This window comes from Kitasatospora gansuensis, assembly GCF_014203705.1.
Lineage (GTDB): Bacteria > Actinomycetota > Actinomycetes > Streptomycetales > Streptomycetaceae > Kitasatospora > Kitasatospora gansuensis.
Genome location: NZ_JACHJR010000001.1, coordinates 3,312,548 through 3,543,233 on the forward strand (window position 1 = coordinate 3,312,548; position 230,686 = coordinate 3,543,233).

Annotated in this window: 197 protein-coding genes, 1 tRNA gene and 1 riboswitch (2 of these 199 cut by a window edge); of the genes, 92 read left to right on the forward strand and 106 right to left on the reverse strand. The window is 72.0% G+C overall.

Going from position 1 to position 230,686, the window contains the following annotated elements; translation table 11 throughout:
* From F4556_RS38175 to F4556_RS14490, 5 genes are all read right to left on the reverse strand, one after another.
* On the reverse strand, positions 1-1,512 hold the 5' portion of the coding sequence (locus F4556_RS38175) for a right-handed parallel beta-helix repeat-containing protein (protein WP_184915212.1). The gene continues 666 nt to the left of window position 1, outside the view; 1,512 of the gene's 2,178 nt are visible here — the first part of the coding sequence; its start codon is at positions 1,510-1,512; its stop codon lies beyond the left edge, outside the window.
* A 196-nt stretch (positions 1,513-1,708) separates the two neighbouring features.
* A complete protein-coding gene (locus F4556_RS14475; protein WP_184915215.1) occupies positions 1,709-4,054 on the reverse strand; it encodes a right-handed parallel beta-helix repeat-containing protein in 2,346 nt (781 codons plus the stop codon).
* A gap of 156 nt (positions 4,055-4,210) precedes the next feature.
* Positions 4,211-4,600, reverse strand: coding sequence for a YrdB family protein (locus tag F4556_RS14480; protein WP_184915218.1), 390 nt, complete (start codon positions 4,598-4,600; stop codon positions 4,211-4,213).
* An 89-nt stretch (positions 4,601-4,689) separates the two neighbouring features.
* A tRNA-Arg gene (locus tag F4556_RS14485) sits at positions 4,690-4,762 on the reverse strand.
* Positions 4,763-4,835: 73 nt separating this feature from the next.
* Positions 4,836-5,324 (reverse strand): hypothetical protein, encoded by a 489-nt coding sequence (locus F4556_RS14490; protein ID WP_184915220.1) that lies wholly within the window; start codon positions 5,322-5,324, stop codon positions 4,836-4,838.
* A gap of 158 nt (positions 5,325-5,482) precedes the next feature.
* Between F4556_RS14490 and F4556_RS14495 the strand changes: the two genes are divergently transcribed.
* Both F4556_RS14495 and F4556_RS14500 read left to right on the forward strand, forming a co-directional pair.
* Complete coding sequence (locus F4556_RS14495; RefSeq protein WP_246511019.1) at positions 5,483-6,802, forward strand: diacylglycerol/lipid kinase family protein; 1,320 nt, start codon at positions 5,483-5,485, stop codon at positions 6,800-6,802.
* A 40-nt stretch (positions 6,803-6,842) separates the two neighbouring features.
* Positions 6,843-7,391, forward strand: a complete 549-nt coding sequence (locus tag F4556_RS14500; RefSeq protein ID WP_184915223.1) for a phosphatase PAP2 family protein — start codon at positions 6,843-6,845, stop codon at positions 7,389-7,391.
* An 83-nt stretch (positions 7,392-7,474) separates the two neighbouring features.
* On the opposite strand, the gene F4556_RS14505 is transcribed toward F4556_RS14500, so the two are convergent.
* A complete protein-coding gene (locus F4556_RS14505; RefSeq protein ID WP_184915225.1) occupies positions 7,475-8,476 on the reverse strand; it encodes a phosphotransferase family protein in 1,002 nt (333 codons plus the stop codon).
* A 72-nt stretch (positions 8,477-8,548) separates the two neighbouring features.
* Between F4556_RS14505 and F4556_RS14510 the strand changes: the two genes are divergently transcribed.
* The 4 genes from F4556_RS14510 (at position 8,549) to F4556_RS14525 (ending at position 13,261) form a co-directional block, all read left to right on the forward strand.
* Positions 8,549-9,985, forward strand: a complete 1,437-nt coding sequence (locus F4556_RS14510; protein WP_246511020.1) for a carboxyl transferase domain-containing protein — start codon at positions 8,549-8,551, stop codon at positions 9,983-9,985.
* 53 nt (positions 9,986-10,038) lie between these two features.
* On the forward strand, positions 10,039-11,529 hold the full coding sequence (locus tag F4556_RS14515) for a glycosyltransferase family 39 protein (RefSeq protein WP_184915231.1): 1,491 nt from the start codon (positions 10,039-10,041) through the stop codon (positions 11,527-11,529).
* 2 nt (positions 11,530-11,531) lie between these two features.
* Positions 11,532-12,293 (forward strand): polyprenol monophosphomannose synthase, encoded by a 762-nt coding sequence (locus F4556_RS14520; protein WP_313068305.1) that lies wholly within the window; start codon positions 11,532-11,534, stop codon positions 12,291-12,293.
* 128 nt (positions 12,294-12,421) lie between these two features.
* Positions 12,422-13,261, forward strand: coding sequence for a YhjD/YihY/BrkB family envelope integrity protein (locus F4556_RS14525; protein ID WP_313068306.1), 840 nt, complete (start codon positions 12,422-12,424; stop codon positions 13,259-13,261).
* 157 nt (positions 13,262-13,418) lie between these two features.
* On the opposite strand, the gene F4556_RS38180 is transcribed toward F4556_RS14525, so the two are convergent.
* Complete coding sequence (locus F4556_RS38180; protein ID WP_184915237.1) at positions 13,419-15,206, reverse strand: D-alanyl-D-alanine carboxypeptidase family protein; 1,788 nt, start codon at positions 15,204-15,206, stop codon at positions 13,419-13,421.
* A 278-nt stretch (positions 15,207-15,484) separates the two neighbouring features.
* On the opposite strand from F4556_RS38180, the gene F4556_RS14535 reads away from it, so the two are divergent.
* The 3 genes from F4556_RS14535 (at position 15,485) to F4556_RS14545 (ending at position 17,619) form a co-directional block, all read left to right on the forward strand.
* On the forward strand, positions 15,485-16,237 hold the full coding sequence (locus F4556_RS14535) for a GOLPH3/VPS74 family protein (RefSeq protein WP_184915240.1): 753 nt from the start codon (positions 15,485-15,487) through the stop codon (positions 16,235-16,237).
* 327 nt (positions 16,238-16,564) lie between these two features.
* On the forward strand, positions 16,565-17,413 hold the full coding sequence (locus tag F4556_RS14540; protein ID WP_184915243.1) for a helix-turn-helix domain-containing protein: 849 nt from the start codon (positions 16,565-16,567) through the stop codon (positions 17,411-17,413).
* A complete protein-coding gene (locus F4556_RS14545) occupies positions 17,410-17,619 on the forward strand; it encodes a DUF397 domain-containing protein (RefSeq protein ID WP_184915246.1) in 210 nt (69 codons plus the stop codon). The genes F4556_RS14540 and F4556_RS14545 overlap by 4 nt, the downstream gene beginning before the upstream one ends.
* A gap of 78 nt (positions 17,620-17,697) precedes the next feature.
* Here F4556_RS14545 and F4556_RS14550 read toward each other — a convergent pair whose 3' ends face one another.
* A complete protein-coding gene (locus F4556_RS14550) occupies positions 17,698-18,792 on the reverse strand; it encodes an ADP-ribosylglycohydrolase family protein (RefSeq protein WP_184915249.1) in 1,095 nt (364 codons plus the stop codon).
* 197 nt (positions 18,793-18,989) lie between these two features.
* Here F4556_RS14550 and F4556_RS14555 point away from each other — a divergent pair, with 197 nt between their 5' ends.
* Positions 18,990-20,087 carry a tyrosine-protein phosphatase gene (locus tag F4556_RS14555; protein WP_184915252.1) on the forward strand — a complete coding sequence of 366 codons (1,098 nt, stop codon included), beginning with the start codon at positions 18,990-18,992 and terminating at the stop codon, positions 20,085-20,087.
* Positions 20,088-20,224: 137 nt separating this feature from the next.
* Here the strand turns inward: F4556_RS14555 and F4556_RS14560 are convergent, their stop codons facing one another.
* Positions 20,225-22,807 carry a bifunctional FO biosynthesis protein CofGH gene (locus F4556_RS14560; RefSeq protein ID WP_184915255.1) on the reverse strand — a complete coding sequence of 861 codons (2,583 nt, stop codon included), beginning with the start codon at positions 22,805-22,807 and terminating at the stop codon, positions 20,225-20,227.
* Positions 22,808-22,985: 178 nt separating this feature from the next.
* Here F4556_RS14560 and F4556_RS14565 point away from each other — a divergent pair, with 178 nt between their 5' ends.
* From F4556_RS14565 to F4556_RS14575, 3 genes are read left to right on the forward strand one after another with little or no spacing between them, the layout of a single operon-like run.
* Positions 22,986-24,137 carry a LolA family protein gene (locus tag F4556_RS14565; protein WP_184915258.1) on the forward strand — a complete coding sequence of 384 codons (1,152 nt, stop codon included), beginning with the start codon at positions 22,986-22,988 and terminating at the stop codon, positions 24,135-24,137.
* Between the two features lie 6 nt (positions 24,138-24,143).
* Positions 24,144-25,127 carry an ABC transporter ATP-binding protein gene (locus tag F4556_RS14570; RefSeq protein WP_221504203.1) on the forward strand — a complete coding sequence of 328 codons (984 nt, stop codon included), beginning with the start codon at positions 24,144-24,146 and terminating at the stop codon, positions 25,125-25,127.
* Positions 25,114-25,968: an ABC transporter permease gene (locus tag F4556_RS14575; RefSeq protein ID WP_184915263.1), complete on the forward strand. Its 855-nt coding sequence runs from the start codon at positions 25,114-25,116 to the stop codon at positions 25,966-25,968. The genes F4556_RS14570 and F4556_RS14575 overlap by 14 nt, the downstream gene beginning before the upstream one ends.
* A gap of 169 nt (positions 25,969-26,137) precedes the next feature.
* On the opposite strand, the gene F4556_RS14580 is transcribed toward F4556_RS14575, so the two are convergent.
* The 3 genes from F4556_RS14580 to F4556_RS14590 form a co-directional block, all read right to left on the reverse strand.
* Positions 26,138-26,530, reverse strand: coding sequence for a hypothetical protein (locus tag F4556_RS14580; RefSeq protein ID WP_184915266.1), 393 nt, complete (start codon positions 26,528-26,530; stop codon positions 26,138-26,140).
* Positions 26,531-26,633: 103 nt separating this feature from the next.
* Positions 26,634-27,590 (reverse strand): EamA family transporter RarD, encoded by a 957-nt coding sequence (gene rarD / locus F4556_RS14585; RefSeq protein ID WP_184915269.1) that lies wholly within the window; start codon positions 27,588-27,590, stop codon positions 26,634-26,636.
* Positions 27,591-27,695: 105 nt separating this feature from the next.
* Positions 27,696-28,547: an SDR family oxidoreductase gene (locus tag F4556_RS14590; RefSeq protein ID WP_184924618.1), complete on the reverse strand. Its 852-nt coding sequence runs from the start codon at positions 28,545-28,547 to the stop codon at positions 27,696-27,698.
* A 93-nt stretch (positions 28,548-28,640) separates the two neighbouring features.
* On the opposite strand from F4556_RS14590, the gene F4556_RS14595 reads away from it, so the two are divergent.
* Positions 28,641-29,024 (forward strand): winged helix-turn-helix transcriptional regulator, encoded by a 384-nt coding sequence (locus tag F4556_RS14595; protein WP_184915272.1) that lies wholly within the window; start codon positions 28,641-28,643, stop codon positions 29,022-29,024.
* Between the two features lie 33 nt (positions 29,025-29,057).
* Here the strand turns inward: F4556_RS14595 and F4556_RS14600 are convergent, their stop codons facing one another.
* The 20 genes from F4556_RS14600 to F4556_RS14695 all read right to left on the reverse strand — a co-directional run bounded on the left by F4556_RS14600 (position 29,058) and on the right by F4556_RS14695 (position 52,087).
* Positions 29,058-30,089 carry a 2-oxoacid:ferredoxin oxidoreductase subunit beta gene (locus F4556_RS14600; RefSeq protein WP_184915274.1) on the reverse strand — a complete coding sequence of 344 codons (1,032 nt, stop codon included), beginning with the start codon at positions 30,087-30,089 and terminating at the stop codon, positions 29,058-29,060.
* On the reverse strand, positions 30,089-32,035 hold the full coding sequence (locus F4556_RS14605; protein WP_184915277.1) for a 2-oxoacid:acceptor oxidoreductase subunit alpha: 1,947 nt from the start codon (positions 32,033-32,035) through the stop codon (positions 30,089-30,091). The genes F4556_RS14600 and F4556_RS14605 overlap by 1 nt, the downstream gene beginning before the upstream one ends.
* A 198-nt stretch (positions 32,036-32,233) precedes the next feature.
* The gene (locus tag F4556_RS14610) at positions 32,234-32,896 is read right to left on the reverse strand and encodes a response regulator transcription factor (RefSeq protein WP_184915279.1); all 663 of its coding nucleotides are present in this window, start codon (positions 32,894-32,896) and stop codon (positions 32,234-32,236) included.
* 76 nt (positions 32,897-32,972) lie between these two features.
* Complete coding sequence (locus F4556_RS14615; protein ID WP_184915281.1) at positions 32,973-33,986, reverse strand: polyprenyl synthetase family protein; 1,014 nt, start codon at positions 33,984-33,986, stop codon at positions 32,973-32,975.
* A gap of 172 nt (positions 33,987-34,158) precedes the next feature.
* Positions 34,159-35,790 carry an NADH-quinone oxidoreductase subunit NuoN gene (gene nuoN, locus F4556_RS14620; protein WP_184915283.1) on the reverse strand — a complete coding sequence of 544 codons (1,632 nt, stop codon included), beginning with the start codon at positions 35,788-35,790 and terminating at the stop codon, positions 34,159-34,161.
* Positions 35,787-37,403 carry an NADH-quinone oxidoreductase subunit M gene (locus F4556_RS14625; protein WP_184915285.1) on the reverse strand — a complete coding sequence of 539 codons (1,617 nt, stop codon included), beginning with the start codon at positions 37,401-37,403 and terminating at the stop codon, positions 35,787-35,789. The genes nuoN and F4556_RS14625 overlap by 4 nt, the downstream gene beginning before the upstream one ends.
* A gap of 31 nt (positions 37,404-37,434) precedes the next feature.
* A complete protein-coding gene (nuoL, locus tag F4556_RS14630) occupies positions 37,435-39,330 on the reverse strand; it encodes an NADH-quinone oxidoreductase subunit L (protein WP_184915288.1) in 1,896 nt (631 codons plus the stop codon).
* A 14-nt stretch (positions 39,331-39,344) separates the two neighbouring features.
* Complete coding sequence (gene nuoK, locus F4556_RS14635; protein ID WP_184915291.1) at positions 39,345-39,644, reverse strand: NADH-quinone oxidoreductase subunit NuoK; 300 nt, start codon at positions 39,642-39,644, stop codon at positions 39,345-39,347.
* Positions 39,641-40,498 (reverse strand): NADH-quinone oxidoreductase subunit J, encoded by an 858-nt coding sequence (locus F4556_RS14640; RefSeq protein WP_184915294.1) that lies wholly within the window; start codon positions 40,496-40,498, stop codon positions 39,641-39,643. Before F4556_RS14640 ends, nuoK begins: the two co-directional genes overlap by 4 nt.
* Entirely contained in the window at positions 40,495-41,076 is a 582-nt protein-coding gene (nuoI, locus tag F4556_RS14645) for an NADH-quinone oxidoreductase subunit NuoI (protein ID WP_184915295.1), read from the reverse strand. Before nuoI ends, F4556_RS14640 begins: the two co-directional genes overlap by 4 nt.
* Positions 41,077-41,078: 2 nt before the next feature.
* The gene (nuoH, locus tag F4556_RS14650; RefSeq protein ID WP_184915298.1) at positions 41,079-42,407 is read right to left on the reverse strand and encodes an NADH-quinone oxidoreductase subunit NuoH; all 1,329 of its coding nucleotides are present in this window, start codon (positions 42,405-42,407) and stop codon (positions 41,079-41,081) included.
* Positions 42,404-44,842, reverse strand: a complete 2,439-nt coding sequence (locus tag F4556_RS14655; RefSeq protein ID WP_184915301.1) for an NADH-quinone oxidoreductase subunit G — start codon at positions 44,840-44,842, stop codon at positions 42,404-42,406. Before F4556_RS14655 ends, nuoH begins: the two co-directional genes overlap by 4 nt.
* Positions 44,839-46,194, reverse strand: coding sequence for an NADH-quinone oxidoreductase subunit NuoF (nuoF, locus tag F4556_RS14660; protein WP_184915305.1), 1,356 nt, complete (start codon positions 46,192-46,194; stop codon positions 44,839-44,841). The genes F4556_RS14655 and nuoF overlap by 4 nt, the downstream gene beginning before the upstream one ends.
* A complete protein-coding gene (gene nuoE, locus F4556_RS14665; protein WP_313068307.1) occupies positions 46,194-46,934 on the reverse strand; it encodes an NADH-quinone oxidoreductase subunit NuoE in 741 nt (246 codons plus the stop codon). Before nuoE ends, nuoF begins: the two co-directional genes overlap by 1 nt.
* The gene (locus F4556_RS14670; protein WP_184915308.1) at positions 46,931-48,253 is read right to left on the reverse strand and encodes an NADH-quinone oxidoreductase subunit D; all 1,323 of its coding nucleotides are present in this window, start codon (positions 48,251-48,253) and stop codon (positions 46,931-46,933) included. The genes nuoE and F4556_RS14670 overlap by 4 nt, the downstream gene beginning before the upstream one ends.
* Complete coding sequence (locus tag F4556_RS14675; RefSeq protein ID WP_184915310.1) at positions 48,253-48,957, reverse strand: NADH-quinone oxidoreductase subunit C; 705 nt, start codon at positions 48,955-48,957, stop codon at positions 48,253-48,255. The genes F4556_RS14670 and F4556_RS14675 overlap by 1 nt, the downstream gene beginning before the upstream one ends.
* On the reverse strand, positions 48,954-49,508 hold the full coding sequence (locus F4556_RS14680) for a NuoB/complex I 20 kDa subunit family protein (RefSeq protein ID WP_184915313.1): 555 nt from the start codon (positions 49,506-49,508) through the stop codon (positions 48,954-48,956). The genes F4556_RS14675 and F4556_RS14680 overlap by 4 nt, the downstream gene beginning before the upstream one ends.
* Positions 49,509-49,576: 68 nt before the next feature.
* Positions 49,577-49,936 (reverse strand): NADH-quinone oxidoreductase subunit A, encoded by a 360-nt coding sequence (locus F4556_RS14685; protein WP_184915315.1) that lies wholly within the window; start codon positions 49,934-49,936, stop codon positions 49,577-49,579.
* Between the two features lie 442 nt (positions 49,937-50,378).
* The gene (locus tag F4556_RS14690; RefSeq protein WP_184915318.1) at positions 50,379-51,041 is read right to left on the reverse strand and encodes a response regulator; all 663 of its coding nucleotides are present in this window, start codon (positions 51,039-51,041) and stop codon (positions 50,379-50,381) included.
* Positions 51,038-52,087: a sensor histidine kinase gene (locus tag F4556_RS14695; protein WP_184915321.1), complete on the reverse strand. Its 1,050-nt coding sequence runs from the start codon at positions 52,085-52,087 to the stop codon at positions 51,038-51,040. The genes F4556_RS14690 and F4556_RS14695 overlap by 4 nt, the downstream gene beginning before the upstream one ends.
* A 152-nt stretch (positions 52,088-52,239) precedes the next feature.
* On the opposite strand from F4556_RS14695, the gene F4556_RS14700 reads away from it, so the two are divergent.
* Complete coding sequence (locus F4556_RS14700; RefSeq protein ID WP_184915324.1) at positions 52,240-52,797, forward strand: hypothetical protein; 558 nt, start codon at positions 52,240-52,242, stop codon at positions 52,795-52,797.
* On the opposite strand, the gene F4556_RS14705 is transcribed toward F4556_RS14700, so the two are convergent.
* A complete protein-coding gene (locus F4556_RS14705) occupies positions 52,767-53,714 on the reverse strand; it encodes a DMT family transporter (protein ID WP_184915327.1) in 948 nt (315 codons plus the stop codon). The two genes, F4556_RS14700 and F4556_RS14705, sit on opposite strands and share 31 nt — an antisense overlap.
* 201 nt (positions 53,715-53,915) lie before the next feature.
* On the opposite strand from F4556_RS14705, the gene F4556_RS14710 reads away from it, so the two are divergent.
* From F4556_RS14710 to F4556_RS14720, 3 genes are all read left to right on the forward strand, one after another.
* Positions 53,916-56,327 carry a tetratricopeptide repeat protein gene (locus tag F4556_RS14710; protein ID WP_184915330.1) on the forward strand — a complete coding sequence of 804 codons (2,412 nt, stop codon included), beginning with the start codon at positions 53,916-53,918 and terminating at the stop codon, positions 56,325-56,327.
* Positions 56,328-56,397: 70 nt separating this feature from the next.
* On the forward strand, positions 56,398-57,087 hold the full coding sequence (locus tag F4556_RS14715) for a peptidylprolyl isomerase (protein ID WP_184915333.1): 690 nt from the start codon (positions 56,398-56,400) through the stop codon (positions 57,085-57,087).
* A gap of 58 nt (positions 57,088-57,145) precedes the next feature.
* Positions 57,146-57,466: a MazG-like family protein gene (locus tag F4556_RS14720; protein WP_184915336.1), complete on the forward strand. Its 321-nt coding sequence runs from the start codon at positions 57,146-57,148 to the stop codon at positions 57,464-57,466.
* Between the two features lies 1 nt (position 57,467).
* On the opposite strand, the gene F4556_RS14725 is transcribed toward F4556_RS14720, so the two are convergent.
* The 8 genes from F4556_RS14725 to F4556_RS14760 form a co-directional block, all read right to left on the reverse strand.
* Complete coding sequence (locus F4556_RS14725) at positions 57,468-58,136, reverse strand: NAD(P)-dependent oxidoreductase (RefSeq protein WP_184915339.1); 669 nt, start codon at positions 58,134-58,136, stop codon at positions 57,468-57,470.
* Positions 58,137-58,159: 23 nt separating this feature from the next.
* The gene (gene sigJ / locus F4556_RS14730) at positions 58,160-59,071 is read right to left on the reverse strand and encodes an RNA polymerase sigma factor SigJ (RefSeq protein WP_184915342.1); all 912 of its coding nucleotides are present in this window, start codon (positions 59,069-59,071) and stop codon (positions 58,160-58,162) included.
* Positions 59,072-59,211: 140 nt separating this feature from the next.
* The gene (locus tag F4556_RS14735; RefSeq protein WP_184924622.1) at positions 59,212-60,495 is read right to left on the reverse strand and encodes a geranylgeranyl reductase family protein; all 1,284 of its coding nucleotides are present in this window, start codon (positions 60,493-60,495) and stop codon (positions 59,212-59,214) included.
* 234 nt (positions 60,496-60,729) lie between these two features.
* Positions 60,730-61,428 carry a demethylmenaquinone methyltransferase gene (locus F4556_RS14740; protein ID WP_184915345.1) on the reverse strand — a complete coding sequence of 233 codons (699 nt, stop codon included), beginning with the start codon at positions 61,426-61,428 and terminating at the stop codon, positions 60,730-60,732.
* 192 nt (positions 61,429-61,620) lie between these two features.
* Positions 61,621-62,202, reverse strand: a complete 582-nt coding sequence (locus F4556_RS14745; RefSeq protein WP_184915348.1) for a hypothetical protein — start codon at positions 62,200-62,202, stop codon at positions 61,621-61,623.
* Between the two features lie 192 nt (positions 62,203-62,394).
* Positions 62,395-62,994, reverse strand: a complete 600-nt coding sequence (locus F4556_RS14750) for an amidohydrolase family protein (protein ID WP_184915351.1) — start codon at positions 62,992-62,994, stop codon at positions 62,395-62,397.
* Entirely contained in the window at positions 62,994-64,202 is a 1,209-nt protein-coding gene (gene mqnC / locus F4556_RS14755) for a cyclic dehypoxanthinyl futalosine synthase (protein WP_184915354.1), read from the reverse strand. The genes F4556_RS14750 and mqnC overlap by 1 nt, the downstream gene beginning before the upstream one ends.
* 97 nt (positions 64,203-64,299) lie before the next feature.
* Positions 64,300-65,172: a menaquinone biosynthetic enzyme MqnA/MqnD family protein gene (locus tag F4556_RS14760; protein WP_184915357.1), complete on the reverse strand. Its 873-nt coding sequence runs from the start codon at positions 65,170-65,172 to the stop codon at positions 64,300-64,302.
* Positions 65,173-65,522: 350 nt separating this feature from the next.
* Here F4556_RS14760 and F4556_RS14765 point away from each other — a divergent pair, with 350 nt between their 5' ends.
* Both F4556_RS14765 and F4556_RS14770 read left to right on the forward strand, forming a co-directional pair.
* A complete protein-coding gene (locus F4556_RS14765; protein ID WP_057227626.1) occupies positions 65,523-65,726 on the forward strand; it encodes a cold-shock protein in 204 nt (67 codons plus the stop codon).
* Positions 65,727-65,895: 169 nt separating this feature from the next.
* Positions 65,896-66,909, forward strand: a complete 1,014-nt coding sequence (locus F4556_RS14770) for a bile acid:sodium symporter family protein (RefSeq protein WP_184915360.1) — start codon at positions 65,896-65,898, stop codon at positions 66,907-66,909.
* Here F4556_RS14770 and F4556_RS14775 read toward each other — a convergent pair.
* On the reverse strand, positions 66,900-67,391 hold the full coding sequence (locus F4556_RS14775; RefSeq protein WP_184915363.1) for a PH domain-containing protein: 492 nt from the start codon (positions 67,389-67,391) through the stop codon (positions 66,900-66,902). The two genes, F4556_RS14770 and F4556_RS14775, sit on opposite strands and share 10 nt — an antisense overlap.
* 111 nt (positions 67,392-67,502) lie before the next feature.
* On the opposite strand from F4556_RS14775, the gene F4556_RS14780 reads away from it, so the two are divergent.
* Positions 67,503-68,048, forward strand: a complete 546-nt coding sequence (locus F4556_RS14780; protein WP_184915366.1) for an SMI1/KNR4 family protein — start codon at positions 67,503-67,505, stop codon at positions 68,046-68,048.
* An 82-nt stretch (positions 68,049-68,130) separates the two neighbouring features.
* On the opposite strand, the gene F4556_RS14785 is transcribed toward F4556_RS14780, so the two are convergent.
* The 3 genes from F4556_RS14785 to F4556_RS14790 all read right to left on the reverse strand — a co-directional run bounded on the left by F4556_RS14785 (position 68,131) and on the right by F4556_RS14790 (position 71,377).
* On the reverse strand, positions 68,131-69,447 hold the full coding sequence (locus F4556_RS14785) for a dicarboxylate/amino acid:cation symporter (protein WP_184915369.1): 1,317 nt from the start codon (positions 69,445-69,447) through the stop codon (positions 68,131-68,133).
* A gap of 92 nt (positions 69,448-69,539) precedes the next feature.
* On the reverse strand, positions 69,540-69,668 hold the full coding sequence (locus F4556_RS39085) for a hypothetical protein (protein ID WP_281403653.1): 129 nt from the start codon (positions 69,666-69,668) through the stop codon (positions 69,540-69,542).
* A gap of 245 nt (positions 69,669-69,913) precedes the next feature.
* The gene (locus tag F4556_RS14790; protein WP_184924624.1) at positions 69,914-71,377 is read right to left on the reverse strand and encodes a penicillin-binding transpeptidase domain-containing protein; all 1,464 of its coding nucleotides are present in this window, start codon (positions 71,375-71,377) and stop codon (positions 69,914-69,916) included.
* A gap of 241 nt (positions 71,378-71,618) precedes the next feature.
* Here F4556_RS14790 and F4556_RS14795 point away from each other — a divergent pair, with 241 nt between their 5' ends.
* The gene (locus F4556_RS14795) at positions 71,619-72,851 is read left to right on the forward strand and encodes an MFS transporter (protein ID WP_184915372.1); all 1,233 of its coding nucleotides are present in this window, start codon (positions 71,619-71,621) and stop codon (positions 72,849-72,851) included.
* A gap of 85 nt (positions 72,852-72,936) precedes the next feature.
* Here F4556_RS14795 and F4556_RS14800 read toward each other — a convergent pair whose 3' ends face one another.
* The 7 genes from F4556_RS14800 to F4556_RS14825 all read right to left on the reverse strand — a co-directional run bounded on the left by F4556_RS14800 (position 72,937) and on the right by F4556_RS14825 (position 81,808).
* A complete protein-coding gene (locus F4556_RS14800; protein WP_184915374.1) occupies positions 72,937-76,098 on the reverse strand; it encodes an SdrD B-like domain-containing protein in 3,162 nt (1,053 codons plus the stop codon).
* 113 nt (positions 76,099-76,211) lie between these two features.
* Positions 76,212-77,240, reverse strand: coding sequence for a LacI family DNA-binding transcriptional regulator (locus F4556_RS14805; RefSeq protein WP_184915377.1), 1,029 nt, complete (start codon positions 77,238-77,240; stop codon positions 76,212-76,214).
* Between the two features lie 14 nt (positions 77,241-77,254).
* Positions 77,255-77,578 (reverse strand): DUF4229 domain-containing protein, encoded by a 324-nt coding sequence (locus F4556_RS14810; RefSeq protein WP_313068308.1) that lies wholly within the window; start codon positions 77,576-77,578, stop codon positions 77,255-77,257.
* 215 nt (positions 77,579-77,793) lie between these two features.
* Complete coding sequence (locus F4556_RS14815) at positions 77,794-78,318, reverse strand: GNAT family N-acetyltransferase (protein ID WP_184915380.1); 525 nt, start codon at positions 78,316-78,318, stop codon at positions 77,794-77,796.
* An 11-nt stretch (positions 78,319-78,329) separates the two neighbouring features.
* Positions 78,330-79,637, reverse strand: a complete 1,308-nt coding sequence (locus tag F4556_RS14820; protein ID WP_313068309.1) for an MFS transporter — start codon at positions 79,635-79,637, stop codon at positions 78,330-78,332.
* An 85-nt stretch (positions 79,638-79,722) separates the two neighbouring features.
* Entirely contained in the window at positions 79,723-80,985 is a 1,263-nt protein-coding gene (locus F4556_RS38185) for an MFS transporter (RefSeq protein ID WP_313068310.1), read from the reverse strand.
* Between the two features lie 352 nt (positions 80,986-81,337).
* A complete protein-coding gene (locus tag F4556_RS14825; protein ID WP_184915386.1) occupies positions 81,338-81,808 on the reverse strand; it encodes an ATP-binding protein in 471 nt (156 codons plus the stop codon).
* 427 nt (positions 81,809-82,235) lie between these two features.
* Here F4556_RS14825 and F4556_RS14830 point away from each other — a divergent pair, with 427 nt between their 5' ends.
* Both F4556_RS14830 and F4556_RS14835 read left to right on the forward strand, forming a co-directional pair.
* Positions 82,236-82,754 (forward strand): RNA polymerase sigma factor, encoded by a 519-nt coding sequence (locus F4556_RS14830; RefSeq protein WP_184915389.1) that lies wholly within the window; start codon positions 82,236-82,238, stop codon positions 82,752-82,754.
* Positions 82,751-83,884, forward strand: a complete 1,134-nt coding sequence (locus F4556_RS14835) for a zf-HC2 domain-containing protein (protein WP_184915392.1) — start codon at positions 82,751-82,753, stop codon at positions 83,882-83,884. Before F4556_RS14830 ends, F4556_RS14835 begins: the two co-directional genes overlap by 4 nt.
* Before the next feature lie 161 nt (positions 83,885-84,045).
* Here the strand turns inward: F4556_RS14835 and purU are convergent, their stop codons facing one another.
* Positions 84,046-84,912 carry a formyltetrahydrofolate deformylase gene (purU, locus tag F4556_RS14840; protein WP_184915395.1) on the reverse strand — a complete coding sequence of 289 codons (867 nt, stop codon included), beginning with the start codon at positions 84,910-84,912 and terminating at the stop codon, positions 84,046-84,048.
* A gap of 111 nt (positions 84,913-85,023) precedes the next feature.
* Positions 85,024-85,461 (reverse strand): SCO4402 family protein, encoded by a 438-nt coding sequence (locus F4556_RS14845; protein ID WP_246511022.1) that lies wholly within the window; start codon positions 85,459-85,461, stop codon positions 85,024-85,026.
* Positions 85,462-85,748: 287 nt separating this feature from the next.
* On the opposite strand from F4556_RS14845, the gene F4556_RS14850 reads away from it, so the two are divergent.
* On the forward strand, positions 85,749-87,011 hold the full coding sequence (locus tag F4556_RS14850) for an ABC transporter substrate-binding protein (protein WP_184915401.1): 1,263 nt from the start codon (positions 85,749-85,751) through the stop codon (positions 87,009-87,011).
* 67 nt (positions 87,012-87,078) lie between these two features.
* On the opposite strand, the gene F4556_RS14855 is transcribed toward F4556_RS14850, so the two are convergent.
* The gene (locus F4556_RS14855) at positions 87,079-88,215 is read right to left on the reverse strand and encodes a hypothetical protein (RefSeq protein ID WP_184915404.1); all 1,137 of its coding nucleotides are present in this window, start codon (positions 88,213-88,215) and stop codon (positions 87,079-87,081) included.
* 156 nt (positions 88,216-88,371) lie between these two features.
* The gene (locus F4556_RS14860) at positions 88,372-89,748 is read right to left on the reverse strand and encodes an NsdA family TPR-like regulatory protein (protein WP_184915406.1); all 1,377 of its coding nucleotides are present in this window, start codon (positions 89,746-89,748) and stop codon (positions 88,372-88,374) included.
* Positions 89,749-90,102: 354 nt separating this feature from the next.
* Between F4556_RS14860 and F4556_RS14865 the strand changes: the two genes are divergently transcribed.
* Entirely contained in the window at positions 90,103-90,801 is a 699-nt protein-coding gene (locus F4556_RS14865; protein WP_184915409.1) for a bifunctional DNA primase/polymerase, read from the forward strand.
* A gap of 418 nt (positions 90,802-91,219) precedes the next feature.
* Here F4556_RS14865 and F4556_RS14870 read toward each other — a convergent pair whose 3' ends face one another.
* The gene (locus tag F4556_RS14870) at positions 91,220-91,918 is read right to left on the reverse strand and encodes an iron-dependent transcriptional repressor DtxR (protein WP_184915412.1); all 699 of its coding nucleotides are present in this window, start codon (positions 91,916-91,918) and stop codon (positions 91,220-91,222) included.
* A gap of 219 nt (positions 91,919-92,137) precedes the next feature.
* On the opposite strand from F4556_RS14870, the gene F4556_RS14875 reads away from it, so the two are divergent.
* The 3 genes from F4556_RS14875 to F4556_RS14885 all read left to right on the forward strand — a co-directional run bounded on the left by F4556_RS14875 (position 92,138) and on the right by F4556_RS14885 (position 94,935).
* Positions 92,138-92,887, forward strand: a complete 750-nt coding sequence (locus F4556_RS14875) for a sugar isomerase domain-containing protein (protein ID WP_184915415.1) — start codon at positions 92,138-92,140, stop codon at positions 92,885-92,887.
* 153 nt (positions 92,888-93,040) lie between these two features.
* A complete protein-coding gene (locus F4556_RS14880; protein WP_184915417.1) occupies positions 93,041-94,030 on the forward strand; it encodes a DUF4231 domain-containing protein in 990 nt (329 codons plus the stop codon).
* Between the two features lie 29 nt (positions 94,031-94,059).
* Entirely contained in the window at positions 94,060-94,935 is an 876-nt protein-coding gene (locus F4556_RS14885; protein ID WP_313068311.1) for an alpha/beta hydrolase, read from the forward strand.
* Here the strand turns inward: F4556_RS14885 and F4556_RS14890 are convergent.
* The 3 genes from F4556_RS14890 to F4556_RS14900 all read right to left on the reverse strand — a co-directional run bounded on the left by F4556_RS14890 (position 94,925) and on the right by F4556_RS14900 (position 98,835).
* A complete protein-coding gene (locus tag F4556_RS14890; RefSeq protein WP_184915420.1) occupies positions 94,925-95,878 on the reverse strand; it encodes a 2-hydroxyacid dehydrogenase in 954 nt (317 codons plus the stop codon). The two genes, F4556_RS14885 and F4556_RS14890, sit on opposite strands and share 11 nt — an antisense overlap.
* 28 nt (positions 95,879-95,906) lie before the next feature.
* The gene (locus F4556_RS14895; RefSeq protein ID WP_184915423.1) at positions 95,907-96,911 is read right to left on the reverse strand and encodes an RICIN domain-containing protein; all 1,005 of its coding nucleotides are present in this window, start codon (positions 96,909-96,911) and stop codon (positions 95,907-95,909) included.
* Between the two features lie 169 nt (positions 96,912-97,080).
* The gene (locus tag F4556_RS14900) at positions 97,081-98,835 is read right to left on the reverse strand and encodes a glycoside hydrolase family 35 protein (protein ID WP_184915426.1); all 1,755 of its coding nucleotides are present in this window, start codon (positions 98,833-98,835) and stop codon (positions 97,081-97,083) included.
* Positions 98,836-98,918: 83 nt separating this feature from the next.
* Here F4556_RS14900 and F4556_RS14905 point away from each other — a divergent pair, with 83 nt between their 5' ends.
* Complete coding sequence (locus tag F4556_RS14905; RefSeq protein ID WP_376775700.1) at positions 98,919-99,833, forward strand: helix-turn-helix transcriptional regulator; 915 nt, start codon at positions 98,919-98,921, stop codon at positions 99,831-99,833.
* 255 nt (positions 99,834-100,088) lie between these two features.
* Here F4556_RS14905 and serC read toward each other — a convergent pair whose 3' ends face one another.
* Both serC and F4556_RS14915 read right to left on the reverse strand, forming a co-directional pair.
* A complete protein-coding gene (gene serC, locus F4556_RS14910) occupies positions 100,089-101,207 on the reverse strand; it encodes a phosphoserine transaminase (RefSeq protein WP_184915432.1) in 1,119 nt (372 codons plus the stop codon).
* A 136-nt stretch (positions 101,208-101,343) separates the two neighbouring features.
* Complete coding sequence (locus tag F4556_RS14915; protein ID WP_184915435.1) at positions 101,344-102,444, reverse strand: citrate synthase 2; 1,101 nt, start codon at positions 102,442-102,444, stop codon at positions 101,344-101,346.
* Between the two features lie 329 nt (positions 102,445-102,773).
* On the opposite strand from F4556_RS14915, the gene pdxH reads away from it, so the two are divergent.
* From pdxH to fxsT, 6 genes are all read left to right on the forward strand, one after another.
* Entirely contained in the window at positions 102,774-103,472 is a 699-nt protein-coding gene (pdxH, locus tag F4556_RS14920) for a pyridoxamine 5'-phosphate oxidase (protein WP_376775701.1), read from the forward strand.
* 202 nt (positions 103,473-103,674) lie between these two features.
* Positions 103,675-103,857, forward strand: a complete 183-nt coding sequence (gene fxsA, locus F4556_RS14925) for an FxSxx-COOH cyclophane-containing RiPP peptide (protein ID WP_184915438.1) — start codon at positions 103,675-103,677, stop codon at positions 103,855-103,857.
* Positions 103,858-103,884: 27 nt separating this feature from the next.
* On the forward strand, positions 103,885-106,254 hold the full coding sequence (locus F4556_RS14930; protein ID WP_184915441.1) for an FxsB family cyclophane-forming radical SAM/SPASM peptide maturase: 2,370 nt from the start codon (positions 103,885-103,887) through the stop codon (positions 106,252-106,254).
* A 42-nt stretch (positions 106,255-106,296) separates the two neighbouring features.
* Entirely contained in the window at positions 106,297-107,079 is a 783-nt protein-coding gene (locus F4556_RS14935) for an AAC(3) family N-acetyltransferase (RefSeq protein ID WP_184915444.1), read from the forward strand.
* Positions 107,080-107,202: 123 nt separating this feature from the next.
* The gene (locus F4556_RS39445; protein WP_184915446.1) at positions 107,203-108,615 is read left to right on the forward strand and encodes a TIR-like protein FxsC; all 1,413 of its coding nucleotides are present in this window, start codon (positions 107,203-107,205) and stop codon (positions 108,613-108,615) included.
* A complete protein-coding gene (gene fxsT, locus F4556_RS14945) occupies positions 108,612-112,616 on the forward strand; it encodes an FxSxx-COOH system tetratricopeptide repeat protein (protein WP_184915449.1) in 4,005 nt (1,334 codons plus the stop codon). The genes F4556_RS39445 and fxsT overlap by 4 nt, the downstream gene beginning before the upstream one ends.
* Before the next feature lie 51 nt (positions 112,617-112,667).
* On the opposite strand, the gene thpR is transcribed toward fxsT, so the two are convergent.
* The 3 genes from thpR to F4556_RS14960 form a co-directional block, all read right to left on the reverse strand.
* A complete protein-coding gene (thpR, locus tag F4556_RS14950) occupies positions 112,668-113,258 on the reverse strand; it encodes an RNA 2',3'-cyclic phosphodiesterase (RefSeq protein WP_184915452.1) in 591 nt (196 codons plus the stop codon).
* A 24-nt stretch (positions 113,259-113,282) separates the two neighbouring features.
* Positions 113,283-114,803 carry an MFS transporter gene (locus F4556_RS14955; protein WP_313068312.1) on the reverse strand — a complete coding sequence of 507 codons (1,521 nt, stop codon included), beginning with the start codon at positions 114,801-114,803 and terminating at the stop codon, positions 113,283-113,285.
* A gap of 120 nt (positions 114,804-114,923) precedes the next feature.
* Complete coding sequence (locus tag F4556_RS14960; protein WP_376775702.1) at positions 114,924-115,364, reverse strand: MarR family winged helix-turn-helix transcriptional regulator; 441 nt, start codon at positions 115,362-115,364, stop codon at positions 114,924-114,926.
* A gap of 237 nt (positions 115,365-115,601) precedes the next feature.
* On the opposite strand from F4556_RS14960, the gene F4556_RS14965 reads away from it, so the two are divergent.
* Entirely contained in the window at positions 115,602-116,381 is a 780-nt protein-coding gene (locus tag F4556_RS14965; RefSeq protein WP_184915458.1) for an MHYT domain-containing protein, read from the forward strand.
* 57 nt (positions 116,382-116,438) lie between these two features.
* Here F4556_RS14965 and F4556_RS14970 read toward each other — a convergent pair whose 3' ends face one another.
* A complete protein-coding gene (locus F4556_RS14970) occupies positions 116,439-118,136 on the reverse strand; it encodes a hydrogenase maturation protein (protein ID WP_184915460.1) in 1,698 nt (565 codons plus the stop codon).
* Between the two features lie 218 nt (positions 118,137-118,354).
* Positions 118,355-119,815, reverse strand: coding sequence for an NCS2 family permease (locus F4556_RS14975; protein WP_184915462.1), 1,461 nt, complete (start codon positions 119,813-119,815; stop codon positions 118,355-118,357).
* Positions 119,816-120,061: 246 nt separating this feature from the next.
* Between F4556_RS14975 and F4556_RS14980 the strand changes: the two genes are divergently transcribed.
* From F4556_RS14980 to F4556_RS38200, 3 genes are all read left to right on the forward strand, one after another.
* The gene (locus F4556_RS14980) at positions 120,062-120,340 is read left to right on the forward strand and encodes a DUF2530 domain-containing protein (protein ID WP_184915464.1); all 279 of its coding nucleotides are present in this window, start codon (positions 120,062-120,064) and stop codon (positions 120,338-120,340) included.
* Positions 120,341-120,392: 52 nt separating this feature from the next.
* Positions 120,393-122,903 (forward strand): HAD-IC family P-type ATPase, encoded by a 2,511-nt coding sequence (locus F4556_RS14985; RefSeq protein WP_184915466.1) that lies wholly within the window; start codon positions 120,393-120,395, stop codon positions 122,901-122,903.
* A 165-nt stretch (positions 122,904-123,068) separates the two neighbouring features.
* Positions 123,069-125,375: a right-handed parallel beta-helix repeat-containing protein gene (locus tag F4556_RS38200; protein WP_184915468.1), complete on the forward strand. Its 2,307-nt coding sequence runs from the start codon at positions 123,069-123,071 to the stop codon at positions 125,373-125,375.
* A 66-nt stretch (positions 125,376-125,441) separates the two neighbouring features.
* Here the strand turns inward: F4556_RS38200 and F4556_RS14995 are convergent, their stop codons facing one another.
* Both F4556_RS14995 and F4556_RS15000 read right to left on the reverse strand, forming a co-directional pair.
* Positions 125,442-128,741 (reverse strand): sacsin N-terminal ATP-binding-like domain-containing protein, encoded by a 3,300-nt coding sequence (locus F4556_RS14995; RefSeq protein WP_184915471.1) that lies wholly within the window; start codon positions 128,739-128,741, stop codon positions 125,442-125,444.
* Positions 128,742-129,007: 266 nt separating this feature from the next.
* The gene (locus tag F4556_RS15000; protein ID WP_184924633.1) at positions 129,008-129,889 is read right to left on the reverse strand and encodes a DUF3027 domain-containing protein; all 882 of its coding nucleotides are present in this window, start codon (positions 129,887-129,889) and stop codon (positions 129,008-129,010) included.
* A 317-nt stretch (positions 129,890-130,206) separates the two neighbouring features.
* Here F4556_RS15000 and F4556_RS15005 point away from each other — a divergent pair, with 317 nt between their 5' ends.
* The 4 genes from F4556_RS15005 (at position 130,207) to F4556_RS15020 (ending at position 133,909) form a co-directional block, all read left to right on the forward strand.
* The gene (locus tag F4556_RS15005) at positions 130,207-131,628 is read left to right on the forward strand and encodes an MFS transporter (protein ID WP_184915474.1); all 1,422 of its coding nucleotides are present in this window, start codon (positions 130,207-130,209) and stop codon (positions 131,626-131,628) included.
* A gap of 126 nt (positions 131,629-131,754) precedes the next feature.
* On the forward strand, positions 131,755-132,327 hold the full coding sequence (locus F4556_RS15010; RefSeq protein ID WP_184915477.1) for a hypothetical protein: 573 nt from the start codon (positions 131,755-131,757) through the stop codon (positions 132,325-132,327).
* A gap of 2 nt (positions 132,328-132,329) precedes the next feature.
* Positions 132,330-133,070, forward strand: coding sequence for a futalosine hydrolase (locus F4556_RS15015; RefSeq protein ID WP_184915480.1), 741 nt, complete (start codon positions 132,330-132,332; stop codon positions 133,068-133,070).
* A complete protein-coding gene (locus tag F4556_RS15020; protein ID WP_184915483.1) occupies positions 133,067-133,909 on the forward strand; it encodes a 1,4-dihydroxy-6-naphtoate synthase in 843 nt (280 codons plus the stop codon). The genes F4556_RS15015 and F4556_RS15020 overlap by 4 nt, the downstream gene beginning before the upstream one ends.
* Before the next feature lie 7 nt (positions 133,910-133,916).
* On the opposite strand, the gene F4556_RS39090 is transcribed toward F4556_RS15020, so the two are convergent.
* Positions 133,917-134,300, reverse strand: a complete 384-nt coding sequence (locus tag F4556_RS39090) for a cold-shock protein (protein WP_184915486.1) — start codon at positions 134,298-134,300, stop codon at positions 133,917-133,919.
* Positions 134,301-134,680: 380 nt separating this feature from the next.
* Positions 134,681-135,820 carry an alpha/beta hydrolase gene (locus tag F4556_RS15030; protein ID WP_184915489.1) on the reverse strand — a complete coding sequence of 380 codons (1,140 nt, stop codon included), beginning with the start codon at positions 135,818-135,820 and terminating at the stop codon, positions 134,681-134,683.
* Positions 135,821-135,990: 170 nt separating this feature from the next.
* Between F4556_RS15030 and F4556_RS15035 the strand changes: the two genes are divergently transcribed.
* On the forward strand, positions 135,991-136,221 hold the full coding sequence (locus tag F4556_RS15035) for a hypothetical protein (protein ID WP_184915491.1): 231 nt from the start codon (positions 135,991-135,993) through the stop codon (positions 136,219-136,221).
* 3 nt (positions 136,222-136,224) lie between these two features.
* Here the strand turns inward: F4556_RS15035 and F4556_RS15040 are convergent, their stop codons facing one another.
* Complete coding sequence (locus tag F4556_RS15040) at positions 136,225-136,830, reverse strand: HAD family hydrolase (protein WP_184915493.1); 606 nt, start codon at positions 136,828-136,830, stop codon at positions 136,225-136,227.
* A gap of 81 nt (positions 136,831-136,911) precedes the next feature.
* Here F4556_RS15040 and F4556_RS15045 point away from each other — a divergent pair, with 81 nt between their 5' ends.
* The 4 genes from F4556_RS15045 to F4556_RS15060 are packed head-to-tail and all read left to right on the forward strand — an operon-like array spanning position 136,912 to position 140,819.
* Positions 136,912-137,940 (forward strand): FecCD family ABC transporter permease, encoded by a 1,029-nt coding sequence (locus F4556_RS15045; protein ID WP_376775703.1) that lies wholly within the window; start codon positions 136,912-136,914, stop codon positions 137,938-137,940.
* Positions 137,937-138,980, forward strand: a complete 1,044-nt coding sequence (locus tag F4556_RS15050) for a FecCD family ABC transporter permease (RefSeq protein ID WP_184915499.1) — start codon at positions 137,937-137,939, stop codon at positions 138,978-138,980. The genes F4556_RS15045 and F4556_RS15050 overlap by 4 nt, the downstream gene beginning before the upstream one ends.
* The gene (locus tag F4556_RS39860) at positions 138,980-139,768 is read left to right on the forward strand and encodes an ABC transporter ATP-binding protein (RefSeq protein WP_184915502.1); all 789 of its coding nucleotides are present in this window, start codon (positions 138,980-138,982) and stop codon (positions 139,766-139,768) included. Before F4556_RS15050 ends, F4556_RS39860 begins: the two co-directional genes overlap by 1 nt.
* 34 nt (positions 139,769-139,802) lie before the next feature.
* Positions 139,803-140,819, forward strand: coding sequence for an ABC transporter substrate-binding protein (locus tag F4556_RS15060; protein WP_184915504.1), 1,017 nt, complete (start codon positions 139,803-139,805; stop codon positions 140,817-140,819).
* A gap of 2 nt (positions 140,820-140,821) precedes the next feature.
* Here F4556_RS15060 and F4556_RS15065 read toward each other — a convergent pair whose 3' ends face one another.
* The gene (locus tag F4556_RS15065) at positions 140,822-141,523 is read right to left on the reverse strand and encodes a hypothetical protein (RefSeq protein ID WP_184915507.1); all 702 of its coding nucleotides are present in this window, start codon (positions 141,521-141,523) and stop codon (positions 140,822-140,824) included.
* Positions 141,524-141,920: 397 nt separating this feature from the next.
* Between F4556_RS15065 and F4556_RS15070 the strand changes: the two genes are divergently transcribed.
* On the forward strand, positions 141,921-144,455 hold the full coding sequence (locus F4556_RS15070; RefSeq protein ID WP_184915509.1) for a helicase-associated domain-containing protein: 2,535 nt from the start codon (positions 141,921-141,923) through the stop codon (positions 144,453-144,455).
* 9 nt (positions 144,456-144,464) lie between these two features.
* A complete protein-coding gene (gene pgeF, locus F4556_RS15075) occupies positions 144,465-145,184 on the forward strand; it encodes a peptidoglycan editing factor PgeF (RefSeq protein WP_184915512.1) in 720 nt (239 codons plus the stop codon).
* Positions 145,185-145,186: 2 nt separating this feature from the next.
* On the opposite strand, the gene F4556_RS15080 is transcribed toward pgeF, so the two are convergent.
* Entirely contained in the window at positions 145,187-145,435 is a 249-nt protein-coding gene (locus tag F4556_RS15080; RefSeq protein ID WP_184915514.1) for a hypothetical protein, read from the reverse strand.
* 439 nt (positions 145,436-145,874) lie between these two features.
* Between F4556_RS15080 and F4556_RS15085 the strand changes: the two genes are divergently transcribed.
* Genes F4556_RS15085 through F4556_RS15095 form a run of 3 tightly spaced genes read left to right on the forward strand, consistent with a single transcriptional unit; the run spans position 145,875 to position 149,345 of the window.
* A complete protein-coding gene (locus F4556_RS15085; protein ID WP_184910583.1) occupies positions 145,875-147,095 on the forward strand; it encodes an IS256 family transposase in 1,221 nt (406 codons plus the stop codon).
* Between the two features lie 58 nt (positions 147,096-147,153).
* Entirely contained in the window at positions 147,154-148,596 is a 1,443-nt protein-coding gene (locus F4556_RS15090; protein WP_184915517.1) for a hypothetical protein, read from the forward strand.
* The gene (locus F4556_RS15095) at positions 148,593-149,345 is read left to right on the forward strand and encodes an ATP-binding protein (protein WP_184915519.1); all 753 of its coding nucleotides are present in this window, start codon (positions 148,593-148,595) and stop codon (positions 149,343-149,345) included. The genes F4556_RS15090 and F4556_RS15095 overlap by 4 nt, the downstream gene beginning before the upstream one ends.
* A gap of 17 nt (positions 149,346-149,362) precedes the next feature.
* Here F4556_RS15095 and F4556_RS15100 read toward each other — a convergent pair whose 3' ends face one another.
* On the reverse strand, positions 149,363-150,583 hold the full coding sequence (locus tag F4556_RS15100) for an IS256 family transposase (RefSeq protein ID WP_184910583.1): 1,221 nt from the start codon (positions 150,581-150,583) through the stop codon (positions 149,363-149,365).
* Positions 150,584-150,833: 250 nt separating this feature from the next.
* On the opposite strand from F4556_RS15100, the gene F4556_RS15105 reads away from it, so the two are divergent.
* The 6 genes from F4556_RS15105 (at position 150,834) to F4556_RS15130 (ending at position 157,649) form a co-directional block, all read left to right on the forward strand.
* Entirely contained in the window at positions 150,834-151,025 is a 192-nt protein-coding gene (locus tag F4556_RS15105; protein WP_184915522.1) for a hypothetical protein, read from the forward strand.
* Between the two features lie 15 nt (positions 151,026-151,040).
* Positions 151,041-151,910, forward strand: a complete 870-nt coding sequence (locus F4556_RS15110) for an IS5 family transposase (protein ID WP_184912734.1) — start codon at positions 151,041-151,043, stop codon at positions 151,908-151,910.
* 73 nt (positions 151,911-151,983) lie between these two features.
* A complete protein-coding gene (locus tag F4556_RS15115) occupies positions 151,984-152,316 on the forward strand; it encodes a hypothetical protein (protein WP_184912732.1) in 333 nt (110 codons plus the stop codon).
* A 131-nt stretch (positions 152,317-152,447) separates the two neighbouring features.
* Positions 152,448-153,659 (forward strand): tetratricopeptide repeat protein, encoded by a 1,212-nt coding sequence (locus tag F4556_RS15120; RefSeq protein WP_184915525.1) that lies wholly within the window; start codon positions 152,448-152,450, stop codon positions 153,657-153,659.
* Positions 153,660-153,755: 96 nt separating this feature from the next.
* Positions 153,756-155,393 (forward strand): DNA repair helicase XPB, encoded by a 1,638-nt coding sequence (locus tag F4556_RS15125; RefSeq protein WP_184915527.1) that lies wholly within the window; start codon positions 153,756-153,758, stop codon positions 155,391-155,393.
* Positions 155,394-155,594: 201 nt separating this feature from the next.
* Positions 155,595-157,649, forward strand: a complete 2,055-nt coding sequence (locus tag F4556_RS15130) for a HelD family protein (protein WP_313068313.1) — start codon at positions 155,595-155,597, stop codon at positions 157,647-157,649.
* A 42-nt stretch (positions 157,650-157,691) separates the two neighbouring features.
* On the opposite strand, the gene F4556_RS15135 is transcribed toward F4556_RS15130, so the two are convergent.
* Together F4556_RS15135 and F4556_RS15140 are read right to left on the reverse strand one after the other, a co-directional pair.
* Positions 157,692-158,786, reverse strand: coding sequence for a hypothetical protein (locus F4556_RS15135; RefSeq protein WP_184915530.1), 1,095 nt, complete (start codon positions 158,784-158,786; stop codon positions 157,692-157,694).
* Positions 158,787-159,582: 796 nt separating this feature from the next.
* Positions 159,583-160,917 (reverse strand): helix-turn-helix domain-containing protein, encoded by a 1,335-nt coding sequence (locus tag F4556_RS15140; protein ID WP_184915533.1) that lies wholly within the window; start codon positions 160,915-160,917, stop codon positions 159,583-159,585.
* Positions 160,918-161,267: 350 nt separating this feature from the next.
* Between F4556_RS15140 and F4556_RS15145 the strand changes: the two genes are divergently transcribed.
* The 15 genes from F4556_RS15145 (at position 161,268) to F4556_RS15215 (ending at position 185,259) form a co-directional block, all read left to right on the forward strand.
* The gene (locus tag F4556_RS15145) at positions 161,268-162,314 is read left to right on the forward strand and encodes a Gfo/Idh/MocA family protein (RefSeq protein ID WP_184915537.1); all 1,047 of its coding nucleotides are present in this window, start codon (positions 161,268-161,270) and stop codon (positions 162,312-162,314) included.
* Complete coding sequence (locus F4556_RS15150) at positions 162,308-163,249, forward strand: hypothetical protein (RefSeq protein ID WP_184915540.1); 942 nt, start codon at positions 162,308-162,310, stop codon at positions 163,247-163,249. The genes F4556_RS15145 and F4556_RS15150 overlap by 7 nt, the downstream gene beginning before the upstream one ends.
* Positions 163,246-165,639, forward strand: a complete 2,394-nt coding sequence (locus F4556_RS15155) for an FAD-linked oxidase C-terminal domain-containing protein (RefSeq protein WP_184915543.1) — start codon at positions 163,246-163,248, stop codon at positions 165,637-165,639. The genes F4556_RS15150 and F4556_RS15155 overlap by 4 nt, the downstream gene beginning before the upstream one ends.
* Positions 165,630-166,667: a 4Fe-4S dicluster domain-containing protein gene (locus F4556_RS37595; protein WP_221503613.1), complete on the forward strand. Its 1,038-nt coding sequence runs from the start codon at positions 165,630-165,632 to the stop codon at positions 166,665-166,667. Before F4556_RS15155 ends, F4556_RS37595 begins: the two co-directional genes overlap by 10 nt.
* Positions 166,660-167,892 (forward strand): M20 family metallopeptidase, encoded by a 1,233-nt coding sequence (locus F4556_RS15165; protein ID WP_184915548.1) that lies wholly within the window; start codon positions 166,660-166,662, stop codon positions 167,890-167,892. The genes F4556_RS37595 and F4556_RS15165 overlap by 8 nt, the downstream gene beginning before the upstream one ends.
* Positions 167,893-167,912: 20 nt before the next feature.
* Positions 167,913-169,163, forward strand: coding sequence for a serine--tRNA ligase (gene serS, locus F4556_RS15170; protein ID WP_184915551.1), 1,251 nt, complete (start codon positions 167,913-167,915; stop codon positions 169,161-169,163).
* Positions 169,160-170,134, forward strand: coding sequence for an aldo/keto reductase (locus F4556_RS15175; protein ID WP_221503614.1), 975 nt, complete (start codon positions 169,160-169,162; stop codon positions 170,132-170,134). Before serS ends, F4556_RS15175 begins: the two co-directional genes overlap by 4 nt.
* Before the next feature lie 192 nt (positions 170,135-170,326).
* Positions 170,327-171,280 carry a glycosyltransferase family 2 protein gene (locus F4556_RS15180; protein ID WP_184915554.1) on the forward strand — a complete coding sequence of 318 codons (954 nt, stop codon included), beginning with the start codon at positions 170,327-170,329 and terminating at the stop codon, positions 171,278-171,280.
* Entirely contained in the window at positions 171,277-172,176 is a 900-nt protein-coding gene (locus tag F4556_RS15185) for a phytanoyl-CoA dioxygenase family protein (RefSeq protein ID WP_184915557.1), read from the forward strand. The genes F4556_RS15180 and F4556_RS15185 overlap by 4 nt, the downstream gene beginning before the upstream one ends.
* Positions 172,177-172,254: 78 nt before the next feature.
* Positions 172,255-173,571, forward strand: coding sequence for an MFS transporter (locus tag F4556_RS15190; RefSeq protein ID WP_184915560.1), 1,317 nt, complete (start codon positions 172,255-172,257; stop codon positions 173,569-173,571).
* 5 nt (positions 173,572-173,576) lie between these two features.
* Positions 173,577-178,433 (forward strand): non-ribosomal peptide synthetase, encoded by a 4,857-nt coding sequence (locus F4556_RS15195; RefSeq protein WP_184915563.1) that lies wholly within the window; start codon positions 173,577-173,579, stop codon positions 178,431-178,433.
* Positions 178,430-179,248, forward strand: a complete 819-nt coding sequence (locus tag F4556_RS15200; protein ID WP_184915565.1) for a hypothetical protein — start codon at positions 178,430-178,432, stop codon at positions 179,246-179,248. Before F4556_RS15195 ends, F4556_RS15200 begins: the two co-directional genes overlap by 4 nt.
* On the forward strand, positions 179,248-182,346 hold the full coding sequence (locus F4556_RS15205) for a non-ribosomal peptide synthetase (protein ID WP_184915568.1): 3,099 nt from the start codon (positions 179,248-179,250) through the stop codon (positions 182,344-182,346). Before F4556_RS15200 ends, F4556_RS15205 begins: the two co-directional genes overlap by 1 nt.
* Positions 182,339-183,622 carry an ATP-grasp domain-containing protein gene (locus tag F4556_RS15210; protein WP_184915571.1) on the forward strand — a complete coding sequence of 428 codons (1,284 nt, stop codon included), beginning with the start codon at positions 182,339-182,341 and terminating at the stop codon, positions 183,620-183,622. Before F4556_RS15205 ends, F4556_RS15210 begins: the two co-directional genes overlap by 8 nt.
* 14 nt (positions 183,623-183,636) lie before the next feature.
* Positions 183,637-185,259: a condensation domain-containing protein gene (locus F4556_RS15215; protein ID WP_184915574.1), complete on the forward strand. Its 1,623-nt coding sequence runs from the start codon at positions 183,637-183,639 to the stop codon at positions 185,257-185,259.
* Positions 185,260-185,293: 34 nt separating this feature from the next.
* Here the strand turns inward: F4556_RS15215 and F4556_RS15220 are convergent, their stop codons facing one another.
* The 3 genes from F4556_RS15220 to F4556_RS15230 form a co-directional block, all read right to left on the reverse strand.
* A complete protein-coding gene (locus tag F4556_RS15220) occupies positions 185,294-185,980 on the reverse strand; it encodes a copper homeostasis protein CutC (RefSeq protein ID WP_184915577.1) in 687 nt (228 codons plus the stop codon).
* 132 nt (positions 185,981-186,112) lie between these two features.
* Entirely contained in the window at positions 186,113-187,009 is an 897-nt protein-coding gene (locus tag F4556_RS15225) for a hypothetical protein (RefSeq protein WP_184915580.1), read from the reverse strand.
* Entirely contained in the window at positions 187,006-187,353 is a 348-nt protein-coding gene (locus F4556_RS15230; RefSeq protein WP_184915583.1) for a PadR family transcriptional regulator, read from the reverse strand. Before F4556_RS15230 ends, F4556_RS15225 begins: the two co-directional genes overlap by 4 nt.
* A 73-nt stretch (positions 187,354-187,426) precedes the next feature.
* Between F4556_RS15230 and F4556_RS15235 the strand changes: the two genes are divergently transcribed.
* Entirely contained in the window at positions 187,427-188,056 is a 630-nt protein-coding gene (locus tag F4556_RS15235) for an HD domain-containing protein (RefSeq protein ID WP_184915586.1), read from the forward strand.
* Here F4556_RS15235 and F4556_RS15240 read toward each other — a convergent pair.
* From F4556_RS15240 to thrC, 6 genes are all read right to left on the reverse strand, one after another.
* The gene (locus tag F4556_RS15240; protein ID WP_313068314.1) at positions 188,037-188,330 is read right to left on the reverse strand and encodes a DUF4031 domain-containing protein; all 294 of its coding nucleotides are present in this window, start codon (positions 188,328-188,330) and stop codon (positions 188,037-188,039) included. The genes F4556_RS15235 and F4556_RS15240 overlap by 20 nt on opposite strands.
* Positions 188,327-188,686, reverse strand: a complete 360-nt coding sequence (locus F4556_RS15245; RefSeq protein WP_184915592.1) for a DUF8819 family protein — start codon at positions 188,684-188,686, stop codon at positions 188,327-188,329. The genes F4556_RS15240 and F4556_RS15245 overlap by 4 nt, the downstream gene beginning before the upstream one ends.
* A gap of 101 nt (positions 188,687-188,787) precedes the next feature.
* Complete coding sequence (gene groL, locus F4556_RS15250) at positions 188,788-190,410, reverse strand: chaperonin GroEL (protein ID WP_184915595.1); 1,623 nt, start codon at positions 190,408-190,410, stop codon at positions 188,788-188,790.
* Between the two features lie 323 nt (positions 190,411-190,733).
* A complete protein-coding gene (locus tag F4556_RS15255) occupies positions 190,734-190,940 on the reverse strand; it encodes a cold-shock protein (RefSeq protein WP_184915598.1) in 207 nt (68 codons plus the stop codon).
* A gap of 578 nt (positions 190,941-191,518) precedes the next feature.
* Positions 191,519-191,797 (reverse strand): ubiquitin-like small modifier protein 1, encoded by a 279-nt coding sequence (locus F4556_RS15260; protein ID WP_184915601.1) that lies wholly within the window; start codon positions 191,795-191,797, stop codon positions 191,519-191,521.
* 32 nt (positions 191,798-191,829) lie between these two features.
* Positions 191,830-193,110 carry a threonine synthase gene (thrC, locus tag F4556_RS15265; RefSeq protein WP_246511023.1) on the reverse strand — a complete coding sequence of 427 codons (1,281 nt, stop codon included), beginning with the start codon at positions 193,108-193,110 and terminating at the stop codon, positions 191,830-191,832.
* 17 nt (positions 193,111-193,127) lie between these two features.
* Positions 193,128-193,265: riboswitch (SAM riboswitch) on the reverse strand.
* 203 nt (positions 193,266-193,468) lie between these two features.
* Between thrC and F4556_RS15270 the strand changes: the two genes are divergently transcribed.
* On the forward strand, positions 193,469-194,488 hold the full coding sequence (locus F4556_RS15270) for a glucosyl-3-phosphoglycerate synthase (RefSeq protein WP_184924639.1): 1,020 nt from the start codon (positions 193,469-193,471) through the stop codon (positions 194,486-194,488).
* A 111-nt stretch (positions 194,489-194,599) separates the two neighbouring features.
* On the forward strand, positions 194,600-196,072 hold the full coding sequence (locus F4556_RS15275) for an alpha,alpha-trehalose-phosphate synthase (UDP-forming) (RefSeq protein ID WP_184915606.1): 1,473 nt from the start codon (positions 194,600-194,602) through the stop codon (positions 196,070-196,072).
* 8 nt (positions 196,073-196,080) lie between these two features.
* Here the strand turns inward: F4556_RS15275 and F4556_RS15280 are convergent, their stop codons facing one another.
* Both F4556_RS15280 and F4556_RS15285 read right to left on the reverse strand, forming a co-directional pair.
* Positions 196,081-196,821 (reverse strand): SDR family NAD(P)-dependent oxidoreductase, encoded by a 741-nt coding sequence (locus F4556_RS15280; protein WP_221503615.1) that lies wholly within the window; start codon positions 196,819-196,821, stop codon positions 196,081-196,083.
* Between the two features lie 101 nt (positions 196,822-196,922).
* Positions 196,923-198,890, reverse strand: a complete 1,968-nt coding sequence (locus F4556_RS15285) for a carbohydrate-binding protein (RefSeq protein WP_184915611.1) — start codon at positions 198,888-198,890, stop codon at positions 196,923-196,925.
* Between the two features lie 194 nt (positions 198,891-199,084).
* Here F4556_RS15285 and F4556_RS15290 point away from each other — a divergent pair, with 194 nt between their 5' ends.
* From F4556_RS15290 to F4556_RS15310, 5 genes are read left to right on the forward strand one after another with little or no spacing between them, the layout of a single operon-like run.
* A complete protein-coding gene (locus F4556_RS15290; RefSeq protein ID WP_184915613.1) occupies positions 199,085-200,422 on the forward strand; it encodes an ABC transporter substrate-binding protein in 1,338 nt (445 codons plus the stop codon).
* A complete protein-coding gene (locus tag F4556_RS15295; RefSeq protein WP_184915614.1) occupies positions 200,419-201,261 on the forward strand; it encodes a carbohydrate ABC transporter permease in 843 nt (280 codons plus the stop codon). Before F4556_RS15290 ends, F4556_RS15295 begins: the two co-directional genes overlap by 4 nt.
* The gene (locus F4556_RS15300; protein WP_184915615.1) at positions 201,258-202,073 is read left to right on the forward strand and encodes a carbohydrate ABC transporter permease; all 816 of its coding nucleotides are present in this window, start codon (positions 201,258-201,260) and stop codon (positions 202,071-202,073) included. The genes F4556_RS15295 and F4556_RS15300 overlap by 4 nt, the downstream gene beginning before the upstream one ends.
* Positions 202,070-203,812, forward strand: a complete 1,743-nt coding sequence (locus F4556_RS15305) for a glycoside hydrolase family 36 protein (RefSeq protein ID WP_184915616.1) — start codon at positions 202,070-202,072, stop codon at positions 203,810-203,812. Before F4556_RS15300 ends, F4556_RS15305 begins: the two co-directional genes overlap by 4 nt.
* A complete protein-coding gene (locus tag F4556_RS15310; protein ID WP_184915617.1) occupies positions 203,809-204,807 on the forward strand; it encodes a LacI family DNA-binding transcriptional regulator in 999 nt (332 codons plus the stop codon). Before F4556_RS15305 ends, F4556_RS15310 begins: the two co-directional genes overlap by 4 nt.
* A gap of 6 nt (positions 204,808-204,813) precedes the next feature.
* On the opposite strand, the gene otsB is transcribed toward F4556_RS15310, so the two are convergent.
* Together otsB and F4556_RS15320 are read right to left on the reverse strand one after the other, a co-directional pair.
* The gene (gene otsB, locus F4556_RS15315; RefSeq protein ID WP_184915621.1) at positions 204,814-205,638 is read right to left on the reverse strand and encodes a trehalose-phosphatase; all 825 of its coding nucleotides are present in this window, start codon (positions 205,636-205,638) and stop codon (positions 204,814-204,816) included.
* Between the two features lie 165 nt (positions 205,639-205,803).
* Positions 205,804-206,031: a DUF3263 domain-containing protein gene (locus F4556_RS15320; RefSeq protein WP_184915623.1), complete on the reverse strand. Its 228-nt coding sequence runs from the start codon at positions 206,029-206,031 to the stop codon at positions 205,804-205,806.
* Positions 206,032-206,130: 99 nt separating this feature from the next.
* Here F4556_RS15320 and F4556_RS15325 point away from each other — a divergent pair, with 99 nt between their 5' ends.
* Positions 206,131-206,487 (forward strand): cupin domain-containing protein, encoded by a 357-nt coding sequence (locus F4556_RS15325; RefSeq protein ID WP_184915625.1) that lies wholly within the window; start codon positions 206,131-206,133, stop codon positions 206,485-206,487.
* Between the two features lie 7 nt (positions 206,488-206,494).
* Here F4556_RS15325 and F4556_RS15330 read toward each other — a convergent pair whose 3' ends face one another.
* Positions 206,495-207,778: an extracellular solute-binding protein gene (locus F4556_RS15330; RefSeq protein WP_246511024.1), complete on the reverse strand. Its 1,284-nt coding sequence runs from the start codon at positions 207,776-207,778 to the stop codon at positions 206,495-206,497.
* A 133-nt stretch (positions 207,779-207,911) separates the two neighbouring features.
* A complete protein-coding gene (locus F4556_RS15335) occupies positions 207,912-208,691 on the reverse strand; it encodes a DeoR/GlpR family DNA-binding transcription regulator (RefSeq protein ID WP_184915627.1) in 780 nt (259 codons plus the stop codon).
* 161 nt (positions 208,692-208,852) lie between these two features.
* Between F4556_RS15335 and F4556_RS15340 the strand changes: the two genes are divergently transcribed.
* From F4556_RS15340 to F4556_RS15355, 4 genes are all read left to right on the forward strand, one after another.
* Positions 208,853-209,764: an SIS domain-containing protein gene (locus tag F4556_RS15340; RefSeq protein ID WP_184915630.1), complete on the forward strand. Its 912-nt coding sequence runs from the start codon at positions 208,853-208,855 to the stop codon at positions 209,762-209,764.
* 157 nt (positions 209,765-209,921) lie between these two features.
* Entirely contained in the window at positions 209,922-210,854 is a 933-nt protein-coding gene (locus F4556_RS15345; protein WP_184915633.1) for an ROK family protein, read from the forward strand.
* Positions 210,851-212,023 carry an N-acetylglucosamine-6-phosphate deacetylase gene (gene nagA / locus F4556_RS15350; RefSeq protein ID WP_184915636.1) on the forward strand — a complete coding sequence of 391 codons (1,173 nt, stop codon included), beginning with the start codon at positions 210,851-210,853 and terminating at the stop codon, positions 212,021-212,023. Before F4556_RS15345 ends, nagA begins: the two co-directional genes overlap by 4 nt.
* Before the next feature lie 72 nt (positions 212,024-212,095).
* A complete protein-coding gene (locus tag F4556_RS15355; RefSeq protein WP_184915639.1) occupies positions 212,096-212,968 on the forward strand; it encodes a class II fructose-bisphosphate aldolase in 873 nt (290 codons plus the stop codon).
* Here F4556_RS15355 and F4556_RS15360 read toward each other — a convergent pair.
* On the reverse strand, positions 212,956-213,858 hold the full coding sequence (locus F4556_RS15360; protein ID WP_184915641.1) for a carbohydrate-binding protein: 903 nt from the start codon (positions 213,856-213,858) through the stop codon (positions 212,956-212,958). The genes F4556_RS15355 and F4556_RS15360 overlap by 13 nt on opposite strands.
* Before the next feature lie 155 nt (positions 213,859-214,013).
* Positions 214,014-215,825, reverse strand: a complete 1,812-nt coding sequence (locus F4556_RS15365) for a GGDEF domain-containing protein (protein ID WP_184915651.1) — start codon at positions 215,823-215,825, stop codon at positions 214,014-214,016.
* Positions 215,826-216,149: 324 nt separating this feature from the next.
* Here F4556_RS15365 and F4556_RS15370 point away from each other — a divergent pair, with 324 nt between their 5' ends.
* A complete protein-coding gene (locus tag F4556_RS15370) occupies positions 216,150-216,680 on the forward strand; it encodes a flavin reductase family protein (protein ID WP_313068315.1) in 531 nt (176 codons plus the stop codon).
* A gap of 153 nt (positions 216,681-216,833) precedes the next feature.
* Here the strand turns inward: F4556_RS15370 and arfB are convergent, their stop codons facing one another.
* On the reverse strand, positions 216,834-217,265 hold the full coding sequence (gene arfB / locus F4556_RS15375; RefSeq protein WP_184915655.1) for an alternative ribosome rescue aminoacyl-tRNA hydrolase ArfB: 432 nt from the start codon (positions 217,263-217,265) through the stop codon (positions 216,834-216,836).
* 63 nt (positions 217,266-217,328) lie between these two features.
* On the opposite strand from arfB, the gene F4556_RS15380 reads away from it, so the two are divergent.
* Both F4556_RS15380 and F4556_RS15385 read left to right on the forward strand, forming a co-directional pair.
* A complete protein-coding gene (locus F4556_RS15380) occupies positions 217,329-217,817 on the forward strand; it encodes a hypothetical protein (RefSeq protein ID WP_184915658.1) in 489 nt (162 codons plus the stop codon).
* 103 nt (positions 217,818-217,920) lie between these two features.
* Positions 217,921-218,496 (forward strand): TerD family protein, encoded by a 576-nt coding sequence (locus tag F4556_RS15385; protein WP_184915661.1) that lies wholly within the window; start codon positions 217,921-217,923, stop codon positions 218,494-218,496.
* A 65-nt stretch (positions 218,497-218,561) separates the two neighbouring features.
* Here F4556_RS15385 and F4556_RS15390 read toward each other — a convergent pair whose 3' ends face one another.
* From F4556_RS15390 to F4556_RS15420, 7 genes are all read right to left on the reverse strand, one after another.
* Entirely contained in the window at positions 218,562-219,587 is a 1,026-nt protein-coding gene (locus F4556_RS15390; RefSeq protein ID WP_184915664.1) for a hypothetical protein, read from the reverse strand.
* 105 nt (positions 219,588-219,692) lie between these two features.
* Positions 219,693-220,181 carry a DUF3180 domain-containing protein gene (locus tag F4556_RS15395; protein WP_184915667.1) on the reverse strand — a complete coding sequence of 163 codons (489 nt, stop codon included), beginning with the start codon at positions 220,179-220,181 and terminating at the stop codon, positions 219,693-219,695.
* A gap of 117 nt (positions 220,182-220,298) precedes the next feature.
* On the reverse strand, positions 220,299-220,898 hold the full coding sequence (gene folK / locus F4556_RS15400; protein ID WP_184915669.1) for a 2-amino-4-hydroxy-6-hydroxymethyldihydropteridine diphosphokinase: 600 nt from the start codon (positions 220,896-220,898) through the stop codon (positions 220,299-220,301).
* Positions 220,899-220,941: 43 nt separating this feature from the next.
* The gene (folB, locus tag F4556_RS15405; protein WP_057228077.1) at positions 220,942-221,301 is read right to left on the reverse strand and encodes a dihydroneopterin aldolase; all 360 of its coding nucleotides are present in this window, start codon (positions 221,299-221,301) and stop codon (positions 220,942-220,944) included.
* A gap of 222 nt (positions 221,302-221,523) precedes the next feature.
* A complete protein-coding gene (locus tag F4556_RS15410; RefSeq protein WP_184915672.1) occupies positions 221,524-222,018 on the reverse strand; it encodes a nuclear transport factor 2 family protein in 495 nt (164 codons plus the stop codon).
* Between the two features lie 44 nt (positions 222,019-222,062).
* Complete coding sequence (folP, locus tag F4556_RS15415) at positions 222,063-222,920, reverse strand: dihydropteroate synthase (protein WP_184915675.1); 858 nt, start codon at positions 222,918-222,920, stop codon at positions 222,063-222,065.
* 195 nt (positions 222,921-223,115) lie between these two features.
* Complete coding sequence (locus F4556_RS15420) at positions 223,116-224,954, reverse strand: phosphatidylglycerol lysyltransferase domain-containing protein (protein WP_184915678.1); 1,839 nt, start codon at positions 224,952-224,954, stop codon at positions 223,116-223,118.
* Positions 224,955-225,365: 411 nt separating this feature from the next.
* On the opposite strand from F4556_RS15420, the gene F4556_RS15425 reads away from it, so the two are divergent.
* The gene (locus tag F4556_RS15425) at positions 225,366-226,118 is read left to right on the forward strand and encodes a ferritin-like domain-containing protein (RefSeq protein ID WP_184915681.1); all 753 of its coding nucleotides are present in this window, start codon (positions 225,366-225,368) and stop codon (positions 226,116-226,118) included.
* Positions 226,119-226,155: 37 nt separating this feature from the next.
* Here F4556_RS15425 and folE read toward each other — a convergent pair whose 3' ends face one another.
* From folE to tilS, 4 genes are all read right to left on the reverse strand, one after another.
* The gene (folE, locus tag F4556_RS15430; protein WP_184915683.1) at positions 226,156-226,764 is read right to left on the reverse strand and encodes a GTP cyclohydrolase I FolE; all 609 of its coding nucleotides are present in this window, start codon (positions 226,762-226,764) and stop codon (positions 226,156-226,158) included.
* Between the two features lie 98 nt (positions 226,765-226,862).
* A complete protein-coding gene (ftsH, locus tag F4556_RS15435) occupies positions 226,863-228,890 on the reverse strand; it encodes an ATP-dependent zinc metalloprotease FtsH (protein ID WP_184915686.1) in 2,028 nt (675 codons plus the stop codon).
* 244 nt (positions 228,891-229,134) lie between these two features.
* The gene (hpt, locus tag F4556_RS15440) at positions 229,135-229,674 is read right to left on the reverse strand and encodes a hypoxanthine phosphoribosyltransferase (protein WP_221504225.1); all 540 of its coding nucleotides are present in this window, start codon (positions 229,672-229,674) and stop codon (positions 229,135-229,137) included.
* A gap of 82 nt (positions 229,675-229,756) precedes the next feature.
* A protein-coding gene (tilS, locus tag F4556_RS15445) for a tRNA lysidine(34) synthetase TilS (protein WP_184915705.1) crosses the window boundary here: on the reverse strand, positions 229,757-230,686 show its 3' portion. 204 nt of this gene lie beyond the right edge of the window; 930 of the gene's 1,134 nt are visible here — the last part of the coding sequence; the start codon falls outside the window, past its right edge; it ends in the stop codon at positions 229,757-229,759.

Here is a 230,686-nt window from a genome sequence, read left to right on the forward strand (position 1 = left end):
GGCGACCGGCGTCCGGCTGGTCACGCCGATCGCATTCCGGGTGTCGAGTGCGCGGGACGGGTCGGTGGAAGTGAAGATGCTGCCGCTGCCGCTGTAGTAGCCCGCCAGGTCGGCGATCAGATCGACGGAATCTCCACCCAGGTAGAAGGTGACCATGCCCTCGTCGTCGACCGGGACGGTCACCAGGTTGGCCACCGTCTGCCCGGCACCCGACCAGTTGAGGAACGAGCTGCTGCGAAGCGTGGTCGACAGGTAGCCGGCACTGCTGGTCGCGGTGACGGTCACGTTCATGGTGACCGCCTTGACCCCGGTCGCCGGGACGCCGTTCGCGCCCGCGACCTTGAGCTGGCGCATGAAGGACACTCGGCCGGCCCTCCCCTCGTCCCGGGTGTCCAGGATCCGGGTCGGCCCGGTCGGGGTGTAGGCGGTACCGACACTCACCAGCTCGGTCGCGCCGCGGTCCCGGAAACCCTTCCCGGTACCGGAGTTGGCCTTGACCGGGTCGTCCACCGGGGCGTAGCCGTTCGCGTCGACGTCCAGCATGCCGGGGGCGCTCTCGTCCGCCGAGTCGACGGTGGGCAGCGGGCCGACGTGCTTGTCACCCTGCCACGGGATCACCGCGCTGCCGAACGAGTCGTGCACGCCCTGCCCGGTCTCCGCAGTGAACTTCGCCTGGTTGTCGTAGCTTTCGGTACCCCACAGGTACGCCGGGCGGCCACCGACCGCGCTGACCACGTTGTAGTCGGCCCGCAGACCGGACCTGGCCACGTCCCCAATCTTCACCTGCGGCTGCTTGTCCCAGCAGGTGCCGTCCGAGTCCGTGTCCGTCGCCACCACATTGTTGACCAGCACCGCATCGGTGCTCTCACCAGCCAGCTCAAGGCCCGTCCGGCAATGGCCGAAGAGGGAGTTGCTCACCACGATGGTGGCAGGCGAGTCGACCACCGAGACGGGCGTGCCACTACCGGTGTTGACCATGTTGGTGGTGAGCGTGGTGTTCTTCGCTCCCCCGTCCACCACGATCCCGGCTCCCTGGTACCAGAGCCGGAACCGGCCGATGGTCACGTACCTGGAGTCGGCTCCGGTCACCCGCACCGAGGCGGTGGCGGCACCGGTCACCTGGCCGCTCATCACCACGACGTCCGTGGAGTTCTCCACCACCACGCCGTACTGGCTCGCGGCGAAACCGAGGTCCTTGATCCGTACGTGCTGGGCGCCCACCACCGAGAAGCCCGTCGCCAGGCCGGTGCTTCCGATCGTCCCTTCCCAGATCTGGTGCTCCCACGGGGCAAGGGCTCCCCTGAAGGTGATCGGCGAACTCTCGGTCCCCGAACGGGTCAGTTTGACCGACTCCGGGTACGTGCCCTTGGAGATGTTCACGGTCTGTCCTGGCAGCACCGCGTCGGCGGCCGCCTGGACGGTACAGAACGGCTGCGCCTGCAGACCGCTGCCCGCATCCGAACAGTGCGCATCCGCAGCGTTGTTGACATAGATGTTGAGCGGAGCGGCCACCGCACCGCCCGGCCCGAAGGCAGGCAGCGCCAGCGCGCCGAGCAGTGCGGTGGCGCTCAGCGCGCCGATGCGAGTTCTGATGTTCTCCCCCAGTGGGTACGGAGCCGGCCCCCGGCCGGCCCGGTGGTGCGCAGAAGCGATCCGGTGCGCCGATGGCCCGCCCCGTGACCGGGACGAGCCATCAGCTGAGGTTCGATCAGTAGGCGTGGTAGCCCAGGATGTCGACCACGAAGTGGCTGTTGCCACCGCTGCCGTTGTAGAGCGAGATCTCGCCGTTCTCGTTGACCGGCACGACCACCTGGTTGGCGATGGTCTGGTTCGCGGACCAGTTCAGGCTGGAGGCCACCGGACGCTGGCCACCGGCCGGGTAGATGGTCAGGTAACCCGCCGCGGTGGGCTGGGTGACCGTCACGTTGAGCACCACGGACTTGGCCCGGACCGGGATGGTGGTCATGGTGAGGGTGTCACCGGCGGCGACCGCACCGGCCCGGCGGGTCATCTGCTCCTCGGTGTAGTCGTCCTCCCGGGTGTCCATCAGCCGCCACGGACCGACCGGGTTGTAGGTCGCGTACCCGCTCGCGCTGTAGTAGCCCGCCAGGTCGGCCAGCACCTCGACGGTGCCACCCTCGCCACCGGCGTAGAACGACACCTTGCCGTCGACGACCGGAACCGTCACCAGGTTCGGAATCGTCAGCCCGGGCGTCCAGTTGAGGTTCGACGCGGTCGGGCGGGGCTTGCCGTGCGGGTAGACCGTCAGGAAGCTGCCCTTGGTCGGGGCGGTCACCGTGACGTTGAGGGTCACGGCCGTCACGCCGGTGGCGGGCACGCCGCTCACCCCGGCGACCTGAAGGTCGATCGAACTGCCCATCTGCAGCGGCGCCTTGGCCACCCCGACACCCTCACGGGTGTCCATCAGCCGGACCGGGCCGGCCGAGGTGAACGGGCTGCCCTTCTCGCTGTAGTAGCCCGCCAGGTCGGCCAGCACCTCGACGGTGCCACCCTCGCCACCGGCGTAGAACGACACCTTGCCGTCAATGACCGGAACCGTCACCTGGTTCGGAATCGTCTGCCCGGCAACCCAGTTGATGCTGGAAGCGGTCGGTCGGGTGGCCCCCTCGGGGTACTCGGCCCCGTGCGGGTAGACGGTCAGGTAGCTGCCCTTGGTCGGCGCTGTCACCGTGACGTTCAGCGTCACGGCGGTGACACCCGTGGCGGGCACGCCGTTGACCCCAGCCACCTGCAGGTCGATCGAACTGCCCATCTTCAGCGGCGCCTTGGCCACTCCGACACCCTCACGGGTGTCCATCAACCGCACCGGACCGGCCGGCGTGAAGACACTGCCGAAGCCGAGGAACTCGTCGGCGCCCCGGTCCCGGATCCCGCTGCCCGTACCGGTGTTGGGGACGACCGGGTCGTCCTTGGCCTCATGGCCCCAGCTGTCGAGCGGCAGCATGCCGGGCGCGTTCTCGTCGGCCGAGTCGATGATCGGCGAGAGCTGCGGCGTCTTGCCGTCGTACGGGATGGACGGGTCGGCCACCACGTCGTGCGTACCGTCGCCGGAGGCCGCGTGGAAGGCAGCCTGGTCCCGGTAAGCGACGCCCGCCCAGTCGTAAACCGGACCACCGGCGACCGGGCTGATCACGTTGTAGTCGACGTCCGCCGTCGGGGCAGCGGCGGCAGACACGGTAAGCCCGGTGCTGTCCTTGCCCGCCGGGCAGGCACCGCTCGGGTAGTTTTTGGAGGTGTCGATCACGTTGTTCCGGACCACCGCACCGGTGGAAGCACCGGCCAGCACGATGCCGTTGCCGCAGCTGCTCTTGACGGTGTTGCTCACCACCACCGTGTTCGGCGACCCGAGCACGACCAGCGCCGGGTACGAGTCGGACGAGTTGACGAAGAACCGGTTGGTGCTGATCACCGTGCCGGTCACCCCGGCGTCGACCACCACGTTGCTGTTGCCGACGTAGGAGAAGTCCATCCCCGCCACCCGCACGTCACTGGAGGTCCCGGCGATCCGGATGCCCGGTGCCGAGGGGCCACCGCCCCAGACCGAACCACGCAGCAGCGAGATCTTCGAGGAGTTCTCGATCAGCACCGCCTCCGCGCCGCTGCCGGTGAACTCGACGCCCTCGAACGAGACGTGCTGCGCACCGGAGGCCCAGAGCGCGTGCAACCCGGCCTTCCAGTCCGTCTTGCCGATCTGGACGCCACCCATGGCGTCCACCCGGTCGGCCCCGACGAAGCGGATCGGCGCACCGGCCGTACCCGACTTGGTGAGCTTCAGCTGCTCGTCGTACCGGCCGGTCGCGATGTGCACCGTCTGCCCGGCCTCGGCCTTCCCGGCCGCCGCCGACACGGTGCAGAACGGCGCCGTCGGCAGGCCGGAGCCCGCGTCGGTGCAGTTCGACCCGGCCGCGTTGTTCACATACAGATCGGCGGTCGCGGCCCCGGCAACGCCGGGCCCGACCACGGGTGCCACCAGGGCAGCCAGAATCGCGGCGCCCGCCAGGGCGCCTCTTCGCGTCTTGATGTTGTCCCCCACGTACTCAGTGTCAGAAGACCGTGCGTTGCTCAGTGTCAGAAGCCCGTTCGCGGCCGACCGGCAGGGGCAGAATGCCGCGCCTCCCACGTCCGCATGCAGAGCATGCCACACACACTTCGAACACTTCTACGGGGATTCCCCCCACCGTTCGACCGCTCACTCGCCCCCGGCCGCAGCCTCTTCCCGCCGGTGCATCCAGGCCCGCCGGTCCACGGTCGCCAGCGCGGTGTTGACCACCGCCACCCCGGCGAAGACGGCGCCCCACCCGGGCCGGCCCACGCCGTACAGAGCGGCCGCCGCGGCACCGAACACCAGCGCCTTCACCACCAGAACTCCCGGCAGCGGCACCCGTATCCGAGCCTTCGGCGCGGCGAACATCCCCCACAGCACGGCCGCCGCGGTCGGAGCAGCCATCGCCAGCAGGAACCGCAGCACCGTACTCTCCGGGGTCTGCCACCCCCACCAGGCGAGCACCGCCAGAGCCATGACCTCCAGGACGAAGGCCAGCCCCTCGTTGACCACGTGCAGGGGAGTCGGGAGCTTCATACGGCTGCCATCCTTCGTCACGAACGTGGACCGGACCGGCTACGACCAAGGGCCCCGAACCGTGGTGGTTCGGGGCCCTTGGCCAGGTGTGCCCCATGCAGGATTCGAACCTGCGACACCAGCTTTAGGAGAGCTGTGCTCTATCCCCTGAGCTAATGAGGCGTAACCACTGACAGACTAGCGGATCGTGCGCTCGGCTCTCGCGCCCTTTCCGCTCCCTCGCGCTCCAGTGGGTTCAGGAGTCGGCGGCGTCCTCGGCGGCCTTGACCTGCTCGGCGAAGTCGTCGGCCGGGATGCGTTCGACGGTCGCGCCGTGTTCGGCCGCGAAGGTGTCGACGGGCTCGGCGGACTCCTCCCTGGCGTCGAGGACCAGCAGCCCGGTACCGTCCGCGACCCTCGGGGCGAGCACGATCAGCCCGGCGCCGCCGGTCGCGCCCCGTTCCTGCTCGGCGGCGTTGCCGAGGGCTGCCCCGGCGGCGAAGCCGAGGAAGGCGCCGACCGGGCCGCCGAGCATGCCGAGCAGCCCGCCGACCACGCCGGAGCCGACCGTCGGCACGCCCGCGCCCCGGGCGAAGCTGTCGCCCATCTCCAGCAGGCCGTCCGCCGAGCGTTCCAGCACCGCGGCCTGGCGCAGGCCCGGCAGGTGCTTGGCCGGCTCCAGGGCGGAGCGGCAGGCGTCGCGGTCGGCGAAGGCGAGCAGGACGACGTTGTGCTGGTCGGTCATCGCGTTCCGATCGGTCGGTGTCGGTGTCACGCCATCCTGGACACAGCTGTCCTGACGATGCCACAGGCCACGCCCATGGGGACTCCAGCTGTCACCCCGGCGTCGTGGCGGGTAGGTGGGGCTGATGGGGTTGGGGCAGGATCGGGAGGGAGTCGGGAATGGGCGGGTCGATGGAGGGCACGAGCGACGCGGAGGGTGCGATGCGGGCACAGCGGTTGGCGCGGGTGGCCGTCGGATGCGCCGGGGCGGCCGTGCTGGTGCTGGTGACGATGGTCGGGCTGCGCGGGGTCGGGGTGATGATCGCCGGGCTGATCGGGCTGGGCGTGGCGGCCGCCGGCGTCTGGTGGGGGCTGGCGTACCGGGGGCTGGCGCGGCTGTTCGGGCTGGTGCTCGCGGTGGCGGCGCCGGTCTGGGTGCTGGGCTTCCTGGTGGACAGCGGGATGGGCGTGGCCTCGCTGCTGGCGGTGGCGCTCTGGGCCGGGGCGATGAGCACCGCGGCGGGGGCGCTGCGGCAGGACCGCAAGGAACGGACCGTCCGGGAGACCCCGGCCGCCCGGCCCGCCCGGCCGGTGCTGATCATGAACCCGAGGTCCGGCGGCGGCAAGGTCGAGAAGTTCGACCTGGTGGCGAAGGCCGAGGCGCTCGGCGCCCGGGTGGTCCTGCTGACCGACCAGGACGTCACCGAGCTGGCCCGACAGGCCGTCAGCGACGGCGCCGACCTGCTCGGCGTCGCGGGCGGCGACGGCACCCAGGCGCTGGTGGCGGCGGTCGCCGCCGAGCACCGGCTGCCGTTCCTGGTGATCTCGGCCGGCACCCGGAACCACTTCGCGATGGACCTCGGCCTGGACCGGACCGACCCGGCCCGCTGCCTGGACGCCCTCACCGACGGCGTCGAACTGAGCGTCGACCTCGGCTCGGTGGCCGGCCGGCCGTTCGTCAACACGGTCTCCTTCGGCGCGTACGCGGAGATCGTGCAGAGCCCGGAGTACCGGGACGCCAAGGCCGCCACCGCCCTCGGCGCACTGCCCGACCTGCTCGCCAACCGAGCCGGCGCCCGGCTCACCGCCCAGGCGGACGACACCCGGCTGGCGGACCCGCAGGCGCTGCTGATCAGCAACAACCCGTACGAGACCGGCGACCTGCTGGGCGCGGGCAGCCGCCCCCGGCTGGACGCCGGCCGGCTCGGGGTGCTCAGCCTGCGGGTGGACGGCGCTGCGCAGGCCGCCGAGCTGGCGCTGCGCGGCGAGTCGGCGCAGGGGCTGACCGTCCTGACGGCCCGACAGGTGACGGTGACCGCCGACAACGGCACCATCCCGGTGGCCGTGGACGGCGAGGCGCTCACGCTGCCGACCCCGGTGCGGTGCGAGATCCGGCCGGGGGCGCTGCGGGTGCTGGTGCCGCGCGACCGGCCCGGGGCGACGGCGGTGGCACCGCTGCGGGACTGGCGGCGGGTCGGCCGGCTGGCCCGGGGGCACTGATGATCGAATCGAATCGGAGCGGAAGAGGAAGTGGCGATCGATGCGTAGCCCGATGACCGGACCGATTGTGCTGGACCTGGCGGCCCTGGACCGGGCGGTGTACGGCGCGATCGCGATCACCCCGACGCCCTCGCTGGACGGCGCGATGCGGCGGCTCTCCCATGCCGCGAACCACTCGAAGATCTCCTTCGCGCTGGCCGGGCTGCTGGCCCTGCGTGGCGGGCCAGCCCGGCGGGCGGCGCTGCTCGGGGTGGCCGCGATCGGGGTCGCCTCGGCCGCGGCCAACCTGCTGGGCAAGAACCTGGTGCGGCGGGAGCGGCCGGACCGGCTCGGCGCGCTGGTGCCCGAAGCCCGGCACGTGCGGATGCCCACCTCGGCGTCGTTCCCCTCCGGGCACTCGGCCTCGGCCTTCGCCTTCGCCGTCGCGGTGGGGGCCGAACTGCCCAGGACCGCCGTGCCGTTGAGCCTGCTGGCGGCCACCGTGGCGTACTCACGGGTGCACACCGGCGTCCACTACCCGGGCGACGTGGTGGCCGGCGCACTGCTCGGCGTGGCCTCGGCGACGGCCGTCCGGATCACGTTGACCTGAGTATTCGCAGCGGCGCAAGGTTGCACTATCCAGGGGCTCGGGGAACTGCGAAAGTGCCTGACCAGCTACGCACGGATCACCTTTTACGAGGTCGGCGTCGCAGTTCCCCGAGCCCCTGATGGCTGATGCCCGGAGCGCAGCAGGAGCCCCTCCAGGTAGTGCTCCAGGCGGTCGGTCAGCAGGGCCGGGGTGAGGTCGGTGCGGCCCAGCTCGCGCCAGGGGACGGCGACCTTCTCGGCATCCGGGGCGTAGGCGAGGGCGTCCAGCAGCCGCCAGTACAGCCGGGCGTCGCGGTTCGGGTCGAGCGTGCCGCCGGCGGCGGTGTAGCGGGCGGCGAACCGTAGGCCCTCGGCCGGGCCGTGCAGCAGTGCCAGTGCGGTGGAGCAGTGCGCCACGTCCAGGTCGGCCGGGCCCCAGGAGGTCTCCACCCAGTCGACCACCCCGCTGATCCGCAGGTCCTCGCCGGTCCCGCTGAACAGCACGTTGCCGGGGTGGAAGTCCCGGTGCAGGAAGGTGCCCCGGTACGGCGGCGGCTCACGGTCGATCAGCTGCACCGCGCGCTCCCAGAGCTCGGGCCGGCCGGTCTCCCGGGGCACCCGGACCCGCTCCGGGCCGGTCCAGGGCTGGTACGCGCGGGGGCGGGTGGTGACGTCGGTGCGGTGGATCGCCAGCAGCTGTCGGGCCATCAACTCGGCGCGGGGGACGGCCTCGTGGTCGTCCAGGCGCACCTGGCCGGGCAGCAGGGTCATCAGCAGGGACGGGTGGTCGCAGTGCGAACCGGTCGGGTCCACGGCGTGCAGCGCGGCAGCGGGCACCTCTGTGGGGCCGAGCAGGGTCAGCATCTCGGCCTCCCGGCCGAGCAGGGCCTCGGCGTGCTCCAGGAAGAACGGCTGGACGAAGGATCGCAGTACCAGATGGCCGGGCTCGCCGCCGGGCCGGTCGATCCGCAGCCGCCGCATCTCGGAGGTCCAGCCCCCGCGCAGCCGCTCCACCGCGCCGATCCGCTCCCCCGGCCCCAGGGTCGAGGTGACCCAGGCCCGGGTGGTGGACCAATCGTGATCGTGAACACGCTCTTCCTCGGCCATGGCGGCGACCCTATCGGGCAGGGTTAGCCCGATGACGGATCTTTCCGGGAGGGTGAGTTGACGGCGGATCGGATGATCGAACTCCTGCTGGACGCGGGGAGTTTCAAGCGCTGGGACCAGCCGGTCCGGTACGACGGGGCGGACCCCTCGTACGCGGCGGCGCTGGCACGGGCCGGCGAGCGGACCGGCCTGGACGAGGCGGTGACCACCGGTCAGGGGCTGCTGGCGGGGCGGCCGGTGGCGGTGGTGGTGTCGGAGTTCGGCTTCCTGGGCGGCTCGATCGGGGTGGCCACGGCCGAGCGGATCACCAGGGCGGTGGAGCGGGCCACCGCCGAGCGGCTGCCGCTGCTGGCCCTGCCGGTCTCCGGTGGCACCCGGATGCAGGAGGGCACCGCGGCCTTCCTCTGCATGGTGCGGATCTCCGCCGCCGTGCTGGCCCATCAGGAGGCCGGGCTGCCGTACCTGACCTATCTGCGGAATCCCACCATGGGCGGGGTGTTCGCCTCCTGGGGCACCCTCGGGCACCTGGTGCTGGCGGAGCCGGGGGCCCGGCTCGGCTTCCTCGGCCCCCGGGCCCACCAGGAGCTGCGCGGTGTGGAGTTGCCCGCCGAGGTCCAGCTCGCCGAGACCCTGGCCGGACGCGGCCTGATCGACGCGGTGGTCCCGCCCGAGCGGCTGGCCGAGGTGGTCGGCCGGGCGCTGGCGGTGCTGTCCGACCCGGCCGGACCGGCTCCCGAGCCCACCCCGGGGTACACCCCGGCACCGGCCGACGCCTGGGAGTCGGTCGGCCGCAGCCGCCTGCCGGGGCGGCCGGGGACGGACGCGGTGCTGGCGGCGGCGGACCCGGGCCGGGTGGAACTGGCCGCCCCGGACCGGGCGTTGGTGCGGGCGCTGGTCCGGTTCGGCGGGCAGCCCGCCGTCCTGGTCGGCCAACGTCCGGGCGCGGAGCGGCCGTTCACCGCCGCCGACCTGCGCGCCGTCCGGCGGACGGCGCGGATCGCCGAGCAGCTCGGACTGCCGCTGGTCACCCTGGTGGACACCACCGGGGCCGAACTCTCCGCGCAGGCCGAACTCGACGGCCTGGCGGTGGAGATCGCCCGCTGCCTGAGCACCCTGGTGGCGCTCCGCACCCCCGTGCTCTCGGTGCTGCTCGGCCAGGGCTCGGGCGGCGGCGCGCTGGCGCTGCTGCCCGCCGATCTGGTGCTCGCGGCCGAACACGGCTGGCTGGCCCCACTGCCCCCCGAGGGCGCCTCGGCGATCATGCACCGGGACGGCGCGCACGCGCCCGAGCTGGCCCGGTCACAGGGGATCGGCGCCGCCGACCTGCGGACGGCCGGCCTGGTGGACCGGATCGTGCCCGAGCGGCCGGACGCCGCCGAGGAGCCGCTCGCCTTCGCCGGCCGGGTGGCCGAGGCGATCGGTGCCGCGCTGGGTGAGCTGACGGACCGTCCGGCCGAGCGGCGACACGCCGACCGGCAGCGGCGCAACCGACGGCTGGGTGGCGCCTGACGCTAATCTTGATCCTGATTTGTCCCTATTTAGATGGATGATCAGATCAGATCTTGAGTCACGTCCGAGCACTCCTGCGCAGCGTCTGGCTTTGGCCCGCCCTGGCCATGCTGCTGGTCGGCCTGCTCCGGGCCACCGGCCCGGAGCTGTGGCGGGACGAGATCTCCAGCTGGAGCGCCGCCACCCGCGACCTGGGCCGGCTGTTCGGGATGCTGGCCAACGTCGACGCCAGCAACGGCGCCTACTACGTCCTGCTGCACTTCTGGACCGAACTGTTCGGCGACTCGGTGCTCAGCCTCCGGCTGCCCTCCGCCCTGGCCATGGCCGGAGCGGCCGCCTGCACCGCGCTCACCGCGCGGCGGCTCTTCGGCAGCCGGACGGCCGGACTCGCCGCCGGGCTGCTGCTGGCCACCGTCCCGCTGGTCTCCCGGTTCGCCCAGGAGGTCCGCGCCTACGCCCTGGTGACCTGCGCGGTGGCAGCAGCCAGTTGGCTGCTGCTCCGCGCGCTGGAGCGGCCGACGGTGGGCCGCTGGGCCCTGTACGCGCTGGCGCTCGCGGTGGCCGGCTGCTGCCACCTGGTCTCGCTGAGCAGCCTGGCCGGCCAACTGGTCCTGGTACTCGCGCACGGCTGGGGCCACCGCCGGGAGCGCGGCGCCGCCCGGGTGCTCTGGCAGTTCCCGCTCGCCGTCCTGGCCGCGCTGCTCCCGACCGTCCCGGTGGCCGTCTACGGCGACCGGCAGTCGGCCCGTCAGCTCGGCTGGCTGCCCACGCCCTCGGTGCACGACCTGCTCTACTTCTGGCACAACCTGCTCTACCCGCCCCGGGAGATGTACGCCTTCGCCGCGCTCGGCCTGCTCGCGCTGCTGCACCCCCGGTTCACCCGGGGCGCGGTGCAGGCGCTGCTGCTGGGCGTCCTGCCGGTGCTGGTGGTCTGGCAGGCCTCGCAGGGCACCGCCTCGTACTTCACCGAGCGCTACCTGCTCTTCACGGTGCCCGCGCTGGCCGCACTGGCGGGCGGTGGCGTCGCCGCCGTGGCCGAGCTGCTCGGCCGTCTGACGACCCGTCCGCTGGCCCTGACCGCCGCGCTGGCGCTGATCGCGGTCCCGCTGGTGCTCGGGGCGCCCCGGCAACTGCAACAGCGCGCACTCCTCGCCCACGCCGACCGGGACTACGCGGGCGCGGCCGCCCTGATAGCGGCGGGCTACCGGCCGGGCGACGGGATCGTCGCGACCGGCGGCGACCAGGCCTGGGCGATGGTCGGCCCCGGCATCTCCTTCTACCTGCCGCGGTCGGTCCGCCCGGCCCCGATGTTCGTCGAGCGGGACGCCACCCGGGCCGACGACCTCTACGCCGTCCCCTGCCCGGTGGCCCAGCCCTGCGTCGGCCACGCACCCCGGACCTGGGTCGTTACGATCGGCACGGGCGAGAACCCCTACGAGGGCCTGCCGGGAGACCAGACCGAGGCCCTGCAGCACGCGTTCGTCCCCACCGCGATCCGGCGCCTGCCGGGTCTGACGGTGTCACTGCTGGTGAGAAAGGCATAGACGTGACCACGGCCGACCAGGAGACCCCCTTCGCCGATCTCGGCGGGGTGCTGGTGATCATTCCGACGTACAACGAGGCGGAGAACGTCGAGCGGATCACCGCCCGGGTCCGGGCGGCCGTTCCCGAGGCGCACATCCTGGTCGCCGACGACAACAGCCCCGACGGTACGGGCGACATCGCCGACAAGCTGGCGGGCGCCGACGACCACCTGCACGTGCTGCACCGCAAGGGCAAGGAAGGGCTGGGCGCGGCCTACCTGGCGGGGTTCCGCTGGGGCCTCGACCGCGGGTACCAGGTGCTGGTGGAGATGGACGCGGACGGCTCCCACCGGCCGGAGGAACTGCCCCGGCTGCTCACCGCGCTGCGCACCGCCGACCTGGTGCTGGGGTCCCGCTGGGTGCCCGGTGGCGAAGTGGTGAACTGGCCGCGCTCGCGGCTGCTGCTCTCCCGGGGCGGCTCGCTGTACTCCCGGCTGATGCTGGACGTGCCGATCCGGGACGTGACGGGCGGCTACCGGGCGTTCCGGCGGGAGACGCTGGAAGGGCTCGGGATGGAGCACGTCGCCTCGGCCGGCTACTGCTTCCAGGTCGACCTGGCCTGGCGCACCGTCAAGGCCGGCTACAAGGTGGCGGAGGTGCCGATCACCTTCGTGGAGCGCGAGCTGGGCGCCTCGAAGATGAGCCGCAGCATCGTCGTGGAAGCCCTCTGGCGGGTCACCGCCTGGGGCGTCACCGCCCGGGTCGACAAGCTGCTGGGCAGGTAACTGCCCGTCAGGCCCCGCGTGCGGGGCCGCTGCTCCCGGGTGAGGATGGAGCCCCCAGGCCCACTCCGGAGGTTCGCGTGACAGAGTCGCTGACTCGGGCTCGGCAGGAGCCCGGCCGGTGGGCCCGCGTGAAGAGCAGGATCGCCGCCCTGACCACCACCGCGAAGGGCGTGCCCGACCGGGTGCCGATCGTCGGCCGGGCCGTCGGGCAACTCGTCCGGGTCAACCTGCTGGACAGCGCGACCCGGCTGGCCGCCCAGGCCTTCCTCAGTGCCCTGCCCGCCCTCTTCGTGGTCGCCGTGTTCGCCCCGGCGGCCGTCCGGGAGAACGTGGTCAGCTCACTCCGGGACCAGCTCGGCATCGAGGGCGAGGCCCAACAACAGGTCCAGCAACTGATGTCGGCCGGCCACGACGACGTGGCCCAGAGCTTCGGCCTGATCGGCGCCCTGGTCACCCTGCTCTCCGCGACCGCACTCAGCCGGGCCATGCAACGGGTCTGCGAACGCTGCTGGGAGCTGCCCAAGTCCGGTACCAGGGTGGCCGCCTGGCGTTGGCTCGCCTGGCTGGCGGTCTGGCTGGTCGTGCTGGTCTGCCAGGTCCCCGTACGCGACGGCTTCGGCGCCGGGGCCTGGCTGGGGCTGCCGCTCTTCATGCTGCTCGCCACCGCCCTCTGGTGGTGGACCCAGCACCTGCTGCTCGGCAACCGGGTCCGCTGGTACCCGCTGCTCCCCGGCGCCCTGCTCGCCGGCGCCGCCATGACCGGCCTCGGCATCGCCGCCCAGGTCTACCTGCCCGGCGCCGTCTCCCGCAGCATCACCAAGTTCGGCCCGTACGGCGTGGTCTTCACCTCGCTGTCCTGGCTGATCGTGCTCTTCACCGCCGTCACCCTGGCCATCGCCCTGGGCCGCGTCGTAGCGGAAGAACCGCTCGTCGCCCGCCACCTCGAGGCGTGGGGCAAACGGGACTGAAGGCACACGCATCGGCAGACAGGGGCTCGGGGAACTGCGACGCCGACCTCAAAAAAGGTGATCCGTGCGTAGCGGGTCAGGCACTTTCGCAGTGACCCGCACGCCAGATCTCCTCGCAGTTCCCCGAGCCCCTGGACAGTGCAACCTTGGGCTCTGCCTACATGATGCGCAGAAGGCGCGACATGATCGACGGCGGCGCCAAGTCCGACTGCAGGGTCACCGGTACCTCGACCTTGCCCTCGCCCTCACCTGCCGCGATGGTCCCGACCGGGGTGCCCGCCTTGACGGTGTGGCCGAGCTGTTCGGCCTTCATGGTGAGCTGGGCGGTGATCCCGGACCAGCCCGCGACCGTCAGGTCCTTGGTGGCGACCACCGGCACCTGCCCGCCGAGCCCGTCGTCCACGTACCCGACGACCTGGCCCTGCTTGGCGAGGGTCTGGCCGGTCAGGCCGTCCTGTGCGGCGGTGATGATCTTCTGGCTGACCGTCTGGGCGGCCTTCAGCAGGTTGTCCACGCCGGCCGGCTGCCCCAGCGTGACGCCGAGGATCATCCGCTTGGTGCCGCCGATCTCCTTGACCGCCGCCCACATCAGGCAGGAGCCCGCGGGGGTGCTGGAGCCGGTCTTGATGCCGATCACGCCGTTCTTGGCGGAGAGCAGCCCGTTGGTGTTGTAGATCCGCTGGCCGTTGAAGGTCATGTCCGGGGTGGCGACCACCTGGCGGAACACGTCGTCCTGCATCACCTGTCCGGCCAGCTTGAGCTGGTCCTTGGCGGTGCTCTTGGTGTCGTTGTTGTACCCGGCCGGGTCCGCGTACGTGGTGTTGGTCATGCCGAGCGCCTTGGCCTCGTCGTTCATCTTCTTGACGAACTCCGCCTCGGAGCCGGAGTCCCAGCGGGCCAGCAGGCGGGCGACGTTGTTGGCCGAGGGCAGCATCAGCAGTTCGAGCGCCTCGAACTCGGAGAGCTTCTGACCCTCGGTGAGCTGCGCGCGGGACTCGTCCACGTTGCTGGACTCGGCGGCGGCCTGCTTGTCCACCGTGATGACCGGGCCGGGCTCGCCCTTCTTCAGCGGGTGCGCCCGGAGGATCAGGTGAGCGTTCATCACCTTGGTGACGCTGGCGATCGGTGCGGGGGTCTCCGGGCCCGAGCTGCCGAGGCTGCCGACCCCGACCACCTCGGCGGCGGCCTGGCCCTTGGCCGGCCAGGGCAGGGTGAGCGGGCTGCCGGTGAAGGTGTACGAGCCGGCCAGCGAGAGCTTGACCTTGGGGTCGGGCAGCGGGCGGAGCAGCTGGGCGGCCACGACCGCGCCGATCACCACGGCGACGAACAGGCTCCAGACGGTGACCCGCTTGACGCCCCGTCGGAACGGCGAGACCGGACGGGCGGAGAGGGCTGCCAGCACCTCCATCGCCTCGGAGGTGGTCTCGGGCATCGGCAGCGGGGCCGGCGGCTCCTCAGCCGGCAGGGCGGCGGGCTCGGGGACCGTCCAGACCTGCACCGGCGGCTTCGCGAGCTTCACCGGCCCGGCCTCCGCCACGGCCTCGGGAGCCTCGGCCTCGACCTCGGCCACCTCCGCAACCTCGACCTCGGCCACCTCCGCAGCCTCGACCTCGACCTCGGGCTCGACCTCGCTCCCAGCCACGTCCGCCTCGTCCTTGGCGTCCCGAACCGCGAGACGGGGATCGACCGCCCTGGGCTCCTCGACCGGCTCCGCCGACTCCGCCTCCGGCTTGTCCGGGCTGGTCACAGCCTCGGCCTCGGCCTCCTCGGGCAGCTTGAGCATGGTGGTCGCGTTGTCCACCGGCAGCCTCAGCATGGTGGTCCGGCTGTCCACATCACGGACCCTCAGCTGGACTGTGGAGCTCGATCCGGTCCCGGCCGAGTCGGCCGACAGCTCCTCCTCGCCTTCCCCGTCGCGTCGCACCTTGTCGGGGGACTCGCCCACGTGATCCAACCTCCTCGTCCGCCGTACCGGCCGAACTCGATTTCCATTCGCCGGTTAGCTGTCCAGTCTCCGGCACCGACGGCCGTAACGGCCGTCACACCCCGCCCGACCGGCCACTATTCGGCCGAACCGGCCTCCGTCGGGGCTCTCCCCGCCACAGACGCGGGGCCCGTAGGGGGCGGTTCCAGCCCCCACCGCTAGGTCACGATTCGGAGGCGTACTCGACAAGCCGCTGTGAGAGGCGTCACTCTGTCATTCATCCACGCGGGGAGGCTTGGATGGGCAAGAGCCGCAGAACTATTCCCGAGGAACTCCTGTTGCTCGCCTTGGACCCGACCACGGGCACCACGGCGCAGCCGCAGACCCTCGACCTCGGACTCGCCGGGGCACAGCTCGTCGAGCTGTCCTTGGCCGGAAGGATCGTCCCTGACGGGGACCGGATCGCCGTGGTGATGCCACGACCGACCGGTGACCCGACGTTGGACCACGCGCTGGAACTGCTGCGCCGTCGCGGCAGCCCGGTGCGGGCCGCGCACTGGATCGGCGGGCCCCGACTGGGGCTCCGGCAGACCTACCTGGCGCACCTGGAAAGGTGCGGCATGGTGACCGCCGTGCCGGGCCAGGTGTGCGGTGTGCTTCCGACGACGCGGTACCAGGCGTCCGACGACTGCACCAATGCCGCGATCAAGCAGCGGCTGGACACGGCGATCCGCACGGGCGTCCCGCCGGACCCCCGAACGGCCGCACTGGCCGCGCTGGCGCATGCCGTCGGCCTGGGCAAGCACCTCTACCCGGGCAACGAGGGCAGATCCTCGCGGTCCCGACTGCGCGACCTGATCAGGTACGACCCGCTGGGCGGCATGGTGGCGCACGCGGTGATGGACGTTCAGAACGGGCTGCCCAACCAGGCCCGTGGTCCGGCGACGGCTGCCGGACCGAGCAGGCCGGCTCCGGCCGGACGGCCGGCGCCGAGCCGGCCGACCGCGGGCGGCAACGGCCACGGGATGGCCAGCCGGGCGGTAGCCCGCTGAACGGAGCGCGCGGCGGACCGTGCGCGCCGGTGATCGGAAAGACCCTTTCGGGGCGGTCGGGACTGGCAGTCAACTGCCGGTCCCGACCGCCCCGTTGGCATTTCCGGGCGCCGGACTCCTATAGCGGTTCCGGCGCCGGGGCGCAAGGGCCGTAATCCCGATTGAGTGGTTTTCCGATGGTCTGTTCTAGTGCGCTCCTGCGATTCCCCCGCGCCGTACTGAGCCAAGATGGCATGCTGCTCCAAGTCAGGGGGGTTGGTACCAATTTCCACAGTCTTCCGAGGCGCGCCGCTCTCCGGTGCGTCAGAGGTCCGGCCGGAGGTCGATGTGTCCGCCAACATCAATCCGACAGTTCGGCGACGCAGACTCGGCGCCGAACTGCGGCGTCTGCGTGAACTGAAGGGGATGACCGCCGAGGAGGTGGCCGGCCGTCTGATGGTCTCCCAGTCGAAGATCAGTCGACTGGAGAACGGCCGCCGCTCGATCAGCCAACGGGACGTCCGGGATCTCTGCGACGTCTACGAGGTCAGCGACGAGCGGGTCAGGGCCGGGCTGATGGAGATGGCCAGGGAGTCCCGTCAGCGCGGCTGGTGGCACGAGTTCGGCGACATCCCGTACAGCGTCTACATCGGCCTGGAGGCCGAGGCGAGTTCGATCCGAGCCTACGAGTCCTCCTTCGTCCCCGGTCTGCTGCAGACCAGGGACTACGCGGAGGCGGTGGTCGAGGGCACCCAGCCGGACACCGACGTGAGCGCCATCAAGCGACGGGTGGACGTCCGGCTGAAGCGGCAGAGCCGGATATACGGCGAGGACCAGCTCGGCAGTCTCTGGGTGGTGATAGACGAGGCGGTGCTGATCCGGGTGGTCGGCGGCCCGCGGGTGATGGCCGATCAGCTGCTGGAGCTGAGCGAGCGGCCGAACATCAACCTGCAGGTGATCCCGTTCCGGCACGGCGCCCATCCCGGCATGACCGGGACATTCTCCCTGATGGAGTTCCCGGAGTCGGCGGATTCGACCGTCGTCTACTTCGAAGGAGTGACGAGCGACCTCTACCTGGAGAAGGAGGCCGACGTCCGCCGCTATACCAATCTGTACGACCACCTGCGGGCCGCAGCGCTCAGCGTCGCGGAGAGCCGGTCATTGATTCACACCTATGCAGAGGGGTTCAAGAGATGAGCACGAAGTCGACCAGCAACCTGACCTGGCGCAAGAGCAGCCACAGCGGTGGCAACGGCGCCTGTGTCGAGATCGCCGTCCCGAGCAGCGCCACCATCGCCGTCCGTGACTCCAAGGACCCCGAGGGCCCCCAGCTGCACTTCAGCAAGGAGGCGTGGGCCGCGTTCGCCACCGCCACCGCGACCGGTGCCTTCGGCGAGATCTGAGACCCCGCCGCTCCGGGGAGCGGGCCACAGGCGACCAGCCTGCGGCCCGCTCCGCCGCTTCTCCGGGCCCTTCGGCGGCTACTTCACCGGGTAGCGCTCCGACCAGGCGGGGCCGCGCAGTTCGGGCCCGTGCAGCAGCTCCAGCACGAAGTCGTCGGCCAGCTCCAGCATCGTCCCCCGGCCCTCCAGCTCGGCCAGCAGCTCGGGCGGCAGCGCCGTCTCGCCGTGCAGCGCGCCGAGCAGACTCCCGCAGACCACCCCGGTCGAGTCGCTGTCACCGGAGTGGTTGACCGCCAGCAGCAGGCCGGACTTCACGTCGTGCGCGACCAGCGCGCAGTAGACCCCGATCGCCAACGCCTCCTCGGCGACCCAGCCCTGGCCCAGCTCCTCGACCCGCTCGGCCGAGGGCTCCCCCGCCCGGACCGCGTCCAGCGCCTTGCGCAGCGCCGTGGTGGTCTCCTCGTGGCCCGGGTGGTCGGAGAGGGTGGCCAGCGCCAGGTGGACGCCCTCCTCCAGGGTGCCGCCCCTGGCCACCGTGTGCACGATCACCGCGAAGGCACCGGCCGACAGGTAGCCGGTCGGATGACCGTGCGTCAACACCGAGCACTCGACCGCCAGTTGGAAGACCAGTCCCGGTTCCCAGGCGGTCAGCAGCCCGAACGGCGCGGCCCGCATCACGGTGCCGCACCCCTTCGACTCCGGGTTGCGCGGCGCCTCCAGCGTGCCGGGCCGCTCCGCGTCCGGGCCGGTCAGCCCGGAGAGGCAGGCCTGTCCGGGGGCCCGCTGGGCGTACAGCCACTCCTGCCGCCCGAGCCAGCCCAGATCGCCCTTGCGCTCGTCCGGGCCCCAGTCGTACTGGGTCGCCGCCCAGCGCAGATAGGCGTGGTGCACGTCGGTCGGCGGGTGCCAACTCCCGCCGTCCCGTTGGACATGAGCCCGGATCAGACCGTCCAGCGTGAACAGCGTCATCTGGGTGTCGTCGGTGACGCTGCCCGCCCTGCCGTACGCGGGGACGTAACCGGTCACCCCGGCCGGACCGTGCGCGGCGCGGATGCTCTCCAGCGACTCGAACTCGATGCCGGCGCCGAGCGCGTCACCGATCGCCCCGCCGAGCAGACAGCCCCGCACCCTGCTGCGGAAGTCCTGCTGCTGCGCGCGTGACCACAGTGGCATCAACGGACGGCACCTTTCCTCGGGTACGGGAGCCGCGCAGCGCCCGGCGCGGGCCGGGCTGGAGCGCATCCGCACTGTATTCGAATACCGCTCCGATTTGGACCTCCGGCCGCGAACACCAGCTCGTCAACAAATTGTTGCCGTCGCGCCACCCGGCGGCCACGCCGCAACGGCCCGGGGTTCCTAACGTCCGCACCATGACCACCTCCCCCTCGCGTCTCGCCCTCGCCGCGGCCCTCACCGGCGCCCTCACCCTCGGCTCCGGCGCGCTCGCCACCGGGACCGCGCTGGCCGACTCCCCCGCCCGGTCCGCGCAGCAGTCCGCCCACCGCATCCCGTTCACCGCCGCCACCGTGACCCAGCAGGCCGACGGCTCCTTCCGGCTCGACTGGACCGCTCCCGGCACCCGCAAGGTCACCGTGTACGCCGGCACCGACCGGGACGGCATCCGGCACCGCACCCCCGTCGCCCGCGGCACCGGCTCGGCCACCGTCGCCGTCACCGGACTGGCCGCCGCCGACCGCTGGTTCTTCGAGCTGGTCCCGGACCGCGGCGAGTCGCTGACCGTCGCCGACCGCTCGCTGCACCTCGCCTCCGCCCCCAACTTCCGTGACGCGGGCGGCTACCGCACCGCCGACGGCCACTGGGTGAAGATGGGCGAGGTCTACCGCTCGGACGACCTCAGCAAGCTGACCGACGCCGACCTGGCCAAGCTCCAGCGCCTGGGCATCCGGCAGATCTTCGACCTGCGCACCCCCGCCGAGCAGAAGACCGCCCCCGACCGCGTCCCGGCCGGCGCGACGGTGGTGAACGCCAACGTGCTCGGGGTCGCCGACACCGGCGCCTTCAACGTCACCTCGCCCGCCGCAGCCGTGCAGGCGATGATCGACGCCGAGCGGGTGATGGTCTCCGCCGAGAGCGCCAAGTCCGCCTACCGGGGCGTACTCCGGGCCGCCGACGACCGGCACGCGATCCTGTTCCACTGCACCGCCGGCAAGGACCGCACCGGCTGGGCGAACGCCGCACTGCTCACCGCGCTCGGCGTCCCGCGCAGCACGGTCGACGCCGACTACCTGGCCAGCAACGACTACCGCGCGGCGGCCAACGGGGCGATCCTGTCGCACCTGCCGGCTCCGTACCAGGCGATCTACAAGCCGCTGCTGGACGTCCGTCCGGAGTACCTGAACGCCGGCTTCGACGAGGTCCAGGCCAAGTACGGCACCTTCGACCACTACCTCAAGGACGGGCTCGGCATCGACACCCACCACCTGCGGAGCCGTCTCCTCGCTGGTTGAGTTGCACTATCCAGGGGCTCGGGGAACGGCGAGGAGATCTGGCGTGCGGGTCACTGCGAAAGTGCCTGACCCGCTACGCATCGATCACCTTGCACGAGGTCGGCGTCGCAGTTCCCCGAGCCCCTGGCGTGTGCCATCTACTCCAGGACGGGAAGCAGTTGCGGCAGGTGCCCGTCCGAGGCCAGCGCAGCGGCCCTGCGTTCGGGGGTGACCTCGCCGTAGGTGGTGGTGCGTTGGCGGTGGGGGCGGCCCGCGGCTTCGGCGATGGCTTCGAGGTCGCGGACGGACTTGTAGCTGCCGTACGCGGAGCCGGCCATCCGGGAGATGGTCTCCTCCATCAGGGTGCCGCCCAGGTCGTTCGCGCCGGAGCGGAGCATCTCGGCCGCCCCGTCGGCGCCGAGCTTCACCCAGCTGGTCTGGATGTTGGGGATGTGCGGGTGCAGCAGCAGCCGGGCCATCGCCATCACCGCGCGGTTGTCCCGCATGGTGGGGCCAGGACGGGCGATCCCGGCCAGGTAGACCGGGGCGTTGGTGTGGATGAACGGCAGCGTGACGAACTCGGTGAAGCCGCCGGTCCGTTGCTGGATCTCCGCGAGCAGCCGCAGGTGGCCCAGCCAGTGCTGCGGCCCGTCCACGTGCCCGTACATCATGGTGGAGGACGAGCGGATGCCCAACTCATGGGCGGTGGTGACCACTTCGACCCAGGTGGCGGCGGGCAGCTTGCCCTTGGTGAGCACCCAGCGGACCTCGTCGTCGAGGATCTCGGCCGCCGTGCCGGGGATCGTGTCGAGCCCGGACGCCTTGGCCTCGGCCAGCCAGTCCCGGATCGAAAGGCCGGTCCTGGTGGCCCCGTTGACCACCTCCATCGGGGAGAAGGCGTGCACGTGCATGCCGGGCACCCGGGCCTTCACCGCCCGGGCGATGTCGAAGTACGCGGTGCCCGGCAGGTCGGGGTGGATGCCGCCCTGCATGCAGACCTCGGTGGCCCCGACCTCCCAGGCCTGCTCGGCCCGGTCGGCGACCTGGTCCAGCGAGAGGGTGTACGCGTCGGCGTCGGTGCGGCGCTGGGCGAAGGCGCAGAACCGGCAGCCGGTGTAGCAGACGTTGGTGAAGTTGATGTTCCGGGTCACGCAGTACGTGACCTCCTCGCCCACGGTGTCCCGGCGGACCGCGTCGGCGATGCCGCAGAGCGCGTCCAGCGCGGGGCCTTCGGCCTGGAACAGGGCCAGCGCCTGAGCGTCCGTCAGCCGGGTCGGGTCGTCCGCCGCGACGGACAGGGCCTCCCGCAGGTCGCCGCCGAGCCGCTCCGGCGCGGTGGAGCCCACCTGGGCCCGGAGTTCCGCCCAGTCGCCGTAGACCTCCTCGAAGTCGGCCCGCCGGTCGCCGGTCCGGCCCGTGGTGTCGATCTCCACGTGCAGGTCGGTGCGCCCCGAGGCGGCGGGCAGGTCCTCCGGCTCCTGCCAGGGCAGGCCGACCGGCATCGCGTCCTCCCGGGCCAGCCCGGTGGAGGGGTCGGCCAGCGCCCGGACGTGCGGCAGGATCCGCGGGTCCAGCCACGGTTCGCCGCGCAGCAGGTACTCCGGATACACCGTCAGCCGCTCGCGCAGCGCGAAGCCCTGGGCGGCCGTCCGGGCGGCCAGCTCCTCGATCTGCGGCCAGGGGCGCTCGGGGTTGACGTGATCCGGCGTCAGCGGGGAGACGCCGCCCCAGTCGTCGATGCCGGCGCCGATGATCAGCGGGTACTGCTCGTCGACCAGGTTCGGCGGCGCCTGGATCCGGGCGGACGGGCCGAGCACCACCCGGGCGACCGCGATCGCGGCGGCCAGCTCCTCCAGTTCGGCGTCCGGCATACCCCGCATCGCGGTGTCCGGCTTGGCCCGGAAGTTCTGCACGATCACCTCCTGCACGCCGTGGTAGCGGCGGGCGGTGCGGCGGATCGCGAACAGCGCGTCGGCGCGCTCCTCGTAGGTCTCCCCGATGCCGATCAGCACCCCGGTGGTGAACGGCACCGCGCTGCGGCCGGCGTCCTCCAGCACCCGCAGCCGGACGGCCGGCTCCTTGTCCGGCGAGCCGTGGTGCGGGCCGCCGGGCTCGGACCAGAGCCGGGTCGCGGTGGTCTCCAGCATCATGCCCATCGAGGGGGCGACCGGCTTGAGCCGCTGGAAGTCGGTCCAGCTCAGCACCCCGGGGTTGAGGTGCGGCAGCAGCCCGGTCTCCTCCAGCACCCGGATCGACATCGCCCGGACGTACGAGAGGGTGTCGTCGTACCCGTGCGCGTCCAGCCACTCGCGGGCCTCCGGCCAGCGGTCCTCGGGGCGGTCGCCGAGCGTGAACAGCGCCTCCTTGCAGCCCAGCGCCGCGCCCTGACGGGCGATCTCCAGCACCTCGTCGGGCGACAGGTAGAGGCCGTGGCCGTCCTTGCGGAGCTTGCCGGGCACGGTGACGAAGGTGCAGTAGTGGCAGCGGTCCCGGCAGAGCCGGGTGAGCGGGATGAAGACCTTCTTCGAGTACGTGATGACCCCGGGCCGCCCGGCCTCGGCCAGTCCGGCGTCCCGGATCCGGGCCGCCGTGGCGCAGAGATCCGCCAGGTCGCCGCCCCGGGCCCGGAGCAGCACCGCGGCCTCGGCCACGTCCAGCGCCACCCCGTCCCTGGCCCGGCGGAGCGCGCGCCGCATCGAGTTGGCGGTCGGTGCGGGCGGCTGGTCCTCCGTAGCGTTCATGGGGCGACGATACCCAGGGGTTCGTCCATTGGGATGACGCAACCCTGATGTGGGCTCAGGGTCGGCTGCGCCGCTGGTCGTACGGGCGTCCCGCCCTGTGGGGCGATGCCGGGGAACCCGCCGCGGGCTCTAATGGTTGTGCAGAGCAGGACATCTGACGACGACAGGGGTAGAAGTCATGGTGGACCAAGTGCGGCCGTACCGATCCCGACGGCGCACCACCGCCCGGGTCCTGGTCCCGGTCGGCGTGGTGGCGCTGACCGCGGCCGGGATCGGCCTGGTGCCGGCGATGGCGGGCGACTCGGGGCCCTCGCTGCCCGCCCTGACGGCGGAGCAGGTGGTGGCCAAGGCGCTCGGCTCCGACACCGAGTCGCTCTCGGGCACCGTGAAGGTCAAGGCCGACCTCGGGGTGCCGGCCCAGCTGCTCGGCGGCGCGCTGCCCAGCGGTGCCGGCGGCGGCCACAACGGCGGCGGTGACCGGGGCGGCTCGCAGGCCGCCCCCGAGGCCAAGCTGCTCGAACTCCTCGGCGGCGAGCACACCCTGCAGGTCGCGGTGGACGGTCCGGACCGCCAGCGGATCGGGCTGATCGGCGGTCTGTCCGGCTACGAGCTGGTGCACAACGGCAGCGAGCTGTGGGCCTGGGACAGCAAGAGCAACGACGCGGTCCACCTGACCGGCCCGGCGGCGGCCGCCGCCCAGCGTCCGAAGACGCCGCTGCCGGTCACCCCGCAGGACGCGGCCCGCCGGTTCCTCGCGCTGGGCGCGGACTCCACCTCCGTGGTGGTGGACGGCACCGCCGAGGTGGCCGGACAGAAGGCGTACCAGCTGAGCCTGAAGCCCAAGCAGAGCGGCTCGACGATCGCCGAGGTGCGGATCGCGGTGGCCGCCGACAACGGCGTGCCGCTGGCGGTGCTGGTCCGGTCGACCGACGGCTCCAAGGTGCTGGACGTGCACTTCAGCCAGGTCTCGTTCGCCAAGCCGAGTGCCTCGACCTTCGCCTTCAGCGCGCCCAAGGGCGCGAAGGTGACGGAGCGTCGGGCCGACGCCGCCGAGGCCGCCGAGGTCCCCGCCGCCGGGCGCACCCTGCCCGACGCCGCAGCGCACAACGCGAGCGGCCTCGACCTGGTCGGCCAGGGCTGGGCCACCGTGCTCACCGCCAAGCTGCCCGAGGGCGAGGCCGGCGGCTTCGCCAAGGCGCTCGGCAAGCGGGTCGGCGGCGGCACCCTGATCGGCACCAAGGTGCTGAACGTCCTGATCACCGACGACGGCCGGGTGTTCGCCGGCGCGGTCACCCCGCAGGTGCTGCAGAGCGCGGCCGGGGTGAAGTGAGTGGCTCTGCTCGAGCAGTCGGACGGCCGGGCGGCCACCAGCCGCCCGGCCGCTCCGGCGGACGTGATCCGCACCAGCGGTCTGACCAAGCGGTTCCGCGGCGGCCAGCTCGCGGTGGACAACCTGGATCTGACGGTGCCCCGGGGGACGGTCTTCGGCTTCCTCGGCCCGAACGGCTCCGGCAAGACCACCACCATCCGGATGCTGATGGGCCTGATCGCCCCCACCGCGGGCCTGGCCACCGTGCTCGGTGAGCCGATGCCCGGCGGGGTGTCCTCGGTGCTGCCCCGGGTCGGCGCCCTGATCGAGGGCCCGGCCCTGTACGGCTTCCTGTCCGGCCGGGACAACCTGGCCCGGATCGACGCGGCCGACCCCACCGCCGACCCGCGCACCCGGTCCCGCCGGGTGGACGAGGCGCTCGACCGGGTCGGCCTGACCGCCGCGGCGGGCAAGAAGGCCCGGGCCTACTCGCTCGGCATGAAACAGCGGCTCGGGCTGGCCTCGGCCCTCCTCCGGCCGCGCGAGCTGCTGGTGCTGGACGAGCCCACCAACGGCCTGGACCCGCAGGGCATGCGGGAGATCCGCGCCCTGATCCGGGAGGTCGCGGCCGACGGCACCACCGTCTTCCTCTCCTCCCACCTGCTCGACGAGATCGAGCACGTCTGCACCCACGCCGCCGTGATGGCCAAGGGCCGCCTGCTGGTGCAGGGCACGGTGGCCGAGCTGGCCGCCCGCGCCTCGGGCCGCCTGGTGGTCCGTACGCCCGACGTCGCGCTGGCCGCCAAGGTGCTGACCGGCCGTCAGGTCGCCGACCTGACGAGCGAGGAGGACCGGGTCTCCGGCACCCCGCTGGGCGACCTGGAACTGCCCGAGCTCTGCGCCGCCCTGGTCGAGGCCGGGGTCCGGGTGCACGGCTTCGGCGTGGAGCGCGGCACACTCGAGGACGCCTTCGTGGCACTGACCGGGGAGGGTTTCGATGTCGCTGGTTGAGACGCGGCCGGCCGCCGTGGCGACCGTACGGGGTTCACTGTCGCTGTTCCGCAGCGAGCTGGGGCTGACCTTCCGCCGGGCCAGGACGATCACCCTGCTCGGCATCCTGGCCGCCCTGCCGGTGCTGATCGGGGTGGTGATCAAGTCCCAGACGGACGGCTCCGGGGGCGGTCCCGCGTTCATCGCCCAGGTGAGCCAGAACGGCCTGTTCCTGGTCTTCACCGCCCTGGCCGTCACGCTGCCGATCTTCCTGCCGATGACGGTGGGCGTGGTCGCCGGGGACTCGATCGCCGGCGAAGCCGCCTCCGGCACCCTGCGCTACCTGCTGGTCGCCCCGGCCGGGCGGACCAGGCTGCTGATCGCCAAGTTCGCGGCCGGGATGGCCTTCTGTCTGGCCGCCACCCTGACCGTGGCCGTCTCCGCCCTGGCCACCGGCGTCTCGCTGTTCCCGCTCGGCGAGGTCACCCTGCTCTCCGGCGACACCGTCGGCCCCGGTACGGCGCTGGTCCGCGCGGTGCTGATCGCCCTGGTGGTCGCCGCCTCGCTGGGCGGGCTGGTCGCGATCGGCCTGTTCGTCTCCACCCTGACGGGCAGTGGGATCGCCGCCATGGCCACCACGGTGGTGCTGGTGATCACCGTGCAGATCCTGGACAGCTTCCCCCAGCTGCACGCCATCCAGCCCTACCTGTTCACCCACCACTGGCTCAGCTTCGGCGACCTGCTCCGACAGCCGATCTACTGGGACAACGTCCTGCAGAACCTCGGCCTCCAGGCCGTCTACGTAGCCGTCTTCGGCTCCGCCGCCTGGGCCCGCTTCACGTCTCGCGACATCACGGCCTGAACCCTTTTCTCAGGGCGGTCGGTTGCACTATCCAGGGGCTCGGGGAACTGCGAGGAGGTCTGGCGCTCGGGTCACTGCGAAAGTGCCTGGCCACCTACGCACGATCACCTTGCAAGGGTCGGCGTCGCAGTTCCCCGAGCCCCTGACTTCCGAAGCGTGTGCCGAAAAGCTAAGCGGTGCGCGAGGAAGCCGCCGCGCAGGCGAGGACCGGGAGCTGGGTGGGTGAGACCAGGAAGAGCGGTGACCAGTCCGGGCAGACCAGGCGGACGCCGGCCGTCAGGCCGTGCAGGCGGGCCCGGTGCGACCCCTTGAGCTCGACCCGGTCCAGCCGGTACGGGGAGGCCAGGGTGATCGCCGGGCGGCCCTGGCGCTGCCAGCGGAAGGTCACCGGGCCGCCGGGGCGTTCGGAGCTGAGCAGGAGTTCACCGGTCTCGGCGGCGTCCATCTCACGGCGGACCGCGGGCACCCGCAGCGCCCCGCCGGAGGCCAGTACGACGGCGCCGTCCACGGCGGCCGCCGCACGTCGGAACGGCCGGGCCAACTGCGCCGTGAGCTGGACCATCGTGACTCCTCCCGGGGGCAGCACGGAGCTGTGGCACCGGACGTTAGCAGGAGTCCGGCCCGGTTGAGGAGATCCGGAAACGAAGTCTTCACATGACGGCAGGTCAGCCCGAGAGGGCTCGCTGCGGCGTGTCGGCCACGGCCGGCAGCGGGGCGAGGGCGGCGGCCCGGTTCTGCCGGAGCCGCCGCAGGGCGTCCCAGCTGAGCATCAGCAGCGCGACCCAGACCAGGGCGAAACCGGCCCAGCGGGCGGGCGGCATCTGCTCGTGGAAGACGGTGATCCCGAGCAGGAACTGGAGCACCGGCGCCAGGTACTGGAGCAGTCCGAGCGTGCTCAGCGGGACCCGCAGGGCCGCCGCGCCGAAGCAGAGCAGCGGGATCGCGGTGATCACCCCGCTGAGCATCAGCAGGCCGGAGTGGCCCCAGCCGGCCACCAGGAAGCTGCCCTGGCCCCTGACTGCCAGCCAGATCAGGAAGCCGACCGCGAACGGGAACATCACGGCGCTCTCCAGCGCGAAGCTCTCCAGGCCGCCGAGCGCGACCTTCTTCTTCAGCAGGCCGTAGGTGCCGAAGGAGAAGGCGAGGGTGAGCGCGATCCAGGGCAGCCGCCCGTAGCCGACGGTGAGCACCACCACGGCGGCCACCCCGACGCCGACCGCCACCCACTGGGCGGTGCGCAGCCGTTCGCGCAGCAGCAGGACACCGAAGGCGATGGTCACCAGCGGGTTGATGAAGTACCCGAGGCTGGTCTCCACCACGTGGCCGGAGTTCACTCCCCAGATGTAGACGCCCCAGTTGACCGAGATCGTCAGGGCGGCCAGCACCGAGAGCGCGAGCCTGCGCGGCTGAGCGAGCAGCGGCCTGATCCAGGCCCACCGGCGCTGGATCAGCAGCATCAGGGCGACGGCCACCAGTGACCAGGTCATCCGGTTGGCCAGGATGTCGGCCGCGCCGCTGGGTTCCAGCAGCGGCCAGAACAGTGGGAAGAGCCCCCAGATCCCGTACGCGGCCACGCCGTAGCCGATCCCGTTGCCGCTACCGGCCTGCTGCTGTATCGCCATCGACCGGCCGCCCTCCGCGCACGCTGCTATCCGGTCGAAGGTAGCGGCACGGAGGGTGGGCTGTCATCTCCGTATCAGGGTTTCACTCATGACATGTCAGATCGGTCAGACAGCGGCGGCGACGGTCTCCGCCAGCGGGGTGGTCGGACGGCCGATCAGCTTGCTCAGCTCGCCCTGGTGCCGGGCCAGCTCGCCCCGGGCGATCGCGGCGTCCACCTCGACCAGGATCGCGGCGAAGCCCTCGGGCAGACCCGCGCCGACCAGGACGGCCTGGTGCTGCTCGGCCGGCACGTCGCGGTACTCCACCGGCTTGCCCGAGGCGGCGGCCAGCGCGGCCGCGTACTCCGAGAAGCTCCAGGCCACGTCGCCGCTGAGCTCGTACACCCGGTTCTCGTGGCCCTCGCCGGTCAGCACCTCGACGGCCGCGTCGGCGTAGTCGCGGCGGGTGGCGGTGGCGATCCGGGCGTCGCCGTTGCTGCCGACCACCGCGCCGTGCTGCAGGGCGACGGCGGCGTTGGCGGTGTAGTTCTCGGTGTACCAGCCGTTGCGCAGGAAGACGTACGGCAGACCGGAGGCCAGGATGGCCGCCTCGGTGCCCTTGTGGTCGTCGGCCAGCGCGAAGTTGGCGTCGTCGCCGCCCAGGATCCCGGTGTACGCGAGCAGCGTGACCTCCGCCGCCTTCGCCGCCTCGACCACGGCGGTGTGCTGCGGGATCCGGGCCCCGACCGCGTTGCCCGAGATCAGCAGCACCTTGTCACCGGCCCCGAAGGCGGCCGCCAGCGTCTCGGGCCGGTCGTAGTCGACCACCCGGACGTCGACGCCCTGGGCGGCCCAGTCGGCGGCCTTCTCGGCCGAGCGGACGGCGACCGCGATCTCGGCGGCGGGGACCTTGGCCAGCAGGCCCTCGACGACCAGGCGGCCGAGCTGTCCGGTGGCTCCGGCGACGACGATCATGATGTTCTCCCTGCGGTGAGCTCTTGTGCTGACAGCACTCACCGTATGTACTGGACTTACCAATCGGAAGTACGCACCTTGAAGTAGGGTACTGACATGAAGGTAAGCGTCGAGCAGCTGCAGCACCCGCCGGACGTCAACGACCGGATGTGCCCGTCCCGGGGCGTGCTGGAGCACGTCACCAGCCGCTGGGGCGTCCTGGTGCTGATCGCGCTGGCCGAGCGCGAGTACCGGTTCAGCGAGCTGCGCCGCCGGGTCGCCGGAGTCAGCGAGAAGATGCTCGCCCAGACCCTGCAGAACCTGGAGCGGGACGGCTTCGTGCACCGCGAGGCGCACCCCGTGATCCCGCCCCGGGTCGACTACCGGCTCACCCCGCTCGGCGTCGAGGCCGCCGAGCTGGTCGGCGGCCTCGCGCACTGGGTCGAGCGGCACACCCCCACCGTGCTGGCGACCCGGCTGGTGTACGACGCCGCCCGCTGACCCCATGGCGGGGCCGGCGGGCGGCGGGAGGGGTCAGGCCACCGTCCAGGTGTCCTTGCCGGTCAGCAGGGCACCCAGGTCGCCCGGGCCGCGCTGCTCGACGGCCTGGTCGAGCTGATCGCTCATCAGGTCGTCGTAGACCGGCCGTTCGACCGAGCGGAGCACGCCGATCGGGGTGTGGTGGAGCGTGTCGGCGTCGGCGATCCGGGACAGCGCGAAGGCCAGTGCCGGGTTGGGGTGGTGCGCGTCGTGCACCAGCACCTCCGCCCGGTTCTCCTCGGTGAGTTCGGCGACGTACAGCTCACCGACCGGGTCCCGGAAGACGCCCCGGCCGGCGAAGGTGACCGGCTGCCCGTGCTCCAGCCGGATCAGCGCCTCGTCCCTGGTGCCCGGGTCCTTGAGCACCTCGAAGGCGTTGTCGTTGAAGATGTTGCAGTTCTGGTAGATCTCCACCAGCGCGGTGCCCTGGTGCTCGGCGGCCGCCCGGAGCACCGACTGCAGGTGCTGGCGGTCCGAGTCGATGGTCCGGGCGACGAAGGTGGCCTCGGCGCCGATCGCCAGCGAGAGCGGGTTGAACGGGTGGTCCAGCGAGCCCATCGGGGTGGACTTGGTGATCTTCCCGACCTCGCTGGTAGGCGAGTACTGACCCTTGGTCAGGCCGTAGATCCGGTTGTTGAACAGCAGGATCTTCAGGTTGACGTTCCGTCGCAGCGCGTGGATCAGGTGGTTGCCGCCGATCGACAGCGCGTCGCCGTCACCCGTCACCACCCAGACCGACAGGTCCCGCCGGGAGGCCGCCAGGCCGGTGGCGATCGCCGGGGCGCGGCCGTGGATCGAGTGCATCCCGTAGGTGTTCATGTAGTACGGGAAGCGCGAGGAGCAGCCGATGCCGGAGACGAAGACCGTGTTCTCCCGCTTGATGCCCAGCTCGGGCATGAAGGCCTGGACGGCGGCCAGGATCGCGTAGTCCCCGCAGCCCGGGCACCAGCGCACCTCCTGGTCGGTCTTGAACTCCTTGGCGGTCTGCAGCGCCTCGGCCTTGGGGACCAGTCGAAGGCTCTCCATCACTTCTCCTCCAGAGTGCCGATGGCGGCGAACAGCACGTCGGCCAGCTGCGCCGCCTTGAACGGCAGCCCGCGCACCTGGTTGTAGGACTCGGCGTCCACCAGGTACTTGGCCCGCAGCAGCAGCGCGAGCTGACCGAGGTTCATCTCCGGCACGATCACCTTGTCGTACGCCTTGAGGATCGAACCCAGGTTCGCCGGGAAGGGGTTGAGGTGCCGCAGGTGGGTCTGCGCCACCTCGCCGCCGTCGGCCCGCACCCGCCGGACGGCCGCGGTGATCGGCCCGTAGGTGGAGCCCCAGCCGAGCACCAGCACCCGGGCGCTGCCCGACGGGTCGTCAACCTCCAGGTCCGGTACGTCGATTCCGTCGATCTTGGCCTGCCGGGTGCGGACCATGAAGTCGTGGTTGGCCGGGTCGTAGGAGATGTTCCCGGTGCCGTCCTGCTTCTCGATCCCGCCGATCCGGTGCTCCAGGCCCGCGGTGCCGGGCACCGCCCACGGGCGGGCCAGCGTGGCCGGGTCGCGCTGGTACGGCCAGAACTCGCCGTCGTGGTTCGGGCCGGTGGCGAAGTCCGGGTCGATGGACGGGAGTTCGCCCACCGCCGGGATCCGCCAGGGCTCCGATCCGTTGGCCAGGTAGCCGTCGCTGAGCAGGAAGACCGGGGTGCGGTAGGTGACCGCGATCCGGGCCGCCTCCAGCGCCGCGTCGAAGCAGTCGGCCGGCGTGGCGGGCGCCACGATCGGCACCGGAGCCTCACCGTTGCGGCCGAACATCGCCTGCAGCAGGTCGGCCTGCTCGGTCTTGGTCGGCAGGCCGGTGGACGGGCCGCCGCGCTGGATGTCGACCACCAGCAGCGGGAGTTCGAGCGAGACCGCGAGGCCGATGGTCTCCGACTTCAGCGCCACGCCGGGCCCCGAGGTGGTGGTGACGCCCAGTGCCCCGCCGAAGGCGGCGCCGAGCGCGGCGCCGATGCCGGCGATCTCGTCCTCGGCCTGGAAGGTCCGGACCCCGAAGTTCTTGTGCCTGGACAGCTCGTGCAGGATGTCCGAGGCAGGGGTGATCGGGTAGGAGCCGAGGAAGATCGGCAGCCCGGAGCGCTGCCCGGCCGCGATCAGCCCGTAGGACAGCGCGAGGTTGCCGGAGATGTTCCGGTAGGTGCCGAGCGGCAGCCGGGCCGGGGCCACCTCGTAGGAGACCGCGAAGTCCTCGGTGGTCTCGCCGAAGTTCCAACCCGCCCGGAACGCCACGATGTTGGCCTCGGCGATCTCTGGCTTCTTGGCGAACTTCTGCCGCAGGAACGTCTCCGTCCCGTGCGTGGGCCGGTGGTACATCCAGGACAGCAGCCCGAGCGCGAACATGTTCTTCGCCCGCTCGGCGTCCTTGCGGGCCAGTCCCGAGTCCTTGAGCGCCTCCAGGGTGAGCGCCGTCAGCGGCACCCGGTGCACGTGGTACGCCTCCAGCGAGCCGTCGCCCAGCGGATCGGCGGCGTAGCCGACCTTGGCCAGCGCGCGCTTGGTGAACTCGTCGGTGTTGGCGATGATCTCGGCGCCGCGCGGCAGGTCGCCCAGGTTGGCCTTGAGCGCCGCCGGGTTCATCGCGACCAGCACGTTCGGCGCGTCGCCCGGGGTGAGGATGTCGTGGTCGGCGAAGTGCAGCTGGAACGACGACACACCCGGCAGCGTCCCGGCGGGGGCCCGGATCTCGGCCGGGAAGTTCGGCAGCGTCGAGAGGTCGTTGCCGAACGAGGCCGTCTCCGAGGTGAAGCGGTCACCGGTGAGCTGCATGCCGTCACCGGAGTCCCCGGCGAACCGGATGATCACCCGGTCAACCCGCCGGATCGGCTTCGCGGGGCGCTGCCGCGCGCCCGGGGGCGGGACCGGCCCCGAGCGGCCCTCGCCGCCGTCCGAGCCGTCCACTGCCTCTGCCTGATCCACCTGACTGGTCACTGCCGCGGACCTCCTCGTGGGCGCCAGCCGCGGGCGTGAGCCGTGTGCCCCGTCCGCGTGGTGCACTGCTTCGCATCCTAGGCGGCGGGACCCCGACCGGGCCGGAACTTAGGGTCAACGGCGGGGCCTCCACCGGTACACAACGTTGACGTCAGGGGTCTCCATACCCCCCGCAGGGGTGGCCCGGGTCGGGACGTGTCAGGACTGCAGATACGTCAGCACGGCCAGCACCCGGCGGTGGTCCTCCGGGCTCTGGCCCAGGCCCAGCTTGAGGAAGATGTTGCTGACGTGCTTCTCCACCGCGCCGTCCGAGACCACCAGCTGCCGGGCCACCGCGGCGTTGGTCCGCCCCTCGGCCATCAGCCCGAGCACCTCGCGCTCGCGCGGGGTCAGCCCGGCCAGCACGTCACCCTTCCGGCTGCGGCTGAGCAGCTGCTGCACCACCTCCGGGTCCAGCGCGGTGCCGCCGTCGGCGACCCGGACCACCGCGTCGACGAACTCCCGCACCTCGGCGACCCGGTCCTTGAGCAGGTAGCCGACGCCCCGGGTGGAGCCGGCCAGCAGCTCGCTCGCGTACTTCTCCTCGACGTACTGGGAGAGCACCAGCACCCCCACCGCCGGGTACAGACCGCGCAGCGTGACGCAGGCCCTGATGCCCTCGTCGGTGTGGGTCGGCGGCATCCGGACGTCGGCCACCACCACGTCGGGCAGCGCGTCGATGGCGGCCAGCTCCTGCACGGTGCGGACCAGCGCCTCGCCGTCCCCGACGCCCGCGACCACCTCCAGGCCCCGGTCGGTGAGCAGCCTGGTCAGACCCTCGCGCAGCAGTACGGAGTCCTCGGCGATGACGACACGGAGCATGACGGCCTTTCGGGCAGACGGACCGGACGGCGTCCAGTCTCCCGCATCCGACGGTCCGTCATATCGCGGGCCCCGGTCACATCGTGCGGATGGCCACCGCGTCGCACAGGCCCTGCAGGGCCGCCTTGGCCGGGCAGTCCGGCAGCGGTGCGAGCAGCGCGCGGGCCTCCTCGGCGTAGCGCAGGGTGTCCCGGCGGGCGCGCTCCAGCGCCGGGTGCCGGCGCAGCAGCTTGAGCGCCTCGGCGTGCAGCTCGTCGTCGGCCGCCAGGTCGAAGGTGAGCAGCTCGCGCAGCCGGAGGTCCTCGGGGTCGGCCTCGTCCACCGGCATCTGCTGGAGCAGCAGGATCGGCAGCGTCGGGACGCCCTCGCGCAGGTCGGTGCCGGGGGTCTTGCCGGACTCGTGGCCGTCGCTGGCGATGTCCAGCACGTCGTCGGCGAGCTGGAACGCGGTGCCCATCCGCTCGCCGTACTGGCGGAGGATCTCGACCGCCTCCGGGGTGGCCCCGGACATCAGCGCGCCGAGGTGGCAGGCGACCGCGACCAGCGAGCCGGTCTTGCCCGCGATCACGTCCAGGTAGTGCTGAAGCGGGTCGTCCTCGGGGCGCGGGCCGGCGGTCTCCAGGATCTGACCGGTCACCAGCCGCTCGAAGGCGTCGGCCTGCAGGCGGACCGCCGCCGGGCCGAGGTCGGCCAGCACCTGGGAGGCGCGGGAGAACAGGAAGTCACCGGTCAGGATGGCGACCGAGTTGTCCCAGCGGGAGTTGGCGCTCGGCGCACCCCGGCGGACGGGGGCCTCGTCCATCACGTCGTCGTGGTACAGCGTGGCCAGGTGGGTCAGCTCGACCACCACGGCGGCGGGGACCACACCGGGCGCGTACGGGTCGCCGAACTGGGCGGCCAGCATGACCAGCAGCGGGCGGAAGCGCTTGCCGCCGGCCTCGATCAGGTGGCTCGCGGTGACGGTGATGAACGGGACGTCGCTCTTGACCGTCTCGGTCAGGGACGCCTCGACGGCATCCATGCCGGCCTGGACGTCGCTGGTCAGATCGCGGTCCTGCACGCTCAGCCCGAAGGGCCCCACGACGGTCACGCAGACCACTCCTGTCCCTGGTCGATTCGCGGCCCGGTCCCTGAGTGCCGCCGCTGGCCTACTAGGAGGGTATCCGGTCGCGAGTGGATCACTGCACGGGCGTGCGGGTGTGCGCGCGGGTGTGCACGGAACAGGGCCCGCAGCCTGCGGCTACGGGCCCTGCCGGGATGACTCAACGCGTGAAGACCGAGGCCGAGGTGGCCAGGTCGAGGAAGTACTGCGGGGCCAGTCCGAGCACCAGGGTGACCAGCACGCCGACCGCGATCGCGGTGCTGGTGAGCACGCTGGGCACGGCCACGGCGGGCCCGCCCGGGCGCGGGTCGGAGAAGAACATCAGCACGATCACGCGGATGTAGAAGAAGGCCGCGACGGCCGAGCTGAGCACACCGACGATCACCAGCGGCGTGGCGCCACCGGCCGCCGCCGCCTGGAACACCGCGAACTTGCCGGTGAACCCGGAGGTCAGCGGGATACCGGCGAAGGCCAGCAGGAAGAGCGCGAAGACCGCCGCCAGCAGCGGCGAGCGCCGGCCCAGCCCGGCCCAGCTGGAGAGGTGGGTGGCCTCGCCCTTGGAGTCGCGCACCAGGGTCACCACCGCGAACGCGCCGAGGGTGACGAAGGAGTACGCGGCCAGGTAGAAGAGGACCGCCCCGACGCCCTGCTTGTTGGAGGCGATCACCCCGGTCAGGATGAAGCCGGCGTGCGCGATCGAGGAGTACGCCAGCAGCCGCTTGACGTCCTGCTGGGTGACCGCCAGCACCGCGCCGACCACCATGGTCAGGATCGCCACGCCCCACATGACGGGCCGCCAGTCCCAGCGCAGGCCGGGAAAGGCCACGTAGAACAGCCGGAGGAAGGCCCCGAAGGCGGCCGTCTTGGTGGCCGCGGCCATGAAGCCGGTGACCGGGGTCGGCGCGCCCTGGTAGACGTCCGGGGTCCAGGAGTGGAACGGCACCGCGCCGACCTTGAAGAGCAGGCCGACCGAGAGCATCGCCAGGCCGATCAGCAGCAGCGCGTCGTTCTGGGTGGAGCCCGCCAGCGCGGGGGTGACCTGGGCGACCCCCGACACCACGTCGGCGATCTCGCCGAGCCGGACGGTGCCCGCGTAGCCGTACAGCAGCGCGATGCCGAACAGGAAGAAGGCCGAGGCGAAGGCGCCCAGCAGGAAGTACTTGACCGCCGCCTCCTGGGAGAGCAGCCGGCGGCGCCGGGCCAGCGCGCAGAGCAGGTAGAGCGGGAGGGAGAAGACCTCCAGCGCGATGAACATGGTCAGCAGGTCGTTGGCGGCCGGGAAGAGCAGCATGCCGCCGACCGCGAACAGGGTGAGCGGGAAGACCTCGGTGGAGGCGAACCCGGCCCGGGTGGCCTGCCGCTCCTGCTCGCTGCCGGGGACGGCCGCGCCCTGCGGGGCGAAGGCGTCCACCGCGTTGCCGTTCAGCCTCGGCTCCAGCCGGCGCTCGGCGTAGGTGAGCACGGCCACCGCGGCGGAGAGCAGGATGACGCCCTGCAGGAACAGCGCGGGGCCGTCGATGGCCACCGCGCCCATCGCCAGCAGCCCGGCCTCGGTGGTGGCGTGGCCCTGGGCGGCCAGCACCACCACGGCGCCGAACGAGGCCGCCAGACCGAGCAGCGCGATGGTCAGCTGGGCGCCGTACCGGGCCCGGCGCGGCAGGAACGCCTCGGCCAGGACGCCGAGCAGGGCGGCGCCGAAGACGATCAGCATCGGCGAGAGCTGCCCGTACTCGATGTGCGGGGCCGGGATGCTGGGGCTGTTGCCGCCCGCGGCGGCGAGCCAACCGCTCACTTGTGCTCACCTCCGGTGGTGGCGGCGACCGGGTGGGCCGGTGCCGGGTCGGTCTGCTGGACCTGGGACTGGGTGGCGTCCACGGTCGGGTTGACCAGGTCGGTGAGCGGCTTGGGGTAGACGCCCAGCAGGATGGTCAGCGCCACCAGCGGGGCCACCACGGCCAGTTCACGGACCTTCAGGTCCGCCATGCCCGCCACGCCCTCCTTGACCGGACCGGTCATGGTGCGTTGGTAGAGCAGCAGCGCGTACAGCGCGGCCAGCACGATGCCCAGGGTGGCGATGATCCCGATCACCGGGTACTTGGCGAAGGTGCCCACCAGGACCAGGAACTCGCTGACGAATGGGGCAAGTCCCGGCAGCGAGAGGGTGGCCAGACCACCGATCAGGAAGGTGCCGGCCAGCACCGGGGCGACCTTCTGCACCCCGCCGAAGTCGCTGATCAGGCGCGAGCCCCGACGGGAGATCAGGAAGCCCGCGACCAGCATCCAGGCGGCGGTGGAGATGCCGTGGTTCACCATGTAGAGGGTGGCACCGCTCTGCGCCTGGGTGGTGAAGGCGAAGATGCCCATGATGATGAAGCCGAAGTGCGAGATCGAGGCGTACGCGACCAGCCGCTTGATGTCCTTCTGGCCGACCGCCAGCAGCGCGCCGTAGACGATCCCGATCAGGGCCAGCACCAGGATCACCGGACCGAAGGTGGTGGACGCCTCCGGGAACAGGCCCAGGCAGAACCGCAGCATCGCGAAGGTGCCGACCTTGTCGACAACGGCCGTGATCAGCACGGCCGTTCCGGCGGTGGCCTCGCCCATCGCGTTCGGCAGCCAGGTGTGCAGCGGCCAGAGCGGGGCCTTGACCGCGAAGGCGAAGAAGAAGCCCAGGAAGAGCGCCTTCTCGGCGGTCGGGTCGATCACCAGCTTGCCGCTCGCGATCGCGTCGGTCAGGGTCGGCAGGTCGAAGGTGGCCAGGCCCTGCCCGGAGGCGATCACGTACAGCCCGATCACGGCGGCCAGCATGACCAGCCCGCCGAGCAGGTTGTAGAGCAGGAACTTGACGGCGGCGTACGAGCGTTGGGCGCTCGCGTCCGGACCGCCGGCCCGGTCGCCGAAGCCGCCGATCAGGAAGTACATCGGGATCAGCATGGCTTCGAAGAAGACGTAGAACACGAAGACGTCGGTGGCCAGGAAGGACACCACCACCATCGCCTCGACCGCCAGCACCAGGGCGAAGAAGCCCTGGGTGCGACGGAGGTTCTCGAAGGTGCCGTCCGGGTTCTGGATCGGCTCGGCGTCGTGCCAGGAGGCCAGCAGCACGATCGGCACCAGCACCGCGGTGAGCAGCACGAGGACCGCGCCGATCCCGTCCACGCCGAGCGAGAAGCTGATCCCGAAGGACCTGATCCAGCTGTACGACTCGGTCAACTGGTAGCGGGCGCCGCCTGGTTCGTACCGGACGGCGACCAGCACGGCCAGCACCAGGGTGGCCGTCGAGACGGCCATCGCGGTGAGCTTCGCCGTCCGGCGGCGGGCCTCGGTGGTGCCGCCCGGCAGCGCCGCGGTGAGCACCGCCCCGGCGGCCGGGACGGCACAGGTGGCGGTCAGCAGGTAGCTCATCGCCGTACCTCCCTTGTGACGTGACGGGACATCAGACGGACCTCATCAGCAGAGTGGTGGCGACCAGCACCAGGGTGCCGCCGAACATCGAGAGCGCGTACGTCCGGACGTAGCCGGTCTGGATCCGGCGCAGGCGGCCCGAGATGCCGCCGATCGCGGCGGCCAGGCCGTTCACGAAGCCGTCCACCGCCTTGCTGTCCAGGTAGACCAGCGAGGCGGTCAGCGCGGAGCCGGGGCGGACCAGCACGGCGTGGTTGAAGTCGTCCTGGAGCAGGTCGCGGCGGGCCGCCCGGGTGAGCAGCGAGCCGACCGGTGCGACCACCGGGACCTGCGAGCGGCCGTACATCAGCCAGGACAGCAGCACGCCGCCGGCCACGCAGACCGAGGTGAGCACGGTGACCGTGGCGGCGTTCAACGGCGAGTGGCCGTGCGCCAGTCCGGTGACCGGCTCCAGCCAGCCGACGAAGGACTCGTTGAAGGCGAACAGCCCACCGGCGAAGACCGAGCCGAAGGCCAGCACGACCATCGGCAGCGTCATGCTCGCCGGGGACTCGTGCGGGTGCGGCTCGTGGCCCTCCGCGTCCGGCTGCCAGCGCTTCTCGCCGAAGAAGGTCAGGATCATCACCCGGGTCATGTAGAACGCGGTGACGGCCGCGCCGACCAGGGTGCAGACGCCGAGGATCCAGCCCTCGGTGCCGCCCTTGGCGAACGCCGCCTCGATGATCTGGTCCTTGGAGAAGAAGCCGGACAGACCCGGGAAGCCGATGATCGCCAGGTAGCCGAGGCCGAAGGTGACGAAGGTGACCGGCATGAACTTCCGCAGGCCGCCGTAGTGCCGCATGTTCACCTCGTCGTTCATGCCGTGCATGACCGACCCGGCGCCGAGGAACAGCCCGGCCTTGAAGAAGCCGTGCGTCACCAGGTGCATGATGGCGAAGGCGTAGCCGATCGGGCCGAGGCCCGCGGCCAGCACCATGTAGCCGATCTGCGACATGGTCGAGCCGGCCAGCGCCTTCTTGATGTCGTCCTTGGCACAACCGACGATCGCACCGAACAGCAGCGTCACCGCGCCGACCACCACGACCACGGTCTGGGCGTCGGGGGCCAGGTTGAAGATCACGCTGGACCGGGTGATCAGGTAGACCCCGGCGGTCACCATGGTGGCCGCGTGGATCAGGGCCGAGACCGGGGTCGGGCCCTCCATCGCGTCCCCGAGCCAGGACTGCAGCGGCACCTGGGCGGACTTGCCGCAGGCGGCCAGCAGCAGCATCAGCGCGATCGCGGTGAGCTTGCCCTCGCTCGCCTGGTCGGCGGTGCCGAAGACCCCGGCGAAGGTGACGTCACCGAACTCGGTGAACATCAGCATGATGCCGATCGACAGCCCGAGGTCGCCGACCCGGTTGACCAGGAAGGCCTTCTTGGCGGCCACCGCGGCGCTCGGCTTGTGCTGCCAGAACCCGATCAGCAGGTACGAGGCCAGCCCGACGCCCTCCCAACCCGCGTACAGCAGCAGGTAGTTGTCCGCCAGCACGAGCAGCAGCATGGCGGCCAGGAAGAGGTTCAGATAGGCGAAGAAGCGACGGCGGCGCGGGTCGTGCGCCATGTAGCCCATCGAGTAGATGTGGATCAGCGTGCCGACACCGGTGATCAACAGCACGAAGGTGACGGACAGTTGGTCCAGCTGGAAGGCGATGTCGGCCTTGAAGCCACCGACCTCGATCCAGGTGAAGAGGCGCTGGGAGACCGAGCGGTGTTCGGCCTCCCGGCCCAGCATGTCCGAGAACAGTGCCAGGCCGAGCCCGAACGAGGTGGCGGCCAGCGCGGTGCCGAGCCAGTGCCCGTGGCGGTCGAACAGGCGACCGCCGAGCAGCAGCAGGGCAGCACCGAGCAACGGGGCCGCCACGAGCAGCGGAATGAGTGAGTTCACCGTGGGCCCTCCGCCTACAGCTTCATCAGGTTGCTGTCATCGACCGAAGCCGAGTGCCTGGACCGGAAGATGGACACGATGATGGCGAGGCCGACCACGACCTCGGCCGCGGCGACCACCATGGTGAAGAAGGCGATGATCTGGCCGTCCAGGTTGCCGTGCATCCGGGAGAAGGTGACCAGCGCCAGGTTCGAGGCGTTGAGCATCAGCTCGACGCACATGAAGAGCACGATCGCGTTCCGCCGGATCAGCACGCCGGAGGCACCGATGGTGAACAACAGGGCCGCGAGGTAGAGGTAGTTGACGGGGTTCACGCCTGCTCCTCCGGCTCGGGCTTGGTCTTCGGCGTGGTCTCCAGCGCCTTGCGCGGGCCCGCCACCGGCGGCCGGGCCGACGGCGCGCGGCCCAGCCAGTCGGCGGTGCTCGCCTCCAGCTCAGCCATCCGGTCCAGCATGTCGCGGCTGACGTCGCGGATCTGGCCGCGCTCGCGCAGCGTGTTCATCACCGAGTCCTCGCTGACGGTGCCGTCCGGCAGCAGGGCCGGAATGTCCACCGCGTTGTGCCGGGCGTACACGCCGGGGGCGGGCAGCGGCGGCAGCTGGATGTTGTCCTTGACCCGCTGGGCGGCCAGCTGACGCTGGGTCAGCGGGGCCCGGACGTGCTCACGGTGGGTCAGCACCATCGCGCCGATCGCCGCGGTGATCAGCAGCGCGCCGGTCAGCTCGAAGGCCCAGACGTAGTCGGTGAACAGCAGCCGGGCCAGGCCCTGCACGTTGCCCTCGGCGTTCGCCTCGGTCAGGCCGGCGAAAGTGGAGAGCTTGGCGTTGGCGATGCCGGCGATCAGCAGCACGCCGAAGCCGAGGCCGCAGAGCACGGCGGCGATCCGCTGGCCCTTCAGCTGCTCCTTGAGCGAGTCGGCGCTCGTCACACCGACCAGCATCACCACGAACAGGAAGAGCATCATGATCGCGCCGGTGTAGACCACGATCTGCACCACACCCAGGAAGACCGCGCCCTGGGCGAAGTAACAGACCGCCAGCGCCATCATGGTGGCGGCCAGGCAGAGTGCGCTGTGCACCGCCTTCTTGCTCAGCAGCATGCCGAGCGCGCCGCCGACCGCGAGTACGGCGATGACCCAGAACTGGACCGCCTCTCCGGTGGACGTCATCCCTGCACCTCCCGCTCCCGGTCGTGCTTCTCCTGCTGGACGGTGCCGGGTGCCGCCTGGGTGATCTCCCCCAGGTAGTAGGCGCTCTCGTCGGCGCCCGGGTAGTAGGCGTGCGGGCTGTCCACCATGCCCTCGGTGAGCCCCACCAGCAGCTGCTCCTTGGTGAAGATCAGGTCGGCCCGGGAGGAGTCGGCCAGCTCGTACTCGTTGGTCATGGTGAGCGCCCGGGTCGGGCAGGCCTCGATGCACAGGCCGCAGAGGATGCAGCGGGCGTAGTTGATCTGGTACACCGCGCCGTACCGCTCGCCCGGCGAGTAGCGCTCCTCGTCGGTGTTGTCGGCGCCCTCGACGTAGATCGCGTCGGCCGGACAGGCCCAGGCGCAGAGCTCGCAGCCGACGCACTTCTCCAGGCCGTCCGGGTGCCGGTTCAGCTGGTGACGGCCGTGGAAGCGCGGAGCGGTGGGCTTCTTCTGCTCCGGGTACTGCTCGGTCAGCCGCTTCTTGAACATGGCCTTGAAGGTCACGCCGAAGCCTGCGGCCGGGCCGAGGATCGACCCCTTGTCGGACTCGTCGGACATGGTCAGCTCCCTTCCGGCGAGGAGTGGTTGGCGCCGTTGAGGGCGTCCTGGAGTTTCGGGGCCCGGCTGGGCCGACGCGGTACCGGCGACAGGGTCTGGCCGGGCAGCGGCGGCACCGGGTAACCGTCCGCCATCGGATCGAACTCGGCCGGCTCGACGGCTTCGGTACTCTCCTTCGGCTTGACCAGGTCCCGGATCAGGAAGGCCAGCAGGATCACCACGATCGGCGCGCCGACGTACAGCACCACCTGGCCGAACTGGTAGCCCTCGTTGCGCAGCGCGCGGACGGTGGCCACCATCACCAGCCAGACCAGCGAGACCGGCAGCAGCACCTTCCAGCCCAGCTTCATGAACTGGTCGTACCTGAGCCGGGGCAGCGTGCCGCGCAGCCAGATGAAGAAGAACAGCAGCAGCTGGATCTTGATGGTGATCCAGAGCAGCGGCCACCAACCGTGGTTGGCGCCCTCCCAGAAGGTGGAGATCGGGTACGGAGCCCGCCAGCCGCCCAGGAACAGGGTGGCCGCCACCGCCGAGACGGTGACCATGTTGACGTACTCGGCCAGCATGAACATCGCGAACTTCAGCGAGGAGTACTCGGTGTTGAAGCCGCCGACCAGCTCGCCCTCGGCCTCCGGGAGGTCGAACGGTGCCCGGTTGGTCTCACCCACCATCGCGATGACGTAGATGATGAACGAGACCGGCAGCAGCACCGCGAACCAGGTCGGCTGCTGAGCGGCGACGATCTCCGAGGTGGACATCGAGCCCGAGTAGATGAAGACCGCCGCGAAGGACAGGCCCATCGCGATCTCGTAGCTGATCATCTGCGCCGAGGAGCGCAGCCCGCCGAGCAGCGGGTAGGTCGAGCCGGAGGACCAGCCGGCCAGCACGATCCCGTAGATGCCGACCGAGGCCACCGCCAGGATGTAGAGCAGGGCGATCGGCAGGTCGGTGAGCTGCATCGGGGTCCGGGTGCCGAAGATCGAGATCTCGTTGCCGGCCGGGCCGAGCGGGATCACCGCGAAGGCCATGAAGGCCGGGATCGCCGCGACGATCGGGGCCAGTACGTAGACCACCTTGTCGGCGTTGGTGACCACCAGGTCTTCCTTCAGCGCCAGCTTGATGCCGTCGGCCAGCGACTGCAGCATGCCCCAGGGGCCGTGCCGGTTCGGGCCGATCCGCAGCTGCATCCAGGCGACGACCTTGCGCTCCCAGACGATCGCGATCAGCACCGTGCCGACCAGGAAGGCGAAGACGAAGACCGCCTTGATCAGCACCAGCCACCACGGGTCGTGCCCGAAGAAGCTCAGGGTCTCGGAAGCAGCGAGTGTCATGACTCCTCCGCCGGGGCGATGGTCACCAGGTGGCCGGTGGTGGTGCCGAGGGTGCGGTAGACGCCGCCCGGCGTGGAGTTGAGCGGCAGCCAGACCGTGCGGTCGGGCTGCTCGGGGTTCAGCTCCAGCGGCAGGGTGAGCGAACCGGCCGGGCCGGTGACCCGGAGCGCGGTGGTCGCGCCGATCTCGGCGGCGGTGGCGGGCGAGATCCGGGCCACCGCCGGGTGCCGGGTGTCGGCCAGGTGCTCGTCGCCGATCTGCAGCGTGCCCTGGTCGAGCAGCAGCCGGTGACCGCCGAGCACCGCCTGACCGGCGGCCGGGCGGGGCAGCGGGACGGTGACCGTGCTCGGCGCCGCCGGACGGTCGCCCGTCCAGGGGGCGAAACGGTCCAGCTCCAGCCGGGCGGCCCGGACGTCGGGCAGGCCGATCGGCCGGTCCAGCGCGTCGCTGAGCATGCTCAGCACCCGGACGTCCGAGTGCAGGTGACGGCCCATCAGTTGGTCGGGCTTGATCGCGGTCTCGAACATCCGGACCCGGCCCTCCCAGTCCAGGAAGGTGCCGGTCTTCTCCGCCACGGCGGCCACCGGCAGCACCACGTCGGCGCGTTCGGTCACCGCGGACGGACGGATCTCCAGCGAGACCACGAACCGGACCCGGGCCAGCGCCTCGTCGGCCAGCGCCGGGTCGGCCAGGTCGTCCAGGCCCAGGCCGCCGATCACCAGCGCGTCCAGGTCGCCGTGGGCGGCGGCGGCCAGGATCTGGTCGGTGTCCCGGCCGCTCCTGGACGGGAGTTCGGCTTCGCCCCAGATCGCGGCGGCCTCGCCGCGCGCCTCGGCGGCGGAGACCGGACGGCCGCCGGGCAGCAGGCCGGGCAGCGCACCCGCCTCGACGGCGCCGCGCTCACCGGCCCGGCGCGGCACCCAGGCCAGCTCGGCCCCGGTCGCGGCGGCCAGCCGCAGCGCGGCGGTCAGCCCGCCGGGCACGGTGGCCAGCCGCTCGCCGACCAGGATCACCGCGCCCGCCTGGCGCAGCAGTTGACCGGCCCGCCCGGCGTCGTCACCGAGCGCGGTGTCGTCGGCCAGCGCGGTCAGCCACTCGGCCTCGGTGCCGGGTGCGGCGGGCAGCAGCGCCCCGCGCAGCTTGGTCAGACCCCGGCTGCGGTGACTCGCCACCGCGAAGACCTGGAGCCCGGAGGCCCGGTTGGCCTTGCGCAGCCGCAGGAAGACGATCGGCGACTCCTCCTCGGGCTCGAAGCCGACCAGCAACGCGGCGGGCGCGGCCTCGAGTGCCTGGTAGGAGAGGCCGGTGCCGTCCAGGTCGACCCCGCGGCCGGCCACGGCGGAGGCCAGGAAGTCGGCCTCCTCGCCGCTCAGCGGGCGGGCCCGGAAGTCCACGTCGTTGGTGCCGAGCGCGACCCGGGCGAACTTGCCGTAGCCGTACGCGTCCTCGACCGTGACCCGGCCACCGGCCAGCACCGCGGCCCTGGCCCCGGCCAGGCCCTGGGCGGCGGCCGCCAGCGCCTCCGGCCAGGAGGCGGCGACCAGCTCACCGTCCTTGCGGACCAGGGGAGTTGACAGCCGGTCGCGCTGCTGGCCGTAGCGGAAGGCGAACCGGCCCTTGTCGCAGTTCCACTCCTCGTTCACCGCCGGGTCCTCGCCCGCCAGCCGGCGGAGCACCTTGCCCCGGCGGTGGTCGGTGCGCTGGGCGCAGCCGGCCGAGCAGTGCTCGCACACGCTCGGCGAGGAGACCAGGTCGAACGGGCGGGAGCGGAACCGGTAGGCGGCCGAGGTGAGCGCGCCGACCGGGCAGATCTGGATGGTGTTGCCGGAGAAGTACGACTCGAAGTCGTCCCCGGCGCCGGTGCCGACCTGCTGCAGCGCGCCGCGCTCCAGCAGTTCGATGAACGGGTCGCCGGCGATCTCCTGGGAGAAGCGGGTGCAGCGGGCGCAGAGCACGCAGCGCTCCCGGTCCAGCAGTACCTGACTGCTCACCGGGACGGGCTTGGCGTAGGTCCGCTTCATGCCCTCGAAGCGGGAGTCGGTCTCGCCGGTGGACATCGCCTGGTTCTGCAGCGGGCACTCGCCGCCCTTGTCGCAGACCGGGCAGTCCAGCGGGTGGTTGATCAGCAGCAGCTCCATCACGCCGCGCTGGGCCTTCTCGGCCACCGGCGAGCTGAGCTGGGTCCGGACCACCATGCCCTCGGTGACCGGGATGGTGCAGGAGGCGACCGGCTTGCGCTGGCCCTCGACCTCCACGATGCACTGCCGGCAGGCCCCGGCCGGGGCGAGCAACGGGTGGTCGCAGAACCGGGGGATCTGGGTGCCGATCTGCTCGGCGGCGCGGATCACCAGGGTGCCCTTGGGCACACTGACCTCGACCCCGTCGATGGTGAGCGTGACCAGGTCGGTGCTGGTCTGCGGCTCGGTCACGGTCATGCGTGCACCTCCCTCTCGGTGGTGGACTCGTGGGCGCTGCGGTCGGCCCAGACGGTGGAGGCCGCCGGGTCGAACGGGCAGCGCCGCTCGCTCAGGTGCTGCTCGTACTCGGCCCGGAAGTGCTGGAGCGAGGAGACGATCGGGCTGGCGGCACCGTCGCCGAGCGCGCAGAACGACTTGCCGTTGATGTTGTCGGCGATGTCGAGCAGCTTCTCCAGATCGCCCGGGACGCCCTGCCCGGCCTCGACCCGCTTGAGCAACTGCACCAGCCAGTACGTGCCTTCGCGGCACGGGGTGCACTTGCCGCAGGACTCGTGGGCGTAGAACTCGGTCCACCGGGTGACCGCGCGGACCACGCAGGTGGTCTCGTCGAAGATCTGCAGCGCCTTGGTGCCCAGCATCGAGCCGGCCGCACCGACGCCCTCGTAGTCCAGCGGGACGTCGAGGTGCTCGTCGGTGAACATCGGGGTGGAACTGCCGCCCGGGGTCCAGAACTTGAGCCGGTGTCCGGCCCGCACTCCCCCGCTGACGTCCAGCAGCTGACGGAGCGTGATGCCGAGCGGCGCCTCGTACTGGCCGGGGTTGGTGACGTGGCCGGAGAGCGAGTAGAGCGTGAAGCCGGGCGACTTCTCGGTGCCCAGCGACTTGAACCACTCGTTGCCCCGGGCCAGGATCGGCGGCACCGAGGCGATCGACTCGACGTTGTTGACCACCGTCGGGCAGGCGTACAGACCGGCGATGGCGGGGAACGGCGGCCGCAGTCGCGGCTGGCCGCGGCGGCCCTCCAGCGAGTCCAGCAGCGCGGTCTCCTCGCCGCAGATGTACGCCCCGGCGCCCGCGTGCACGGTGATGTCCAGGTCGATGCCCGAGCCGAGGATGTTCTTGCCGAGGTACCCGGCCTCGTACGCCTCGGCCACCGCCGCGTGCAACCGCCGCAGGACGGGGACGACTTCACCGCGCAGGTAGATGAAGGCGTGGTCGCAGCGGATCGCGTACGAGGCGATGATCATGCCCTCGATCAGCGAGTGCGGGTTGGCGAACAGCAGCGGGATGTCCTTGCAGGTGCCCGGCTCCGACTCGTCCGCGTTCACCACCAGGTAGTGCGGCTTGCCGTCGTTCTGCGGGATGAACTGCCACTTCATCCCGGTCGGGAAGCCGGCCCCGCCGCGGCCGCGCAGACCGGAGTCCTTGACCAGCGCGATCAGGTCGTCCGGCGCCATCGCCAGCGCGTTGCGCAGGCCCCGGTAGCCGTCGTGGCGGAGGTAGGTGTCCAGCGTCCAGGGGCGGCTGTCGTCCCAGGAGGCGGACAGCACGGGCGAGAGCAGCTTCTCGGCCGGCTCTACGGAGGTCATCACGCTTCCGTCCCTTCGTGCCGGGGGGCCACGACCTTGGCGCCCGGGGTGCCGGGCAGTGCCTCGCCCTTGGCCAGCCGGAGGCCGGCCAGCGAGGGCGCGCCGCCCGCGCCGGAGGCGTCCACCGCGCCGGGGCGCTCGTCCGGGAAGCCGGCCAGGATCCGGGAGGTCTCCTTGAAGGAGCAGAGCCGGGCGCCCCGGGTCGGCCTGGGGTCGTGTCCGGCCCGCAGGTCGTCGACCAACTGCCGGGCGCTGTCCGGGGTCTGGTTGTCGAAGAACTCCCAGTTGACCATCACCACGGGGGCGTAGTCGCAGGCCGCGTTGCACTCGATGTGCTCGATCGAGATCTCGCCGTCGGCGGTGGTCTCGTTGTTCTCGATGCCCAGGTGCTGCTTGAGCTCGTCGAGGATCTGGTCGCCGCCGAGCACCGCGCAGAGCGTGTTGGTGCAGACGCCCACGTGGTACTTCCCGGCGGGCTTCCTGCGGTACATGGTGTAGAAGGTCGCCACCGCGGTCACCTCGGCCGTGGTCAGCTCCAGCTGCTCCGCGCAGAACCGGATACCGGTCGGCGTGACGCAGCCCTCCTCGGCCTGCACCAGGTGCAGCAGCGGCAGCAGGGCGGACCGGGCCACGGGGTAGCGGCCGATCAACTCCTTGGCGTCCGCCGCCAGTCGGGCGTGCACCTCGACCGGGTACGGCTTCGCCGGAAGTGCCGGCATCCCCAGTTGGACGTCACTCACCGGTCCACGCCTCCCATCACCGGGTCGATCCCGGCCACCGCGACGATCACGTCGGCGACCTGGCCGCCCTCGCACATCGCCGCCATCGACTGCAGGTTGGTGAACGAGGGGTCGCGGAAGTGCACCCGGTAGGGCCGGGTACCGCCGTCGCTCACCACGTGCACCCCGAGCTCGCCCTTGGGCGACTCGACCGCCGTGTACGCCTGGCCGGCCGGGACCCGGAAGCCCTCGGTGACCAGCTTGAAGTGGTGGATCAGGGCCTCCATCGAGGTGCCCATGATCTTCCGGATGTGGTCCAGCGAGTTGCCCATGCCGTCGGGGCCGACGGACAGTTGGGCGGGCCAGGCGATCTTCTTGTCCGCCACCATGACCGGCCCGGGCTTCAGCCGGTCCAGGCACTGCTCGACGATCCGCAGCGACTGGTGCATCTCCTCCAGGCGGATCAGGAACCGTCCGTAGGAGTCCGCGCTGTCGGCGGTCGCCACGTCGAACACGTAGTTCTCGTAGCCGCAGTAGGGGTCGGTCTTGCGCAGGTCGTGCGGCAGGCCGGTGGCCCGCAGGATCGGTCCGGTGGCGCCGAGCGCCAGGCAGCCGGCCAGGTCCAGGAAGCCGACGTCGACCAGCCGGGCCTTGAAGATCGGGTTCCCGGTGGCCAGCTTGTCGTACTCGTGCATCCGGGAGCGGAGCAGCTTGACCGCCTCGCGGATCTGGTCCACCGCGCCGGGCGGCAGGTCCTGGGCCAGCCCGCCGGGGCGGACGTAGGCGTGGTTCATCCGCAGGCCGGTGACCAACTCGAAGACGTCCAGGATGAGTTCGCGGTCCCGGAAGCCGTAGATCATCAGCGTCGTGGAGCCGATCTCCATCCCGCCGGTGGCCAGGCAGACCAGGTGCGAGGAGATCCGGTTGAGCTCCATCATCAGCACCCGGATCACGCTGGCCCGGTCCGGGATCTGGTCGGTGATCCCGAGCAGCTTCTCGACCGCGAGGCAGTACGCGGTCTCGTTGAACATCGGGGTCAGGTAGTCCATCCGCGTGACGAACGTGGTGCCCTGGACCCAGTTGCGGTACTCCATGTTCTTCTCGATGCCGGTGTGCAGGTAGCCGATCCCGCACCTGGCCTCGGTCACGGTCTCGCCGTCGATCTCCAGGATCAGGCGCAACACACCGTGGGTGGACGGGTGTTGCGGACCCATGTTGACGATGATCCGCTCGTCGTCGGCCCGGCCGACGGCCTCCACCACCTCGCCCCAGTCACCGCCGGTGACGGTGAAGACCCGGCCCTCGGTGGTCTCCCGGGCTTCTTCGTAATGAGTGGTCATCAGCTGTACGACCTCCGCTGGTCGGGCGCCGGGATCTGGGCGCCCTTGTACTCGACGGGGATGCCGCCGAGCGGGTAGTCCTTGCGCTGCGGGTGGCCGGTCCAGTCGTCCGGCATCATGATCCGGGTGAGCGCCGGGTGGCCCTCGAAGACCAGGCCGAAGAAGTCGTAGGTCTCGCGCTCGTGCCAGTCGTTGGTCGGGTAGACGCTGACCAGCGACGGGATCCGCGGGTCGGCGTCCGGCGCGGTGACCTCCACCCGGAGCAGCCGGGTGTGGGTGATCGAGCGCAGCGGGTAGACCGCGTGCAGCTCGCGCCCGGCGTCGCCCGGGTAGTGCACCCCGTTGACCCCGAGGCAGAGTTCGTAGCGCAGGGCCGGGTCGTCGCGCAGGATCCGGGCCGCCCTGAGCAGGTGCTCGCGGGCGATGTGGAAGGTGAGTTCACCCCGGTCCACCACGGTCTTCTCGATCACCTCGGCCGGGTCGAGCCCCTGCTCCTCCAGCGCGCCCTCGAACTCGTCCGCGACCTCGTCGAAGCCGTGGCCGTACGGGCGGCTGCTGGCGGGCGGCAGCGCGATCGGGGCGGCCAGGCCGCCGAAGCCGGAGGTGTCGCCGCTGCCCTGGGCGCCGAACATGCCCTGGCGCTTGCCGACCACCTCGATGGGGATTTCTTTCCGGGTCGCGGGTACGGGTGTCTGCTCGGTCATCGCAGCAGCCCCCGCATCTCGCTGGTCGGGGTGGCCTCCAGGGCCAGTTCCTCGGCCAGCTCCTCGGCCCGGCGCCGGTTCACGCCCAGCGGCTCGTGCTGGATCTTCTCGTGCAGCTTGAGGATCGCGTCCATCAGCATCTCCGGCCGCGGCGGACAGCCGGGCAGGTAGATGTCGACCGGGACGATGTGGTCCACGCCCTGCACGATCGCGTAGTTGTTGAACATCCCGCCCGAGGAGGCGCAGACGCCCATCGAGATGACCCACTTCGGGTTGGCCATCTGGTCGTACACCTGGCGCAGCACCGGCGCCATCTTCTGGCTCACCCGGCCGGCCACGATCATCAGGTCGGCCTGCCGGGGCGAACCCCGGAAGACCTCCATGCCGAACCGGGCCAGGTCGTAGCGGCCCGCCCCGGTGGTCATCATCTCGATCGCGCAGCAGGCCAGCCCGAAGGTGGCGGGGAACAGCGACGCCTTGCGCACCCACCCCGCCGCCGTCTCGACGCTGGTGAGCAGAAAGCCGCTCGGCAGCTTCTCCTCGATTCCCATCAGATCCCTCTCTGCCTTCTCCAAGTCCGGTGGTTCGCCCTTGTGTTCATGCGTTCACAAGGGGCTGCTCAGTCCCACTCCAGACCGCCGCGGCGCCAGACGTAGGCGTACGCGACGAAGACGGTGGCGATGAACAGGAGCATCTCGACCAACCCGAAGATCCCCAGGGAGTCGAAGCTGACCGCCCAGGGGTAGAGGAAGACGATCTCGATGTCGAAGACGATGAAGAGCATCGCCGTGAGGTAGTACTTGATCGGGAACCGGCCGCCGCCCACGGGCTGCGGGGTCGGTTCGATACCGCACTCGTACGCCTCCAACTTGGCCCGGTTGTAACGCTTCGGGCCGGTCAGTGAGGCCATCACGACGGAGCCGACCGCGAACGCCGCCGCGATGGCACCGAGTACGAGGATCGGCGCGTAGGCATTCATGAGCCCCCGCTCCCTCCGTCCAGTCGTCCTTGACTGCAGATCGGAACTGACGGGTCACGCTGTGGTTGACCCGTGATCCAACCCGTGAGATCACCTCATGTGAGGCAGTTCACAAGGGCTGGAACGAGCGCATCCTATGCCCGTCGGCTTGTGATCTGCGACACGCAGTTCTGGATGATCTTTGTGATCTACGCCACCTCGCAAAGCGCAACCAAGGCACCGGAGTCGTCTTCAATCAACACAGTGCAGGCAAGTGCTCACAAACCGTCGCAATTATCGGTGAAGTGACTGGTCAGGGGGCTCTGCCTATATCAATTGGACTGCGTGCCGAGCAAATTTCAAGGAGCCGGGTTGACGTGATAGTGGATCTCACCCGACCGGGTGGCGACCTCCGAACACTCGCTTGACCTTTCGTTCACAAGCGCACGAACGCCCGGCCCGGCTACCGCCGTTCGCCCCAGACCCGGGCCGCGATGCCGACCCGGTTCCGGACGCCGAGCTTGCGCTGGATGTTGGCCAGGTGGTTCTTGACCGTCCCCGCCGAGATGAAGAGCCGCTCGGCGATCTCGGCGTTGGTCGCCCCGTCCGCCACCAGCCCGGCGAGCTCGCGCTCCCGCGCGGTGAGCGGGTCGACCGGCTCGGGCGCCGGCCCGGTCGCTTCCTGGCCGATCGCTTCCTGGCCGGCCAGCGCACGCAGCAGGCGCACCGTCACCTGCGGGCTGATCAGGGTGTCCCCCGCCATCGCCGCCCGGACCGCCTCCACCAGCAGCGCCGGGCTGGACCGCTTGAGCAGGAAGCCGGCCGCCCCGTTCCGGAGCGCGGCGTGCACGTACTCGTCCAGGTCGAAGGTGGTCACCACGACCACCTTCAGCGGGTCGGCCACCTCCGGCCCGGCCAGCTGCCTGGTCAGCTCCAGACCGTCCAGCTTCGGCATCCGGATGTCCGCCAGCACCACGTCGGGCCGGACCAGCCGGGCCTGTTCGAGCGCCGACGCCCCGTCGGCCGCCTCCGCCACCACGGTCAGGTCGGGCTGGGCGTCCAGGATGATCCGGTACGCGCTGCGGATGTCGTCGTGGTCGTCGGCCAGCAGGATCCTGGTGCTCATGACTGCCCCTCGGTTCGGTCCGACGGCAGCGTCACGGTGACCTGCCAGCCCTGCTCGGTGCGGCCCGCGTGCAGCGTGCCGTCCAGCGCCTCGACCCGGGCGGTCAGTGCGCTCAACCCGTGGCCGCCCCGCCGACGTGGCTGGTGCTCGGCCGCGCCGCCGTCATCGGCGACCGTCAACTCCAGGCTCTTGCCCTGACTGTGACGGAGCGTCACCAGTACGGTCCGGGCCTGCGGAGCATGCCGCCGGACGTTGGTCAGCGCCTCGACCACGATCCGGTGCACGGTGGCCCCGGCCTCCCGGCCGAGCGGCTGCTCCGGCAGGTCGAGCCGGACCGTGGCGGCTCCCGAGGCGGTGAACCGCTCGGCCAGCGCCGGGAGTTCGGCGATACCGGGCTGCGGGCTCCGGCGGGCCCCGGTGTCCTGGTCCGGAGTACGCAGCAGGGCGACCGTCCGGTCCAGTGAGGCGAGCGCCTGCTGACCGGACTGCTCGATCCGCTCCAACACCGCCGCCAGCTCCGGGTGCGGCCCGGCCAGGAAGCCCCCGGCCTGGGCCAGCGCGACCATCCCGCTCACGTCATGGGCCACGAAGTCGTGCAGGTCGTGCGCGAGTTCGAGCTGCTCGGCCCGGCGGGCAGCCGCCACCTCCCGATGGCGGAGCCCGTCCAGCGACCAGAGGTAGCCGCCGATCAGCGCCGCCGCCAGGGCTCCGACCGCGCCGAAACCGAGCAGTCCGACCTGCTCCCAGCCCTCGACCGGGGCCGCGTACCGGAACGGCCAGCAGAGCAGTGCCACCGCCAGGCCCGCGATGGCCACCCCGCCCCGGCCGGTACGCACCGTCACCGTCACCAGGGCCAGCAGACCGGCCAGTTCGACCACCCCGAACAGCCCGGCCGGACCGCCCTCGCCGAAACCGCCCCCGGCCGCTCCGACGGCCGTCAGCCCGAGCGAGACCGCCCCGGCCACCACCGTCGGCCGTGGCCGCCTCGTCCACAGCGCGGCCGCGACCGCGAGCACCGGTACGGCGCTCCCCCACTCCTCGATCATGCGTCCAGCCTAGGTACTGACACCCGACAGCGCCTGTGCCGAACGGCACATGACGGACCGTCGGACCACCCACAAACCTCCCGATCGGCATCTGCCGCCGGTGCCAGGACCGCCGCGAGGCTGGAGGCACACCGAACGAGAGGAACCCCCCGATGACCACCGCTGTTGCCACCCCTGCCGCGCTTCCCCCCGCCGTCCTTCCCGCCCCCTGGGCCGTCCGCGCCGCCAAGCTGGCCGCCCTCACCACCGTCCCGTCCGGCCTCTGGCGACTCGCCCTTGGCGTCGGCATCCCGGTCGGCTTCTCCGGCGCGACCGAGCGGCAGATGACCGCCCACATGCCGGGCTGGGGCACCGTCTACGTGATCGCCCTGAGCGCCCTCGCCGAGGCGCTCGCCTTCCTCTCGCTGGGCCTGGTCCGCCCCTGGGGCCGGGTGGCACCCCGCTGGCTCCCGCTGATCGGCGGCCGCCCCATCCACCCGCTCGTCGCAGTCGTCCCGGCCGGCCTGGGCGCGCTCGCGGTCACCGCGCTCACCTTCACGGCCGGCCTCGGCGGCTGGTACAGCCCGGAGGCGATGGGCGACCCGGAGGCCCCGCACGGCCTGGCCGGCCTGGTGATGACCCTCTGCTACGCCCCGCTGCTGCTCTGGGGCCCGCTGCTGGCTGCCGTCACCGTCGACTACTACCGGCGTTCCAGGGCCGGTTCGCGCTGACCCGCCGCCACCGGGACCGGCTCGGGAGCCGGGGCCGGGGCCGCACTGCGGCGGCCCCACTCGGTACCGACCAGCACCAGGAGGGCGCCGAGGAGGGCGAGCGGGCCGAGGTGGTCGCCGGCCAGGGTGATGCCGAAGACGGCGGCCCAGAGCGGTTCGGTACCGAGCAGCAGGGAGACCCGGGACGGCGAGGTGGCCCGGACGGCCCAGGTCTGGACGAGGAAGGCGAACAGGGTGCAGAGCAGCGAGAGGTGCAGCAGCAGGGCCCAGTCGGCGGCGCCGTAGGAGGCGGCCAGCGCCAGCGGGGACGGGCCGACGAACGGCGCGACCAGGGCGAACACCAGGGTGGCGGTGGCGAGTTGGACCCAGGTCAGGGCGCTGGAGTCGGTGCCCTTGATGATCCGCAGCCGGGACATGGTCAGCACGTTGACGGTACGGACCACGGCCGCGCCCAGCACCAGCAGATCGCCGAGGCCCGGCACCCGGAAACCACCGCCGCCGGTCAGCAAGGCAACACCGACCACCGACAGCCCGGCCGCCGCGACGAACACCCGGGGCAGCGCGGTCCGGCTCAGCACGCTCTCCGCGAGCGGGGTGAACACCATGGTGAGGCTGATGATCAGCCCGGCGTTGGTCGCCGAGGTGTGCACCGCCCCGTACGTCTCGAGCAGGAAGATCGCCCCGAGCACCAGCCCGAGCACCGCACCGCCGAGCCACTCCCGGACCGTCAGCTTCACCAGCGCCCGCCAGGTGAACAGCGCCAACAGCGGCAGCACCAGGCCGAACCGGAGCACCAGCATCGCCACCACGCTGTCCGCCGTGGCCACGTTCTTGACCGCCAGAAAGCTGGATCCCCACACCACGGCAACGCCGAGCACCGGCAGGTCACGGACGGTCTGGGCAGCGGACATGCGCATGGGAGCTCTCCTCCGGAAGGCTGGGACCCGTACGCCTTCGGACGGAGCTGCTGGCGGGCCATCGTCGCCTACCCGGCCTGACTGATCAACACCATTCCGGCCCTCGGACCGTGGTCACCGCCTCGGCACGACGTTTCCGAAGCGTCGTCAGCTGCCGGGCCGTAATCTGCTGACGACGGTTCGGAGTGGTGGGAGTTGGCGTTGGACCTGTACGACCGGCTGCGTGACCTGCGGGAGCACGCCCGCGCCGAGCGGGAGGCCACCGGGCTGCGGTTCTCCGCCCTGGCCACCGAGCAGGCCGTCCGGCTCTCCACCCGGCCGGGAGCGGCCGAGTTCACCGCCCGCCGGATCAACGACTGGGCGCCGGCCAACCGCAAGGACGCCCGGCCGCCGTCGTTCGAGGACCGGGGCTGCCTGCTCGCCCTGGCCGAGCTCTGGAGCGACTGGGCGGAACTCCCCTTCGACGAAGCCTCCTGGGCCGCCCTGCTCCCTTCACCGCCTGCCCCGCTCGCCCTCCCCTGGACCACCAACCAGATCAACGACGGCGACTTCCACGGCACCGTGGTGATGGCCCAGACCGCCAACCTCGGCCTCCCCGAACAGCGCCGCCCCGCACCCTCCGCGCTGGCGCCGCTCCGCGCCCTGCCTCCCGAATTCACTGGGCGTGAAGCAGAGTTGGCGGCTCTGCTGCCGCTCCTCGACCCCGCCTCCGAAGCCGAACCCGTCCTGGTCACCTCGGTGGCCGGCATGGGCGGTATCGGCAAGACCACCCTGGCCTTGGCGGCCGGCCACGCCGCACTGGAGCAGGGCTGGTTCACCGGCGCGCTCTTCATCGACCTGCACGGCTACGACGACACCCCGGTCGAGGCCACCCACGCCCTGGACACCCTGCTCCGCGCCCTCGGGGTGCCACTCGAGCAGATCCCGCCCGACGAGGAGGCCCGGGCCTCGCTGTACCGGTCCCAACTCGCCGCCCGCGAAGCCGTGCTGGTCATCGCCGACAACGCATCGGACCCTGAACAGCTGCGCTCGCTGGTCCCGGGCGCCGGGCGTCACCGGCTGCTGACCACCTCCCGCGACACCCTGGTGGCGCTCGGCGCCACGCTGGTCGATCTGGAGGTGCTGACCCCGACTGCCGCCGGCGCCTTGGTCGAGCGCACCCTCCGCACGGCCAACCGCCGTCCCGAGCGAGTGTCCTCGGACCCGGACGGCACGGCTCTGCTCACTCAGCTCTGCGGATATCTGCCGTTGGCCCTGCAGATCACCACCGCCCAACTCGTCCGGGACCCGCACCTGACGATGGCCCGGCTCGCCGAGGACCTGCTGGACGACCTGGCCAGTACGGGCAGTCGGCTCGACCAGCTCCAAGACGGGCGACTGGCTGTCAGGGTCTCGCTGGACCGCTCCCGGCGCCGCCTGACCATCCCGGAGACCCAACTGCTGGAGCAACTGGCGCTCGCCCCCGGCCCGGACATCTCCACCGAAGCGGCCGCGCAGCTCTCCGGTCAGAAGATCAGCCACACCCGCCAGCGGCTCACCGCCCTCGCCAACGCCAGCCTGCTCCGGCAGAGCCCGGTCGGCGGGCGCTGGACCATGCACGACCTGGTCCGGGACCACTCCATCGAGCATGCGCGAGCAGCAGGCCGCAACCACCGTCCGGCTCTGGTCCGCCTGCTCAGGTACTACAACGACACGACCAGGGCCGCCGACGCTCATCTGCGGCTCGCGTCCGCCCGCCGGCCACCGGCCCTGTTCCCCGACCGCGACGCCGCCATCCTCTGGTTGGACACCGAGCAGACCAATCTGATCGCCGGAGTCCAGTTGGCCGACGGTCTGCAACTCCTGACGATTGCCCGCTCGCTCGCCGACGCCCTCACCACCCACCTGAGCCTGCGTCGGCGCTACGACGATCTCCACACCACCAGCAGAATCGAGCTGGCCGCCGCTCGGGCGCTCGGAAATCGCGCGTTCGAAGCCGAGGCTCTGCTTGACTGCGGCCGTGCCCTCAAGGGCCTGGACCGCCGCGATGCGGCGCAAGCCGACTACCAGCAGGCCCTCGCCATCAATCGGGAAATCGGGAACCAGCGGGGCATGGCGTCCAGTTTGTCCCTCCTCGGGGTCGTCCTGCACGAGGCGGGCAACGTGGTGGCCGCGCACAGTGCGCACCTTCAGGCCGTCGCGGTGGTCACTGCCCTCGGCAGCATTGACGAGCTGGCCTGGGTCTGGGGTAATCACGGTCTGACCTTGGTGAGCATGGGACGCTGCGAGGAGGCCACGGCTGCCATGCAGCGGGACCTGGCGGCTTGCCGGACCCTTGGTGACCGCATGGGCGAAGCCATGAACCTCAACAACCTTGGCAGTGCCCTCCGCGCGCTGAGTGAGTTCGACCGGGCCGCCGAGGCCGGTCAGCAGGCGGTCCAGATCTTTCAGGCCCTGACCGAGCACTACCGGGAAGGGCAGGCCCTGGGCGAGCTGGCTGACACGGCACAGCAGGCCGGCTTGCCGGCGTCCGAGGTCCGGTCCCTGCGCGACGCCGCAGTAGCTGCCTATCGGCGTGCGGGCGCCCACCAACAGGCGGAGAAGGCCGTCACAGGGGAGGACAGTCGCTTCTGACGCAGCGCCAGGGTGGGTCGACCTGACATCGTGCATACCGAACGGACCGATGGGCATGGATGATTGGTCCATGTCAATCTATCCTCCGGAGGCACCCCAAGTGCTGCGCAAACACTGGGCGTTACTGTCCGCCGCCACCACTGTGCCGCTCCTGCTGACCACTTCGGTCGGTGTCGCCGACGCCGCCCCCGTCGCGACGGTGACCTGCGCCTACACACCCGCGGTGCCCGCCGACAACTTCAAGGGCATCCCGGTCTTCGACGCCAAGAAGGCCGCCCAGCCGTACAGCGCGACCCTGAAGACCACCCAAGGGGCCATCACCTTCAAGGCGTTGACCACCCAGGCACCGTGCACCACCTTCTCGTTCCGCTTCCTGGCGGAGCACGACTACTTCGACAAGAGCCACTGCCACCGGCTCACCACCGAGCGGATCTTCGTCCTCCAGTGCGGCGACCCGACCGGCACCGGCAGCGGCGGCCCCGGCTACTCCTTCCCGGACGAGAACCTCACCGGCGCCACCTACCCGGCTGGCACCGTGGCGATGGCCAACGCCGGGCCGAACACCAACGGCAGCCAGTTCTTCTTCGTCTGGAAGGACACCAAGCTGTCCCCCGCCTACACCCCGTTCGGCCAGGTCACCGCAGGTCTGGACGTGCTCCAGAAGATCGCCGCGGCCGGCTCGGACTCGCAGAACAACCCCGGCGACGGCTACCCGAACCTGCTGCCCACCTTCCGGGACGTCAAGATCAGCAAGCGCTGACCGGGCGCTCCCGTACGGTGGTGCCGCCGACCGCCCACCACCGCACGGGAGCACCACCATGGACGCCAGCACCTGGGACACCCTCGATCGCCTGGTCGACTGGCTCGACTCCGAGAGCCAACTCTCCGAGGGCGACGAGAAGTTGCTCCGCATCCTCAAGGTCACCGAAGAGGCGGGCGAGGTCGCCCAGGCCGTCCTCGGCGCCACCGGCCAGAACCCCCGCAAGGGCACCACCCACACCTGGACCGACGTCCAGCACGAACTCTGCGACGTGGCCTTCGCCGCCCTGGTAGCCCTCCGCACCCTCACCCCGGACGCCCGCACCGTCTTCGCCGAACGGCTGGCCCACGTCGACCGCCGCTCCCAGCAGCAGCCCTGAACTACCGTGCCACGCCCAAGGTGTGGCGGATGGTGTCCGGGCGGGTGAGGGTGGCGAGCATGCAGTGGGCCACGTCCGCGCGGGAGGCGCTGGTGCCGCCGGGGAGGTTGCGGTCGAGGGCGGTGCGGTAGGTGGCCGTCAGGGGGCCGTTGGTGAGGCGGGGCGGGCGGACGGAGGTCCAGTCGAGGGGGGCGGCGCGCAGGACGTCCTCCATCCGGGCCAGGTCGGCGTAGTGCTCGCGGAGGAAGAACCGGGTCAGCGGGGCGCCGAGGTGGCGCATCAGGAAGGTGTCGCCGGGGTCGTGCTTCGGTGGGTTGGGGCGGGCCGGTGAGGCGACGGCGCCGATCGGGGCCGCGCTGAGGGTGACGATCCGTCGGACCCCGGTGGCGTGCATCGCGGCGACCACCGCCTCGGTGCCGCGCCAGGCCACCCCGGGCTCCGAACTGGACGTGGCGCCGAGGGCGGAGAGCACCGCGTCGGCCCCCTCGACGGCGGCGGCGAGCGCCTCGGGGTCGGGGTGCGAGAGGTCGGCGGTGACGGTCCGGACGGACGGTTCCGCCAGCTTGGCGGGGTTGCGGACCACGGCGGTGACCTGGTGGCCGGCCGCCAGGGCCTGGGTGAGCAGGTGGCGGCCGGTGGCACCGGTCGCGGCCAGGATGGTGAGCTTCATCGTGGGCTCCTTCTGAGGAATCGTCAGCCCAGGTGGGCGAGCTTGTCGGGGTTGGTGACGAAGTAGATCCCGGTCACCAGGTCGCTGTCGGGGGCGAGTTCGAGGACCAGCACGGCGAACGGTCCGTCCCCGGCGTACAGCAGCGCCGAGGGGTCACCGTTGACGCGGCCGAAGACCACCCGGAGCCGCGAGGCGTTGCGCGAACCGCCCCGGAGCAGCAGCTCCGCGACCAGGTCCCGGCCGTGCACCGGCTGCCGTCCGGCCGCGGTCGCCTTGCCGCCGCCGTCCGCCCACATCACCACCTCGGGGGCGAGCACCTCCAGCAGCTCGGCGAGGTCGCCGCCGCTCACCGCCGCCGCGAACCGTTCGGTCACCCGACGGCGGACCAGCGGATCGGTCTGGAAGCGCGGGCGGCGCGCCTGCACGTGCTCCCGGGCGCGGTGCGCGAGCTGGCGGACGGCGGACGGGCTGCGGCCGAGGATCGCCGCGGTCTCGGTGTGCCGGTAGCCGAACACCTCGTGCAGCACGAAGACCGCCCGCTCCACCGGGGTCAGCGTCTCCAGCACCACCAGCAGGGCCATCGACACCGACTCCCCGCGCTCGACCTCCCCCGAGGCGTCCCCGACCACCACCTCGGGCGTGAGCAGCGGCTCCGGCAGCCACGGCCCGACGTACGTCTCCCGCCGCCGCCGGACCGCGTCCTGCCGGGCCAGCGCCTTGTTCACCGCGATCCGCACCAGGTACGCCCGGGGGCTCTCGATCTCCGCCCCGTCCGCCGCCCCGGCCCGGGCGGCCCAGGCCAGCCAGGTCTCCTGCAGTACGTCCTCGGTGTCGGCGACCAGCCCGAGCATCCCGTAGACCACCGAGAACAGCAGCTCCCGGTGGGCCACGAACACCTCGGTGGCGGCCTCCTCGGCCGGTGTGGATTCGGACATCGGTCTCTCCTTCGCGTCACATCCTTTGAGCGGAACGACGGTCGGAGTGTGACACCGGGCCCCCGGCTTGTGACGCGGCTCACCCGGGAACGCCGCAGGCCCGCCCCGGACCGAGTCCGGAGCGGGCCTGCGCGAAGGGGTCAGGCGTTCGGAGCCACCTTGGCGAGACCATTGATGATCCGGTCCATCGCGTCGCCGCCCTGCGGGTCGGTGAGGTTGGCCAGCATCTTGAGGACGAACTTCATCAGGACCGGGTGGGTCAGGCCGCGCTGGGTGGCGAGCTGCATCACCTTGGGGTTGCCGATCAGCTTCACGAAGCCGCGGCCGAGCGTGTAGTAGCCGCCGTAGACGTCCTTGAGGATCCGCGGGTAGGCCTCCAGGGCGCGCTCGCGGCCCGCGTCGGTGATCCGGGCGTGGGCCTGGACGATGACGCCCGCCGCCAGCTGGCCTGACTCCATCGCGTACGCGATGCCCTCGCCGTTGAACGGGTTGACCATGCCGGCCGCGTCGCCGACCAGCAGCAGGCCCCGGGTGTAGTGCGGCTGCCGGTTGAACGCCATCGGCAGCGCGGCGCCCCGGATCGGGTCGGTCATGTTCTCGGGGGTGTAGCCCCACTCGGCGGGCATCGAGGCGCACCACGCCTTGAGCACCTCGCGCCAGTCCAACTCCCCGAACGCGGGCGAGGAGTTGAGGATGCCGAGGCCGACGTTGGAGGTGCCGTCGCCCATCCCGAAGATCCAGCCGTAGCCGGGCAGCAGCTTGCGGTCGCCGCCCCGGGTGTCCCACAGCTCCAGCCAGGACTCGAGGTAGTCGTCGTCGTGGCGCGGGGAGTTGAAGTACGTCCGGTACGCGACGCCCATCGGGCGGTCCTCCCGGCGGTGCAGGCCCATCGCCAGCGAGAGCCGGGTGGAGTTGCCGTCGGCGGCGACCACCAGCGGGGCCCGGAAGGTGACCGGACGCTTCTCCTCGCCCAACTTGGCGGTGACGCCCACGATCCGGCCGGTCCGGTCGTCCAGCACCGGGCCGGTGACGTTGGCCCGCTCGTACAGCCGGGCCCCGGCCTTCTGGGCCTGACGGGCCAGCAGTTCGTCGAAGTCGGCGCGCTTGCGGACCAGTCCGTAGTCCGGGAAGGCCGACAGCTCGGGCCAGTCCAGCTCCAGCCGGACGCCGCCGCCGATGATCCGCAGACCCTTGTTGTGCAGCCAGCCGTTCGAGGTCGACACGTCGATGCCCATGTCCACCAACTGCTTGGTGGCGCGCGGGGTCAGGCCGTCGCCGCAGACCTTCTCGCGCGGGAACTCGGTCTTCTCCAGCAGGAGGACGTCCAGACCGGCCTGGGCGAGGTAGTACGCGGTGGTGGCACCGGCCGGTCCGGCGCCGACCACGATGACGTCGGCGGTGCTCTCCACGGTCTCGCTGCTCAGGTCAACTGCGGTCTCGGACACGGCTGGGCACACTCCTGCGATGCGGTCGGCTGGCTTGGACGAGTCTAGGGGCTGCCTGCCAGATCCCGCCGGATCAGGCCGGGTCGTTCGGTGCGTGCGATCGGCGTGCGGCCGGGACGCCCTCGTAGCGGAGCTACTTGGGCGTTTCGGCCGTGCGGCGAGCGTGCGCACCGGGCGGCCCGGCCCCGGCGGGATCTGGCAGGCAGCCCCTGGCTACGGTGCAGGCTTGAAGCCTCGGTGCAGAGCGACGATGCCGCCGGTGAGGTTGCGCCAGGCGACCTTGGACCAGGCGGCCTGCTGCAGCCGCGCGGCCAGCGCGGGCTGGTCGGGCCAGGAGCGGATCGATTCGGCGAGGTAGACGTAGGCGTCCGGGTTGCTGCTGACCGCGGTGGCGACCGGCGGCAGCGCGCGCATCAGGTACTCGGTGTAGACCGTACGGAACGGCGTCCAGGTCGGGGTGGAGAACTCACAGATGACCACCCGGCCACCGGGCTTGGTGACCCGGTACAGCTCGCGCAGCGCGGCGTCGGTGTCCTGCACGTTGCGCAGCGCGAAGGAGATGGTGACGGCGTCGAAGCTGTCGTCCGCGAACGGCAGCTTGGTCGCGTCGCCCGCGGTCAGGGCGAGTTCGGGGTGCCGGAGCTTGCCCTCGGTCAGCATGCCGAGCGAGAAGTCGCACGGGACGACGTCGGCTCCGGCCTCCACGAACGGCAGCGAGGACGTGCCGGTCCCGGCACCCAGGTCGAGCACGGTCTGCCCCGGCTGGGCGGCCACCGCCTCGGCCACCGCACGGCGCCAGGCACGGGCCTGACCGAGGGAGAGCACGTCGTTCGTACGGTCGTACTTGGCGGCGACGTCGTCGAACATCGCGGCGACTTCGTGCGGCTGCTTGTCCAGGGAGGCTCGGGTCACGTGCCCATTGTTCACCACGGTGACTGTCGGCAAGCGCTCGGGGGAGACGAGCCCCGCAGGGGCTCGGGGAACGGCGACGGTTCGTGGCTCATGGGTCAAAAAGCGAAAGTGCCTGACCACTTACGTACGGGTGACCTTGTACGAGGTCGGCGTCGCAGTTCCCCGAGCCCCTGGACCGTAGGACCTGAGCGCCTAGCGGCGTGCCCGGCGGCCGGGCTTGCGGCGGCGGCTGCGCTTGCCGTGGCTGATGGCGGGCATGTCGTTGCCGAAGGACTCGGTGGCGAAGGCGACCGTGGTGCGGACCCGGACGTCGGTGCGGGTGGCGGCGCGGGCGCGGTGGTGGCGCCAGATCCGGGCGGCGCAGAGGGCGAACAGGAGCAGGGCGATCGGGACGCTGGTGCGGGCCAGGCCGACGCCGGCGGGCTGGGGGTAGCGGTTGCCGCAGACCCGGACCGCGGCGGGGTCCGCGGCGGCGTACTCCAGACAGATCGGGTCACCGGTCTTGGCGTGCTCGGGGAGCCAGAGGTCGGTGGCGGTGAGCGGGCGCCCGTCGGCTCGGTAGCTGATGGAACTGTAGGTGGCGCTGCCGGCCGGGAGTTGGGTGATGGTGCCCTGGACCCGGACGGGGTCGGCGCCGATCCGGTCGGCCTGGTCGGCCTGGCGCCAGCCGAGCAGGCACATGCCGAGCGCGAGCACCGCGCTGAGCACGGCCGCGAGGTACCAGCCTCGGCCGAGGCGCGCGTTGCGCGGGCGGAGAGCGGTCGCGGATCGCATGGTTCCTGTCGGCTTGCCGGACCGGGCTGGGGAGGACCCGGTGGAAGAGCACCCGTCCGCAGCACGGAGGGCTGACCGGGATCGTAACCGCTGGCGACCCCTCAGGTCACGACGAGGATCAATCAGTTTGTGTGAATAAAAGGGGCGTTAAGGGGTTGACCTTCCCCCTGACGGTCCGCCAGGCACCCTCGCTCAGCGCCGGCGGTACAGCAGCCGTCCGCCCAGCACGGTGGCCAGGCAGCAGCCGGCGCCGGACCGTTCGAGCTCCGCCACCGACGCGGCGGCGAAGACCGCGAAGTCGGCCCGGCCGCCGACGGTCAGCGGTCGGTGCACGACCGAGGCCAGCGTGGCACCGGCGAGCGGGTCGAGCCCGCCCGGAGCGCCGGTACCGGGCACGGCGGTCAGGCCCGAGCGGGTCACCGCGGTGCGTACGGCCGGCAGTGTGAAGGGGCCGGCCAGCGCGGTCACGCCGTGGCCGAGCAGGCGCTGCAGCCCGAGCCGGGCGCTGCCGCCCCGGCGCTCCGCGGGGACGGCCGGCTCAAGCGGTTCGGTACCGAGCTCCTCCCGGGGGTCCGGGTGGTACGCCGTCTCCAGCAGCCACTGCCCGTACGGGTTGAGCAGGCCCGGCGTCAGCAGCCCGTCCCACTCCCGCACCCGGGCCCCGGCATCCGACAGCGCGGCGTACGGGCCGACCGCCGCCACCGTCGCGCCGTCCACCAGCACCGCCCCGTCGGGAATCGACGGGGCGGTGGGGTCCACCACCAGGACGGTGGCCCGGTGCAGGGTCAGCATCAGGTGGTGGAGAGGATCTTCAGCTCGGGGTGCGCGGTGCCGCCCTCGATCGCGGTGGAGGCGATGTGCGAGGCCACCCGGGGGTCGACCGGGTCGTTGGCCGGGTCGTCCAGCACCCGCAGGTGCTGGTAGGTGGTGGAGCGCTGGGCGGGGGTGCGGTCGGCCGCGCGGATCAGGTGGATCAGCTCGGTCAGGTTGGAGCGGTGCTTGGCACCGGCCATCGAGACCACGTTCTCCTCCAGCATCACCGAGCCGAGGTCGTCCGCCCCGTAGTGCAGCGAGAGCTGGCCCGCCTCCTTGCCGGTGGTGAGCCAGGAGCCCTGGATGTGCGCGATGTTGTCGAGGAACAGCCGGGCGATCGAGATCATCCGCAGGTACTCGAACACGGTCGCCTGGGTGCGGCCCTTGAGGTGGTTGTTCTGCGGCTGGTAGGTGTACGGGATGAACGCCCGGAAGCCGCCGGTGCGGTCCTGCACCTCGCGGATCATCCGCAGGTGCTCGATCCGCTCGGCGTTGGTCTCGCCGGTGCCCATCAGCATGGTGGAGGTGGACTCGACACCCAGGCCGTGCGCGGCCTCCATGATCTCCAGCCAGCGCTCGCCGGACTCCTTGAGCGGGGCGATCGCCTTCCGCGGCCGCTCCGGCAGCAGCTCGGCACCGGCCCCGGCGAAGGAGTCCAGGCCCGCCTGGTGGATCCGGGTGATGGCCTCCTCGATCGAGACCTTGGAGAGCCGGGCCATGTGCTCGACCTCGGAGGCACCGAGCGAGTGGATCACCAGCTCGGGGAACGAGCCCTTGATCGCGGCGAACGCGGTCTCGTAGTACTCGACGCCGTAGTCCGGGTGGTGCCCGCCCTGGAACATCACCTGGGTGCCGCCCAGTTCGACCGTCTCGGCGCAGCGGCGGAGGATCTCGTCCAGGTCGCGGGACCAGCCCTTGTCGCTCTTCGGCGCCACGTAGAAGGCGCAGAACTTACAGGCCGTCACGCAGACGTTGGTGTAGTTGATGTTCCGTTCGATGATGTACGTCGCGATGTGCTCGGTGCCCGCGTAGCGGCGGCGGCGTACGGCGTCGGCGGCGGAGCCGAGCGCGTGCAGCGGCGCGGAGCGGTAGAGCTCCAGCGCCTCCTCCGGGGTGATCCGGCCGCCGGCGGCCGCGCGGTCGAGGACGGCCTGCAGGTCGTTGGCGGAAAGGTTCTGCTCGGACACCTTGCTGGCCTTCTTTCTCTTCCGACGTCGGACGCGAACCAGCCTACGCCAGCCCCGTCACGCCCCCACGGGCGTGTCGGGGCCTGCGACAGCCGGGTCAGGCGGGCTGGAGCAGAGTGACCGTCACGTCCGGCGCGAAGCCGCTGTCGTGGCCGATCCGGCGGGCGAACTCGGCGATCCCGGCGAGCTGCCGCTCACCGAGCGAGAAGTCCAGCGCCTCGCTGAAGTACCGCTCCAGGACGGGCGCGTCGAAGGACTCCCAGCGGGCGGCCTGCGCGGCCACCTGGCCGGCCTCGGCCAGCGAGAGGTCGCGGGACTCCAGGAAGGCCCGGTGCACGGCGGCCACCGTCTCGGGGCTGCGCTCGGCGTAGTCGCGGCGGGCGGCCCAGACCGCGAAGACGAACGGGAGGCCGGTCCAGTCCTTCCACATCGCGCCCAGGTCGTGCACCGCCAGGCCCTGCTGGGGCGCCTGCTCCAGCGAGGCGCGCAGCGCCGGGTCGCCGATCAGCACGGCGGCGTCGGCCTCGGCGAGCATCGCGTCCAGGTCCGGCGCGGCGGTGAAGTACTCGGGCCGGACGCCCTCGCGCTGCTCCAGCAGCAGCCGGGCCAGTCGGACGGAGGTGCGGGAGGTGGAGCCGAGGGCGACCCGGCGGCCGTCCAGCTCGGCCAGCGGCAGCTTGCTGACGATGACGCAGGACATCACCGGGCCGTCGCTGCCGACCGCGATGTCCGGGAGCACCACCAGCTTGTCCGCGTTGCGCAGGTACTCCACGCAGGTGATCGGGCCGATGTCGAGCGCACCGTTCACGAGTTGGTCGCTGAGCTTCTCCGGGGTGTCCTTGGTCAGGTCGAGGTCGAGCAGGTTGCCGGTCCTGGCCAGCCCCCAGTACAGCGGAAGACAGTTGAGGAACTGGATGTGTCCGACCCGCGGCCTTACCGCCGCCGAGCCACTCGTGTCCTGACCGGTCACCGTGCGTCCTTCCTACCTGCCCGTTTCGTGCGCTCTCCGCAGCGTATGCCCGTTCACAGCGGCGGGGTGGTCAGGGGCCCCTGACGGTCCGTGCCACGCGCGCGCGGGACACGAGGAGCGTGGCCTTGGTCACCCCTGGTCGGGGCTGCCGCTGCGTGCTACCGTTCCATCCAGTTGCAGTTTGATTCCCCTTGCAGTACTTGAAGCCTGCGGAGCATGTAACCGCGGGCTTTTTGTAGTTTTTCAGCGTTATCGAAAAACTCCGGACCCTTCCGGAGGCGGGGCGATCAGCGCAGCGGACCGGTTCCACACGGTGTGGTTACCGAAACGTCCCTCGCAAGGAGAACGGCATGGCTCAGGGAACCGTCAAGTGGTTCAACGCTGAGAAGGGCTTCGGCTTCATCGCCCAGGAGGGCGGCGGCCCCGACGTCTTCGTCCACTACTCCGCCATCAACGCGAACGGTTTCCGCTCGCTGGAGGAGAACCAGGCGGTCTCGTTCGACGTCACCCAGGGCCCGAAGGGCCCGCAGGCGGAGAACGTCACCGCTATCTGATTCATCTCCTCTGATGATCTGATCGCTCTGGACCCCATTTCGGGTCCGGCGGCGGCCCGCGCGGCCGCCGGTACGAGCATGACGAGTACCACCAAGGGGGCCCGCCACGTCTTCGGACGCGGCGGGCCCCCTGCCTCTGTCCCGACCCCCACCAGGCATGATCGAGGCCATGCACCTGGCCACCCGCCTGCTCCGGGCCTTCGACCGCCGACTGCACCGGATCGGGATCGACGGCTACCTGCTCCTGCTGCTCGGCACCGTCGGCCTGGCCACCCTGCTCCCCGCCCGGGGCGCCGCCGCCGAACTCGCGAGCGACTCGGTGAGCGTCGCGGTCGGACTCCTCTTCTTCCTGTACGGCGCCCGGCTCTCCCCCCAGGAGGCGCTGGCCGGCGCCCGGCACTGGCGGCTGCACCTGCTCATCCTGGGCAGCACCTTCGTGCTCTTCCCGCTGCTCGGCGAGGCCACCCGGCTGCTCCCGTCCGCCGTCCTGGCCCCGCAGTTGGCGACCGGGGTGCTCTTCCTCACCCTGCTCTCCTCCACCGTGCAGTCCTCGATCGCCTTCACCTCGATGGCCCGCGGCAACGTCGCCGCCGCGATCTGCGCGGCCACCTTCTCCAGCCTGGTCGGCATCGTGCTCACCCCGCTGCTGGCCGCCTGGCTGCTGGCCGGCGGCGCCGGCGTACGGATCAGCGGGCAGCAGGTCCTGGACATCGTGCTCCAGCTGCTCGTCCCGTTCGCCCTCGGGCAGCTGCTCCGCCGCTGGGTCGCGCCCTGGCTGAAGCGGCACCGCTGGCTGACCATGCTGGTCGACCGCGGCTCCATCCTGCTGATCGTCTACACCGCCTTCAGCGAGGGCGTCCGGGAGGGCATCTGGAGCCGGGTGACGATCGGTCAGCTGCTCTGGCTGGCCGCGATCTGCCTCACCATGCTCGCCCTCGTCCTGCTCTTCACCGGCACCGCCGCCCGCCGCCTCGGCCTCTCCCGGGCCGACCGGATCACCGCCCAGTTCTGCGGCTCCAAGAAGAGCCTGGCCAACGGCCTGCCGCTGGCCACCATCCTGTTCCCCGCCGCGGCGGTCGGGATGGCGGTGCTCCCGCTGATGCTCTTCCACCAACTCCAGCTGATGGTCTGCACGGTGCTCGCCCAACGCTGGGCCCGGCAGGCCACACCGGATCACAGCTGAACGAGCACCGCCTCGGTACGGCCGGTCGCCTGCTGCCAGTACCTCAGCAGGACGCCGACATGGTCCTGGAACTCCTTCTTGGAGTGGCCGCCCCCGGCCTCCAGCAAGCCCGGCAACCGCACCGGGGCCGCGTCCACGAGCAGGATCCGGGCCTCCACCCAACTGCGGCCGTACCGCCCGGTCCTGCGCCGGACCTCGATCCGGGTGATCCGCTCCCAGGGCACCGTCCTGCGACTGCCCGGAGAGGCCAGCACCAGCCCGGCCGGCGTGAGGGTGGTGCTGCTCCAGCCGTGCCTGACCAGCGACGTGAGAGCGACGACGGCCAGCACACCGACGGCACCGCCGACCACCGGGCCGTTCCCACCCGCGTCCTGCGCAACCATCAGGGCGGCGATGCCGCCGAACAGCACCACGATCCCCGCCATCCGCAGCTTCGTCCTGCGCAGCCCCACCGGGCCGAACCCGATCCGTATCTCGTCCATGCGCGGGATGGTAGTGCCCGCGTGAACTAGAACCGGTCGGTGGCCAGCTCGACGCCGAACGGCTCCGGAAGGCGGGGATCGCTGTCCGCGGGGTGACCTACCCTGTCGCGCATGGAATCCCTAGCTGAAGAGGTCGCGCGGGTGTGGGCGGTGATGGAGGCCCGGATGCCGACCGGCCCCGGCGGCCTGAACCCTCCGGCGACGGAGGAGCAGATCCAGACGGCGGAGCGGGCGGTCGGACACCGGTTCCCGGAGGAGATCCGGGCCTCCTACCTGCTGCACGACGGGGGCTACCTGCCGAGCTCGGACGAGCACCCCGAGTGGGGGCCGCCGATCGAGATCCTGCCGCTGCACCGGATCGCGGAGCTGCACGAGGGGCTGCTGAGCTGCCGGGACACCTGGTGCGATCACCAGGACGGCGACGAGGACTGCGGCTGCGAGTGGAACCAGCGCAACGGCGACCCCGTCCGCCAGGGCAACTCCTGGTACCCGGGCTGGCTGCCGCTGCACGACGGCGGCGACAGCTCGTACCGGGCCGTGGACCTGGTACCCCTCCGCGGCGGCCGGGTGGGCCAGGTGATCTGCGTGGACTGCGGCCCGCCGACCCAGGTCGAGTTCGGCTCGTTCCTGGACCTGCTGCGGGCCTGGAGTTCCTGAGCCGAGGGACCCAACAGGCGGTGACGCCACAACGGTTCGAGCCCTCGCCCGGTGATCGGGGAGGGCTCGAACTGTCGGTGTGTCAGGCGGCGACGGCGATCTTGTCGCGGGTGGGGGCGTCCTCGGTGAGGAGGTCGCCGGTGGGGTTGTTGTAGGCGGCGAGGTCGAGGGTCTTCTCGCGGGCCGCGACCAGGATCGGGACGACGGACTGGCCGGCCACGTTGGTGGCGGTGCGGATCATGTCGAGGATCGGGTCGATGGCGAGCAGCAGGCCGACGCCCTCCAGCGGGAGGCCGAGGGTGGAGAGGGTCAGGGTCAGCATCACGATCGCGCCGGTCAGGCCGGCGGTGGCGGCGGAGCCGATGACCGAGACGAAGGCGATCAGCAGATAGTCACCGACGCCGAGGTCGATGCCGTAGACCTGGGCGACGAAGATCGCGGCCAGCGAGGGGTAGATCGCGGCGCAGCCGTCCATCTTGGTGGTGGCGCCGAACGGGACGGCGAACGAGGCGTACTCGCTCGGGACGCCGAGGCGTTCGGTGACCCGGCGGGTGACCGGCAGGGTGCCGACCGAGGAGCGGGAGACGAAGGCGAGCTGGATCGCGGGCCAGGCGCCCTTGAAGAAGTTCAGCGGGTTGAGCCCGCCGACGAAGCGCAGCAGCAGCGAGTACACGCCGAACAGCACGATCGCGCAGCCGACGTACACGTCGATGGTCAGGGTCGCGAAGGGCTTGAGCAGGTCCCAGCCGTAGACCGCGACGGACTTGCCGATCAGGCCGAGGGTGCCGAGCGGGGCGAGCCGGATGACCCACCACAGGGCGGTCTGGGTGAGGTCGAGGATCGCCTCGTTGAGCTTGCGGACCGGCTCGGCCTTCTCGCCCAGCTTGAGGACGGCGGCGCCGACCACGATGCCGAGGAAGACGATCTGCAGGACGTTCACCTTCAGGAAGGCGTCCGCGATGTTGGTCGGGATGATGCCGGTCAGGAAGTCGATCCAGGTGCCGGGCTTCTCCGGGGCCTTGAGGCCCTGGGTGGAGAGCTTGGCGCCCTCGCCCGGGTTCGTCAGCAGGCCGAGGCCGAGGCCGACGCCGACCGCGATCAGCGAGGTGATCAGGAACCAGAGCAGGGTGCGGCCGGCCAGCCGGGCGGCGTTGGTGACGTTCCGCAGGTTGGCGACCGAGAGCACGATCGCGGTGAAGACCAGCGGCGGGACGGCCAGCTTGAGCAGCTGGACGAAGGTCTTGCCGATGGTGTCCAGGGTGGTGGTGAGCCAGGCGATGTCCTGGACCCGGGCCAGGTAGCCGAGGGCCAGGCCGAGGACCAGGCCGCCGACGATCTGGGCCCAGAAGGGAGTCTTGCGGACCTTCGCGAGGAAGGTGGGCGCGGGCGCTGTGGACATGGTGCTGCGGCTCCGAGGCAGGAGAAGGACGGGGAAAGGCGCACGGGCGGCGACACGGCCGGGCCGACCACGGCGGGGAGGAGCCGGGGGCCTCAGGGGCGACGTGCCGCCTGGATACAGCTGACGGTGCGACAGCCGCCGTCCACGGCACCGGGCAGGCACGCGCAGCGCATGAGCGCGGGGCTCATGTCGTGCTGCCGGGGCGTGCCTGCGGTGGTCATGGGCGAAAGACTAGCAACAAACCTTTGAGATGTTCAAAGTACTTATTTGAGCTACGGCCACGAACCACCCGGGCACCCCGAGGCCCTGCGTCGGTTGGGGGGTGGGTGAAGGAGCGGCGTTGGGGTGCGTGCATCGGCGGCGCCGAGGAGGGAGCCTGATGCAGCGCATCGGCGACCGACGAGAAGCCGGCGAGGTGCGTGCCCCGGCGCCGCGACGCCGCCCCCCAACCGACGCAGGGCCTAAATCACCTCTTCAGGTAAGCCGCCGTCATCGCCTTGGCCACCGGCCCGGCCAGCCCGCCGCCGGTGATCTCGTCGCGGTCGGTGGAGCCGTTCAGGACCACGGCGGCGACGGCGATCCGGTGGCCCTTGCCGTCGTCGGCCCAGGAGGTGAACCAGGCGTACGGGAGGCCGGAGTTGTCCACGCCGTGCTGGGCGGTGCCGGTCTTGCCGCCGACCGTCAGGCCGGGGATCGCGGCTGCCTTGCCGGTGCCGTCGGTGACCACCGAGACCATCGCGGACTGCAGCTGCTTCGCGGTCTGCGCGCTCATCACCCGCCCCAGCTCGGCGGGCGCGAACTCCTGCACCGTCCGCCCGGAGTGGTCCGTGAGCTTCGACACCGTGGACGGCGTCATCAGCACCCCGTCGTTGGCGACCGCCGCCGAGACCAGCGCCATCTGGAGCGGCGTCGCGGTGACCGAGAACTGCCCGATCCCGGTCAGCGCCACCTGCGAGGGCTCCATCCCGGCGGGGTAGACGCTGGTGGCGGCCCGGACCGGGGTGTCGAGCTTCTCCAGGTTGAAGCCGAACTTCGCCGCCTGGGCGGAGAGCTTGGCCTCACCCAGATCGGCGGCGGCCTTGGCGAAGACGTTGTTGCAGGAGTACTCCAGCGCCGTCCGCAGGGTGGCGTTCGCACAGGGCGCGGCGGCGTTCTCGTTGGTCAGCACCGTCCTGGTGCCCGGCAGGGTGTACGGGTTGGGGCTGGCCGTGGGGGTGTCCACGTTCGGGTAGAGGCCGCTCTCCAGCGCGGCGGCGGCGACCACCAGCTTGAAGGTGGAGCCGGGGGCGTAGGTGGCGCGGAGTGCGCCGTTCACCATCGCCTTGCCGCTGTCGGCACTGAGCGCCTGCCAGGCCCGCTCGTCGGCCTTGGACCGGCCGGTGATCCCTGACGGGTCGTAGGACGGGGTGGAGACCAGCCCCAGGATCCGGCCGGTGGCCGGGTCGATCGCCACCGCCGCGCCCTGCCGCCCGCCGAGCGCCGCCCAGCCGGCCCGCTGCACCGCCGGGTCGATGGTGGTGACCACGTCGCCCCCGGCCGGACGGGACCGGGTGAGCGGGTCGGTCAGCGCCTCGACCGGGCCGGTCAGCCGGGGGTCGCTGCCGTCCAGCAGGTCGGCGAAGATGCTCTCCAGCTGGTTGCTGCCGTACGCCTGCGAGGTGTAGCCGGTCAGCGAGGCGTAGAGCGGCCCGTCGGTGTAGCTGCGCTTGAAGGCGAGCGGGCCCTCGGTCGGCACCGAGCCGGTCACCGGCTGCCCGCCGACCAGGATGTTGCCGAGCGGCTGGGCGTAGCGGTCGATGGTGATCCTGGCGTTGGCCGGATTACTGGTGTAGCCGTCCGCCTCGGCGACCGCCAGCCAGGTGGCCCGGGCCATCAGGGCTAGCACCAGCAGCAGACAGAAGGTCGAGGCGCGGCGCAGCGGTCCGGCCATCGCGTCGCGGGTCCTGGGGGTCTTCATCCGTTCCCTGTACGGCCCCCGGAGCGGCTTCCCGTCCGCGCGGCGGCCGGTCACGGCCGGCGTCCCGGTCCGGCCTGGCGAGTGCTCAGCTGTCGGACTGTCAGACGACGAACGATCCCGTGCGGTTCCGGGCCGCCGATTGACCTCGCTCCGGTTATACGTATAACTTATGGACTTACCGCCGCCCTCCCCTGCCCTCAGGAGACCGAACCCCATGGGCTATCTCGCCCTGCTCCGCGCCCCGCACGTCACCCGTCTCCTGCTCGGCACCCTGCTCGGCCGCCTCCCCGCCGGAATGACCGCCCTGGTCATCGCGCTCGCCCTGCGCGAGGCCGGCACCCCGTACAGCAGGATCGGCCTGGCCACCGCCGCGTACGCGATCGCGGCCGCGATCGGCGGCCCGGTGCTCGGCCGGATCGTCGACAGGACCGGGCAGCCGCGCGTGCTGCTGCTCTCCGCCCTGGTCGCCGGGGTCGGGTACGCGCTGCTCGCGCTGGCGCCCGGCTCGGTCTGGGCCGCACCCGTCGGCGCGGCGATCGCCGGGCTCGCGATGCCGCCGCTGGAGCCCTGCCTGCGCGCCCTCTGGCCCGCCGTGGTCGACGAGGAACAGCTCGACACCGCGTACGCCTTCGACTCCGCCGCCCAGCAACTCCTGTACGTGGCAGGGCCGTTGGCGGTGGCCGGGATCGCCGCCGCGTTCTCCCCGGTGACCGCGCTGTGGACCGCCGCCGGGCTCGGCCTGGCCGGCGCCCTGGTGGTCGCCACCGCCGCCCCCGCCCGGGCCTGGCGGGCACCCGCCCGGCACGCCTCCTCCGGACTCCTCGGCCCGCTGCGTTCGCCCGGCCTGGTCCTACTGCTGGTCGGCCTGGCCGGCGCGGGCTGGACCGTCGGCGCCCAGAACGTCCTCTTCATCGCCTACGCCGAGAACCACCCCGACGGCCTGCCCGGCGGCGCCGGACTGCTGCTCGCCCTGGCCGCCCTCGGCGGCCTGGTCGGCGCCCTCGGCTACGGCGCCGTGAAGTGGCGCAGCACCACCGCCACCCGCACCTGGGTGATCGCGCTGGCGATGGCCGCCTCCTACCTGCCGCTGCTGCTGCTTCCGGCCCCGCTGCCGATGGCCGTCCTGGCCCTGCTCTCCGGCATCGGGCTGGCCCCCCTGCTGGCCGCCGCTTTCGTCCTGATCGCCGAACTGGCCCCGACCGGAACGGTCACCGAGGCCTTCGCCTGGCTGATCACCCTCTTCGCGACCGGCAACGCAGCGGGCTACGCCGTCTCGGGCGCCCTGGTCTCGCACTCCCTGACGGCGGTCGCCCTGTGCGCGGTCGGCGGCATCGGCCTGGGCGGCCTGCTGCTCTTCGGCGCCCGCCGTTGGTTCCAGGCAACGGGGAGCACCACCAGGGGCTCGGGGAACTGCGACGCCGACCTCGGGAGCGTTGCACCTGCGTAGGTGGCCAGGCACTTTCGCAATGAACCCGCACGCCAGCTGTCCTCGCAGTTCCCCGAGCCCCTGGGTAGTGCAACTCAAGCTCTCACTATGAGCGGCGGCCCCGCTGACGACTCGTCAGCCCGAGCACCGCACCCGCCGCAGCCAGCGCCAGCGCCAGCACCGCGAAGAACGCCGCCGGGAAGTCCGACCCGGTGTCCGGCAGCCCGCCGGTCGCCGAGGCGGTCGGGCTCGCCGGAACGGTCGGCGTGGGCGGGGTCGGCTCGGGCGTCGGGGTCGGGCTCGGGGACGGAGTGGGCTCCGGCGGGAGGATCAGGCCGAGGTCCAGGTTGAGCTGGGCCTCGCCGCCGGCCACCGTGACGTTCTCGGTGATGCCGGTGACCGGGTCGGCGTCGGAGTCCTCCGCGCTGGCCGCCGTACGCCGGACCGCGTCCTTGACCGTGACGGTGGCCCCGGCCGGGATGGTGCTCAGGTCGAACTGGACGGCGTAGGTGCCGTCCGGCACGTGCAGGAAGATGTAGTAGCCCCGGCCGGTGCTGGTGGAGGTGGCGGGCTTGCCGTTCCGGTCACGGATCTTGCGGCCCTTCCCGTCCAGCAGGAACGCGGTGACCCCGCCGACGTAGGGCTCGCCCGGGTCCTGGAGGCCGTTCTTGTTGAGGTCGTTCCAGACCAGGTCGCCGATCGAGTTGGCCGGCTTGACCTTCTGGTGCACCCCGACGCCGACCTTGGCGGGCTCGGCCGGGAGCAGCTGCGCCCCGCTGTTGTCGGTGGCGGTGTAGGCGAAGCTGTTCCAGGCGAACGCGGACTCGGGGGCGTCGTACGAGGCGACCATCGGCCAGGTCAGCGTGAACAGCCCGCCGGAGGCCAGCGTGCCGGGCCGGGAGATCCGGAACCAGGTGGCCAGGCCGGGGCCGGGGAACGTGGTGCTCCACTCCGCGGCGAGCGCGCAGCCCGCCGGACCGCCGAGCGAGACCGGGCGGCACGGGTTCGGCACGGTGGAGTACTCGACCACCACGGTCGGGTCGCTGCTGACGATGGGTTCGGTCAGCGAGGGCGTCCAGGCGCTGCCGCGCGGGGTCTCCGGCCGCAGCACGTACCCGTCGCCGGGGGTCGGCAGCCGGTCGTAGGCGACGAAGTCGGTGACCGCGTCCGGCGAGTCGTTGCGGACGGTCATCCGGTACGAGATCTGGCCGCCGGGCGAGGTGGTGGCCGAGCTGCCGTAGTCGGCGTCCTCGTCGCCCTTGACCTCCTTGAAGGCCCGCAGCACGGCGGGCACCTGGATCTCCACCTTCGAGGAGGCGTGGCAGAGCTTCTCGGTGGTGTTGCCGTTCTCGTTGAAGTCGTCGGTGTCCGGCACCGAGCTGTCCGTGCCGTAGAACATGCAGGTCACCGGTGGTGACGCCCCGTCAGCCGTGACGTAGACGTCGTTGGTGAGCGTGCCGGGCTGGGCGCTGCCGGCCGCCTCGGCCTCGAACAGCACCCGGTAGGCCAGGTTGTCGTGCAGGTACATCATGTCGGGGCTGCCCGCGGGCCAGGTCATCCGGATCAGCTGACGGCCGTTCTTGCCCGGCAGCACGACCACCTCCTGCGGCCCCTTGGCGTCCGTCCAGGCCGGGTCGGGCCGGACCGAGCCGTCCACGTAGACCATGCCGGGCGGCAGCAGGTCGTACAGCACCAGCGGCTTGTCCAGCGTCCGGCCGGTCCGGTTGTACGGGATCACCTGGAAGGTGGCTTCGCCGCCGGGGGCGAGCACCGCGCCGGCCACCGTGGTCTTGGCGGCGCCGAGGTTGGTGGCGGCGGTGACGGTGGTGTCGGCGCAGGCGGTGGCGGTGTCGGTGGTGCTGCCGTCGGTGCCGACCACGGTCACGCAGTTGTGCAGCGGGGTGGGCGCGGTGGCACCGTCGTGACCGGTGTACAGCACCTGGGCCAGCACCTGGACCGAGCTGCCCGGGCTCCAGCCGGTCGGGATCGGTCCGGCCCAGCTGAACCGCAGGCCGTGCAGCCAGCGGCCGGCCGGGATGCCGACGATGTCGTTGGCCGGGTCACCCGCACCGGTGGCGAAGGTCAGCCGGCGGGCGGCGGCGCCGTTGAAGGGGGTGCCGGGTGTGAAGGTCTGCCAGGCCGGGTCGCCGTTCAGCCGGTACTCGAAGGTCAGCCCGATGCTGGTCGGGTTCCACGCCTCCAGCTGGATGCTCTGCGGGGCCAGCCAGTTGTAGAGGTCGGTGGTGGTGTCGGTGCCCGGGTCGGTCATCACCAGGCTGGTGATCGGGACCGAGACGTTGGTCGGGAACAGACTGAACGAACCGATGTCACCGGACACGAACTTCGACTGCCAGACCTTGGCGGACGAGATCTTCACCCCGGTGCTCGGGTCCTGGAAGGTCGGGCTGACTGCGGTGGCGGTGTCCAGGTCCCGGGCACCGTCCGGGCCGAGCGGGTCGCCGTTCAGGGTGACCGAGTTGGTGGCGGTGCTGCCGGTCGGGAAGGTCGGGTCGGGGAAGTTGACCACCAGTACCCCGGGGTTGCGGCAGCCCGCCTGGCCGTTGCCGGAGACGAACGGACCGACGTCGTACTGCCAGGTGTTGGTCCCGCTCCCGTCGTCCGCCCAGCCGGGCGAGCGCGAGGTGTCCACCACCGCGCCGGCCGGCAGCTTGTCGATCAGCTTGGTGACGTCCAGGTCGACGTTCGGCACCCCGTCGGTGGAGCAGGTGCTGAACTGGTACGTCACCGTGCGGCCGTCCTGGCTGCTGGTCTGCACGCCCTTGGTGACCTTGTACTTCGGCTGCACCACCGCCGTGGTGGTGGCGGTGCCGGTCTGCGGGGTCTCGCCGTCGGCGGTGAAGACGGCCGAGTTGACCGCCTGGGTGCCGTTCGCGGTGGTGAAGTTGGGGAACTTGAGGGTCACCTTGACGGTGGCGGTGGTGCCGGGGGTGAGCGGGTTGAGCGCGATGTCCATCGTGCCCCCCTTCGCCCCGGCGGCGGGCACGGTGGAGTTGTCGACGTCCACGGTGGTGGCGTCCGGCGTCCAGCCGACGAACTCCATCCCGGCCGGCAGCGCGTCGGTGATCTTCCCGTTCTCGCAGTCGGTCTGGGAACACGTGTAGCTGAGGGTGTAGGTGACGTTCTCCCCGGGCGCCGGGTTCGCCTTGTCCACCGTCTTGGTGAAGGTGATCGCCGCCAGCGCGTTCGGAGTGCCGGCCACCGTGCCGGCGAGCAGGCTGGCGGACAGCAGCCCACAGGCTGTCAGCAACCGGGGAACCCGGGATTTCTTCCACATTCCCCCATCTGATGCCATCCGTCGCATTTGTCTGATACGCCACGACGGAGTTGTCAACCGGTAGGACCAACAGGTCGTCAGATGGGCTACTGCGCGGGGCGGGTGGAGCTGCGCAGCACCAGGCCGGTGGCCAGCGGGGCCACCGGGGGGACCGGTTCGCCGCGCAGCAGGGCCGCCAGCGCGGCCACGCCCGTACGGCCCAGCTCCTCGCCCGGCAGGTCGACGGTGGTGAGCGGCGGTGCCAGCAGATCGGCCACCGGGATGTTGTCGATGCCGACCACCGAGACGTCGGCGGGAATCCGCAGCCCGAGCTCGGCGGCCGCCTGGTACAGCCCGGAGGCGACCACGTCGTCGTCGCAGACCACCGCGCGCGGGCGGTCCTGACGGCTGAGCAGCTGGTGGGCGGCGGACCGCGCGGCGCGCTGACCCTCGTTCAGGGTGACGCCCAGCTCCAGCACTTCGAGCCCCTCGGTGGCCGCCTCGAAGGCGGCCTGCCGGACCCGGAAGGTGTACGCGGAGTGGGTCGAGCGCAGGTGGCCGATCCGCCGGTGGCCGAGCGCGGTCAGGTGCTCGACGGCGGCCCTCATGCCGCCCGCGACGTCCAGCTCGACGGTCGGGCGGGTCCGGCCGGTGCCCGGGTCGGCCAGCGCCGGGTCGGCGTCCAGGAAGACCACGGGGGTGTCTGCGGGCAGCGCGCCGAGCTGACTGTCGTCCGGCGAGCAGAGCAGCAGACCGTCGAACCGGCTGGTGGTGGCCGCCTCGGCCAGCGTCGCACTCCCCCAGCCCGAACTGACCACCACGGCCAGACCGTGCTTCCCCGCCTCCTCGTGCACCCCCACCAGCACCCGGCCGAAGAACGGACCGAGGATGTTCGGCACCGCGAGCAGGATCATCCCGCTCCGGCCCAGCCGCAGCTGACGGCCCGCCGCCTGCGGCCGGTAGCCGAGCGTCCTGGCCGCCTCGCGGACCCGCTCCCGGGTCGCCTCGGAGACCCGCTGCCCGGCCTCCGCCCCGGAGAACACCAGCGAGACGGTCGCCTGCGAGACCCCGGCCAGCCGCGCCACGTCCCGGCCGGTCGGGCGCCGGGACGGCGGCGGTGCGGAGGACTCGGTCATCGCTGGGGGACGGCTCAGCCCTGGCCCTGCGCGGCCGCCGCACGGGCGGCGTCGTCGGCGGCGTCCTCCTCGGCGGCCACCTCGGCCGAACGGGACCGGCGGTTCGCCACCTTCTCGGCCAGCTGCGCGGACATCTCGTCGCGCTGCTTGCTGAGCAGGATGTAGCTGAGCGGCGCGGACACCAGACCCGCGATCAGCACCAGGAAGACCACACCCGTGCTGCCGGTGACCGGGATGACCCCGAAGCGGCCGAGCAGCATGGCGAGCAGCAGGCACGACAGGAAGATGCTCAGGCGCATCGAGGTGTAGCGGAGCGTGGCGTGCTTCTTGCTGCTCACGGGGACGTCCTTCACTGCGGGGGTACGGCTGGCGCGGCTATCCAGTGAAGCATGCCCGTACGGCTGCGCCTTTTGCAGGGCACACGGTTCGGAAGACAGGGGCTCGGGGAACTGCGACGCCGACCTCGTGAGCGTTGCACCTGTGTGGATGGTCAGGCACTTTCGCAGTGATACCCGCCAGCCACGAACCGTCGCAGTTTCCCGAGCCCCTGCTTCTACCGGAGGTCGAGCCACATGGTGACGTCGTCGCGGTCGTCGCCCGGGGCCACCCGGATGGCGCCGGGGACCCGGCCGACCTCGGTGTAGCCGCAGCGGCCGTAGAACTTCTCCAGGCCGAGCCCGCCGCGGAGGGTGAGCCGGAGGCCGGCCCAGCCGGCCTCGCGGGCGACCCGGGCGGCCTCGGCCATCAGCTGCACGCCGTACCCGCTGCCCTGGAAGTCGGGGTGCACCATGACCCGCTTGAGCAGCCGCCAGTGGTCCATCAGGTCGAACCGCATGTCCTCGAAGAACAGCGCCGCCGCCAGCCGCCCGCCCGGCTCGAAGCCGACCAGCAGCATGTCCGGCTGGCCGGGGCCGAGGCCGCCGAACTGCTTCTCCGCCGTGACCCAGACCTGATCCTCCGTCACCGGCGGGACGAACCCGACGGCGCCGCCCGCGTTGGTCGCGTCGGTCCACAGGGTGATGATCGCGGCCCGCAGTTCGGGGGTCAGCTCGGGGGCCAGGGCGAAGGTCAGCGTCATGAGTCCCAAGCCTAATCGGCGGCCAGGACAGGCCGGGCGGAGGTGTCCCGGCCGAGCGCCAGGCAGAGCAGCACGGCCACCGCGCAGAGCGCGCCGGCGCCGTACCAGGCCAGGTCGTAGTCGCCGAACCGGTCCCGGCTCAGGCCGGCCAGGCCGGCCACCGCGGCGGCGCCGAGCTGGTGGCAGGCCAGCACCCAGCCGAACACCACGGGTGCGTCGGCGCCGAAGTGGCGGCGGCAGAGCGCGATGGTCGGCGGCACGGTGGCGACCCAGTCCAGGCCGTAGAAGATCACGAAGGCCAGGATCGGCGGCTCCAGCGAACCGGCGAACAGCTGCGGCAGGAAGAGCAGCGAGAGGCCGCGCAGCGCGTAGTAGGTGATCAGCAGCGAGCGGGAGTCGAAGCGGTCGGTGAACCAGCCGCTGGCGATCGTGCCGACCACGTCGAAGACGCCGACCAGCGCGAGCAGGCTCGCGGCCGTGGTGACCGGCATGCCGTGGTCGTGGGCGGCCGGGATGAAGTGGGTGCCGACCAAGCCCGCCGTGGTGGCGCCGCAGATCGCGAACGAGCCCGCCAGCAGCCAGAACGCCCGGCTGCGGCTGACCTCGCGGAGGATCCGCAGGCTGCGCAGGATCGCGCTGCCGTCGGTCACCGGCGCGGGCGGCTGCTCGGTGGCCCCGTACGGGAGCAGGCCGAGGTCGGCCGGGCGTTCGCGCATCAGCAGCAGCACCGGGAGGGCGACCACGGTGGCGGAGACCGAGACCACCACCACGGCGGTCCGCCAGCCGTGCTCCTCGACCAGCCAGGCGAGCAGCGGCATGAAGACCAGGTTGCCCGCCGCACCGGCGGCGGTGAGCACGCCGGTGACCAGTCCCTGCCGGGCGGCGAACCAGCGGCCGGAGACGGTGGTGGCGAACGCCCCCGCCATCGAGCCGGAGCCGAGGCCGACCAGGACACCCCAGCAGAGCACCAGTTGCCAGCTCTGGGTCATCAGCATGGTGAGACCGGCGCCGGTGGATATCGTCAGCAGCGCGCTCACCACGATCAGCCGGACGCCGAAGCGGTCCATCAGGGCGGCGGCGAACGGCGCGGTCAGGCCGTAGAGGGTGAGGTTGACCGAGACGGCGGCCGAGATGGTGCCGTGCGACCAGCCGAACTCGCTGTGCAGGGCGTCCATCATCAACCCGGGCGTCGACCGGAACCCCGCTGAGCCGAGCAGCACCAGCAGGGTCACCCCGGCCACCACCCAGGCGTAGTGCGGGCGACGGGACTTGACGACGGACGGGGCGTCGACCGGGGCGGTGGCGGGGGCTTCGTTCACGTGATGATCCTTCCGTATGTCCCGTCCCCCACACGAGGGGCTGAACTGCCACGTTGCTGCGAAACACCGCCACCGCCCGGCTGCCTCACGCCCGGTCGGGGACCCTGCGGAGGGTGCGGATGGGCCGGGCGAGGAGCAGGGCGACGACCGCCAAAAGAGAGACCACGATGCCGACTTCGAGCACCCGGTCGGCGCCGAAGGCGTTGGTGGCGGGGCCGGAGAGGGCGCTGCCGATCGGGAACATGCAGACCGAACCGGCCACCTCGTAGGCGTGGATCCGGTTGAGCACCTCGCCCGGGACCTGCGTCTGCACGCTGGTGGCCCACATGACGCTCCAGAAGGTGAGGCCGATGCCGACCACCACCTGGGCGATGCCGAGCAGCCAGGCGGGCCAGCCCAGCACGATGCCGAGCGGGTACAGCGGGAACGCGAGCATGGCCACCGCTCCGACGGCGAGCGGGCGTTGGGGCTTGAAGCGAACCGCGAGCAGGCCACCGACCACGGTGCCCGCCCCGAACGCGCAGTTGAGCAGGAAGTAGACGGAGTCGCCGTACTCAGGGATGACCAGCCCGGAGGTGACCGGCAGCAGCGGGCCCCAGCCGAGCACGGTGAAGAAGAGCCAGACCAGGATCACGCCCCAGAGCCAGCTGCGGGAACGGAACTCGTGCCAGCCGACCACCAGGTTGCGCCAGAGGCTGTCGCCCGGCGGCGGGGCCGGGACGGCGCCGAGCCGGAGTGCGAACAGGCAGATCGCGCTGATCCCGAAGGTGACGGCCGCGATCACCATCACCCAGCCGGTGGCGACGGCGGCCAAGGCTCCGGCCAGGGCCGGGCCGAGCAGGGCGGCGAAAGCCTCGGAGGTGCGCAGTACGCCGTTGGCGCCCTGCACGTCGCGGGCTACCAGCGGGACGGTGGAGGCCGCGCCGGGCTGGAACATCGCGGCGGCCGTCCCGGCCAGGGCGAGCAGGAGGTAGAGCTGCCAGAGCTGGTCGATCCCCCGGAAGAAGAGCACCGCGAGCAGCACCCGGGTGGTCAGGTTGAGCAGGTCGGCGCCGATCATCATCCGGCGGGCGGTGAACCGGTCGGCGAGGACGCCGCCGAACAGCACCAGACCGGCGAACGGGCCGAACAGGAAGGCCAGGGCGAAGCCGACGGTGCTGGCGCCGTGGTGGGCGCTGACGAGGCCGGCGGTCACCGCGACCGGGAGCATCGCGTCGCCGAGCAGGCCGGCGCTGCGGGCGGTGAAGTAGTACCGGAAGTTGCGGGACCAGATCGCCGGCGGCTCGGCCGACGGAGCTGCGGTGGGCCGGATCTCGACGGACTGGTCCTGGAGTTCGGGGAGCGTCACCCCAGCAGTTTTGGTGTAGACCACTCCGATTTCCAGTGGTTTACGGTCACGATCGGACGGCGGCGCGGCATGCGCGCCCCGAGCACGGCACGACGGCCGCCGTCCGATCGGCGTGCCCGGGGCCCCTGCACCCGCGCACCGAGCGCTCCGTACTCGTCAAGGAAGGAAATCCCACCCGCGCGACCGGCAGCCTGCGACCCCCAGCTGACCGCACCGATGCTCCCTCGACGTCCCCTCACAACGGAGAACTGCACCCAAGAGTGATCAGTTGGATACGTCACGTCAATGGGTTGTCGGAAATTCGGAATGGTTGCGGCGCATTTAGCGAGTCACGGGAGCGTGCGGCGTAGGATCACGCGATCAGTGCGCCCCCTGCGCCGCTGGTCCGCTCCATGGCCGGGGCCACCATCGCGCCCTCGCCGATCTCGCACCAGACCCGCTTGCCGGAGCCGTCCGGGTACCAGCCCCAGCGCTCGCACAGCAGCTCCACCAGCTCCAGGCCCCGCCCGTTGGTCGCGTCACCGGCCGCGCACCTGGGGGCGGGCGCGATACAGCTGCCGTCGGCCACCTCGACCCGGACCAGGGTCGGCGCCGACGGTCCGTCACCCTCCGGCAGCGGCACGGAGAGCCGGAGCACGGCCGGCGAACCGGTGTGCACCACCGCGTTGGTGACCAGTTCGGAGACCACCAGGACCAGGGTCTCGGCGATCGGCGCGTCCGGGTCGAACCCGTGGCCCTGCAGCCGCGAGCGAACCCACCGGCGCGCCCGGCCGACCTCGGCCGGGTCCGCCTGGACCGCCAACTGGACCTGAAGTACCTGCACCGCTCCACCACCCGCACTCGCAGTTCGAGGCCCGGTCGGACCGGCCATGGCTCCGTCACGAATACGCCTCAGAATGATCCGGCAGGACGGTCGCAGCAAGCGCTTCAGGCATATTCCAGCGATCGGGGGACAGCGCAGTGCATACTGTCCCGCTCACTCTGGCGAGCGTCGCACCGGCGATCGTCCGGCCACCCGCTCCGACCTGGCCTTCCGACGGTCGGCGCGAGCGTAACGAAACGTACCGCGAGGCGACGCCGAACCGACCGCCGCCACGAGCGAACCACCCTTGCTACATCTGTCCACCGCGGATCGAACGACGAAAGTCCGTATGGCCACCATGAACTGACGACTCGAAACTTCTTCATACGATTCCCCCCGCCGACGATTCCCGGCCAGTTACCGTGGACCTGAAGCAGGGGGAGGGGCGATGGAGACCGCCGGACCGGTCCCGAGCTGGGACGAGCAGATCCACTGGCGGCTGGCCCGGGGCGAGGAGACCGCACTCGCCGAGCTCTACGACCGGTTGGCGCCGCTGGTGCACGGGCTGGCCGGCCGGATCCTGACCGACCAGACCGCCGCCGAACAACTCACCCGTGAGGTTTTCGGCCAACTCTGGGAACACCCCGAGTCCTTCGACCCCCGGCAGGGTTCGCTGCGCGCCTGGCTCGGCTCGCTGACCCGGCGGCGCGCCCTGGACCGACTCCGGCTGGAGCACGCCGACGACCGCGAGCTGCAGCGCCGCGCCGGGGCCGCCCGGGCCCAGTACGTGGTCGACTCGCTGCCCGACCCGCTGCGCGAGACCATCGCGCTGGCCTGGTTCGACGGCCACAGCTACCAGGAGACCGCCCGGCAGTTGGGGATCAGCGAGCAGGCCGCCAAACAGCGCCTCCGGCTCGCCCTCCAGCTGCTCGCCACCGAACTGGCCGACGAGGAGGGCGAGTCGTGACGCACCAGGACGACCCGGCGGCCGAACTCCGGCACGAGGCGTACCGTTCCCTGCTCGGCGCCTGGGCCCTGGACGCCTGCCCGCGCCGCGAGGCGGCCGAGCTGGCCCAGCACCTGGCGCTCTGCCCGGACTGCGCCGAGGAGGCCACCCGGCTGCGGAACGCGGCCGGCCGGCTCTCCCCCGACGAACCGCTCGACCCGGCCGGCTCGCTCCGCCAGCAGGTGCTGGACTGGTGCCTGGCCCGCCGCCCGCCCCAACTGCCCGTCCCCGACTGGGCCGCACCGTACGCGACCGAGACCGCCAAGCTGGACGCGCTGCTCCGCGACCTCGGCCCCGAGGAGTGGCAGGAGGTGGCCGAACTCCCCTGGTACGGCGGGGTGCAGCGGTGGCGTCCGGCCGAGGTGCTCGGCCATCTGACCGCCGTGGACGGCTATCTGGCCCCGGGCCTTGGACTGCCCGACCCGGTGCCCGGCACCGCCACCACCGCGGCGGTCCGGGTGCCCGCGCAGCACGGCCCGACCTCCCGGGCGCCGGTCCAGGGCAGCCCCGCCGCCGGAGTACTGGAGCGCACCACCCGGCTGCTCGCGGTCCAGACCGGCCTGGACCCGGGCACCGTCCGCGCGCAGTGGCGGCGGCAGGGCCACGCGCTGGTCCGCAGCGCCGCACTCCGGCCGCAGGGCGGCGCGACCGTCGACTTCGGCTTCGCCCGGCTGCCGCTGCGGGACGCCTTCGTGGACCGCGCCTTCGAGTGCTGGGTGCACGGCGACGACATCGCCCGCGCCGTCGACTACCCCTACCCGCCGCCACTGCCCCGCCACCTGCGGCTGATGGTCGACCTGGCGGTCCGGATGCTCCCGCTCGCCCTGGCCGCCACCCGCCCGCCGGTGGCCGGGCCCGGGCGGGTCCTGCGCCTGGTCATCGAGGGCCCGGCGGCCGGCGAGTGGCTCATCCCGCTGGACGGCTTCGCCACCGGGGGCCCGCAGGTGGCCGAACTCGTGCTGGACGGGCTGGAGTTCTGCAACCTGGTGGCCGCCCACCGCGACCCCGACCGCATCCCGGCCGGCCAGTACGGCGACCGCGCAGCCATCCGCGACGTCCTCCGGGCCGCACCGCTGCTGTCGCGACCGTAGGCAGGCGCTCAGCCGGTTACGGTCCAGGGGCTCGGGGAACTGCGACGCCGACCTCGGAAAGGTGATCGTGCGTAGCTGGTCAGGCACTTTCGCAGTGACCCGAACGCCAGATCTCCTCGCAGTTCCCCGAGCCCCTGGCGTGTGCCACCAGCCCGTGTGCCTCAGGCGAAGACGACCGTGCGGGTGCCGTTGAGGAGGACGCGGTGCTCGCTGTGCCACTTGACCGCGCGGGCCAGCGCCTGGCACTCGACGTCGCGGCCGACCGCGACCAGCTGGTCGGGCGTCACGTCGTGGGTGACCCGGGCCACTTCCTGTTCGATGATCGGGCCCTCGTCGAGGTCGGCGGTGACGTAGTGGGCGGTGGCACCGATCAGCTTCACGCCCCGGGCGTGCGCCTGGTGGTACGGCTTCGCGCCCTTGAAGCTCGGCAGGAAGGAGTGGTGGATGTTGATGATGCGTCCGGTCAGCGCCTTGCACAGGTCGTCCGAGAGCACCTGCATGTAGCGGGCCAGCACCACCAGGTCGACGTGCTCGGCCGCGACCAGGTCGAGCAGCTGCTGTTCGGCCTCGGCCTTGTTGTCGCAGCCGACCGGGAGGTGGTGGAACGGGATGCCGTAGGACTCGGTCAGTTCGCGGAAGTCGGTGTGGTTGGAGACCACGGCGGCGATCTCGACCGGCAGGGCGCCGATCCGGGTGCGGAACAGCAGGTCGTTCAGGCAGTGCCCGAACTTGCTGACCATCAGGATCACCCGCATCCGCTCCGCGCTCGGGGTGATCCGCCAGTCCATCCGGAACGAGGCGCCGATCGCGGCGAAGCTGGCCCGCAGCTTCTCGGTGCTGACGGGCTGTTCGGCCGAGAAGTGCACCCGCATGAAGAACAGCCCGCTGTCCCCGTCCCCGAACTGCTGGCTGTCGATGATGTTGCAGCCGGTCATGAAGAGGTAGCTGGAGACCGCGTGCACGATCCCCTGCTTGTCCGGGCAGGACAGCGTGAGGACGTACTGGGCGCTGGCCGTCGGCTGGTCCACGGGTGTCGTTCCGTTCTGCGGGCGCTGGTGGCGGATCGACCAGGGTGTCACATACCGGACGCCCACCGCCGGACCGCCCGCAGTACGGACGGCCCCGCAACGCGTACCGCCTCAGCCGACCCGGGTCAGCATCCGCAGCGTCTCGAGCGAGCGCGGCGGCCCTGCCGGGTCCTCGCCGTCGGCCAGGGTGAGCCGGATGTGGGCGGCGCGGGCCGCCTCGACCGCCTCGGGCCAGCCGGGGTGGCCCAGGTAGGCGGCGGCGGGGGCATCCGCGCCGATCTCGTGCAGGACCCGGAGCACCCGGAGCACCGCGGCGTCCACCAGGGCCGCCTCCTCCGCGTCCCGCAGGATCGTGCCGACGTACTTCTCGGCCGGCCAGCGGTCCAGCCAGGTGTCCTCGACCAGCCGGTAGACGGCGTCGGTGACGTCGCCGAAGCCGCCCTGGCCGGTCAGCCAGGTCTGCTGCTGGAACGCGGGGTCGGAGAGCATGTGCAGCGCCGAGCGGAGTCGGGCTCGCCAGCGCCACCAGGGCAGGTCGTTGAGCGGCATGCCGCCCATCGTGCTTGAGCGGTGCCCGCTACGAGAAGAGGTTCGGGCAGACCGATACGAAGAATCTGTACTCGCGGACATGGAGAGCGATGCTACGTGCCCCGACTTCACACGTTCTACTCGCGTCACCCCGACCTTCCCACCCGGAGTTCCGCCCCCGTTGGCCCGTCGTTCGCTTTTCGTCCCTCTCGGCGCACTCCGCCGGGTCAAGGCTGAACCTGGCCGACCAGGCCGTCAGTTGTTTGACCAAGGAGGGGCACACCATCATGAGGCGGAGCGGAACGCCCGTGCACGCACAGCCGAACGGCAGCGAGAGCCGGGCAGGCCGATGCCGCCGCACCGCCGGAGCGGTGGTCGCCGCACTGCTGCTGCCTCCCCTGCTCGCCGCCTGCGGCGGCCCGGCGGACGCGTCCCCGCCGGACGAGATCACCGTGATGACCTGGGCCCCGTCCGGCACCGGCTCCGCCGACCGGCCCGGGATGACCGCGCTGGCCGAGGCGGTCGGCCGCGAGCTGAACGCCGGCGGCGGCCTGGCCGGCCACCGGGTCAAGGTGCTCACCTGCAACGAGCACGACACCGCCGAAGGCGTCACGGAGTGCGCCCGGCAGGCGGTGACCGCGCACGCGCTCGCCGTGGTCGGCTCGTACAGCCAGTACGGCGAGACCTTCATGCCCGCCCTGGAGGCGGCCGGCATCCCGTACATCGGCGGCTACGGCCTCTCCACGCCCGAGTTCAGCAGCCCGTTCTCCTACCCCGTCTCCGGCGGCACCCCCGCGCTGATCGCGGGCAGCGGGCAGCAGCTGGTCGAGGCCGGCTGCAAGAGCGTCGCGGTGATCCGCCCGGACACCCGGGCCGGTGACACCCTGCTCGGCTTCCTGGCCGGGGCGCTGAAGCCCGCCGGGATCACGCTCAAGGACGTCAAGGCCCCGGAGCGCTCGAACAACTACACCGAGATCGCCAAGAAGGCGATCGGCGACGACAAGGCCGGCAACTGCGTCACCGCCGCGCTCGGTTCGGAGCCGACCGCCAACCTGCTGGACCCGTACCGGCGGCTGGAGCCCAAGCGGACCCAGCTCGCCTCGGTGATCGGCAGCTTCCAGCAGTCGGTGGTCGACTCCACCGGTGGCGACGGCGGCCCGCTCGGCGGCGCGCTGGCCACCGGCTGGTACCCGCCGGAGAGTTCCCGGGTCTGGGACGGGCTGCGCTCCACCGCGCGCCTGCACGGCGGCGGCAGTGCCCCGATCGACGTCTCGGACCCCGGGGTGCAGACCACCTGGGTCGCGTACGAGGTGTTCCGGCAGGTGGTGGAGCGGACCGGGAACGGCAAGGAGATCACCACCAGGGCGCTCCGCGGGGTGCTCGACGGCGGTGAGCCGGTCGAGACCGCCGGGGCCACTCCCCCGCTCACCTGGGGGCTCACCAACATGCTGCCCAGCGCGGACTCGCCGCGGCTGGTGAACACCTCGGTGACCTTCCAGCGGGTGCAGGGCGGCCGCCTGGTCGAGCAGCGGGCCGGCTTCGTCGACGTCCGCAAGATCCTGGCGGGCTGAGCCCCGCTGGGCCCGGGAACGGCGCGGCCCCGGCCCCCTCGATGGGGGAGCCGGGGCTGACTGCTGCTCAGAGGTCGGTGTCGGCCTTGGTCGGCTGGCCGGTCTGGGCCGCGATCGCGTTCCACAGGGTGCTGGCCTGCTTCTTGGCCGTGGTGGCCTCGCCGCTGGCCGTGTTGCCGAGCTTGTAGTGCGGGTTGTCCTTCTTGGTCGGGTCGCAGGCCGCGACCGAGTCGGCCGCCCAGAGCGCGTACTCCCGGTCGGCCCTGGCCGAGGCCTCCCAGGCCTTCTTGAGCTGCTCGGCCAGCTGGGGGCCGCCGGTCAGCTGGTCGGTCTTGAGCCCGGCCAGGCTGCTGATCAGCTGGTCGCGCTGGCCCGCCGCGTCGTTGAGGGCCTGCTGCGACTCGGGGAGCTTCTCGCACTTGCCCACCGAGGCGACCGCGCTCCCGACACTCTGCCGGGTCGCGTTCGCGGTGCCGAGCACGGTGGAGAGCGCCTGCGCCTGCGCCTTGGCCTCCGGGCTGACCGCACCGGCGCCGGTCCCGGCGGCGGCGCTCCCGGCCGCCGAGGTCTTGGCGACCGGGGCGGTGCCCTTGTCGGGCTTGTCGTCACCGCCGCTGAGCAGCACCGCGATCAGGATGCCGGCCGCCGCACAGCCCGCCACCACACCGCCGATGATCAGCCGGTTGTTCGCCCGCGGCGGCTCCGACGCGGGCATCGGGGCGTACGCCGGGGGCGCGGGCTGGTACTGCTGCTGGCCACCGTACGAGGGCTGCTGGCCGCCGAAGTTCTGACCGCCGTACGACTGGCCGCCGTACGACTGGTCACCGAACGACTGGCCGCCGAACGACTGCTGACCACCCATGGGCTGCTGCTGCGGCGGCCCGAAGCCGGGCTGCGCCGACGGCTGGCCGGGCTGCTGCTGACCACCCGTCGGATCGCCGGTCGGGTAGGGCGGCAGGAACTGGGTGGCCGGCGCGGGTTCGGCCGTCTGCTGCTGCGGTTGCTGTTGCTGCTGCGGCGGCACGCCGGGTGCCCCCGGGTACGTCTGGCCCCCGAGGTACTCCGGGCCTCCGCCCTGGAACTGCTCCGTCGGCACCCCCTGCTGGACCGGCGGCTGCCCGTTGGCGTCCGGCTCCGGTCTGAAGAGGTCGTCCAGGTTGAAGTCACCTGAGTTGGAGTGGGAGTACGAGCGGCGCTGGCTCAACGCGATTCCTCACCTGTGCACGGCCCACGACCGCACCGCGGGGGCCTTCCTCGGTTCTTCCGCGCGCTCGCTGCCTCTACCACGCAGGGGACGCCGACTATCACGCCCAACCTACCCCGTCGTTCCCAAAGGTGACTACGCGCCCTGGAAGTCCGTTTATGCGGCCTCCAACTCCATCCTGGCCTGGAACTCCCGGACCGCGCGGTGGCTCCGGTACGGCTCCAGCCGGCGGCGGAACTCGTCCAGGTACTCCACCCCCCGGTTCGAGCGCAGCCCGCTGAGCAGCCGGACCGCCTGGGTGCCGGTCTCGCAGGCCCGTTCCAGGTCGCGCTGCTGGAGTTGGGCGGTGGCCAGCAGCACCAAGTCCACGGCGCGGCGGCGGACCCGGGTCGGCGGGTGGAGTTCGAGGGCGGTGCGGGCGTACTTCTCGGACTGCACCGCCTGCTCGAGGTCGCGGTGGCAGTGCGCCAACTCGTCGGCCAGGTAGGCCTCGTCGAAGTGCACGATCCAGTCCGGGTCGTCCTCGGGGTTGCGCTGCTCCATCGCGGCCAGCGCCTTGGCGGCCACCGCCTCGCAGGAGCGGACGTCGCCGAGCAGGGCGTGGCCCCGGGCCTCGGCCGCGTAGAACATCGCCATCGCCGTCGGGGTGGCCACCGAGCGGGCGCCCTCCTGGGCGGCGCGGGCGAGTTGGGCGATCTCGCGCGGATTGCCCAGCGCGGCCGCCAGGTGGCTCATCGAGGCGGCCAGCACGTAGCCGCCGTAGCCCCGGTCGTCGGCGGCCTGGGCCAGCCGGAGGGCCTGGATGTAGTAGCGCTGGGCCAGGCCGGGCTGGCCGGTGTCCACCGCCATGTACCCGGCCAGCTCGGTCAGCCGGGCGACCGCGCCGAAGAGTTGACGGCCCGTCTCCTCCCGGTACGCGCCGCTGAGCAGGCCGGAGACCACGCTGTTCAGGTAGTGCACCACCACCGGGCGGACGTGACCGCTGCCGAACCGGTGGTCCAGGTCGACCAGCATCTGCGTGGTGGCCCGGATCGCCGCCACGTCGGCCAGCCCGACCCGGGGGCCGCCGGAGCGGGCCACCACCGGGTCCGGCGGGGTGATCAGCCAGTCCCGGCTGGGCTCGACCAGGGCGGAGGCCGCCACCGTGGCGCCGGAGAGGAACTCCCGGCGGCCGACGTCGCTGCGCCACAGCTCGCAGACCTGGTCCAGTGCGCCGCTGAGGGTGGCGGCGAACTGGAGGCCGACCCCGGAGCTGAGGTTCTTGCCGTCCGCCATGCCGATCTCGTCGACCGTGACACCGCGGCCGAGTTTGCGGCCGAGCGCCTCGGCGATCACCGCCGGGGCCTGGCCGCGCGGCTGTTGGCCGCGTAGCCAGCGGGCCACCGAGGTCTTGTCGTAGCGCAGGTCGAGGCCGTGCTCGGCGCCGCAGAGATTCACCCGGCGGGCGAGCCCTGCGTTGGAGCAGCTCGCCTCCTGGATCAGCTGCTGCAGACGCTCGTTGGGCTGCCGTGCGACGAGTGCTCTTGCGGCCATGGGCTTCGCCTCCCCACGCCCCCGGCCCTGACCGGCGGGCGACGATTTGCTGCTCGAACTGCCGACGTGCCGACCGGTTGGGACATCTGACTTCAGGTTAGCGATCAGCAACACCAGCGGGATACCCACGGTGACGGGCCCACCCCCCACGCGCCCTGCCAAATGCCCCTGTGCGCCCCCTGTTACGCCGTCAGGGCTCCTTCGTCTTCTACCCGCCCCCAACCCCCGGGAATCCGTCCGGCAGTTGGCCGCCGCCGTCCGGAGCCGTCACCGGTACGGGTGACAATCCCGCCCGGCCGGAACCGACCTGGCCACGGGCCGTAACCCCACTCACGGACGGTAGTTGAGCAGCACGTGGAAGACACCCCGGAAGCCCCCGAGACGGGCCTGCCCAAGCCGCTCAGCGCGGCCCTCAGCTACGTCGAGGACCGCCACTGGGAGGTCGCGGCCGGGACGTGGCTGCTCGACGACGACGGCCCGGCCCGCTGCTCGTGCGGCGACCTGCGCTGCGCGCTGCCCGGTGCGCACCCCACCCACGCGGAGTGGCGGAACAAGGCCAGCGCCGGTCCCGGCGTGGTCCGCCGCTGGTGGTCGGAGCACCCCGGGGCGTCGATCCTGCTGCCCACCGGCCGGTTCTTCGACGTGCTGGACGTGCCGGAGGTGGCGGGCTGCCTGGCGCTGGCCCGGATGGAGCGGCTGAACCTCCAGCTCGGCCCGGTGGTGGCGGCCCCCGCCTCGTCCGGTCAGTCCGGGCGCCGGCTGCTCTTCCTGGTGCTGCCCGGGGTGGTGGCCAAGCTGCCCGAGATGCTCCGCCGGCTCGGCTGGGGCCCGGGCCGGCTGGACCTGGTGGCCCGGGGCGAGGGCGACTGGATCGTCGCGCCGCCGTCCAGGGTCGGCCAGTTCGGCCCGACCCGGTGGGCCAGGCCGCCGTCCGAGCTGAACCGCTGGCTGCCGGACGCCGAGGACCTGATCAGCCCGCTGGCGTACGCCTGCGGCCGGGAGGCACCGCCGCTGCGGCCGCAGCCGAACCAGCCGGCCGCCGCCGTGCGCTGAACAGTTGACGGCGGCTCAGCCGCCTCCTCGAACTGCCGTCCTACGCCTATCGGGTGAGGGCGTGCACCGCGCGGGACCACGCGCGCGACTGACGGGCCTTGTCTCCCACCGGAGCCGGGGCCCGTCACACGTTTGCCCGGATAAGACACCGACGTACCCGGCCGGCCGGGGCGGAAGCCGCTCGTACGAGTGACAGCGCTCAAGGATTGCCAAGATCTGCCGAGGGGAGGAATTGCTCCGAGAGGGACCGCAGGAGGGGCGCTCGGACGGGGAAGCCGAGTGACGCGGATCGGGGGGGCTCTCGGGAGTCGGGGGGCTCTCGGGGGGACGGCGGGGGACCGGTGGGGAACGGTGGGGGAACGGCTGAGCCCGGTGCCAGGGGAGGCACCGGGCTCGACCGCACCACTCGCTCGCCGGACTACTGCACCTCGGCGACGAACAGGTGCGCGGCGATGTCCTTGGGCAGCTCGGCCGCGCTGTCGCCCGAGCCGACCAGCACGCCGCCGTCGGCACCGGCGCCGACCCGGACGGTGTGGCCGGGGCGGATGCCCGCCCGGCGCAGCGTCAGCATCAGGCCCTCGTCGGTCTGGATCGGCTCACCGATCCGGCGGACCACCACGTTGACCCCGCTCTCGCCCGGCTTGACCGAGTCCAGGGTGGCCAGCGCGGCATCGAAGCCCTCGCCCTCGGCCCGGGTGTCACCGAGCTCCTCCAGGCCGGGGATCGGGTTGCCGTACGGGGACTGGGTGGGGTGGCCGAGCATGGCGAGCACCTTGCGCTCGACCGTCTCGCTCATCACGTGCTCCCAGCGACAGGCCTCCTCGTGCACCTGCTCCCACTCGAGGCCGATCACGTCCACCAGCAGGCACTCCGCGATCCGGTGCTTGCGCATCACCCGGACGGCGAGCCGTCGGCCCTCCTCGGTCAGCTCCAGGTGCCGGTCACCGGCCACCTGGAGCAGCCCGTCCCGCTCCATCCGGCCGACCGTCTGGCTGACCGTCGGGCCGCTCTGCTCGAGCCGCTCCGCGATCCGGGCACGCATCGGAACGATGCCCTCCTCCTCCAGCTCCAGGATGGTGCGGAGGTACATCTCTGTGGTGTCGATCAGCCCAGACATCGCCGCTGGCTCCGTTCCTCGGTATCCTCACCGCCAATTCTGACGTACGCCGCAAGCAACCGTGGGCGCGCGACCCCTTGTTCCCCGGGCTTTCCGTCAGCTCGGGAGCTTTTTCGTCACTGTTGACAGCGGCCCCCCCGAGGCCGCACGGTGCTGGCCGTAGCTTTCTCCCACAGCTGCGGTCTGGACCACCGGGCCGCCCCAGGGTACGGAGATCTGATGAACGACCTGGTCGGGCAGTACTTCGACGCCGCGGTGGAACACCTGCACCGGATCAGGACCGAAGAGGCCGGCTCGATCGACCGGGCGGCCGAGCTGCTGGCCGAGGCGGTCGCGGATGGCCGCCGAATCTTCACCTTCGGGGCCGGGCACTCCTCGCTGGCGGCCCAGGACGTGGTCTACCGGGCCGGCGGCCTGGTGGTGATCAACCTGTTGAACGTGCCCGGCATGACCGGGGTGAACGTGATGCCCGCGCCGCTCGGCAGCGCGCTGGAGCGGGTCTCCGGGCTGGCCACCACCACCCTGGACCTCACCCCGGCCCGGGCGGGCGACCTGCTCTTCGTGATCTCGCTCTCCGGCCGCCAGACCATGCCGGTCGAGCTGGCCCAGCACGCCAGGGCCCGCGGCCTGACCGTGATCGGCGTCACCTCGCTGGCGTACCCGGGCGAGGTGAGCTCCCAGCACTCCTCGGGGACGTACCTCAAGGACCACTGCGACGTGGTCCTGGACAGCAAGATCGCGGTCGGCGACGGCGAGCTGAGCCACCCCGCCGCCGGGACCACCTTCGGTTCGGTCTCCACCATCGTCACCAGCGCGCTGATGCAGGCCGTGGTGGCCTCGGCGGTCGGCCGGCTGGCCGACCGGGGCATCACTCCCCCGCTGTTCCGCTCCGGGAACGTGGACGGCGGCACCGAGTGGAACGTCAAGGTGATGGCGGACAACGCCGAACGGATCTACTACACCTTCTGACCCTCCGGCGCCCCGCCCGGCGGCCGATCGATCGTCAGTTCCCCTGTGATCATGGCCAGTTGACACGCATACTGGCCGCACACCGAGCGTACCGCCGCTCCGCCGGGGGCAGTAGGTACCTGCTGACGCGGACGGCGAGGGGCGGGGGTCCAGATGGTGGCGGCTGGTGCCGGGCGTTCGATGGGGTGGGTCCGCGAGGACGAGCTGCTGCCCGAGCTGTTCTGGACGGCGGACTCCTCCTCGCTCCAGGGCCAGCGGCGCGCGGTCGCGCTGTCCCGCTGGGAGCTGCTGCTGCTGGTGATGGCGGCCTTCGCCGGTTCGGCCGACGGCAGCCTGTGGGCCTGGGCGGCGGCCCTCGCCTACCTGCTCACGGTCGGCCTGGCCGCCGTGACCGGCCGGCAGAACCCGCAGGGCCTCTGGTACGAGGGCCGGGCCGCCGCCGAGTCGGTCAAGACGCTGTCCTGGAAGTACGCGGTCCGGGCCGACGCCTACCAGCCGCCGCCGAAGACCCTGCCGGACGCCGAGCGGCTCTACGACGTCCAACTCGGCGGCGTGATCAACCAGTTCGGCACCAGCCGGGCGATCCCCCAGCTCGGCCGGGTGCAGGCCGAGCTGCAGTCCTGGCGCGGTCCGCTGGCCGGGCGGCCGCCGAGCCACCCCCAGATCACCGACACCATGCGGCAGTTGCGCGACCAGCCGCTGACCGTCCGGCGCGAGGTGTACCTGCGCGAACGGGTCAGGACCCAGCGGGAGTGGTACCGGAACAAGGCCAGGTACTGCACCAACGCGACCCGGTGGGCCGACCTGCTCGGCGTGGTGCTGCCGCTCACCGGGCTGGTGCTGGCGATCCTGCGGGCCCTCGGCGAGTTCACCTTCGACGCCCTCGGCGCGGTCTCCGCGGTGGCCGCCTCGGTGTCCGCCTGGGCGCAGCTGCGCCAGTACCGGCCGCAGGCCGCCGCGTACTCCATCGCCGCCTCCGAACTCGCGGTGATCGAGACCCAGTTGACCCAGCTCGCGGTGGACGCCCCGGACGCCGAGGAGAACTGGGCCCGGCTGGCCCGGGACTCCGAGGACGCCATCTCCCGCGAGCACACCACGTGGCAGGCCCGACGCGAGGTGCGCACCACCGACGCACCGCTCTAGGGCCTTTCCACTTATCCGGAGGTAGCCACGTGGTGTTGCAACTGGTCGAGGTGGGGGACTCCCGCTCGCTCGCGGTCGAGACCTTCGGCGATCCGCACGGGCGGCCGGTGTTCGTGCTGCACGGCACCCCCGGCAGCCGGGTCGGCCCGTACCCCAGGACCTCGGTGCTCTACCGGCTCGGGGTCCACCTGATCGCCTTCGACCGGCCCGGCTACGGGGACTCCACCCGGCTGCCCGGCCGTCGGGTGGCCTCGGCGGCGGCCGACGTGGAGGCGATCTCGGACGCCCTGGGGTTGGACGAGATCGCCATCCTCGGCCGCTCCGGCGGCGGGCCGCACGCGCTGGCCTGCGCCGCCCTGCTGCCGGACCGGGTCAGCCGGGTGGCCGCGCTGGTCAGCCTGGCGCCGCGGAACGCCGAGGGACTGGACTGGTACGCCGGGATGACCCCGTCCAACGTGCACGCCTATCAGGAGGCGGAGCGCGGGCAGCACCACTTCGCCGCCTCGTTCCAGGCCAGGTCGCGGCGGATCAAGGCCGACCCGGCCAGTGTGATCCGCGGCCTGGTGCCCGAACTGCCGCCCACCGACCGGGCGCTGGTGACCGACTCGGGCATCCGGCAGCGGCTGATCTCGACCTACCGGCAGGCGTTCCAGAACAGCGCCGACGGCTGGATCGACGACGTGCTGGCCTTCACCACCGACTGGGGCTTCAAGGTCGAGGACATCGCCGTCCCGACCCGGTTCTGGCACGGCGCGGACGACCAGTTCTCCCCGGTCGGCCACTCCCGCTGGCTGGCCGACCACATCCCCGGCGCCGAGCTCTACCTGGAGCCCGGCGCCGCGCACTTCGGCGCCCTGCAGGTGATGGCCGAGGCGATGCGCTGGGCCGGCGCGGCTACGGACTGACCAGCGTGGGCGGCTGACCACCCGTCAGCACCGCGAGCAGGTTGTCCACCGCGAGATCGCCCATCGCCTGCCGGGTCTTCACGGTGGCGCTGCCCAGGTGCGGGGCGAGCACCGCGTTCGGCTGGGCCAGCAGGGCGGCCGGGACGGCGGGTTCGCGCTCGAAGTTGTCCACGGCGGCCGCCGAGAGGTGCCCGGAGGCGAGAGATTCGGCCAGATCCGCTTCGTTCACCACGCCGGCCACCACGCTCACCACCACGGCCCCGGCCGGGAGTTGGGCGAGCCGCTGCCGGTCCACCAGATGGCGGGTGGCGGCGCTGAGCGGGCAGGTCACCACCAACACCTGGGACCGGGCGAAGAGTTCGTCCAGCGGCAGCCACTCGGCGCCGGCCTCGTCCGCCGCCGGGAGGCGGCTGCGGTTGTGGTAGGCCACCGGCATCTCGAAGCCGACGGCCCGGCGGGCCACCGCCTGGCCGATCCGGCCCATACCGAGGATGCCCAACCGGGTGCCGGTCAGCTCCATGCCGAGCAGGAAGGTCGGTGCCCAGGCCCAGGGTTCGCCGGACCGGAGCAGCCGCTCGCCCTCCCCCAGCCGGCGGGTGGCGGCGAGCAGCAGGGCCCAGGTGAAGTCGGCGGTGGCGGCGGTCAGCACGCCCGGGGTGTTGCTGACCAGCACGCCCCGGGCCGCGCAGGCGGCGTGGTCGATGTTGTGGGTGCCGACCGCGTGGTTGGCCACGATCCGCAGCCCGGGCCCGGCCGCGTCCAGGAACTCGGCGTCCACCACGTCGTCCAGCGTGGTGATCACCCCGGCCTTGCCGCGCACCGCCGCGAGCAGCGCGGCCCGCGTCATCGGCCGCTCCTCGTCGTGCGAGGTCACCTCGACGTACGGGGCCAGCCGTTCCACCACACCGGGCGCCAGGCGCCGGGTCACCAGTACCGATTCCATGCCCCGACCCTACTCAGACCCTCCGGTCTCAGCCCAAGGTGTCCTCCACCTTCAGGTGCCCGTCCTGGGTGACGAACCGCTGGTTGGGGTGGTCCACGCACTCCCAGATCCGGGCGTTGTCACCGTCGTTGCGGGTGCCGCCGATGTCCAGGCACATCGAGGTGATGGTGCCCGCGGTGTCGGCGAGCTGGACCCGGCCGCGGTCGATCACCCAGGTCTGGTCGAGGCGGTCGGGCCCGCCGGTCACGCACGGCCGGACGGCGACGTTGTCACCGTTCTCCCGGGTGCCGGTCGCGGCCACGCACATCTCGGTGGGCCGGCCGACGGTGTCGGCCGACTTGATCCGGCCGTTCTCGACCACGAACCGCTGCTCGGCCCGGTCGGCGCAGCGCCGGATCGTCACGTTGTCGCCGTCGGCGCGGCCGGCCGCGTCCAGGCACATCGCGTTCGCCCCCGGGCGCGGGGCGGCGGCGGGGGTGGCGACGTTGAGGGTGCCGTCACCGATGCTGTAGTCGGTGCTGCTGCCCGGGTTCCGGTAGTCGAGGGTGCCGCGCCCCGGAGTCAGCGTGGTACCGGCCGGTGCGTCGGCGGCCACCGTGAGCTGCGGCCAGAACCGGAAGTAACTCCCGGCCGGCCAGCCGCTGTTGCCGCCGTTCACGCCGTAGCCCTCGCAGGCCAGCGTGCGGCCGCCGGAGCCGAGCATGCAGTTGCGCAGGCCCAGGTTGTTGTACAGCCAGCCGCTGCCGTCGGGGCTGTACTGGCTGGGGACGGTGGTCTGCGCGGTGAACGTGGAGCTGCCGGGGGCGGTGAACACCACCCGGGTCCCGGCGGCGGGCAGCAGGCCCGGTCCACCGGTGTTCCGGTACGTCCACGGCACCAGGGCGGTGGCGCCCGGGGCGACGGTCACGGTGGTGGGCACGTCTTGGCCGATGAAGGTCACGGCGGCGGCGGGCGAGGCGGTGGCACAGGTCAGTGCGACCGAGGCCAACAGGGTGCCCACGAGGCGGGCGGGCCGGGCGGTCAGGGGACTCACGTGGGCTTCTCCCTAGTCTCAGCAAGGATCGCGCTCACGCTATGAGGCCACCGGACCCACCCGGGCCGCGCCATGCTCGGGCCGCGTTCGGATTCACCCGCCAGGGGGACGAACCGTCAGATGGCTTGGTACTGAAGGGCCATCCGTAAACGAACGCATCAACGGCCCGTCAGCCCAGCTCGGGCGCCTCCCGCAGCTCCACCGACACCGGACGCGCGTCGCCGAGCTCGAGCACCACCAGCTCGTTCACCCCGGCCCGGAGCAGCGGCTGCGGGCAGAACAGGGTGACCTGCGGACCCCGCTCGTCGTAGCTGCCGAGCAGGAAGCCGTTCACCCAGATCCGGCCGCGCCGGCCGCCGGGCACCGCCAGGAAGGTGTCACCGGTCTCCGACAGGGTGAACTCGCCCCGGAGCACCGGGCCTTCGGTCCCGAGGTCGAGCGGCGGCAGCTCCGCCCCCAGGTCGAGGACGGCCGTCCGGCAGCCGTGCAGGTACTGCCGCTCGTGCCTGACCCCGCCCGTGATGCCCTTCCGGTCGGTGCCGGGGCCGTAGTTGACCCGGCCGAGCGAGTCCACCAGCAGCTCCAGGGTCACCCCGCCGGGCACCGTAAGGGGCTCGCCGGCCACCCCCCGGGCCAGGTCGGCCACCCGCTTGCCGTCCACCAGCAGCACCGCCCGGTCGTGCAACCCCTCGACCGTCAGCGGCAGTTCGGGCCGGTCCCGCGGGACCTCGAAGACATACCTGACCACCCCGTGCTCGATCCCCAGCTCCTCGAAGGCGGGCGGCACCGGGTGCGTCGTCTCCGGCCCGAACGGGATCGGCGCCGAGCCGGTCAGCGCCACCGACCGCGCGGCCAGCACCGGCGGCAGCTCCGGCAAGGCGGGCGTCCGGTCGTCCAGGTAGCGGGCCTGCTCGGGGTGCTCGGCGGCGAACTCGGCCAGCACCGCCCGGAACAGCTCGTACTTCAAGGTCACCGCGCCGCGCTCGTCCAGCGGGGCGTCGTAGTCGTACGAGGTGGTCACCGGCTGGTACGGGGACTCGGTCCAGTCGGTCGAGTTGAACGGCGGGTCGGCGTGGTTGGCCCCCGCGCCGGTGCCGAAGTTGCTGCCGCCGTGCGCCATGTACAGGTTGACCGAGCCGCCCGCGGCCAGCATCCGGCGCAGCGTGTCGGCGGCGTCAGCCGCGTCCCGGGCGTGGTGCGGCTTGCCCCAGTGGTCGAACCAGCCGTTCCAGTACTCCATGCAGAACGGCGCGTCGTCCGGCCGGTGTCGCCGCAGCGTCTCGAACGCGGCCTCCGGCTCCGACCCGAAGTTCACCGTGGCCAGCACCCCGGGCAGGGTGCCGCCGGTCAGCATGTGGTCCTCCGGGCCGTCCGAGGTGAACAGCGGGACGTCCACGCCCCGGCGGAGCAGCCCGTCCGCCAGGTGCCGCAGGTACACCCGGTCGCTGCCGTAGGAGCCGTACTCGTTCTCCACCTGGACCATCAGCACGTTCCCGCCCCGGGTGGTCTGACGCTCCACCACCGAGGGCAGCAGCCGGTCGAAGAAGCCGTCCACGGCGGCCAGGTACTCCGGGTCCGAGGTCCGGGCCCGGCGGCCCACCCGCGCGGTCAGCCAGCCCGGCAGCCCGCCGTTGTCCCACTCGGCGCAGATGTACGGGCCCGGGCGGACGATCGCCCACAGGCCCTGCCGGGCGGCCTCGTCCAGGAACGCGGGCAGCTCGTCCAGCCGCCGGAACTCACCGGGCCGGGGTTCGTGCAGATTCCACGGGACGTACGTCTCGACGGTGTTCAGGCCCATCGCGCGCAGCGCGGCCAGCCGGGCGGGCCACTGCTCGGGGCGGGTACGGAAGTAGTGCATGGCCCCGGAGAGGATGCGCAGCGGGCCGCCGTCGAACCGGAAGCCGGTGGAGTCGTAGGTGAGCATGCCCCCAGCCTGCGGGAACCGGCAGGCCCAGGCCATGGACAAAGCCCCGGCGGGTGTTGGATTGTCGGGCGGGAAGGAGGTCGGTGATGGAGCGGTGGTGGCACTACCTGACGCCCGGTCCGGCGCAGCTGGCCACCGGTCTTGCCTGCCTCGGCGTCGGGATGCAGCGCGGCCGGCTGCCCACCGTCGGACCGCGCACGCTGGACCACTGGGTCGCCGTGGTGGTCACCGCGGGGCACGGCTGGTTCACCGGCGCGAACGGAGTGCGCCGGCCCGTGAGCGCCCCCGCCGTGCTCTGGCTGCGCCCCGGCGAGCCGCACCACTACGCGCCGGACGACAACGGCTGGGCGGAGTCCTTCGTCGACTTCACCGGCCCCGGCACCGCCGGGTACGCCGAGCTCGGCCTGCTGCCCGCCGTGGACGTCACCCCGCTCACCACCGCCGACTCCGCCCAGCGGGTGGTGGCCCGGATCGCCGGTGCCTGCCGCCGGGGCGGCCCGCTGGTCGACCTGGAGTCCTCGGCCGGGGTGCACGAGCTGCTGGTCGAACTGCGCCGCCACCGGGCCGACCTCGACCTCGCCGGCGAGCCGGTGCTCGAAGTACTCCGCCGGGACGCCTGCCTCCCGCTCTCGATCGCCCAGCACGCCCGCCGGGCCGGCCTGACGGTGGCCGAACTCCGCCGGGCCGTCCGCTCGGTCGGAGCGGTCGGCCCCAAGGAGTACCTGCTGACCGTCCGGCTGAACGAGGCCAAGGCCCTGCTGGCCGCCAGCGAACTCCCGGTCGCCGCGGTGGCCCGCCGGGTCGGCTACGACGACCCCGCCTACTTCACCCGGATCTTCACCCGCCGGGTCGGCCTGGCCCCGTCCGCCTTCCGCGCCCAGCAGTACCGCGGCGACGGCCAACTCCGCGCCGTCCCCCGCGAGGAACTCGCCGAAGAACTCACCGGCCTCTACGGCCCCGAACGGGCCACCACCGAAGCCGGCCGGGCCACCGGGTAACCTCGTTGACCGTGGACCCCAAGACCCGAATGCGAATCGTGAGCGGCGCACTGGCGCTGCTGCTGGCCGTAGTCATCGTCAGCGCCCTGCTGCGCCGCTAGGCACGCGCCCAGGTGGCACACGCAGGGGCTCGGGGAACTGCGACGCCGACCTCGAAAAAGGTCACACCCGCGTGCATGGCCAGGCACTTTCGCCTTTTGCCCCGCACGCCAGATCTCGTCGCAGTTCCCCGAGCCCCTGGCCCGTGCTACCCGATCAGAGCTGCTCGACCACGTAGTCGATGCAAGCGGTGAGCGCCTCGACGTCCGCCGGCTCGATGGCCGGGAACATCGCGACCCGGAGCTGGTTGCGGCCGAGCTTGCGGTACGGCTCGGTGTCCACGATCCCGTTGGCCCGCAGCGCCTTGGCGATCTCGGCGGCGTCGATCGAGTCGTCGAAGTCGATCGTGCCGACCACCTGCGAGCGCTCCTCGGCCTTGGCCACGAACGGCCGGGCGTAGGAGGACTTCTCGGCCCAGCCGTACAGCCGCGCCGAGGAGTCGGCGGTCCGCGCGACGGCCCAGTCCAGGCCGCCCTGGCCGTTCAGCCACTCCAGCTGCTCGGCCAGCAGGAAGAGCGTCGCGATCGACGGGGTGTTGTAGGTCTGGTCCTTCGAGGAGTTGTCGATCGCGGTCGGCAGGTCGAAGAACGGCGGGATGTACCGGCCCGACGCGGCGATCGACGCGGCACGCTCCAGCGCGGCGGGCGAGAAGGTCGCCAGCCAGAGGCCACCCTCCGACGCGAAGGACTTCTGCGGCGCGAAGTAGTAGACGTCCGTCTCGGTGATGTCGACCGGCAGGCCGCCGGCGCCCGAGGTGGCGTCGACCAGCACCAGCGAGCCCTCGTCGCCGCCCGCCGGACGGCGGATCGGCATCGCGACACCGGTGGAGGTCTCGTTGTGGGTGAGGGCGTAGACGTCCACGCCCGCCTCGGCGACCGGGAGCGGGTGGGTGCCCGGCTCCGACTTGATCACCGAGGGCTCGCCCAGCCACGGCGCGGCCTTGACCGACGACGCGAACTTGGACGAGAACTCACCGAAGTTGAGGTGCTGGGACTTCTCGCGCACCAGCCCGAAGGCGGCGATGTCCCAGAACGCGGTGGAGCCACCGTTGCCGAGCACCACTTCGTAGCCCTCGGGCAGCGAGAACAGGTCGGCGACGCCCTCGCGGACGCGCTTGACCACGTTCTTGACCGGGGCCTGCCGGTGCGAAGTACCCAGCAGCGAGGTGCCGGTGGCGGCGAGGGCACTCAGTGCCTCGGGGCGCACCTTGGACGGACCGCAGCCGAAACGGCCGTCTGCGGGCTTGATGTCAGCGGGGATCTGGATCTTAGCCACGGCGGCAGCCTACTGCCCGGGGTGCCGAACTCGCAGCGCCCGTCCGCACGCTGAGATGTGATCTTCCCCGCTCAGAGCAGGTGTCGAGCGGGTCCGGGGCGACTGCCCCGGACCCGCTCGAAAGAGTGACGCGACGTCAGTGCGCGATCGACTCGAAGCCCTCGATGTCCTGCGGGCGGCGCGCGGCCGGACCGATGTAGCGCGCGGCCGGCCGGACCAGCCGGCCGGTGCGCTTCTGCTCCAGGATGTGGGCGGACCAGCCGGCCGTCCGGGCGCAGGTGAACATCGAGGTGAACATGTGCGCCGGGACCTCGGCGAAGTCCAGCATGATCGCGGCCCAGAACTCCACGTTGGTGGCCAGCACCCGGTCGGGGCGGCGGTTGTGCAGCTCCTCCAGCGCGGCCTTCTCCAGCGCCTCGGCGATCTCGAAGCGCGGGGCGCCGAGCTCCTTGGCGGTGCGGCGCAGCACGCGGGCGCGCGGGTCCTCGGCGCGGTAGACGCGGTGGCCGAAGCCCATCAGCCGCTCGCCGTTGTCGAGCGCCTTGCGGACGTACGCGGCGGCGTCGCCGGTCCGCTCGATCTCCTCGATCATGCCGAGCACCCGGGACGGGGCGCCGCCGTGCAGCGGGCCCGACATCGCGCCGACCGCGCCGGAGAGCGCGGCCGCCACGTCGGCGCCGGTGGAGGCGATGACGCGGGCGGTGAAGGTGGAGGCGTTCATGCCGTGCTCGGCGGCGGAGGTCCAGTACGCGTCGATCGCCTTGACGTGCTTCGGGTCCGGCTCGCCGCGCCAGCGGATCATGAACCGCTCGACCACGGTCTCGGCCTTGTCGATCTCGCTCTGCGGGACCATCGGGCGGCCCTGGCCACGGGCGGACTGCGCCACGTACGAGAGCGCCATCACCGCGGCCCTGGCGAGGTTGTCGCGGGCCTCCTCGGCGGAGATGTCGAGCAGCGGCTTGAGGCCCCAGACCGGGGCAAGCATGGCGAGCGCGGACTGCACGTCGACCCGGATGTCACCGGAGTGCACCGGGATCGGGAACGGCTCGGCGGCGGGCAGGCCCGGGTTGAACTTGCCGTCCACGAGCAGGCCCCAGACGTGCCCGAACGAGACGTGCCCGACCAGGTCGTCGATGTCCACGCCGCGGTAGCGGAGCGCGCCGCCCTCCCGGTCGGGTTCGGCGATCTCGCTCTCGAACGCGACGACTCCCTCGAGCCCGGGTACGAAGTCGGACATGACGGCTCCTTCAGTGTTCCGATTCCGGCGGGCCGCCGCTGGTGGGGCGGGCGACGCCGGTGACCGATGGTGTGTTGGCACTCGGTGTCAGACTGACAGGCACGGAGTGCATTGCGCCAGACACCACCACGGTGATGTTTCCCGGCGGCCGCCCCGGCCGGTCAGTCACGGGTCCGGCGGCATTGGCGGACCGTAGCGGGATGTTCCGGACGAACCCGGGCAATCCCCTGCCCGGCGGCGGGTGGGGCGGTGGCGAGACACCTTATCTCCCACCCGGGTTTGCCTGGACGTAGCGGTATCCGACGCTTGTCGTACGGGATGATGTTGCCGTGCCTACCGCGGATCGTCACCCGACCCCTCCGGCCACGCCCACCGAGGCCCGGCCCACCCCGGACCCGAGCGTGATGCGCAAGCATTACCAGCACGAGGGCCTGGCCGAGAAGCAGCTCGCGGCCGAGCCGGTCGCCCAGTTCACCGAGTGGTTCCACCAGGCGGTGGACGCCGGGGTGACCGAGCCCAACGCGATGGTGCTCAGCACCGCCGACGAGCAGGGCCGGCCCAGCTCGCGAACCGTGCTGCTGAAGGGCTACGACCGGCGCGGCTTCGTCTTCTTCACCAACTACGGCTCCCGCAAGGGCAGCGAACTCGCCGTCAATCCCTGGGCCTCGCTGCTCTTTCCGTGGATCTCGATCTCCCGCCAGGTGGTGGTCAACGGCCGGGTCGAGAAGGTCGGCCGGGACGAGACCGCCGCCTACTTCCGCACCCGCCCGCACGGCTCCCAGCTGGGCGCCTGGGCCAGCGAGCAGTCCAGCCCGGTGAGCAGCCGGGAGGTGCTGGAGCAGCGGTACGCGGAGCTGGAGCGGCGCTACCCGGAGGGCGAGGGCGTCCCCGTGCCGCCGTTCTGGGGCGGCTACCGGGTGGTCCCGGAGACCGTGGAGTTCTGGCAGGGCCGGGAGAACCGCCTGCACGACCGACTGCGCTACCTGGCCGAGGGCAACGGCTGGCGGGTCGAGCGGCTCTGCCCCTAGTCGTACCCCGGGCGTGCGCAGCTGACCCTACGTCAATCGCAGTAGTGGCAACTCGCACGAACTGATGGATTTATGGCCATTTGGCGGGCGGTACGTAGGCGCGTCCGGGACACTCGGCGGTAGTCGGGCGGGCCCGAAGCCGGTGCAAGTGACTCCGGGTTACCCCGTTTCCCCGCGCTTCAACCGCAGAAACGAGACTGCAATGGTCACCGCACTCGCCACCCGGCCTGCAGACCGCGACTCCGTCGAGCAGCCCGCCCCACGGGCCTCGCTCGCCGCCCTCGCCGCTCTGGGCACCGATCACCTCACCGCCGAGCTGCACCGGGCGCTGCCCGGCCAGGAGAGCGGCCAGGTCGCCGTGGCGGCCTTCAACTCCTCCATCTGACGGTCGCCGCGCAGCCGACGCCCCGTCATGTCCCGTCCCCCCGCGCCGTTCTCGCAGTTCGTCCTCAAGGTGCACAGCCGCTGTGACCTGTCCTGTGATCACTGCTACGTGTACGAGCACGCCGACACCAGTTGGCGTGGCAAGCCGCGCACCGTCTCGGAGCGCGTCCTCGCGGCGACCGCCGACCGCATCGCGGAGCATGCCCTGGCCCACCGGCTGACGGCCGTCCACGTGGTGCTGCACGGCGGGGAGCCGCTGCTCGCGGGCCCCGCCGTGCTGCGCCGGGCCGCCGAGCTGCTGCGCGCCGCCCTCCCCCCGGGCTGCGCGCTCGACCTGCGCATCCACACCAACGGCGTCCAGCTGTCCGAGCGGTTCTGCGACCTGTTCGCCGAGCTGGACATCAAGGTCGGCATCTCGCTGGACGGCGACCGGGCGGCCAACGACCGGCACCGCAGGTACGCCGACGGCCGCAGCAGCCACGCCAAGGTGCTGGCCGCCGTCGAGCTGCTCCGCCGCCCCGCCTACCGGCACCTGTACGCCGGGCTGCTCTGCACCATGGACGTCGAGAACGACCCGGTCGCCGTCTACGACGCGCTGGTCGAACTCGCCCCGCCCCGGATCGACTTCCTGCTCCCGCACGCCACCTGGGACGATCCGCCGAAACGTCCCTCCGGTGCGGGGCCCGCCCCGTACGCCGACTGGCTGCTGGCCATCCACCGGCGCTGGACGGCGCAGGGCCGCCCGGTGCCGGTCCGGATCTTCGACTCGGTGCACCGCACCCTGCGCGGCCGCTCCAGCCTGACCGAGTCGCTCGGCCTCGACCCGGCCGACCTGGTCGTGGTGGAGACCGACGGCACGCTGGAGCAGGCGGACAGCCTCAAGACGGCGTACGACGGCGCACCCGAGACCGGCTTCGACGTCTTCGCGCACACCCTGGACGAGGTGGCCGGGCACCCGGGCATGATGGAACGTCAGTCCGGCCTGGCCGGACTGAGCGCGGACTGCCGGTCCTGTCCGGTGGTCCGCTCCTGCGGCGGCGGCCTGTACGCGCACCGGTACCGGAGCGGCCGTGGATTCGACAACCCCTCCGTCTTCTGCGGGGATCTGATGAAGCTGATCACCACCATCCGGGACCGGGTCGCCCCCGCGACCACCGTCCCGGCCCAGCCGGGCCCGTCCGAAGGGGCGCTCACCGAGGCCCAGTTGGCCGAGCTGGCCACCGGTCACGGCAGCGCCGCCACCGTCCGGGCCCTGGCTTCGGCCCAACTCGGGCTGACCAGACGGATGCTGGCCGCCCTCTCGGCCGCCGCCCCGGAACCCTGGTCGCTGCTGGCCGAGTTGGACACCACCGCGCCGGACGCGCTGGACGCCGCCCTCGGCCACCCGTACGTCCGGGCCTGGGCGGTGCGCTGCCTGGACCGCGACCCCGGGGCCGACCTGGGCGGCTTCGCCGAGCTGGCGGCCGCGGCGGCGCTCCGGGCCAGACGGGAGTTCGAGCTGCCGGTCCCGGTCCGCGGCGGTGCGGTGCACCTGCCGACGCTGGGCCGGGTCGAGGTCGGCGGCGCGGGCGAGGCGGTGCTGCGCGGCACCCCGGACGGCTTCACCGTCCGCGACGTCACGGTGGGCTGGGACGATCCCGGCGGCGGCGCCTGGCAGCCGGTCCGCCGGGTCGCGCTGCCCGGCTGGACGCTCGCCCTGGAGGACACCGACCCGCAGCGCGACAGCCACCAGTGGCCGGTCACCGACCGGCTGACCGACGGCGAACTGCTGGCCTGGACGGGCAGCCTGCGGGAGGCCTGGGAGCTGCTCGGCCGCGACCTGCCCGAGCACGCGGCCGGCCTGCGGGCCGGGCTCTCCACCGTCACCCCGCTCCGCCCCGGCCCCGCCGGACGGGACGTCAGCGCGGCGGCCCGGCAGGCCTTCGGCGCGGTCGGCATCGCCCGGCCCGGCACCGCCCCGATCCTGGCCCTGCTGCTGGCGCACGAGTTCAACCACGTCAAGCTCGGCGCCGTGCTGGACTTCCACGACCTCTACGACCCGGCCGACGACCGCCTCTTCCACGCCCCCTGGCGCCCCGACCCGCGCCCCCTGGAGGGCCTGCTCCAGGGCACCTACGCCCACCTCGCCGTCACCGAGTTCTGGGCCACCCGCGTCCACGCCTACGCCGGCCTCGACAGCCCCGCCGCCACCCACGCCCGCACCCAGCACACCACCTGGCACACCCACACGGCCACCGCCATCGAAACCCTGGCCGAATCAGGCTCCCTGACCCCGCTGGGCACCCGCTTCACCGAGATCATGCGCTCCACCATCGACCACCCAGGGGCTCGGGGCTCTGCTGATGAGCGGCTCCGCCGCGGGGCGACGCCGACCTCGGAAAACGTGATCCGTGCGTAGGCGGTCAGGCACTTTCGCTCTGACTCAAGGGAGACCGCACCGGTGATCAGCATCAACCAACTGGAGCACGACCTGCGGTCCCTGGGCATCCAGGAGGGCGAAACCCTGCTCGTGCAGTCCTCCCTCCGCGCCGTCGGCCCGATCGCCGGCGGCCCCGCCACCCTGCTCAAGGCGCTCCAACGCGTCCTCGGAGAGCAAGGCACCGTCGTCGCCTACACCGCGACCCCCGAGAACTCCAACACCTCCCGCCTCTCCCTCGCCCCCACCGACGGGATGACGGACCAACAGAAGCAGGCGTACTGGGATTCGCGCCCCCCCTTCGACCCGGACACCACCCCGACGTCACGCATTCTCGGCCACTTCTCCGAAGTGCTGCGGCAGACCCCGGGCGCCCGCCGCAGCCACCACCCGCAGACCTCGTTCGCCGCGATCGGCCGCCTCGCCGCCGAACTGACTGACGGTCACCCGCTCGAATCCCACCTCGGCGAGACCTCCCCGATCGGCCGCCTCTACGCCGGCCGGGCCCGGGCGCTGCTGATCGGCGTACCGGTCTGGTGCTGCACGGCGCTGCACCTGGCGGAGTACCGGCAGCCCGATCCACCGATCCAGACCTACAGCTGCGTGCTGCCGAACGGCAGCTGGCAGTCGTTCGACGCGGTGCACCTGCGGGACGAACACTTCGAGCCGATGACCGGCGTGCTGAGCGAAATGGCCAGCCTGCGCCGGGGGCGGCTGGGTGCGGCGGACTGCTTCGTGATGGACATCGCGGACGGGGTGGACGTGGCCGACAAGTTCCTCCGGGACAACGCCCTATTCCATTCGTGAACCTGACGTTCCTACACTGAAGGCCCTCTGTGGGGGAAAGACGCGGCTGGGAACTGAGCACACCCCGGCTACGTCTGAGACGGTGCACCACCAACACACCGGAAAGTCTCGGGGGAGGCGCGTGTGTACGGCGACGACGACCCTGGCGGGTGGGACGAGAGCGCGGAGCGTCCGTACTTCTTTCTCAGTTACGCGCACGTGCCGAGATCCCGCACCGGTGGGGCCGGTGATCCCAACCAGTGGGTCAACCGCCTCTTCAACGATCTCTGTGACGAGGTGCTGCACCTGACCGACCTGCGCGGCGGAGCGCCGGTCGGTTTCATGGACCAGTCCATGCACCAGGGCCAGTTGTGGGCCGAGCGGCTGTCCCAGGAGCTGGCCAGCTGCCGGGTCTTCGTGCCGCTCTACTCGCCGCGCTACTTCACCAGCGTGGCCTGCGGCCAGGAGTGGCACTCGTTCGTCCAGCGGCCGGTCTTCCCGGAGCGGCAGAGCACCGAGCGGCCGACCGGCATCGTGCCGGTGCTGTGGATCCCGATGAGTGACCATCAGCTGCCCGAGGTGGCCCGTCAACTCCAGTTCAACCACCGGGGTTTCGGCCCCGACTACGAGGCCGAGGGCCTGTACGCACTGATGCGGCTCGGCTACTTCCGCCGGGCGTACGAGCTGGCCGTGCACCGGCTGGCCGAGCGGATCGTGGACGTGGCGGCCAGCACGGTGATCCCGCCGGGGCGGCCGCTGGACTTCCAGGCCCAGCCGAGCGCCTTCCCGACGCCGCGCACCCGGCAGTTGCGGATCTCGGTGCTCTCCTACCCGCGGACCGAGCTGCCGGAGGGCCGGAATCCGGACTACTACGGGCCGAAGCCCACCGACTGGCGCCCGTACCAGCCCACCTCGGCCCGGCCGCTGGCCGACCACGCGGCCAGGGTGGCACGGCAGTTGGGGTTCGAGCCGAGCGTGCACGCGTACGAGGACGAGGCCGAGGCGATCCTCGCCGAGGGCCCGCCGACCGCGCCCGGGCTGCTGCTGCTGGACCGCTGGGCGCTGCGGGACGAGACCCGGCGGGAGGCGGTGGTGGACTTCGACCGGCGCAACCCGTCCTGGGTGAGCGTGCTGGAGCCGTGGAACAGCGCCGACCCGGACTGCGTGGCCGACGACGGGGAGCTGACCGAGCTGAGCGCCCGTACGCTGCGGGCCCAGCACCGCGACAGCAGGCCCAGCTTCCACGGCACCCCGACCGAGCTGGGCACCCTGGAGGAGTTCGAGGCCGCGCTGCCCCGGGCGGTGATGCGGGCCAAGTACGCCTTCGAGGAGAGTTCCAGACCACCGACGGGTCAGAGCAACCAGCCCGAAGGGACCGGCAGTTCGGGCAGCGCCAGGCCGAGCCTGCGCCGGGCCTTCGAGAATCCGCCGGGCACCAGGGACGAGCCGCAGGTCCGACGGCCCTGGCTCCGGGACGACCGGGACAGCGACCAGCCGCGCTATCACGAGGAGGACGATTCTCCCCCGGGGATCGCCTTCGGGGGAGGAGAGCTATGACCGACAAGCCGACCAGGAAGCTCCGGATGGCCGACCCGGTGGAGGACGCCGAGCCGCAGGCCAACGAGGACCGCCAGGGCCGGGTGGTGACCTTCTACTCCTACAAGGGCGGTACCGGCCGCACCATGGCGCTGGCCAACACCGCCTGGATCCTGGCCGCCAACGGCTTCCGGGTGCTCACCGTGGACTGGGACCTGGAGGCACCGGGCCTGGCCAAGTTCTTCCGGCCCTTCCTCGACCAGGGCGCGCTGGCGGGCACCACCGGGATGATGGACCTGATCACCGACTACCGGGAGGAGGCGCTCCGCGAGGTCGAGCACCCGCCGGGCTGGCACCAGGACTTCGCCCGGGTCCACCCGCACGCGCTCTCGCTCTCCTGGCCCGGGTTCCCGCCCGGCGGCAGTCTGGACTTCCTCTCCGCCGGGCAGCTGAACCGGGACTACTCCGAGGTGGTCGGGCGGCTCGACTGGGACCTCTTCTACGACCGGTTCGACGGCGGGCAGTTCTTCGACGCCCTGAAGCGGGACATGAGCCGCCGGTACGACTACATCCTGATCGACAGCCGGACCGGCCTGTCCGACATCGCCGAGATCTGCACCGTGCAGATGCCGGACGACCTGGTGGTCTGCTTCACCCTGAGCGACCAGAGCATCGAGGGCGCCTCGAAGATCGCCCAGCACATCAACGACCGGTACCGGGAGCGGGCGATCCGCATCCTGCCGGTGCCGATGCGGATCGACGAGGGCGAGAAGGAGAAGGCCGACGCCGGCCGGGCGCTGGCCCGGCTACGGTTCTCCGGGCTGCCCGAGGGACTGGTCGAGGAGGAACTCGCCCACTACTGGGGCTCGGTGGAGATCCCGTACCGGCCGTTCTACGCCTACGAGGAGATCCTCGCCACCTTCGGAGACCAGACCGGCACCCCGACCTCGATGCTGGCCGCCTGCGAGCGGCTCACCTCGGTGCTGACCAAGGGCCGGGTCACCGCGCTGCCGCCGCTGGACGAGGACGTCCGGCTGCACTGGGTGGAGGCGTACACCCGGCGGCGGCCGACCGTGCCCGCCGACCTCTACCTCTCCTTCGTGCCGGAGGACCGGATCTGGGCGGACTGGATCGCCGCCGTGCTGGAGAGCGCCGGGTTCCGGGTGGTGCCCCGGGACATCGGCGCCGGGGCGGACTCCCGGGCGGAGACCGAGCGCGGCATCGACGCCGCGTACCGGACCGTCGCGGTGCTCTCCGGCGCCTATCTGAGGGCCCCTCAGGCCCGCGCGCTGTGGGACTCGATGGGCGGCTTCGACCCCTCCGGCAGCCGTCGGCAGATCGTCCCGGTCCGGGTCAGCGACGTCCGGCTGAACGCGCCGTTCGTCAGCCGCAACCCGGTCGACCTGGTCGGCCGGGACGAGACCCAGGCCGCCGCGATCCTGCTCCGCGCGCTCGGCCGGGCCGACGCCGAGATCGACGCCGAGGTGCAGATCCCGCGCTTCCCCGGCACCAAGCCCTCGTTCTGGTCGGTGCCGCAGCGCAACCCGTCCTTCACCGGCCGGGCCAAGGTGCTGGAGGAGCTGCGCGAGCAGCTGGTCGGCGGCCCGATGGTGGTGCTGCCGACCCCGCAGACGCTGTACGGGCTCGGCGGCGTCGGCAAGACCCAGCTGGCGCTGGAGTACGCGCACCGCTACATGTCGCACTACGACCTGGTGTGGTGGATCGACGCCGAGCAGACCGAGCTGATCCCGACCGCGCTGGCCGAGCTCGCGGGCCGGCTCGGGCTGCGGGTCGGCGACAGCGTCAACGAGTCCGCCGAGGCGGCCAGAGAGGCGCTGCGCCGGGGCAACCCGACCTCGCGCTGGCTGCTGATCTTCGACAACGCCGACGAGCCGGGCGAGATCCGCCGGTTCTTCCCCGGCGGATCCGGGCACATCCTGGTCACCTCGCGGAACCAGGCCTGGTCCGGCCAGGCCGGCGTGCTCGGGGTGGACGTCTTCACCCGCGGCGAGAGCGTCGAGCACCTGTGCCGCCGCACCAGGGGCCTGTCCCGGGCGGACGCCGACCGGGTGGCCGAGGCGGTCGGCGACCTGCCACTGGCGGTCGAGGTGGCGGCCGCCTGGCTGGACACCACCCGGACCCCGGTGGACACCTACGTCCTGCAGCTCCAGCAGGAGGCCACCCGGGCACTCGCGGTCGGCCGCCCGGCCGACTACCCGACGCCGGTCGGCGCGACCTGGAACGTCTCGATCGCCCGGCTGCGCGAGCAATCGCCCGCCGCCGTACGGCTGTTGCAGCTCTGCGCGTTCTTCGCGCCGGAGCCGATCTCGATGGACCTGTTCTACAGCGACCAGATGATCAAGTCGCTGGTCAGGTACGACGAGGACCTCAGCGACACCTTCATGCTGGGCAAGGTGATCCAGGCGGTCGGCCGGTACGCGCTGGCCAAGGTGGACGCGGGCAGCAACAGCTTCCAGGTGCACCGGCTGGTGCAGGCGGTGGTCCGCTCCGAGATGGACGACGCGGCCCGGGAGGCCGCGATGCACGAGGTGCACCGCATCCTGGTCGGCGCCAGGCCGACCCTCGGCGACACCGACAACCCGGCCAACTGGCCCCGGTTCGAACGGATCTGGCCGCACCTGGCCCCGTCCAGGGCGCAGGACTGCGACGAGCGGGAGACCCGCGAGCTGCTGATCGACCGGGTCCGCTACCTGTGGAAGCGCACCGACCTGGACCGGGCCCGGCTGCTGGCCGAGCAGCTGGACGCCACCTGGACCGCCCGGCTGGCCGGCGAGCGGGACGACGGCGAGGCCAGGCACCTGCGCCGCCAGGTGCTCAGCCTCAACTTCCAGCGCGGCAACGTGCTGCGCTCGCAGGGCAGTTTCGCCGAGGCCCGGGCGCTCGACGAGCGCACCCTGGCCGGCCAGAAGGCGCTGCTGGGCGAGCACAACCCGTACACCCTGATGACGGCGGGTTCGCTCGGCGCCGACCTGCGGGCGCTCGGCCGGTTCCAGGACGCCCTGGAACTGGACCTGGAGACGTACGGTCAGTTCCGCGAGCTGTTCGGCGAGGAGAACGCCCGCACCCTGTCGATCGCCAACAACCTGGCGATCGACTACCGCCTGGTCGGCGACAGCGAGGCCGCCCGCGACCTGGACCAGGACACCTTCGACCGGCGGCTCGCGGTGCTCGGCCCGAAGCACCCGTACACCCTCTCCAGCAAGTCCAACCTGGCCCGCGACCTGCGCGAGATCGGCGACTACAAGGGCTCGATCGAGCTGCTCAGGGAGGTCACCGAGGAGCTCGCCGGGGTGCTCCAGGCCGATCTGCCGGAGAACCTGCGCAACGCCAAGTCCCTTGCGGTGTCGCTGCGTCGGGACGGCCACCTGCGGGAGGCCAGGCAGCTCACCATGCAGACCTACGAGCGCTACCTGGACCGGGTCGGCGCCGATGCGGCGGAGACCCTGGCCTGCGCGCTCAACCTGGCGGCCGACCACAGCGCCTCCGGCGACAAGGAGGCCGCCCGGGACCTGGCGACCACCGTCTACGAGGGGCACCAGCGGCTGTTCGGCGACGAGCACCCGTTCACCCTGGCCTGCGAGAACAACCTCGGCATCTACCTGCGCGGCAGCGGCGACGTGGACGCGGCGATCCGGCGCGGCACGCACACCGTGCAGAACCTCCGGGCGGTGCTCGGCCCCGACCACCCGTTCACCCTGAACGCGATGATCAACCTGGCCAACGCCTACGGCGACGGCGGACTGCCCGCCAAGGCCGAGGAGTTGGAGCGGGCCGCCTACGCCGGACTGTGCAACCGGTACGGCCCCGCCCACCCGGACGCCATCGCCTGCGAGTCCAACCTCGCGGTCACCCTGCGCAAGTCCAATCCCGCCCAGGCCGCCGAACTCCGCGAGCACGCCCTGTCCGAGCTCCTCCGCCTGTTCGGCGAGGAGCACCCCAACACCGTCTCCACCCGGGGCTGGCGCCGGATCAACCGAGACCTGGAGCCGCAGCCGGTCTGATCCCCGTACGGGCGGGGGCTCCCCCGCCCGTACGGGTGTCCTGACCAGGGGTCAGGCACTCCAGTCCGCCAGCGGCAGGCGCTCCAGCACCGTGTAGCGGGACGGGCCGAAGCCCTGCTCACTGCGCATCAGACAGAGCTCACCGGCCTGCCACTCACCGCCCCGGAAACCGTCCAGCGCCCCGGCCAGCGACTGCAGGTCGCCCGCGTCGGTCCGCCGGGCGGCCCGGCGGCGGCCCTGCGAGGAGCCCGCGCGAGCCAGCGTCAGATGCGGATGGAAGCCGAACTGGTCGGTCTCGACGCCGAGTTCGTTGACACCCTCGCGCACCGCCTCGGCCAGCCGCTTCAGCGCCCAGACCTCGCCGTCCACTCCGGCCCAGAGCACCCGGTCACCGAAGCACCCACCCCCGGCCAGCCGCAGCAGGTGCGCCCCGTGCTCCCCGGCCACCCGCTCCAGCAGCCCGGTCAGCCCCGGCAGCTCGGTCACCGGCACCTCCCCCAGGAAGGCGAGCGTCAGGTGCCACCCGTCGACCCCGCTCCAGCGCAGCCGCTCCGCCCCGGGCAGCTCGCGCAACGGCGCCACCGCGTCGGCCAGTTCCTGTACCGCTGCCACCGGCGGGTTCACCGCCACGAAGAGCCTCATGACTCCATGATCCCCCGCCGGCGGTCAGCAGGCGGTGGCCAGCTCGCGGCTGCGGACCGGGGTGCGCGGCACGAAGGCCACCACCCGGGAGCCCCGGTGCAGGTCGACCCGGACCTTGAGGTCGGCGGACCTGGCCAGCACCAGGCCGACCACCAGGGCGGCCAGCGCGGAGACCGCGCCGCAGGCCAGCAGGCCGAGCCGGGGCCCGTACACGTCGGTGACCCAGCCGACCACCGGGGCGCCGACCGGCGTGCCGCCGGTGAAGACCAGCACCAGCAGCCCGCTCACCCGGCCGCGCATCTCCGGGTCGGTGGACAGCTGGATCATCGAGTTGACCGAGGTGTTGAAGGTCAGCCCGAAGACCCCGATCAAGGTCAGCAGCAGCGCGAACGACCAGTACCCGGGGGCGAAGGCGGCCAGCACCTCCAGCGCGCCGAAGACCAGCGCCGCGCCGACCAGCCGGCGCAGCCGGGGCACCCCGCGCCGGGCGGCGAGCAGCGCGCCGGCCAGCGAACCGACCGCCATCGCGGTGTTCAGCAGGCCGTACTGCCCGGCACCGACGTGGAAGGTGTCAGAGGCGAAACCCGCCAGCAGGGTCGGGAAGTTGAACCCGAAGGTGCCGATGAAACCGGCCAGCACCATCGGCCAGAGCAGCTCCGGACGCTCCTTCACATACCGGAGCCCCTCCCGGAGTTGGCCGCTCTGCCGGGTCACCGGCTCGGTCGGGCGCAGCTCGCTGGTGCGCATCGCCAGCAGGCCGCCGATCACGGCGGCGAAGGACAGTGCGTTGACCGCGAAGGCCCAGCCGCTGCCGACCGCGGCGATCAGCAGACCGGCCACCGCCGGGCCGATCAGCCGGGCGGTCTGGAAGTTGGCGGCGTTCAGGCTGACCGCGTTGGCCAGGTCCTTGGCGGGCACCATCTCACTGACGAAGGCCTGCCGGGTGGGGTTGTCCACCACCGTGACCAGGCCGAGCAGCAGCGCGAAGACGTAGACGTACCCGGCGGTGACCGCGCCGGAGACGGTGAGCACCGCGAGGCCGACGGCCAGCAGGCCCATCGCGCCCTGGGTGGCGATCAGCAGCCGCCGCTTGGGCAGCCGGTCGGCCAGTACGCCGCCCCAGAGGCCGAGCAGCAGCATCGGGAGGAACTGCATCGCGGTGGTGATGCCGACCGCGAGCGGGCTGCCGGTCAGGCTGAGCACCAGCCAGTCCTGGGCGATCCGCTGCATCCAGGTGCCGGTGTTGGAGACCACCTGACCGGCGAAGTAGTAGCGGTAGTTACGGACCCGCAGGGAGGAGAACATCCCGCCGGGCCGGGTGAAGCGGGCCCCCGTGGGGCCGTCCCCTCCCGGTGTCTGCCGGGTCGGGGCGGACGCGGCGGTCGGTGCCGCCGCGGTGCGTTCGTCGGGGTCGTCGTCGCCGCTGCCGGGCAGACCCACGGGGGTCGGCGCCAGGCTGTCGGCGGGGGCAGCGGTGGTCGCTGCCGATTCGGTCGTGGAGTCGTCGGTACGGATGGCGGCGCTGGCGGCGGCCGGCGGTGTCACGGTGCTCTCCCCTCGAAGCGCGACCACGGTGGCGACCGTGGTGGCGCTGCTGGTTGCTCGGTTGCGTGTTGCGGTGATGCGGTACTCCTTCTTCCGGTCCCGACGTCCTTCGACCGCGTCCTAGAGATGGGCCAGCTTGTAGAGGACGGGTGCGGCCTCCTTGAGTACCGCCCACTCCTCCTCGGTCAGCCCCTGGGCCAGTTCGGCCAGCCAGGCGTTCCGCTTGCGGCGGCTCTCCGCGAGGATCGCCTCCGCCTGCTCGGTGGCGCTGACCACCACCTGTCGGCGGTCGTCCGGGTGCGGCTCGCGCCGTACCAGGCCCTTCTCCTCCAGCATCGCGATGATCCGGGTCATCGACGGCGGCTGGACGTGCTCCTTCCTGGCGAGCTCGCCAGGGGTGGCTCGGCCGCACCTGCCGAGGGTGCCGAGCACCCCGATCTCGGTGGGGCTCAACGACTCCTCGACCCGCTGGTGTCGCAACCGGCGGGAAAGGCGCATGGCGGACGAACGCAGCTGGCTGACCGCTGCGAGGTCCTCCTCGGACATCTCGGGCATAGTCATTAGCCTATCTCATTACTCTCGCTAATAAAAACGCATACCCGCCGGTCGCCGGGATCCCTGGACATCCCGTCAGGACTTCGTGCCCAGCCTTTGTCCTACTCGTGAAGGACCCACCCTGAGCTGGGAGTTCACCAAATCCCCCAGGGTTGCCCCGAACCTGACCCGCCGTTAGCCTCCAGATTGTCAGGAACACAGCACGCCGGCACAGTGCTCCCCGCCCCCGTCCAGGGAGTCTTCTTGGGTCACATCGACCACGCCGTCCACGGTTGGGCCACCCCGGCGATCTCGTACTTGGCCGCCTGCCTCGGTGCCCTGCTCGCCCTCCGCAGCACCCGCTGGGCGCTGCTCACCGAGGGCCGGACCAGACGGAACTGGCTCGCCTTCGCCTCGGTCTCGCTCGGCGTCGGGATCTGGAGCATGCACTTCATCGCGATGCTCGGCTTCGCGGTCCGCGGCGCCGAGATCCGCTACAACGTCCCGCTCACCGTGCTCAGCCTGGTGGTCGCCATCGTGGTGGTCGGCGCGGGCATCTTCACCGTCGGCTACAGCAACCACCCGGTCGGCTCGCTGCTGGCCGGCGGCGTGGCCACCGGGGTCGGCGTGGCCGCCATGCACTACCTGGGCATGGCCGCGATGCGGATCTCCGGCAGCATCTCGTACGACCTCCCCATCGTGGCCGCCTCGGTCGGCATCGCGATCTTCGCGGCGACCGCCGCGCTCTGGGCCGCGCTGAACATCCAGGGCACCGCGGCCGTCCTGGCCGCCGCGCCGGTGATGGGGATCGCGGTCTGCGCGATGCACTACACCGGCATGACCGCGATCAGCGTCCAGCTCTCGGCGGTCCGCAGCACACCCCCCGGGGTGATCGGGCTGCAGTTCGTCTTCCCGCTCGCGGTCGGCCTCGGCACCTACGTGTTCTCCAGCGCGCTGGCGTTCGCCGTGGCCCCGAGCAAGGAGGCCGGGCGCTCCTCGGTCTTCCTCGGCCCGGCCGCCCCCCTGACCGTCCGGACCCGTTGACCGGACGCGAGAGGGCCCCCGCCGCTGCCCGGCGGGGGCCCTTTCATGTCCGCTCCGTCAGCCGCGCAGGTGCGCCGGGGTCTCGGCCGGGCAGCTCTTGTGCACGAAGGCCCGCCGCAGCTGGTGGTAACTCTCGCCGGGGTCCAGGAAGTTGTGCCGCATCCGGGTCAACTCCTCGCCCCGGTACGCCGCCAGCGGCTTGACCGCCTCATCGTCGGCCCGCTGCCGCTTCTTCGCCAGCAGCCGCGCCGCCAACTCACCCGACCTGGTGACCAGTTCGGCCTGCTCCTGCACCCAGCCCCGGAACGCGGTCGAGTCCCCGCCGGAGACCCGGTCCACCAGGCCGAGCGCCAGCGCCTCCCTGGCACCCACCGGCAGCGCGGCAGCGGTCAGCCGCTCGGCCTGCTCGGCGCCGACCCTGCGCGGCAGCGTGTACGTCCAGTACTCGGAGCCGTACAGCCCCATCAGCCGGTAGTGCGGGTTGAGCACCGCCGAGGACCGGCACCAGACCTCGTCCGCGGCCAGCGAGAGCATCAGCCCGCCGGCCGCCGCGTTCCCGGCCAGCGCCGCCACCACGTACTTGTCGGTGCTGGTCAGGATCGCCTCGACCAGGTCGTCCATCGCGTTGATGTTCGCCCAGGACTCCTCGGCCGGATCGGCCGCCGCCTCGATCACGTTCAGGTGGATGCCGTTGGAGAAGAAGTCCCGCGCGGGGCCGAGCACCAGCACCGAGGTCGGCCGGGCCACCGCCGCCCGGTACGCGGCCAGCAGCCGACGGCACTGCGCCGTGCTCATCGCCCCACCGGGGAAGGCGAATTCGAGGTAGCCGACCTCCCCCGCCTCCCGGTACCGGATCTCCGACCAGGTCTGCCGCCCGGCCGCCGCCGCAGGCGTGACCGGCACCTCCGGCACCCCGGCCAGCACCAGCGCGGGCCCGAGCACCCGGGCCGCGGGCAGCTTGAAGGCCGGCGGCCCACCCGCCTCCCGGCGTGGCCGCAGCTGCGGGATCCAGACCGCGCCGTCCACCGTGGCCCGGCACACCGCACCGTCCCGGCTGGCGATCAACTCCCCCGGCCTGCCGCGCAGTTCGTCCTCGGCGCAGCCGCCGTGCAGGAAGTACTCGCGGCCCAGCAGGGTGTCCAGCACCCCGGGCTGGCTGTCCGCCGCCCGCAACTTGCGCAGCACCGTCGCGGTGTCGTCCACCGCCCAGTCGATCCGCCGGAACTCCTGCGCGTGGTACGGGCGGAGCTGCCCGGTGACGTCCCACTGCGAGTAGTCCAGCGGCTCGGGCGCGTACCAGCCGCTCTCGAACCGCTCGACCGCCAGCAGCACCGCCTCGGCCGCCGCGTCCGCGACCTCGTTCCGGTACAACTCGCTCTTCCCGCCGGCCCGGACGGTGAACGGCACCGAGGCCCAGATCGGCCCGGCGTCCATCTCCGCCACCGCCTGCAGCACCGTCACGCCCCACTCGGCCGCACCCTGGTGGATCGCCCAGTCCAGCGAGGAGGGCCCCCGGTCACCCTTCGGCCCCGGGTGCACGATCAGCACCGGATACCGCTGCCAGACGTCCTCCGGAACCGCCCGGGTCAACATCGGCGCCAGAATCAGATCCGGCTGGAACCGGGCCACCCCGGCCCGTACCGCCTCGTCCCCCAGGGCGAGTTCGACCCCGAGCGTGTGGCCGCGCTCGCGCAGCTCCACGTGGACGCGCTGGGTCAGGCTGTTGAAAGCGCTGGCGATCAGCAGAATGCGCATGTGCCCTCCGACGGCAGGTCAGCAGTACCGCGAACTCCCCCCGTTCACACCCTGCTCAGCCCCGCCCCGAGCCCCGGGCGAGCATCATCCAAACATGTCCATGCCCATTCGAACGGCCACCCCTGGGACCTCTACAACACCCCTCCCAAACACCCTCCGGGAACGCACGGAGCCCTCCCACGCGGTGCGCGGGAGGGCTCCTGGTGACGCGGGTCCGGTCAGCCGAGGCCGAGGGCCGGCATCAGGTAGTAGAAGGCGAAGACCGCGGCGACCGCGTAGAGCGCGACTGGGACGGTGCGGCCGCGGCCGGCCGCGAGGCGCAGCACGCAGAAGGTGATGAAGCCGAAGCCGATGCCGTTGGTGATGCTGTAGCTGAACGGCATCAGGACCATGGTCAGGAAGGCCGGCACGGCGATCGTGTAGTCGGACCAGTCGATGTCCCGGATCGAGTTGGCCAGGATCAGGAAGCCGACGGTGACCAGGGCCGGGGTGGCGGCCTGGGCCGGGACCATGGTGGCGAGCGGGGTGAGGAAGAGCGCGACCAGGAAGAGCGCGCCGGTGACGATCGAGGCGAAGCCGGTCCTGGCGCCCTCGCCGACGCCCGCGGTGGACTCGACGAAGCAGGTGTTGGCGGAGGAGGAGGTCGCGCCGCCCGCGGCGGTGGCGATGCCGTCGACCATCAGGATCTTGTTGATGTTGGGCAGGTCGCCCTTCTCGTCCAGCAGGTGGGCCTCGTCGGCGACGCCGAGGATGGTGCCCATCGCGTCGAAGAAGCAGGACATCAGCACGGTGAAGACGAACAGGCAGCCGGTCAGCAGGCCGACCTTGCCGAAGCCGCCGAACAGGCTGACCTGACCGACCAGACCGAAGTCGGGAGCGGCCACCGGGTTGCCAGGCCACTCCGGCACGGTCAGGCCCCAGGAGGCCGCCGGGACGCTGGCGGCCTGGTCGACCAGGACCGCGACGGCGGTCATCGCGGCGATGCTGATCAGGATCGCGCCGGGGACCTTGCGGATCATCAGGGCCAGGGTGAGCAGCAGGCCCAGGATGAAGATCAGCACCGGCCAGCCGTTCAGGTGGCCGTCCGAGCCGAGCTGGAGCGGGACGGTGGTGTGCGCGGCGTCCGGGATCCGGCTGACGAAGCCCGCGTCGACCAGGCCGACCAGGCAGATGAAGAGGCCGATGCCGATCGCGATCGCCTTGCGCAGGCCGAGCGGCACCGCGTTCATCACCCGCTCGCGGAGCCCGGTGGCCACCAGGATCATGATCGCGAAGCCGGCCAGCACCACCATGCCCATGGCGTCCTGCCAGGTCATCCGGGGGGCGAGCTGGAGCGCGACGATGGTGTTGACGCCGAGGCCGGCCGCCAGGCCGATCGGTACGTTGCCGATCACGCCCATCAGCAGCGTGGTCAGACCGGCCGTCAGGGCGGTCGCGGTGACCAGCTGAGCACTGCTCAGGTGGGTGCCGTTCATGTCGACCGCACTGGCCAGGATGATCGGGTTGAGCACCAGGATGTACGCCATCGTGAAGAACGTGGCGACACCGCCGCGGACCTCACGGGCGAGCGTGGAACCACGCTCGGAGATCTTGAAGAACCGGTCCAGCGGGCTGGACGGCTGCGGGGCGGCCTGGGAGGGCTCGGGCGACTTTGCGGTCGGCTGGGCCAGCGGAGACATTCGCGTCCTCGTCAGATGTGGGGGAGGTGAGGAGGGCGGAGACCCGGAGCGTCACTGGCCGGGGCTGCCGGGCGACGGCCGGGCAGTTGGGGATCGCACCAGGGCCGTAGCGGATTCTCAGTATGGATTCCCCGGTCGTGCACGCGCTATCTTCGCGCGTAGAAAGAGCCCATTACGGTCAGATTCGATCACGCGACCCGGCCCACCACTACGGTCCCGACCACCCCGCCCCGTAGGCTGGGCCCCATGGCCAAGACCGCACTGCGCCCCTCTCCCCCACCGCTGGAAGCGAACGACGTGGCGATCGTCGGCGGCGGCACGGTGCTCTGGTTCGTCGGCTTCCTGGTGCTGATCCCGTTCAAGGGCAGCCTGGAGCGGAGCGGCCACGGCAGCTGGCCGTGGATCTGCCTGGTCGGAGCCGCGCTCGGACTGATCGGCCTCTGGTACTGCCGGGCCCGCCGGGACGCGATCCGCCGCAGCAAGGAAGAGGCGGCGGCCGAGAGCCCCGCCACTCGGTTGGACTGAATCGGACCAAGGTAGGGCGCACTGCGCAAATCGCCCACCTAGAGTCGGTCCCATGACTCACCCTGCGGAGAACACGGCGACCGAGCCCGGCGACGACCCGCCCGCCGCCCGCCGCCCCCGGCAGGAGGACCACGGGCGCCCGGGCGGCCTGACCGCCGCCGAGGTCGCCGAACGGGTGGCCCGCGGCGAGGTGAACGACGTACCCGTCCGCTCCAGCCGGTCGACCCGCGAGATCGTCCGGGCCAACGTGTTCACCCGGTTCAACGCGATCATCGGCGTCATGTTCGGCATCATCCTGGTGGTCGGACCGCTCCAGGACGGGCTGTTCGGCCTGGTCATCGTCGCCAACACGGCGATCGGCATCATCCAGGAGCTGCGCGCCAAGAAGACCCTGGACGGCCTGGCGCTGATCGGCGAGGCCAAGCCGCAGGTCCGCCGGGACGGCACCGAGCAGCAGGTCGCGGTGGCCGGCATCGTGCTCGACGACACCGTGCTGCTCGGCATCGGCGACAAGGTGATCGTGGACGGCAAGGTCACCGAGGCGGACAACCTGGAGATCGACGAGTCGCTGCTCACCGGCGAACCGGACCCGGTGCTCAAGCAGCCCGGCGACCAGGTGATGTCCGGCAGCTTCGTGGTCGCCGGGGCCGGCGCGTTCACCGCCACCAAGGTCGGCCGGGCCGCGTACGCCGCGCAGCTCGCCGAGGAGGCCAGCCGGTTCACCCTGGTCAGGTCGGAACTGCGGAGCGGCATCGACGCGATCCTGAAGTTCATCACCTGGCTGCTGATCCCGACCGCGATCGGCCTGATCATCAGTCAGCTCGCGGTGGAGCGGAACGACTGGCGCGAGGCGGTCCGCCGGATGGTGGCCGGCATCGTGCCGATGGTGCCCGAGGGCCTGGTGCTGCTCACCTCGGTGGCCTTCGCGATCGGCGTGGTCCGGCTCGGCCGCAAGCAGTGCCTGGTGCAGGAGCTGCCCGCGATCGAGGGCCTGGCCCGGGTGGACACCGTCTGCCTGGACAAGACCGGCACCCTCACCGAGGGCGGCATGGACCTGGTCGAGCTCCGCCCGCTGGCCACCCGGGACGGCGGGGGCGCCGACGGTGGGAGCGCCGACGGCCACCTGCGGCCGGACGCCCCGCTGGCCAACCACGTGCTCGCCGACCGACAGGTGCTGCAACAGGCGCTCGGCGCGATGGGCGGCGCCGACTCCCGGCCCAACCCCAGCATGCAGGCGGTGATCGACGCCTACGGCGACGGCCACGCGGACGGTGAGCGCTGGCGGGTGCTGGAGGCGATGCCGTTCTCCTCGGCCCGGAAGTGGAGCGGCGTACAGCTGCTGGAACCGGCCGGCACCGAGGCCAGCTGGCTGCTCGGCGCCCCGGACGTCCTGCTCCCGGCCGGCCACCCGGCGCTGGCCGAGGTGGACGAGCTCGGCTCCCGCGGCCTGCGGGTCCTGCTGCTCGGCCGGACCCCGCAGCCGCTCGACGCCCCGGACCCGGCCGCCGACCTCCAGCCGCTGGCCCTGCTGGTGCTCCAGCAACGGCTGCGCGAGGACGCCGCGGACACCCTGCGGTACTTCGAGGGTCAGCAGGTCGAGGCCAAGGTGATCTCCGGCGACAGCGCGGTCTCGGTCGGCGCGGTCGCCGCCCACCTCGGACTGCCGGGCGCCGAACTGCCCTTGGACGCCCGGACCCTGCCCACCGACCCGGCGGAACTGGCCGAGGTCGCCGAACGGACCACCGTGTTCGGGCGGGTGACGCCGCAGCAGAAACGCGAACTGGTCGGCGCGATGCAGTCCCGGGGCCACACCGTGGCGATGACCGGCGACGGCGTCAACGACGTGCTCGCCCTCAAGGACGCCGACATCGGCGTGGCGATGGGCTCCGGCAGCGAGGCGACCCGGGCGGTGGCCCAGATCGTGCTGCTGAACGACAGCTTCGCCACCCTGCCCTCGGTGGTCGCCGAGGGCCGCCGGGTGATCGGCAACATCGAACGGGTGGCCAACCTCTTCCTGGTGAAGACGGTCTACTCGGTACTGCTGGCCCTGCTGGTGGTGATCACCCACGTGCCGTACCCGTTCCTGCCCCGGCACTCCACCGTGCTGAGCGCACTGACCATCGGCATCCCGGCCTTCTTCCTGGCCCTGGCACCGAACAACGAACGGGCCAGGACCGGCTTCGTCCGCCGGGTGCTCCGCCTCGCCGTCCCGGGCGGCGCGATCGCGGGCACCGCCACCTTCACCGCGTACATGCTGGCCAGGTCCGACCACGCGACCGACCTCAAGGCGGACACCAGCGTCGCGACGCTGACGCTGTTCCTGGTGGCGATGTGGGTGCTGGCGATCGTGGCCCGCCCGTACAACTGGCTGCGGATCGCGCTGATCGCCACCATGGGCGGGGCGTTCGCGCTGGTGCTGCTGGTGCCGTGGCTGTCGGACTTCTTCCAGCTCTCGCTGGCCGGCACCCGGGACCCGTGGGTCGGGGTCGGCATCGCGGCGATCGCGGGGCTGCTGCTGGAGGTGGTCTGGCGGGTCATCGTCCGCCGGAGCGGGGACAGTTGAGCGGTGGTATCCCCCTGGAGCCGGACGAAGATCATGTGACATGATCCGCACGGCTTTCGGTCCGTGCGACTATCGCACGCGGCCAAACGGGGGCCGAGGTCCGCTCCGCCGTGCCGACTGCCGGCGGTGCCGATTCTTCGGAGGCACACCATCAGAACACGCATAGTGGCCCTCGCCGGGGCGGTTGCCCTCGGCGCGCTGGGGATACCGCTCGGGGGTGCCGTCGCGACGGCCGAGGGCGAGTGGCTGTACGTCAACAACGCGGCCGGGACGAACTGTTCGGACGCGGGCACCGGTGCCCAGAGCCGGCCGTACTGCACCGTCGGGGCCGCCGTGGCCAAGGTGCAGCCCGGACAGACCGTCAAGATCGCTCCCGGGCACTACCCGGAGCAGATCACCCTGACCAGGTCCGGGACCGCCGACAAGCCGATCACCATCGAGGGCAGCGGCGGGATCACCGAGTGGCAGCACCCCACCGTGGTGGGGACCGACGGCGTGAGCAGCGCCCGGGCCGCGCACACCGTGGCGGCCGCGAACGTGCAGCACATCCGGATCAAGGACCTCCAGATGGAGGCCGCCGAGGAGGTGGTGCTGCTGGACGGCGTCACCGACTTCGGCATCAGCGGGACCAACCTCTACAGCCACGGTATCGCCAACAACGACTTCGTCCCGCTGATCAGGATCGGCGGCGCCAGCAAGTCCGTGACGGTCAGCAGCAGCCGCAACACCGGCGGCCCGGGCACCTTCGTCATGGTCGGACCGGGTGTCGAGGGCACGGTGCTGGCCTCCAACGAGATGAACGGCAGCAGCATGCGCCGGACCTTGGTGGTGGACGGCGCCAAGGACACCCGGATCATCGGCAACACCGTCTCCGGCCACTGCCAGGACGCCGTCGTGCTGACCGGTGCCGCCACCGGCACCGTGCTCGCCAACAACGTGCTCTCGACCGCCGAGGCCGAGAACCACGCGAACCCGCTCTGCGCCGACTCCGCCAAGTACGTCGGGCTGCGGGTGGACGCCACCGCGACCACCGGCACCCAGGTCTCGTACAACGCCTACGACGATGCCGACGGCAGCCCCGCGTACAGCTGGGCCGGCACCACGTACGCCACCGTGGCGGGCTTCGCGACAGCCAGTGGCCAGGGCGGTCACGACGCGATCGGCACGGTCGAACTCAGCACCTGGCGCGGCGACTCCGGCCAGTTGAAGTCGCCGGTGGTGGACTCCGCCGACGAGACCGTGGCGGGCGCCACCCCGACGGACTCCTGGGGGCAGAAGGCGGTCGACGACCCGTGGGTGGCGGACACCGGTACCGGTTCGGGCCGACGCGACCGGGGCGCCCGGGAGTTGGACAACTTCGGCACCAAGTACACCGCCGTCGGTCCGCTCCGGGTGCTGGACACCCGCCAGTCCGTCGCGGTCGCGCCGGGCGGCACGGTCGACCTTCCGCTGGCGGGGCTGAACGGCGTGCCCACGGACGGCGTCACCGCCGTCACCATGAACGTCACCGTGACCGAGCCCGGCAGCGGCGGATACCTGACGGTCTATCCGCACGGCGAGCAGCGCCCGACCGCCTCCAACCTCAACTGGACGGCCGGGCAGACCATCCCGAACCTGGTGACGGTGCAGGTCAAGGACGGCAAGGTGTCGTTCTACAACGGCAGCGGCAGCACCACCCACGTGATCGCCGACCTGCTGGGCTACTACAGCACCCAGGGCAACGCCTTCACCGCCAAGTCCCCGGTCCGGCTGCTCGACACCCGAGAGGGCCAGGGCGCGGCCAAGGCGCCGCTGACTAACGGTCAGCCGGTCGACCTCCAGGTCACCGGCAAGAACGGCATCCCGGCCACCGGCGTCACCGCCGTCACCCTGAACGTCACGGTGGCCGGTGCGGCCTCCGGCGGGTACCTGACGGTCTATCCGCACGGGGACCAGCGCCCGACCGCCTCCAACCTCAACTGGGTCAAGGGGCAGGTGATCCCGAACCTGGTCACCGTCCCGGTCAAGGACGGCAAGATCTCCTTCGTCACCGGCTCCGCCGGTCCGGTGGACGTAATCGCGGACCTGGCCGGGTACTACAGCCCGAACAGCGCCGGCTTCTACCACGCGATCGCCCCGCGACGACTGGTGGACACCCGCACCGGGTGGGAGGACAGCGGGTCCGGCGACACCATGCCGCCCGCACCGGTCAAGGCCGGCCAGTCGCTCGGCGTCCGCACCACCTCCGGCGAGCCCGACACCGCGGTCTCGCTCAACGTCACCGTCACCGGGACCAAGTCCAGTGGCTTCCTGACCGCCTACCCGTTCGGCACCGACCGGCCGAACGCCTCCAACCTCAACTGGACGGCGGGGACGACCATCCCGAACCACGTGGTGGTCGCGGTCGACCAGTGGGGTCAGAACAGCTTCTTCAACGGCAGCGGCGGCGACGTCGATGTGATCATCGATCAGAACGGCTACTTCTCCTCCTGATCGATCGTCAGGCATGCCGGTGGCCCGCTCCCTTCACCGCAGGGGGCGGGCCACCGTCCTGTCCGGCTACTCGAAGTCCCGTGCCGCCAGCAGCTCGTAGGCCCGGTCCGGCTCGGTCAGGGCGGCCAGAATCTCGAACCGGCGGTGCCACTGGCCGACCGACCAGGCCAGCCCGGCGGCCAGGCCCTCGGGGGTGGCCGCGTGCAGCAGGCCGGGGACCGGCGGGGTCTCGAACTCGTCGTCCTCGTCGGCCGCTTCGGCGTCCTCGGGGTCGTACGGGAGCTCGGGGGCGGCGGCGGAGGTGTCCCAACGCCAGCCGATGGCGGCCTCGTTGCCGTCGGGGCCGACCACCAGGAGCTCGTCGTGCTCCTCGTAGACGGCGGGGCAGCCGGGCAGCAACTCCCGTACCACCGAAGGCGTCCGGTGCAGGGTGCCCTCGGAGAGCACCCGGCCGCCGGCCACCTCGCTGGCCAGCGAGACGTGCAGGCGTTCGGCCAGCTCCGGGGCCAGCTCGGGGGCGACCGGCAGCAGCGGGTACGGGTGCAGCAGCTCGACCAGGTCGGGGGCGTCCGCGACCACCGCGTCGGCGGCGTCCACCAGCACCGTGACGTCGGGGCGGCGGCCGGTCTCCGGGTCCATCGGCGGCACCGCCCTGACCAGGTCGAGCGCCTCCACCCGGTCGGCCGGTACGCCCGCCAACGCGCTGTGGATACCGTGCAGTTGACGGTGCGACACGGCGGAGGCCGGGTCGGTCAGCCGGTCCAGCAGCTCGTCCGGGCCGTGCGGCTCGGCGAGCAGGGCGGCCAGCGTGGTGCGCACCCCGAGGGCGTGCAGGAAGGTCTCGTCCAGCGTGGTGCGGGCCTCGTCGTAGAGGCCGCGCAGCAGCGGGTCGGCCCCGGCGGCGCGCAGCCCGGCGGGCTCGCGGCCGTCCAGCACGGGGTGGTCGCGCAGCCACCAGGCGGTGTACGGCGGCAGGTCGACGTAGCTGCCGTTCGGCAGCAGGGTGCGGACCGGGTTGACCACCGCCTCCCGGTACGGCGGCCGGGACAGCAGGGCCAGTGCCTCGGGCCAGGCGTCCTCGTCCACCAGGTCGAGGTCGCGGACCGCGAGCAGCTCGGCGGCCACCGGCGGGACGCCCAACTCTCCGTTGTCGTCGGCGTGCAGGGCCTCCAGCGCGTCCTCGCACCAGTCGGCCAGGCCGTCCGGGGCCTCGTCCAGCAGGCCGGTCGGGCGGCCACCCGCGGCCCGGTCGGCGGGGGCGGTCGGGTCGAGCCGCTCCAGGTCGTCCGGGTCGAGCACCACGTCCTCGGCCCGGACCAGCACGAAGGTGCTCAACGCCCCTGCGGCGGCCAGAACTTCGGGGCCCCAGCGCTCCAGCAGGTCCTCGTCCACGTACCCGGCGTCGTCCTCCCGGGCCAGCGCGGACAGCGGGGAGTCGGGCAGGATCAGCTCGCCCGCGCGGGACAGCTCGCCCTCGTCGTCCGGCAGCGCCAGCCGGGCCAGCCACGGGTGCTCGCCGGCGGTCGACCCGGCGGCCTTGACCAGCGCCAGCACCGCGTCGGCCAGGTCCACGGCGGCGTCGAAGTCGTCCTCGCCGAGCTCCAGCGAACGGGCCACCGCCGCCCGCACCTCGGGGGTGTCCAGCACCCCGGCGGGGGTGGCGGTCCCGGCGCCGAGCTTGGCCAGCAGCGGGTGCGCCGCCTCCGGGTGGGCCAGCCGCAGGTCGAGCAGGCCGAGCGCGTCGGCCAGCGACTCGGGGTAGCCCTCGAAACCGGCCCAGTCGGCCGCGTCCGAGGGCAGCAGCACCCGGCGCGGGCCCCGTACCGTACGGCCGTCGGCCAGCGGCACCGGCAGCGCGCCGAGCGCCTCCGGATCGGCACCGGCCAGCGCCGCGTACAGGTTCCGCCACCAGGCCGGTTCCCGCTCCAGGCCGCCGAGTTGGTCGACCACCTCGGCCAGCGGCACCCGGCGGACCGCGAGCACCCGCAGCTCGGTGCGGCGCTCCAGACCGGCCGGCAGCAGGCCCGGGAAGATCGGCGCCAGCGCCTCCACCACGTCCCGGTCGGCGCCCTCGAGCAGCGTGGCGTCCCGGGGCCGGAGCGCCGGGGTGCCCTCCTCCACCGGCGCCGGGTGCGGCAGGAACGGCGTGCTGGGCAGCCGGCGCAGGATCGCCGAGCGCAGCGCGTTGTCCAACGCACCCTCACCGAGCGGTCCTGGCACCAGGCCGAGCGACCCGAGGTCGCCGCCCCGGGCCCGCAGCAGGTCGGCGTACGCGTCCGCCGCGCGCTCGGTCAGGAAGTCGGTCAGCGGCCCGGGCGCGACATGACGGCGGGTCGGGTCCAGCGGGTACCCGGCGATCAACAGGGCGGGTACGCCCAGCGGTTCGTCGCTCGGGGTCGGGGCGTGCACCACCGGATCGGTCCGCAGCGGCTGCGGGACACCCTCCGGGGAGACCGGCACCGCCCAGGTCACCGACCAGTACGGGCGGGCCCGTTCCTCGGTGGGCCGGTCGGCCAGCAGCTCCGGCGCGGTGCTGCCGCTCTGCGTGACGGTCTGCCAACTGGTGCTGCGGTCCCCGTCGGTGAGGGTGACGGTGGTGATGCCGGCGAGACCCTCGGCGGACTCCTGGCCCGCCGAACGGGTCAGCGTCCGGACGCCGTCGGGCGTCTCGACGGTGACCTCGGCCAGCCCCGGCAGGGTGAGCAGCAGCGCGTCGTCGATCCCGGCCAGCAGACGGCGGGTCAGATCCTCGGCGGCGGTGTCCCGGAGCGGCAGCACCACCACGGTGTCGTAGCCGGTCGGCGCGGCGCCCTCGGCCGGGAACGGCAGCCGCAGCAGCGGCACATGGCCCTCCCGCCGACGCAGCTCCTCGACCAGCGAGGACCGCTCCTCGGTCAGCGCCTGCGCCTCCGCCAGCGACCAGCGGACCCCGCCGTGCGCCGACAGCACGGCCGGCTCGTCGGTGACCGCGAGCACGGCGGCGAAGCCGACCCCGAACCGGCCGACCGTACGGGCCTCGTCGGTGCGCTTGGAGGACGCCCGCAGGGTGGCCAGCGACTCGACGGCCGCCTCGTCCAGCGCGGCGCCGGTGTTCGCGGCGGCCAGCACGCCGTCCCGCAGGGTCAGCCGGAGACGGCCGGGGCCGCCTCCCGCACGGGCCGCCGCGTCGGCGGCGTTCTGCGCCAACTCGACGATCAGGCGGTCACGGTAGCCGCCGAGGGCCAGCTCCTCCTCGGCGTTCGCATCCTCCCGGAACCGGGCCGGGGCGGCCGTCCAGGCGTCCAGGACCCGCCGTCGCAGGCCGGCCGTGTCGAAGGGGTCGGCCACCTGCTCGTCGCTGCTGCCGCCGATGATCCGAGGCTCCACTGCACTGCCGCCTTCCGCCGCCACCCTGGCCTGCCGTACGGGGCATTCTCCCCTGCCGCAGCGGCAACTCTTCGCAGGGGCTCGGGGCGGCAACTTTTTGCAGGGCGCTCGGTTGCACTATCCAGGGGCTCGGGGAACGGCGAGGAGATCTGGCGTGCGGGTCAAAATGCGAAAGTGCCTGACCACCTACGCACGGATCACCTTGCACGAGGTCGGCGTCGCAGTTCCCCAAGCCCCTGGTGACTGATGCCGGAGCGCGCAGCCTGCTACGAGTGGCCGAGCTCCTCGGTGGGGGCGTCGGGCTCGACGGAGCCGCTGGTGCGGTCGGGGTGGAGCTGCATCGGCTCGAGCTCCAGCTCGTCGAGGATCAGCTCGGACGGGGCCGGCGGGGCCGGGATGACCGCCGCCTCGGAGTGGCCGCCGCAGCCGTAGGCGAAGGAGACGACCTGGCCGTCGGCCGGACCGAACTCGTTGCCGCAGATGCCGAAGGCCTGCCCGAGCGAGCCGCCGATCGGGATCAGGAAGCCACAGGTGTCGCAGTTGGCCGGGGCCGCCTGGGCCATCGGCGTCTGCGGACCGTGCGCGGTCTCCCAGCGGTCGGCGGCCAGGTGCAGGCCGAGCCGGGACAGCACCCGGGGGCGGCCGAGGCCGAGCTCCCCCGCGATGGCGCTGATCTGGGCCCGGACCGGGGTGGGCTGGACGTCGCCGTCGGTGACGACCAGGTCCTCGGTCTCGTCGAGGGCGGCCACCGAGTTCGGGGCCGGCTCGTCCTCGCCGGACCAGCCCGGCTCCAGCCGGAGGTCGTCCGCGTCGGTGGGAAGCAGGTCGCCGGGGCCCATGTCACCGGGACGCAGGCGCTCGCTCCACGGCACCCACTGCGGTGCGAGCACCGCGTCGGGGCCGGGCAGCAGCACCGTCTCGTCCAGGGTGACGTTCTTCGCCCGGGGCGCGCGGGCCACCGTCACGGCCCAGTGCCAGCCGCGGTAGGCCGCGTCCAGGCACTCGAACGTGTGGGTGACGACCCGCTCGCCGTCGGCGCGGACACCAATGTGCGCACCGACGGCCTCCGGGCCGACCGCCTCGACGGCGGCCTGACGGGCGATCTCGACGGCCTCGGCACAGAGCCGGTCGGGGGTACGGCTTCGCATCGCAGCACTCACGGCGTCGATTCTCTCCCAAGTTCTGTAGCCTGCGGCCCATTTGCCCACGGTCCGTCAGCTGCTGGACCCGCGCGGTCCTGCCAGGAGTTCCGGTCCGGTGGGCACCGTCTCTCGTATCATTCTGCGCGACCCGCGCCTGTCCGCTGACCGGCCGCGCCGCCCGCTGGGCAGTGCACGCGCGTAGTGCAGGCTACCCGCCGGTCGGCCACCCGGGACAGTCCGGCTTGGACGCGGGTCCGGTCAAGTCGTGGTGATCATGGTCTTCCCCCGCGTTGTCCGGGTGATTCTCGGGCAGGATTGGCTACATGGCGGACGAGAACAACCCCGTCCCCTCGGCGAGCGACAGCGGGCCGCCGCCGGAGGGTGGGACGACGCCGCCCCGCCGGAATCTGTTGGTACGCGGTGCCTCTTCCGCCGGTCTGCGCACCGGCCGGGTGGTGCACGGCACCGGCCGCCGGATCCGCCGCGCCACGGCCGCCGAGGGCGCCGGTGAATCCGGCCTCGCCAAGTTGATCGAACTGCACGCGCTGAATTCGTTCGGCGACATGCTGATCGGGATCGCGCTGGCCTCCACCGTGTTCTTCTCGGTCCCCACCGGCGAGGCCCGCGGCCGGGTCGCGCTCTACCTGCTGGTCACGATGGCCCCGTTCGCGCTGCTCGCCCCGGTGATCGGCCCGCTGCTGGACCGGATGCCGCACGGCCGCCGGTCCGCGGTGGCGGTCTCCATGCTGGCCCGAGCGATGCTGGCCTGGACGATGGCGGGCCCGGTGGTGGACGGCGGCCTCGCGCTCTACCCCGCCGCGCTCGGGGTGCTGGTCGCCTCCAAGGCGTACGGGGTGGTGCGCAGCGTCGTGGTGCCCCGGCTGCTGCCGCCCCGGCTCTCCCTGGTGAAGGCCAACTCCCGGGTCACCCTGGCCGGTCTGCTGGCCGGCATGGTGGCCGCCGGGGTGGGTGGCCTGCTGCACCTGATCGGGCCCGCCTGGCCGCTGCGCGGGGCGTTCCTGGTCTTCGTGGCGGGCACCCTGATGGCCTTTCACCTGCCCCACCAGGTCGACTCGGCGAAGGGCGAGCAGCGGGCCGTGCTGCACTCCGAGGAGCACCTGACCGGCGAGGAGCACCGCCGCAGGCCCGACCGGGCCCGGCTGCGGACGGTCGGCCCCTCGGTGATCCTCGCCCTCCGGGCGGTGGCCTCGCTGCGGGCGCTGGTCGGCTTCCTGGTGATGTTCCTGGCCTTCCTGCTCCGGGACGACCCGGTCGGCGGGCTGGAGCCGACCGTGACGATCGGCGTGGTGGCGGCCTGCGCGGGCGGCGGCAACGCGCTCGGCTCGGTGCTCGGCTCCTGGCTGCGGACCCGCAGTTCCGAGGTGATCGTGACCACCGGCCTGCTGTTCGCCACCGTCGCGGCCGCGGCGGCGGCGATCTGGTACGGCCTGCTGACGGTCGGTCTGGTCGCGGCCACGGCCGGGGCGGCGGCCTCGCTGGGCAAGCTGGCGCTGGACGCGCTGATCCAGCGGGACGTGCCGGAGGCGGTCCGGACCTCCGCCTTCGCCCGGTCCGAGACGCTGCTCCAGCTCTGCTGGGTGGCCGGCGGCGCGCTGGGCATCACCCTGCCGCTGGACGGCTCGCTCGGACTCTGGACGGCGACGGGGCTGCTCACCGTCCCGCTGGTCTGGACGGTCTGGGCACTGGTCCGGCTCGGCCCGCGCCGGGCCCCCCGGACGGCCTAGGGTCGCTCGTTCGGATCACACCGAAAAGCTCCCGGGACTGCTCGTTCGGGTGAACACCCTCCGGCGCGGGACCGGACGGGCGACCCGGGAGTTCGGTGATCGGACCAGGCCGGTAGCCTCTAGCCCATGAGCCTCAGCACCCGTGTCATCGCCGCCCTCGGCGCCGTTGTCGTGATCGGCGCCGGCACGGTCGGCGGTTCCATCGCGTACGCGTCCGGCAAGGACGAGCCGAAGGGCAAGTCGGCCACCCTGGTGGTCGGCCGCTCCTCCATCACCTCCCAGCCGCACGGCAAGTTCTGCTACAACGACGGCAAGCCGTTGGACGAGCAGGCCCAGGCGAAGTGCCAGGAGAGCGCCGCCGAGGCGCGCAAGAAGGGCACCCTGCCCACCCTCGACGTGAAGGTCAGCGACCGGATCGGCGTCGGCGTCGACCCCGAGGTGGCCGACAAGGGCTGGTTCGCCTTCACCGACGGCGGGCAGCAGCAGCGCGCCACCCTGGCCTCGACCCGCACCGGTTCGACCTTCTCCGGCCTGCTCCCGGCCTCGGGCCTGCTGGCCTCCACTGAGAAGACCACCGTGACCGTGGTCGAGGCGAACGAGAAGACCGGCGACATCATCAGCGTCTGGTACTTCCAGCTGAAGAACGAGGACGCCGTCGGCGAGCAGCAGCAGCAGCCTGCCGCCCAGCAGTCCCAGTGACGATGACACAGCCTCAGCACGGCGACGAGCGGCCGGGTACCCCCCGGCTGCTCGTCGCCGTTGCCGTTCAGGCGGAGGCCGAGGCGGTGCTGCGGGGCCTGCGGGACGGCGCCCGGCCGGTACCGCTGGACGTCGGCGAGCTGCGCCGCAGCGAGCACGCCTCGGGCACCGAGGTGGACGTCCTGGTGGCCGGGGTCGGCCCGTCGGCGGCGGCCGTCTCGGTGGCCGCCGTGCTCGCCCAGCACCCGTACGACCTGGTGATCTCGGCCGGCATCGCCGGGGGCTTCGTCCCCCGGGCGCCGATCGGGGCGATCGTGCTGGCCGAGGAGGTCGTGGTGGCCGACCTGGGCGCGCAGACCCAGGACGGGTTCCAGGACGTGAGCGAGCTCGGCTTCGGCCGGATCCGGTACACCCCGGCGCCCGGGGCCGTCCGGCTGGCCGCCGACGCGCTGGACGCCGCCACCGGCACCGTGCTGACGGTGTCCACCGTGACCGGCACCGCCGAGCGGGCGGCCGAGCTGACGGCCCGCCACCCGCACGCGGTGGCGGAGGCGATGGAGGGCTACGGGGTGGCCCAGGCGGCCGAGCGGTACGGCGTGCCGATGCTGGAGCTGCGCACCGTCTCCAACCCGGTCGGCCCCCGGGACCGGGCGGCCTGGCGGATCGGCGAGGCGCTGGGCGCACTGGAGCGGGCGTTCGTCCTGCTGCCCTGCCGAGAGCTGATCCAGGAGATCTCCCGATGACCCTGCAGGTCGCCTACTCCCCCTGCCCGAACGACACCTTCGTCTTCCACGCCTGGGCGCACGGTCTGATCCCCGGCGCCGAGGTGCCCGAGGTGACCTTCGCGGACATCGACGTCACCAACGGCCTCGCCGAGCGCGGGGAGCTGGACCTGCTGAAGATCAGCTACGGCCAGCTGCCCTGGGTGCTCGACGAGTACGTCCTGCTGCCCTGCGGCGGCGCGCTGGGCCGGGGCTGCGGCCCGCTGGTGCTGACCCGGGAGGCCGGGGAGCCGGCCGACCTGACGGGCCGTACGGTCGCGGTGCCGAGCGAACGCTCCACCGCGTACCTGCTGTTCCGGCTCTGGGCGGCGACCGCGGTGCCCGGCGGCTTCGGCGAGATCGTGGTGCTGCCGTTCCACGAGATCATGCCCGCCGTCCGGGACGGCAAGGTGGACGCCGGACTGGTGATCCACGAGGCCCGCTTCACGTACCAGCAGTACGGCCTGCACCGGCTCGCCGACATGGGCGAGGCCTGGGAGCAGGAGACCGGCCTGCCGATCCCGCTCGGCGCCATCGTGGCCCGCAGGTCGCTCGGCCGCGAGCGGCTGAAGGAGCTGGCGGCCACCATCCGCAGCTCGGTCCGGATGGCCTGGGACGACCCCGAGGCGTCCCGCGACTACGTGCTGGCGCACGCGCAGGAGATGGACCCGGCGGTGGCGGACCAGCACATCGGGCTGTACGTCAACGAGTTCACCGCCGACCTGGGCGAGGCCGGCTACGCCGCCGTGCGCGGCCTGCTCACCCGGGCCGCCGCCGAGGGGCTGGTGCCCGCGATCGGCCCGGGTGCGCTGGAGTTCTGAGGGAACCTCAGACGTCGAACTGGTCGGCCACGGCGCGGAGCAGGCCGGCCAGCTTCTCGCCGGTCGGCTTGGCCGGGTAGCGGCCGTGCTGGAGGCCGGGGAGCACCGCGTCCAGCATGGTGATCAGGTCCTGCACGATCGGTGCCATGTCGTCCGCGCTCTTGCGCTGGGCGGCGGCCACCGAGGGCAGCGCCTCCAGCAGCGTGACCGACATCGCCTGGTCGCCCCGGTGCCCGGCCACCACCCCGAACTCGACCCGCTGCCCCGGCCGGAGCGCGGTCACCCCGGCGGGCAGTGCCTTGGTGTGCACGAAGACGTCGCCGCCGTCGTCGCGCGACAGGAAGCCGAAGCCCTTCGTCTCGTTGAACCACTTGACCTGGCCGGTGGGCATCTCGAAAAGTCCTCAGGTGGGTGCGGGGAGACCCCGGCCGTGGGCCGGGGATCACCGGGGGTGGATGACGAGCCGACCGCGCTGGGGCGTCAGGTCGGGCTCGGGGGCAGCAGCCTAATGATCCGTCAGTGCCTCACCGGCACGCAGCCGGTTTCTCGTACGGCGCTCTGATGTGCCCGGCACTGCAGGATCGGGGCCTGGCGCGGCCAGGGAGTGGCTGAGCGCTCTGCACTGGCGACACCCCCGATCAGGACGGCGGGACCCGAACGGCCCCGTGCGAAGGCTGCATACCCTGACCACCCGCGAGCCGAAACTTTCCGTCCCCGGGGAACTGCACGCTGTGACGGACCGTCGGATCCGCGCAGGTCGGAGGTGTGCGCTCAGGCGGGGGCGTTCAGCTTGTCGCCGAGCCAGCCGAGCGAGGCGGGGAGCATCCGGCTCCAGGTGTTGAAGTTGTGGCCGCCGGTGTCCAGGGTGATCGAGGAGACCTTGGTGGCACTGCCCTTGGCGGCCTCGGCGAACGCCTTGGTCGACGGGTAGTAGTCCCCGTCGCCCTCCTTGCTGCCGCCGACCAGCAGCGAGACCTCCGGCTTCGGCAGGTTGGCCAGCCGCCAGTCCAGGTCGGCCTGGTTGCGGCGGTCCTGGCTGCCGCCGAACAGGTCGCCGGTGGTCGGGTCCTCGGCGGCCTTGTAGTAGCCGGACAGCGAGACCCCGGCGGCGAACACGTCCGGGTGCTTCATGGCCAGCTTGAGCGCGCAGTACCCGCCGGTGGAGTTGCCGATCACGCCCCAGCTGCCCGGCCCCGAGGCGACCCGGTAGGAGTCCCGGACGGTCTGCGGCACGTCCTGGGCGAAGTACGTCTCGGACTGCGGGCCGCCCGGGATGTCCTCGCACTCGGTGTCCCTGGGCATGGCCGGCGACGGGCGCATCAGCACCAGGACGTACGGCTTGGTCTTGCCCTCGTTGATCAGCGACAGCTCGGTGGAGGGGTAGTTCAGCTTGGTGATCAGGTTCTTCGCGTCACCGGGGAAGCCCGTGATGGCGATCGCGGCCGGGAACTTCCTGTCCTTGAACTCCGGCTGGAAATACTGCGGCGGCAGGTAGACGTACCCCTCGGTGGTCAGACCGGTGGCCGCGCCGGGGATCCGGATCTTCTCCAGCTTGCCGACCACGGCGGGCTCCCGGCCGACCGTGTTGGCGCCCCGGACGTTCTCGTTCGAGATCGTCTGGACCACCGCACCCTTGCGGCCGTCCGCGAGCTGGCTCTGGATCACCACCGGGCCGTCCTGGTTGCTGCCGATCAGGTCGGCCCAGCTGCTGTAGAACGCGAAGTAGTTGTTGGCCACCAGCCCCACGGTGCACATCACGGCGAGCTGGGTGGCCAGGATGGTGCCCAGCCGGCCGAACACCGTCGCCCAGCTCCGCTTCGCCAGCCGGGGCCAGAGCCAGACCGTCGCGGCCACCATCAGCACCGAGACCAGCGCCGACAGCGCGAGCACCTTGTGACTCGTCAGACCCATGTGTTCGCTCGCCCCTGCTCTGCCCGCTCGTCCCGCACAACACCCTCCAGGGTGCCTGAGCGCCGGACCGAAGACCTGAGCGTCTGGGCGGAGCCCGCCCCCGCCGATCGACGGGGGCCCCGGGCTGCCACACTTGACCCGTCCCGGGCCACGTCGTCGAGGAGTCCCCCGTGAGCAGCACCACCACCGACCGCGGCGACAGCCTCGTCCGGGCCGGCGCCATCGTCTTCCTGATCGGGGCGGTGGCCACTCTGGTGACCTTCGTCCCACTCTTCCTCGACCTGCCCCGGCTCCCGTCGGTCGCCTACTGGGTCTCGATGGTCATGCCCCTCGGCCTGCTGATCGCCCTGACCGGCCTCTTCCGCTCCGCCAGGCACACGGCCCGGCAGGCCCAGGGCTGACGCCTAGGCGAGGTGCGCCGCCAGCCAGGCCGGGAACTCGGTGAGGTCCGTGAGGACCACGTCCGCACCCCCCGCGTACAGCTCCGCCGCCGTGTACGGCCCCGTCGCCACGCCGACCGCGACCGCGTCCGCCGCCCGGGCGCCGATCATGTCGCCGAGGTGGTCGCCGACGTAGACGGCGGCGCCGTGCTCCCGCAGGGCGTCGCCCTTGGATTCGGCCCAGGTGTCGCCGACCAGGATGTCGGTGACCAGGCCGACGTGGTCGAGCTGGAGCCGGGCGTTGGACTCGTACTTGCCGGTGATCACCGCGACCCGGCCGCCGTGGGCCCGGACGGCGGCCAGCGACTCGACCACCCCGGGCAGCAGCAGCGTGCCGGGCAGCGCGTGCTCGCGGTAGAGCGTCCGGTACAGGTCCGCCATCTCCGCCACCGCCTCGGCCGGGAACCAGTGCCCGATCTCCTGAGCGAGCGGCGGCCCGAGCCGGCTGACGGCCAGTCCGCTGTCGATCGGGACCCCGGTCGCGGCTGACAGGGCGTCATAACAGGCCCGGATGCCGGGCCTGGTGTCGAGCAGGGTCATGTCGAGGTCGAAGCCCACGGTGAGAGACATGACCCCACCCTAGAAGGCGGAACTTGCCCCGCCCGCGGCCCCCAACTTAGGTTTGCCTGAGTTGACTGCGAAATGGGACGAATGCCTGCCATCACCGAGCCGGTCCGGAGCGCGCCGCCGCACCGCCGAATACTCTGGCTGACCGCCGCCGTGGCCGTCCTGCTGGCCGCGGTCCTGCTGAGCCTGACGGTCGGCAGCCGTACCGTCCCGTTCGGCGAGGCCGTCTCGGCGCTGCTGCACGGCGGCGACACCGCCAACGCCGTGGTGGTCCGCGAGCTGCGGCTGCCGCGCACCGTGGTCGGCCTGGCCGTCGGCGCCGCGCTCGGCCTGGCCGGGGCGGTGATGCAGGGGATCACCCGCAACCCGATCGCCGAGCCGGGCATCCTCGGCGTCAGCCAGGGCGCGGCGGCGGGCGTGGTGTTCGCCATCTCGGTGCTGGGCGTCGGCTCACTCGCCGGGTACGTCTGGTTCGGCTTTGCGGGGGCCGCGATCGCCGCCGTGCTGGTGTACCTGCTGGCGGGCACCGGCCGGGGCGGCGCGACGCCGGTCAAACTCGCCCTCGCGGGCTCCGCGATGACCGCCTTCATCGCCTCGCTGATCTCCACCGTGCTGACCACCGACGCGGCCACCATGGACCAGTTCCGGTTCTGGCACGTCGGCTCGCTGGCGGGCCGGACCTCCGACGTGGCCTGGCAGCTGCTGCCCTTCCTGCTGGTCGGCACCGTGCTGGTGTTCGCGGTGGCCCGGGGCCTGGACGCGCTGGCGCTCGGCGACGACACCGCCAAGGGCCTGGGCGCGCGGACCGGCACCACCAGGGCCGTGGGAGCGCTCGGCGCGACCGTACTGACCGGTTCGGCGGTGGCGGCGGCCGGGCCGATCGCCTTCGTCGGCCTGGCCGTGCCGCACGCCGCCCGGGCGCTGGTGGGCACCGACCACCGCTGGGTGCTGACCCTGTCCGCGCTGCTCGGGCCCGCGCTGCTGCTGCTCGCCGACACCCTGGGCCGGGTCGTCTTCCCGCCGTCGGAGGTACCCGCGGGCGTGATGACCGCGCTGGTCGGCGTACCGGTGCTGGTCGCGCTGGTGCGCCGGAAGAAGGTGGTGGCGGCATGAGCCTCCCGCTGAGCGGTTACTCGGTGGCTCGGTTCGGCCCGGCCTCGTTCCTGGTGCACCGGCGGTCGGTCGCGGTCGCGGCGGCACTGCTGGTGCTGCTGTCCGGCGCGGTGGTGGCCTCGCTCTGCCTGGGCCAGTCCACCGTCTCGCCCGCCTCGGTGCTGGACGTGCTGCTCGGGCGGCCGAGCCCGGACCAGCTGGTGGTCGGCGAGCTGCGGCTGCCCCGGGTGACGGCGGGTCTGCTGGTCGGCCTGGCGCTCGGCCTGGCCGGGGCGCTGATCCAGACCGTCGCCCGCAACCCGCTGGCCAGCCCGGACGTGATCGGGGTGAGCCACGGCGCGAGCGCGGTGGTGGTCGGCCTGATGGCCTTCGGGTATGTGCAGACGGCCCGTCAGGTGCCGTGGGTGGCGGTGGCCGGCGGCCTGGCGGCCGGGCTGCTGGTCTATCTGCTGGCCTGGCGGCGCGGTATGCACGCGCAGCGGTTCGTACTGGTCGGGATCGGCATCTCGATCGCGCTCTCCTCGCTCACCTCGCTGTTCCTGACCAAGGGCGACGGTCTGCAGGCGCAGCAGGCCAAGGTCTGGATGACGGGCAGCCTGAACGGCGCCGGCTTCGACCAGTCGACCTGGCTGGCCTGGGTGCTGCTGGCTTCCGTACCGGCCGTGCTCTGGGCGGCCCGGGCGCAGCGGTCGATCTCCTTCGACGACTCGACGGCGGTCGGTCTCGGCCTGCGGCTGAACCGGATCCGGCTCGGCATGGCGCTGCTCGGCATCGTGCTGGCCTCCTGCGCGACCGGTGCGGCCGGGCCGGTGGACTTCGTGGCGCTGATGGCGCCGCAGATCGCGGTCCGGCTGGTCCGGGGCGCGCAGCTGCCGCTGTTCTGTTCGGCGCTGACCGGCGCCGTGGTGGTGGTGCTCGCCGATCTGCTGGCCCGTCGGCTGCTGGCGCCGGTCGAGCTGCCGGTGGGGGTGGTGACGGCGCTGGTGGGCGCGCCGTACCTGATGTGGCTGTTGATCCGTTCCCGTCGTGGAGGTTCCTGATGCACCGTCTGGCAGCCCGGGGGCTGACCCTCGCGTACGAGTCCAGGACGGTGGTCGAGGAGCTCGACCTGACCGTGCCGGACGGCGCCGTGACGGTGATCGTCGGCCCGAACGCCTGCGGCAAGTCCACCCTGCTGCGGGCGCTCGGCCGGCTGCTGAAGCCGGTCCGCGGGGCGGTGCTGCTGGACGGCGCCGAGCTGGCCGGCACCCCGACCCGGAAGATCGCCCAGCGGATCGGCCTGCTGCCGCAGTCGCCGGTCGCGCCGGAGGGCATCTCGGTCGGCGACCTGGTGGCCCGGGGCCGCCAGCCGCACCAGAGCTGGTGGCGGCAGTGGTCGGCGGCGGACGAGCAGGCGGTCACCGAGGCGATGGCGCGGACCTCCACCACCGACCTGGCCGAGCGCAGCGTGGACGAGCTGTCGGGGGGTCAGCGGCAGCGGGCCTGGATCGCCATGGCGCTCGCCCAGGGCACCGACATCCTGCTGCTGGACGAGCCGACCACCTTCCTGGACATCGCCCACCAGGTCGAGGTGCTGGACCTGGTCCGGCGCCTCAACAAGGAGCGCGGCCGCACCGTGGTGGCCGTGCTGCACGACCTCAACCAGGCCGCCAGGTACGCCGACCACCTGGTGGCGATGCGGGACGGCCGGATCGTCGCGCGGGGCCCGCCCGCCGAGGTGGTCACCGCGGAGCTGGTCCGGGAGGTGTTCGGTCTGGAGGCCGTGATCGTGCCGGACCCGGTGACCGGGACGCCGCTGGTGATCCCGGGCGCGCCCTGGGCGGGCTGACCGTACGTCAGTGGACAACTCGGACATAATCGACATGTCTCGTACTGTCGAGCCGCCCGGGGTGCCGATGCCACGTCAACTCTCCCGCCGTACCGCCCTGGCCGGACTGGGCGCGGTCCTGCTGGCCGGCTGCACCGACCGGCCCGTCTTCCCGGCCGTCCCCGACCTGCCGGACGGCACCGAGACGCCCAACCCCGAACCGGTGCCGAGCGTCACGGTGACCGCCGCCACCGGCGAGGTCGAGGTGCCCGGCGCACCGGTCCGGGTGGTGGTGCTGGACACCGCCGAACTGGACTCCGCCTTCACCCTCGGCATCCCCCCGGTCGGCGCCGCCCGGGCCCCCGCCGACCGGGAGCTCCCCGACTACTGGCCGGCCTCCTGGCTGGAACGGATCGGCATCGTCGGCGACATCGGCAGCCCGGACGGCGCCCGGATCGCCGCCCTCACCCCCGAGCTGATCCTGAGCAACCAGACCCGGGACGGCGCGCACTACGACACCCTGCGGGCGATCGCCCCCACCGTGCTGAGCCGGACCACCGGCTTCCCCTGGAAGGAGAACTTCCAGCTGCACGCCCAGGCCCTCAGCCGCCAGGCCCAGGCCGCCGCCGTCATCGCCGAGTACGGACGGCACGTCGGCCGGGCTACCCGGGCGATCGGCGACGCCGGTTCGGGCGGCAAGCGGATCAGCCTGGTCCGGTTCGTCGAGGGGTCACCCACCGTCCGGCTGTACGGGAAGCAGAACTTCCCCGGCACCCTGCTGGCTGACCTCCAGCTCGGCCGCCCCGACCCGCAGAACGTCGACCAGTTCGCCGTCGAGGTGCCGCCCGACCGGATCGCCCAGGCCGACGGGGACTACCTCTTCTACTCGACGTACGGCGACCCCGCCAAGGCCGGCACCGACGCCGTGCTGGCCGGCGCCGGCTGGCAGGCCCTCGGCGCGGTCAAGGCCCACCGGGCCTTCCCGGTGGACGACCAGCTCTGGTACCAGGGCATCGGCTACACCGGGGCCAACCTGATCCTGGCCGAGCTGCAACGCCTGCTCGGCGCCTGACCTCAGCCCTCCACCACTGCTTTGCGCCGACGGAGCGTCACCAGCAGCAGGAACAGCGCCGAGACCACCGCCGCCAGCCGCAGCGCGCCCGGCGCACCGTCCCAGACCTGACGTCCCAACTGATCGGCCGGCCCCGCCGGGGACCCCCACCGGCCCTGGACCCGGCCCCACTGCCAGAGCGCCGTACCGGTCATCGTCCCCAACGGCACCACCAGCACCGCGAACTTCCTGGTCAGATCACCCAGCCTCGACACGTACGCCAGCGCCCAGCCCGCCAGCAGCGCGAGCAGCTGCCCGGTGACCGCACCCGCCAACAGCACCACGACCGCCAGCAGCACCACCGCCGAGGGGCGACGCCCCGTCATGAACGACCGTCGCGGCCCGGCCTCCGCCGCCGGCTCCTCCTCCCCCACCGGCTCCGCCGTCCGCTGCTCCGGCAGCTCCGCCTCCCCCGCGACGGGCTCGGGCTCGACCACCGGGAAGTCGAACGTGATGCTGTCCCACCCCGGGAAGTCGGCAGCCGTCAACGGCCGGCTCGGCGCAGCCCGAGCGATCAACCACGCCCCCTCCCCCGGCACCTCCCCCCGCTCCACCGGCACCTCGGGCGCGTACACCGACTCCACCACCTCGGCCGACCCTTCCCCGCCCTTCCGCCCCAACACCCGCCACGGCCCGTCCACCCGCCACCACTCGCCGTCCGCCATGCCCCCGACGCTACCCACATCCACCCCCCGAAACGACCCCCTTCACGCCCCCACGCCCCCTGCTGGCACACGCGCCGGTGGCACACGCAGGGGCTCGGGGCTCTGCTGATCTGCGGCTCCGCCGCGCGGGCGACGCCGGATAGCTGCTGGCACACGGTTCGGCAGTCAGGGGCTCGGGGAACTGCGACGCCAACCCCAGAAGCGTGATCACCGCGCACATGGCCAGGCACTTTCGCCTGAACCCGCACACCAGGCAACCTGAGCCGCGCCCGGGGTTGGCCGCTCCCGCACTTTGCCCCCGCCCCGTGGCCGGCGTCGCAGTTCCCCGAGCCCCTGTCTGCCGCAGCGTGTGCCACAGGCCCTGGCTTGTTTGCGTAGGTGCCGTAATCTGGGTCGGATGACCAGTCAGCAGAGCGAGCCCCGCCCGGCGAAGGCCGCCGCACCCCGGACGCTCGCCGAGGAGCTCCGCGCCCGCGACGACCACTCGCTGGCCGCCCTGCTGCACGCCCGCCCCGACCTGCTCAACCCGGTCCCGAGCGACCTCACCCAGTTGGCGGCCCGGCTCTCCAGCCGCGCGTCCACCCTCCGGGCGCTGGAGCGCCTGGACCGCTTCACCCTGCAGACCGCCGAGGCCCTGGCCGCCGCCCCCGACGGCTGCACCGACACCGTGATCCGGAACCTCCTGGCCGGCCCCGCCCGGGTGAAGCCGCATCCCGCCGCGACCCCCGCCGACCGCGCCGCCGTCGCCGCCGCGCTGCCCGGCGCGATCGCCACGCTCCGTTCCCAGGTGCTGCTCTGGGGCCCGGACTCGGCACTCCGGCTGGTGATCGCGGTCCGCGAGGCGCTCGCCCCGACCGCCGCCAACCCCGGCCGGACCGGGCTCGGCCCGACCCTGGCCGAGGCGACCCTCGGTATGTCGCCGGCCCGGCTCCAGCAGCTGATCGCCGGTGCCGGGCTGCCGCCCACCGCCGACCCGGTGACCGCCGTGGCCGCGCTCGGCCAGTTGCTGCAGGACCGCAAGCGCTGCGCCGCCCTGCTGGCCGGGGCCCCGGCCCCGGCGCTCGCGCTGCTGGAGAAGCTGGTCTGGGGACCACCGACCGGCACCGTCCCGGACGCGGCCCGGCCGGTCACTGTGGACGAGGCCCGCAGCCCGGTCGAGTGGCTGCTCGCGCGCGGACTGCTGCTCCCTTCCAGTGCCGGATCCGTGGTGATCCCAAGGGAGTTGGCGCTGCACCTGCGCGGCGAGCGGAGCCACCGTACGGTCGAGCCGACCCCGCCCGCGATCACCCCGACCGTCGAGCGCGATCCACAGGCTGTGGACAACGCGGCGGCCGGCCAGGCGTACACCGCCGTCCGCACCGTCGAGGAACTGCTGGAGGCCTGGGGCCTGCAGGCCCCACCCACCCTGCGGGCCGGCGGTCTGGGCGTACGGGACCTCAAGCGGGCCGCGCTGGTCCTGGAGTGCAGCGAGCCCACCGCCGCCTTCTGGCTCGAACTCGCCTACACCTCCGGCCTGTTGGCGCCGGATGGGGAGACCGACGAGCGCTGGGCGCCGACCCCGGCGTACGACCACTGGCTGCAGCAGTCGACCGCCGACCGCTGGTCGCTGCTGGCCCGCAGCTGGCTGGCCGCCACCCGGGTGGCCGGGCTGACCGGCACCCCGGACGGCAAGGGCAAGACCCGCGCCCCGCTGGGCCCCGAGCTGGACCGTACGCTCGCACCGTCCGTACGCCGCGCGACACTTGAGGCGCTGGCCGGTCTGCCGGCCGGCGGCGTGGCGGACGCCGCGACGCTGCTGCCGCTGCTCCGCTGGCAACGCCCGCTCCGGGGCGGCCCGGTGGGGTCGGACGGCCGGGACTTCCGCGACCACCTGGTCGACTGGACGCTGCACGAGGCCGAACTGCTCGGCATCACCGGCCGGGGCGCCCTCGGCGCACCGGCCCGGGCCCTGCTCGCCAACGCCGATCCGGCCGCCGTACTGGACCCGCTGCTCCCGCAGCCGCTGGACCACGTGATCCTCCAGCCGGACCTGACCGCGATCGCGCCGGGCCCGCTGCTCACCCCGCTCGCCCAGGCGCTGGCGCTCTGCGCGGACATCGAGTCCAAGGGCGGCGCGACGGTCTACCGCTTCACCACCGGCTCGATCCGCCGCGCGCTGGACGCCGGGCGGTCCGCCGCCGACCTGCACTCCTTCCTGGGCCAGCACTCCCGCACGCCCGTCCCGCAGCCGCTCAGCTACCTGATCGACGACGTGGCGCGGCGGCACGGCGTGCTCCGGGTCGGCGCGGCCTCCTCGTACCTGCGCTGCGACGACCCCGGGCTGCTGGCCGAGGTGCTGGCCGACCGGCGCGCGGCCGAGCTGCGGCTGCGGATGCTCGCCCCGACCGTGCTGGCCGCCCAGGCCGGTCCCGAGACGCTGCTCTCGGTGCTCAGGTCGATGGGGTACGCCCCGGCCGCCGAGTCCGCCGAGGGCGACGTGCTGCTGACCCACCCGGACAGCCGCCGCACCCCGCCGCGCACCGCCCCCACCCCGGTGCCCGACGGACCGCCGGAGCCGGACCGGGTGCTGCTGACCGCCGCCGTCAAGGCCGTCCGGGCGGGCGACCGGGCCGCCACCGCCGTCCGCCGGGAGACCGTCACCGGACCGGCCGCCAACCGCCCGCAGAGCGGCCCGGCCCGCAGCGACCTGCGCCAACTCCCGCGCACCGCCGCGGCGGACACGCTGGCCGCGCTGCAGACCGCGGTGCTGCTCGGCGAGCGGATGTGGATCGGCTACGTGAACGCCGAGGGCCTCTCCTCGCAGCGGGTGATCGACCCGGTGAAGGTCGAGGGCGGCTACGTCACGGCGTACGACCACCTCAGCGACGAGGTCCGCACCTTCGCCCTGCACCGGATCACCGGAGTAGCCGAGCTGGCCGACAGCGCGCAGTAACCTCGGGGCATGGAGCTCGCACCCGGTATCCGGTACGCCGTCATGGACCGCCACGGCGGGGTCAGCCAAGCCCCGTTCGACTCACGCAACCTCGGCGGGCGGACCGACGACGATCCCTCGAACGTCCGCCGCAACCGCGAACTCACCGCGCTGGAACTCGGCCTGGACCCGGCCCGGGTGGTGATGATGCGTCAGGTGCACGGCACCGAGGTCGCCTACGTCACCGAGCCGTACGACCCGCGGACCGCGCCGCCGCTGGACGGCATCGTCACCGACCGCCCCGGCCTCGGCCTGGTCGCGCTGGCCGCCGACTGCGCCCCCGTACTGATCGGCGACCCGGTCCGCCGACTGGTCGGCGCCGCGCACTCCGGCCGGGCCGGTACGGTCGCCGGAATGGCCACCGCCCTGGTCACGGCGCTGACCGAACGCGGCAGCGACCCGGCCGACCTGGTCGCCCTGGTCGGCCCGCTGGCCTGCGGCCGCTGCTACGAGGTGCCGCGGCAGATGCAGGACGAAGCCTGCGAACAGCTCCCCGAACTCCGGGCCACCACCCGACAGGGCACCCCGTCCCTGGACGTCCGGGCCGGCATCACCGCCCAGCTGACCCGCGCCGGAGTCGGCGAGATCCGGCACGACGACCGCTGCACCATCGAGGACGAGGACTTCTTCTCACACCGCCGGGAGCAGATCACCGGCCGGTTCGCCGCCTACATCTGGCTGACCGGCTGAGGCTACTTCTTCTCCTTGGCAGCCTGCTCGGCCTGCTGCTGCTTGGCCTGCTCCATCAGCACCTCCGGGTCCGGCGGCGTCGGGTCCACCCCGGTGAGCAGTTCGGTCCCGGTGAACGCGACCAGCCCGAACACCCCGCCGGCGTTCTTCAGATCGGGCATCCCGGCGGTCTTGGCCGCATGGGCGGGCACAGCGGCGGCGGCCAGCGCGGCACCGGACAGCGCGACCGCGGCGAGCAGGCGATTCGGCATCTTCATGCCCTGCCCAACGAGCGATCCGTCCAACGGTCACCCGGCTCCACCATCTGCGCGCTTTTCTCGTAGCGCGAAAGGCCATTGATCAGCACACGGAGCGCATTACTGTCAGCCCACCATGTGACATGCAGTCACCCATGGGACAGGAGGGGATCATGGGCAGGGCGTCCAGGAGGAAGCAGCAGCGACGACCGCAGGAGGCAGCGGCATCGGCCGTCGGGGCTGCGGTCGACGACAGTCGGCTTGCACCCGGGCACGCGGCCATTGCACGGCTACTGCGCTCGAACGAACCGGGAAAGCTCAGTCTGGCTGCCTGCTACGCAAGATGGCGTCCCGTGGAGTGGTGTAGCAGGGATCTTGGAGTGACCCCTGGTCATGGGGCAGCCATCGCGCAACTCTCTGTGTAGAACGGCGAGTTCACCCAGGGAGGTACGCGATGGCCTTATCCCAGTCTGACCTACTCCGCCTCATGGAGTCACTGCGTTCGGCCGACGGAATCGAGTTGATCAGGACCCTCGCCCAGCGGATCCTGCAGGAGCTGATCGAGGCCGAGGCCACCGCCCGGATCGGCGCCGAGCCCGGCGAGCGAACCGAGGCCCGTACGACCTGGCGCAACGGCCACCGGGACAAGACCCTGACCACGCAGGCCGGCGATCTGGAGCTGGCCATCCCCAAGGTCCGCACGGGCAGTTTCTTCCCCAGCCTGCTGGAGCGCCGGCGCCGCATCGACCAGGCCCTTTACGCGGTCATCATGGAGGCCTACGTCCTGGGCGTGTCCACCCGCTCGGTCGACGACCTGGTCAAAGCCCTCGGAGCGGACACCGGCATCTCCAAGAGCGAGGTCTCCCGGATCTGCGCTGACCTGGACGAACAGCTCACCGCCTTCCGCACCCGGCCGCTCGGCCACACCCGTTTCCCCTACATCTACCTGGACGCGACCTACTGCAAGGCGCGGGTGAACCACCAGATCGTCTCCCGGGCCGTGGTCGTCGCCACCGGCATCACCGAGGACGGCGGCCGCGAGGTGCTCGGGGTGATGGTCGGCGACAGCGAGACCGAGGTGTTCTGGGCCGAGTTCCTGCGTCACTTGCGCGAACGCGGCCTGACCGGGGTCCGCCTCGTCATCGGCGACCACCACAGCGGCCTGGTCAAGGCGATCCGCAAGGTCATGCTCGGAGCCGCCTACCAGAGATGTCGCGTCCACTTCCTGCGCAACACCTTCGCGATCATCCCCAAGGACGCGGCCGAGATGGTCGCCGCGACCATCCGCACGATCTTCGCCCAACCCACCCAAGCCGCGGTCCGAGCTCAGCTGGACACCGTCGCCGACATGCTCGGCAAGCAGTTCCCCAAGGTCAAAGCGATGCTGCTGGAGGCCAAGGACGACCTCACCGCCTTCGCCGGCTTCCCGGAGCGACATTGGAAGAAGATCCAGTCCACCAACCCGCTGGAGCGGATCAACCGCGAAATCAAACGCCGCACCGACGTCGTCCAGGTCTTCCCGAACGACGACGCGCTCCTGCGGCTGGTCACCGCCGTGCTGTTCGAGATGCACGACGAATGGATCGCCTTCCCCCGCCGCTACCTACCCGAGGGCAGCATGGACCAGATCTACCCCGCCGAACACGCCCGCGACGAACTACCGCCCACCGCATGACCGTTGGCGCACGACCACTACACCACTCCACGGGACACGACCCTACGCAATCGGGTACATGGAGCTCGGGATCGCCCAGCAGGAGGGCACCGACCCGTTCTGGTACTGCGAGATCGACCCCTTGGACGCGCTGTTCCTGGGCTCGGCCTGGCCCGGAAAATTCCATGACGAGTTCGAGTTCGCGAATGCCCGTGACGCTTGGCTCCGCCTTCTGCAAGGGACGGTCCATGGCCAGGGCATCCGGACCTTCGTCCACGAGGTCGTCGCAACCAGTCGGGAGCTGGGCCTCCCAGTGGATGACGGACAGCTGATGCTGGCGGTCGCCGATCGACTCGAGGCAGCTGGACTCGACAGGCGCAGGCTTCCTCTCCGTCTACTCCCGGGGCAAGCGCTCGAGGAGCACCGCGCTGTCCGAGGGCCTGCTCCGGATCTGCGGTTCCCGGAGCCGCCGGAGGACGCGCAGGAGCGAGTCGAACGGTTCTGGCAAAGGTCGCCCGAAGACTCATGGGAAGAGACACCCCTGGCCGTACTCCGCAGTGGGCTGCACCGGCTCCAGGACGCTGGGCTACCCGTGGAGCAGGAGTCCTGCATGCTGCTGTCGGCTCTCTACCGTGCTCTCCTGGCCAAGCCCGGTGAGCCCTTGGAGAGCCTGCCGGAGCACGCCATGGCCTGGGCCTTCTCCCTGGATGAAACGTCAACGCTGCTACCGGTCGTGGACCTCCTGGCCATCGCCCCTATTCAGGGACTGTCGACCGACGAGGTGCTTGGACGTCTCTTCGCCATACCCGCCTTCACCGAAACGATTCCGTCCGCTGCCCTGCTGTGGACCAGTTCTCCCGGACTCGCCCTGCCGCGCCTGGCATTCGAGCTGGGGGTCTCCGAAGTCTCCACGCTGGCGGCCGAGCTCACACCGGACATGCTCGACTGGGTCGGCATGCACACCAGGATGCGGCTGAACGTCGCCGCGCACGAGGGTGCCAATGAGGCAGAGAACACAGCTGACGACGAGTCGGCCGAGGATCTGGCCGTGCGACGTGCCGCCGTACGCAGCACGGTCTTGGACAAGATCCGTAAGAAGTCCGATGGTGCAGCTTCCTCCCAACGTGAACCCGACCGCCCCGTCGAGCGAATCTGGAACGCGGACGGCAGCTCCTTGGTGCGGATCCCGACGGACACCGCGCAGGGGCAGGAGATGCGGAAGGCCGTGGAGGGCCAGCGGAAGGCGTTCCAGGAGAAGTTCGGCCGTGAGCCGGGCCCGGACGACCCACTGTTCTTCGATCCCGATGCGGACGAGCCCACTCCCATCACACGGGAGTACTTCGACAACGTGTTGCTGGAGATGGCCGACCACGCAGCGGAGAAGGGCCTGGACCCGGCCCCCCTCCACGCCTGGCGCGAGGTCGGCTACGTGGTCACCGCGGAGACCAGAGGCATGTTCACCACGGCGGAGGTACTCGCCTTCAACAGGGCCGTCGCCCGTTATCAGCAGGATGAGCAGTGAGCACCGAGAACCGGATCGACGGAGGACACTTCAACGGCGATGTGTTCATGGCAGAGCACATCACACAGATCCTTCCGGGCCGCCCTCACCCTGCGCTCTCCGGAATGCCCAGGCATTCGCCCACCTTCACCGGCCGCGAGACCCAACTCGACCAAATCCTGGCTGTGTTGAGGCCGGAGGAAACAGCCGCCACCGTGGTGGTGACCGGGCTCGCCGGCATGGGGAAGACCGAGTTGGTGCTCCAAGCCGCACATCGGGCACAACAGGAGGACGGCTGGTTCCCGGGCGGGGTGTTGTTCGTCGATCTGCACGGATACGACCCAGTGCACAAGGTATCGCCGAAGCGGGCCCTCGCCACCTTGCTGCGAGCACTCGGGGTTCCCCCCGACCACATCCCCACGAGGATCGAGGAACGCGCTGCCGTCTACCGTACGGTGCTCGCTGAACGGGCCAAGGACGGGCAACGGATGCTCGTCGTCCTGGACGACGTGCCGGCTGGGGAGAAGATCCATCATCTTCTACCGGGTGACGAGAGCACTGCCACTCTGCTGTCCTCGCGACATGTCCTCGCGGACCTGGACGCACTGACGCTGACGTTGCGGGAGTTGATGCCGGCATCCGGTCGCAAGCTGATGAGCGAGGTACTGAGCCGGGCGCTGCCCAATGACTCGCGCGTCACGGTGGCTCCCGAGGACGCGGACCGGATCGTCGCACTGTGCGGCGGGGTCGTGTCCCGTGGAGTGGTGTAGTGGTCGTGCGCCAACGGTCATGCGGTGGGCGGTAGTTCGTCGCGGGCGTGTTCGGCGGGGTAGATCTGGTCCATGCTGCCCTCGGGTAGGTAGCGGCGGGGGAAGGCGATCCATTCGTCGTGCATCTCGAACAGCACGGCGGTGACCAGCCGCAGGAGCGCGTCGTCGTTCGGGAAGACCTGGACGACGTCGGTGCGGCGTTTGATTTCGCGGTTGATCCGCTCCAGCGGGTTGGTGGACTGGATCTTCTTCCAATGTCGCTCCGGGAAGCCGGCGAAGGCGGTGAGGTCGTCCTTGGCCTCCAGCAGCATCGCTTTGACCTTGGGGAACTGCTTGCCGAGCATGTCGGCGACGGTGTCCAGCTGAGCTCGGACCGCGGCTTGGGTGGGTTGGGCGAAGATCGTGCGGATGGTCGCGGCGACCATCTCGGCCGCGTCCTTGGGGATGATCGCGAAGGTGTTGCGCAGGAAGTGGACGCGACATCTCTGGTAGGCGGCTCCGAGCATGACCTTGCGGATCGCCTTGACCAGGCCGCTGTGGTGGTCGCCGATGACGAGGCGGACCCCGGTCAGGCCGCGTTCGCGCAAGTGACGCAGGAACTCGGCCCAGAACACCTCGGTCTCGCTGTCGCCGACCATCACCCCGAGCACCTCGCGGCCGCCGTCCTCGGTGATGCCGGTGGCGACGACCACGGCCCGGGAGACGATCTGGTGGTTCACCCGCGCCTTGCAGTAGGTCGCGTCCAGGTAGATGTAGGGGAAACGGGTGTGGCCGAGCGGCCGGGTGCGGAAGGCGGTGAGCTGTTCGTCCAGGTCAGCGCAGATCCGGGAGACCTCGCTCTTGGAGATGCCGGTGTCCGCTCCGAGGGCTTTGACCAGGTCGTCGACCGAGCGGGTGGACACGCCCAGGACGTAGGCCTCCATGATGACCGCGTAAAGGGCCTGGTCGATGCGGCGCCGGCGCTCCAGCAGGCTGGGGAAGAAACTGCCCGTGCGGACCTTGGGGATGGCCAGCTCCAGATCGCCGGCCTGCGTGGTCAGGGTCTTGTCCCGGTGGCCGTTGCGCCAGGTCGTACGGGCCTCGGTTCGCTCGCCGGGCTCGGCGCCGATCCGGGCGGTGGCCTCGGCCTCGATCAGCTCCTGCAGGATCCGCTGGGCGAGGGTCCTGATCAACTCGATTCCGTCGGCCGAACGCAGTGACTCCATGAGGCGGAGTAGGTCAGACTGGGATAAGGCCATCGCGTACCTCCCTGGGTGAACTCGCCGTTCTACACAGAGAGTTGCGCGATGGCTGCCCCATGACCAGGGGTCACTCCAAGATCCCTGCTACACCACTCCACGGGACGCCATCTGCGGCGGTCTGCCGCTGGCTCTCCGTATCTTGGCCTCCCTGCTTGTGGACGCACCAACCAGACCGCTGTCCCACCTCCGCCTGGAGCTGGAGGACGCCCACTCCAGGCTCTGTGTACTGCGCCGGGAGGAGCGCGCGGTGACAGCAGCCTTCGAACTGTCCTACCGAGCGCTTTCCGAGGAGCAGGCCAGACTGTTTCGCCTCACGAGCCTGCACCCGGGGCCGGATTTCTCCACCGAAACCACGGCCGAGTGGTACGACGGAAACGCCACGAAGGCGAACCAACTCCTGCAGGCACTAGGGGCTGTTTTGGAAGGTCGTCCGGCGTGATGCCAGGCTCTGTGGATGGGGCGTGGGGATCTGTCGGATGATCAGTGGGCTGTGCTGGAGCCGTTGCTGCCGATGGCCGGGGTGGGTCGTCCGGCGAGGTCGCGCCGCAGGCTGGTCAACGGGATTCGGTGGCGGGTGCGGACGGGAGCTCCGTGGCGGGACGTTCCGCCGGAGTACGGACCCTGGCAGACGATCTATGGCCTGTTCCGCCGCTGGCAGCGTCAGGGCATCTGGCAGCAGATCCTGGCTGGCCTGCAGACGCGGGCCGATGCGGCGGGGCTGATCGTCTGGGAAGTGAACGTCGACTCCACGATCTGCCGAGCCCACCAACACGCCGCTGGCGCCCGGCGGGACGGGGCCGCGCAGAAGGAGCCGCCAGGCGGCGTGGGCAAGGAGCCCGCGGACCACGGACTGGGCCGGTCGCGAGGCGGTTTCACGACCAAGATTCACCTGGCCTGCGAGCAACGGCAGAAGCCGCTGTCCCTCCTCGTCACGGCCGGCCAGCGCGGGGACTCACCGCAGTTCGAAGCGGTGCTCGACGCGATACGCGTGCCCCGGACCGGGCCCGGCCGCCCCCGCACCCTGCCGCTTCGAGTGCGCGGCGACAAGGCGTACTCGTCCAAGGCCAATCGCGCCTACCTGCGCAGACGCGGCATCCTGTGCACCATCCCGGAGCCGGCCGACCAGATCCGTAACCGCAAGCGGCGCGGCGCGAGCGGGGGACGTCCGCCCCACTTCGACCGAGAGGACTACAAGGGCCGCCATGCCGTCGAGTGCGGCATCAACCGGTTGAAGCAGCACCGGGCGGTGGCCACCCGGTTCGACAAACTCGCCGTCCGCTTCGAGGCGGCCGTCCTCGTCGCCGCGATCAACCAGTGGCTGTGAGAACCGATGTGTCGGGCTCGCGTGCCATGCTGGCCGCGAGCCCGGAGCGGGGTGTCGCACAGGGGAGAGACCGGTGGCCGCTGACTACTACTGCGCCGACAGCGAGAACGGCGACCACATCGACGACCCGTCCGAAGACGCCATCTTCATGCTGGTCGACGATCTCAACGACACCGACAACACGTTCGTCGTCATCCAGCCCGACGAGGACGACCCGATCTGGTACCTCTCGGTCGCTGTCCTCGACAAGGGCGGATACGAGATCGTCCGCCGTGACGCGAGCCGTCGCGAACACGACGTGGTCACCGAGACCAGCATCCACACGATCGCGCGCGACCTCATCCTCTGGCTGGCCGCCCGAAGCTTCCCCGGACGGCCAACCAGAGGCACCTTCGACGCCTTCTAAAACACGGCCTAGCCCGTCGGCACCTGGTCGAGCCGCGAGGGACATACGGACGTTGGCAGCAGCACAGTCTCGTCCGGCTCTACTCCCGGGAGCAGCTGACGTCAGCCGATGACTCCTGGGGCGAGAGTCTGATGCGCTTGCTCGCCCACCTCTACCGGATGAGCACGCTGGCGCAGAAAAAGTTCTTCAGCCCCGCCAAGGCAAACCCTGCGGCCGAGGAGCGGTTCGCCGATCGGAGCTCGGCACTGCGATGGCTCGAGGAGGAGCAGTACACCCTGATCGCAGCCGCACTCTGGGCGCACAGCGCGGATGACCATCGGATGTCGGTGGCTCTGTCAGCATCCGTCTCACAGTTCCTGACCGAGCTGCGCTCCTTGGACGAAGCCGAGTTGGTCCTGAGAGCCGGCATCCGATCAAGCCGGGTTATCAAGGACCGTCACAACGAGGCCTCACTCCTCAGCCTTCTGGGCATCGTGCTCAGGGACAAGCGCAAGCTCGGAAAATCCGTTCGTGCACACCGCAAAGCCATCGAGATCTCCCGTCGACTGAAGAACCGTAAGGCCACGGCCAGAGCGCTGAACAATCTCGGGCTCTCACTCCACGAGCAGCGCAAGTTCGAGCAAGCCGTGGCGGCCCATGCCGAGGCCGCACGGGCGCTCAAGCGTGCGGGCGACAGGCGTGGAGCAGGACAAGCGCTGAGCAACATTGCGGAGACGCTTGTCGAGCAGGGCCGGACAGCAGAGGCTGCCCGCTACCTCCGCAAGGCCGCGACGATCTTCAAGAAGGAGGGCGACCCGCGCAGTCACGCCCAGGCGCTCGGCACACTCGCCAAGGTACTGCGCCATGACGGGGACCTTGCGCAGGCGGTGGAGCTGCACCGGCGCGCACTTGGCATGGTCGACGGTCTGCTCATCCCCCACGAGCGGGCGATCGAGCTGGCCAACTTCGGCGGTACCTTGACCATGGCCGGTGAGCTCGAGGAGGCTCTCACCGTGCTACAGGAAGCCCTCGACATCTTCCGCCCCTTGGGTGACCGCCGAGGTGAGGCCATGGTCCTGGGGAACATGGCCCTGATCTACCACGAGCAGGAACGCTGGGAGCAGGCTCTGCCACTGCACACGCTCGCGTTGGAGGCCTTCGTCGAGAGCAACGACGACCACGCCTTGGCCGTGGAGCTCAAACATCTCGGCTTTGCCCTGCTCGAGCTCGGCCTCAACACCGAGGCCCTGGAGAACCTGGAACTGGCCACCACATTGTTCCAGCGGACTGGCAACGAGCGGGAAGCCGATCAGCTGCTCGACTTCACCGACCAGGCACGCAGACGCTTTACAGCCAGCTGGTGAGCAGACAAGGACCAGAGGGCACCGCCGGACATGCGGCAGACTTGAGGTTTGGCCACCACTACACGTGGCCGGCCACTGCTGTCGGAAAGGACGCGCGTGAACGACGGACCGCTCATCGTCCAGAGTGACAAGACCCTGCTGCTGGAGATCGACCACCCCAAGGCAGCCGACTGCCGCCGTGCGATCGCGCCGTTCGCGGAGCTGGAGCGGGCGCCCGAGCACGTGCACACCTACCGGGTGACCCCGCTCGGGCTGTGGAACGCCCGGGCCGCCGGGCACGACGCCGAGCAGGTGGTGGACGCGCTGGTGAAGTACTCGCGCTACCCGGTGCCGCACGCGCTGCTGGTGGACGTGGCCGACACCATGGGCCGGTACGGGCGGCTGCAGCTGTCCAAGCACCCGGTGCACGGGCTGGTGCTGAGCACCACCGACCGGCCGGTGCTGGAGGAGGTGCTGAAGTCGAAGAAGATCGCCCCGCTGGTGGGCGCCAGGCTCGACCCGGACACCGTGATCGTGCACCCCTCGGAGCGCGGCCAGATCAAGCAGGTGCTGCTCAAGCTGGGCTGGCCGGCCGAGGACTACGCCGGGTACGTGGACGGCGAGGCGCACCCGATCGAGCTGGAGCAGGACGGCTGGACGCTGCGGCCGTACCAGCAGCAGGCCGTGGAGGGCTTCTGGCACGGCGGCAGCGGTGTCGTGGTGCTGCCCTGTGGCGCGGGCAAGACGCTGGTCGGCGCGGCCGCGATGGCGGAGGCCAAGTCGACCACGCTGATCCTGGTGACCAACACCGTCTCGGCCCGGCAGTGGAAGCACGAGCTGGTGAAGCGGACCTCGCTGACCGAGGACGAGATCGGCGAGTACAGCGGGACCCGGAAGGAGATCCGCCCGGTCACCATCGCCACCTACCAGGTGATGACGACCAAGCGGAAGGGCACCTACGCGCACCTGGAGCTGTTCGACGCGCGGAACTGGGGCCTGGTGGTCTACGACGAGGTGCACCTGCTGCCCGCGCCGGTGTTCAAGTTCACCGCCGACCTGCAGGCCAGGCGGCGGCTCGGGCTGACCGCCACGCTGGTCCGCGAGGACGGCCGGGAGGGCGACGTCTTCTCGCTGATCGGGCCCAAGCGCTTCGACGCGCCGTGGAAGGAGATCGAGGCGCAGGGCTACATCGCGCCCGCCGACTGCTGCGAGGTCCGGGTCACCCTGACCGACTCGGAGCGGCTGACCTACGCCACCGCCGAGCCGGAGGAGCGCTATCGGTACTGCGCCACCACCGCGACCAAGCGGCGGGTGGTGGAGGCGCTGGTCAAGAAGCACGAGAAGGACCAGACGCTGATCATCGGTCAGTACATCGACCAGCTGGACGAGCTCGGCGAGGTGCTGAACGCCCCGGTGATCAAGGGCGAGACCAGCAACGCGCAGCGCGAGAAGCTGTTCGAGGCGTTCCGCACCAAGGAGATCAGCGTGCTGGTGGTCTCCAAGGTGGCCAACTTCTCCATCGACCTGCCCGAGGCGACGGTGGCCATCCAGGTCTCCGGCACCTTCGGCTCCCGGCAGGAGGAGGCCCAGCGGCTGGGCCGGGTGCTCCGCCCGAAGGCGGACGGGCACTCCGCGCACTTCTACTCGGTGGTGGCCCGGGACACCGTGGACCAGGACTTCGCCGCCCACCGGCAGCGCTTCCTGGCCGAGCAGGGCTACGCGTACCGGATCATCGACGCGGACGACGTGCTGTAACGGATCGTCCGAGGGGCGCGCGGACTAAATGATTCGCACTGCGGGTGGGGGCAGGTCTAGGATTTCCGGTCTTGCCCCCTCCCGAAGCGTGGTGCCGTCCTGGCAGCCGTGGGAGCCCGTCCGGTCGGCAACCGGGCGGTTTTTCACCGTGAGCTACTGACGAGACCGCCACCCCACGCCGGGTGGCCGGGAAGGTTCGCTGTGCACTCCCCCGCTCCTGTTGATCCCCTGCTCCAGCGCGAGCGCGACCACCTGGCCGCCTCCCGGGACGCGCTGCGCGCGATGCGCGCGGACGTCGAGTCGCTCGACCTGCGCGACGTGACCGGCACCTGGGTCTCCGCCGCCGTCCTGCAGAACCAGATCACCAACCGGATCGCCGCGCTCGCCGACCTGGCGCACACCCCGCTGTTCTTCGGCCGGCTGGACTACCTGCACGCGATCAGCGAGGAGCAGGCCGAAGGCGGCGGTGGCGAGCGGTTCTACATCGGGCGCCGGCACGTGCACGACGCCACCGGCGACCCGATGGTGATCGACTGGCGGGCCCCCGTCTCGCAGCCGTTCTACCGGGCCAGCCGGACCGAGCCGCTGGACGTCGACCGGCGGCGCCGATTCGGCTACACCGGCGGCGAGTTGACGGCGTACGAGGACGAGCACCTGAGCGACCCGGCGGAGATGGAGGGCGCCTCCGCGCTGCTGGCCGCCGAGATCGAGAAACCCCGCGTCGGCCCGATGCGGGACATCGTCGCCACCATCCAGCCCGAGCAGGACGAGATCGTCCGGGCCGAGATCGGCGGCACCATCTGCGTCCAGGGCGCCCCCGGCACCGGCAAGACCGCCGTCGGCCTGCACCGGGTCGCGTACCTGCTCTACGCGCACCGCGACCGGCTCGCCAAGTCCGGCACGCTGGTGGTCGGGCCGAACCGCTCCTTCCTGCACTACATCGAGCAAGTCCTGCCCGCCCTCGGTGAGTTGGACGTCGCCCAGGCGACCGTGCAGGAGCTGGTCAAGCACGTCGAGATCCGCGCCGAGGACCCGTCCGAGGCCGCCAGGCTGAAGGGCGACGCCCGGCTGGCCGAGGTGCTGCGGCGCGCCGTCCGGTCCGGCATCAGTCTGCCGACCGAACCGCTGGTGGCGGTCCGCGGCTCCCGCCGCTGGCGCCTCCCGGTGTACGAACTCGTCGAGATCTTCGAGGAGATGCGCGGCCGGGAGATCCGCTACGGCGCGGCGGGCGAGGCGCTGCCGCAGCGGCTTTCGCACGCGCTCCTGCTGAAGATGGAGCAGGGCGGCGAGGCCCCCGACGACCGGGTGCAGGACGCGATGGCCCGCAACCCGCAGGTCAAGGCCCTGGTGAAGCAGTGCTGGCCGCCGGTGGACCCGGCCAAGCTGGTGCACCGGCTGCTCACCGACGCCGAGTTCCTGGCGAGTTGCGCGGACGGCATCCTGACCGAGGACGAGCAGGCCACCATCCGCTGGGCCAAGCCCGGACGTTCGGTGAAGACCGCGCCGTGGACCGCCGCCGACGCCGTCCTGGTCGACGAGACCGCCGACCTGGTGCAGCGCACCGCCTCGCTCGGCCACGTGGTCCTGGACGAGGCGCAGGACCTCTCACCGATGCAGTACCGGGCCGTCGGTCGCCGCTGCAGCACCGGCTCCGCCACCGTGCTCGGCGACCTCGCCCAGGGCACCACCCCCTGGGCGACCGGCAGTTGGGCCGAGGCCCTGCACCACCTCGGCAAGCCCACCGCCCACATCGAGGAGCTCACCAAGGGCTTCCGGGTCCCCGAGGAGGTGATCGCGTACGCCTCCCGCCTGCTGCCCGCGATCGCCCCCGGCCTGGCCCCGGCCACCTCGGTCCGTGACGCCCCGGGCTCGCTGACCCTCCGTCAGATCGCGGCCGACGAGCTGGACTCGGCGCTGGTCGCGGCCTGCCGCAGCGCGCTGGAGCGCGAGGGCTCCACCGGCCTGATCGCCGCCGACGCCCGGATCCCCGCCCTGGCCGAGGCCCTCACCGCAGCCGGTCTGCCTTTCCTCGAACCCGGCACCGAGACCAGCGCGGACGCCCGCCTCACCCTGGTCCCCGCCTCCCTCGCCAAGGGCCTCGAGTACGACTACGTGGTCCTCGACGAGCCCGCCGCCGTGGTCTCCGGCGAACCCGACGAACGGACCGGCCTGCGCCGCCTGTACGTCGCCCTCACCCGAGCGGTCTCCGGGCTCGCGGTCCTGCACGCGCAGCCGCTGCCGGAGCAGCTCCGGTAGCCGCCCTGGGCGGGCCTCCGGTCACGACGACCCGGACCGTCCTCACGAGGGGTCGGCCTCGTTCGACCCGCCCGCGCGCAGGGTCAGATCGAGTTCCGCGACCTCCCGCAGGGACAGCGCCAGATCGTGCTGCCGGCACCAGGACAGCAACAGGCCCAACGGCAGACCCTGCTCGGAACGCAGGCGGACCAGCAGAGGAGGAACCTCCTCGGGCCCTCGGAGGGTGCGGACCGCGTCGAGGAAGCGGGCGTGGCCGAGGGTGAGCACCCGCTCGAACGCCCCGATCTCCCGCTCCACCGTGGCCAGCGCGTGGTCGGTCAGCCGGGGCAAGCCCAGCGGCACCCGGACGGTGGCGTCCGCGAGCGACAGCAGCCGGGTCACCCCGGACGGCGAGCCGCCGGCCAGTGCAGTGGTGGCTGCGGCACCCCGGAGCAGCCTGCGGGTGACGTGGGCGCGCCCACGCGGCCCCGGGGTGACCCCGGAACCCAGCAGCAGGGCCACTGCGGACAGCCGGTCGGCGACCATCAGCCCCTCGCTCTCCCGACACCTCCCGGCCGCGAAGTCGGGCACCGCTGCCGCCAGTCCGTCCATCAACGGGCGCAGCTCCGGCAGGGCGAACGGCGACCGCACCTCGGCGAGCGCGCACATCACCGCATACTCCGGGAGCAGTAGTTCAAAAGTCGGCCTCGACTCGGGCACCAGACGCCCGTCCCGCAGCCGGACCCGTCGGACGACCTGGCCGTAGGCGAGCTGCCGGTAACGGCCGCAGGGGCAGCCCGGGCCGCATCCGGTGGAGCACGGCGGCCCCAGCGGCAGCTCCAGCGTGAGGCAGGGGCCGAGCTCCGGCCGCAGCCGACCGGGGAATCCCGGCGGCGGCGCGGCCAGCAGCATCTGGCACCCCGGCAGGCCGAGCTCCGCCAAGGTCTGCTCCTCCGTGCCCCGGGGCGCCGACACCCGGAGGACGAGGGCCCGACGGTCGATCCCGACCGATCCCAGTGCCTCCAAGGCGTCCTGCACCGGTCGGCCCGACGGGTGATCACCGACCCAGACCGCGCCCACGAAACGCTGCGCCGACGGCACCGCCCCGAACGGGAGCGCCTCCGACCGGCTGGTGCTGACGCACCACTGGAGGGCCACCGCGCCACCCCCCGCACCCCGAGGGGCGCCGGCCACGAGCCGACGTCGCCACGACGGCGAGGCCGGTGAGGTGAACAGGACAGGCTCTCCAGGGTCGGACACCAGGGACCGGGGCGCCTGGCGCCGGTATCCGGCCTGGACCAGCCCGTCGGCCAACCGCTGCGCCGCCCAGTCCGACCCGGGCTCCGCCCGAGGACTCCGCCGGTTCGCTGTCACTACCTTCACGGCCCACCGCCCGAATCAATGTGACTGTAAATAGTGACTCTCTTGACTGGAAGCCTACTAGAGGCACTCCGAGCTGCAAAGCCCATCCCTCCCATATGAGAACAATCCGGACACCCGACCCTATAACATCCCAGGGTAATAGCGCTTGACAGCCGTTGTCACGACTGTCACTATTCTCAAACATCGGAGCGGACCTGAAACAGAAAAAGGGATGCCCGATCGAGGAGGGGTAATGTTTATCAAAATTCGGTCCGGCCTTGCACTGTTCGCAGCGGCACTGACCCTCGCGGTCACCGCGGGAGCGCTGTGCGCCGGCCCCCAGGGCACCGTCCGTCCGACGCGAGCCGCGTCGGCCCCGGCCGCGCAGCCCGGCCCCTTGCTCGACATCCCGCTCTGCTGCTGATCATCCGCGTTCGTCACGGGGGACCGGGCTCAGCCAGGGATACGAGCAGCGCCGGGGGCGCGGAGAAAGACCGGAAGAACACCGAGGGGGGCCACCCGGCTGGGTGGCCCCCCTCGATTCGGCACATCGACAGGATTCAGCGTGTCGACCGCTTCGTGGTCCGACGGTTCAGCGGCGCAGCGACTTGCCCGGAGCGGTCACCAGACTGCCCCTGCGACCGAGGCAACGCATGCTCTGGCGATAGGCCCAGACGGCCCGCTCGTCATGCCCGCACAGCTCCAGGATCTCGGCCAACTCCGCCCAGGCGAAAGCGGCCTGACGCCCCGACTCGGACGCTTCCAGCATCAGCGCGCCGCGCTCGTAAGCCTCCTGGGCAGCCTTGTCGTTACCCTCGGCGAGCCGCGCGGCCGCCAGGACGAGCAAGGTACGGGCGCTCTCCAGGCGGTGCTCCGACCCGAGCAGCTCCAGTGCGCGGTCCGCGTGCGCGATGGCCGCGCCCGGGTTGTCGAGCAGCAGCTCCGCCCGGGCCAGCGCCGTCTCGCAGTAGGCGACGTCGATACTGCTGCCGGAGCTGGCGAGGATGTCCGCGCTCCGGGTGAGCAGTTCCTTCGCGGCCTCGGCATCCGGCTGCTCCAACTGCAGGAGCACCCCGGCGTACGCGTTCCGGAGCCGGGCCAACGCCCGGTCGTCCTCTCCCTCGGAGTAGATCGCCAGGGCCCGCTCGATCAGGTCGAGGGCATCGGCCGTGCGTCCGTTCCGGTGCATGACCACGCTGGCGTTCCAGTACGCGGCGCCCAGTGCCCTGGGGTTGCTCACCTCCTGAGCCTGCTCGATGGCAGTGGAGGCGAGATAGGCGGCCCGGTGCAGGTCACCCCGCTCGCAGTAGATGCCGACCAGGGTGGACAGCAGCTCCACCCCGAGCAGAGTGGGGGTCAGGTTGAGCCGCTCCAGCTCGGCCAGCGTCGCCTCGGCCAGCTCGATCCCGTGGGAGAGGTCGCCGAGCTCCCGGTAACAGCGGCAGAGCGCCACGACGATCGGGAGCCGGGCCACCTTGTCATGGGACTTGTCCGAGGCCTTCCGGAGCGCCTCGTACCGGGCGACCGCCTCCTCCAGTCGCCCGCTGTGCTCCAGCGACTGCGCGATCCCGGTCTCGGCCGCGAACCAGAGTTCCGGCTGCTCCGACTCGGTGACCTTCCCCTGGAGCGCCTCGAAAGCCGCCAGCGCGGCCTGCGAGTCGCCGTTTCGGCGGGTCATTTCCGCATAACGGAGTTCCAGCTCGAACTCCTTGACCTGAACCTGCTCGGTCAGCTCGAGCAGCTCGCCCGGGTCGCACCGGAGGCGCTCGACCAGCTGGTTCAGCACCTCGGGCGAAGGCGTGCGCTTCCCGGCCTCCAGCAGGGAGATGTAACTCGGCGAGAGGTTGGGGCCGGCCAGTTCGGCCTGCGACATGCCCGCCGCGCGACGGAGCTGGCCGATGCGGGTACCGATGGTTTTACTGTCCATGCCTCCCCTAAGTCCTGAGTCGTATTCAGGAGACCAGCAGTAAAGATGGCTGTCAAGCTCGCCTGGCGGCCGCCCCCGGCGGCCCGCTCCGACCGTCCGCGCGCCCCGCTGCCCCGCTTCGGCCGCCCGAGCCGGCATCCAGCGACCACGACAGTCGCCCACATACCGACCTGAAGCCCCTGATTCCTGCCATCGCGATGCATTGCGACTTTCTCTCTTGACTGACATGACTCGCGTAGTCAATATGACCAGAAGCAGATATCCGGAGATCGGCCCCACTGGGCCGACCGGTCGAGTGCGGCTTCGGCGGCAAGCCTTCGGAAGCCCTTCAACGATCTTGGAATGGTGCGATGAGCGACGTTCTCCGCATAGGGCAGGTAGGCCTCGGCTGGTTCGGGGGCCTGCACCTGCAGACCTGGGCCGACATCGCCGGGGTCGAGGTCACCGGTGTGTACGACGCGGACCCGTCCCGGGTCGGCGCGTTCGGGGCGCACCAGGCACAGGAGGACTTCCACGTCCGGGTGGGCGGCGAACCCGCGCCCCGGCTGGCAGCGGGCACGGAGGTCTTCTCGTCCCTCGACGAGCTGCTGGCCTCCGGCATCCAGGTACTCGACGTGGTGGTCCCGGAGGGGTCCCACGCGGACTGCGTCCGGCGCGGTCTGGAGGCCGGTGTCGACGTCATCGTCGAGAAGCCGCTCGCCCTCGATCCGGCCGAGGCACGGGACCTGGTCCGACTGGCCGAGCAGGTGGGGCGCAACGTGTACGTGGGGCACATCCTGCGCTTCGACCCGCGCAACGCGACCCTCGGGGCCCTGCTGCGGAACCGGACGCTGCGTCATCTCTCGCTCAGCCGCCGGTTCCAGCCGGCCGCGCTCGACGTCTACGGCCGGGTGCACCCCGTGCACACCGCGATGATCCACGACATCGACCTGGCGATCTGGTACACCGGCCGACGGCCGGACCGCGTCACCGCCTTCGCCACCTCGCACCTCGGCCGGGAGTTCCCGGACGTGGTCGACCTGGTGCTGCACTGGGACGACGGGGTCCGGGCCGTCATCGGCAACTCCTGGCACCTGGCACCCAACTGCCCGTACGGCTTCGAGTTCGAGTGCAAGGTCCAGACCGACGGGGGCACCTACACCGTGCGCAACGAGCCCGACCTGCTGGCCTGGGACGAGAACGGGGTGAAGGCCCCCGACCTGTTCTTCTGGCCGCACTACGAGGGCGCCCGGCACGGGGCCCTCCGGGACGAGCTCCAGCACTTCGCGGACCGGGCGCGGCAGGGCCGGCCCAGCGAACGGGTACCGCTGGAACACGCGGTCTGGGTGGCCGAGACCTGCCGGGCCGCCCTGGACAGCATCGCCGGCGCCGGCACCGTGGCGGTGGCGGGATGCTGACCGTCGACACCACCCGTGACATCGAGTCCGTGATGGCCGAGGCCGTGGTCGACCCGCTCAGGCGGTTCGCCGAGCAGCGGACCGACCTGATCCGGACGGCCTTCGTGACCGGCAGCTACGCGGCCGGTCACTGGAACCGCCAACGGCCCAATCTGAACGTCTACTTCATCGCCCACGCGGACCGCGCGATGGACCTCCGGCTGGCGGCGGCGGACCTCTGGACGACGATCCGCACCGAGCTGGCGGCGGACGGGCACAGCCTGCACGTCGACTGCCACCCCTTCACCCTCTCCCAGCAGCCCGACGCCCACCGCTCGGGCCCGCCGGTGACCATCACCTCCAAGGTACTGGAGGAGGAACACCGGAACTCCCGGTACCGGCTTCCCCCCACCATCGGACCGGGCTGGGCCGCCAACTTCCTCCTGCTGACCGGTCACCCGGAGGATCTCGACTGCCTCCGGGCTCACCCGGACCGCGACATCGAGTGGCTGCGCACCCTGCACCAGGCGCTCTCGCACTACCGCAACATCCTGGACCACCTGCCCTGGGCGGTGGACCGGGAGCACTCCCCGTGGGTGCTGGTGGAGGAGTCCTGCCGGTACGCGGAGGAGGCCATCAAGGACAGCCTGGCGCTGGCACTGACCGGCGAGGAGCTCCGCGACGGCCGGCACATCGCGCTGCTCGCCGACTGGGCCCGCAGCGCCCAGACGTTCATCGCCGAGCGGTTCGGCCCGGACGGGGTCGCCGCCGCCGCTCTGGTGGCCGAATTGAAGGAGGCCGCCGCGCGCTCGGAGCAGGCCGACCCGGCCGAGGCGCTGGCCGCCTGGCGGACCGCCCAGTCCGTGATGGCCTGGGCCTGGGCGCAGTACCTCCCGGTCGCGCGCGAACTCTCCCCGGAGACCACCGGGTTGACCCGACTGGACGCATTCCTGTGACGCTCCCCGCCCAGCGCTCGGGCCCCGACGCCGAGTGGGGTGGCCCCGACCAGCTCTGCTACGGCCCGCCGGCCGCCGATCCGCTGCGGCCGACCCGGCCGACCCGGCCGGTCACCGCCGCCCCGGCCGGGCTCGCGGAGTTCGCCGCCCGGGCCACCGCCCTGCTCGGGGCCGGCCGGGTGCTCGCCGACCGCACCAGCCTGGGCCTGCACTCGTACGACGCCTCGCTGGAGGTCCGGCAGCCCGGCCTGGTCCTGATCCCCCGTCATGCCGCCGATCTGGCCGCCCTGGTGACCGACGCGGCCCGGATCGGGGTGCCGTGGGTCATGCGCGGGGCCGGGACGGGCTACAGCGGTGGCGCCCTGGCCGAGCACGGCGGAGCCGTCGTGCTGACCCGGGACCTGAACCGGATCCTGGAGATCGACCCGGACCGGCGGCTGGTCCGGTGCGAGCCCGGCGTGGTGCTCGGGGACCTGCGGGAGGCGCTGCGGCCGTACGGTCTGCGCTACCTTCCCGACCCGTCCTCCTACCAGGTCTGCACCCTCGGCGGGAACGTGGCCGAGAACGCCGGGGGCCCGCACGCGCTCGGGTCCGGTCCGACCTCGAACTTCGTGGTGGGGCTCGACCTGATCCTGCCCGACGGCTCGCCCGCCACCCTGACCGAGGCGGACGTCTGGCAGGGCGGCCTGGACCTGCGCAGCCTGCTGGTCGGCTCCGAGGGGACCCTCGGAGCGGTCGGCGCGATGACCTTGCGGGTGGTCCCCGAACCGGAGTGCTCCCAGGTGCTGATCGCCCGGTTCGAGGAGCAGGACCCGGCTGCGGCCACCGTTGAGGTGCTGCTGGCCGGCGGGCTGCTCCCCAGCGCGCTGGACATGATCACCGGCGCGTACGTGCCCGACCGCCCTGCGCTGCGGGACCCTTCGCTGCTCTTCATCGCCTTGGAGGGCACCACAGCCGAGGTACGCCACCAGGCGGCCGTCGCCGAGGCCGCGGTGGCCGCGGCGGGCGGCAGCTCCGAACTCCTGGCCGTGGACGCCTTCATGGCGGTGCGGGCCCGGCTGGTGAAGGAGAAGGTGCGCCGGATGGTCACGACCGGCGGCCGACCCTGTTACTACCTGTTCGACGCGGTGGTACCGCGCAGCGGTCTGAAGAAGCTGATGGGTGCCCTGCGCCGGCGGGCCGACCAGCACGGCTTCCCGCTGCTCAACACGTTCCACGCAGCTGACGGGAACGTGCACCCCACCCCGTTCTACGATCCGGCGGACCCCGGCTACCGGGACGGGCTGCTGGCCTTCCTGCGCGACGTACTCTCCGACTGTGCCGAACTCGGCGGATCCCTCTCGGGCGAGCACGGCGTGGGCCTGGAGAAGCGGGAGCACATGCCGTTGTTCCACACCGAGCGCGAGCTCACCGTGATGCGGCGGATCAAGGCGGCCGTCGACCCCGGCCAGGTGTGCAACCCGGGGAAGATCCTGCCCGAGCCCGCTCCCGAGGGCGCACCGCACCGCATCGGGCGCCGCCACCCTGACCCGCAGGGCGGGGCCGCCCTGCGGGTCAGGGTGGCGGACGGCGCGATCGACGTCCGGGACCGCCGGGTCACCTTCGGCGAGATCGACCGGGCGCTGGCCGGCTCCGGTCTCGAGCTGCCGTACGAACCGTTGGGCGCCGGACCGGACACCTCGGTCCTGGACGCCCTGGACCGGGGCGGGCCCGCCCTGCGCGAACCGCTGACGGTCCGCGCCCGCGACCTGATCCTGGCCACCGAGCTGCGGTCGGCCCAGGGCCGGCCGCTGGCCACCGGGGGTTCCTGCACCAAGGACGTCTCCGGGTACGAGCTCCGCAAGCTGGCATTCGGCGGGCGCGGCCGAATCGGGCAGCTGGTCGCGGCCTCGCTGCGGCTGCTCCCCCGGGCCTCCGACCGCCGCTCCCTGACCGTGCCGTGCGACGGCCCCGCCGAGGCCGGCCGGCTCTGCCGCGCCCTGCACGAGGCCCGGTTGCCGTTCGTCTCCCTCGGCGTCCTGACGGATGCCCAGGGGGACGTGTCCGTGACCGGTCTGCTGGAGACCAGGGGAGGCTCGCTGGACGAACCCGCCGACCGGATGCGGACCGCCTTCGGCCTCCCGCTCACCGAGAGCCGGTCGGCCGCCCGGTGGGAGGCCGCTCCCGTACGAGCCTTCGCCGGGTACGCCGAACTGTCCCATCTCCCCGGCCAACCCTGGCACCTGGTCGCCGAGTTGGAACGACTCCGGCAGACCGGCAGTCCCGGATTCGCAGCGGTCGGCACGCCCGCGCTGTGGTTCCCCCGCGATCCGGCCGAGCCCACCGAGCCGCCGGTCCCCACCCTGCTCGCCCGGGTGGCCGAAGCATTCGGAGACAGCGCATGGACCTGACGGCGACCCTCGACCGCTGCACCCAGTGCGGCCTCTGCCTGCCGTACTGCCCGACCTACCGGGAGAGCCGCCTGGAGCACGACAGCCCACGCGGCCGGGTCTGGAGCCTGCTGCAGGCAGCGAGCCAGGGCCTGCCCCCCGGACCGGAGGACTCCAGCTTCTGGGGGTGCACGAGCTGTGGGCTGTGCGTCGACCCCTGCCCGACCGGCGTCGATCTGCCCGGGGCGGTGGCGGCCGCCTGGGACGTCCGGGGCGGGCCCGTCGAGGTACCGGAACCCGAGCACGCGGAACTGCCGGCGGCGGTCGATCCTGCGGAGGCCGTGGGGCGTTCGGTGGTGACCGGGCTGCTGACGGCCGTCGAACGGCGGTCCACCCCGGTCCCGCTCGGCGAGGGCCTGCTGGTCGCGGTCAGCCCCTGGCTGGCGGCGGTCCGGCCCGAGGCCGGGGAGCAGGCCAGAGAACTCCTGCGTGGCCTGGGCCTGCCGGTCGCCGATCCGGACGGCACCTGGTCCGAACTGGCCCTGCCGGCCGGCGGACTGCTGCGCGACGCCGGGCACACCACCGTCGAGCGACAGGCCGCCGAGCTGCTGCGCGGCGCCACCCCGGCCGGGCGGACCGTCCTCCTGGTGGACCTGCCCGCGGCCCGGCTCGGCGCCGCGCTGGCCGGGGCCGACGCCGAACTCCGCACGCTGCCGGACTACCTGGCCGAACACCGTCCTGGCGCATGGAAGTTCGAGCCCGACCCGGACCTCGATCTGCTCGATACCCACCAACCGGACGAGAGCTGGCTGGCGCCGCTGGCCGCCGCCGTGCCCGGTCGCGGATGGCGGCCGGAACTGCTGCCGCTCGACCACGCCGGGGCCGGCGGGCCGGACATCCGGCAGCCGGCCACGGTCAACGCCTCGCGGCGACTGGTCGGGCGCAAACAGCACTGGCTGGGCGGCCGGGGCCTGTTGACCGCCGACCCGCGCAGCCTTCTCAGGCATCCCGGCGCCCGCTTCTACCTGGAGGGAATCCACCGTGCATGACCTGACGCAGGACCGGCCGACAACCGTATCGGCCGCCGCTCCCGACCCGGACCCGGACGAGGTGCTCCGGGTCTGCGCCGACCTCATCGCGGCCCCGAGCGAGAACCCCGGGGGCGACGAGGAGGCCGCCGCGGCCGTGGTCGAGCGGTACCTGGGGAGCTCCGGCTTCCACATCCGCCGGGTCTACGCCCGGCCGGGCCGGCCCAACGTGCTGGCCACCCTCGACCGGGGGCCCGGCCCCCGGCTGATCCTGCAGGCGCACCTGGACACCAAGCCCGCGGGCCCACCGGCCGCGTGGAGCGGCGACCCGTTCACCGCCCGGGTGACGGACGGCCTGATGTACGGCCTCGGCGCTTGTGACACCAAGGGCGGACTCGCCGCGATGCTGGTCGCCGCCGACCGACTCGCCCGGCGCTCCGACTGGCAGGGCCAGCTGGAGGTCCAGGGAGTCGCGGACGAGGAGGACGGCAGCGCGCTCGGCGCCGAGTTCCTGCTCGCGGAAGGGCTGCTGATCGCCGACGCGGCGGTGGTCAGCGAACCGACTGGCGCGCTGCCGTCACCGGCCCAACTCGGCAATGCCTGGGCCGAGGTGACGATCCGTACGCCCGGCGCGCATGCCGGCACGCCGTGGAAGGGCATCGACGCGGTCGAGGTCGCCCGCCGCTATGTCGCGGTGCTGGAACGCCTGTTGCGGGAGATGCCCACCGATCCGGCCTTCCCGCACCACCCGCGGCTGAACGTCGGGCACCTGATGGCTCCGGGGCATCCGGGTACGCTGTCCAGCAGTTGTATGCTCCGATGCGACATCAGAGTCCTTCCCCACCAGCGACATGCCACGGTGATGGACCTCTACGACCGGGCGGCTCGCGAGGTCGCAGACCCGCCTGCAGGCGTTTCGCTGCATGTCGGCCCGTACCAAGGAGGTGGATGTGAGTCCCACGCAATCGCGGTGGACCACCCGCTGCTCCTTGCCTTCGACGCGGCCGCTCAGGCACTCGGTGTCCCCTCAGGACGGTGCTCCTTCGCGGGTGGCAGCGACGCGCGCTACTTCGCGCGGGCGGGCACTCCCGCCGTCGTCCACGGCCCCGGGGATCTCGACCGGGCCCACGCGCCCGACGAGTTCGTCCCGATCTCTGAACTGAGGCTGGCAGCCCGTCAAATCGAGCTGGTAGCTGCGGACTTCCTCCAGTCTCCCGGCCGGTACCCCCCTGGCCGACAAATCTAGAAACAGGTAGAAACCCCAAGATGATGAACCTGGAACTCATCCGGACCAATCCCGATGCCGTGAAGCGGGCCGCCGCGGCCAAACGGGTCAGCGTCGACATCGACGAGCTGATCGAGCTCGACCAGAAGTCCCGGCGCGCGACCGAGCACCTGGACGGCCTGCGGCACACCCTGAAGACCGTCTCCCGGCAGGTCGGCGCAGGCGGCGAGGGTCGTGAGCAGGCCAAGGCGCTGGGGGACGAGATCCGTGTGGCGGAGCTCGAACAGCGGAACCACCGGGGGCGGCTGGACACGCTGCTGAGCCAGGTTCCGAACATCCTCGCCCCGGAGGTTCCCGAGGGCGACGACGACAGCGACAACCTGGAGATCCGCCGCTGGGGCACCCCCCGGTCGTTCGACTTTCCGAAGCGGGACCACCTGGAGCTGATGCTCGACCTGGGCATGGTCAACCTGGACGGGCCTCGCCAGTTCGCCGGCGCCCGCTCGTACGCCCTCACCGGCCCCGGCGCGATGCTCGAACTCGCCGTCCTGCGCTACGCGATGGACACCGTGGTGGCCAAGGGCTTCACCCCGGTGATCCCTCCCGTGATCGTCCGGGAGCAGGCGCTGTTCGGCACCGGCTTCTTCCCCGGCAGCCGCGAGGAGACCTACCAGCTGCCCGCGGACGACCTGTACCTGGTCGGCACCAGCGAGGTCGGTCTGGTGGCCATGCACAGCGACTCGATCCTCTCCGAGGAGCAGCTGCCGATCCGCTACGCGGGCTGGAGCCCGTGTTTCCGCCGGGAGGCGGGCTCGGCCGGCCGGGACAGCCGCGGTCTCTACCGGGTGCACCAGTTCACCAAGGTCGAGCAGGTGGTGATCTGTCACAACGACCCGGTCGTCTCGGAGCGGGAGCACTACGGGCTGCTGGGCAACGCCGAGGCGATCCTGCAGGGCCTCGACCTGCCGCACCGGGTCGCGCTCGCCTGCTCGGGCGAGACCGGCCTCGGGCAGTACCGCAAGCACGAGGTCGAGACCTGGATGCCGAGCCGGGACAGCTACTCGGAGACCCACTCCTGCTCGACCATGCTCGACTTCCAGGGCCGCCGCTCGCGCATCCGCTACCGCTCGGGCAAGGACAAGATCTTCGCGCACACCCTGAACAACACCGCCGTCGCGTCGCCGCGCATCCTGGTGGCGATCGTGGAGAACTACCAGAACGCCGACGGCACGGTGACCGTCCCCGAGGTGCTGCGTCCGTACATGTACGGGCTGGAGGTCATCTCGAAGTGACCGGGGCCGCTGCTCCGCCGAGGCTGGGGCCGGTGCCGCTGGGCGGCACCGGCGTCCAGATCTCCGAGTTCGCCCTCGGCACGCTCAACTTCGGCCTCCCCGGCCGACCGACCGAGACGGACGCGGGCTGCCGGGCCGTGCTGGACACCTACCAGGAGGCCGGCGGCACGGTACTCGACACCGCGGTGACCTACGCGGACGGCGCCGGGGAATCGGTGCTCGGCCGCCTGCTCCGCGGTCGGCGCGAACAGTTCCTGCTGGGAACGAAGTTCGGCCTGCGCAGTACGGGGCTGCCGTTCTCCGGCGGCCTCTCCCGGCGAAGCCTGGCCGACGCCCTGGAGCGGAGCCTGCGGCGGCTCGACACCGACCGGGTGGACCTGCTCTGGGTCCATGCCTGGCACGACCGCATCCACCCCGAGGAGTTGGTCCGCGCGCTGGACGAGCAGGTCCGGGCCGGCAAGGTGCTGTACGCCGGGATCTGCAACGCCCCGGCCTGGGTGGTGAGCCGGCATCAGACGCTGGCCGCCGAGCGCGACCGGGCACCGTTCAGTGCGATGCAGGTGGAGTACTCGCTGCTCCAGCGCGATGCCGAACGTGAACTGCTGCCGATGGCACGGGCGTTCGGGCTACCGGTGTTCGCCTGGTCACCGCTCGGCCGCGGCCGGCTGGTGGGCGCCGCCGGCCCCGGCGAGCCGCCCCGGACGGCGGCGCTGGCCGGCGCCCTGGAGCTGGCAGGACGGGAGCTCGGGCTCCCGGCCGCCGCGGTCGCCTTGGCCTACGTCCGCGCGAAGGGCCTGATACCCGTCGTCGGGGCGAGCGATCCGGCACAGCTCGGCGCAAGCCTGCGCGGTGCCGGGGCGCCCCTGCCGTCCACCGTGCTGGACCGACTGGACGCAGCGTCCGCCGTCGACCTCGGTTGGCCGCACGACTTTCTGCGCGCCGTGGCCGGCCGAATGACACCGCAGTCATAGTCCGAAATTGACCGGAAAGCCCGGGACGAGCCTCGCTCGTTCCGGGCTTTTCTGTCATTACGAGCATTGTCACAGATTTCCGTGACAGCCATGACTAGTGATATTGACACTCTGGTCATTATGGCAGTAACTTTGCCCCGGGCGGTTGGGCGCCCCAGGCCGCGGATCGTGGCCTGCCATCGGGGAGGAATGATGCGATCAGCTGTCAGCGTGCTCATCCCGGCACGAAACGAGGAACGCACGCTACCTGCGGCTCTGCCCTCGATACTTCGAGCGGCCGACCAACTGGACTGCCCCGTCGAGCTACTGGTCATCACCCCGGCCGACTCGCCGATGCTCCGCAACCCGCCCGTCGACGACCGTCGAATCCGCTGGCTGGCCACACCGCAGCCGGGGAAATTCCGCGCCCTGACCATCGGCGCCGACCAGGCCAGGGGGGACATCCTGATTCTCATCGACGCCGATGTCCGTCCCGAGCCGGGAGCGTTCGCCGCACTGATCGACCCGATCGTCCGTGACACCGCGGACGTCGCCGCCGGCCGGATCGTCCTGGCCAGGTCCGGCAGCACCCTGACGGCCCGTCTGCTGGCCCACTGGTCGGAGCTCTCGATGGAGGCCTGGCACCGGATGCGCGGCCGACACCCCGAACACCGCTGGGCACTCCCCGGCGCGCTGTACGCGCTGCGCCGGGACCTGCTGCCCAAGGCGCTGGAGATTCCGCTGGTGGACGACGCCTCGATCGGCCTCCAGGCCAAGCTCGCCGGGGCCCGGATCGGCTACGCGGCCGACGCCCTGGTGCGGGTGACCGTCCCGGAGACGTTCCGCGAATGGCGGCAGCAGAAGCTGCGCAGCCGCCGGGGCTGGGGAGCCCTGCGCGACCGGCACCCGCAGCAGGTACTGGCCTTCGACCGGAGCTTCGCGACCTGCCTGCGCGAGGTCTCCGCAGGCGACCCGACCGTGCTGCTGATGCGACTCCAGGACAGCGTCCTGCGGCTCGCCGCCCGGCTCGCACCGGACCGGGCCGCCTGCACCACCGGCGCCTGGACACCCCAGCGCTCCGGCCTCCCCGGCCCGGACGCCGCACCGGTCACCCGCCTGGCGGCTCCGACCGGTACCGACACCCACCGAAAGGTCACCACGTCATGACGGGGCACCTGCTGTCCACCCGCGAGGAAGGCCCGAAACTGCTCACCGACGGCCTGGCGGACCTCCGCCGGTCACTGTCCGGGCTGGACCGGCACATCGCCGACCTGGACCTGCTCGGCTACACGGTGATCGAGAACGCCCTCGCACCGGAGACGGTGCAGTCCCTCCGCGACGGCCTGCTCGCCGTCGCCGCCGAGGAGGACGGCGCACGGCCCGACACCGTGACCGGCCTCAGCCACGCGAACCGCACCCAGGAGGTCGTCCTGCTGCTGACCCGGGGCGGGCGGGCGTACGAGGAGCTGTTGCTGACCCCGACCCCGTTGGCCCTGATCACCTACCTGCTGGGGCGCAACCGGGTGCTGAGCAGCATGACCGGCTACCTCAAGGGCCCGGGCAACGCGGCCCTCGGCGTCCATTCGGACACCGCCTACGTCCCCGACCCGCTGCCGCCGTACGCGCAGCTGGCCAACGTCAACTACTGCCTGAGCGAGTACACCAAGGAGGACGGCTGCCTGCGGGTGGTGCCCGGCAGTCACCGCTACTGCCACCGCCCGCGCGGCGACGAGGGCGCGGAGCTGGCCGTACCGGTCGAGGCACCGCCCGGCTCGGCGATCGTCTTCCACGGCAACACCTGGCACGGGGCCTATCCCCGAACCAGGGACGGCCTGCGGCTGACCGTCTCCACCCTGTTCGCGCGGACGTACATGCGCCCGCAGGAGGAGTACGCCAAGTCGCTGGCACCGGAGGTGCTGGACCGGAACCCGGCGCTCTTCCGTGAACTGCTGGGGCTCGACCTGCCGACCGGATGGTCCACCGAGGAGGAGGCCGTCGAGGTCTTCCGCCGACGCAAGGACTACGCCGCCTCGTACTACCGGACCAGGGCGCAGCACACCTGACGTCTGCCCGGCTGGCGTCCCGTCAGCTGATGCCCACTCGGATACCTGCAGGAACGCTGGAGATTGGCGGCAAAGGGAATGACAAACATCGTGACCCGGCTCTCGGCGGGCGGCGGCGCACTGGCGGACGCCACGTTCCGCGCGCTCTGGCTGAGCCGGCTGGTGTCCGCGATCGGCAGCGCCGTCATTCCCGTGGCCATGGCGTTCGCGGTCCTGGAGATCGGCGGCGGCGTCGGCCAGCTCGGCACCGTGCTCGCCTGCGGCGCGGTCACCGAGGTCGTCATGCTGACCGTCGGCGGCGTGTGGGCCGACCGGCTGCCCCGCCGTACGGTCATGCTCAGCACCGAGGCGTTCAGCGGTCTGCTGGCCGGCGGGCTCGGCCTGCTGCTGCTGACCGGCCACGCCCAGGTCTGGCACTTCGGTGCGCTGGCCATGGCCTCGGCCGTCGGTAAGGCGTTCTTCCGTCCCGCCACCGCCGGCCTGGTCTCCGAGCTCGTGCCGCCCCGGCAACTGCAGTCGGCGAACGCGCTGCTCTCACTCTGCCGGAGCGTCCCGGCGGTGGCGGGCCCGGCCGTCGCCGGGTTGCTGGTCGCCCTGGCCGGCCCCGGCTGGGCCTACGTCATCGACGGCGCCAGCTTCCTGTTCAGCGCGCTGCTGCTGGCCACCATCCCGGTGGGCCGCCGGGAGCCCAAGGAGCGGGACAGCTTCTGGAGCGAGCTGCGCGGCGGGGCCGCCGAGGTCACCGGACGGCCCTGGCTCTGGCAGAACCTGCTTTCGCACGGCCTGTGGAACCTGGGCTTCTCCATGCTGTTCGTGCTCGGTCCGACGCTGGTCATGGTGGAGACGTCCGGTTCCGCCGCCGGCACCGGGGCGGCCGGCTGGGCCGCCGTCTCGACCGGCCTCACGGTGGGCGGGCTCGCCGGCGGCCTGCTCGCCCTGCGAATCAGCTGCCGTCGGCCTCTGGTGGTCGCCAACCTGGCCCTGGCCACCGGCGCCGCACCGTTCCTGGCGATGCTGGCCGACGCCCCGATCTGGACCGTCGTGGTGGCGGCGGCGGTCGCCGCGGCGGGCACCGACGTGCTCGGCGCGCTGTGGGACTCCACCGTCCAGCAGCTGGTGCCGCAGGAAAAGATGTCCCGGGTGACCGCCTACGACTGGATGGTCTCCCTCAGCATCACGCCACTGGGCTACGCCCTGGCCGGACCGCTCGCCGAGCACCTGGGGTTCACCCGCGCTCTGCTGGTCCCCGTCCTCCTCATCCTGCTGCCCAGCATCACCCTCGCGTTCCTGCCGGCGATCCGCTCGATCGAGCGGTCCGCCGACGGCACCGTCACCCAGCACCCGGTCGCCCCGGATCAGTCCCTCGAATACCAGACCACCACCCCCGGAAGGTGAGCACCATGAATAGCGGTCACCGGCAGGCGACGCTGTCCGAAGAGTTCGAGCGGGTCGCGCAGGCCCATCCCCGGCGGCTCGCGGTGGTCGACGCCGAGCACAGTCTCAGCTACGAGGAGCTCGACCGGCGCGCCGACCGCGCCGCGTTCGAGCTGCGGGCGAGCGGCGTACCGGCGGGTGGTCTGGTCGGCCTCAGCGCGGGCCGCTCGGTCGACCTGATCGTGGGCATCCTGGCGATCCTCAAGGCCGGGGCGGCCTACGTGCCGCTGGACCCGGCCCTGCCTGCCGACCGCCGGCGCTACATCGTCGAGGACTCCGGCCTGGGCGCGGTGCTGACGGACCGCCAGGACCACGCACCCGACACCGGCCGGGTGCCGGTCGTGTCGCTGACCGGGATCGACCCGGCCGGACCGGTACTGCCCCGGGACGACCGAGACGCCGACGGGCTCGCCTACGTGATCTACACCTCCGGCTCGACCGGGGCGCCCAAGGGCGTGATGGTCGAGCACCGACAGGTGCTGGCCCTGTTCGACGGCGCGGACCAGGAGTTCCGGTTCGGCCCCGACGACACCTGGACGCTCTTCCACTCCTACGCCTTCGACTTCTCGGTCTGGGAGATCTTCGGCGCGCTGCTCCACGGCGGTTGCCTGGTCGTCGTCCCGCAGGAGGCGACCAGGTCGCCCGAGGCGATGTGGAAGCTGATCCAGCGCGAAGGGGTCACGGTGCTCAGCCAGACCCCGTCCTACTTCGCCCGGCTGCTCCAGGCCGACCAGGGCTTCGGCGACGGCCTTCGATACGTGGTGTTCGGTGGCGAGGCCTTGGAGTTCGCCCGGCTCGGCACCTGGTACGAGCGGTACGGCAACACCGGCCCGCTGCTGGTCAACATGTACGGCATCACCGAGACCACCGTGCACGTGACGTACCGTCCGCTCGGCCCCGAGGACGTCACGGGCGTCCGCTCCGTGATCGGCAGGCCGCTGCCGCACCTCACCGTCCAACTGCTCGACACCGAACTGCGGCCCGTCGCGGCGGGGGAGGCCGGGGAGATCTGTGTCGGCGGGGCCGGCCTCGCCCGGGGCTACCTCGGCCGGGAGGAGCTCACCGCGGAGCGCTTCGTCGCCGACCCCCGGCAGCCCGGCGCCCGGCTCTACCGCAGCGGCGACCTCGGCCGCCTGCTGGACACCGGCGAGCTGGAGTACCTGGGCCGGTCGGACCAGCAGGTCAAGGTCCGCGGCTACCGCATCGAGCCGGGCGAGGTCCAGCACTGCCTGGCCCAGCACCCCGCCGTCGCGGACGTGGTGGTCACCACCCGGGACCTGGACGGCTCGGACGCCCAGCTGGTGGCGTACCTGGTCGCCCGCCCCGGCGCGGTACTGCCGCCCGCCGCCGAGCTCCGGGAGCACGCGGGCCGGACCCTGCCCGGCTACATGATCCCCAGCTGGTTCGTACCGATCGACCGGATCCCGGTGAACCACAACGGCAAGCTCGACCGTGCGGCCCTGCCCGACCCGGGCACCGTACGCGCGCCCGGCTCGGCCCCGGACGTCCGGGCGGCCGGCCCGGCCGGAGTCCTGTTGGCGATCTGGCAGGACGTCCTCGACGTCGCCGGGATCACCGTCGACGACCACTTCTACGCGGTCGGCGGCGACTCGATCCGGGCCATCCGCGTGGTCGCCGCCGCCCGGGCCCAGCAGCTCGCGATCAGCGTCGACGACCTGCTGGGGAACCCCACCGTCGCGGAGTTGGCGGCCGCGCTCGACACCCGGGACGACATCCCGGCGGACCCGCGCACCGAGGTCCGGGAGCTGCTGACCGCAGCCGACCGGGCCGCGCTGCCGACCGGGGTGACCGACGCCTACCCGGTCACTTCCCTGCAGATGGGCATGCTCTTCCACACCGACGGCCCCGGGTCCACCGCGTACCACAGCGTCTCCACCGCCACGGTCAACCTCGCCCTCGACGCCGACCGGTTGCGGGCCTGCCTGGGTCGGCTGACCACTCGTCACGAAGCCCTGCGAACCTCGTTCGACCTGGCGAACTTCTCCGTGCCGCTCCAGCTGGTGACGGAGTCCGTGGAGCCGTCGCTCACCGTTGACGACCTCACCGGGCTGCCCTCCGGCGCCCGGGCGGACGCGGTCCGCGCGGTACTGGAGCAGGAGCGGGCCCAGCCGCTCGACTGGCGGTCGGCTCCGATGATCCGGTTCCGGGTCGCGGTGCTCGGCCCCGAGCAGTTCCTGTTCGTCTGGTCCGAGCACCACTCCGTCCTGGACGGCTGGAGCAGCAACTCGCTCTTCGCCGAACTGATCGCCGACTACACCGGGGCGGCGACCACCGAGGGGACGGAACTGCCGCCGCTGCGCGACTACGTGGCGGCCGAGCAGCTGGCGCTGGCCTCCGGCGACAGTCGCTCGTTCTGGTCCGACTACCTGCGTGGCGCTCCGGCGACGGCCGCCGACGGCCCGGCCGCCGAGCAGGCACACGAGGCGGTGCTCGACCTGCCGGCCGACACCTACCAGCTGCTCCAGGAGGCCGCCCGATCGACCGGCCGGACGCCGAAAGCACTGCTCACCGCCGTGGTCGCGGCCGCGATCGGGGTCCACCGCGGCCGGTCGGAGGTGGTCGTCGGCCACGTCAGCCACGGTCGACTCGACCGCCCCGGCGGCGAGCGGGCCCTCGGGCTCTTTCTCAACATCCTGCCGCTGCGGATCGACCTGACGGGCTCCTGGCAGGACCTCGCGGCGTCGGCGAGCGCGGCCGAGCGGGTCACCAACCCGCACCGCCGCTACCCGCTGGCGGCGATCCAGCGGGCGGCCGGCGCGGACTTCCGGCTGGACAACCTGTTCAACTTCACCGACTTCCACCAGCTCGAACCCCTGGTCCGGCAGGGCCTGATCAGCCAGGACGGGGTGGGCAACTCGACCTGGACGAACCTGCCGCTGGTGGTCGAGGCGGAGCGGCGGGCAGCCGACGGCCGGCTGACCGTGACGGTTCAGTTCCAGGCCGCCGAGTGGACCGCCGACGCACGGGCCGCCTTCCTCAGCACCCTGGGCACCCTGCTGCGCCACGCGGTCGAGGAGCCGGCGGCCGTCGCGGTGGCTCCGGTCTGCCTCGAGGCCGAGTCCGGGACCGGGCCCACGGCGGTGGACGACATCGTGGCGCAGGCCGCCACCCGGCCGGACCGGATCGCGGTCGCCGACGGACGGACCGCACTCGGCTACGGCGAACTGGTGCGGCGGACCCGGGCCCTGGCGCTGCTGCTGCGCTCGCACGGTGTCGGGCCCGGCAGCGTCGTGGGCATGTGCCTGCCCCGGACGGTCGACCTGCTGGTGGCCTCGCTCGCGGTGTACTGGACCGGCGCCGCGCTCGTCCCCCTGGAGCCGGACTACCCGCTGGAGCGGCGGCGGTTCACCCTCGACGACGCCGGTGCGGACCTGCTGCTCACCGAGGACACCACCGCCGACCCGGCGGCCGCCCGGCCGACCCTGTCCCTCGGCGGACTCGACTGGGCGAGCCTGCCCGACGACCCCGACTTCGGACCGCTCTGCACCCCGGACGACCTGGCGTACGTCCTGTACACCTCGGGATCGACCGGAACCCCGAAGGGCGTCGAGGTCGCCCACCGCAACCTGCGGGCGATCATGCGGGCGGTGAACCGGACCATCGGGCTTACCGAGCGGGACGTCGTCCTCGGCTGGTCGTCGGTGGCGTTCGACATGGTCTTCACCGAGCACGTCGCCGCGCTGATGGCCGGTGCCCGGGTCGAGCTGCTCACCGACGGCGAGGTGCGCGAGCCGGCCCGGGTCCGGGACCGCTGCCGCGCCACCGGGGTGACACTGATCGAGGCGACGCCGTCGAAGGTGCAGACCCTGCTGGACGCCGGATGGCCGGGCGCCGACACCGTGCTGTGCGGCGGCGAGGCCCTGGCGCCCCAGCTGGCCCAGGAGTTGCTGCGGACCGGCGCGGCCGTTTGGAACGGCTACGGCCCGACCGAGACCACCGTCTACGCCACCCTGTACCGACTGGCCGAGGGCCACCAGGGACCGGTGCCGATCGGCCCACCACTGGCGGAGGTGCCGATCCGGATCGTGGACGCGCTGGGCACCGAGGTGGCCGAGGGCACGCCTGGTGAGCTGTGGATCGGCGGCCCGGGCGTCGCCCGCAGGTACCTCGGGCTGCCCGAGCTGACCGCGGAGCGGTTCGTCGGCGAAGGCCGGGACCGGTACTACCGGAGCGGGGACCTGGTCCGCCGGAACGCGGCGGGTGACCTGGAGTTCCACGGTCGGATCGATCAGCAGGTGAAGATCAACGGCGTGCGGATCGAACTCTCCGAGATCGAGCACGTCCTCGCCGAACACCCTGCGGTCGGCACCGTCGCGGTCCTGCTGGAGGAACGGGCCGGGGGTCCCGGGCTCACCGCCTACGTCGCCGTCGGCACGGTTCCGGTGGACTCGGCGGAGCTGCGCGGCTTCCTCGCCGACCGGCTCCCCGCCGCCATGGTCCCGTCCCGTTGGCTGTTCGCCGCAGCCCTGCCGCTGACCACCGGCGGCAAGATCGACCGCCGTCGGCTGGGCGACCGGCCGGTCACCGCAGCGGCGGTGCCGGTCACCTCTGCCCGACTCTCCGGACCGGACCAGGAGCTCGTCGCCGAGGTCTGGCAGGCCGTCCTGGGAGTGCTGCCGGTCCGTCCCGACGACCGGTTCTTCGATCTGGGCGGGGACTCGCTGACCGCCATGCGCGCGGTCGGCCAGTTCGCCCGCCGGGGCGTCGTGGTGCGGGCCGGCGAGCTGATGGAACACACCACCGTGGCCGCCCAGGCCGCCCTGGCCGCGCGCGGTCGGATCAACGAGGAGGTACCGGCATGACCACCGACACGACCCACCATCTGACGGACCGGCACCTGATCGTCCTGGACTCGGGCCGGATCGGCCGGAACGAGAGCATCCGCGCGGTGCTCGGCGAGCAGCCGGCCGCACTGGGCACGGTCACCGTGCTGGACACCCTCTCGACCGCGGCGGACCCGGTGCTGAGCCGGCGGGCCGCGACTCACCTCGGGACCCTGAGCCCGTTCGTGGCCGAGCCGCTGACCGTGGTCGCCCACTGCATGGACACGGCGCTGGGCTGTGAGCTGGCGGCCGCACTGACGGCCGCCGGGCACGGCCAGCTCCGGATGGTGCTGTTCGCGCCGGCCCAGGCCGACCGCGAGATCCTCCGTGGCCACGCCGGGGAGCTGCTCGGCTCGCTCGGACTGCCGTCGGCTGAGGCCGACGCCTTCCTGGCCGGCCTGTGGGACGGCACCGTGCCGACCCCCGAGGCGCTCCGGTCGACCGGCAGTCGGCTGCACGCACTGGCGCTGGCCCAGGCAGTCGAGTTCGAGCTCGAGGCGGAGGAGGCGGAGGTGTTCGCCACCGAGCTCTGCGAGCGCTACCAGCTGTGGCTGGGTCACCTCGCGGGGCAGGTCGACCACGCCGTCGGCGCCCCGGGCTGCCCGGTCGACGTCATCGGCGACGACCCGGCGGCCGCGCTCGCGGCGGCCACCCGGATCGCGGCCTTCGGCCCGGCCCGGGCCCACCACGCCGCCGACCCGTTCGACTTCGCCGGCCCGGAGCTCCGGGACCTGTTCCACCGGATCCTCACCCTCCCCGCCCCGGGAGCCGACGCGACCGTACGGAAGGCATGATGACCACCGCGACCTCGGCCCAGCAGGAGCTCTGGCACCTCGACCAGTACGCGGCGGCCGGCCCCGTGCTCAACGTCCCGCTCGCCTGGCGCATCCTCGGTGACCTCGACCAGGTGGCCCTGGCGGCCGCGATCCACGCCGTGGTCGCCCGGCACGAGGCGCTGCGGACGGCCTTCCGTCCGCAGGACGACATCCCGGTGCTGGACGTGCGCCCGCCCGCCGAAGCGCTCCTGACGGTCCGGCAGCTGACCGGCCCGGCCGACCTGCCCGAGCTGCTGGCCGCCTTCTACGCCCGGCCGTTCGACCTGTCCTCCGGACGCCCGCTGGCCGCCTTGCTGCTCCGGCTGTCCGACGGGGAGAGCGTGCTCGCCCTGAACGTGCATCACGCCGCGATCGACGCGTGGTCGACGGGCATCGTCGAGGCGGAGCTCGGCGCGGCCTACCGGCTCGCCCACCGGGACCAGCCCCTCGACCTGACGACCCGTTACTCCCTGGCCGAGGTGGTGGAGGAACTCAACGGCCGGCACGGATCGGCGGCCTGGGCCGCCGACCTGGCCCACTGGGTGACCCAACTCCGCGACGTACCGGGCGTTGTGGCGCTCCCCGGCGCCCTCGACCGCGACGACGGCGCCGGCTTCACCGCCCAGCAGATCCGCCGCCGCCTGCCGGACGGGGTACGGCAGAAGCTGACCGCACTCGCCCGGGAACTCGACGCCACGGAGTTCCAGCTGCTGTTCGCCGCGTACGCCGGCCTGCTCGGCCGCTGGGCCAACCGCGACGATTTCGTGCTCGGCGTCCCGATGGCGGACCGCTCGTCCGAGATGCTTCAGGGCGCCGTGCTGTTCGCCACCAACGTCGCCCCGATCCGGGTCCGACTGGCCGACGACCCGACGTTCGCCGAGCTGGTCGGCCGGGTCCGGCGCCAGCTGATCGACGCCATCGGCCGAACCTCGACACCGCTGTCGGAGATCCTCCGGGCCGTCAACTCCGGGGCGAGCGAGGACGTGGCCGGGCTGGCCGGACTCGCGATGACCTACCGCAACCGACCCGGCCAGGGGCTCGGGCTCGACGGCCTGGTGTGCGAGCCCTACCCGGTCTCCACCGGCCGCTCGCTCTACCAGCTCGCCTGCCACATCGAGCACGGCGACGACGGTCTGGTGGTGCAACTCGAGGGCCGGGCCCTCGACCAGGATCAACTGGACGGGCTCTGGCAGCGGCTGGTCGCCGTCCTGGCGGCGGTGACGGACCATCCGACGGCGGCGCTGTCGAGCTGGCCGACCGGGCTGGCCGGTGACCTGCCGGACCGCGCGGCCGCAGCCCGACCGGAGACCGGGACGGTGGTCGACCGGTTCCTGCGGACCGCCGCAGAACTCCCGCAGGCCGTCGCCGTGGCCGACCCGGAGCAGCAGCTCAGCTACTGGCAGCTCCGCCGCCAGGTGCAGGCGGTCGCAGGCCGACTGACCGAGGCCGGCCTGCGACCGGGCGAGGTGGTGGCGGTGTGTGTCGGCCGAGGCGTCGGCGCCGTCGCGGCCCTGCTCGGGGTGATGCACGCCGGCGGTGTCTACCTGCCGGTGGACAAGGCCTGGCCGGCCGGCCGGCTGGAGACCGTACTGGTCGACGCCGAGGTGCGGTTCGCGGTGCACGACGAGGGGACGGCGGGTCACCCCGGGCTGGCCGGCGTGCTCGGCCTGCCGGTGTGGGGGGACGCCGCCACGACGCCGTCCGCGCCCCGGGCCACCGGCGCCGACCCGGCGTACCTGCTGTACACCTCGGGCTCGACCGGCCGGCCCAAGGGCGTCCTGGTCGGTCACGCGGCGCTCACCCAGCTGGTGGGCACCGTGCACCGGGCGGCCGGCGCCACCTTCGTCGAACGGGTGCTCGCCACCACGACCACCACCTTCGACATCTCGCTGGTCGAGCTGCTGCTCCCGGTCACCACCGGCGCGACCTGCGTGCTGGCCGACGAGGACACCGTCCGTGACCCGATGCGGCTCGCCGAGTACATCGCTGCGGGGCGCATCGACTTCGCCCAGGCGACTCCGACCCTCTGGGGCGCGCTGCTGGAGCACCTGCAGGTGCGGATCCCGGTCACCGTCTGCGCCGGTGAACCGCTCGGCGGCGCGCTGCGCGACCGCCTGCTGGCGGCGAGCGGGTACGCCCTGAACGGCTACGGACCCACCGAGACCACGGTCTACGCGACGCTCTGGCCGCTGGCGGAAGGCGTACCGGTATCGATCGGCGCACCGATCGCCGGCACCACCGCCTGGGTGCTGGACTGCTGGAACCGGCCCTGCGCGACGGGGGCGGTGGGCCGGCTGTTCCTCGGCGGGGCCGGGCTGTCCGAGGGCTACCTCAAGCGCCCCGAGCTCACTGCGGAGAAGTTCCTCGACGGGCTCCCGGGGGTCACCCCCGACCGGGTCTACGACACCGGTGACCTGGCCGCCTGGGGTCCGGACGGCCTGCTCTACCTGCACGGCCGGGAAGACGGCCAGATCAAACTCCGAGGGTTCCGGATCGAGCTCGGTGAGATCGAGTCCGTGATCGCCCGCACCCCGGGCGTGTCCGCTGCGGCCGTGGTCCCCTACGTCCAGGGCCAGGGCCAGCAGGGGCTCGCGGCGTTCGTCCGCGCGACCGGGCCGACCGCCGACGTCGCCGACGTGCTGCCGGCCGAGCTGGAGCAGCGCATCCGCGCCGTACTGGCCGAGCAGCTACCCGAGTACATGCGCCCCCGGGTCGTCCTGCCGATCGGCGAGCTGCCGCTCACTGGCAGCGGCAAGGTGGACCGGAAGGTGCTGACCGGGCGGATCGAGGCCGCCCCGCCCCGGCCGGCCGCCACCGTCCCTGCCGTTGCGACCTCTCCGCTGCACGCGCAGGTCACCGCGCAGTGGCGGGAGTTGCTCGGGGTGCCGCAGATCGGCGAGAGCGAGAGCTTCTTCGACCTCGGCGGGGACTCGATCGGCGCGGCCCGGCTGGTCGCCCGGCTGCGCCGGACGTTCGGGACAGCGATCCCGCTGCGCTCCTTCGTCCAGGACCCGACCGTGGACGGCGTGGTCCGAATGATCCGTTCCGAACCGTTGGAGAGTGCTGTCCATGCGTGAAGGCAGGAAGCCCCGGCTGGCCGTCGTCTACGACTACGGTGCGGCTGCACCGACCCAGATCGCCAAGGCGCTCCAGCCGTTCGCGGACCTGCGGTTCGTGGTGCCCCGGTCGGAGCACGTGCGCGGCACGCTGCCGCTGCTGGAGGAGTACGGTCCGGTGACCATGCTCGACCGGGCGATCGCCGGCGGGTCACTGCCCGAACCGGCCGACGGCATCGTCACCTTCAGCGAGCGGATGCTGCCCGCCACGGCCCAGCTGGCCGAGACGCTCGGCCTGGAGTTCCACACCCCGGACTGCGTGGTCGGGCTGACCGACAAGCAGCGGCAACGTGATCTGGTCGCCGCGGCGGGCATCGACTCGGTGCGCTACCGGCTCGCCCACGACCCGGGCGAGCTGGCCACCGCCCTGGCCGAGGTGGGGGCTCCGGCGGTGGTCAAGCCCAAGCGCGGGGAGGGCAGCAACCACGCCTACCCGGTGCACGGCGAGGCCGACGCCGCTGTGGTCCTCCGGCTGTTCACCGACGACTGGCCGGTGGACGGCACCGGCCGGCCGCTGGTGCTGATCGTCGAGGAGTTCCTGGCGGACGCTCCGGCCCGCACCGGGATCGGGAACTACGTCTCGGTCGAGAGCGCGGTGGTCGACGGGGTGCCCACGCAGCTCGCCGTCACCGGCAAGTTCGCGCTGGCCACACCCTTCCGGGAGACCGGTCAGTTCTGGCCCCCGCTGATGGACCGTCAACTGGAGCAGCGGACGGCGGACCTGGCCGGAGCCGCGATCGTCGCGCTCTCGGTGCGCAGCGGCATCTGCCACACCGAGATCAAGCTGACCCCGTCCGGCCCCCGACTGATCGAGGTGAACGGCCGGCTGGGCCGGGACATCGCCGAACTGGCCCAACGCTCGGTCGGCACCGACATCATCGCGCTGGCCGGGCGGATCGCCCTCGGCCACCCGGTGTCGCCTGCGCCGCTCCGGCCGGGCCAGGTGCACTTCCAGTTCCACCACCCGTCCCCGAAGGCGGCCCGCACCGTCCACGAGGTGGCCGGGCACCAGGCCGTCGAGGCGCTGCCCGGCATCGACAGCTACCGCCGGGTCCAGCTCCCCGCGCCGGTGTCGGACGTCAGCACCTCCCACTTCGACGTGCTGCGGGGCTCGGCGGACTCGCACCGGGAGATGGCGGACCTGATCGACCGGGCCAGCGGGCTGCTCACGTTCAGCTTCTCCGGTGACGGCGAGGACGCCAGGGTCATCGGCACCGAGCTCCACCAGTTCGCGTAGGAAAGGAACCACACGTGTCCGACAGTCAGACGATCCAGCTCCCGGTGTCCCCCGGCCCGACCCCCGCGACCCCGGAGCCGTCCGGTGCCCTCGCCACGGTCTGGGCTGCCGTCCTGGGCGAACAGCCAGAGCCGGGCAGCAACTTCTTCGCCTCCGGTGGCACCTCACTGGGCGCCGCCCGCCTGGTCGCCGGAATCCGTCGGCACTGCGAGGTGGGGCTGAAGCTGGTCGATGTCCTGGAGCACCCCACCTTCGGCGAGCTGCTGGCCCTGATCACCCGGTCCGGCGCCGCTCAGGTCGCCGCGGCGGACACCTGGACGCTGCCGACCGGGACCGCACCGGTGCTCTCCCCCAACCAGCGCAGCCGGCTCGTCCGGGACGCCGGGAATGTCCGCGAGCTCGGCCGACGGCTGCCGCACACCGTCGCCGTCACCTGGATCGCGGACGGGCCGCTCGACGTCCCCCGACTGTTCGACGCCGCCCGGGCGGTGGGCAGTCGGCACGCCGCGCTCTCCCTGCGCGTCTCCGGGCCCGACGGGGTGTGGGGTGGGGACGGCGCGCCGGAGTGCCGGGTGATCGACCTGCCCGGGCTCGCGGTGGACGACGACCGGGTCCGCCGGGAGGTGGACGACCACGCCGGCGGCCTCATCGACCTGCACGACGGCCCGATCTGGTCCGTCCAGGTGCTCCGGCTCTCGGCGGTGAGCCACGTGATCAGCATCGCCGTCGACCACCTGGTGTGCGACGGGGATTCCCTGCCGGTCCTGCAGCGCGACCTCACCGAGGCGTACGAGACCCGGGAGGCGCTGCCCGCGCTGCCCCACAGCTACTTCGACTGGGTGGCCTGGCAGAAGAAGCTGATCGCGGACTCGGACCTCGACGAGGTGCGCGAGCGGATCGGCGCCGCCCCGGACGCCGGGACGGTGGTGCCCGGACTGCGGCTCCGGGACGAGAGCCAGGCGGCCGGTGCCCCGGCGGTCGGCGTCGTCGAGCAGCGGATCCCCGCCGGCGTGGTGGCCGGGCTGGAGCGGCTCTGCCGGGAATCCGGCTGCCCTCCCATGCACGCGGCCCTGCTCGGGCTGGCGGCGGCCCTCGAAGGTCAGCGCTCGCCCGGGCGGCTCGGGGTGCTGGTGCCCTTCGCCAACCGTGACCATCCGATGTCGGCCGGTCTGATCGGCTGGATGGCCAACCTGGTCCCGTTGAGCTTCGAGCCGGAGGCCGACGGGTCCTTCGCGGCGAACCTCGCCCTCGTCAGCCGCTCGCTCCGGACCGCCGCCGGTGACGCCCACATGGGGCTGGGCTACCTGATGGAGCGCGCCCGGGAGGAATCCATCCCCTTGGACGGCACGGACCTCACGCTGTACTTCGACTACCGCGAGGAGTCCGTCGAGCACTTCCGCCTGGGCGGGGCCACCCTCCGGGAGTACCACGGCGAGGTGGAGTACGGCCTGCGGAACCGGTTGAGCGTCTGGGTCACCCGACTGCTGGACGGCAGTCTGGAGTACCGGATGGCCCACGAGCTTCCCCGAGTCCCGGCGGACCGCGCGAAAGCCCTGTTGGCCACTGTGGCCGCCCTGCTCACCGAGGCGGCCGAGCAGCCGACCGCCTCCCTGCGGTCCCTGGCGACCCCCCGCTAGGCCTCTCGTTCGGATCACTCCGGGCGGCTTGGGCTCAGCTGTCGATCAGGGCCCGCCAGTGCGCGACCTTGGCCGGGTCGACCGGGGTGTCCCAGCCGTTGCTACGGACCGGGCCGCCGACGTGGAAGCCGGCGAAGCCGGCGGCCCGGAGGCCGGGGACGTGTTCGGCCCGGAGGCCGCCGCCGATCAGGATCTGCTGGCGGTAGCCGGGGTCGCCCGCCTTGGCGAGCTCGCCCGCCAGGACCTCCTGGCCCGCGCTGACGCCGGCCGGGGAGCCGGAGGTGAGGAAGGTGTCCAGGCCGGGCAGGTCGCCGACGGCGGCGCGGACGGCGGCCCGGTCGGCGCTGTGGTCGATCGCCCGGTGGAAGGTCCAGCGGCAGCCCGCGACGGCCTCGGCGACGGCCTGGGTCGCGGCCAGGTCCACCGCACCGTCGGCGTCCAGGAAGCCGAAGACGAACTCCTCGGCGCCCTCGGCGCGCAGCGCGGCGGCCCGCGCGCGCAGCTCGTCCAGGCTGCCGGGGGTGAAGCCGTCGCGGATCCGGAGCATCACCCGGAGCGGGATGGTCACCGCGTCCCGGATGGCGGCGAAGTCCTCGACGGAGGGCGTGAGTCCGTCGGCGGCCATGTCGGCGACCAGTTCGAGTCGGTCGGCACCACCCGCCTGAGCAGCCCGGGCGTCCTCCGCCGTCAGCGCGATCACTTCGAACATTGGTCTAGACATATTGCTTACCCTGCCACATCCGGAGGCCCGTCGGCGAGCCCCCTGCACGGGGAAATAGATCAGCCCCGCCGGGCGGCGGACCTGTGCTTCCCAGCATGGCCACCACCCGGCAGGGCTGCATCCGGCACCGGCTCAACCAGTGCTGACCCGCTCCCGCCGACGCGTCAGGTACCGGCAGGCCAGGACGACCGCCGGACCCACCAGCAGCACCACCGCCGCCAGCCGCCCCGCACCACCGGCCTGGCTGACCGCGTCGAAGGTGCACTGCTGCACCGCGTACGGCAGCGCGGCCACCGCGACCGCCGCCACCCGGGGTGCCCCCGCGCCGACCCCGGTCAGCAGCAGCGCCAGCAGCAGGACGATCACCAGCACGCCCCGGCCCGGATAGCCCGGGTTGTAGAAGTCCCAGCCGACGTACATCGCGCCCGCCAGCAGCAGACCGGCGGCCGCCGCCAGGGCCTGCCCCCAGGAGGCCCTGGCCCGCAGATCCGCCGGCACCAGCCAGAGCAGCACCGCCCAGAGCACGGGGGCGGCCACCACCCAGGTCAGGTCCAGCAGGGCCCAACCCGCGCGGAAGACCGAGCTGTGCTCCCCGATCCAGACCATCAGGAACCCGTACCGCAGCAGCGCCCCGGCCGCCATCAGGGCCACCGCCAGCCGGGCCACCGCCCACCGGCCGGCCGGCCCTGCCACCAGGGCCAGCAGCGAGCAGCCGACCACGCCGTACCTGAGCTGCGGGGGCACACCGGGGTAGTCGTGGTCCAGCAGCACGGCCAGCAGCATCACCCCGGCCTGCAGGCCCAGCATCAGCGGCGCCGCCGCCGCGAGCACCCGGCCGGTCATCCCACCGAACGTCAGACCGGTGCGCAGGCGCAGCCCGTAGGCCGCCAGGTCGAGCGCCTCCCGGGCGACGGCCAGGCGGCCGGCTCCGGCGGTGGTCTGGCCGAACACGGCGGCCAGTTCACCGCCGCGCTCGCGGCGGTAGGCGGCCGGGTAGAGCGCCAGGGCGAATCGGAACAGCTTGGTCATGCGAAGGCCCCCCTGACCCTCGGGCGGACAACGGCGAGTCGGCGGTCGGCCTCGGCCAGCACCGCGCGCAGCCGTTCGGTCTCGGCGGCCAGCGCGGCCCGGCCGGGCTCGGCCAGCGCGTACGTCCGGCGGGCCCGGCCGTCCACGATCTCCTCGCGCTCGACCGTGATCAGGCCCTGGCCGAGCAGCCGGTCCAGCGCGCCGTAGAGCGTGCCGGTGCGCATCCTGACCCGGCCGTCGGAGATCGCGGCGATCTCCTGGATCAGGGCGTACCCGTGACGCGGCGCGTCGGCCAGCGCGGTGAGCAGCAGCAGGGTGGGCTCCTGCATGGAGCGTTCTGTCATACGCCTACATATATCGTTCACCGGCATATGAGGGCAAGAGATTCCTGACCCACCGTCGGGAAGAATGACCGTCATGACCACCGCGCTGCTGGACCGTTGGACCGCCCTGCTGCTCCGCACCGGAGCCACCGTCGACCCCGGGCCCTACGGCCGCGACCTGCTGGCCCGCTGGGCCGAGCCGCAGCGGCGCTACCACTCCACCGCCCATCTGACGGCTGTGCTGGACCACGTGGACACGCTGGCCGGACACGCCGAGGACGCCGACGCCGTCCGGCTGGCCGCCTGGTTCCACGACGCCGTCTACAAGCCGGACCGTTCCGAGAACGAGGAACGCAGCGCCCAACTGGCCGTCCGCGCCCTGCGCGAGGCCGGGCTCGGCGAGCCGCTGACCGAGGAGGTCGCCCGGCTGGTCCGACTGACCGTCGGCCACCACCCCGCCCCCGGCGACCGCAACGGCGAGGTGCTCTGCGACGCCGACCTGGCCGTCCTCGGCGGCACCCCCGAGCAGTACGCCGCGTACGCCGCCGCCGTCCGCGCGGAGTACGCCTTCGTCCCCGACGACGCCTTCCGCGAGGGGCGGGCCGCGATCCTGCGCCAGCTGCTCGCGCTGCCCGCCCTCTACCGCACCGACACCGCCCGGCAGCGCTTCGACGACGCCGCCCGCCGCAACCTGGCGGCCGAACTCATGCTCCTGGAGCGCTGACCTTCAGATCGGCCGTCCGCCCGGCCTTCCGCCGCCGCAGCCCGGCCGCGGTCAGCCGGGCAACCAGCTCCTTGCTACCGACCGGCTGCGCGCCGAGCCCTATCGCCTTCTCGTACCAGGCGGCCGGGATGTCGTAGTGATCCCGCTCGAACCCGCGCGCGGGGGCGCCCAGCCGCTCGGCGAAGGCGTGCAGCTCCTCGTACGAGACGTCGCTGACCAGGTGCGACCAGTGCTTCCCGTGCCCCGGCCAGGACGGCGGGTCGATCAGGATCACGACAGCGCACCCACCGGCGCCACCACGGCCGCCTCCTTGCCGCACACCCAGTGCGGCTCGGGCCCCAACTCCGGCTCCACACTCAGCGCGTGCGGGTCCCCCTCGGCCGCACACACCTCACACAGCGGCCAGCGGCCGTACGCCTCCAGCAGCTTGTCCTGCACGTCCTGCGCCACCAGCCCGAGCACGTACTCGGTCCCGTCCGGCCACTGCTCCAGCCACCACCGCCGGTGCGTCACGGCATCCTCCACCAGCGACACCACCTGCGGGTCGGCCACCTCCCGCGCGGTCAGGTCGGCCAGGATCAGCGCCCGCGCGGCGTGCAGCGCGGCTTCGATGTCAGCGGAGGAACTCATCCGCCCATTGTCCCGCAGGCCGCCGGAAGCCGGAAACGCCGCGAGGCGGCCCCCCGAAGGGGACCGCCTCGCGGTGCTGAACCGACTGATCCGCAGGAGGATCAGAAGTCCATGTCGCCACCCGGCATGCCGCCGCCCGCGGGGGCACCGGCCTTCTCGGGCTTGTCGGCGATGACGGCCTCGGTGGTGAGGAAGAGCGCCGCGATGGAGGCGGCGTTCTGCAGCGCGGAGCGGGTGACCTTGGCCGGGTCGATGATGCCCGCGGCGATGAGGTCGACGTACTCGTTGGTCGCGGCGTTCAGGCCCCAACCGGGCTGCAGGTTGCGGACCTTCTCGACCACGACGCCGCCCTCGAGGCCGGCGTTGACCGCGATCTGCTTGATCGGGGCCTCCAGCGCGACGCGGACGATGTTGGCACCGGTGGCCTCGTCGCCCTCGAGCTCCAGCTTGTCGAACGCGACCGCGGCCTGCAGCAGCGCAACGCCACCACCGGCGACGATGCCCTCCTCGACGGCGGCCTTCGCGTTGCGAACGGCGTCCTCGATGCGGTGCTTGCGCTCCTTGAGCTCGACCTCGGTCGCGGCGCCGGCCTTGATGACGGCCACGCCGCCCGCGAGCTTCGCCAGGCGCTCCTGGAGCTTCTCGCGGTCGTAGTCCGAGTCGCTGTTCTCGATCTCGGCGCGGATCTGGTTGACCCGGCCGGCGACCTGGTCGCTGTCGCCGCCACCGTCGACGATGGTGGTCTCGTCCTTGGTGATGACCACCTTGCGAGCGGTGCCCAGCAGGTCGACGCCGGCGTTCTCGAGCTTGAGGCCGACCTCCTCGGAGATCACGGTGCCACCGGTGAGGATGGCGATGTCGCCGAGCATGGCCTTGCGACGGTCACCGAAGCCCGGGGCCTTGACGGCGACGGACTTGAAGGTGCCACGGATCTTGTTCACGACCAGGGTCGACAGGGCCTCGCCCTCGACGTCCTCGGCGATGATGACGAGCGGCTTGCCACTCTGCATGACCTTCTCCAGCAGCGGGAGCAGGTCCTTGACCGAGCCGATCTTGGAGTTGGCGATCAGGATGTACGGGTCCTCGAAGGACGCCTCCATCCGCTCCAGGTCGGTGGCGAAGTACGCGGAGATGTAGCCCTTGTCGAAGCGCATGCCCTCGGTGAGCTCGAGCTCCAGACCGAAGGTGTTGCTCTCCTCGACGGTGATGACACCTTCCTTGCCGACCTTGTCCATCGCCTCGGCGATGAGCTCGCCGATCTGGGTGTCGGCGGCCGAGATGGAGGCGGTCGAAGCGATCTGCTCCTTGGTCTCGACATCCTTGGCCTGGGCCAGCAGCTGGTCCGAGACGGCCTTGACGGCCTTCTCGATGCCGCGCTTCAGGGCCATCGGGTTGGCGCCGGCCGCGACGTTGCGCAGACCCTCGCGCACGAGCGCCTGGGCCAGCACGGTGGCGGTGGTGGTGCCGTCGCCCGCGACGTCGTCGGTCTTCTTGGCGACCTCCTTGACGAGCTCGGCACCGATCTTCTCGTACGGGTCCTCGAGCTCGATCTCCTTGGCGATGGAGACGCCGTCGTTCGTGATCGTGGGGGCGCCCCACTTCTTCTCCAGGACGACGTTGCGGCCCTTGGGGCCGAGCGTCACCTTGACGGCGTCGGCAAGCTGGTTCATGCCACGCTCAAGGCCGCGGCGAGCTTCCTCGTCAAACGCGATGATCTTGGCCATCGGAAGTGGTCCTCCAGGACACGGTCGACTGCACCGGACCGAGGGGCGCCCGCGACGGACGGCCCTGGTGTGCGGGGGTCTTGTCCCCTACCGCTCCCGGGGGCCTCACCGACCCGGTCCGTTGTCACTCTCATGCTGCGAGTGCTAACGCCAATGATTAGCACTCTCGGGTATCGAGTGCAAGCCCAATCGTGGTAGTGACACGCGAACAGCGGGAACGGGCGGGAACGACAGCAGGCCCGTACGACGGTGTCGTACGGGCCTGCTGCCCAACCAGGTGACGCCAGCTCGTGGCCGAGCCGAGACTCCGAGGTTCGGAAAGGTCAGACCGCCGGCGTACGGACCATGTCCGCCTGCGGGCCCTTCTGTCCCTGAGAGATCTCGAACTCGACCCGCTGGCCCTCCTCGAGGGTGCGGTAGCCGTCCATCTGGATCGCGCTGTAGTGGACGAACACGTCCGCACCACCGTCGACCGCGATGAAGCCGTACCCCTTCTCCGCGTTGAACCACTTGACGGTGCCCTGAGCCATTCCGAACTCCCCTTGTGCTGTGCTGGCCCTTCGCGGACCCGCAGGATGCGGGCCCAGGTCTGAACAGGCACGCCCGAGGGAACCCCCCCTGGGCGCAGCCGTGCACGCCGCAAACGCCCCACCGGGCCACCAGGAGGCGGTCCGGCCGACGGGTGAATGCGTCGATCGCGGCTGAATGTATCCGGACAGACGCCCTCTGCAACAGGGCCAACCTTGCCGAATTCCCCGGCAGCCGAATGGGATATCGCGGGAGGAAAGCGGCAGAATGCGGCAATTCACTCCGGGCATAGCGGACTCATCACCGCAAAATGCGGCCAGATTTCTGACGCTTGCCTGACATCTTCTGTCTCACGCGGTCCGGCGGATGTCTCAACGGCCGGACGGGCCTTGCGTACGCGATCGGCTGACGGTGCGTGGGGCGGGCGGCGGAGCGAGTGCGGATTCGCCGACCCGGGATCGCACTCTACTCCCTCGCACCTGCCCGAATTTCCACCCGACAGCGGCGAGCCGCCGACAGTACCGGAAATAGCGATTCCGGTACGTCGACGGCTCGACGGTATTCCTCGAAGGGCGGGAGTTCAGCAGCCGCCGGCCACCGCGGGAATGATCGAGATGCCCGCGCCGTCCTTGATCTCGGTCTCCAGGCCCTCGGCGAAACGCACGTCGTCGTCGTTCACGTACACGTTGACGAAGCGACGCAGCTTGCCCGCGTCGTCCAGCACCCGGGCGGCGATGCCGGGGTGGTTGGCGTCCAGGTCGGCGATGACGGCGCCCAGGGTGGCGCCCTCGGCGGTGACCTCGGCGACGCCGCCGGTGTAGGTGCGCAGGATGGTCGGGATGCGGACGGTGGCGCTCATGCGCGGGCTCCTAGCGGGGAGGTGAGGGGGGATCAGGCGGAGGCGAGACCGGCGGCGCGGAACGAATCCAGCGTCGGGCGGATGGTGGCGGTCAGACCCGCCTCGGCGACGGCGTCCAGGGTCTTCAGGCCGTCCCCGGTGTTGATCGCGACGGTCTCCTTGGACGGGTCCAGCTGGCCGGTCTCGACCAGCTTCTTCAGCACGCCGATGGTCACCCCGCCGGCGGTCTCGGCGAAGATGCCCTCGGTACGGGCCAGCAGCTTGATCGCCTCGACCACCTCGGCGTCGGTCACGTCCTCGACCGCGCCGCCGGTGCGGCGGGCGATGTCCAGCACGTACGGGCCGTCGGCCGGGTTGCCGATCGCCAGCGACTTGGCGATGGTGTCCGGCTTGACCGGGCGGATCACGTCGTGGCCCGCCTTGAAGGCGGTGGAGACCGGGGAGCAGCCCTCGGCCTGGGCACCGAAGATCTTGTACGGGCGGTCCTCGACCAGGCCGAGCTTGATCAGCTCCTGCAGGCCCTTGTCGATCTTGGTGAGCTGGGAGCCCGAGGCGATCGGGATCACCAGCTGCTCCGGCAGCCGCCAGCCGAGCTGCTCGCAGATCTCGTACGCCAGGGTCTTCGAACCCTCGCCGTAGTACGGGCGGAGGTTGACGTTGACGAAGCCCCAGCCCTCGCCGGCCGGGTCGCCGATCAGCTCGGAACAGAACCGGTTCACGTCGTCGTAGTTGCCCTCGATGCCGACCAGCTCGCCGCCGTAGACACCGGCCATCACGACCTTGCCCTGCTCCAGGTCGTGCGGGATGAAGACGCAGGACTTGAAACCGGCCCGGGCCGCGGCGGCACCGACGGCACCGGCCAGGTTGCCGGTGGAGGAGCAGGAGAGGGTGGTGAAGTTGAAGGCGCGCGCCGCCTCGATGGCGCAGGCGACCACCCGGTCCTTGAAGGAGTGGGTCGGGTTGCCCGAGTCGTCCTTGACGTGCAGCTGGGCGGTGAAACCGAGCTCACGGCCCAGGTTGTCGGCCTTCACCAGCGGGGTCCAGCCCGGGTTCAGGTTGGGCTTGCCCGCCACGTCGGCCGGCACCGGCAGCAGGGGGGCGTAGCGCCAGATCGACGCGGGACCGGCCTCGATCCGCTTGCGCAGCTCCTCGGCGGACTCGGAGCCGAACTCGTACGCGATCTCCAGCGGGCCGAAGCACTCGACGCAGGCGAAGCTCGGACCGAGCGGGAATCGGGTGCCACACTCGCGACAGGACAGGGCGGCAGCGGGGCCGAGGTCGACGGTCGGGGCGGCAGAAACAGCGGTAGCCATGATGGCGGAGGCCTCTCTCCTCATCTTCCCCATGACGCGGGCGCGCCACAGGACGGAATTGGCACCTGTCCCGCCGGATGACCACTGCTGGTCGGCCGTGCGAGAAGGTTGCCGGGACTTCGACGGGCCGTTCCCTCAGTCCCTCTGGATGAGCTCTGTGAAGTTGTGGTCCTGCTCTCCGGCCGACCCCGACGTGCGAAGGTCTGACCGCAGTACGAAGACTGTATCCGAAGGCGCCCGGCAGGGAACCGCGCGTCCGAGTCGCGAGATGCCCTGTCCCGAGAAGCCAGTCCGCCGATCCAGCCCGAGGAGATCAGACGTGCCCGACCAGCCGATCCCGGCCGAACCGCCCGAGGAGCTGCTGCCGGAGGTGGCCGACTGGCTGCACCGGCGCTCCTGGACGACGGCCGACCGGCCCCCGGCCGACCTGCTCGCCGCCAAGCGGGCCGCCGGCCCGGCCGGGACGGTCAGCGTGGTGCTGCCCGCGCTCGACGAGGAGCCCACGGTCGGCGAGATCGTCCGGGTGATCCGGCGGGAACTGATGGAGCGGCTGCCGCTGGTGGACGAGATCGTGGTGGTCGACTCCGGCTCGATGGACGGCACCGCCGCGGCCGCGGCGGCGGCCGGCGCCCGGGTGGTGCACCGGGACGACGTGCTGCCCCGGCTGCCCGCCGCCCCGGGCAAGGGCGAGGTGCTCTGGCGCTCGCTGCTGGTCACCTCCGGCGAGATCGTCTGCTTCATCGACGCGGACCTGCGGGAGTTCGACCCGGCCTTCGTCTCCGGCATCGTCGGGCCGCTGCTGACCGATCCGGCGATCCAGCTGGTGAAGGCGATGTACGACCGGCCGCTGGAGACCGATGGCGCGGTGGTGCCGGCCGGCGGCGGGCGGGTCACCGAGCTGGTGGCGCGGCCGCTGCTGAACCTGCACTGGCCCCAACTGGCCGGATTCGTCCAGCCCTTGGGCGGGGAGTACGCCGCCCGGCGGTCGCTGCTGGAGCGGCTGCCGTTCCCGACCGGGTACGGGGTCGAGCTGGGCCTGCTGGTGGACGCGCTCGACCTGGTCGGCCTGGACGCCCTGGCCCAGGTCGACGTCGGGGTCCGGCACCACCGGCACCAGGACGGCCAGGCGCTCGGCCGGATGGCGGCCACCATCTACCGCACCGCCCTGGAACGCCTGGACCGCACCCACCGCCTCAAGACCACCCCCGACCTGGTCCACCCCCTGCTCACCCAGTTCACCCGCGACCCCGCCACCCGCGAGTTCACCGCCCACACCCACCCGGTCGGCGCGCTAGAACGGCCCCCGATGATCACCATCCCCGACTACGTGCACCACCAGGGGCTCGGGGAACTGCGACGCCGACCTCGAAAGAGGTGATCGCCGCGTAGGTGGTCAGGCACTTTCGCAGTGACCCGAACCGACCCCCTGACTTGCCCGAAGGGTGTGCCGACTGGTTTGACCCCCCGGGTGCGAGGCAAGGTTGGTGTCATGGCCGATCTCGCGACCGAACGTTCGAATCTGACCGGAGCCGCCCCCATCCTGGTGGCCTCCAACCGGGGGCCGGTGTCCTTCACCGCCGAGGACGACGGCTCGCTGACCCTGCGCAGAGGAGGCGGCGGCCTGGTCTCGGGCCTGTCCGCGATCGACGACCCGTCCGCCGTCTGGGTGTGCGCCGCCCTCTCCGAGGCCGACCGGACGGCGGCCCGCCGCTCCCCCGAGGGCCGGCTCGACCTCGGCGGCTTCGAGGTCGGCGGCCAGGCCGTCCGGATGCTGGACATCGACCCCGGCACCTTCGCCCGGGCGTACAACGGCGTGGCCAACTCCACCCTGTGGTTCGTCCATCACCTGCTGTACGAGACGCCGGTGGCGCCGGTCTTCGACGACCGGTTCCGCCGCGAGTGGGACTCCTACCGGGCGTACAACACCGCCTTCGCCGAGGCGCTCGCCGCCGAGGCCGCGCCGGGTGCGGCGGTACTGATCCAGGACTACCACCTCTCCCTCGCGCCGGACCAACTCCGGCAGCTGCGGCCCGACTTGAAGATCGGTCACTTCTCGCACACCCCGTGGGCCCCGCCCGAGTACTACCGGATGCTGCCGGACGACGTGGCCGCCGACGTGCTGACCGGCATCCTCGGCGCGGACCGCGCGGCCTTCCTGACCCGCCGCTGGGCGCTGGCCTTCGCGGACTGCTGCGAGGCGGTGCTCGGCGCCACCGTGGACCGGGCCGCGCTCACCGTGACGCACGCCGGCCGGACCACCCGGCTCGGCGTGCACGCCCTCGGTGCGGACGCCGACTTCCTCCGCGAGCGCTCCCACCAGCCGGACGTGGACGCCCGGTTGGCGACCCTGAAGGAGGCCGTCGGCGAGCGCCGGACGATCGTCCGGGTGGACCGGACCGAGCTGAGCAAGAACATCGTCCGCGGCCTGCTGGCCTACCGGCACCTGCTGCGCTCCCGCCCGGAGTGGCTGGACCGGGTGGTGCACATCGCGTTCGCCTACCCGTCCCGGCACGACCTGCCGGAGTACCGGGAGTACACCGCCGCGGTGCAGCGGATCGCGCAGGAGATCAACGACGAGTTCGGCACCCCGGCCTGGCAGCCGCTGATCCTGCACGTGAACGACGACTTCCCGCGCTCGCTGGCCGCCTACCGGCTGGCCGACGTGGCGCTGGTCAACCCGATCCGGGACGGGATGAACCTGGTCGCCAAGGAGGTGCCGGTGGTCTCCGACGCCGGGTGCGCCCTGGTGCTCTCCCGGGAGGCGGGCGCGTACGCCGAACTGGCCGACGACGCCATCACGGTGAACCCGTACGACGTGATCGAGACCGCCGAGGCGCTGCACCGGGCGCTCACCATGCCGACGGCCGAACGGACCGACCGCACCAAGCGGTTGGCCGCCGCCTCGACCGCACTGCCGCCGCAGCAGTGGTTCCTGGACCAGCTCACGGCACTCCGCGAGTAGCGACCGAATCAGGCCGCGAACCCGCCGTCCACACTGATCGCGGCCCCGGTGACGTACCGGCCGTCAGGCCCGGCCAGGTACGCCACGGTAGCCGCGATCTCGGCGGGTTCGGCGTAACGGCCCAGCGCGGTGAAGCCGTTCACGGTCTCGGCGAACGGGCCCTCGGCCGGGTTGGCGTCGGTGTCGGTCGGGCCCGGGTGGACCAGGTTGACGGTGATGCCCCGGGGGCCGAGCTCCCGGGCCAGCCCCTTGACCATGCCGACCTGGGCGGTCTTGCTCGCCGCGTACAGGGCGAGGCCGGGGAACACCACCCGCTCGGCCACGTTGCTGCCAATGCCGATGATCCGGCCGCCCTCGGTCATGTGCCGGACCGCCGCCTGCGCGGCCAGCAGCGGCGCCCGTACGTTCACCGCCAAGGTCCGGTCCAGCAGGCCGAGTTCGAGCTCCTCCAGCGGGCCCATCGGGAACACCGCCGCGTTGTTCACCAGGATGTCCAGCCGCCCGAGCGTCGCGGCCGTCTCGTCCACGGCTGCCCGGACGGCCGCCGGGTCGGCGCTGTCGGCCCGGATCGCCAGTGCCCGGCGGCCGAGCGCCTCGACCTGCTTGACCACCTGCCCGGCCCGCTCCGCGTTCCGTTCGTACGTCAGCGCCACGTCGGCGCCCTCCTCGGCCAGCCGGATCGCCACGGCCGCGCCGATCCCCCTGCTGCCGCCGGTCACCAGTGCCACATGTCCCTCAAGTCGCTTCATGTGGACCAGCATTGTCGACTGAGGCGGCCCGGTCCGGCGGGATTCGGACCTCGCGTTCCGGGGTGCGGTGTCACCACAACCTCCGCACCCCGGAACGGACGTCAGCCGGCCACGCCGACCACGACGGCCTGACCCGGCGTCACCTTGACACTCGCGTAGCTGTAGGTGACGCCGTGTTCGACCTTGGTCAGCGCGGGGCGGGCGGCCCCGTTCACCGTCAGGGTCGGGTGGCTGCCGACGAAGCGGGCCTCCCAGGTGTACGTGCGGGAGGCCGAGTGGTTGGTCAGGGTGGAGCTGGTGGCGCCGTCGTGCCGCAGGCCGACGGTGTCCTTGCCGACCGGGATGTCGTCGACCTGGAGCCAGTCCATCCCGGCGGGCAGCCGGGACTGGGTGGTCAGCCGGCGGTTGGGCGCGTCGGGGTCGAGGCCGAGCAGGCCGGAGACGGTCTGGCCGACCAGGGTGAAGGAGACCTCGGGGTAGTCGCCGTTCGGGCCCTGCGAGGCGTTCACGTGCTGGACGTCGCGCTGGTCGTAGACGTGCCGCATCCACTTCCAGGCGGTGTCGTTGCGGTTGTTGTTGAAGAAGGTGTCGGGCAGGTAGGTGAACGCCTCGATGTTGGACGGGCCGTCGGCGCCGGCGGCCTGGGCGTCGATGTAGTCCAGGTAGGCGTCGTTGCGCGGACCGGCCTCGATGATCTTCTTCATCGGCATGAACCAGCTGTTCTCCAGGCCCCAGCCCTTGAACGCGGTGCCGTCCAGGGAGTACGCCCGGACCATGTCGGCGCCCGAACCGGTGCCGCTCCACTCCGAGTTGAAGTACTGCTTGAGCGCCGCCGCCTGCTGCTCCGCCTCGGCGGCCAGCGCCGCGTCGCCCTTGGCCTTCGCCAGCGCGGCCACCGCCAGATAGGCCTGGTACTGGGCCGCGATGCCGTCACCGGCCTCGGCGAGCTTCTCGTTGCCCTGCTCGTTGTAGCTGGCGGTGCCGGAGAAGATGCCCTTGCCGGTGCCCTCGGCGACCTGCACCGCGCCGTTGCCCTTGGCCGCGTTGTGCAGGGCGACGAACTCCTTGGTGGTGTGCCGGTAGAAGTCCCAGAACACCTCGTCGTTCACGTACGCCGCGTCACCGCTCCAGCGGTACGCCTGGGCCGCCTTCTCCACCAGCTCGAACGGGGCGGGCACCTCGCGGACGAAGGAGCTCGGGTTGCGGTAGTCGATGCTCAGGTAGCTGCCGGTGTCGAAGTTGTGCGCCCAGACCGGGTAGTACTTGTGCGCCTCGGTGGCCGAGGCCGCGAAGGAGCGCAGCATGCTGCGGTTCTCGGCGGTCAGGCCGAGCACCTGGGCGCCGACCACCTGGTGCGCCATGTCCCGGGAGTAGTAGCCGCTGCGGTTGGCGTAACCAGCCCAGTAGGACGGGCCGTAGGTGGCGGTGCCGGTGCCGAAGCGGTTGTTCTCGTCGACGTTCACCGGGCCGGTCGAACCGGCCAGCAGCACCCAGCTGTTGGCCTTCCGCTTGGCCCAGTCGAACATCTCCACGACCTTCGGGTCGGAGGAGCTGATCCGGGGGTCGGCCGGGGCCGCCGGGGAGATCATCACGTCGTCCACGTTGAGCCAGCCGTCGCCGGACTCGAAGGCGATCTCCAGCCTGTCGCCCCCGGCCACCGAGACCCGGCTGACGGTGTGCCGGGAGTACTCGTACCGGGTCGGCACGGTGACCGCGCCGGCCTCGACGCCGTTCACCCGCACCACGAACCGGCCGTTCGGGCCGCCGGTGGCGATCCAGGCCGAGATGTCGTACCGGCCGGCGGTCGGGGCGGTCAGGGTCTGGGCGACCCGGAAGCCGCGGCCGCCGTCCAGGTACGCCAACTTGGCGCCGCCGTGCGGGTAGTTGCTGGCGACCCCGGCACCCGAGGTGAACTCCCATCCCCTGGTGCCCAGTTCGAACCCGGGATTGAGCACCGTCGGCACCTTGGCGGCGGCGGCCGGGGCTGCGCCGGCCACCGCCAGGGTCTGCGGGACGAGCGGTATCAGCAGTGCGAGAGCGGTGAGCAGCGGCAGTCTGGCGCGTCGCATCAAGGTCTCCAGGTCTCTCCGTTGAGGGTGCCGCGACGCTAACAGCGAGCCGGGCCCACTTTCAATGCGCTGGAGCAAGGATTCTTCCTCGCCTGCACGATCTCGAAGAAAGTTTTCATCGATCCATTGCAAGTCGGCTCCGCTCATTGCTAGCGTCCTGGCCGTCACACCACCCTCGAAAAAGGCGGACCACCATGACCACCCTCGACCGACGCGGACTCCTCAGACTCGGCGGCGCCCTGACCGTGGGTGCCGGACTCGCCGCCTGCTCGGGCACCGGCACCGGCACCGACGGCGGTGGCGCCGGCGACCCCCGCAAGGGCGAGATCACGGTCTGGAGCTGGCAGGGCCCAGCCGCCCAGCTCAAGGCGCTGCTGCCGGAGTTCAACAAGACGTACCCGGACATCAAGGTCACCGTGCAGGACATCGGCAACCCGGCGATCTGGGACAAGATCACCACCGGTCTGGCGGCCGGCGGCAGCGGCCTGGCCGACGTGCTGCACATCGGGGTGGACTACCTGCCCGGCTACGTGGAGAAGTTCCCGACCGGCCTGGCCGACCTCGGCCCGCTCGGCGCGAACAAGCACAAGGACGCCTTCGCACAGGGCCTGTGGCAGACCGTCGCCCCCAAGGGCCGGGTCAACGCCCTGCCCTGGGAGGCCAATTCGGGCGGCTTCTACTACCGCGCCGACCTCTTCGAGAAGGCCGGGGTGGACGTCGAGTCGCTGGGGACCTGGGACGAGGTGATCGAGGCGGGCAAGAAGCTCAAGGCCGCCACCGGCGCCCACCTGCTCGGCATCGACAAGCCCGCCTCGCAGCCCGACGCGGCCAACTTCTTCCAGCTGCTGCTCCAGCTCCAGGGGAAGTTCTACTTCGACCTGGCCGGCGCGATCACGCTGGACTCCCCCGAGGCGGTCACCGCGCTCACCTTGATCAAGAAGATGAACGACGCCGGCCTGGTCAGCGACCTGTCCGGCGGCTGGAGCGCGCTGGAGAACTCGATCAAGCAGGGCACCGCCGCCGTGCTGCCCTGGCCGACCTGGTTCGGCGGCATCATCGAGGGCCTGGTCCCGCAGGAGGCCGGCAAGTGGAAGGTCCGGCTGCCCCCGGCCGTCCGCCGGGGCGGCGCCACCGCCGCCACCGTCAACTCCACCCACCTGGCGATCGCCGGGTCCAGCAAGCAGCAGGCCGCCGCCTGGACCTTCATCGAGTACGTGCTCACCAAGCCGTCCTCGCAGGTGGCGATCTACCGCGGCAAGGGCATCGCCCCGGCCCTGATGGCCGCGTACGAGGACTCGGTCTTCCACGAGCCCTCGGCGTTCTTCAGCGGCCAGAAGAAGGGCGAGATCTTCCTCGGCGCGCTGAAGGCCCCCTCCCCCGCCTTCAACTACTCCGCCGACTACGCCCGCGCGCTCAAGGTGGTCACCGACGCGCAGACCAAGGTGCTGCTCAAGGGCGCCGACCCGGCCGAGGTGCTGAAGCAGGCTGCCGACCAACTGGCCCAGCAGACCGGGCGCAAGGTCGTGCGATGACCCGTCGCACCATGCCCTACCTGTTCGTGCTCCCGGCGGTGCTGCTGTTCGCCGCCTTCAAGCTCTACCCGATCCTCGCCTCGTTCCGGCTCAGCCTCTACAAGCAGTCGGGCGGAGTGGAGACCTTCGCCGGTCTCGACAACTACGCCCGGCTGCTGGACGATTCGCTGTTCTGGACCGCGCTCGGCAACAGCGCGGTGATCCTGGCCGTCCAGGTCCCGCTGATGCTGGCACTCGCCACCGGCCTCGCGGTCGCCTTCAACTCCCGCTTGCTGAAGGCCCGTTCGGTGTTCCGGCTGGGCTTCTTCCTGCCGATGATCACCGGCCTGGTGGCGTACGGGATCGTCTTCTCGGTGCTGCTCAACCAGCAGTACGGGCTGGTCAACTGGCTGCTCGGCAGCGACATCCCGTGGCTGACCGACCCACTGCTCGCCAAGGTCTCCCTCGGCCTGGCGCTCACCTGGCACTACACCGGCTACAACGCGGTGATCCTGCTGGCCCGGTTGCAGACCGTCCCCACCGAGCTGTACGACGCGGCGGCGGTGGACGGCGCCGGGGCCTGGCGCGCCTTCCGGCACGTCACGCTGCCCGGGCTGCGGCCCGCGCTGCTGCTGACCACCGTGCTCTCCACCATCGGCACCCTGCAACTCTTCGACGAGCCCTACGTGCTGACCGGCGGCGGGCCCGACAACGCGACCCTGACGATCGGCATGTACCTCTACCAGAACGCCTTCAAGTACTTCGACTTCGGCTACGCCTCGGCCATCGCCTACGCGCTGGCCCTGCTGATCGGGGCGCTCGGCCTGCTCCAGTTCAAGGTGCTCGGAGGGAAGTCGTGAAGCTCCGCAGCCTCACCCTGACCTGGTCGCTGGCCCTCACCCTGGCCGCCGTCCTGGTCCCGTTCTACTGGCTGGTCATCGCGGCCACCCACAGCTCGCAGGAGATCTTCCGCACCCCGCCGCCGCTGCTCCCGGGCGGCCACCTGCTGGACAACCTGAACAGCCTTCAGGAGAAGGCCGGCTTCGGCCGGGTGGTGCTCAACTCGCTCGGCATCGCCACCGTCTACACGCTGGTCGCCGGGACGGTCTGCACGCTGGCCGGGTACGGCTTCGCCAAGTTCCGGTTCCGCGGCCGGGAGCCGCTGTTCGGGCTGCTGATGCTCGGTCTGGTGATCCCGGCCCAGGTCACCCTGGTGCCGCTGTTCCGGCTGATGGCCGAGCTGCGGTGGCTGGACACCTACCAGGCGGTCCTGCTGCCCAACCTGGCGCTGCCGTTCGGGATCTTCCTGATGCGGCAGTCGATGGCCGCGCTGCCGGACGAACTGCTCGACTCGGGCCGGGTGGACGGCTGCGGCGAACTGCGGCTGTTCCTCCGGGTCGCGCTGCCGCCGATGCGGCCCGCGCTGGCCGCGCTCGCCATCTTCCTCTTCCTGTTCCAGTGGAACGAATTCATCTGGCCGTTGATCGTGCTCCGTGACGACTCCTCCCTGACCATCCCGGTCGCGCTCGCCTCGCTGCAGGGCGTCGACGACACCGACTACGGCGCGATCCTGGCCGGTACGGCGATCGCCGCACTGCCGATGGCCGCGCTCTTCCTCGCCCTCCAGCGGCACTTCGTGTCCGGGCTGCTCGCCGGGGCGGTGAAGGAATGAGCACCGATCAGGAGGCGGTCACCACCGCCGAGTTGACCCCGGCCGTGTTCGAGCCGCTGCTCGACCAGGTCTCGATCGCCGTCCCGGACGGACACTGGTCCAGCACCGAACTCCCGTCCGGCCTCCGGCTGGTGGCCGTCGAGGCGGGTGGCGGGCCGGTCGAGGTCCGGCTGACCGTCCCGCTCGGCGACGCCGCCGGGTACTGGCACCCGCAGGGCGGCTGGCGGCGCACGCTGCCCGCCGACTGGGAGGGCCGGGCGAAGGTCTCGCTGGTGGACGCGCTGGCCACCGGCTGCCTGTTCGACCACGCGGGCGCCACCCTGCTGACCTTCGCGGCGGCCGACCCGGTGCCCGAGGCCGAACTCCGGTTCGGCGTCTCGGAGGAGACCGACAGCTTCGTCGTCCAGCTCCGGCTGCCGCCGTCCGCCGACCCGCACCGGCTGCTCTTCGTGCCCCGCTCGCCCACCGTGGCCGGCGCCATGCGGGCGCTGCGCTCCTGGTACGCCGCCGGGGTCGACCCGATGCCGGTGCCCGAGGGCGCCCGCACCCCGGTCTACTCGACCTGGTACGCCTTCAACCAGCGGGTGGACGCCGAATCGGTCGAGCAGGAGGCCGCACTGGCCGCTCAGCTCGGCTTCGGCGCGCTGATCCTGGACGACGGCTGGCAGCTCGGCGGCCACGGCCGGGGCTACGCGGGCTGCGGCGACTGGCGGCCCGACCCGGCCAAGTTCCCCGACCTGGCCGCCCACGTCCGCCGGGTCCGCGCCGATGGCCTGCGCTACCTGCTCTGGACCGCCCCGCTGCTGGTCGGCCCGCACTCCGAGGCCTACCGCCGGTGGGCCCCGACCGTCCCGGCCACCGTGCCGGGGGCGTACGTGCTGGACCCGCGCAAGCCCGAGGTCAGGCGGCACGTGATCGAGCTCTGCGCCTCTCTGGTCCAGGAGTTCGGGGTGGACGGGCTCAAGCTGGACTTCCTCGACGAGGCCATGGTGCACGCCGGGGACGGCGGCCCGGACGTCGGCCGGGCGATGACCGTACTGCTCACCGAGCTGCGGGCCGAGCTGGAGCCGATCCGGCCCGGACTGCTGCTGGAGCTGCGCCAGCCGTACGTCGGGCCCGGCATGGCGCCGTTCGGGAACCTGCTGCGCTCCTTCGACTGCCCGGCGGACTCCACCGCCAACCGGGTCCGCACCCTCGACACCGCGTTCCTGGCGGTCGGCGGCGCGGTCCACTCCGACATGCTGCTCTGGCCCCCGGAGGCCCCGGCGCACAGCGCCGCCCGGCAGTTGATCGGCGCCCTGCACGCCGTACCGCAGGTCTCCGTCCGGCTCACCAGGCTGCCCGAGGAGCACCTGGCCGCGGTGGCCTTCTGGCTCGGGCAGTGGCGACGGCTGCGCGACACCCTGCTGGACGGCGAGGTCGAGCCGGGCCGCCCGGACGAGCTGTACCCCGTGGTGCGGGTCTCCGGCGACCGGGTCCTGCTGGTCAGCGTGCACGCCGAGCAGGTGGTCCCGGTCGCGCTGACCCGGCATCAGGAGCTGGTCCTGGTGAACGGCTCGGCCACGGACCGGCTGGTCCTGGAGGTGGCCGCGCCGGGCGTTTCGGCCGAGCTCGCGGTCCACGGCCCCACCGGCCGTATCATCGAGCGGAGTCGGCTCACGCTGCCGCCCGGCCTGCACAGCCTGCCGGTGCCGCGCTCGGGCCTGGCCATTCTCACCAGCTTGGAAGGGACGGCATGAAGGTCGGGATCACCGAACTCGCAGCCCGCGCGGGGGTCAGCGAGGCGACCGTAAGCCGGGTGATCAACCGACGGCAGGGGGTCGCCAAGAAGACCCGGGACGCGGTGGAGCAGGCGATGGCCGAGCTCGGCTACGAACGCTCCACGCCCGGGCAGTTGGTGGCCGTGGTGACCGAGCACATCTCCAACCCGTTCTTCGCGGACGTGGCCGAGCGGATCGAGTCCGCACTCGCCCCGCACGGGCTCAAGATGGTGCTCTGCCCGGCCTTCCCCGGCGGCGTGCAGGAACGCGACTTCGTCGCCGCCCTGGTCGACCGGGGGGTCGCGGCGGTGGTCTTCCTCTCCGCCAGCAACACCCTGGAGGGCGCCGACACCGAGACGTACGAGCTGCTGCGGGACCGCCGCATCCCGTACGTCGGCGTCAACGGCCAGTTCGAGGACGGCCACCCGGCGCCGGTCTTCTCCACCGACGACGCGCTGGCCGCCGAACTGGCGGTGGACCACCTCTACCGGCTCGGCCACCGCCGGATCGGGATGGCCTCGGGCCCGGCCGGGAACCACCCGGCGGACCGCCGGGTGGCGGGCTTCCTGACCGCGATGACCAGGCGCGGCCTGGCCGACGCCGAGCAGTGGGTGATCCGGCAGTCCTACACCGTCGAGGGCGGCCAGGCGGCCGCCGCCGCCCTGGTCCAGCGGGGTGCCACCGCGATCGTCGCGGCCAGCGACTTCATGGCGCTCGGCGCGATCCGCGGGGTCCGGCGGCAGGGCCGCTCGGTGCCCGAGGACGTCTCGGTGGTCGGCTACGACGGCACGATGATCACCGAGTTCACCGACCCGCCGCTGACCACCGTCCGGCAGCCGGCCGACCGGCTGGCCCTGGAGGTCGGGCGCAGCGTACTCGCCCTGGTGGCCAACCGGCCCGTGCCGGTGGGCGAGTTGCTGTTCGACCCCGAGCTGGTGATCCGCTCCACCACCGCACCGCCGCCCGCCGCCTGACCGGCCCTACAGCCGGGCGGCCAGCGCCCCCAGCAGCTCGGCCACCCCGGCCGGGCCCGGCACCAACAGGTCGGCCCGGTCGGCGAGTTCGGTGACCTGGGCCTCGCCGGTGGTGGCCGAGCTGCACACCAGCAGCGCCGGGTGCCCCGCGGCGCGGCGCCGCTCCAGCGCGGCGTACGCCGGGAGGTCGCCGAGGTCGTCACCGGCGTAGAGCACCGGGCCCGGCTCCCGCTCGGCGAGGAAGGCGGTCAGGGCGCCGCCCTTGTCGACCCCCGGCGGCCGGAGCTCCAGCACGTACCGGCCCGGCTCCACCATCAGCCCGTTCGCGGCGGCCAACTGCTCCAGCGGGGCCCGGAGTTGCTCCAGCGCACCCTGCGGGTCAGCGGTCCGGCGGGTGTGCACGGCCAGCGCCCGGCCCTTGTCCTCGGTCCAGGTCCCCTCCGGGGCACCCGACTCGGCCAGTACGGACGGCAGTTGCTCCCGAGCGGCAGCCACCCCGGCCGGCGGCGGCGGCGAAGTGAGCACGCCCCCCTCCCAGCGCTCGGCACCGTACTGCCCCAGCACCGTGAACCGGTCCAGCCCGGCGAACCCGCCGTACTCCACCGCCACCGCAGCCGGACGGCCCGTCACCACCACCACCGCACCGAGCAGGGGCGCCAGCGCCTCCAGCGCGGCCACCGCGGCCGGGTCGGCCCGCGCCGAGTCCGGATCCGCCACGATCGGGGCCAACGTGCCGTCGAAGTCCAGCGCCACCACCGCGGACCTCGGCTCGGCCAGCAACGCGGCCAGCCCGGCCCGGCCGGCGGGCGTACTCGGCTCAGGGATACCCATGGCTCGACCATAGGGCCAGGGCACACGGTTCGGTAGGCAGGGGCTCGGGGAACGGCGACGGTTCGTGGCTGGCGGGTCAAAATGCGAAAGTGCCTGACCACCTACGTACGGATCACCTTGCAAGGGCCGGCGTCGCAGTTCCCCGAGCCCCTGCCTACCGAACCGTCAGCGTTCAGTGCGCTTCGCGTCGCGAACCCGGCGGAGCCGGTTGACCAGTACCGGAGCGTGGGCGAGTGCCTCCTGACGGTCCAGCAGCCCGTTCAGGATCTGGTAGTACCGGGTGGCCGAGAGGTCCAGCTCCTCCCGGATGGCCCGTTCCTTGGCGCCGGTGGTGCGCCAGCTGCGGCCCTCCAGGGCGAGCACGGCCAGCTCGCGTTCGGTCAGCTCGGACATGGGCGGGTCACCTCCACTTACGGGGTGTCATTCTGCCCGCTCAGGCCGACACAGTGTGCCGCCCCCGCCGTGACGGCGGGGGCGTTAGCGTCGGGTGCCATGACCAACAGTTTCGCTCTGCACATCCCCGACGCCGACCTCGAGCCCGACCCGCTGGACCCGGCGCAGATCATCGAAGGCTCCCCCGAGGTCTCCGGCAAGGTGGTCTGGGAGTCCCCGGACGGCCGCCGGATCCGCGGGGTCTGGCAGATCACCCCGGGCGTGGTGACCGACACCGAGGCGGACGAGATCTTCGTGGTGATCAGCGGCCGGGCCACCATCGAGTTCGAGAACGGCACCGTGCTGGAGGTCGGCCCCGGCGACCTGGCCGTGCTGAACGAGGGCGACCGCACCACCTGGACGGTCCACGAGACCCTCCGCAAGGCGTACGCGATCGACCTCGGCCCCGCCGGCTGACGGACCGTTACTTGCGGGCCTCCGCGGCCGCCTCGGCGGCCGCGGTCTGCAGCCGGGCCAGCGTCTCGCCGCCGCCGTCCTTGACCGCGCCGCCGATCTCCTTCTTGAGCTGCTCGCTGACCTTCGCCCAGGACGGCTCGCCGTACGGGTAGAAGCGGGCGTCCGGCAGCGCGTCCAGGAAGGGCTTGAGGTCGGCGTGGGCGCTGTCGGCGGCCATCTGCACGCGGGCGTCCTGGGTGACCGGCAGCATGTTGTAGGTCTCGTAGAACTTCAGGGTGTTCTCCTTCTGGTAGGTGAAGGAGAGGAACTTCTTGATCTCGGCACGGTGCCCGTTGGCCTTGAAGGCCATCATCCAGTCGGCCACCGCGAAGCCGGCCGCCTTGCCCTGCGGGTCCTTGCGCGGGATCTGCGCCAGGCCGTAGTCGATCTTCGCGGCGACCGCCTTCTGGACCAGCGCGGGGTGGCCGTTGAGCATCGCGATCTTGCCCGCCGCGAAGTCCGCGAAGGCGGTCTTGCGGTTCACCGTGCCGGGGTCGGCGTAGGTCAGGCCGTCCTTGACCAGGTTGGTGCGCAGCCACTCGAAGGTGGCCCGGTTGGCCGTGCTGTCGATGCTGTAGTTGCCCGCGTCGTCGGCCAGACCGCCTCCGCCGCTGGTGGTCCACATCAGCGACTCGGCCTGCGCCTCCTCGGGGCCGAGCGGCAGCCCGTACGGCACCACCCCGGGGACCTTCTGCTTGATCAGCTTCGCGTCCTTGCGCAACTCCTCCCAGCTGGTGGGGGGTTGGGTGATACCCGCCTTCTCGAAGATGGCCTTGTTGTAGAAGAAGGCGCGCGAGGAGGCGATGAACGGGATGCCGTACTGGCTGCCCAGCACCTGGCCGGCCTTGGCGAACGCGTCGATCGTGTTGACCTGGGCGTCGATGGTGAGCACCTCGCTCACCGGGTAGAGCCGGCCGGCCGCGACGTGGTCGGCGTAGCCGCCGGTCTGCAGCATGTCCGGGATCTTGCCGCTCTTGATCAGCTCGGCCACCCGCTTGTCGATGTCGTCCCAGATCACCACCTCGAGCGCGATCTTGATGCCCGGGTTGGCCTGCTCGAAGCGCTTGACCAGGTCGTTCCAGTACAGATTGGAGCTGTTCGCCGGGCTGTCGCCGTAGTCGGCGACCACCAGGCGCAGCGTGACGTCACCGCCGGAACCGAGCACGTTCGAACCGCAGCCGCTGAGCAGCAACGCGGTGGAGACGGCGAGAGCCGTCAGGGGCAGTGCGGGCTTCCGGACGGCGCTGAACAACGGGGGACCACCTTCGGGGGGAGGAGGAGCGTCGGCCACCCTCTCAGCGCGGACCGCCAGTGGTCCAGACCTCTACCCGGAGTAGTTACGCAATCTCCGCCGCCGTTGCGCCCCGTGCAACGGCGGCCGCCGTTCAGACCGCGATCACCCGGACGCCGGCCTCCGTGAAGGCGGCGGCCAGCTCGGGCCCGATGCCGGTGTCGGTGACCAGCACCGAGACCTGGTCGAGGCCGCAGATCCGGGCGAAGGCGCGGTGGCCCAGCTTGGACGAGTCGGCCGCCACCACCACCCGGCGGGCCCGGTCCGCGAGCAGCCGGTTGACGCTCGCCTCACCCTCGTTGTGCGCGGTCGCGCCGTGCTCGGCATCGAGCGCGTCCACCCCCAACACCGTGACGTCCAGCGTGAGTTCGTTCAGCACCAGGGAGGCCAGCGGGCCGATCAGCTCGTACGACTGCGGCCGGGCCACACCACCGGTGAGCACGATCTTCACCTGCGGACGGACCGTCAGCTCATTGGCGATGTTGACCGCGTTGGTGACGATGGTGACGCCCTGTCCGGTGCCCTCCGGCTCGGGCCGGACCGCCAGCGCGCGGGCCACCTCGGTGGTGGTGGTGCCGCCGTTCAGGCCGACCACCTCGCCGGGGGCGACCAGTTCGGCCACCGCCGCGCCGATCCGCTGTTTGGCGTCGGCGTTGCGCGCGGTCTTGTAGCGCAGCGGCAGGTCGTAGCTGACGTTGTGGGCCACCGCGCCGCCCCTGGTCCGGGTGACCATCTGCTGGCGGGCCAGCTGATCCAGGTCGCGCCGGATCGTCGCGGCCGAGACCTGCAGTGCGTCGGCGGCCTCCTCGACCTCCAACTTGCCGTGCTCGGCGAGCAGTTCCAGCAGTGCGTTCCACCGCTCGTACCTGGACACGCAGATGCCGTCCCTTCCAGTCCCGGAGCCGCCGTGCGGCGGCGGGGTCAGCTTCCCACAGTTCCATCAAGCGAGCCGGTCTTGCGCAATCATGCTCGAAACCTCTATAAATCAAACAGCTTCACGCATTCCACTCCGGAGCACCTCCGTAAGGAGCCCGCATGCCCTTCTCCTCACTGACCGCCGAGGAACTCGCCACCCAGCCCGAGAACTGGCGGCAGGCCGCCGCCCTCGCGCCCACCGCGGCACCCGTCCTGCCGCAGCGCGGCGAGCGGGTCGCGGTGATCGGCTGCGGCACCTCCTGGTTCATGGCCCAGGCCTACGCCGTGCTGCGCGAGAGCGGCGGCCACGGCGAGACGGACGCGCTGGCCGCCTCCGAGTTCCCGGCCGGCCGCCGCTACGACCGGGTGCTGGCGATCACCCGCTCGGGCACCACCACCGAGGTGCTCGAACTGCTGGAGCGGCTCAAGACGCCGGCCACGGTGCTCACCGGCACCGTCGGCAGCCCGGTGTTCGAGGTCGCCGAGCACACCGTGCTGCTGGACTTCGCCGACGAGCGCTCGGTGGTGCAGACCCGGTTCGCCACCACCGCACTCGCGCTGCTGCGGGCCCACCTGGAGCTGGAGGGCGCCCTGCCCCCCGGCACCAAGCGGATCGCCGAGGCGGCCGCGGACGCCGAGGCGGCAGTGGCCTGGGAGGTCCCGGCCGAGCTGGTCGCGGCCGAGCAGGTCACCTTCCTCGGCCGGGGCTGGACGTACGGGCTGGCCCAGGAGGCCGGTCTGAAGATGCGCGAGGCGGCCGGCGCCTGGACCGAGTCCTACCCGGCGATGGAGTACCGGCACGGCCCGATCGCGATCGCCGCCCCCGGCCGGGCGGTCTGGGCCTTCGGCGAGCTCCCCGACGGGCTCTCCGAGCAGGTCGCGGCGACCGGCGCGACGCTGGTGCACGAGCCCGGCGCCGACCCGCTGGCCGACCTGATCCGGGCCCAGAAGCTCGCCGTCGCCACCGCCGAGGCCCGCGGCCTGGACCCGGACCGGCCGCGCGCACTGACTCGTTCGATCATCCTCACCTGACCGCCACCTCCCGTACGGGATTAGGTAAAGCAGATTGCCTAAGGAAGACCAACTACCCTTAAGCCACCCTTAAGGCGACAAACCTCACCTCGCTGGACCAGACCAATCACGCAACTGGACTAGACCTCTCCGACAAGGTCAAGGGAAACTGTCCCCCGTGAAGCACGTCATCGCACTCGATGTAGGCGGAACCGGCATGAAGGCCGCGTTGCTCGCCCAGGACGGCTCCGTGCTGTTCGAGGCACGCCGACCGACCGGGCGGGAGCACGGCACCGATGCCGTCGTCGCCACCATCCTCGACTTCGCCGCCGACCTGGCGGACGAGGGGCGCGCCCGCTTCGGCAGCGCACCCCTCGCCGCCGGCGTCGCCGTGCCGGGGACGATCGACGAGAAGAACGGGATCGCGGTCTTCTCCGCCAACCTCGGCTGGCGGGACCTCCCGATGCGCAAGCTGCTCGGCGAGCGCCTCGGCGGCATCCCGGTCGCCCTCGGCCACGACGTCCGCTCCGGCGGACTGGCCGAGGGACGGATCGGTGCCGGGCAGGGCGTGGACCGTTTCCTCTTCATCGCGCTCGGCACCGGCATCGCCGGCGCCATCGGCATCGGTGGGTCGATCGAGGCGGGCGCGCACGGCTACGGCGGCGAGATCGGCCATGTGGTGGTCCGCCCCGGCGGACCGCAGTGCGGCTGCGGCGCCCGCGGCTGTCTGGAGACGCTGGCCTCGGCCTCCGCGGTCTCCCGGGCCTGGGCCGAGGCGAGCGGTGACCCGGACGCCGACGCGGCGGCCTGCGCCACCGCCGTCGACGCCGGGGACGCCCGCGCCCTGACGGTCTGGCAGAACGCCGTCGAGGCACTCGCCGACGGGATCGTGCTGGCCCAGAGCCTGCTCGACCCCTCGACGGTGATCGTCGGCGGCGGCCTGGCCGAAGCCGGTGACACGCTCTTCACACCATTGCGCGCAGCGGTTTCCGAGCGGCTGACCTTCCAGATGCCCCCGAAGGTCGTACCGGCCATGCTCAGAGACACCGCCGCATCCCTGGGCGCGGGCCTGCTCGCCTGGGATCTGCTCTCCATGGAGGTGACCGCGTGACCGCGGACCGTACTGCACTGGCCGGCGCCCGACTGGTCCTGCCGGGTGGCGTCGTCGAGAACGGCCGGCTGGCCATCGAGGGTTCGCGGATCGCGGGTCTCGGCGGCGAGACCGGGCCGGGTGACGTCGACCTGACCGGCTACACCGTCGTCCCCGGTTTCGTGGACCTCCATGTACACGGTGGCGGCGGCGGCAGTTACGCCTCCGGCATCGCCGAGGAAGCCCTCACCGTCGCCCGGACCCACCTGGCGCACGGCACCACCACCACGATCGCCTCCACCGTCACCGGGGAGATCGACGAGCTCTGCCACCAGGCGGCCGTCCTCTCCGAGCTGGTCGAGGACGGCGTGCTGGCGGGCGTCCACTTCGAAGGCCCGTTCATCTCGCACAACCGGTGCGGCGCGCACCGTCCCGACCTGCTCCGCGACCCGGACCCGGCGCTGGTGCGCAAGCTGGTGGACGCCGCCCGCGGCACCGCCAGGATGTTCACCCTGGCACCGGAGTTGACGGGTGGTCTGGAGTCGGTCCGGATGCTCGCCGACCTCGGCGTGATCGCGGCCGTCGGGCACACCGACTCCGACTACGCCAAGACCCTGGAGGCCGTCGAGGCGGGGGCCACCGTGGCCACCCACCTGTTCAACGCGATGCCGGGCATCCAGCACCGCGCGCCCGGCCCGATCGTCGCCCTGCTGGAGGACGAGCGGGTCACCGTCGAGCTGATCAACGACGGTGTGCACCTGCACCCCTCGGTGCTCGACCTCGCCTACGGCACCGCCGGTGCCGAGCGGGTCGCGCTGATCACCGACGCGATGGGCGCGGCCGGCATGGGCGACGGGCTCTACCCGCTCGGCCCGCTCCAGGTCCGGGTCGAGAACGGCGTGGCCCGGCTGGTCGAGGGCGGCTCCATCGCGGGCTCCACCCTGACCCTGGACGTCGCCTTCAAGCGCTCCGTCACCATCAACGGCCTCTCGCTCAACCAGGCCGTCACCTCGCTGTCCACCGTCCCGGCCCGGCTGCTCGGCCTGGCCGACTCGATCGGCTCGCTGGAGGTCGGCAAGAACGCCGACCTCGTCGTACTCGACTCCGAAACCCACGATCTCGTCGCGGTGATGCGCCGCGGCGAGTGGATCGTCGGCGCGGACCGTCTCGCCAAGGCCCACGCGGCCTGACCTCCGGTCACCCACCGGGAGAGGTGAGCAGCGGCTCTGCGTCCCGCTGCCCACCTCTCCCGGGAGACACCCATGCCCGTTGCCCGTACCGCCGACCTGCTCGCCGCCGCCGTCGCCGAAGGCCGGGGCCTGCCCGCCTTCAACGTGATCACCCTGGAGCACGCCGAGGCGATCGCCGCCGGGGCCGAACTCGCCGGCTCCCCGGTCGTGCTGCAGATCAGTCAGAACGCCGTCGCCTACCACGGCGGCCGGCTGCTCCCGCTGGCCCGGGCCTGCGCCGAGGTCGCCGCCGCCGCCAGGGTCCCGGTCTCGCTCCACCTCGACCACGTCGAGGACTTCGACCTGCTGCGGGCCAGTGCCGCCGCCGGCTTCAGCTCCGCGATGTACGACGCCTCCACGCTGCCGCACGCCGAGAACGTCAAGCGCACCGCCGAGGCCGCCGACTGGGCGCACCGGCACGGCCTGCACCTGGAGGCCGAACTCGGCCGGGTCGGCGGCAAGGACGGCGAGCCGCCGCTCTCCCCGCACGCCCCCGGCGCCCGCACCGACCCGGCCGAGGCGGCCCGCTACGTCGCCGAGACCGGGGTGGACGCGCTCGCGGTGGCGGTCGGCAGTTCGCACGCGATGACCACCCGGACGGCCCTGCTCGACCACGATCTGATCCGCCGTCTGGCCGAAGCCGTACCCGTCCCGCTGGTGCTGCACGGCAGCTCAGGGGTGGCCGACGACGAACTGTCGGCCGGCATCGCGGCCGGCCTGGTGAAGGTCAACATCGGCACCGCGCTGAACACCGCCTTCACCCCGGTGGTCCGACAGCGCCTGGCCGAGGACCCGGCCGGCACCGACCCGCGCAAGTACCTGGCCCCGGCCCGGGCCGCGATGACCGAGACGGTGGCCCGGCTGGCCGCGGTGGTCGCGGGCAGCCGCAGCGGTCAGCTCGGGTAGGTCTCCACGCTCATCGGCGTGAGCGCGACCTGGTCGACCAGGATGCTGTTGCCGCTCCCGGCCGGGATGCCCACCGTGATGGTGTTCGTCCCGGCCTGCAGCTCCGGCCATATGTTGGTGCTGTACCAGGCCTGGGCCGGGTCCACCCCGGCGCCCGAGTAGTTCTTCACCGTGATGCCACCGTCCCGGTCCTTGCCGTTGACGGTGACGGCCGCGCTGAAGTTCTGGCCGGTGTTGTTGAAGTGCAGCCAGAACTTGTACGCGCCCGCGCTCGGGGCCGTGAACGTCCAGGTCACCGAGGAGCCCGCGGTCAGCGTCAGGTAGCTGCCGTCCGCCGACCTGGCGCCCTTCACGCTGTTGCCGGAAGGGGCGTTCTGGCCCTTCAGCGTGCTCGCGTCCGCGATCGGCTTGGTGTCGGGGGTGGGGCTCGCCGACGGTCCGGACGAACCGGAGGCCGAGGCCGAGGGGTTGACCGGGGCGCTGCTGCCGCCGGACGCCTTGTCCTTCGTCTTGCCCGGATCGCCCATCGAGAGGGCCACCCCGGCGCCGATCGCGATCGCGGCGACCACCGCGACGGCACCGATCACCACGCCCTTGCTGCGCCCGGCCGGCTGCTGCTCGCCCGGCTGCGGGCGGGAGTGCTCGGCGTACCGCGGCTGCTGCGGGAGCTGCGCGGTGACCTGCGCCGGCGGCTGCGGCCGGGCCGGGGGCTGCGGCGTGGACTGCTGGCCGTACTGCGCGCGGCCGACCTCGACCGGGCGGGAGTACGAGTCGCGGGGCTGGGTGGCCGCCTGCTCGCCCTCCGCCGGACGGTAGAGGTACGCGAACGGGTCGTCCTTCGCCGCGTCCTCGGGCGCTCCGTTACTGCCGGCCGTTGTCACGGTGGTCAACTCCCCATCGCAGCACACCGTACGGCCGCCGAACGCCGTACGGGCAGATGAACGCTCGTACCGGGGGAACCCTACCTGCCAAGCGCGATCCGGTGGAAAGACGGTTCGGAGCCCGGACGGTCAACGGGACCGGTGACGGAACCGTGGGGCCCGGTTCACCCCGCGCGCCGGTGCGAACGCTCGCCCCGCGCGCCCCGGGCCGGGCCGCCGCGCGCCCGCTTCTCGTCGTACATCCGCTCGTCGGCCACGTGCAGCACCTCCTCGATGCTCATCCCGCAGCCCGCCCAGCCGATGCCGAGGCTGACCCCGACCCGGGTGGTCCGGTTGTCGATCCGCATCGGCGGGATGATCGCGTTCCGCAGCCGCCCGGCCAGGTCCTTGGCCTCCTCGCGGCCGATCCCGTCGGCCAGCACCACGAACTCGTCGCCACCCAGCCGGGCCACCGTGTCACCCTCCCGGACCACCTGCTGGAGCCGTCTGGCCACCTCGATCAGCACGCTGTCCCCGGCCTTGTGGCCGAACCGGTCGTTGACCGTCTTGAAACCGTCCAGGTCGCAGAAGAGCACCGCGAGCCCCTTCTCGGCGGCCCCGGGCCTGCCCGAGCCGCCCCACAGCTCGCCCCCGCCCGGCAGCTCGGCCGGGATCACCGCGTGCACGTGGTCGGCCGGCACCTCGGAGCACTCCCGGGGGCGGCCGAGCTGCTCCCGGTCGGGCCCGGACGAGCGGCCGAAGCCGTCAGGCGCCCCGTAGCCGTGCGGCAGCGCGATCTGACTCCCCTGGCCGTCGAACGCGCCGTGCGCGCCGTAGGAGGCCGCCTGACCGGCGTACGCGGGCTCTGTGTCGTGCCGGTCCTGGTCCGGGTGCGCGGCCGGGGCGCCCGGGGCCTGGGCGCACAGCCGACGGCCCAGCCGGGTGCGCAGCTCGGCGCTGTTCGGCAGCCCGGTGAGGGCGTCGTGGCTGGCCCGGTGGGCGAGCTGGAACTCGTGCCGCTTGCGCTCCTCGATGTCCTCGACGTGGGTGAGCAGGAAGCTCGGGCCCTCCGCCGCGTCCGCCACCACCGAGTTGCGCAGACAGACCCACTGGTAGCCGCCGTCCCGCCGGGACAGCCGCAGCTCGGCCCTGCCCCCCTCGGCACTGGTCCGGTTCAGCAGCTCGAGGTCGTCGGGGTGCACCAGGTCGGCGAACCGCTGCTGCCGCAGGGTCGCCCGGGGGCGGCCGAGCAGTCGGCAGAGCGCGTCGTTGACCCGGGTCAGCTGGCCGGTGCCGGCCCCGTGCAGCTCGGTGATCGCCATCCCGCTCGGGGCGTACTCGAAGGCCTGCCGGAAGCTTTCCTCGCTGGCCCGGAGCGCCTGCTGCTCCTTCTCCAGCCGGGCCAGCGCCCGCTGCATCTCGGCCCGCAGCCGGGCGTTGCCGATCGCGATCGACGCCTGGAGCGAGAACATCTCCAGCGCCTCCCTGGTCCACGCCCCGGGCCGCTTGCCACTGCGCGGGCGGTCCACCGAGAGCACGCCGAGCAGGTCTCCCCCGGCGCTGTACATCGGGGCCAGCAGGACGTCCTGCGGGTGCCAGTCGTTGGTGTACACGGGCAGCGGGCCGTCGCCGGTCCAGCTCGGGATGTCGGTGCCGATCGCCCAGCCCCGGTCGTACGGCAGGAAGCGCAGCGTGCCCCAGTGGTCGCTGACGCTCAGCATCCGCTCCCAGGACTCCCGCGAGCCGACCTGGCCGAGCAGCACGGCGGGGCCGCCGAAGGCGCTCTCCTCCAGCTCCCAGACCGCCGCCACCACCAGATCGCCGTCCGGCCGCACCAGGCTGACCGCCGCCGCGTCGAAGCCGAGCCCGTGCACGGCGCCCTCGACCACGGCCTGCAAGGTCCCGGCCAGGCTGCGGGCAGCGTTGAGGTCCGCCACGACCCGGTGCAAGGTGCGGAGGGTCGCGAGGCGGACGTAGGGCTCCGACTCGGCTTCCATGCGGGGGCTCCCCGGCTGCTTCGGATAGTTCTTGATGGTTATCGTCCGATTGCCAGAAGAACTGAATCACAGGGAGCACAACGTTCGGCACGCTCGGTCAACAATAGGTCACCACTTGTGACCCAAATCACACAATGCACATGACCGAAACCGCAGCTCACCCGCCCTGGAGATGACATCTCCGGACAATCGCGACCATTGGCTGTCCGGTCGTCCACGGCCCGGACCGAAGGCCGGTTCAGCCCTTCGGCCCAGCAGTACCCGGCAGGACCTAAGACCACGGCCCGATGCCGCCCACCCGGTCGGCCGACTACCGTGCGGTACGTGCAGACGTCCCCGCAGTCCTCCACCACCAGCCCGGCCGCGACTCCCGAGGAGTTCCGCGCCGCCCTCGGCCAGCTCGCCTCCGGCGTCACGCTGGTCACCGCCCACGACCCCGAGGACGAGGAGGACGCCGGCATGACGGCGACGTCCTTCCTCTCGGTCTCGCTGGAGCCGCCGCTGGTGCTGGTCTCGGTCCGCGAGGACTCCCGGATGGACGAGCTGCTGACCCGCACCGACCGCTGGGCCGTCTCCCTGCTCGGCGAGACCCACCGGGCGGTCGCCTCACGGTTCGCCATGAAGGGCCGCCTCAGCGACCGCCTGCTGTTCGCCGACACGCCCCACCACCGGGGCCCCCACACCGGCGCACCCCTGATCGACGGGGCACTGGCCACGGTCGAGTGCCGCACCGTCCAGCGCATCCCGGCCGGCGACCACGTCCTCCTCCTCGGCCACGTCCTCGCCGCCGAGGTCACGGCACCCGGCGCACGGCCCCTGCTCTACCACCGCGGCAGCTACCGCCACCTGGCCTGAGCACCGATCTCGGGCATCAGCCACCAGGGGCTCGGGGAACTGCGACGGTTCGTGGCCGGCGGGTATCACTGCGAAAGTGCCTGACCACCCACGTACCTGCAACGTTTTTCGAGGTCGGCGTCGCCGTTCCCCGAGCCCCTGGTGGCTGACGTCTCAGTCCGTCGAGGGCCGGCTGCGGCCTTGCTTGAGGTCGGAGCGGTGCCGCTTGTTGGAGAGCCGACGCTCGATCATGCCCTTGCTCGGCTTGGTCTTGCGGCGGGTCTTCGGCGGCGGGGCGGTGGCTTCGCCGAGCAGGGCGGCCAGCCGCGCCGCGGCGACCTCGCGGTTGCGCCACTGCGAGCGGTGCTCGGAGGCGCGGACCACCAGGATGCGGCCGTCCACCAGGCGGGTGGCGAGCCGTTCGAGGGCGCGGTCCTTCCAGACCTGGGGCAGTGCGGCCGAGGCCGCCAGGTCGTAGCGGAGCTCGACCTGGGTGTCGGAGGTGTTGACGTGCTGGCCACCGGGGCCGGAGGAACGGGAGAAGCGCCAGACGAGCTCGGCGTCGGGGACGACCACCGATCCCCGGACGCGGATGGGCTCGGGCATGGGCCCATCATCTCGCGCCGGTGCGGCGCGGTCACCAGGTTTACGCCTGGGAGAATGGGCGGCGTGATCGAGCTCGGCTACGCCCTCTCCAACCGCTTCCCCGACCCTCCGCAGACGGACTACCGGACCGCGCCGGTCCGCAGCCTGCGGCACGACCTGTTCTGCGGCGACGTGTACCTGGACGCGGACGGCGCGGAGTTGTCCACACGCTGGGGATGGGTGCCGGTACTGGACTTCGCCTGGGCACTCTGCGACACCGTCGAACAGCTCGACCAGGACCCGCGCGGCAGCCGGTCCGCCGCCGTGCAGACCTTCGACCTGGACTTCACCCAGAACACCGAGCTGCTCCGGTTCGCCCGCCGGTTCGGCCTGGTGGAGATCAGCGCCACCTGGCTGCCGGACGAGCCGATCGCCGTGGTCCGCCACGCCGATCTGCGCCGGGAGGCCCGGGACTTCCTGCAGGACGTCCTGGCCGACCTGTTCGACCTGCACGAAGGGCTGGCGGACAACCCGAACATCTGGACGGTTCAGGGGAAGTTTCCCCGGGTCTGAGCCCCCGTCAGGGCTCCGGCATGAGAAATTGGCGGCCGCGGCAGGAACCACCAGCCCCGCCGCTCGCGTTCTTCCGACAAAAGCGACGAAGGGACACCACACCATGCCAGTGAGCCTCTCCAAGGGCGGCAACGTCTCGCTGACCAAGGAGGCCCCCGGCCTCACCGCGGTCAACGTGGGCCTCGGGTGGGACGTACGCACCACCACCGGTGCCGAGTTCGACCTGGACGCCAGTGCCATCGTGCTCAACGCGGAGGGCAAGGTGCTGTCCAACGGACACTTCGTGTTCTTCAACAACACCAGCGCCCCCGACGGCACCGTCGTGCACACCGGCGACAACCGCTCCGGTGAGGGCGCCGGCGACGACGAGGTCATCAAGGTCAACCTGGCCGGCCTGCCGGCCGAGGCGGCCCGGATCACCTTCCCGGTGTCGATCTACGACGCCACCACCCGGGGCCAGAGCTTCGGCCAGGTCCGGAACGCCTACATCCGGGTGCTGAACCAGGCCGGCGAGGCCGAGATCGCCCGCTACGACCTCTCCGAGGACGCGGCCACCGAGACCGCCATGATCTTCGGCGAGCTGTACCGCAACGGCGCCGAGTGGAAGTTCCGCGCCATCGGCCAGGGCTACGCCTCCGGCCTGGCGGGCATCGCCCAGGACTTCGGCGTCAGCATCTGACGAGCCGACAACGACCGAGGGGCCCGGGGATTCACTCCCCGGGCCCCTCGGTCGTTCTCCTGACGTCAGCTCAGCTCGGCCCGGAGCTGGGCGACGTGGATGATCTCGGTGTCGTCGTGCGGGGTCAGGTCGACCACCTCGGGCCTGGCGTGCTGCTCGTCGGGCTCGGGGGCGGCCACCGGCTGCTCGACCGGCTGCTGCCGGGCGGCGTACCGGGCGCTCTCGGCGAGCGCCTCGTCGCCGAGCACGTCGGCCAGGTCACCCTGGGCCCCGAGCTCGGTCACGCTGCCCACGGCGGGCGCCGGGGCGGCGGCCCGGACGGCGGCGGCACCGGCCGCGCCGCTGCGGCCGAAGAAGCTGAAGTTCGGCACCCGCGAGGCGGGCCTGGCCCGCTGCCGGACCGCCACGACCGACTCGGCCGACGCGCCGGGCGCGGACAGCACCGGACGCTCCGGCGCGGCACCGAGCTGACGGACCGTCGGGACGCTCTCGGGCAGCGCCGCCGGGCGGAGCGCGACGGCGGCCCGCTGGTCGCTCTCCCGCCGGGCCTCGGCCCGCTCGGCCGCCTGCTCCAGCTGCCGCAGGACGGACGCCGCGCGGACGTACGCGGCCGGGGAGGCGGGGTACTTGGGGCGGGCGGCGGCCAGCGCCCGCTGGTGCGCCTCGGCCTCCTTGAGGGCCTGCTCGGCCACGCTCACGGCCCGCTCGCGGAGCAGCCGGGCGATCTCGGTCTCGGCCTTGGCCAGCCGGGACTTCTCGGCGGTCAGCCGACGGCCGAACCGGGTGGCCCGCTCCTCGGCCACCTCGGCCGCGTACTCGGCCTCGGCGAGCTGCTCCTCGAAGCGCTCCTCGGACCGCTTGCGGCGGGTGGCGGCCAGTTCGGCGGCCACCCGGGCGGTGCGGTCGCGCTGGCGCAGCACGACGCCGACCCCGACCGCGGCGAGCACCGCCGCGATCCCGACCGAGCGCACCACGAGGGTGTCCGGACTGGCCGCGAGTGCACCGAGGGCGGCGACGACGAGTACGCCGATGGCGATCGGCGGCACAGAGCGGCCGAGGACGGAGGAGTGCCGGTGGCGTCCGCGAGACATGCCAAAGAAACTAGCGTGCGAATTGGGGCGCTGTCAGCCTGGGCCCCGTTTCGGCTCTTGACAGTTCGTCACGGCCACCGCCGGTGACCGTCGCCCGACGCCCCGTCAGCGCGGCGAGGGGGCCGACCCGGCCGGGGGTTCGTGGTCCTCCGGGAGCCGGCAGACGTGCTGCAGCCAGAGCGCGGCGGCGACCACCGCGACACCGGCCAGCACGGCGAAGCCGGCCGTGATCGCCTGCGAGGAGCGGGCCGGGTTGTCCAGCTGGCTCAGCAGGTGGATGCCGGTGCCCGCGTACACGCCGGTCATCAGCGCCGACACCAGGGCGCTGGCCTGGGCCAGCACCACCGCCCGGGCGGCACCCAGCGGGTCCACGCCCTTGGCCCCGGGCTGCCGCTCGCGGACCGCCTTGAGCCGGGACCGGAGCGAGATCGCGGTGGCCAGCAGGACGACCGCGACGGCCGCGAGCACGATCGGGGCGGCGGTGGGCACGCCGGGCAGGTGGCCCAGCGAATCCCACAGCCGGGCGCCGGCCCAGGCGAGCGCCGTCGCCACGGCGGCGATGACGAGCAGCAGGCGAAGGCGGAGCGGCTTCACGGAGGTCCTTCCCGGGCGGGTGAGCGGGCGGTACGAGATCCTGACGGCTGGTCAGCCCACCGTACCGGCGCTCACCCGGTCGGACGGCCGACAGGATCGGGAAGTTCCTGCCCGGGCCTACTCGGGCAGCCGGAGTTGGATGTCGTCCCGGCGCTTGACGCCCTGGCCGGGCTGGTCGGCGATCTCCTTGAGCAGGTCGGCCACCCGGCCCAGGCCCGGCAGCTCGCCGTCCGGGTCGGCGTCCTGCCAGGGGGCGAGCACGAAGGCCCGCTCGTGTGCCCGGGGGTGCGGCAGCAGCAGCTCGGGCTCGGCGCTGGTGACCCCCTCGTACGCCAGGATGTCGACGTCCAGGGTGCGCGGGCCCCAGCGGACGGTGCGGACCCGGCCGAAGGCGTCCTCGACCGCGTTGGCCCGCTCCAGCAGCGAGTGCGGGGGCAGCGTGGTGCGCAGCACCACGACGGCGTTGAAGTAGCTGGGCTGCTCGTCCGGGCCGCCCAGGGCGTCCGTCTCGAAGACGGCGGAGACGGCGGTGATCCGCACCCCGGGGGTGTCCTCCAGCGCGTCCACCGCGCCCTGCAGGGTCTCCAGGCGGTTGCCCAGGTTGCTGCCGAGGGCGACCACGGCGCGGCGCGGGTTGTGCAGGGTCGAGTCGGCGGTGTCGACCCGGCGTTCCAGGTCGAACGTGGTCGGCGAGGCGGTCGGGTCGCTGGTGCTCATCAAGATCCCTCTGCGGCTTCGGGGGCGGGACGGGGCACGGACGTCACGCGCGGCCCCGGTGGATGGTGATCGTGACGTCGTCGAACGGAACGGTGATCGGGGCGTCCGGCTTGTGCACGGTGACCTCGACCTCCTCGACGGCGTCGTGCGCGAGGCACTGGTCGGCGATCCGCTGGGCCAGCGTCTCGATCAGGTCGACCGGCTCGCCGGAGATGATCGCGGTGACCTCCTCGGCCACCACGCCGTAGTGCGCGGTACGGGTCAGGTCGTCGCCGGAGGCCGCCGGGCGGGTGTCCAGGTAGAGCACCAGGTCGACCACGAAGGTCTGGCCCTCGATCCGCTCACGCTCGAAGACGCCGTGGTGGCCCCGGGCGCGGAGGCCCCGCAGAGTGACGCGGTCCAGCAACTCACTTCTCCCATGTGAACAGGCCCCGCGCAGGGCGGGGCACCGGGCCTCGTCGCCCGCGACCTTCGAATCTACCTGCGGGCGACGACGAACCCCGACCGTCCTACCCGGCACCGCGCGGCGCCACGCGCGCCGGAACGGCCATTGACGTGAACATCCGGTGCACGTCCGCAGAACACTTCCGGCTCCGGCCGGATTCCTGGCCGCCCTGGCCAGGCGTCAGTCCTCGTCCTCGTCGTCGCCGCTGGTCAGCACGGGTGAACCGTGGTGCGACCAGAGCTTCCAGCCGCTCGGCGTCCGGCGGAACAGGTTGGTCGAGACCACCTTTCCGCCGACCAGCGGACCGAGTTCGCCCTCCTCCTCGGCCTCCCCGCCGGACAGGATGTTCTCGGTACAGGTGACCAGGGCCACATCACCCTGCACCTCGCACTCCACATCGGTCAGGAAGAACTGGATGTACTCCGTGTTCATCATGATCAACATGTACGAACGGGTCACCTGGGCCCGGCCGCGCAGCACCGGCCAGCCGGGGTGCACACAGACCGCCCCGGTCTTGTCGTCCGCCTCGCCGGGGCCCAGCCAGGCGGCTTCGACGCCCTCCAGGTCCCCGTTCTCCAGCGCCTCGTAGAGCGCCTGATTGGCCGCCAGGACGGCTTCGCGGTCCATCGCCGCCGCCGTCGCCCGGTCATCGGTCGACCTGCCGTCACCCGCCATGCTTCCTCCGAACCGCCAAGCCAGCGTCCCCTCCGGGGCCCACGTCACCGCCCCCTTCGTGCGGCCCGTTCCCAGGCCGCGACCACTCGTACGGCGTCGGCGGTGCCGGCCACGTCGTGCACCCGGACCGCCCACGCACCCGCCTGGGCCGACAGCACCGAGACCGCCGCGGTGGCGTCGTCCCGCTGCCTGGCCGGGCGCGGCTCCCCGGTTTCCGGGTCGGCGAGCAGCGTACCCAGGAACCGCTTGCGTGAAGCGGCCACCAGTACGGGCCGCCCAAGCGCGGTCAGCTCGCCCAGCCGGCCGAGCAGCGCCCAGTTGTGCTCCGAGGTCTTCGCGAAGCCGAGGCCCGGATCGAGCACCAACTGCTCCTCCTTCACCCCCGCCGCGGTCAACGCGGCGACGCGACCGGTCAGTTCGGCCACCACGTCGACCACCACGTCCTGGTACACGGCCAGCTTGTCCATGTCCGCGGACTGCCCCCGCCAGTGCATCACCACGAACGGCGCGCCGGTGTCCGCCACCACCCCCGCCATCTCCGGATCGGCCAGCCCGCCCGAGACGTCGTTCACCAGCCGGGCCCCGGCCGCCACCGCCCGCTCGGCCACCGCCGCCCGCATGGTGTCCACCGACACCACCACCCCCGCCGCCGCCAGCTCCCGGACCACCGGGATCACCCGCCGCAGCTCCTCCTCCTCGGTCACCCGCAACGCCCCCGGCCGGGTCGACTCCCCCCCGACATCCACCAGATCCGCCCCCCGCCCGGCCAGCGCCAACCCATGCGCCACGGCCGCCGCCGGATCCAGCCACAGCCCCCCGTCCGAAAACGAGTCGGGGGTCACGTTGACCACCCCCATCACAGCGCAACGGTCGAGACTCGGAAGCCCAGGCAGGTAGTTCATGAGGCCATTATCTGCACCCCGTTGCACCACCAGGGGCTCGGGACTCTGCTGATGTGCGGCTCCGCCGCGTGGGCGACGCCGACCTCGTACAAGGTGATCCGTCCGTGCGTGGTCAGGCACTTTCGCCTTTTGCCCCGCACGCCAGATCTCGTCGCCGATCCCCGAGCCCCTGGTCTGCTCTGGCTGAGCGCCTGCCTAAGCGGCCTGCGTGAGCACCGCCGCCTCCGGCATCAGCCCCTGCCGCTGCCGCTTCCGCCCGAACCGCGGCATCCCCAGCGTGATGAACGCCTCCGCCTGCATCGCGGCGAAGCCGATCCGCGGCAGGTCCCTGGTCTGCGGATACACCAGGAACCGCGGCTCCCACTCCGGCTGGAACTTCGCGTTGAACTTGTACAGCGACTCGATCTGGAACCACCGCGAGGAGAACACCAGCAGCCCCCGCCAGGCCCGCAGCACCGGCCCGGCCCCGATCCGCTCACCACGCGCCAGCGCCGCGCGGAACACCGCGAAGTTGAGCGACACCCGCCGTACGCCCATCGCGGGCACGGCCTGCAGCGCGGCCACGATCAGCAGCTCGTTCAGCCCCGGGTCGGCCGCCCGGTCACGCCGCATCAGCTCCAGCGAGATGCCGTCGGGCCCCCACGGGACGAAGTGCAGGACGGCCTTCAGGTCGTCGCCGCTCTCGCCCTCCTCGGGTGCCTTGTGGGCGGTGACCACCACGCACTCGTCGTCGCCCGGGTCGCCGAACCGGCCGAGCGCCATCGAGAAGCCGCGCTCGGTGTCGGTGCCGCGCCAGCGGGCGGCGGCGTCGGCGATCCGGTGCTTCTCCTCCTGGGTCAGGTCGCCGACCCGGCGGACCTGGCAGGAGTAGCCGTTGCGCTCGATCCGCTTCACCATCTGGCGGACGTTGCGCATCGCCCGGCCGGCCAGCGAGAAGGTGGTGGCGTCGACGATCGCCTCGTCGCCGAGCTCGATCGCGTCCAGGCCCGCCTCGCGGGTCCAGATCTCGCCGCCCAGCTCGCTGCAGCCCATCACGGCGGGCACCCAGGCCCGCTCGCGGGCCTCGGCCATGAAGACCTTGATCGCCCCGGGCCAGGCCTCGTAGTCGCCGACCGGGTCGCCGGAGGCGAGCATCACGCCGGAGACCACCCGGTAGGAGATCGCCGCCTTTCCGGTCGGCGAGAACAGCACGCTCTTGTCCCGGCGCAGCGCGAAGTAGCCCAGCGAGTCCCGCTCGCCGTGCTTGTCGAGCAGCGCGCGGACCTTGACCTCGTCCTCGGCGGTGAGCTCCGGCTGGGGCTTCTCCGGCCGCAGCGCCAGGTACGCGGTGGTGCCCGCCGTGAGCAGACCGAGCGCGCCGAGCGAGTAGCCGACGTACCAGGCGACCTTCTCGGAGCGGTAGTCGATCGGGCCCTCGAAGCCGAACAGGCCGTACGCCACGTGCTCCAGCCGCTGGAACAGGCTCGGGTCACCGAGCTCCGCGCCGTGCCGGACCCCGACGATCAGCATGCCGAGCCCGAGGCTGACCAGGGTCAGCAGGACGAACGCGACCACCGCCCGCCAGCGGGTGCGCGGGTCGGCCTTGGCGTAGAACTCGCGGTGGTGCACCAGCATCACCGCGAGCAGCACCAGCGAGATCACCGCCGGGCCGACCTGGTGCCAGCGCAGCAGGTGCAGGCCGGCCCCGATCGGGAGCAGCACGCAGACCGCGCGCCAGGCCCGGCGCTTCCGGCGGCGCAGCGCGTGCGCGAGTATCACCAGCAGCAGGCCGACCATCAGGGTTCCGGCCGCGGCCAGCGTGGTGGTGCCGCCCGGGAGCTGCCCGGCCAGCCAGTGCATCTTGGTGTTGCGCAGCTTGGGGAACACCGCACAGGCGATGTCGACCAGACCGATCAGCAGGGCGGCGTACCCCACCGCACCGGGCAGCCAGGCGCGGGGCACCGCGGCGGCTTGGGTGCGCAGGTTCTGGAACCGGCGGCGCGGCTGTTCCTGGGGCGCCTCGGCGGGCGGCTCAACGGGCACGGGAACGCTCATGGAGAGTCAGCGTAGGTGCTGTTGCGGTCCGTTCTGTCACTCCGGAGGAGGAGTCGTGATGAACCTTCATGACAAATCCTTGATCTGGCAATCGGACCGTCAAGTCGGAGTCCCGGAACGGTACTTGCCGGGACCCCCGGTGACGGCACAGCCCTGGGGACGGGTGTGCCGCACCCGCCGAACGGCGGGTACGGCTCGGTGGAGCACGCGGGGCGCGCCTCGGCGCCGCACACGGTGGACGCCGCATTCTAGGCCCTCGGTTGCGGCCCTCGCGGCTACCCGTCCGGCGCAGCCCCACTGGCTCCGGCCCGACCGCCCGCAGCACGATGGTCCGTGACCCCGGTACGACCGGGAGGGGGCCGGGCCAGGGACCGGGCCACCGGGCTGACGGACGTTCAGTAGGAGAGAACCATGCTCAGTACCCGCTCACTCTTCCAGCAGATCTACGCACACGACGAGGCGTACCAACTGTTCTGCAGCGTCGCGGCGGGCGGCGAGGACCAGGGCGGCTGGGAGAACGAGCGGATCACCGAACTCACCACCGACCCGGTACTGGCCCCCAAGATCGCCCGGCACGGCGCGGACGAGCGCAAGCACGGCCGGATCTTCACCCAGCTGCTCAACAAGCGCGGCCTGAGCAAGGTCTCCATCCCGCTCGACACCGACTACTGCATGCTGCTCGAACGCCAGGGCATCGGCCTCTCGCACGACCGCCTGAAGTCCACCACCCCGCTCGACGACCGGGAGATCATCACCTACCTGGCGCACAGCCGGGTCACCGAGCAACGCGCCTCGGAGCAGATGCGGCAGCTGGTGAAGGCGTACGGGTCCAACCCCGAACTCGACAAGGCCCTACGGATGATCTCCGCCGACGAGGACAACCACCTCGCCTACTGCCACGAGGAGCTGCTCCGGCTCGCGGTGGCCGGCCACGAGCCGTACATCCGGCACACCCTGGAGTCCATCGCCCGGGGCGAGATCCGCACCCACCGCGACGTCGGACTGGCCGTGATGGCCGCGCTGGGCCGCATCCTCGGCTGGCCGCGCCACCAGCGCCTCCTGCTGGCGGCCGGCCTGCACGCGCTCTACCTCTACGAACGCACCATCGGCTGGCGCCGGATGGTGTCACTCACCATGCCCGCCAAACGCAACGCCCTCGGCTGAAGGCACACGCTGCACCACCAGGGGCCCGGAGCGCCGGTTACCGGCCGATGATCAGGCTCATCGCCTCGGCCCGAGTAGCCGGGTCGCGGAGCTGACCGCGGACCGCGGAGGTGATGGTCTTGGCGCCGGCCTTGCGGATGCCCCGCATCGACATGCACATGTGCTCGCACTCGATCACCACGATGGCCCCGCGCGGCTCCAGGATCCGCATCAGCGAATCCGCGACCTGGCTGGTCAGCCGCTCCTGGACCTGGGGGCGGCGGGCGTAGACGTCGACCAGGCGGGCCAGCTTGGAGAGGCCGGTGATCTTGCCGCTGCTGGACGGGATGTACCCGACGTGCGCGACGCCGCGGAACGGCACCAGGTGGTGCTCGCAGGTGGAGAACACCTCGATGTCCTTGACCAGCACCATCTCGTCGTGGCCGAGGTCGAAGGTCGTGGTGAGGACGTCCTCCGGCTCCTGCCAGAGCCCGGCAAATATCTCCTGGTACGCCCGGGCCACCCGGGCCGGGGTCTCCAGCAGGCCCTCGCGGTCCGGGTCCTCGCCGATCGCGTAGAGCAGCTCGCGGACGGCGTTCTCGGCACGCTTCTGGTCGAACGTCCCGATGGCGGCGGCGTCCTGCTCCAGGGTCACCGGGTCGATCATGCGTGCCTCGCTTGCGTCAGGGTCAGGGCCAGCAGCACGAATGCCGCGCCTCCAGGGTACAAACCCTGGTGGCGCGGCATCCATTCCGTACCGGTCGGTCAGCTTTCGGCCGGGGACTCCGGCTGCTTGACCGTGTCGACCACCGGGGTGACGGTCTCCGACTGAGCGGCGTTGGTGAGCGCCAGCTCCTTCGGGGACTGCACCGGCGGGCGGGTGGACGGCGTACGACGGGACGAGCCCGTCCAGGCCGGCCGGGCCGGGCGCTTGACGATGGAGCGGAAGATCTCGGCGATCTGCTCCTTGTTCAGGGTCTCCTTCTCGAGGAGCTCCAGCACCAGGTTGTCGAGCACGTCGCGGTTCTCGACCAGGATCTCCCAGGCCTCGTTGTGCGCGTTCTCGATCAGCTTCTTGACCTCCTCGTCCACCAGCCCGGCGACCTCTTCCGAGTAGTCGCGCTGGTGGCCCATCTCGCGGCCCAGGAACGGCTCGGAGTCACTCGTGCCGAACTTGATCGCACCCAGCCGCTCGGTCATCCCGTACTGGGTGACCATGGCGCGGGCGGTGGCGGTGGCCTTCTCGATGTCGTTCGAGGCGCCGGTGGTCGGGTCGTGGAAGACCAGTTCCTCCGCCGCGCGCCCGCCCAGCATGTACGCCAGCTGGTCGAGCATCTCGTTGCGAGTGGTCGAGTACTTGTCCTCGTCCGGGAGCACCATGGTGTAACCCAGGGCCCGGCCGCGGGACAGGATGGTGATCTTGTGCACCGGGTCCGCGTTGGGGGAAGCCGCCGCGACCAGGGCGTGACCGCCCTCGTGGTACGCGGTGATCTTCTTCTCCTTGTCGGACATGATCCGGGTGCGCTTCTGCGGTCCGGCGACCACCCGGTCGATGGCCTCGTCCAGGATGCCGTTGTCGATCAGCTTCTTGTCCGAACGGGCCGTCAGCAGGGCGGCTTCGTTGAGGACGTTGGAGAGATCGGCACCGGTGAAGCCGGGGGTGCGCTTGGCGACGGCCTTGAGGTCGACGTCCGGCGCGACCGGCTTGCCCTTCTGGTGCACCTTGAGGATCTCCAGGCGGCCCATCAGGTCCGGGCGGTCGACCGCGATCTGGCGGTCGAAGCGGCCGGGGCGCAGCAGCGCCGGGTCCAGGATGTCCGGGCGGTTGGTGGCGGCGATCAGGATGACGCCGCCCTTCACGTCGAAGCCGTCCATCTCGACCAGCAGCTGGTTGAGGGTCTGCTCGCGCTCGTCGTGACCACCGCCGAGGCCGGCGCCGCGGTGGCGGCCGACCGCGTCGATCTCGTCGACGAAGACGATCGCCGGGGCGTTCGCCTTGGCCTGCTCGAACAGGTCGCGGACCCGGGAGGCACCGACACCGACGAACATCTCGACGAAGTCCGAGCCGGAGATCGAGTAGAACGGGACGCCCGCCTCGCCGGCCACGGCACGCGCCAGCAGGGTCTTGCCCGTCCCGGGCGGGCCGTACAGCAGCACGCCCTTGGGGATCTTGGCGCCGACCGCCTGGAACTTGGCCGGCTCCTGCAGGAACTCCTTGATCTCGTGGAGCTCCTCGACCGCCTCGTCCGCGCCTGCGACGTCGGAGAAGGTGGTCTTCGGGGTGTCCTTGGTCAGCAGCTTGGCCTTGGACTTGCCGAACTGCATGACCCGCGAGCCGCCACCCTGCATCTGGTTCATCAGGAAGAGGAAGACCAGCACGATGATGACGATCGGCAACATCGACAGCAGCACGCTGACGAAGGTGGACTGCTTCTCGGGGACGACGGTGTAACCGTTGGGAACCAGGCCGGGGTTCTTGCTCAGGTCGGCCGCGACGGCGGCGCCCTGGTCTCCGATGTACGAGGCCTGGAACTTGGAGCCGGAGGGAACCTTGCCATTGCTGCCAACCGGCAGCTTCTGACCGTCCCTCAGCTCGACCTTGATCAGATTCGAGTCGCCGGTGGTGATCTGCACCGACTTCGCCTGATTGCTGTTGATCGCAGCCACGATCTGGCTGGTGTCCACCGTCTTGGAGCCGCTCGAGTCGGAGACGACCTGCATCAGCACAATGACGGCTAGGACGGCCAGCACGATCCACATGATCGGCGCACGGAAGTATCGCTTGACGTCCATCCATGCGGGGCGTTGCCGCCCCGTCCCTCCTGCCACTCAACGGCGCTGCACGGCTGTGGGCCGTCGGCGCATTCCGGGTATGTGCTCATCAGAAGAGCGGTTAATGGGACCGTACCGCAGTCCTCTCCGCCCGAGGCGGGAGCACCACGACTACGACGTATTTTCCTACCCCGGCACAACGGGCGGGAACATCGCACCGTTCCCGCCCGTCGCCCGATTGGGGCAGCTGTTGTCCGACGGTCCGTCAGCCCCCGTAGACGTGCGGGGCCAGCGTGCCGATGAACGGCAGGTTGCGGAGCTTCTCGGCGTAGTCCAGGCCGTAGCCGACCACGAACTCGTTCGGGATGTCGAACCCGACGTACGCGACGTCGATCTCGACCTTCGCCGCGTCGGGCTTGCGGAGCAGGGTGCAGACCTTCAGCGAGGCCGGGCCGCGCGAGCCCAGGTTGCCCAGCAGCCAGGACAGCGTCAGGCCGGAGTCGATGATGTCCTCGACGATCAGCACGTCGCGGCCGGCGATGTCGGTGTCGAGGTCCTTCAGGATCCGGACCACGCCGGAGGACTTGGTGCCCATCCCGTAGGAGGAGACCGCCATCCAGTCCATCGTCACCTGCGAGTGCAGCGCGCGGGCCAGGTCGGCCATCACCATCACGGCGCCCTTGAGCACGCCGACGATCAGCAGATCCCGCCCGGCGTAGTCCCGGTCGATCCGCTCGGCCAGCTCCAGCAGCTTGGCGTCGATCTCGTCCTTGCTGATGAGCACCTTCGCCAGGTCGGCGCCCATGTCGTTGTGATCCACCGGGGATACGTCCTCAAACGTTCGGGGTCCTGTGTCGGCGGCGGCCCTGCGACCAGGTGTTCACTTGTCAGTCGCTCTGTCGCCGAAACACCAGCGTGCCACACCTACGGGTGACCTCCACGCCACCGGGTAGGTGCAACGGCCCCTGGCCGCGCCAGCCGGTCACCAGCAGGTCCACGGTTTCGAGGTGACGGGCGAACAGGTCCCCGGCCGGGCAGCCCGCCCGGAGCGCGGCCCGGCGGAGCAGTCGGCGGCGGACGGCGGAGGGCAGTTCGGCCAGCTTCGGGACGTCCAACGCCCCTTCGGCCGTCCGGAGGTCGCGCTCGGCCAGCGCGGCCCACTGGTCCAGCGCGTCGGCGTCGTCCCGGAACAGCCGGGCGGTCCTGGCCAGCGCCTCGACCACGCCGGCGCCGAGGTGCTTCTCCAGCACCGGCAGCACCTCGTGCCGGACCCGGGAGCGGGTGTAGGCGGGATCACTGTTGTGCGGGTCGTCCCAGACCGGGATCGACTGGGCGGTGCAGGCCTGCCGGGTGGCGGCCCGGTCCAGCTCCAGCAGCGGACGGCGGTAGCGGCCCTTCTGCGCGGGCATCCCGGCCAGCGAGCGGGCGCCGGAGCCGCGGGCCAGGCCGAGCAGCACGGTCTCCGCCTGGTCATCCCGGGTGTGGCCGAGCAGCACGGCCTCCGCGCCGAGCCGGTCGGCGGCCTCGTCCAGCGCGGCGTACCTGGCCTCCCGGGCGGCGTTCTCCGGGCCGCCCTGACGGCCCACCAGCACCGGGACCGCCTCGACCGGGTCCAGGCCCAGCTCGCGCAGCCGCTCGGCCACCTGCTGGGCCCGCTCGGCCGAACCGGCCTGGAGTCCGTGATCCACCGTCACCGCACCGACCCGCAGGCCGAGCTTGGGTGCCTCGAAGGCGGTCGCGATGGCCAGCGCCATCGAGTCGGCACCACCGCTGACCGCGACCAGCACCAGCGGGGAGCCGGGGGCGGCGGGCGTACG

Coding starts and splice junctions, on each gene's coding strand:
- F4556_RS14480 (WP_184915218.1), bottom strand. CDS start 4,600: ATGAAGCTCCCGACTCCCCTGCACGTGGTCAACGAGGGGCTGGCCTTC.
- thpR (WP_184915452.1), bottom strand. CDS start 113,258: ATGAGGCTCTTCGTGGCGGTGAACCCGCCGGTGGCAGCGGTACAGGAA.
- F4556_RS14845 (WP_246511022.1), bottom strand. CDS start 85,461: ATGCCGCTCAACGACCTGCCCTGGTGGCGCTGGCGAGCCCGACTCCGC.
- rarD (WP_184915269.1), bottom strand. CDS start 27,590: ATGGCGATACAGCAGCAGGCCGGTAGCGGCAACGGGATCGGCTACGGC.
- F4556_RS39090 (WP_184915486.1), bottom strand. CDS start 134,300: ATGCCCACCGGCCAGGTCAAGTGGTTCAACGAGACGAAGGGCTTCGGC.
- F4556_RS14690 (WP_184915318.1), bottom strand. CDS start 51,041: ATGAGCACCAGGATCCTGCTGGCCGACGACCACGACGACATCCGCAGC.
- F4556_RS15085 (WP_184910583.1), top strand. CDS start 145,875: ATGGCCTTATCCCAGTCTGACCTACTCCGCCTCATGGAGTCACTGCGT.
- F4556_RS14715 (WP_184915333.1), top strand. CDS start 56,398: ATGTCAATCTATCCTCCGGAGGCACCCCAAGTGCTGCGCAAACACTGG.
- F4556_RS14785 (WP_184915369.1), bottom strand. CDS start 69,447: ATGTCCACAGCGCCCGCGCCCACCTTCCTCGCGAAGGTCCGCAAGACT.
- nuoH (WP_184915298.1), bottom strand. CDS start 42,407: ATGACACTCGCTGCTTCCGAGACCCTGAGCTTCTTCGGGCACGACCCG.
- F4556_RS14675 (WP_184915310.1), bottom strand. CDS start 48,957: ATGACCGAGCAGACACCCGTACCCGCGACCCGGAAAGAAATCCCCATC.
- F4556_RS15020 (WP_184915483.1), top strand. CDS start 133,067: ATGACCCTGCAGGTCGCCTACTCCCCCTGCCCGAACGACACCTTCGTC.
- fxsA (WP_184915438.1), top strand. CDS start 103,675: ATGGTCACCGCACTCGCCACCCGGCCTGCAGACCGCGACTCCGTCGAG.
- F4556_RS15260 (WP_184915601.1), bottom strand. CDS start 191,797: ATGAGCGCCACCGTCCGCATCCCGACCATCCTGCGCACCTACACCGGC.
- F4556_RS14565 (WP_184915258.1), top strand. CDS start 22,986: ATGGTGGACCAAGTGCGGCCGTACCGATCCCGACGGCGCACCACCGCC.
- F4556_RS15230 (WP_184915583.1), bottom strand. CDS start 187,353: ATGACAGAACGCTCCATGCAGGAGCCCACCCTGCTGCTGCTCACCGCG.
- F4556_RS14860 (WP_184915406.1), bottom strand. CDS start 89,748: ATGGCCGCAAGAGCACTCGTCGCACGGCAGCCCAACGAGCGTCTGCAG.
- F4556_RS14890 (WP_184915420.1), bottom strand. CDS start 95,878: ATGGAATCGGTACTGGTGACCCGGCGCCTGGCGCCCGGTGTGGTGGAA.
- otsB (WP_184915621.1), bottom strand. CDS start 205,638: ATGGGTATCCCTGAGCCGAGTACGCCCGCCGGCCGGGCCGGGCTGGCC.
- F4556_RS14695 (WP_184915321.1), bottom strand. CDS start 52,087: ATGATCGAGGAGTGGGGGAGCGCCGTACCGGTGCTCGCGGTCGCGGCC.
- folE (WP_184915683.1), bottom strand. CDS start 226,764: ATGATCGACCCGGTGACCCTGGAGCAGGACGCCGCCGCCATCGGGACG.
- F4556_RS14545 (WP_184915246.1), top strand. CDS start 17,410: ATGAGCACGAAGTCGACCAGCAACCTGACCTGGCGCAAGAGCAGCCAC.
- F4556_RS14670 (WP_184915308.1), bottom strand. CDS start 48,253: ATGACCACTCATTACGAAGAAGCCCGGGAGACCACCGAGGGCCGGGTC.
- F4556_RS14625 (WP_184915285.1), bottom strand. CDS start 37,403: ATGAGCTACCTGCTGACCGCCACCTGTGCCGTCCCGGCCGCCGGGGCG.
- pgeF (WP_184915512.1), top strand. CDS start 144,465: ATGGAGCTCGCACCCGGTATCCGGTACGCCGTCATGGACCGCCACGGC.
- F4556_RS15200 (WP_184915565.1), top strand. CDS start 178,430: ATGACCACCGACACGACCCACCATCTGACGGACCGGCACCTGATCGTC.
- F4556_RS15030 (WP_184915489.1), bottom strand. CDS start 135,820: ATGGGTCTGACGAGTCACAAGGTGCTCGCGCTGTCGGCGCTGGTCTCG.
- F4556_RS15005 (WP_184915474.1), top strand. CDS start 130,207: ATGGCGGACGAGAACAACCCCGTCCCCTCGGCGAGCGACAGCGGGCCG.
- arfB (WP_184915655.1), bottom strand. CDS start 217,265: ATGCCCGAGCCCATCCGCGTCCGGGGATCGGTGGTCGTCCCCGACGCC.
- F4556_RS14560 (WP_184915255.1), bottom strand. CDS start 22,807: ATGAACGCTACGGAGGACCAGCCGCCCGCACCGACCGCCAACTCGATG.
- fxsT (WP_184915449.1), top strand. CDS start 108,612: ATGACCGACAAGCCGACCAGGAAGCTCCGGATGGCCGACCCGGTGGAG.
- F4556_RS15185 (WP_184915557.1), top strand. CDS start 171,277: ATGACGGGGCACCTGCTGTCCACCCGCGAGGAAGGCCCGAAACTGCTC.
- F4556_RS14580 (WP_184915266.1), bottom strand. CDS start 26,530: ATGGTCCAGCTCACGGCGCAGTTGGCCCGGCCGTTCCGACGTGCGGCG.
- ftsH (WP_184915686.1), bottom strand. CDS start 228,890: ATGGACGTCAAGCGATACTTCCGTGCGCCGATCATGTGGATCGTGCTG.
- F4556_RS14975 (WP_184915462.1), bottom strand. CDS start 119,815: ATGTCTCCGCTGGCCCAGCCGACCGCAAAGTCGCCCGAGCCCTCCCAG.
- F4556_RS15220 (WP_184915577.1), bottom strand. CDS start 185,980: ATGTCTAGACCAATGTTCGAAGTGATCGCGCTGACGGCGGAGGACGCC.
- F4556_RS15290 (WP_184915613.1), top strand. CDS start 199,085: ATGACCACCCTCGACCGACGCGGACTCCTCAGACTCGGCGGCGCCCTG.
- F4556_RS15305 (WP_184915616.1), top strand. CDS start 202,070: ATGAGCACCGATCAGGAGGCGGTCACCACCGCCGAGTTGACCCCGGCC.
- F4556_RS14725 (WP_184915339.1), bottom strand. CDS start 58,136: ATGAAGCTCACCATCCTGGCCGCGACCGGTGCCACCGGCCGCCACCTG.
- F4556_RS15390 (WP_184915664.1), bottom strand. CDS start 219,587: ATGTCTCGCGGACGCCACCGGCACTCCTCCGTCCTCGGCCGCTCTGTG.
- F4556_RS15285 (WP_184915611.1), bottom strand. CDS start 198,890: ATGCGACGCGCCAGACTGCCGCTGCTCACCGCTCTCGCACTGCTGATA.
- F4556_RS14980 (WP_184915464.1), top strand. CDS start 120,062: ATGGCCAAGACCGCACTGCGCCCCTCTCCCCCACCGCTGGAAGCGAAC.
- folP (WP_184915675.1), bottom strand. CDS start 222,920: ATGAACTACCTGCCTGGGCTTCCGAGTCTCGACCGTTGCGCTGTGATG.
- F4556_RS15150 (WP_184915540.1), top strand. CDS start 162,308: ATGCTGACCGTCGACACCACCCGTGACATCGAGTCCGTGATGGCCGAG.
- F4556_RS15425 (WP_184915681.1), top strand. CDS start 225,366: ATGCTCAGTACCCGCTCACTCTTCCAGCAGATCTACGCACACGACGAG.
- F4556_RS15195 (WP_184915563.1), top strand. CDS start 173,577: ATGAATAGCGGTCACCGGCAGGCGACGCTGTCCGAAGAGTTCGAGCGG.
- F4556_RS14775 (WP_184915363.1), bottom strand. CDS start 67,391: ATGGACGAGATACGGATCGGGTTCGGCCCGGTGGGGCTGCGCAGGACG.
- F4556_RS15235 (WP_184915586.1), top strand. CDS start 187,427: ATGACCACCGCGCTGCTGGACCGTTGGACCGCCCTGCTGCTCCGCACC.
- F4556_RS14830 (WP_184915389.1), top strand. CDS start 82,236: ATGGAGACCGCCGGACCGGTCCCGAGCTGGGACGAGCAGATCCACTGG.
- F4556_RS15340 (WP_184915630.1), top strand. CDS start 208,853: ATGCCCTTCTCCTCACTGACCGCCGAGGAACTCGCCACCCAGCCCGAG.
- F4556_RS14705 (WP_184915327.1), bottom strand. CDS start 53,714: ATGCGCATGTCCGCTGCCCAGACCGTCCGTGACCTGCCGGTGCTCGGC.
- F4556_RS14685 (WP_184915315.1), bottom strand. CDS start 49,936: ATGAATGCCTACGCGCCGATCCTCGTACTCGGTGCCATCGCGGCGGCG.
- F4556_RS15180 (WP_184915554.1), top strand. CDS start 170,327: ATGCGATCAGCTGTCAGCGTGCTCATCCCGGCACGAAACGAGGAACGC.
- F4556_RS14870 (WP_184915412.1), bottom strand. CDS start 91,918: ATGTCTGGGCTGATCGACACCACAGAGATGTACCTCCGCACCATCCTG.
- F4556_RS14745 (WP_184915348.1), bottom strand. CDS start 62,202: ATGCGATCCGCGACCGCTCTCCGCCCGCGCAACGCGCGCCTCGGCCGA.
- F4556_RS14700 (WP_184915324.1), top strand. CDS start 52,240: ATGACCACCGCTGTTGCCACCCCTGCCGCGCTTCCCCCCGCCGTCCTT.
- F4556_RS14720 (WP_184915336.1), top strand. CDS start 57,146: ATGGACGCCAGCACCTGGGACACCCTCGATCGCCTGGTCGACTGGCTC.
- F4556_RS14770 (WP_184915360.1), top strand. CDS start 65,896: ATGCACCTGGCCACCCGCCTGCTCCGGGCCTTCGACCGCCGACTGCAC.
- F4556_RS15245 (WP_184915592.1), bottom strand. CDS start 188,686: ATGAGTTCCTCCGCTGACATCGAAGCCGCGCTGCACGCCGCGCGGGCG.
- sigJ (WP_184915342.1), bottom strand. CDS start 59,071: ATGTCCGAATCCACACCGGCCGAGGAGGCCGCCACCGAGGTGTTCGTG.
- thrC (WP_246511023.1), bottom strand. CDS start 193,110: ATGGCTACCGCTGTTTCTGCCGCCCCGACCGTCGACCTCGGCCCCGCT.
- F4556_RS15080 (WP_184915514.1), bottom strand. CDS start 145,435: ATGCCGAATCGCCTGCTCGCCGCGGTCGCGCTGTCCGGTGCCGCGCTG.
- folK (WP_184915669.1), bottom strand. CDS start 220,898: ATGAGCACCAGCGACCCGACCGCCTCGCCGACCACGTTCGACCTGGAA.
- F4556_RS15120 (WP_184915525.1), top strand. CDS start 152,448: ATGCGCTTGCTCGCCCACCTCTACCGGATGAGCACGCTGGCGCAGAAA.
- F4556_RS14805 (WP_184915377.1), bottom strand. CDS start 77,240: ATGACCGAGTCCTCCGCACCGCCGCCGTCCCGGCGCCCGACCGGCCGG.
- F4556_RS15255 (WP_184915598.1), bottom strand. CDS start 190,940: ATGGCTCAGGGCACCGTCAAGTGGTTCAACGCGGAGAAGGGGTACGGC.
- F4556_RS15190 (WP_184915560.1), top strand. CDS start 172,255: ATGACAAACATCGTGACCCGGCTCTCGGCGGGCGGCGGCGCACTGGCG.
- F4556_RS15110 (WP_184912734.1), top strand. CDS start 151,041: ATGGGGCGTGGGGATCTGTCGGATGATCAGTGGGCTGTGCTGGAGCCG.
- hpt (WP_221504225.1), bottom strand. CDS start 229,674: ATGGGCGCCGACCTGGCGAAGGTGCTCATCAGCAAGGACGAGATCGAC.
- F4556_RS14535 (WP_184915240.1), top strand. CDS start 15,485: ATGGGCAAGAGCCGCAGAACTATTCCCGAGGAACTCCTGTTGCTCGCC.
- F4556_RS14930 (WP_184915441.1), top strand. CDS start 103,885: ATGTCCCGTCCCCCCGCGCCGTTCTCGCAGTTCGTCCTCAAGGTGCAC.
- F4556_RS15310 (WP_184915617.1), top strand. CDS start 203,809: ATGAAGGTCGGGATCACCGAACTCGCAGCCCGCGCGGGGGTCAGCGAG.
- F4556_RS14815 (WP_184915380.1), bottom strand. CDS start 78,318: ATGACGCTGACCTTCGCCCTGGCCCCCGAGCTGACCCCCGAACTGCGG.
- F4556_RS14575 (WP_184915263.1), top strand. CDS start 25,114: ATGTCGCTGGTTGAGACGCGGCCGGCCGCCGTGGCGACCGTACGGGGT.
- F4556_RS15275 (WP_184915606.1), top strand. CDS start 194,600: ATGGCCGATCTCGCGACCGAACGTTCGAATCTGACCGGAGCCGCCCCC.
- F4556_RS15320 (WP_184915623.1), bottom strand. CDS start 206,031: ATGTCCGAGCTGACCGAACGCGAGCTGGCCGTGCTCGCCCTGGAGGGC.
- F4556_RS15070 (WP_184915509.1), top strand. CDS start 141,921: ATGACCAGTCAGCAGAGCGAGCCCCGCCCGGCGAAGGCCGCCGCACCC.
- F4556_RS15010 (WP_184915477.1), top strand. CDS start 131,755: ATGAGCCTCAGCACCCGTGTCATCGCCGCCCTCGGCGCCGTTGTCGTG.
- F4556_RS15040 (WP_184915493.1), bottom strand. CDS start 136,830: ATGTCTCTCACCGTGGGCTTCGACCTCGACATGACCCTGCTCGACACC.
- serS (WP_184915551.1), top strand. CDS start 167,913: ATGATGAACCTGGAACTCATCCGGACCAATCCCGATGCCGTGAAGCGG.
- F4556_RS15045 (WP_376775703.1), top strand. CDS start 136,912: ATGCCTGCCATCACCGAGCCGGTCCGGAGCGCGCCGCCGCACCGCCGA.
- F4556_RS14765 (WP_057227626.1), top strand. CDS start 65,523: ATGGCTCAGGGAACCGTCAAGTGGTTCAACGCTGAGAAGGGCTTCGGC.
- F4556_RS15145 (WP_184915537.1), top strand. CDS start 161,268: ATGAGCGACGTTCTCCGCATAGGGCAGGTAGGCCTCGGCTGGTTCGGG.
- F4556_RS37595 (WP_221503613.1), top strand. CDS start 165,630: ATGGACCTGACGGCGACCCTCGACCGCTGCACCCAGTGCGGCCTCTGC.
- F4556_RS15420 (WP_184915678.1), bottom strand. CDS start 224,954: ATGAGCGTTCCCGTGCCCGTTGAGCCGCCCGCCGAGGCGCCCCAGGAA.
- F4556_RS14510 (WP_246511020.1), top strand. CDS start 8,549: ATGATCGAACTCCTGCTGGACGCGGGGAGTTTCAAGCGCTGGGACCAG.
- F4556_RS14640 (WP_184915294.1), bottom strand. CDS start 40,498: ATGACGTCCACCGGAGAGGCGGTCCAGTTCTGGGTCATCGCCGTACTC.
- F4556_RS14495 (WP_246511019.1), top strand. CDS start 5,483: ATGGGCGGGTCGATGGAGGGCACGAGCGACGCGGAGGGTGCGATGCGG.
- F4556_RS15140 (WP_184915533.1), bottom strand. CDS start 160,917: ATGGACAGTAAAACCATCGGTACCCGCATCGGCCAGCTCCGTCGCGCG.
- F4556_RS14970 (WP_184915460.1), bottom strand. CDS start 118,136: ATGCGCATTCTGCTGATCGCCAGCGCTTTCAACAGCCTGACCCAGCGC.
- F4556_RS39860 (WP_184915502.1), top strand. CDS start 138,980: ATGCACCGTCTGGCAGCCCGGGGGCTGACCCTCGCGTACGAGTCCAGG.
- nuoF (WP_184915305.1), bottom strand. CDS start 46,194: ATGACCTCCGTAGAGCCGGCCGAGAAGCTGCTCTCGCCCGTGCTGTCC.
- F4556_RS15295 (WP_184915614.1), top strand. CDS start 200,419: ATGACCCGTCGCACCATGCCCTACCTGTTCGTGCTCCCGGCGGTGCTG.
- F4556_RS15210 (WP_184915571.1), top strand. CDS start 182,339: ATGCGTGAAGGCAGGAAGCCCCGGCTGGCCGTCGTCTACGACTACGGT.
- F4556_RS15015 (WP_184915480.1), top strand. CDS start 132,330: ATGACACAGCCTCAGCACGGCGACGAGCGGCCGGGTACCCCCCGGCTG.
- F4556_RS15325 (WP_184915625.1), top strand. CDS start 206,131: ATGACCAACAGTTTCGCTCTGCACATCCCCGACGCCGACCTCGAGCCC.
- F4556_RS14915 (WP_184915435.1), bottom strand. CDS start 102,444: ATGTCCGACTTCGTACCCGGGCTCGAGGGAGTCGTCGCGTTCGAGAGC.
- F4556_RS39085 (WP_281403653.1), bottom strand. CDS start 69,668: ATGACCACCGCAGGCACGCCCCGGCAGCACGACATGAGCCCCGCGCTC.
- F4556_RS15100 (WP_184910583.1), bottom strand. CDS start 150,583: ATGGCCTTATCCCAGTCTGACCTACTCCGCCTCATGGAGTCACTGCGT.
- F4556_RS14595 (WP_184915272.1), top strand. CDS start 28,641: ATGAAGGTAAGCGTCGAGCAGCTGCAGCACCCGCCGGACGTCAACGAC.
- F4556_RS14900 (WP_184915426.1), bottom strand. CDS start 98,835: ATGCTCACCTACGACTCCACCGGCTTCCGGTTCGACGGCGGCCCGCTG.
- F4556_RS14505 (WP_184915225.1), bottom strand. CDS start 8,476: ATGGCCGAGGAAGAGCGTGTTCACGATCACGATTGGTCCACCACCCGG.
- F4556_RS14610 (WP_184915279.1), bottom strand. CDS start 32,896: ATGCTCCGTGTCGTCATCGCCGAGGACTCCGTACTGCTGCGCGAGGGT.
- F4556_RS14500 (WP_184915223.1), top strand. CDS start 6,843: ATGCGTAGCCCGATGACCGGACCGATTGTGCTGGACCTGGCGGCCCTG.
- F4556_RS15060 (WP_184915504.1), top strand. CDS start 139,803: ATGTCTCGTACTGTCGAGCCGCCCGGGGTGCCGATGCCACGTCAACTC.
- F4556_RS14790 (WP_184924624.1), bottom strand. CDS start 71,377: ATGGCCGGACCGCTGCGCCGCGCCTCGACCTTCTGTCTGCTGCTGGTG.
- F4556_RS15205 (WP_184915568.1), top strand. CDS start 179,248: ATGACCACCGCGACCTCGGCCCAGCAGGAGCTCTGGCACCTCGACCAG.
- F4556_RS14960 (WP_376775702.1), bottom strand. CDS start 115,364: ATGACTATGCCCGAGATGTCCGAGGAGGACCTCGCAGCGGTCAGCCAG.
- F4556_RS15065 (WP_184915507.1), bottom strand. CDS start 141,523: ATGGCGGACGGCGAGTGGTGGCGGGTGGACGGGCCGTGGCGGGTGTTG.
- nuoI (WP_184915295.1), bottom strand. CDS start 41,076: ATGTCCGACGAGTCCGACAAGGGGTCGATCCTCGGCCCGGCCGCAGGC.
- F4556_RS15050 (WP_184915499.1), top strand. CDS start 137,937: ATGAGCCTCCCGCTGAGCGGTTACTCGGTGGCTCGGTTCGGCCCGGCC.
- F4556_RS14750 (WP_184915351.1), bottom strand. CDS start 62,994: ATGCTGACCCTGCACCGGGCCACCGTCCTGGTGGTGGACCCCACCGCC.
- F4556_RS15090 (WP_184915517.1), top strand. CDS start 147,154: ATGGAGCTCGGGATCGCCCAGCAGGAGGGCACCGACCCGTTCTGGTAC.
- F4556_RS15410 (WP_184915672.1), bottom strand. CDS start 222,018: ATGGCGGGTGACGGCAGGTCGACCGATGACCGGGCGACGGCGGCGGCG.
- F4556_RS14550 (WP_184915249.1), bottom strand. CDS start 18,792: ATGCCACTGTGGTCACGCGCGCAGCAGCAGGACTTCCGCAGCAGGGTG.
- F4556_RS14875 (WP_184915415.1), top strand. CDS start 92,138: ATGAACGACCTGGTCGGGCAGTACTTCGACGCCGCGGTGGAACACCTG.
- F4556_RS15225 (WP_184915580.1), bottom strand. CDS start 187,009: ATGACCAAGCTGTTCCGATTCGCCCTGGCGCTCTACCCGGCCGCCTAC.
- F4556_RS14780 (WP_184915366.1), top strand. CDS start 67,503: ATGGAATCCCTAGCTGAAGAGGTCGCGCGGGTGTGGGCGGTGATGGAG.
- F4556_RS14600 (WP_184915274.1), bottom strand. CDS start 30,089: ATGGAGAGCCTTCGACTGGTCCCCAAGGCCGAGGCGCTGCAGACCGCC.
- F4556_RS14680 (WP_184915313.1), bottom strand. CDS start 49,508: ATGGGAATCGAGGAGAAGCTGCCGAGCGGCTTTCTGCTCACCAGCGTC.
- F4556_RS15000 (WP_184924633.1), bottom strand. CDS start 129,889: ATGCGAAGCCGTACCCCCGACCGGCTCTGTGCCGAGGCCGTCGAGATC.
- F4556_RS15365 (WP_184915651.1), bottom strand. CDS start 215,825: ATGGAAGCCGAGTCGGAGCCCTACGTCCGCCTCGCGACCCTCCGCACC.
- F4556_RS14655 (WP_184915301.1), bottom strand. CDS start 44,842: ATGACCGTGACCGAGCCGCAGACCAGCACCGACCTGGTCACGCTCACC.
- F4556_RS15385 (WP_184915661.1), top strand. CDS start 217,921: ATGCCAGTGAGCCTCTCCAAGGGCGGCAACGTCTCGCTGACCAAGGAG.
- F4556_RS14880 (WP_184915417.1), top strand. CDS start 93,041: ATGGTGGCGGCTGGTGCCGGGCGTTCGATGGGGTGGGTCCGCGAGGAC.
- F4556_RS15355 (WP_184915639.1), top strand. CDS start 212,096: ATGCCCGTTGCCCGTACCGCCGACCTGCTCGCCGCCGCCGTCGCCGAA.
- F4556_RS15280 (WP_221503615.1), bottom strand. CDS start 196,821: ATGAAGCGACTTGAGGGACATGTGGCACTGGTGACCGGCGGCAGCAGG.
- groL (WP_184915595.1), bottom strand. CDS start 190,410: ATGGCCAAGATCATCGCGTTTGACGAGGAAGCTCGCCGCGGCCTTGAG.
- F4556_RS14985 (WP_184915466.1), top strand. CDS start 120,393: ATGACTCACCCTGCGGAGAACACGGCGACCGAGCCCGGCGACGACCCG.
- F4556_RS14795 (WP_184915372.1), top strand. CDS start 71,619: ATGGGCTATCTCGCCCTGCTCCGCGCCCCGCACGTCACCCGTCTCCTG.
- F4556_RS14490 (WP_184915220.1), bottom strand. CDS start 5,324: ATGACCGACCAGCACAACGTCGTCCTGCTCGCCTTCGCCGACCGCGAC.
- F4556_RS14555 (WP_184915252.1), top strand. CDS start 18,990: ATGACCACCTCCCCCTCGCGTCTCGCCCTCGCCGCGGCCCTCACCGGC.